Origin of the sequence: Paenibacillus qinlingensis (genome assembly GCF_013204845.1) — a bacterium.
Lineage (GTDB): Bacteria > Bacillota > Bacilli > Paenibacillales > NBRC-103111 > Paenibacillus_E > Paenibacillus_E qinlingensis.
Genome location: NZ_JABMKY010000009.1, coordinates 1 through 230,686, shown reverse-complemented (window position 1 = coordinate 230,686; position 230,686 = coordinate 1). Strand labels below are relative to the sequence as shown.

Below are 230,686 nucleotides of genomic sequence, written 5' to 3'. Positions count from 1 at the left end.
TTTGCTCTTTTATTAAATGAGGTTATAAGCACAGCTTTCAAACGTACGATTCAAACAATCATTTATTTCCCTTATTTTCTATCCTGGGTCATTCTAGGAGGCATATTAATTGATATTCTTTCGCCTTCAGGCGGCATTGTGAATCAGATGCTTGGCCTTCTTGGCATCCAACCTATTTTTTTCCTTGGCAACGAAAACTGGTTCCCTTTTACACTTGTCGCATCAGACACTTGGAAGGAATTCGGATATAGTACAATCGTTTATTTAGCTGCACTCACAGCCATTGATCAGTCCTTGTATGAAGCTGCGGTTGTGGATGGAGCGAACCGTTGGAAGCAGACACTCCACGTTACAATCCCCGGCATGCTGCCTATTGTCACGCTGATGACTGTCCTAAGCTTAGGGAATGTGCTGAACGCTGGTTTCGATCAGGTGTTCAATCTGTATAGTCCGATGGTATATAGCACAGGAGATATTATTGATACGATGGTTTACCGAATCGGCTTAGTGGATGCGCAATATGGCGTAGCGACGGCGGTAGGATTGTTCAAATCCGTTATTGCTTTCATCTTGATTGTGATTTCGAATAAGCTTGCCAATCGGTATACGGGTTATCGGATATTCTAATGTGAGGGGGAAAGGTTATGCAGAAAGTGACAACGAGCAGAAAAGTATTTCTGTTAGTTAACTATATCGTGTTGGGTTTAATCGCATTCCTGTGTCTATTGCCGTTGATTAACGTATTGGCTGTCTCTTTCAGCTCTAGCAGTGCTGCGGCAGGTGGTTTCGTTAAGCTCTGGCCGGTGGATTTCACCATTGCCTCGTATAAACATGCTTTAACGAAGAAGGAATTTATTGAAGGTTTATATGTATCTGTTCAAAGAGTCGTGCTCGGCTATGCAATTAATATGGTGGTTACGATCTTAATTGCCTATCCGCTATCCAAAGAAACAACGACGCTTCGTGCAAGGAACGTATACGCGTGGTTCTTTATCATCACGATGCTATTCCATGGCGGATTGATTCCTAGTTATATGACGATGAAAGCTCTCGGATTGCTCGATACCATTTGGGCGTTAGTACTTCCCGGAGCCGTGCATGTTTTTAATATGATTTTGCTGTTAAACTTCTTCCGAAATTTACCGAAGGAAATTGAAGAAGCTGCGTACATTGATGGAGCGGGCCACTGGAAGGTGCTATGGAGCATGTATATTCCTTTGTCAAAGCCTGCCTTGGCAACAATCACGTTATTTACGGTGGTCATGCATTGGAATTCGTGGTTTGACGGTCTAATTTATATGAATTCGCCTTCAAATTATCCGCTTCAGAGTTATTTGCAAACGATTATTGTTAATCCTGACTCCAGTACGCTTTCTTCTACGGAGTTGTACATGTCAGAGGTATCCGACCGCACATTCAAAGCGGCGCAAGTTTTCTTAGCGGCATTGCCGATATTGATCTTTTATCCATTCTTACAGAAGTATTTCATGAAAGGCCTAGTCATGGGCAGTGTGAAAGGATAACAGAGTGGGCTGCCCCAGGCAGTCCATTTCTTAATAAAGGGGACTATTCGTATGAGTGAGAACATGATAAATCGGCTTCGTGGAATCTCTGTGGAGGCGCAGTTAGGTCAGCTGAAAAAAGCAACAGATCGTGTTGTGTTAAGCGAGTGGCTTGATGCGGGTGTGAAGTTCGCTTCGATAGGCGGACGTTTGGAGGAAACGTATTACAGTGGGCTAAGCAAGCTGTTCGATTGCATCGTACCTACGATGGGGGACGCGCCTGTGCTGCATGAGGGCGGGATTTATCTAGGTTGCTGGATGGAAAGCACGGGAACGATCAACAATGAATTGTTGTCGCGTTTCATGCCGAAGGTGTCGGAGGATACTTTTCAATTGTTCGCAGATTACCAGAAGGAAGACGGACAACTGCCTTATAAAGTGACAGAGAATGGCCCTGCTTATCGGCAGATTCAAATGGTGACACCGCTGGCGAGAAGTGTGTGGAACCATTATGTGTTGAACGGTCGCAACCAATCGTTTTTGCGGAAAATGTATGAGGCCATGGTACGACATGACGAATGGCTTGCAACGTATCGCGATACACGTCAAACAGGTTGCGTCGAGGCATTTTGTACGTTCGATACGGGACACGACTTGTCCCCGCGTTTCTGGCATGTGCCGGATTCCGCTCATCTGGACGATGCTCGGCAGTATAACCCGGATTCACCGACTTTGCCGTTTTTAGCGCCGGATTTGACGGCGAATGTGTACTGTCAGCGTCTTTATCTATCTCGTATGGCGCAGGAGCTTGGGGATGAGCAGGCGGCGGGGGAGTGGCATGCAAGGGCAGAGATAAGCTTGAATAGCTTGTTCGCGCATTGCTTTGATGAAGAAGATTCCTTCTTCTATGATGTAGATCGGAATGACGAATGGGTTCGCGTTCAGTCTGACGTCTTGTTGCGTGTGCTAGCCTGTGAGGTAGGCGATGGCGAATTCTTCGCTGCTTCGCTAAGGAAGTATTTACTCAATACAAGCAAGTTTTTCGCAAAATATCCGTTTACTTCCGTTGCAATGGACGATCCGCGCTTCGATCCGTTCTCGAGTTACAATACATGGGCTGGTACGTCGAATTTCTTGAGCCTGATCCGTACACCGCACGCCTTCGAGCATCATCATCGCTATGTGGAGCTGACTTGGGTCCTGAACCCCATTGTGACAGCTTTGGCGCAGATGACGCGGTTTGCCCAAACGGTAAGTCCTTGGACAGGAAAAGAGGGTTATACAGAATCTTATTCACCAGCAATTCTATGCCTGCTAGATTTCGTCGAGCGAATGTGTGGCATTGTGCCAAGACCGGATGGAGAGCTTTGGTTCACGGCTCTGGTACCGTATCCACAGGATCATGGCGAGGTTATGGCTGCGGAAACAGGTTACAGTCGGATCGTCGACGGTGTCTCATTCGAATTCGTCACAACGAGAGACGGTGGAACGGTATATCGCAATGGAGAGGCATATTTGCAGCTCCCCTTCGGGACAAGGGCTGTGACGGACCGTAAAGGCAACCTGAAAGCCATCATTGGGATGAGCGTTCGCACCATTGAGGGGACAGTTCGGTATGAGGGTCAAGAGTTTCCGTTGGTTGTGAAAGGTAATGAGCAAGTAGATTTGTTGAATGGGCAATTTAGTAGTGTGCGCGATTTAGGTGTTATTTATCCAACATATCGGTAATAGGGAGGTAAGTAGGTATGGCGATGATAAAAAATAGTAACTTACAGATCCGTGATCCCTTTGTTGTACCCGTTGCCCAGGAGGGACAGTATTATCTGTTCGGCAGTACCGATACGAATATTTGGGGTAAAGGGACTGGATTTAATGTCTATGTAGGACGAGACCTGCTGGAGTGGGAAGGCCCGTATGCTGTGTTTAGACCTGGGGCAGATTTCTATGCCGAGAACAATTTCTGGGCACCTGAGGTGCATAAGTACGAGGACCGCTATTATATGTTTGCGACCTTCCGTCGGAAGGACAATGATTTGCTGGGAACAGCGGTGCTGGTAAGCGACAGTCTGCTAGGACCTTTTACGCCGCATAGTGAGGGGCCAGTCACGCCGAAGGATTGGTGCTCGCTGGATGGGACATTGTTCATAGATGAAGAGGGAATGCCGTGGATCGTATTTTGCCGTGAATGGCAGCAGGTAGCGGATGGTCAAGTTTGCGCTGTAAGATTGACTAGGGATCTGAAGGGGACGATCGGTGAGCCCGATGTGCTCTTTTCCGCTTCGCAAGCTTCATGGCCAACGGCGTTTCAGCATGCTCGTTATCCAGGGCAAGACAACTATGTGACCGATGGGCCATCGCTGTATCGAACAGATGCAGGCGTGTTATTGATGTTGTGGGCAAGTTTTATCAACAACACATATGCATTAGGTGTCGCTAAGTCGGTCTCAGGGACCGTGCTTGGCCCGTGGGTGCAGGAGGAGGAAGCACTCTTTCGGAGCGATGGCGGGCACGGGATGCTGTTCCATGCATTTGATGGAAGCTTGATGTTGGCTGTCCACACGCCGAATCAGACGCCGAATGAGCGTCCACTTTTTCTGGTAATCGAAGAGGTTGAGGGGAAGTTAAGGGTGCTTGGCGTGTAAATGAATAGTTTGGACAAATGGCAGGGGACAGATTCAGTTAAGATCTGTCCCCTTTTCATTGAATCGGGGAGCTTAGGTCGAACCGAACTTCAAAAAGAAGAACTTTCAAGCCTGTATTGCCCAGGTGTAATATTCTCGAATTTTTTAAATACCTTGAAAAAATGTCGTGGGTTTTCGTAACCAACTAGCTCCGCAATCGTGTTAATCGGCCATTCCGGATTCTCTTGCATGATTTGTTTGGCTTTGGTAAGTCGAAAGGTATGCAAGTAGTGAAGGAAAGTTAGTCCCATCTCTTTCCGAAACAACATGCTGATGTAATTGGGGTGCATTTGTACATGATCGGCAACAGCATCAAGCGATAAATCCTGTTTATAATTTTGTTCTACGAAAGCGACTATTTTATCAATTGTAAGTAAGTTCGGCTGGTTGTGGTCAGTGGAGCGGGTATATTGAATGAGCTGTGCGATGATCTCCGAGATCTGGATATATGCAGGTAACGTGTTGTTCGATACAAAAAGTTTGGTTGCTGCATGTTCACCCCAGATGGTTTCTGGTGTTAGGCCAACACTTTGCAAGTAAACACCGATACAAATAAGAAACTGCTCACGAAGTTTGTTATTACATTCCGTATTGCCTGGGAAATGAGGCAGTATGGACTGCACATCCTTTTCAATCTGTTCGCGATTAAACTGCTTGTCGATTGAACACTCCATGTATTGTACTAGATGTTCAAAGTGATGATGTATGTTTTCTGACTCTGGTTGATAACAATTGAATCTGTTGGAGGAAAAGTAGCGATTGAATAACATTGCTGCCATTGCTTCAATATACAAATCCCGTAAATGTGCGCTTTCATTCTTTTTGATGCTGACCCCGATACAATATCCGCTGCCTTGCTTTCTTTCGGTATCGAACAACTCGTCGCATGCAAGCTGTAGATCTTCATCTGTCGGACAGTGGACACTATTCGCAATCATGATCGTTTGCCGCAAAAAGCGTGATTGAACAATGTATGTAATCTGGAAAATACGTGCTAAAGGGGTTTCGGTGCCTGCGAGTCGATCGGCGGTTAAGATAGGTACACTTTCATTTGCTTGGAATACGATTATCGTTGTGTAAGGATCGGGAAGTAGGGTCTGCAACTGTTCAGGCTTAACCGGTAAGTCTTCCAACTGCGTATTGAACAGGATATGTTCTTTGAGCAGCAATAGATCGTGATCGATAATTTGCTTTTGTTCCTCCTGAATGGTTCTCCCGATTCTAAACAGTACGTTGATGAGTTCATCCTTGTTAATGGGCTTCAACAAATAGTCGATGACTTGGTAACGCAGCGCTTGTCTGGCATAAGCAAAATCGCCATATCCAGTTAAGATAACGAAACGGCTGCAAAGGTTCAGTGATTGTATTTCCTTTATCAGCGTGAGTCCGTCCATTTCAGGCATATGAATATCCGTAAGGATCAAATCAGGCTGAAAAGTCGCTAGCTTATTCATCGCATCGATGCCGTCGGCAGCACCGACAATTTCGATAAATGGTGTATGCGCTTTCTCGATCATTCGGATAATCCCATTTAAGATGATAGGTTCATCATCGACTACCATCAACCTCATGGCGTTGCCCCCTTAGCTAACTTGAGTATACATGTCGTCCCCTCATTAAGCTTACTCTCCAGTTGAATACCCGAACGTTCGCCAAAAAACATTTTTACACGTTCGTTTACATTCATAATTCCGAGCCCCCCGCCCCCCTTCTGCAAACGATGGGCATCCATGGTGCCGTTTAACACGCCTTGGATGAGTACAAGCCGTTCTTTCTCAATGCCAGTACCAGAATCAACAACGGTAATGAACATGAATGCAGCATCTTCCCAAATGCGAATCGAAAGTGATCCCTGTTTTCTTACATTTGCAATCCCGTGAACGATGCTATTTTCAATGATCGGCTGCAGCATATAGTGGGGGCATTGAAAATTATCGATAGCCGCGTCGATCTCAAACGTTACTTTCAAGCGGTCAGCTAATCTAATTTGTTGGATTGTGATATAGTCTTTGACATTATCCACTTCTTCTCGCAGCGAAGTCTCGTTTTTCGCTCCAGACAGACTGTAACGGAATAGCTTGCCTAGTGTGTAGGACATCTCAGCTGCTTCGGGGTCATCGTTGGCTTCTGCGATCATGCGGATCGATTCGAGCGTATTGTACAGAAAATGAGGCTTAATTTGCGCCTGCATCATGAGATAGGCCGATTCCTTGCGCAGCATTTCCGAACGATGAACGGTATTAACCAACTCATCCATGCGTCTGATCATTGCATTATAAGAGGAGGTCAGATGTCCGACTTCGTCTTTATTAATCTCCCCGCGATAGAGAGGGAAATGGTTTTCGTCAACCTGCCGCATATGCTTAGAAAGTTTCAGAATGCGTTTCGTAATCGAGCTGGCGATCAAATAGTAGATGCCGGATAGAAGTAATAAGAGCAGGGCGACGATCAGCACGAGAATATACTTGTTTTTTTTGATTCCAATAAAGACGGTGTCTACTTGTTCCATCATCACAAATTGCAGCTTAAGGCTGTCAGCATAAAAGGATTCAATCAGCATTTTATTTCCGTTAACCGTGTGATACGCATATTTCGCATGCAGCCCAAAAGCTTGGGCGAGTAAGGCCTTCTCTGAAGCTTCGGATAAGGGAATCTTCTCAATATGTGAAATGACCTGATTATCCTGATCAAGCACATAAAAATTACTTCTACTGTTCAAATTAAGTGATTCCAATAATGGTTTAATGAAATTTGAGGTTACTTTGATATCGAGAAGACCGATGTCTTGCTCAAAATTACGGTTTCCAATTTTATGGAAATAATGGAGATTGATGTCTTGATCGGAACTATTATTAAACGTAATCCATTTACCTACACCTAGTGGAAGCGTTTTAATGCTCTCATCCAGCTTGAACTCGTCCATTCTGGCCATTTCTGGTCGGAAAATCATACCGTTCTGCTGCTCCATGTAAATGGTCATCCCATCGATCATTCGATTAGATGACAAAATATAAGAAAACAAAGGTCGAATGTAGGTTAAAAAATTAGAAACTTGCTCAAAATCGCTTCGATAGTTCCCGCTTAAATAGGCAATCGTGTTCGAATTATTTTGGAAGAGCTGATACGCGGATTCGATCTGAACCGTACTTACGTTAACGTTATTAAGGACTTGGTTCACAATTTTTTGTCTGCCTTGCGCATATTCTTCGAGAAAGCTATTGTAGTTTTGGTTATAAAGGAACAAGCCGAATGAAATAATCGGAATGAAGATGATGAATATGTAGCCTATTGCCATTTTTTTCACAATCGACAAATTCTGATAGCTGAAAGCAAACTTCAGTTTCACGAATTCCACCACCTTATAAACGGACACTACCTGCTTAAAAATGATCACTATAATTATGAGTCCTACTCCGTTATTATTGGATTTGTAAGCGCTTAACATAAGCGGATAGTCACTGCATCGAGGGGGAGTACCATGAGTATAGCACTTAAAATGGTAAAGAAAAACTGGCAACTCTATCTGATAATTCTGCCGTCACTTGTTTATTTGATCATTTTTAAATACATACCGATGGTTGGCGTACAAATCGCTTTTAAAAACTTTATGGTCACGAAAGGAATATGGGGAAGTGATTGGATTGGTTTCAAGCATTTTGTGGACTTTTTCCATCTGCCCATTTTTTGGCGGGTGATCAAAAATACGGCATTACTCAGCCTTTACTCACTTCTTGTCGGCTTTCCGGCACCGATCATACTTGCTCTAGCTTTGAATGAACTGAAAAATGGGATCTTTAAAAGGACTGTACAGTTAGTCACCTTTGCACCTTATTTCATTTCTACGGTTATCATGGTCTCGATTATCATGCTGTTCCTTTCTCCACAGCTCGGTTTTGTTCATCTCTTAGCGGATAAGTTTGGTTTTCCAGCGGAGAATATCATGTCAAAGCCGGCGTATTTCAAAACCGTTTATGTCCTATCGGACGTATGGCAATTTACAGGATATGCCTCGGTCATTTATATTGCCGCTCTGGCAGGGGTAGACCCGCATTTGTATGAGGCGGCGAAAGTAGACGGTGCGTCACGGTTTCAACGGATGATAAATATCGATTTGCCGAGCCTTATGCCGACGGCGGTAATCTTACTCATTTTGAATGCTGGTCAAATCATGAACGTTGGATTCGAAAAGGTGTACCTGATGCAGAATGCGATTAATGTTGGTGCGTCAGAGGTCATATCTACGTATGTGTACAAAATGGGATTGGTCGGAGCGAACTTCAGTTTCTCTGCAGCTGTCGGTCTTTTTAATTCGGTTGTCAATTTATTGCTGCTCATTGTGGTCAACTATGTAGCCAAGAAAAATTCCGAGACAAGCTTGTGGTAGGAGGCAAATGAGATGGTTAATTCCGAGCAAACCGTGCTTCTCAAAGCGAGAAAGGCACCAACACGTATTCTTGAAAATAGTGTCGACAGAATGTACCTGTTCTTTGTCTATGTATTTCTGCTTATTTGTTTAATCATTGTGGCTTATCCGCTCATTTATATCATTAGTTCATCATTCAGCTCATCGTCAGCTGTGATCTCAGGTAAAGTGTGGCTGTTCCCTGTTGAGCCTACCCTACGAGGGTACAAAGCCGTATTTCAGAATCCGCAAATCTTGACGGGTTACGGAAATTCTTTGTTCTATCTATTCTTCGGAACGCTGATTAGCGTGACGTTGACGATAACAGCGGCTTATCCGCTTTCACGTAAAAACTTTTATGGACGCAACGTCATCACAGCGCTGTTTATTTTTACGATGCTGTTCAACGGGGGCTTGATTCCCTATTATTTGACAGTTAAAGGAATGGGGTTGCTGGACACGAGATGGGCCATGATTATTCCTGGTGCCATTTCGGTATGGCAAGTTATTCTGGCGAGGACATTTTTCCAAACGTCTATTCCTTCGGAATTAACAGAGGCGGCACATTTGGATGGATGCAGCGATTTTAAGTTTCTACTCCGAATTGTCATCCCGCTGTCCAAACCGATCATTGCCGTTCTTGTGCTGATGTATGCCATTGGCTATTGGAACTCCTATTTTGAAGCGTTGATTTTCTTGAAATCGGCAAAATTGTATCCGTTGCAGCTTATTTTACGAAATATTCTAATCCTGAACTCCATTGATCCAACCATGATAAAGGATGTCAAAGAACTTGCGGATCGGCAAGGCTTAAAGGAGCTTCTTAAATATTCACTAATCGTCGTAGCGAGCGCACCTGTTCTCATGTTATATCCTTTTGTGCAAAAGCATTTTGTGAAAGGACTGCTGATTGGTTCTCTGAAAGGATGAATCCAGTATCACATTGAGGGGGGGGGATGCCGGGAGTTCAACCGGTTTTTAACTACTTGGAATGGAATATGAATAGCTATGAAAAACAAGGAGGGTTTGCGCATGGTAAGTAAAGGAACCAGAAAAACTTGGTTATCGGCGGTCCTGATTTTATTCATAACTTTGCCTGTAGTGGGCTGCACGTCTAATAATGATGATCCACAGGGCAGCGCTAGTCCTACAGAGGCTGGAAGTTCAGGTGGCGGAAAAGAACTTAATGCTACGGGCTTTCCTATTACTAAAAATAAAATTACAATGAGTGCTTTTGCGCCGCAATCTGCGAACATTGCCGATTTGAATACGAATTGGTTTACCAAATATTTGGAAGGAAAGACGAATATTCATTTGAACTGGCAGCTTGTGCCCGGAGAAACAGCGGCTTTGAATGAGAAAAAACAGCTGTTGCTCGCCAGCGGCGATTATCCTGATATTTTCATGCAAGGCAATTTAACAAAAGAGGAACAGCTGCTTTACGGTCAACAAGGCGTACTTCTCCCGTTGAATAAGTTAATCGATCAATACGCACCCAATATTAAGAAAGCATTCAAAGACATTCCGTATTTGGAGAAGGCGATCACTGCGCCGGACGGCAACATTTATGCGATACCTTCCGTGAATGAATGCTATCACTGCCAATTTTCTGCCAAAATGTGGGTGAATTCAAAGTGGTTGCAAAAGCTCGGTCTTAGCGCACCGAAGACGACCGATGATTTTTACAATATGCTCAAAGCGTTTAAGGAAAAGGATCCGAATGGGAATGGCAAAGCAGACGAAATCGCGTTCACGGGTTCACCGACAGGTTGGCATACAGATATTGAGACATTCGTTATGAATGCGTTCGTCTATTTCAATGCGGACAACAATTATTTCATGATGAACGGCGGCAAGTTGGCAACGTCAGTCGACCAACAAGGCTTTAAAAAAGGTCTGCAATTCTTGAACAAACTGTATGCAGAAGGCTTGATAGATAAGGAAGCTTTTACACAAAAATCGGATGCGCTTTCTCAAAAAGGGAATAGTCCTGGTCTTGCGATCGCTGGCGCAATTCCAGCAGGTTGGTTCGGCGAATTCACAGATGCCTCGCCAACGGCAACGCGCCACAAGGACTATGATCCGATTGCGCCGCTTACGGGTCCAGACGGAGCGTCGTTCGCGGCTCACTACATTGGCATCGGGAACTCGGTATTTGCTGTGACGAATAAAAACAAAAATCCAGAAGCAGCCGTCCGTTTAGCCGATTATCTGTATACAGATGAGGGCACGACACTGTCCAACTTTGGGGAAGAAAACCGCAACTGGGTGAAAGCAGATGCGAATGATAAAAACACACGCGGAACCGCAGCCAAGTTCAAAGTGAAAGAAACGACTTATGGTGTAGGTCAGGTACAAAATGACCATTGGAATCAAATGGGACCGGGCCTTCGTTCCTCCGAGTATCGAGAAACTGCCTATGCAGCTAGCCAGGACATCTATACGATGGATGGTTTGGAAACCCGTCTGTACAAAGCTACCAAAGAATTGTATGAAGGACACCAACCGAAAGAAGAGTTCCCGACGGATATTTTCTTAACGAACGATCAAGCGAATCAAGTTAAGCAATTGAAGCCGATTATTACAGATTACGTCAAACAGTCTATGCTGCAGTTTATCATGGGAGCCAAAAACATTGATAAAGATTGGGACGCTTACGTGAAAGGCTTGAAAGACTCCGGCATGGATCAATTCATCAAAATCTATCAGGATGCCTACGACAAAGTGTATAAAAAGTGATGCAGGTAACGATTATTGGAATTGGAGGGAACACATGAACAAGCGTTGGGAGCGAACAGACTGGTTCCGAGAAGCACGATTCGGCCTGTTTATTCACTGGGGATTGTATGCAATCCCCGCTAGGGGAGAATGGGTCCGAAGTGTCGAGAAGCTGAGTAATGAGGCGTACGAACCATACTTCCGAGAGTTTCGACCGGACCGCTATGACCCGCGGGCTTGGGCGAGAGCAGCAAAGGCGGCGGGACAGCAATACGCTGTCTTAACGACAAAGCATCATGATGGCTTCTGTCTTTTTGACAGCGAGTTTACAGCGTACAAAGCGACGAACACACCTGCGCAGCGGGATTTGATCAAAGAATATGTGGAGGCATTTCGCGAAGAGGGACTGAAGGTCGGCTTTTATTATTCACTGATTGATTGGTATCACGATGATTATCCTGCCTATGGGGATCGCATTCATCCGATGAGAGACAATGAAGCTTATGACAACCGATCCATCCAATTCGAGCGATATGTAGAATATTTGCATGCACAAGTGAAGGAATTACTTACAAATTATGGTAAAATTGATGTGATGTGGTTCGATTTCTCTTACGACAATATGACGGGTGAGAAGTGGAGGGCAACGGAACTTGTTAACATGATTCGGTCCCTGCAACCAGACATTATTATTGATAACCGGCTTGGCGGAGATATTAAAAAGTCAGAACCAGAGGTGTATGCCGGCGACTTTTATTCCCCTGAGCAAATCGTTCCTCCCGGCGGCATTGTTGATGAAAATGGACTAAACGTACCGTGGGAGGCCTGTATTACGCTTAACGACAACTGGGGCTATCATGCGAAGGATTTTGCCTACAAATCACCGAAACAGGTCGTTCGAGCTTTAGTCGAATGCATCAGTAAGAACGGCAATATGCTTCTAAATGTCGGGCCAAATGCAAGAGGAGAAATTCCAACGGAGTCTATTCAAATATTGACGTCGGTAGGTGAGTGGATGCAGCGTAATGGCGAAAGCATCTATGGATGCGGAGCATCCTCTCTTCCGAAGCCAGAATGGGGACGCTATACGCAAAAAGGGAATATGTTATATGCCCACGTATTTGATCGTGGCATCGGACCGATTTATTTCCAGGGGTTAAAGGGGAAAATCAAAAAAGCAAGACTCCTCGCAGATGGATCAGAACTTAAGGTTTCCACACCATGGATGGCAGAGCATTATTCGGATACCGAAAGCGGGGCATTCATTCATTTGACCGGATCCGAACTCCCGGATGACGTAGATACAGTGATCGCACTTGAACTCGAATACGTAGCAGAGGTGAATAAGCATTGAAAATCGGTCTTAGTACGTATAGTTTGCTGGGTGCATTAAAAACAGGGGAGATGACAGTCTTAGATGTTATTCAGTGGATTTCGGATCATGGCGGCGAGCATATGGAAATCGTCCCCTATGGGTTTACGCTTATCGACCAACCCGAGCTAGCGGCTGAGGTCCGTTTGAAGGCGAAGGAAGTTGGCATCGCGTTATCCAATTATTCGATGCCGGCCAACTTCGTCCAGGAGACGGAAGAGGCTTTCGAGGCTGAGGTAGAGCGAGTCAAGCAGCATGTTGATTTGGTCCATAGTCTTGGCATGACACATATGCGGCATGATGTGACTGCCTTTAGTTTACCCCCTGACAAGATGACCATTCACTGGTTCGAAGAGAATTTACAAGCAATGGTAAGTGGGAGTCGCATCATTGCCGATTATGCATCTCAATATGGGATTACGACGACCATAGAAAATCACGGCTTTAGCGTACAGGCAAGTGATCGAGTGCAGCGCGTTATTACGGAAGTCAATCGTCCTAATTTCAAGACGACACTTGATATCGGCAATTTTATGTGCGTGGATGAGCAGCCGCTAATCGGGGTGCGCAAAAATTTACCCTATGCTTCACTTATCCATGTGAAGGATTTTTATTTCAGACCGTATGATGAGCATCCCGGCGAAGGTGCATGGTTCACAACTGCGAATGGCAACTATCTAAGAGGTGCGATTGTCGGTCAAGGTGATATCGACATGCGTCGAATTATGAAGCTCATTAAGGATTCGGGATACAACGGGTATCTTACCATTGAATTTGAAGGTATGGAGGAATGCAGGGCAGCTTCGAAGATTGCGATGGACAATGCAAGGCGGTTGTGGCAGGAGGTATGAGGCGTAGGGATATAAGAAGATGCGAATGTCGAATGCGGCATTGCTTGTAGAAATATGGTGTAGACTTCTCGTGGAATGTGAATTTTGGGGACATGTGGTTAGGATCGACCTGAAAGGTGACATTCGATATCAGGTAGGTGATCCATACAATGTCATGTATTTGCGATCGATGGCAACTTTTCCAGGTGCTCCCCTTTTTTCGTAGACAGCTTCATAAGAAATATAGCCAATTAAGCGGATCCATGAGTTGTGCTCGTATGATAAGGAATGAGATTTGGATGAAAAAGGAGCTAAGCGGCATAACGCGCTTAGCTCCTTTATTGGTTTTAGCCAACTTTTGGTATCTTAAACGACACCTTGTGCGATCATAGCATCGGCTACTTTGGTAAATCCTGCGATATTGGCACCGACAACGAGATTGCCAGGATGTCCATATTCCTCAGCTGCTTGCACAGCGCTTCTGTAAATATTTTTCATAATTGCATGCAGCTTATCGTCTACCTCGTGGAACGACCAAGAGTATCTCATGCTGTTTTGAGACATTTCAAGCGCCGATACAGCAACGCCGCCAGCATTCGCTGCTTTGGCTGGCCCAAACAAAACGCCCGCTTGTAGGAAGACATCAATCGCATCTAAGGTGGATGGCATGTTCGCGCCTTCGCCTATGGCTTTTACCCCATTGCTGACAAGCAGTCTTGCAGATTCTTCGTCGATTTCGTTCTGTGTGGCACTCGGAAGCGCGATATCACATGGAATGGACCAGATACCATTACAGCCTGCATGGTAAGTTGCATGAGGATGTTCCTTCACATACTCACTGATTCTCGTACGCTCAACCTCTTTCAAGCGACGAACGGTTTCTAGACAGATGCCTTTTGGATCGTGGATATAACCATTGGAGTCGCTGCAAGCAACAACTTTAGCGCCTAATTGAACGGCTTTTTCAATGGAATAGATAGCCACGTTACCAGATCCAGAAACAACGACTGTGCTTCCGTCGAAGCTAAGACCTTTGGAGTTCAGCATTTCATTTACAAAGTAAACACAACCGTATCCAGTCGCCTCTGTACGGCCTAAGCTGCCACCATAGATGATACCTTTCCCAGTGAGTACACCAGATTCGTAAGCGCCGCTTATGCGCTTGTATTGACCGAACATATAACCAATCTCGCGCGCGCCTACACCAATGTCCCCTGCTGGCACGTCCGTATCCGGGCCAATATATTTATAAAGCTCAGTCATGAAGCTTTGTGTGAAACGCATAATTTCATTATCGGATTTGCCTTTAGGATCGAAATCGGATCCACCTTTACCGCCGCCGATCGACTGACCCGTAAGGGAGTTCTTGAGTGTTTGTTCAAAACCTAGAAACTTGATAATGCTAGCATTAACGGAAGGGTGAAAACGCAACCCGCCCTTGTATGGTCCAATTGCACCGTTAAATTGCACACGGAAACCACGATTTACTTGCGTAATCCCTTGGTCATTTACCCAAGGAACTCGGAAAGTGATTAAACGCTCTGGCTCCACAAGGCGCTCAAGAATGCCGTGTTTCATGTACTTCGGCTGTTTAGCCAGAACTGGAATTAAGGATTCGATAATTTCTTTAACAGCTTGATGGAACTCAGTCTCATTCGGATTACGTTTGACTACAGTTTCGTATATACCTTGTACATATTCTCTTGCAGCTACATCATTTTCAACTTGAACTAACACACTGTCATCCACCTTCGCAATTTAAATATAATAAAAAAGTTTATTAGTATAGTTTTACCTTATTCGAGCCAATTGGGCAATCAAAATTTACATGTCATGTAAGCTTACTGAGCGGTGTTATTAAAGTGCTCATTAGACTAAATTTACAACTTGTAGTATACTTTGCAAAGTGTGAATTAGTTTGGGGTGATGTCATCATTCAAGCCTCTAAGCCTATTATGGAAAAGAAAAGGATTTGGAATACATGGATAATCGAACACCACGCATCGATCCTCGCGTTCTTCGAACACGTCAATTGTTGAAGGACGCCTTTATCGAATTGCTTCAGGAAATGGATATCGAGAAAATTTCGGTCAATCGCATTGCAGAGCGCGCTACGATTAACAGAGTTACGTTCTATCTGCATTATCGAGATATTCCGGATATGTTGGAAAAGATGGCGGATGAAATGATTGAAGACATTAATCGCATTTTGACCAATGCGTTAGCCATTCAGAGTTCAAAGGAAAAAGAGGATTGGCCGATGTTGGTGAGCTTGCTGGAGCATTTCGCTGAACATGCAAAGTTTTATAAAGTCGTACTTGCGTCAAGACGAACCCCTATTTTTACAGATCGCATGTTAAGGCTGCTGACGGAATTGGTAACCTCACGAATTGAGAGGATGGGGGATGAATCCGTTTTAGCTACTGCAGGTATTCAAAAGGATATTGCCATATGGTACGGTTCTTCCGCTTTAATCGGTACTATTGTTGCTTGGCTTCGTCAGGACATGCCGTATACACCTGTCTATCTGGCGAAGCAATTTATAATGATGCGTACGCTTACGTAGGAAGAGATAGGGAAGCCTTGGACAGATGTACACGTCCAAGGCTTCTAATGTTTTCTCTTTTAACCAGAAGGATTGCTATCTGTTGCTCCTGATATCCATCTCATGACATAAGTTAATCAATGCAAACTGATATCACCAATTAGAGATTGTCACACTTTTTGGCGCTAGATATACTTAGGGCGAATCGATGAAAGACGAACATGATTGTACATTCTAAAAGGAGGACTTCTCAAATGAATTTCAGAAAAAAATCAATTCCTATCAAATTGGCTTCTGTCGTTGCCTTATCCATGATTTTTGTAACGGGTTGCGGTTCAAGTACAAATCTTGAATCTTCGTCAGAAGTACCAAAAGGTACGACTGAACCGGCAGCTCCAGTGAAGCTCTCCTACTGGGTAGGGATGCCTGCTGATGGCGCTCGTGTCATGAAGAACTATAATGAATCTCTCTTCTATAAGGAGTTAGAGAAAAAAACAGGTGTAAAGGTAGACTTTCAGCATCCGGCGATTGGTTCTGAAAAAGAACAGTTCAACCTGCTAATTGCCTCGGGCAATTTACCGGATGTCATTGAGTACAATTTTATGAATTACCCAGGCGGGCCTGAGAAAGCCATCGCAGATAAAGTTGCCATACCATTGAATGATATCATTGCGAAAAACGCTCCGAATTTAAAAAAGTATTTGGATGAACATCCCGAAATGAAAAAAGATGTGTCGACGGATTCAGGAACGATCTATGCATTCCCGGCAATCGGCGTGGGTAATTCTAATGTGAGCAGCGGGCTAATGCTGCGTAAGGATTGGCTAAATGAACTGGGGTTGAAGACGCCAGAGACGATAGAGGAATGGACGACGGTGCTCCGCGCATTTAAGGAAAAGAAAGGCGCGAAAAGTCCTCTAACTTTTACGAAAGATGATTTTAAGGTTGATCGTTTGAATGGGGCATTCAACATAGGAGCTGCCTATTACGTCGACAACGGCAAAATTAAATATGGTCCCTACGAGCCGGCATTTAAAGATTATTTGATGCAGCTCAGCGCTTGGTATAAGGAAGGTTTGCTTGATAAGGATTTTGCTACCCAGGACGCTAAAGCGAAGGATGGCAAAATAACAAATAGCAGCTCTGGAGCTTTCGCTGCAAATATTGGAAGTGGTATGGGCAAGTATTTGAACGCCATTCCGGAAAATGCCAAAACGTTTGACCTAGTAGCATCTCAGCATCCTGTGTTGAAAAAAGGAGAGCAGCCAAAAATTTTCTTGGCAGCCTATGAATATCGCGGCGACGGAAGTGCAGCAATAACGCCTGACAACAAGCATGCAGCACAAACGGCAAAGTGGCTTGATTATTTATATTCAGATGAAGGCAATACACTGAAGTCGTTCGGTGTGGAGGGCACTACTTTTAACAAGGTGAACGGCTTCCCGAAATATACGGACCTAATTACGAACAATCCAGAGAAGCTGTCCATTGGAGAAGCAATGGCCAAATATCTTCGCGTGGCAACGCCTGCTCCTGGTTTTGTTGGTGACGATCGCTATACAGAACAGTATTACAAATATGACCAGCAGAAAGAAGCTTTAACTGTCTACAATAAGTATTATAAAAATTTGGAGCAAACCCGTATCCCTCGTATTTCGCAAACCCCTGAAGAGGCGCAGGAGCTATCGGCGATTATGGCAGAGGTGGACACGTATAAGGATGAAATGTTCCTTAAGTTTGTAATGGGATCGGAATCGTTCGATAACTACGATAAATATATTAAGCAATTGAAAAGTATGAAGATCGAACGCGCGATTGCACTTAAGCAAGCGGCCTTCGAGCGATTCAATACACGGAAATAGGTACCTTTCAAAAAATATATGGGGCATCAAATAGAGAGGTGCCCTCCGGTTAAACCAGTGGATAGGAGGATGAAAATGAAAGCGCTATCTAGGGATTTCCGAAAACATAGATATTTGTACTACATGATTTTTCCGGTTATCCTGTACTATTTGATTTTTCATTACGTGCCCATGTATGGGGCAATAATCGCTTTCAAGAACTATCGAATCGCTGATGGGTTCTTACACAGTCCTTGGGTAGGTTTCGATCATTTTACCAGCTTTTTTCAAAGCTATTATTTTTGGAGACTGATTCGAAATACCCTGCTCCTCAATGTCTACATGCTGTTGATCTCATTTCCAGCTCCGATTATTTTTGCACTCCTCATCAATGAGATTGTCGGTCAGAGATTTAAGAAGATTGTTCAGACGATAACCTATCTTCCTCACTTTATCTCCATGATTGTCGTGTGTGGGATGATTACTCAGTTCTTAGCTAGGGAAGGGTTCATTACCGATTTCCTTGTATGGCTGGGAATGGAACGACAGGTACTACTCGCACATCCGCAATATTTCCGCAGTATTTATATTGTTTCGGATATTTGGCAGGGCGTAGGTTGGGGCTCCATCGTGTATTTAGCTGCCATTACAGGTATTAATCCTGATCTCTACGAGGCTTCGCGTATAGACGGGGCTAATCGATGGAAGCAAACGCTGCACATTACTTTGCCTGGGATCCTACCCATTATCGTCATTTTGTTCATCTTGAAAATTGGTCACATGCTGGACGTAGGATTCGAGAAGATCATTCTGCTGTATAATCCGAATACGTATGAAACCGCTGATATGATTAGCACCTTCGTGTATCGGAAAGGCCTTGAGGGGTCCTTCGAATTTAGTTATGCAACTGCTGTTGGGTTATTTCAAGCGGCAGTTAACTTTATCCTGCTGATCATGGCTAACCGAATCAGTAAAAAGGTGAGTGAGAACAGCTTATGGTAACCGGCACAATTCGTAGAAACGTGGGAGGAGCTGCCTTCCAAACAGTCAATACGCTGTTTATGGTTTTCATGATTGTGATTACTTTGTATCCGTTTATATATGTCTTATTCTCATCAGTCAGCGACTCTAGACAGCTGCTCTCGCATACCGGTGTACTGCTGAGTCCCAAAGGCTTTACTTTGGCAGCATATGGGATGGTTTTCAAGAACCCTAATGTCGTAGGTGGGTATGTGAATACCTTATTTCTAGTCTCGCTAGGAACAGCACTTAATCTGATCATGACAAGTCTTGGCGCTTATGTACTGTCACGCAAAGGGGTTGCTTGGAGTAGATATGTCATGCTGATGATCGTGTTTACGATGTTTTTCTCTGGTGGTCTGATCCCAATGTATTTGCTAGTTAATAATTGGTTGCACATGGGCAATAATCTGCTTGCACTAATCGTTCCTGGCATCATCTCAACCTGGAATTTGATTATCCTGCGTACATCATTCAGTGCGATTCCCGATAGTCTAATTGAATCAGCGCGGATGGACGGTGCACAAGATTTCACCATTCTATTTCGAATCGTGATTCCGCTCTCTCTGCCTGTGATGGCGGTGATGGTTCTATTCTATGGCGTAGGGCACTGGAATTCTTGGTTTGGGGCTATGATTTATCTGCGGGATCGTGATCTCTTTCCTCTGCAATTGATCCTTCGTGAGATCTTAATTCAGAACAATACGAATTACATGTCGGGCAGTTCTTCTATTGAGGATGTAGAGGCCGTAGGAGAAAGCATTAAATATGCAACCATCGTCATTGCCACATTGCCGATTCTGTTTGTATACCCCTTCTTACAGAAATATTTCGTAAAAGGTGTTATGATAGGGTCGATTAAAGAGTAGGCAAACTGGCTATGGGAGTGGTGATGAGTGAGGATTAATTGGAGATGGAAAGGTATGCTGAGCAGGTGGTTGTGGTCTTATGCCATTGTGCTTCTAATTCCAATTATTGTGATGGCGGTAACCCATCTGCAAACGCAGCGGGTCATTGAAGACGAGATTTCCAAGGCGAACTCCGCTTTACTCTCTCAGCTTCAACAGGAAATCGACAACTACATCGATTATACCTATCGCTTATCGGAGGTGATCTCACTCAATCCGAAAGTGAGCTCTTTAATTCGTAGTCAAAAAGAGATTGGGACCGCAGAACGCATCTCTATTGTTCAGTTGCTCGCGGAATTCAAAGCTTATAATATTACAAAACGATATGTGAGTGGTTTCTATATATACTTTCATGAGGGAGATTTTGTCTTAACCGATAGTTCCTATTATGAAACGGACATGTTTGTTCAACAGCATCTCAATCCAATAGGGGTGTCGTTAGAGCAATGGAAAGGCTATTTGATGCAAATGCACAAAGGTTCCTTCTCCACACTTCGTGAGTTTGGCGGAGAGCGAAAAGGCACAATCATGCAAACGCAATCACTGCCACTCCAACTTGGAAGTATGCCTCTTGCAACGCTAGCGATTGAGTTGAACGAAGAACAGCTGATGTCCGCTATAAGTAACATTCAATCGTACAATCAGGGAAATGTGTATATCCTAGATGCCGACAATAAATTGTTGGCTTCATCCGAAGCGGAAGGTCACAGGGAACGCATATTTGATATTCCGCGCGGTGAAGGGGAACAGCGTATTCTTAAAACCTCCGCCATGTGGGATGGGGAAGAAGTCATCCTATCCTATATTGAATCGGGCCGGAATAACTGGAAGTATGTATATGTGCTGCCAGCACGCTTATATAGTGAGAAGGCAGAATATGTCTGGAACATGACGGTTCTGATGCTTGCAGTTGCTGCTGTTATTGGATTTATTATCGCGGTCTTGCTTGCGAGGAAGAATTATTCGCCACTACGCAGATTAGTTCGCAATGTTGCAGAACGAAGCGAATTAAACTTATTAAACAATGCGGAAGCGAATGAATATGACTATTTGGAAGAAGTGCTCGACAACGCGCTGGATCGCTACACATTAATGAATCGGACATTAGAGAAGCAGAACAAGACACTTCGTTCGAATTTACTTACACGTCTTCTGAAAGGCCGGGTTGAAAATGGTTTTCCTATCGCGGAAGTATTGCCAGAGCATGGAATCAAATTGCATTCCGACAAGTTTGCTATCGTCTTGTTTTATTTAGAAGATTACAGCGGCTTCTTCCGTCAAGACGAACAGGATGCTGAGAAAAAAAGAGAATTCGTCCATCATATTATGTCCAATATCGTTGAAGAGCTTGCCGCCCAGAAGCATCAGGGTTGGATGACAGAAGTTGATGAAATGCTAGCATGTATTGTGAATTTCCAGCAAGACACGTCAACAGAATCAGCGTTGGAGGATCTGAAGATTTTGACCGAAGAAGCGCAACGATTTATCGGAAATCGCTTTCATATTTTGTTTACCATCTCAGTCAGTTCCATCCATAGGTCATCTGCGGAGCTTCCGGTCGCCTATCTAGAAGCTTTGGAAGCGATGGAGTACCGCATGCTGCTAGGTGTTCAGTCCATTATTTGGCATAACAAGCTTCAACAGCAAAAGCCTTCCTACGACTATTCGATGGAGATGGAGCAGAAGTTGATCAATAATGTGAATGCTGGGGACTTTCTCGGAGCAACTGCGATGCTAGATGAAATCATTGATAGCAATCTAGCGGGGGACAACATTTCCGTCGATATGATCCGATGTCTCATGTTTGATATGTGCAGCACGATGATGAAAGCGGCGATGGAAACCAATATGGATCGCTCTGAGCTGTACGAAGAGAATTTACAAGCGATTCGTGAGCTGATGAGCGGCAGTACAGTAGCTTCGATGAGAGAACGGATGACTCAGTTTTTGCATAAAGTGTGCGGGTATGTAGATGAACGTAAGAAAAGTAACAAAAAAATACGTTTGAAGGAAAGTGTCTTAGCCCACATTAGTGAAAACTACCAGAGCCAAGATCTTAACATCAGCACCATTGCTGAGTATTTTAGTGTACATCCTTCTTATCTATCACGCTATTTCAAAGAGCAGGTAGGCGACAATCTGACGGATTATCTGAATAAATATCGCGTGGAACAATCCAAGACATTATTGCAACAGCCACATATTTTTATACGCGATGTCAGCGAAATAGTTGGATTTTATAGTATCAGTACGTTTATTCGACTGTTCAAAAAGTACGAAGGCGTGACGCCGAGTGTTTACCGGGAAGGAAAGAGTAATTAGATAAATTGAGGTGATTCGATAATGTCGAACAACAGATATTACCCGACGATTATTTTGGGAGCGACGTTTGCCGGTTTGGGCGCATCCTATGCCTGTGGGAAGGAAGCACTTCTTATTGAAAGATCCGATCTTGTCGGTTATGAATTTATTAACAGCTATAACCTTGGTGAAGCTTGGCATGCAACTTTACTTTCCGAAGAGGGAGCGAAGTTGAAGAACGAGCTGATGGAGCGAGGGATATTGTCCGAAGAGGGCAGGGTACATATTCCCGCCATTGCGCCGGTACTTTATAAGAAAATAGGCTGCGATTCGCTTCCGATCCTCTTGCATACAGATGTAGCTGATATCCGCCAGTCAGGGGCTGGCTATGAGGTCACGATTTATAATGCTTCGGGGTTTAGCAGCTACAGAACAGACCGAATCATAGATACGAGGCCAGAGTACGCACCAGCACACATGATAAAGTCCAAGTGCCTCAATGCGATGTTGAACTGTGGCGAGGACGATCCAGAGCCTTCGGCTGGCGCGGAAAGTCACTTATTATTAACCAAAGGTAAATTAAAAGGTGAGATTGTTGTGAAAGTTCCCCTAGAAGTGGAAGACGATTGGCCTACTGCACGGCATAGGCTGCATCAATTGTGGGCGGGCAGACCGAAGCAGTGGGAAAGCTGGACGATTTCATCGGTAGCTGGCTTCTTTGAGCTGCAAATCGAACTTGAAACAAGTAATGAGATCGAGCCTAATTGGTTCTCTCTGCCGTCGGCTGCCTATAGAAATCCGCTGGAAGCGTTTGAAGCAGGTTTGCGATTTGAAAGGAGGTATTAAATTGCTATTATCTCAAAAAGTGAACGGAGAAATTGTCACTGTAGAAGTCGGTGACATTGAACTAGCTCAACAATACGACGTGATTGTAGCCGGGCTTGGTACATCAGGCGCCATTGCATTAATAATGGCAGCCAGCAAGGGGCTGAAAGTTCTTGGTATTGAACGAATGAATTGCATGGGTGGGATGGGAACGGCTGGATCAGTTAACGGCTACTACTTCGGTTCTTCAGGTGGATTATACGAGCAGATAGATCAAAAAGTAGTGGCGCTAGTCGATACTGTCTACACGAAGTCGAGCGCTTACAACGTAGAAGCGAAGAAATATGTGTTGGAGCAGGAAGCGATACAGCACGGTGCAGAGCTTGCTTTCGAATCTGCGATAACAGGCGTTTACATGGATGGGCAACAGGTGAAAGGTGCAAGTTGGGTCGGGCCGCATGGCATCCAATCGGCTAGCTGTAAGGTATTAATCGATTGCACAGGAGATGCAGAGGTATGTCATCTCGCTGGCTGCGATTTTCATTACGGCAGGACATTAGATGGCAAGACGCAGCCGTTCACGAGCGTAAAGGTATTTGCTGCGGGCAACAAAGTGAGTTGGCGAAATTTCGATTCAGGTTGTACGAACCAAACGGATGGGAATGAATTATCCGAAGCGCTCATATTCGCACATGCGCAGCATCTGGAGGATACGTATTCGGATGAGAACCGACTACTGCACTTGGCTCCATTGCTTGGAATCAGGGAAGGGCGTTTAATCAAAGGCGAGGAGAACGTGACACTTCAACATTTCTTCGCTGATGAGACCTCTAATAAGCCGGTATTTTATGCGTATGCAGATATTGATAAGCATGGACGTGACAACGCTTTCGAAAGTCAGTTACTGAAGGATTGGTTCGTTGCAAGTAATCTAGGCGCTGTAAATGTAACCGTTCCCATTCCGCTCGGAGCTATGATTCCAAAGGGGTATGAGGGGCTGCTTGCTGCAGGGCGTTGTCTGGCGGTCGACCATGATTTATCTACATGTGTCAGGATGAATCGTGATATGCAGAAATCTGGGGAAGCGGCGGCAACAGCAGCGTGGATCGCGATTACCAAAGGAACAGCAATCAAGGAGATCTCCTATGAGGAGTTGATAGCGCATCTTGCTGAAACGGGCTGCTTTAACCCTGCGAACAATAAAGGCTATCAATTTGCTTATCCGGGGGATCGGAAACCAGCACAGCCAATTGCATGGTTAACGAATCCTGCAGAGATTCGGCAGGGCTTGTCCGGCATTCAGCCGGGGGTAGCAATATGGTCTTCAAGCAGGCTGGGTGAAACGATTCGCGAATCGTTGAAGACATGGATACAGGAGGAAGATGAGAAGCTTCGTAAACATAGCGCTTTTGCTCTAGCGTTAATGGATGATGAGGCTTGCCTTCCTATGCTTAGGGAAATGATGAGGGAGCGAGATGCGCTCATGCTCCAAGACTGCAGGAAAAACAACCAACTGCGTGGTTATATGGCTATTTACCTTTTAGGAAGAATGCATGATAAGGACGTTGTGCAGGAACTGATCCACCTCATCACAGATCCGGAAGAAATGGAAAGGCCACTCTATCAAATGGAGGACGGCGGGGATAAAGCACGGCAAAATAAATACAATGAGGTATATTTTCAATTTTTTTCTCATTCCATCATGGCATTGATCTACATCGGGGAGCATCATACTACTTTGCAGGAGGTGATAGGGGCAGCTTTGAAGCAAGCGGTTGGCAACGGTGAGTATATCGAACGAATTACGCATAAACCGATCGGTACTTATCTCTATTCAATAGCCGAGAATATTGGATCGGTAGTTGAGCGCAAGCTTCTGCTTTGGGCACAGTAAGGATTGGAGCAGCATACGGAAGGTAGAAGTGACTGGGCATTCATTCTATGGAAAAGGAAGGGAATGTAGGATGCAAATTATAACAGGTGAGAAGCAACACATTCAAGTTGGTAGGCTTATCGTTCTGGCATTCATTAGTTTTCTGCTTCTGTGGGTTGCTATTCCTGCGAAAACATGGGCTGACGATCCGCTGCCTGATGCGGCACTTCGTGATGTATTGGGGGAAAATGACATCGTTGTGGACAATACGGATACGGCCGTTACTAGGACGGGGACATGGAGCACAGGCACCAGTAATCCTGGCAAGTATTTTGGGAGCAATTACGAGTTCGTTAACGGGGGTACAGGACAGGTGCAAACCATTAAATATACGCCCAGTGTACCCCAAACTGGCGTTTATGAAGTGTTCATGGTGTTCAGCTCCTCTTCCAATCGTGCGGACAATGTGACCGTTCAAGTTTCCCATCAAGGAGGAGTTGCTACACAAACCGTGAACCAGGAAAAGAACGGCGCAGTCTGGTATCCATTGGGGCAATATACGTTTACTGCCGGGAGCAGCGGCTATATACAGATCAACGTCGCTGGGGCGAATGGCTATGTAATCGCAGATGCCATACGCTTGGCGGTGCCAGTGCCTGATCCTGTAGATCCGGGGCCACTTGCCGTCAACGAGCCATTAGGACCGGTCATTTTCCGTTCTGGCTTTGAAGCAGGTTCTGTCGGAGTGACAGATCCCTCCGACACAGGTACGATTACGCGAATAACAGGCACAGATACTTCGGTTTCAGCACCAAATGATTGGACCACACATTTGAACGGGTATTCCAAATTTGGCGACTTGGTCTTTGAGGGGCATTCCGGTGGTGACACGTCCACTTCAAGATTCGCCAAGATCGTAGCTGATCCAACACCTGGCGGGAGTGGGAATAAAGTGCTTCAGTATTGGTTGGGAAATTCCGGTGGATCAGCTGATCGGGGGCGTGTGCAAGCGCTACTCAAGAATAATACGAATCTAACAGAAGTGTTCTACAAATACCGGATGTATCTCCATCCCGATATCGAACTAGTGAAGCAAAGCGTTGATCCTAACGGTTGGTTTACCTTGGCAGAGTTCTGGAATCAGCCTAGCTGGACCTCAGGTGCACAGTACCCATTTCGAATGTCCCTTAATTTGACCAAAGATTTAGGAGTAGGTAAACCTTTTAAACTCCGTATCTCAGGTCAAACAACGCCGACTTCAAGTGAGGATGATACAACCCAATTCGTGACAGTATGGGAAGAAAGAAATGACTGGAATGTGCCAACTGGTGTCTGGCTTAATATGGAAGTGTATTACAAGCAAGGGGATGCGAATTCAGGCAGATTCTATCTAGCCATTACGCCTGAAGGCGGAGAAAAGCGGGTAGTGTTCGATGTGACCAACTGGACCTATCACCCACAGAATCCAGCACCAGAAGGGCTTACGCATTTTCATCCGCTTAAATTATACACGAGCAGAACGTTGACTAACTTTGTTAAAGACCACGGCGGTGCGTTGCAAATATTGTGGGACGACCTGGAGTTCTGGCCTTCGATGTCCCCAGATGCTGCTCTGCGAAATGCAGTAGGACCTAACGATATCGTCGTAGACAATACAAGCGCTGGAGCAGTCAAAACAGGTATCTGGTCTTCAGGAAACGGTAATCCTGGTAAATTTTACGGCAGCGATTATAACTTCGTAAATAACGGCACTGGTCAGACGGCAACCTATAGCCCTGTCATTTCCACCTCAGGCATGTACAGAGTCTACGCAACCTTCATTGGCTCTTCCAATCGTTCCAATAGCGTACCTTATACGATCTTTCATAATGGTGTGACCTCGACAGTGTCGGTCAATCAGCGGATTACCTCCTATCATAAAATGTGGTATCCGCTCGGGGATTATTACTTCTCGTCAGGCACTGGCAATTATGTACAGATCAATAGTGCAGGGACTAGCGGCTATGTCATGGCGGATGCCATTCGTTTGGAGCCGTTATAGGCCTGGTGCAATCAGATAGTGATTATACGGTGTATAAGGAGGTAGTATGTTGAAAAGAAAAGGGAAACTATCTATTGCAATGTTTGGACTGGCGGCAGGATTAATACTCCTGCCCTCGGGCCACACGCGTGCCGCATCCGAGGTATTGCCCATTGTGGTACATGACACTTTCGACGACGTAGAGGGAAATAGCGATTTAGCGGACTGGAGCTATCCAGCAACGACCGTTTCAATCGTGGACCGGCCCAAAAACGGTGGAACAGAAGCGTTAGAAGAGGGCAATAAAGCGCTGATGTCGACGATTCGTACGCTGGGCGCTGCTCACAGACCTGTAAGAAAGTTTCCCTCATTAAGTGGGAAGCTAGAAATCAACTATGATCTGCGGTTAGATGGTAAACCGATTGATCAGATTAAGCTGCCGGAAATTTATGCGGGTGCTACCTTGCTAACTTCCATATCGGCTATTAACTCCACGATTAACGCTGAGAATTTCTTCCGATTTGATATTCCTACCGGCCCCACCAAAAGAATCCGTTATGACAGCATGCCATTCAAAACCTGGATGGCGATAAAAGTAGAGATGGACACGGAAACGGATTTGTTTTCTGTCTGGGTAGACAACACGAAGGTTGCAGACAACCAACCCTTTTACAATGATGCCAAAATTACGGATATTAATGAGCTTAGATTCAGTCTGACCAAAAGCAACGCTGCTGCCCCTAATTTTTATGTGGATAATCTTATCGTGAGAGGAATTCCAACTCCAGCTCCTGACGTGAGGGAAACGAAGTTAGCGACGCCCCCGAGTGTACCTGTGGCGCCACATATACGTAATGAGCATCCACGGTTATTCATCCAAGATTTTCAAGAAATTAAGCGTAAAATTGCTGCAGATTATATACCTATGAATTGGTACAGTCGAATCAAAGCTCAAGCCGACGAATTGTTACATACGCCAGTAAGGACTTTCGGTACGAATCCAGATAACGGTGCTGTGCTGGAACATGCACGGGAAATGGAAAACCGCACCTTTCTCCTGTCTATGGCTTTCCAAATTGAGCGGGAACGGAAGTATCTGGACCGACTTTGGTTGGAAATTCAGAATACCGCATCCTATCCTACTTGGAAGCCTGAGAGCTTCCTGTCCGTCGCAGAGATGCTTCAGGCTTACGCTGTTGCCTATGACTGGAATTATTATGATTGGACGGAGGAACAGCGCAAGTTTATTGTAGACACCATGCTTGATAAGGGATTGACTTACGGTGTCGACCGGTATAATGGCAAGAGCCAAGGCGGCACTCGATTTACGGAAGTCACTCATAACTGGAATGTGGTTTGCAATGGGGGATTGATGATAGCGGCCTTAGCCATAGCCAATGAATACCCCGATGTAGCCGAATTCGTTCTGGAAAAGGGAACCGAAAACATCAAGAAAGGTTTGACAGCCTACGCGCCTCTAGGTGCTTACCCGGAAGGAGCGATGTATTGGGCATATGGGACCAATTATTTAACCTACACGATGGCTGCGTTTGAAACCGCTTTCGAATCAGATTTCCCGCGCCCTGAAAAATACAAACTATATGAAGCGCCTGGCGTTGCCAAAGCACCTGAATTTCCGATTTATTTGGCTGGCATGACAGGCTCCTTCAATTATGGGGATAGTTCCATTGGGAAAGTCAACTCACCGACAATGATGTGGTTCGCAGAAAAATTCAATAAACCGCAGTATGCTTGGTATTACTTACGGAACCAAGAGGTGGCAGAGGATAGTACCAGTGTGACATCGAGGGGAACTGTATATGCTTTACTCTGGTACAACTCAGCGTATCGATCGATCACGGAGAGCTTCCCTCTAGATAAGGCCTACCAGAATCCGACCGGTACGAATAGCGTGTTGATGAGAAGCTCATGGCAGGATATCAATGGTGTGTATGCGGGGTTAAAGGGTGGATATAACCGAGAAAATCACTCATCCCTCTCCATCGGTACTTTCATCCTAGAGGCAGAGGGTCAGAGATGGGCTACCATGCGAGGAGCCGGTAACTACGATTGGCCTAACTATAATGATCTCACTGGGGGACGTTTCCAATATTACAATAATCGGGCGGAAGGTCAGAATACATTGGCCATCAATCCGGCCAAAGGGGGCGTTGACCAAGATATCAATGCGACAGGTACCGTTGTAGATCATCAGAGCAATTCCACCGAAGCGTTTGGAATCATGGATATGTCACAAGCGTATGCACGGGATGTGACGAGCGCTAGGAGAGGTATTCGGCTATACGATGGCCGCTCTAAGGTGCTCGTGCAGGACGAGATCACGGCGACACAGCCTGCAGATGTCTGGTGGTTCATGCACACTGCTGCTTCGATCCAGATCACAGATAACGGAAAATCCGTCATGTTAACCCAGAATGGGAAAAGAATGTGGGCACATATCGCAGATGGCCCGCAGGATGCGACCTTTAGTGTTATGGATGCGAAGCCATTTCCTTGGTCGCCTAATCCGACAATTCAGAGCAGCAACTATGGGACGAAGTTATCTATTCACATGAAAGATGTAACAAATGCACGTTTGGCTGTTCAGTTTATCCCTTTGAAAAGTGGAGAAGCACCGCCAACTCAATATGCAGAGGTTGTCAACATGTCGGAGTGGCATGCTGCCCCTGATCATCTCTTGCTGTTGAGCGAGAAATTAGGGGATAATGCTGCACTTCTAGCGAACAGTCCTTTTGCCTATGCGGGTGGTGCCAAAGTCATGGTGAATCCAAGTAATCCTATCGTTAGCCCAGTGGAGCTAGATGGGGAGTTGATGGTTCCTGTGGAATTTACCGCGAAGGCGCTTGGAGCCAATGTGGAACGAGATGAAGCAAGTGGGACCACAATGATCCGATATCAGGATCGGTTAGTCGTATTACCTTTGCAAGAGCCTATACCTGGTTCCAATAACGAGTTGATTACTCCATCCAACCCCGGAATCCCGCAAGATGGCAACAAGGTAATCGGTAACTCGGTCGAAGTGAGTCCGATTGTGCAATCAGACGGCTCCGCGAGAGGAAAGCTAGATAGTAAATCTTATCTGGAAGCTCTGAAGCAGGCAACCCCTGACGGCAATGGCGTGCTAAGAATAAGATTGAATGTCAACCCCGTTGATAAGGCAACATCCTATGTCTTAGATTTTCCGATCGATACGATGAAAGCCCAAGGGAGCAACCTAATCGTGGAGATCGGTACTCCTTTAGGCCAAGTGACACTACCAGGTAACGTATTCTCTCAAACAGAGTCAACTCGGTTTGCGTTGGTCATGGAGCCGGTCAACCCTTCCCAATTGGATAGCACAACGCAAAAGGTGGTTGGTGATCGACTGATCCTTCGGATGAAAATTCTGACCGACGTCGTTATTCCGACACAAGATACATTGCTTCCGTCTATCGGAATCTCTCTCCCATATAAGCCCACAGCAGAAGAACTGGGGAACTCCGAGCATATCGTTGTATGGCGCATTGGAGCGGATGGCTCAGTTGATCCTATTATGGATAGCAAATATGATCAAGCAACTGGTAGGATTGGCTTCCATGTCCGTAGTTTGAATCCTACGTTATTCGTTGTAACTTTCGTAGATAAGAAATTCCAGGATATGAACGCGTATGCCTGGGCGGACAAAGCTGTCCGAGTACTAGCATCCAAGGGCATTATTGCAGGCACCTCGGAAGCAACGTTTGCTCCAAGCGAGGGGATGACGCGGGCGGATTTCCTTCTGCTGCTTGTAAAGTCTCTCGGGTTGTCGGCAGCTTACCAGGATAATTTCAGCGATGTGGACGTGAATGCTTATTATGCTCAAGCTGTCGGAATCTCCCGTACCTTGGGAATAACCGAGGGAACAGGGAGTAATCAATTCGACCCTCAGACGCCGGTATCCCGCCAAGATATATTTACTTTGACGGCTCGTGCCTTACGCATTGCTGGCAAATTAGAACAGCTAGGACTAAAAGCCGATCTTGCTTCCTTCATTGACGGCACAGAAGTGGCATCGTATGCGAGAGAGGGTATTTCGCTCTTAGTTGGAGCGGGTATCCTAGAGGGGGACGGTCAAGGAATGCGCCCTAAGGAGCAAATCACGAGAGCGGAAGCAGCGATCATGCTATACCGGATCTATAACAAGTAAGTGCCCGTTGGGCGAGGGAAGTATGAAGTTGCGATGCCCTTCGCCCCGGCATTATAGCTAACGGTGGCATGCGTATAGGAGGAGGAGGTTGACAATGAAACAAAAAAGAATGACCATAAAGGCTTTTCTTCTTGTGATGATTCTTGCTCTGCTAGTAGGCAATGTCCACGTTGTTCAAGCTGCAGTGTTGGAGGATGCCCTAGGTATGCATGATATCGTCATTGATAATAGTAGCTCCGGAGCAACGATACAAGGAGCGTGGGACACGACTTCTACGGCGACCAATCCTGAAAGATCAATTGGGAGTGACTACCGCACCGTAAAGCCAGCCGACCACAATGGCCAATTCCTGCAATACAACACGCCGGCTTCTTTTCAGCAGGGAAGGTACAAGGTGTATGTATCAACGTATCGATCACAATCCAACCGCTCTACGAATGTGCCAATAGATATTTTTCATCTGAATGATGCTAGTGCAACAACACTTAGTTCAGTCACGGTGAGCCAAAAGGGAAGCACAGGTGCGGTCTGGATTCCGATTGGTGAATTTGAATTTCAAAAGGGTGACGGCAACTATATTCAAATCAAAGTGGATGGCGCTGAAGGCTATGTGTTAGCTGATGCTGTGCGATTTCAGCCGATGTTTACGCCCGCACCTCCCATCTTAAGCAGTGATGCGACTCTTTCTAGCTTACAGGTTAATCCTGGTTTACTTGATTTCAATCCCCAAGTTACAGACTATCATTTAGATGTTCTTGGAAATGTCTACAGTACGATTGACGTTACACCGACAGTTACTTCAACTGTATATAAAAGTCTACAAATCAACGGACAAGAGTCGGTATCCGGCAGCACCTATACCGTTCAGTTAATGCATGGCAGCAATACCATAGCAATTGTGGTTACTGCGCAGGATAATACGACACTTACTTATTATCTTCAGGTCAATCGTATTTCGCTAAGCGATGAGGCGTCCTTAAGCAGCTTGACACTAGACCGGGGGACGTTGAACTTTAGTCCGGATGTGACCAACTACCAGGTGCAAGTGGGTGATGAGGTGAACAGTCTGGGGGTGACGCCAGTTGTGTTATCAACCGTATACAAAAGCCTCACTATTAACGGCCATTCTCAATCCTCCGGCGAAACTTACCAGATGCCTCTACTAACTGGTAGTAATATGATTTCAATTCAAGTGACAGCGCAAGATGGAACAGAGAAATTGTATACTGTACATGTGATCAAACAGGGCAACGTGGCCACGCTGAGCAGCTTGAGTCTCACAAGAGGGTCATTGAATTTCAGTCCGTGGCGAACAGTGTATAGCATTTATGTGGGCAATAAGGTAGACACATTTGCATTGACACCCGCCTCTACATCAGGGTTTTTCGATCATATGACGGTGAATGGAATTCCTCATGTCTCAGGTACGCCATATAACATCGAATTACAAGTAGGGGATAATGCCGTTGTCATTGAAGTGACGTCCAAAGATCAGCGTCAGATGACATATACGGTCAACGTCTCGCGTTTGGATGCAACCGCCAATGCTCAGATGGTTAATGGCGCTGTTACACTTCCTGCGGGAAAACTTGCGGAGTCGTTAGGCGTACACTTGCATCATGACACTTCGGGTCTACTTGTTTATAGTGAACGCCCTTTTGAATTCGCCGATCCTGCTCTCCAAGAAGAACTGACGCAACTTCTGAACCTTCGATTGAAAGTGGATGGTGAACATGTTGCATTTTTCAATCCCAAGCAGACAGAATATCGACTTCTGCTGCCCGCAGATGGGCACCTTCCTTTGATTGACCTCGAGAGTGGGGCCGAAACGAGATTTACGGTGAAACAGGCAGCGAATCTCAATGAGACCGCCGTTCTGACTATTGAGAGTGTAGGTATCTACACGTTCACCTTCGTGCAGGACACGAATGCACAAACGGCGCCTCCGTCGCTTGCTGGGATCAAAGTAACCATAGAAGGTAAAGAGGAAGTAGCCTTCGTTCCTACTTGGATTCCTGTGGCTTACGTAGATGCTAATGACGGCTATGCGAATGTAAACACGCCAAATAAGACAGTAGATAATGATCTAAATACCAGATGGTCAGCAACTAGTCAAGGTGAAGTTAAATGGATTCGTTATGATTTGGGAAGTAAGGTCAATGTTCACTCGATGTCTGTTGCAGGATATTTGGGAAATGAACGTTCCTACAATTTCGAGGTGGAAATTTCGGATGATGGGGTGAACTGGCAGCAGTTGCTTCCTATGCAGTCCACTAGCGGAACCATTCTGTATCCCGAGATGTTCCTACTGGGAGATGTTCAAACTCGATATGTCAGATTGCCATCTTATGGCTATGGTCCTACACGGGATGGTTGGAATGGATTTTCAGAAGTACGGTTCTATACTAGTCAGGAGCAGGCCAATCTTGATGCTTCGAAATGGGATGAGTATTTTGCCCCGTCTTCGAATAAGTTGGGGGACCAGCTGAAGTTATCTGTGAAAGGATTGACTTCAGAAGGTGTTGAGCATAATTTGAACCCAGTCACGACCTCAATTGCGTTCTATACGGACAATGCTGCTATTGCTGAGGTGGACCAAGCGGGCAATGTTCTCCTGACTGGGGTTGGAGAAGCACGCATCACTGTCATGGCCACGCAAGGGGATGCGGTACGGCTGGGTAGTCTCATCATTAGCGTTAGTAATTAAGGATACACGATTGAAACCGTCAGAGTGATCTTCTCTGGCGGTTTTTTCTCACGTTACATGTAAGGGAGAGCGCATACGTGTAACGTATAATCCTTGTGAGCGAAAGCCCACCTTTTTTTGCGATCTCTGAGGTTGACTCCCTAACAACGACACCAAAGGCACTCAACGCAAGCAAGACTAGCTACTCTACAATTTACGTCACCTAGTCAAACACATCTTAGACAAGTCACGCCAACACTCCAGCTACTCGACAAATTCAACCTCGAAAACTAGTTACACTACAAACTCCCACAAAAACAAGCTACCCAACAAGCCACTCCCCAAATGCCAGCTTCTCCACAAACTTCATGTCCCGAACAACGGCTACACCATATGCTCCACCTCAAAACCAGCTACTCAACAAACTCCTTCACCAGACCTGCTACTCAACAAACTCCTTCACCAGACCTGCTACTCAACAAACTCCTTCACCAGACCTGCTACTCAACAAACTCCTTCACCAGACCTGCTGCTTAACAAACTCCTTCACCAGACCTGCTACTTAACAAACTCCTTCACCAGACCTGCTGCTTAACAAACTCCTTCACCAGACCTGCTGCTTAACAAACTAGCTCACCAGTCCATCAACTCAACTGCTCTCCCCATCCACCGCTTGGCAATTTAACTGGAAAACCTGATGTTAATTTCTCGATTTTGAGTGGTATTTTAGGATTAAATGTAAAATATGTAGCTATTTTTATGGATTTCACTTGAATAGGCGATTTATCATGAAATTAGATGGATGTTTTCCAGCTATTATTGGAAAAGATAAGAATTACCTAGATTTAACTGTATGTTATCCAGTTATTTGGAAAATGAGGCGCCACACAAGGTTATTTCCCTTGTATGGCGTCTTTTTCACGTTTCAGGATGCCCACGCGCCTAACCTGTTAATCCAACGAAAACATGTATATTGAGCAAGCGGCCTCGGATAGATATGCTTGGGACATTCAAGGAAGAGGGAGTGTAGAGAGAATGACAATCGAACAATGGATAGGAGATGCCTGGGAACAGGGTGTCCGCAAAGTAAAGAACACGAGCCAGCGAGTAGGTGCAGCATTTCCTCACGGATCGAACGAGGGGCAATTTCAATTGACCTCGCCGCACTACTGGACAGCGGGTTTCTGGCCTGGAATCTTATGGCTCATCTATCAAGATCGCCAAGATGAACAATTGCGCCTCTTCGCGGAGAGCTGTGAAACACAAATGGATGCTGTAATCGAGGCTTATGAGCCTCTTGATCATGATATGGGTTTCATGTGGACGCTAACTTCGATAGCGAATTGGCACCTCACCGGCAATGAGCAATCCAAACGCCGGGCTTTGAAGATTGCCAGCCATTTAGCGGGTCGATTCAACATCAAAGGAAACTTCATCCGCGCATGGAACAGTCCGGAGCGCGTAGGATGGGCAATCATCGATTGCATGATGAATTTGCCACTGCTCTACTGGGCGTCGCAACAAACGAACGATCCTCGCTTCAAACATATCGCTGAGGCGCACGCGGGTATGGCCGCCAAGCAGTTTATTCGCGAAGATGGCTCCGCGCATCATATCGTCTGCTTCGACCCAGAGACGGGTGAGCGCACCGGCGCTCTCGGTGGCCAAGGCTATGCGGAAGAGTCCGCATGGGCACGGGGTTCGGCATGGTCGATCTATGGCTCGGTGCTCAGCTACCGTCATACCGGCCGTGCCGACCTGCTGGCAGCAGCGGAGCATGCAGCCTCATTCTTCCTAGCACACTTACCTGAGGATAAGGTGCCGTATTGGGACTTCCGATTGCCTACCTTCGAGGGGGCATCGCGTGATACGAGTGCCGCAGCGATTGCGGCAAGCGGACTGCTAGACCTGGCTGCGGTATGTGCAGGCGATCGGGCGCTCTTTTATAAGGAACAAGCATGTGCGATCTTGGAATCCCTCTCCATTCATTATGTTGCAGTTGATTCCGAAGAAGCGATCTTGCTCTCAGGCACGGGCAACGTACCAATGAATCAGAATATCAATAAGCCGCTCATTTACGGTGATTACTACTACATGGAAGCATTAGCGAAGCTGCAAGGATATCCCTCTTTCTGGGAAATTGGCGCTGCCAAAGTGCATGTATATCCCTAGAAAAAGTGTATATCGGATCACGAAAATCCGCATGGCATAAGCCTGTTAATTGATCGAAATCATGTATATTGTACGGATGGCGGATCAGCAGGTACGATGAGTTCAAATTACAGAGCAAGGAAGTGACACCGATGAGTCAGACACTCCCTCCTTCATCACCAGCGATGGTTAATCCGAAGGCGAGTACAGCAAAAAATAAAAGTAATTGGCTAGTAAGGAAGTATGGCAAACGCGTATTAAAACAGAACATACCGCTGTACATCATGTTTGTGCCTATCATCCTTTTCTTCTTTATATTTAAATACTACCCGATGACGGGGCTCGTTATTGCTTTTAAGAAGTACAGTTTCATTAAAGGGATTTGGGGCAGTCCTTGGGCAGGCTTGGATAACTTTAAAATGATCTTTCAGACGAAACAAATTTTTAGTATCGTGTGGAACACCTTAAAACTAAGCGGGTTAAGCATCATCATTGGTTTCCCGGTTCCGATCATATTAGCGCTGCTGCTCAATGAGGTAAGAAGGACGCAGTTCAAAAAGTTAGTACAGACGCTGGTATATTTGCCGCATTTCCTCAACTGGGTTATCGTTGGCGGGATTGTTGTTACGGTGTTCTCGCAAAGTACAGGAACGCTCAATCATCTGATCGAGAAGTTTTTTGGTGAATCGTATCCTTTCTTATACAAAGAGTTTTCCTGGATTTCCATTTATCTGGCATCCGGTGTTTGGAAGGAAGCAGGTTGGAATGCGATTATTTATCTTGCAGCACTAACAGCTATAGATCAAAGCTTATATGAAGCATCAAGCATAGATGGCGCAAATAAATGGCAGCAAACCACTCGAATTACATTGCCTGCAATTCTGCCAACGATCATTATTATGTTAATTCTGAAGATTGGACATTTAATGGAATTAGGCTTCGATCAAGTGTTTGTCCTGCAAAATAACGCCACCCTTGAAATCTCCGAGGTTATTAGTACCTTCATGTACAAAATCGGAATTCAACAAGCAAATTTCAGTCTTGCGACAGCAATGGGATTATTCGAATCCTTGGTTGGTTTAATCTTGGTGCTTGCAGCCAATCGCATTGCGCGCAGCTTCGGCCAAGGCTTATGGTAAGCAATCACATGAAGTACTGACAAAAGTTAAGAAGGAGAAGCTTATGAAGCATACACGAGGAGAGAAGGTATTTTACGCCCTCAACTATATATTTTTAACGATTATAGGTCTCAGCTGTTTATTACCGATTGTTCACATTCTAGCGTTGTCACTGAGTGATAAGCATGCGTTAATGTCTGGAACGGTAAGCTTTTGGCCAGTTAATTTGAGCTTAGACGGCTATAATGCGCTGTTCAAGGAAAGCCCAATCATCAAGGATTTTAGGAACAGTGTCATCATTACGGTGGTGGGGACATTCCTGAATATTGTTTTCACAATTCTAGCTGCATACCCGTTGTCCAAGCGTTATTTTATCGGACGCAGATTCTATTCCTTCGCTATTATTTTTACCATGATCTTCTCAGCTGGTCTCATTCCTACGTATTTATTAGTCCAAAAATTGGGGCTTATCAATAGCTACGGTGCGCTGTGGCTGCCTGGTTTGATCACGGTGTGGAATCTCTTGGTTTTGAGAAGCTTTTTCGAAGGATTGCCAGAAGAGTTGGAAGAGGCTTCGCGTATTGATGGTTGCTCCGAATGGCGCTTGATCATTCAAATTGTGTTGCCATTATCATTGCCAGTCCTAGCTGCATTAACATTATTTTATGGGGTAGGCCACTGGAATGCTTTCATGAATGTACTTATTTATATCAATGATTCCAGCAAGCTGAATTTAGCGGTACTCGTGCAACAAATGATTCAAAATCAAAGTTTGATGCAGGAATTGACAAATACACAGCCTGAATTAGCAGCAGCAATTACGCCAGAAGGTGTTAAAGCGGCAGGGGTTATTGTTATGACATTACCGATGTTAATCGTATATCCATTCTTACAACGGTTTTTTGTCAAAGGTGTTATGGTCGGCGCTGTAAAAGGATAATGGTAATTCCTTGAAAGGGGTGATGTGCAGCACTAAACATGGTAGTCTTAGTTTTACAAGTAGATGAAATTATTGGGGTTATCTTAAAAATGCACGTACATTACATGAGGGGTGACTTATTCATATGAAGAAAATCAGTAAATTGAAAGCAACTTCCATTTCCTTAGCTTTGGTACTCTCAAGCACGACGCTACTTGCAGCTTGTGCATCGGATAAAGAAAAAACAGATAAAGCAACAACGACGCCAGGCGCTGCAAACACAGCTGCGGAAAGTGCGAAACCAGCAGGACCTAAGCCTAAGATTACGGTTTCCATTTATGATCGTAACAATGTACCTGAAGGTGAAGGCACGATTACGAATAACCGATGGACGAAGTGGATTAATGAGAATGCACCTGTGCAAGTTGAGTTTATCCCTGTTCCACGTACGAACTCTTCAGAAAAGTGGAACGTCCTGTTCGCTTCGGGGCAAGCACCTGACTTAATCATGGAATTTTCCAATCCCTATATGAAGGATTTGGCGTCCAAAGGGCAAATTATTGCACTTGATGATGCCATTGCGAAGTACTCGACGAATTACAAGAAGGTGTTTAGCGGCAATGAGACGATCCAGAAGTTAACAAGGTTTAATGGGAAAACCTTCTTCTTTGGTCGCACGCTTCCTTTCACAGCTAACCATTATGTGATGATTCGCCAGGACTGGTTGGATAAATTGAAACTTCCAGCGCCAAAAACAACAGAGGAGTATCTCCAAGTTGCCAAGGCGTTCACAGAGCAGGATCCTGACGGTAATGGCAAGAAGGATACACTCGGTTCGACTTTCTACGATGTGGACTATTTCTTCCAATTAGGTCAAGCGAGTGATGAAACATTGCCGATGATCACGTCCTATCATCTGAACAATGATCAATATGTACGGACATGGGATCGTCCAAAGGCAGATCTCGCGTTTAAGAAAGCTCTATATGATGCGGGCACTGTAGATAAAGATACGTTCACAGATAAAAATGGTGCTAAAATGCAGCAGGATTGGGTAAACGGCAAGCTTGGCATTTATGGTTCAGATGTATTAGAAGGCGCTAAAGGTTTCGATGTCTACACGACGTTGATGAAAAACAATCCAGATGCCAAAGTGACGATTCTACCGCTTCCGAAGTCTGAATTCGGTCAATTCTCACCTGCAGGTGCTGTTCCTATGCAATTTACGTCTGCCATTAATGCAACAGCGAAGAACGTAGAAGCCGTTGTGAAATACGTCGACTGGTTGATGACACCAGATGTTCAAAAGACATTAATGTATGGATTGGAAGGCGTTCACTATAAGATGGTAGATGGTTGTCCGAAACCGATTGATGCAGAGAAAAACAAGAAAGAACTAAATTGGAATGGCGATTTCCAAATGATGTCTCAAACCGGCGAAATGGGGAAATGTGTGGAGTACACAAACACATTGGATCCTTCAAAACCAGTTGATAAAGGGTATATCGACTTAGTGAAACAAGGTAGAGCAGCTTACATCACAGCGGATCGCCCAACAACGTCCGAAGTTGTACTTCCAGTTACTCTGACAGACGATCTGACTGTTATTAAAAACACATTGAAAAATACACTTACAAATATTTATACAAAAGCTGTTGTTGGTGGAGCAAGTTATACGGTTGAACAAGCAATGAAAGATGCACAAGAAGCTTGGGAAAAAGGCGGCGGTAAGAAAGTCGATGACTTCTATACAAAAGCCTATACGGATAACAAAAAAGACGTTATTTACACGAAAGATTACTATAAATTGTTAACGAAATAATGAAATCAACTAAGTAGTTCATCATGTGCTTCCTTCCTGCAGCAAGTTTGTTCGGGAAGGAAGTTTTTCTTACTAGAAGTTTTTCTCTTAGAGGTATTCTCAAATCAGAAAGGGGATAATTAATGTTTATTAAATTTCGTTTCTTGAAAGCGCTTTTATTGGTTCTGGCTTTGATTGTCAATGTCCTGGCACTGCCCAATCAACCTGCCTCTGCGGCAGATGAGTATGACACATTACGATCGAAAATTTATGATTTTACCACTGGTGGTCCTACATACGATCCGGCCGATCCAGACATCAGCGGGAAGATTACCAATATTACAACGCTCGCTCAGACGAATTGGGATACGATGAATAAGGCTGCAGGAAGAACTTACCTGTGGAGTGATATGGCAACGACAACGGAATCGGAGCATGTTTCCGGAAGCTACCAACGGTTAGAAGCCATGACGTTGGCCTATGTTACGAGAGGTTCAACACTTCAGAACAATGCAACTCTGCTGGCAGATATTATTAGTGCCATGGATTGGATGTACACGAACAGATATAACACTAGCGTAGTCTATAGAGGCTATGACAATTGGTTTGACTGGCAGATCTCCTCGCCACTCAGCATCAATAACATCACGACTTGGATTTATTCTAGTTTAACCTCGACGCAGATTAACAATTGGCATGCAGTTATCGATTATCAGGCACTTACTTGGGGAGCTGGGCTGACCGGAGCTAATCGTGTATGGGCTTGTAACATCAAAATTACAAGCGGGATTATCGTCAAGAACAGTGCCAAAATTATCCTGGGCAGGGACCAACTTAGTTCGGTATTTGATTATGTGGCTTCTGGTGAAGGCATGTACAGCGATGGTTCGTTTCTGCAACATACCGCACTCATTCCCTATAACGGCGGATATGGCGTAAGTTTAATGGATAATTTGACGAAGGTCATGTTCATCGTAGCAGGTTCTACATGGGATATTACGGATCCAGATGTGGATCATATTTATCAATGGGTTTATGATGCATTCGAACCGCTATTTTATAATACTTCGATGGTAGATATGGTGAGAGGACGAAACATTGCAAGAAAAGCCAGCGATGATTTGGGATTAACTTCAATGGGTGCGCTTGGAGCTTCCGTGGCACGAATGGCCTTGTCCGCTCCATCCGCCGATGATCGTGCAGCGTATAAATCGATGATTAAAAAATGGATGACTGACGCAACATCTCCAACTAAGTATGCAGATTTGGTAATGATCAGCTCCATCGTGCAAACGAAACAAATCATGAGCGATCCATCTGTTACGACAAGAGATGCGCTAGTCAAGAATAAACAATACCCGAACATGGCTAGAGCGATCCACCATAGACCAGGATTCGCTTTTGGCATCAGTATGTCTTCCAATCGAATTGGTAATTTTGAGATTGTTAACAATGAGAATTTGAAGGGCTGGCATACAGGGGACGGAATGACCTATCTCTATGATTCTGATTTGACGCAGTATAAGGATAATTACTGGCCTACCGTAAATAGCTATCTCTTACCTGGCACGACCGTCAATCAAAACACGACAGCAGCAGCAAATGCGAAAAATCCGAACTCTTGGGTTGGGGGCACGGAGATTTCAGGACAATACGGGATCACAGGCATGCAGTACACAGCTAATGGCTACAATCTTACAGCGAAGAAATCTTGGTTTATGTTTGATGACGAAATCGTGAGTCTAGGTGCAGGCATTACGTCTACCGACAACAAGGTTGTGGAATCGATTGTTGAGAATCGCAAGCTCAACAGCAGCGGCAACAATGGGCTTACTGTAAACGGGACTGCCAAATCAACGGCACTAGGTTGGACTGAAACCATGACTGGCGTGAACAAGATTCACTTGGCCGGGAATGTGTCAGGTTCAGATGTTGGTTACTATTTCCCGACAGCTGCAACACTCAAAGGGGTGCGCGAGGCACGAACAGCCTCATGGTCGAGCGTTAATACGTACTACACAGGCGCGGAATACACGACGAACTATACACGCAACTTCCTGAATATGTGGTTCGATCACGGCACTAATCCGACAAACGCCGGGTACGCTTACGTGACACTGCCAGGCAAGTCCAGCGGGCAGTTGGATACGTATACAGCAAACCCAGACATTACGGTAATTGAGAATTCAACCGCTGCACAGGCTGTGCAAGAAAATGCACTTGGCATTCTAGGTATTAACTTCTGGAATGATGCTTCCAAAACGGTAAGCGGTGTCACTAGCAACAAAAAGGCTTCCGTCATGGTCCGTACAACCGAGAACGGAACTGAAGTTTCCGTATCTGACCCAACACTCTCCAATACGGGCACCATTCAACTCACGCTTACGCAAAGTCTGGGACCAGTGGCCTTTAAGGATTCGCGGATAACAACCAGCACGAGCGGAGGTACGACCACTCTCACCGTCAATGTGAACGGTGCCGGCGGCAATAGCATCAAGGCGTTTTTTGCAACGCCTTCCACAGGACCAGTTACCGGTTACACGGTGAACGAAGATTTTGACGATATGCTGCCTGGTGCGCTGACCGGCCAAAATGGCTGGATTTTCAATAACGCAGGGGTGGCAGCGAATACGGTTGTTGTGCAGAAAGAGAATGGCGTGAACGGGGACAAATCGCTGAAAGTAACGGCAGGTTCAACAAGCGGGGGTGCCGAAGCTTATCGTCTGTTTAATGCACCTCAAGGCGGCTACATTACTGCGGAAGCTACTGTAACGGCTGATGACACCAATTGGAAAAATGCGTTAATCATCGCGGACAACAGCTTAACAGCCAATAACGTGGCGGCTCAACTGGTGATACAAAGCGGCAAAATTTGGGGATATAACGGCAGCACCAAAACGGATGTGTTAACGGGGATCACCAGTGGCCAACCGTACCGTCTGAAAGTCGTGATCAATGCGTCAACGAAAAAATACGACGTCTACGTTAACGATGCGCTGCTCGCCTCGGGCTGGAATTATCGCTTCTCGGGCGTAACCACGCTCGACAAGTTCTCTACCTCCATCGCTGGCAACGCAAGCTCGATGAGCGTGGATGATGTGAAAGTAGCGTATAAGCCACTTACTTTAACAAGCCTAATGGATCAGAACTTTAACAGCATGACGCTTGGCAATCTGAATGGTCAAGACGGTTGGGTATTCGATAACGGCGGCATCTCGGGGAATACGGGAGTGGTGCAGACGGTGAGCGGATCGAACAAAGCTGCAAAATTGACAACAACGTCCACTTCAGGTAAAGCCGAAGCGTATCATGGGTTTATGGCACCGGCCAACAGCACAGTCATCGTAGAAGCGACTGTGACCCCCGATGATAACAACTGGAAGAATGCTTTGATCGTTGCTGACAGCAGTCTCTCTTCGAACAGCTCGGCCGTCCATCTCATTATGCAGAACGGCAGAATTTGGGGCTACAACGGCGGTACCCAAACGAATGTACGGACTTCCATTACGAATGGAGAACCATACCGTCTAAAAGTGATTATCAATACATCCACGAAAAAATTCGATGTCTACGTGAATGGCGAGCTGCAAGGCTCACAGTGGAACTATCGTTATTCCGGTTTGACGAAGGTCGACAGGTTTAGCACATCGATTGGCGGCAACGCCAGCTCGATGAGTGTAGATGATGCCATGGTGAGCTATATTCCATAAGATTTTCACGTTGAGTTAGCCAAACATCTAGTTCAGTCATAAGCTCCTCTTTCATTCGTTTGGTTAATTCCTAATCCAATCATTGAAGAGGAGCTTTCTTTTGCCTGATACAATGTGATTTAGGAAGGGGATATTTATGTTAACACGTAAAAGTCTACTATTAAAAGCGCTTGTACTGTTGCTTGCATTGGCAATTAATATCGTAGCAGTGCCGATTAAACCTGCCTATGCGGCAGATGAATATGACACGTTGCGAGCGAGAATTTATGATTTTACCACAGGAGGTTCTACGTACGATACGGCAGATCCTGACATCAGCGTCAAGGTCACGAATATAACGACGATTGCACAGACGAACTGGGATACGATGAATAAGACGGCAGGCAGAACTTACCTGTGGAGTGATTTAGCCACTACAACGGAATCGGAGCATGTTTCCCAAAGCTACCAACGGTTAGAAGCGATGACGCTTGCGTATGTAACGAGAGGTTCATCCCTGAAAAACAATGCAACTTTGCGTGCGGATATTATCAGCGCTATGGATTGGATGTATACGAACAGATACAATACCAGCATTCCAAAAAGAGGATACGACAATTGGTTTGACTGGCAGGTTACCTCACCACTTGTTATCAATAACATCACGACTTGGTTGTATGACAGTCTAACCCCAACGCAAATTAGCAATTGGCATGCCGTCATTGATCATCAAGCGCTTGTTTGGGGAACTGGCTTGACTGGAGCCAATCGTGTATGGGCTTGCTACATAAAAATTGCAAGCGGGATTATCGTCAAGAATAGCGCCAAAATTATCGAGGGCAGAGACCAGTTAAGCTCGGTATTTGATTATGTGACTTCCGGAGAAGGGGTGTACAGCGAGGGTTCCTTTATTCAGCATACCGCACTCATTCCCTACAACGGGGGATATGGCACAGCTTTGCTCGATAATTTGACGAAAATCATGTATGTCGTAGCTGGATCCACTTGGGATATCGTAGATCCGGATGTGAATAACATTTATCAATGGATTTATACAGCTTTTGAACCGCTATATTATAATAACTCCATGTTTGATAATGTCAGAGGAAGAGGTATTGCTGGTTTTAGAGACGATGATAAGGGACTCACTTCTATAAAAGCAATTGGGCCTTCCGTGGTTCGGATGGCACTGTCCGCACCGAATGCCAGCGATCGGGCTGCCTATACATCGATGGTCAAAAAATGGTTGCTGGAAGCCACTTCACCTACGAAATATGCGGATTTGGTCATGATGAGCGATATCGTCCAAGCGAAGCAAATCGAAGCTGATACATCCGTTACTCCAAGAGCGCCGCTGATCATGAACAAACAATACCCGAATATGGCTAGAGCTGTACACCATAGACCGGGATTCGCTTTTGGCATCAGCATGTCTTCCAATCGAATTGGAAATTATGAACAGATTAATGATGTCAATTTGAGGGGTTGGCATACCGGAGACGGGATGACCTATCTGTATAATTCGGACTTGAAACAATATAAAGATTCCTACTGGCCTACGGTCAATAGTTATCGCATGCCAGGTACAACCGTTAATCAGAATACCACGGCTGCTGCTAATGCCAAAAATCCGAATAGTTGGGTAGGAGGGACTGAAGTCGCAGGCTTGTACGGAGCGACAGGGATGCAATACACGGCCAATGGCTACAATCTCCAAGCGAAGAAATCCTGGTTTATGTTTGATGATGAAATCGTAAGTTTAGGTTCCGGCATTACATCGACGGACAACAAAGTTGTCGAAACCATTGTCGAGAACCGCAAGCTGAACAGCAGCGGAAACAATGCGCTCACGGTAAACGGGTCAGCGAAATCTACAGCACTCGGGTGGAGCGAGACGATGACTGGTGTAAATCGCATTCATTTGGCAGGGAGTGTGGCAGGTTCGGATGTCGGATATTACTTTCCTACGACTACAACACTTAAAGGATTGCGTGAAGCGCGAACAGACCAATGGTCAAGCATTAATCAATACAATCTTGGCACCGATTACACGACGAATTTTACACGCAACTACATAAATCTTTGGTTCGATCATGGTACGAATCCGACTAACGGCACCTATGCGTATGTGCTGCTGCCAGGAAAGTCCAGCGGGCAGGTGGATACGTATGCTTTGAATCCAGATATTACGGTAGTTGAGAACTCAGGTGAAGCACAAGCAGTAAAAGAAAATGCATTAGGAATACTAGGAATTAATTTCTGGAATGATGCTTCCAAAACGGTGAGCGGTGTCACCAGCAACAAAAAAGCGTCCGTAATGGTACGCACAACCGAGAACGGAACGGAAGTTTCCGTGTCTGATCCAACGCTGTCCAATGCGGGCACTATTCAACTGACGATTGCGCAAAATTTGGGTCCGGTTGTTTATAAGGATTCACGAATCACAACTAGCACCAGCGGCAGTACGACTACACTCATTGTCAATATGAACGGTGCTGGAGGCAAAAGCATTAAGGCGTTCTTTGCAACGCCTACTGGCGTCCCGATTGCCGGCTATACGGTGAACGAAGATTTTGATAACATGCTGCCTGGTTCGCTGACAGGTCAAAATGGCTGGATTTTTAACAACGCTGGCGTTGCTGCGAATACGGTTGTTGTGCAGAAGGAGAATGGCTCTGCCGAGAATAAATCACTAAAAGTAACGACAGGCTCAACCAGCGGAAGCGCCGAAGCATATCGTTTGTTTAATGCTCCGCAAAACGGCTACATTACAGCGGAAGCGACCGTAACGGCTGATGATGCCAATTGGAAAAATGCACTCATTGTCGCGGATAGCAGCTTAACGTCCAATAACAATGCCGCTCAGCTTGTCATGCAAGCCGGCAAAATTTGGGGTTATAACGGCGCTACCAAGATCGACGTGCTAACGGGGATTGCGAATGGTCAGCCATATCGTCTGAAAGTCGTGATCAACGCTTCAACGAAAAAATTCGACGTCTACGTCAACGATGCGCTGCTCGCTACGGGCTGGGACTACCGTTACAACGTGGCCACGCTCGACAAGTTTTCCTCTTCCATCGCGGGCAACGCCAGCTCAATGAGCGTGGACGATGTGAAAGTCTCGTATAAGCCGCTTACGTTAACTAGCTTAATTAATGAGAACTTTAACAACATGACGCTTGGTAATTTGAACGGGCAAGGCGGTTGGGTATTCGATAACGGCGGCGTCACAGGGAATACGGGCTTGGTGCAGACAGTGAGCGGATCGAACAAGGCGGTCAAATTGACAACAACGTCCACAGATGGCAAAGCCGAAGCCTATCAGGTATTTACCGCACCGGCAAACAGTACGGTTATCGCAGAAGCGACTGTGACCGCCGATGACAACAACTGGAAAAACGCCTTGGTCATCTCAGACAGCAGCCTCACCTCGAACAACAGTGCAGCTCATCTCATCATGCAGAGCGGCAGAATTTGGGGCTACAACGGTGGTACTGCAACGAATATACAGACCTCGACCACGAACGGAGAACCGTATCATCTCAAAGTCATCATCAACACGACAACGAAAAAGTTCGATGTCTATGTAAATGGTGAACTGCGAGGTTCACAGTGGAACTATCGGTATGCTGGTTTGACCAAGGTCGACAAGCTAGGAGCATCGATTGGCGGCAATGCCAGCTCGATGAGCGTGGATGATGTCAAGGTGAGTTACAATCCGTAAAGGTTTGGAAGTAAAGTTCTAATATGTGCAAAGAAGTCTGAGGATGCCTCAGGCTTCTTTGTTTACATGCTAGAATTTAGATGTATTGCGCAGGTGGTGAGCGAGCGTATAGCCAATAGCCAATAGCCAATAGCCATAGCCAATAAATAGATGGATTTTCTGTAGTTAAATGTTTGAAATTTCCGATCAAACGCAGAACAGATGGATAATCTACAGCTATTTTTATAAATTTCACTTGATATCAACAAATGTGGCAGTTTTAACTGCATGTTTTCCATTTAAATCAATTATTCGAGGGAATTTCTCGTAAATAGCTGTATATTTTCCAGTTAATACAATTAAGTAGGCAAGTACTTTTGCAATTGGGTTATCTTTTTCCCTATGTTAATTCTGCAAAGAAATGTAGATTGATGGGCCGTACCATAATCGGTATGTTTAACCTGTAAGCTAAGAAATTTAGGAGGATTATTATGCCTGCAACGATTGAGACCTATCCCTTACCGTCTATTTACATGGAATCAACGTTTTACACAGTGAAGGCTGATCATACCGGTATACCGGTCATCTCTTTTCTGACGGATCGTGATTATGATTACGCTCATTTCTCTTTTTCGGGGTCAACAACCATAACGATTACGGTGTGTGAGCCGATCGATACATATGCGATAAGTCCATTAGCTTTTGAGATTCAAGGGACGGTAGATGGGAATAAGTTTACCTTTGACCTGCATGAGTCCCGCTATCTCATTGTGAAAATCAACAAGTTGAAAGAGCTCGTCCTTATCGCAGATCCCCTTGAAGTGAGCGCTCCACCTGCATCTGGCCAGGGGATCTATCATGTGGTTGCTAATTATCGTGCTGATTTCACGGGGAAAACGCTGGCTACTTCAGCGATTCAAGAAGCCATCAATGACGCGAGCTCGGCAGGCGGGGGCGTAGTCTATGTTCCCGAAGGCGTATTCCTGATCGGCAATCTAATCCTAAAAAGCGATGTTACCTTGTATCTGCAAGGAGGCGCCGTACTTCGGGCAACCGATCATAAAGAGGATTACACGGTTGATTTTCATAAAGATAGTCTAAATTATGACGGAACCTGGCTTATCCAAACAGAACCTAATTCCACCAATATTGCGATCACAGGTCGAGGGACAATTGATGGGAATGGTTCATGGCTCAGAGCCAGTCAAAACTTTGTTAGCAATTTAGTTGTGCCCATACTTACCTCTAACTTTACGATGGATGGGGTTATTGGCAGAGATGCTGGTCTTTGGGCGCTCATCCCTACGCGCTCGAATCATGTGAAAATTACGAACTACAAGGGCTTTCAATCGTTGGTTGACTACGAGGATGACGCGATAGATATTGTTGAGTCACAGCATGTGCTTGTTACACATACAATTGCTATTTCGGAGGATGACCCGTTCTCCACCAAAACTTGGAATGAAGCAACGGATATCGCCCAGAATTGGCCTGGCTCGCCACAAGTGCTTGAGAATGTGACGTTCGATGATTGTGTAGCATGGACCTGCTGTGCAGCTTTTAAGGTAGGGATGGGAGTAGAGCAAGCACAGCGGAATGTTATTTTTAAAAATAGTTACGTCTATCAAGCGAGTCGGGCTATTGCGATTCACCATCGTTTTGGAAAGGCCCCCGCGGAGAATATAACCTTTGAGAACATTGATATTGAGCAAGTTATTCATGAAAGAAATGGCCCCTTTTGGCTGCATCTGGAGATTGAAGAGAGTGGAAGAGGAATTGGACCCGTTACCCAGGTGCTTTTAAAAAATATTAAGGTGCGCGATCAAGGCCGACTCCCATCCTTGCTGCGTGGAACAGATCCTTTCCGGATTGAAAGTGTTACTTTTGATCAGATTTATATGATGGGTAGCACGAAGCCGGCAGCATCGTTGGAAGAGATGAATATTCGCAATATGGAGCTGTACGTTGTGAATGATATTCGATAATGAGATGAGGAGGTGGTCTGAGTGCGAATACTGCTTACTGACTTACCCTATAATGGACAAATAGAGACCAATCAATCCCGAAAACCATGGGAACAGACGACAGGTTGGCCATGCCGTTGGATTACCTTCAGTGAGGCTTTGAAACCGCCTTTTGTTATTGTTTACCGATGCAAATTCACTTTAAAGGAAGCCCTTCGCGAAAGGATACACGTTTCTGGAGATGAAAGGTATGAGCTGTTTCTGAATCATAAAAGAATCGGCCGAGGCAGCGAACGTGGAGACCGCAGCAATTGGTTCTATGAGACGTATGAGGTCGAACTTGCCGCAGGAGAGCATCAATGGATTGCACGCTGTTGGGCCATAGGCGATCATAAGCCGTGGGCACAGGTCAGCGTACAGCCAGGTTTCCTGCTTAGTCCAGATGATGAAGCACTCGCGCCGCTGATGGGGACTGGTGTTGCTCAGTGGGAAGCGAAGCCGATGCTGGGTTATCGTTTTGTTCCACTGCCCTCTAGCATCGGTACCGGTGCAAAACTGGACATTGACGGTACTGTATTCGATTGGGATGCCCTATCCGGGGAAGGTGACGGCTGGCTTCCAGTACAACCATTGGCGAATGTTTATCATACGCAGGACAATTATCACTTTTCGTCGGTACAGCGTTTTATGCGTCCGGCTACATTGCCACCGATGCAAGAAGTTAGCATGAAGACTATGGGGATCCGCTTTGTTGAGCAAGCCAGTATCTTGGAATCAGATGGATATCCGATTGTCGCCAGTCGTGATTTAGTAGAGGAGCATGAACGTTGGAATAGTTTACTTACGGGGCAACCGATTCACATTCCAGCGAATACCCGAAGAAGAGTCATTATCGATTTGGGAGATTATTATTGTTTCTATCCTGAACTTGTCGTTTCGGGAGGCACAGGTTCTGTCATTCGACTCCATTGGGAGGAGTCTTTCTATGATGAAATGGATGGCGGACGCAAGACGAACCGAAATGAGATTGCGGGTAAATGGTTTAGAGGTTATGGTGATACCTTTCGTCCAGATGGCGGACCTAACCGAAGTTTCGATACATTATGGTGGCATGCAGGACGATATGGCGAGTTAATCGTGGAAACGGGTAGCGATGCGTTAGAGCTAAATGTGTTTAGACTGCTGGAAACGAGATATCCGTTGGAGATGGAAGGTTCTATCCAGAGCAGTGATGAACGCCTAAATCAAGTCGTTTCTGCGTCATTTAGGACGTTGCAAATGTGTGCACACGAAACCTACATGGATTGCCCCTACTGGGAGCAGCTCATGTATGTGGGGGATACTCGCATTCAGTCGCTTGTTACCTACGTGAGTACGCTTGATGCTCGATTACCGCGTAAAGCACTGGACATGTTCCGAGTGTCGCGCAACAATCATCTTGGACTTGTGAACTGTGCTTACCCGGACCAAAGCGGCAAACATATTTCCTCCTTCTCCTTGTGGTGGGTAGCAATGGTCTACGATTATGCCTTGTGGAGAGGCGACCGAGAATGGATTCGTTTCATGATGAGCAGCGTTCGGGATGAGCTGGATCGTCTCTTGCACAATCGTTCATCGAATGGTGCGGTAAAATTGCCTATTTCGTGGAACTTCATGGATTGGCAGACTGCGCCTTCCGAGGCATGGAGCTCGGGCATACCGCCGCATGGAGCGGATCGATTGAATGCAGCTTATAATCTGCAGATGATACATACGTTGGAGCTAGTTGCCAAGCTTGAAGCTTACTTAGGGGAACCAGAGTTGGAATCACGTGCAAGACGGTTGGCAAAAGAACTGAGCAACGTGGCCGAGCAGCTGTTCTGGAATGAGGAGAAAGGGCTGTTTGCGGACGATACTGACCATCTGTATTATTCGGAGCATGCCCAAGTACTTTCCCTATTATGTGAGTCGATTTCTCCTAGACTAAACCGTCGCCTCGTACCAGAAATACGAAAGACGGCCACTGATATGATGCGCACAAGCGTGTATTTTGATCATTATACGTTCGATGTGTTAGCGGCTGCGGGTCATGTTGAAACGCTGTTGGACAGACTCGAGCCTTGGTTCGGTATGGAGGCAATTGGTCTTATGACGACGCCGGAAATATTCATGGATTCGACGCGTTCGGACTGTCATGCTTGGGGCGCTCATCCGGTCTACCATCTCTACACCAGCTTGCTTGGCATTCGCCCAGCATCCATGGGTTTTGCTTCTGTTGTGATTCGTCCGCAATTAGGATCTTTAACGAGTTTGCAGGGTAAGCTCCCGCATCCGAATGGCTTCATCGAAGTAAAAGTGGCGTGTCCGGGCAGCCAATGGCACGTAAAAGTCTTATTGCCCCATGGTTTGCCCGGCACGTTGGTTTGGGGCAATGAGAGCTATCCTCTGAGTCAGGGGCAGAATGAGTTTGAGTTTCCCTTGCTAGGCTGATCCTTGATTTTATAGCCCTTGCAGCGTAGTTGATGCAGGGGCTTTTTGGCGGAGTTTGACTCGAAAGGTAGTTGCAACCAAGTCCCTTAGCTCCCTAACTCGCGCGAATCGTCGCACTATCCTCATTTTGCTTCCAGATACATCCATGTTAACTCCGCGAAAGGTTGTATATTGCTCCGATATCCGTTCAAGGATAGAATGGTAGGATAAATACCCTTTTACCATGAAGGAGAGAGCCCTACTTGAGAAGAAATTGGTTCCATCGCTTGCTACTTTCCTATGTGCCTGTGCTTATTCTTATTGTGTGTCTATTCGTATTTATCGGGGTCGTTCAGCTCAACGATCTGTCCCGTAAAGAAGCCCTTAAATCCAGTGGCGTGTATGTGCAAAATATTCAGAGCAGCATTGACATGTCGCTGAATTCCATTGAAATGATGATGCTGGAATCGATAACTCGCAATGTTAACATAACGACCTTCGCTGGGATGCAAAGTGATACGAACTTTTTCATCGAGCTTTCCCGATTGCTTCAAAGCCTAACCTCTACCAATCCATGGATTGATTCTGTCTATTTGTATCGGGCAGGTGATGCAACGGTTATTAGTGATAAAACAAAGCTGAATGTCGATCAATTTGCAGATAAACCGTTCATTGAAAGTCATATAAATAATCCTGAACTAGCTAGCTGGAGTTTGCCCCGTCCCTATCGAATGCTAAAAGATGGGAATCTGGAAGGCACAGTCATTTCTTTGTCCCGAAGTATTCCCCTGCAAAGTAAAGGGATCGCTATAATGGTCGTTAATGTGAAACTTAACGCTATTCAAGAATTTCTGAGTAAATATGGCATATCTGAAGTGAATCAGATTGCACTTAAAGATAGTCAAGGCCAGATGATTTTTGAGCAAAAAGGCAAGGATCCGAAGGTTGATGATATTACGATCATATCCAACTATACAGGTTGGACCTATACGAGCTCGCTTAAGAAGGAAGAGCTGGGTAATATTTTTAGCTATATGAAGAGCGGTTGGTTTATTATTGGATTCTTGGGGCTGCTGCTAGCGATAGGCTGGATTGTGTATATTACCCGCAAAAATTATAAGCCAATTGAAACGATTATGTCGCGAATCGAGAAATACAATCAGGTGCATAAAGAGCATCCGATACAAGGACCAACAGTCGATGAACTTAGTTATATCGATTACACGTTGAGTAACATCATTGAGGTGAGTCAGGAGTATCAGAATCAGAGTCTCGTGAATCATAAGTATCGACGTATCCAGCTATTCCACGAGATTATTGATGGAAGTCGCCCGTTAGAGCAGGCAGATTGGAACAATGAGTTGTTGGAGCTTGGCATGAAGCAATTGGGAAGTGCCGCCGTCAGCATCGTCGAAATTGATAAATATACCGAGTTTATTAGTGGGCATTCCCGTGAGGATCAGGGGCTTTTTAAGTATATTTTGAAAAAAGTAGTCGAAGAATCGGCTGAAGCCTGTGGTCTGCGCATTTGGCAGGAATGGGTCACGAATCATCGGTTGTGTATTCTATTTCTTGAAGAACAGCAGGAGATTCCACTGGAGACCATGATGTTGACCCTGACGGATCAAGTCCGTCAATGGATGCAGAACAATTTGAAGCTGACGGTGACATTCGGTTTGGGCTGTACGGTACACGAAGTTCAAGCGATACATCGGTCCTATGAATCATCGGCTAGGGCGCTGGACTATAAGTCTGCGCTTGGCAGCAATCGGGTGATCGGTCATTGGGAAATTGAGCTGTTGTCGCATGATGATCTATACGTTTATCTGCAGTATGTACGGACGATTGCGCAAGCTTTCCGTGTCGGCAACGATGGGTGGCAGGAGCAGTTGAAGCTGCTATTTGAGGGGTTACGTCGTCTTTTGCTTCCGAAAGAGGAGATTAGCGGCATTCTCAGTTATATGAACTATTATTTTTATCGGGAAATGATGGAGCTGCCTCCTGAGTATCAAGAATTGTGGAATCGGGAATTCCGCACACCGTGGGATGAGAATATGGAGACGCTTGAAACGCTAGATGAGCTTGAAACCTTTTATTTGGAGACCATTTCTTCGTGCGCACAGCAAATGGAAGCCATTCGTGTCAGCAAGGGCAATCACGGTGTAGTGCAAAAAGTAAAAGAGTACATTGAAGCTAATTTCAGTGATCCAGATTTATCCCTATCGAGTCTTAGTGAACAATTTAATATGAATTCTTCCAGCTTAAGCACGATATTCAAAGAGGATTTCGGTGAGAAATTCGTTGTCTACCTCTGCCAAATACGGATGGAACGTGCCAAAGAATTGCTAAGAACGACATCTATGCCGATCCAGGAAATTTCAGAACATGTCGGATATTTACATCAGATGTCATTCATTCGCGCTTTTAAGAAAATGATAGGTACAACGCCAGGCGATTACCGGAAGGTCCACCAATAGAATCGGCCTACATGTTAATTCGGCAAAGAAATGTAGATTGAATACAACCTCCAAAGTAGGTAAAGTGAGTGAAAAGTGACGCGATGTTGCCTTTCACCTACAACTACTTTCGGAGGTTTTTATGTCAAATATATGGGAACAATTGCTTCATCCGCCTAATGATTACCGGACGATTCCCTTTTGGTCATGGAATGATAAGTTAGAGATCGCTGAATTAGAACGGCAAATTGAAGAGATGCATAAAGCGGGAATTGGCGGATTTTTCATGCATGCAAGAGGTGGACTTCAAACTCCCTACATGGGGGAAGCATGGATGGATGCGATTCGTGCCTGCATTAAAAAAGGCAAAGAATTAGGCATGTCGCCATGGCTATATGACGAGAATGGGTGGCCGAGCGGCTTCGCAGACGGACAAGTGCCTGCCAAAGGTGCGGCTTTTCAGCAAAAGAAGCTGCTTTGTGAACAAGCACCTTTTCAAAGTGCTGCGCAGCATACAATAGCGTATTATGAGCAGACTGAGAACGGGTATAGACTTCTTGGGGATGAAGATGCAGAGAAGGCACAGCTTCGATTGTACTATGAGATCAATCCCTATTATTTAGATGCCTTAAGCGAGCAAGCAGTAGGTGCTTTTATTGAAGCCGCTTATGACGCGTATTGGGAGCGTTTCGGGGAAGAGTTCGGTGATGTGATTAAGGGCTTTTTTACGGATGAACCTCAATTTGCTCGCGGTCAATTACCGTGGTCCTTTGAATTAGAAGCGGCTTTTCGATCTGCGAATGGGTATGAGTTGAAGGACGTATTGCCAGCGTTATTCCTGCAAATAGAAGGCTCTGCGCAAGCCAGATATGACTACTGGGCATGTGTTACGGCGATGTTCACGAAGGCTTATGCGAAGCAAATCGGTGACTGGTGCCAAAGTAAAGGATGGTCATTTACTGGGCATGTTGTGGATGAACAAGCGCTGCAGATTCAAGTAACCTCTGTTGGAGATCCCATGGCGTTCTATGCACATTTGCATATGCCAGGGTGTGATTGGCTTGGCCGATTTATCGGAGATGAGCCGATTGTTCCGAAACAGGTTGGATCTGTCGCACATCAGCTTGGTAAAAAGCAAACGATTACCGAAAGCTTCGGCTGTTCCGGTTGGGATATTAGCTTCGCGGATTTAAAGCGAATTGGTGAATGGCAGTTCGTCCACGGCATTACGATGATATGCCAGCATTTGCAGAGCTATAGCCTGAAAGGTCTGCGGAAGCGGGATTATCCGCCCTCTTTGTTCTTCCAACAGCCGTGGTGGGAGGACTATAAGGGCTTCAACGATTATTTCGCCAGATTGTCGATGCTGCTGTCGGAGGGTATAAGACAAGTCGAAGTGCTGCTCCTGCACCCGATTCGAAGTGCGTGGACCTTGCAGCGCGGAGAAGATCGCTCCGATATTCCGCGGTTTCACACGGCGTTCGCTCAGCTATCGCGCTGGATGTGTCAAGCCTTTATCGAGCATGATTATGGCAGTGAAAGCATCATGGAGGGGCACGGCCATGTGAAAGACGGCCAGTTCATCATAGGAGAGGCGAGCTACCGTGTGGTGGTTCTGCCGCCAAGTGTGACGATGAGCAGGACGACACTAACGTTGCTGAAACAATTCGTGCAGCAAGGCGGGCGGATGATTGCATGCGCACCCTACCCTCAGCTAGTGGAAGGTGTGCTAGACAGTGAACTTGCGGAGTTGCTCCTGCAAGCGAATAAACCAGAATGGTCATCCGCTGCCATGGTGGATGCCATAACAAGTGTCAGTGCACCTTCTATTCGGATGACCGATGAGCGCGGAGTTACGATCGCTGCGGACACCGTCAACGTGCAAACCTTGGAACTTGAAGGATCACGGCTGTATTATGTCGTCAATTCCGGGGAGGAACACTACGCTCAGGTTGACATCGAGCTGCTTCATAAAGGCAATGTGAGCATGATTGATCTTACAAGCGGCGACACTGAATACCTTGATCAGATCGCAACGGCAGATGGCATTCGGCTTCAGCTGCCGCTGCATCCTGGTCAATCCTATATGCTGCGGCTGAAGCCGAGTACGGGACAAAGGCCTATTGAAATTGGGCAGTCATCACATAAAAGTGAAAGTCAATCCACAGAAACAACAATATTGAGTTCCCACTGGGACGTCGTTTCCCTCACCCCCAACAGCCTCACATTGGATACGTGTCGGTTACGTGTGGAAGATGGCGAGTGGTCTGAACTGCAGCCTGTAATTCGTATCCAAGAACAATTACTAGCGTGGGGGCGATCTGTTGATATAGAGCTAGACTTTCCTTTCTATGTTGGATGGGAAACGGGATATAACAGAGATTTATTTGTTGTCATGGAAAGTCCTGAGCTTTTCGCCATAGAAGTTAACGGTCGTAAGGTCTCCTCCGAGAGCTGCGGAACTTGGCGAGATGGTTCGTTTCACAAAGTCGATATCCGTGGCAACGTGCAAAGAGGAGAAAATCACATTCGGTTAAACAGGCATTTTTATAACTCGCCGGAAACGTATCAAGCGATTGAGAATGCGAAAAAATTTGAATCAGAAGGCAATAAATTAACCTTCGATACCGAAATTGAGAGCATCTATCTACTGGGTGAGTTTGGTGTTGAATCCCAATCTGGGTATATTTATGGTGAAAGAAATGCGGTTCAGACGGAGGGGTCTTTTGTCCTTACGGAAATTCCTCAGGTCGTGCATGCGAGCGAACTTGTTCAGCAAGGACTTCCTTTCTTCGCGGGTACGTTTCGATTGCGACAGCATATCCTTGTGAATTGTAACGATGGCGCTGGGGCGAGGTGGTTCTTTCCAGAACCACCTCAAGCTGCTGTAGCCAAACTTTGGATGAATGGACACGAAGTTCGAACATTCTTATGGGAACCGTATGAGGCAGACATTCGTAGATGGCTGGTTGATGGGGAGAATGTCATCGAGATGGAGCTAACGAATAGCTGCCGGAATTTACTTGGCCCTCATCATCATGTCCATGGTGAAATTTACAAAGTAGGCCCGTCCAGTTTCACGAACACACCAGGTTGGACTGACAAAGGGATACCTCAAGGGGTTTCGATGTATGTAGATCGATACACGTTTGTTAGGTTCGGATTGCCAGTACCGCCGCGTATCGTGGTTTCTATTATTTGAAAAACTGAAAAACAGATCATAGACAGATGTTTATCTGCCCGTGATCTGTTTTTTTGTAATAACTGTACAACATACAGGTAATTTCACCGGAATTCTACCTTTACTAAGAATAAATGTAAAACATACAGCTATTTCTGCCGATTAGAACGGAACTGGCCATAGACCACCAAATTACCTGTATAGAATCCAGCAATACCCCAAAAGTCAGCCATTTCGGGCGAAATAGCTACATGAAATCCAGTTATTTTTGCCTGAGGCAGCGAAAAACGACATTACTGTCGAATCTGCCTAGAAAACGGATGGTATAGCAGGCGTAATACTAGTGAGGCGGCCTCACGCCCTTAATTCAACGCTCTAAATCGTTCCGGCGTAAGGCCAATTTGTTTACGAAAGCTGGCAATGAAATGGCTCGTATCACGAAACCCTACACGTACAGCAATCTCTTTAATGGCGCGATGTCTGTCGGTTAGCAGCAATTCTTTGGATTTGCGAAGTCGCATCATGATGAGGTAGGCATAAGGTGAAAGCCCGAAAGCATGCTGACACAGCGTATTTAAATGCCGTGGAGTAATCGCAAGGACTGCGGCCATCTGTTCGATCCCAGTATCCGGATTCGGATAGTGATCTTCTAGCCAGTCCGTTAGCGGCTGTAAGTGAAGCATTTGATTCGTAATCGAGGTGCGATTGTTAATTTGTGCATGCTTTTTAATCTGGATCAAGAAGTGGTACAAATCTGCGGAAGCATCGTAGCCAGAATAATCGGCTTGTGTCTGAAGTTTGTTCAAAATAGTAGTCAGAGCTAGGTTTAGAGGACCTTCCTCATCCCAACGGAAGACGGCAGACTCCAGCATGTCTAACGTGCTTAAGATCGTATGCACACTATTGCCACCGAACGTGACGTACTGTGTGCACCAGGTCTCCGTAACGGCATAATAAGCGTGAGGTTCACCGGGCAGCATGAGGACGCCAGAGCCTTTTGATAAAAGGACTTTCCTATTGCCCATTTCATATTCGCCTTCACCGGAAAAAGTTTGCAGCCAATGATAGTGAGGGAGGCCATCTTTACGATTGAGCTTCTCCTGATCTTCGTGATGACCGATGCTATCGATATATAAAGGGTAGGGCTGGGCTGTACTGGGCGTTAGCAAAAATCGAGTATGCACCATCCATCCTCCTGTTCCATTTTCTTATATAAGATTGCATTTATATTATATTTTAACATGATTATGAATTTATTATAATGTACTTATTCTTATATGAATTTACATGAAGAGGTGCGAATCGTGATACATCCTAAGCTTCCGAAAATTTGGTATGGTGGAGATTACAATCCAGAACAATGGGATAAAGAAGTGATGGACGAGGATTTACGCATGTTCAAGCTAGCGGGAATTGATGTCGCGACGATCAATGTATTCTCGTGGGCGCTATCACAACCGAATGAAGATACCTATGATTTCACTTGGCTCGATGACATCATTAATCGTCTGCATGCCAATGGAACCTATGTGTGTTTAGCAACGAGCACGGGAGCTCACCCTGCTTGGATGGCTAAGAAATATCCGGATGTTTGTCGCGTGGATTTTGAAGGACGCAAACATAAATTTGGGAAGAGACACAATTCTTGTCCCAATAGTCCAACTTACCGCACCTATTCGGAACGAATTGCAGAGAAGTTAGCCCAACGATATCAAGATCACGAGGCTGTTCTGATTTGGCACGTATCGAATGAATATGGCGGGTATTGCTATTGCGATAATTGCGCGGAAGCATTTCGTACATGGCTGCAAGAACGATATACGACGCTAGATCAATTAAACAAAGCATGGTATACAGGTTTCTGGGGTCATACGTTCTACGACTGGGAAGAGATTGAGCCGCCTAATGCACTTACTGAGGAGACGCCTGGAGATCGTTCTTTCTTTCAATCTATTTCATTAGACTATCGTAGATTTATGTCTGATAGTTTACTAGATTGTTACAAACTAGAGTATAACGCGATTAGACGCCACTGCCCTCAACTGCCGATAACGACAAATTTAATGGGGCTTTACAAAGAATTAGACTATTTCAAATGGGCCCCTTATTTGGATGTGATCTCATGGGACAACTATCCATCCCTAGATACGCCGGTCAGTCTGACTTCCATGACGCATGACCTGATGCGTGGGTTAAAGGACGGTCAGCCGTTCATGTTGATGGAACAAACACCTAGCCAACAGAACTGGCAGAAGTACAACTCGTTGAAACGTCCAGGTGTCATGAAGCTGTGGAGCTATCAAGCAGTTGCACATGGTGCGGATACCATTCTTTTCTTTCAGCTTCGCCGGTCTGCTGGCGCTTGTGAGAAGTTCCATGGCGCAGTTATTGAACATGTTGGACATGAACATACACGGGTATTCCGCGAGTGCGCGGAGCTTGGGCATGAGCTGGAGCGATTATCGGATAAAGTACTGGATGCAAAAGTGAAAGCACGGGTTGGCATTGTGTTCGATTGGGAAAACCGCTGGGCGGTTGGCCTGTCGAGCGGACCGACAATTGACCTTAAATATGTCGATGAAGTTCATAAATATTATGACGCCCTATTCCAGCAAAATATTCAAGTAGATATGATCGGTACGGATACCGATCTCACAGGCTATGATATCGTCATTGCCCCTGTCCTTTACATGGTGAAAGAGGGATATGCGAAGCGCGTGGAACAATTCGTTCATGCCGGAGGAACCTTCCTGACTACTTTTTTCAGCGGTATCGTCAACGAGTATGATCGCGTTACTCTTGGCGGGTACCCAGGTGAGCTGCGAAATGTTCTAGGCATTTGGGCAGAAGAAATTGATGCGTTATTCCCTGATCAGAGCAACCAAATTCAGCTAAATGAGCAATGGGGGGGCTTGGAGGGCAGCTACCAATGCGGTATCCTATGTGATTTAATCCATGCTGAGGGAGCTGAAGTAAAAGCGGTGTATGGCAAGGATTTCTATCAAGGCATGCCTGCGCTGACTGTTAATAAATATGGAGCGGGTCAAGCATGGTACGTAGCATCCAGTCCTGAGCCAGCATTTCTACAAGCGCTGCTTGGCAACTTGTGCCAAGATAAAGGGATTACTGCACCAATCCCACCTGTGCCTGGCGTTGAGGTTTCTACGAGAATCAATGAGCAGAATGAGTCGTTTGTCTTTATTTTGAATCATAATGATCAGGTTACACGGGTTTCGTTAGGGGATTTGAAGGGGACGGATTTAATTTCGGGGGATTTTATTGAACTGGAAGCAACGCTGGCAGCCAAGCAAGTTCTCATCATTGAAAAGTAAACTACTTTTCTCCTTGTTGGTGGTACCCGATAGGACAGTAACCAGTAGGAAGAGGAACTAGGATCCTCTATGTGCGGCAAAATAGGTGAAATGGAGTTGGAGAGGGAACCTCAGTGCGCTATTCGTCCGTATAACGACAAAAACCAGCAAAAACCGGACGAATAGTGTACGTACGTTCCCCTTTCCGCCGAAAAGGGAGGGCTTAGCATAAATAGCGCACTCACGTTCCTCCCCAACCGATGGAGTAGATCTATCAACAAAAACCCTACATGAACTTGTAGGGTTTTTGCGTATGATTTCCGAAAGTATGAAGTATGGACAACACACTAAGCGTCTTTGATAATCTTGTAGTTAGGCTTCACTTTCGTGAAATTAGGATTCTCACCGCTAACCATTAACCCCATGCCCCAGTCAAAATGCTCTTGCGTGGTCGGGAAATCACTCGCCTCCCGATATTGAAATAATACATTTCTCCTTGTTCTGGAGCTCTTATTGGAAGACGATCCATGGATCGTTAAGTAATTAAAGAATAGGACATCGCCAGCTTCCGCTTCACAAGGTGTTCCCATATGGATCGGATACTCTTTATGATTCAAATAATGTGTGCCGATATGCTGTAAGCTTCCAGATAGATGAGAGCCGGGAATAACGCGCAGACAGCCATTCTCTTCATCGGCACGATCCAAGTGAACACTTGCCGCCAACATCGAATGCTTCTCATGCGGGAAGTATGGATAATCTTGATGCATCGGGAAGGCAGCGCCGTTCTCAGGAGGCTTAACCAGCATTTTGGAATGATGGAGTTGAACGTTAGGCCCAATGAGTTGTCTCAAAACCGCTACCATATTCGGGTGAATCACGGCTCGCATGAAGGAGGCATCGTGATAATGCACATCATGAAAGCCCTTGAGGACGAGCTTTTTTAATTCTTCTGCAGGCAAAAAGTCCCCTTGCCAAGCATCATTTCTATCGGCTTTCGCGTGTGCGGCACGCGCAATAATGTTCTCAACTGCTACTCTCATCTCCGCAACTTCCGCTTCATTAAATACCCCTTTGACTAGCAAATAACCATTTTCTTTGTAAAAATCAACATCTTTAGATTGTATCATCGTAACATGCCTCCATTTTGTGGTTGCTCATTAATCCGCTTTCTATCTATAATTATAGGAGGAAGTGACGGGATAATCTTTTTCAACAGAGGACATACTTTTGCACAATAAGGTCATAATCTCCGAAAAGGTGAAGCTTATGTATCAGTACAAGGAAACGTATGCGATGTTGAATGAAGCTTTAACGGTCATCCAAGGTGCCGAAGCTGTCTTTAAAGTACACTATTGGGGAGTTGATCCTTGTTTGTATGATAATCAACCCCATAAGCATTCTTTTTTCGAAATCTGTTACATTCTGGATGGAGAGGGCTTATATTCAGAGGAAGAGATGGTCTATCCACTTCGATCAGGTACGCTTTTTTGCTCAAAACCTGGTATTACCCACCAAATTCGCACGGTAAAAGGGTTGAATATTTTATTTATTGCGTTTGAGCTGGATGAAACCTTGTGTGATGACGCGATGCGTGAAACATTCAATGGGCTCGCACTCCACGGTGATGCGGTTATTTATGAGGCAGATGATGTAGCGACTGTGCAATTATGGCGATCACTCCTCATCCGCGAGGGGCATGGGAGTCTCCCGTATTCAGCCATTCATTCGGTTGCTTATGCCTTGTTAGTGTCGTTCCCTGTTGTATTCGGAAGGCAATCCAAGATGCCTATCATTCGGCATAAAAGCACACATATTCTAATGCGGCGAGCGAAGCTCTATATCCGTGATAATCTCTCCCAAGCTCTGCAACTCAAAGATGTTGCCAGCTATTTGAGCGTATCGGAGCGCCATCTGTCGCGCCTATTCTCAGAGGGAATTCATGAAAGCTTCACTAATTTCATTCGGAGTGAACGTATTCGCCAAGCAGCCCACCTGCTGCTGAGCAGCGACCTGCCTATTAAAGAAATTGCTGAAATGACGGGGTTTTCTTCTGTTCATTATTTTACACGTACCTTTCTACTGGAGAAGAAAATTCCCCCTGGCCGCTTCCGTCAAAAAGAGAAACGATAGAATGGCTAACAATTTGCTACTTATGTAAATTCTAACCATACCGTATAATGGGATTAGTCTACCTATATTTTAATCAATGAGAGGATGGTTCCAGTGTTTAAGAAATTTGCAGCGGATGCGTTAGGCTTAAGTGATATCGGTAAAGTAATTAGTCCAGCGGATTTTGATAAGGTTGATTCTGATGATTATGTGATGCATGAGGATGGGGAGAAGATTTACTTCATCATCAAATCCAAGAAAGACGAATATTGCTTTACGAACCTTGCGCTCATCCATTTAGATGGAGATAGTGCGATTAGCTCTAAGCGAGTGCTGAAACGTTTCAGCTATCATACTCATGCGATCTCCCAAGTGTATATGGAAACGGCAGGAACGATCGATCTTGATGTTGAGATCAAATTCATTATCGGTAACACGAACTTCTCCATTGATGTGGATAAAAAGCAAATTGAACAGATCAAAGACTTGTACAAAGCTTTGATCAAAATTTCCGAGACAGTTGCCCATAATGAGGAACTGTTTGAATACGCCAAGCAAAGCGTAGCTGTCGCAAAAGAAGCGACTGGTCGAATCACGACACAAACGACTTCTCCGGTTACCCAATTCGATGCGATTACGGAATCCACCTACAACTGGTTGAAAGGTAAGCATTCGGAGTTGAAGGTTAAGGATTTTGGTGCTGTCTTTGAACGTTATATTAATAACTAAATGAAGTGAAAGAAGGAAGCCTTGCGGATGCAAGGCTTTTTTTTACATAAAATACATATAATTTGTAGGTGATGGGGAAAGGGGTGGCTGTAGAAGTAGAAGTAGAAGTAAGTATAGAAGTATGGTTGCTGAGTTTGATAGGTGAGTTAGGAAGGTGGAAGTTTCGTAAATCTCCAGTGCTGCTGACGAATAGATGGAATTTATACAGTTAAATTCGGGGATTTTTAGTTCAAACGGAGAATAGCTGGATAACCTACAGTTAATTTTAACCATTTCAGCCCATTCGAACAAAAGAAGCAGTATTACCTACATGTTTTACAGTTAATTCAAGTTTTTGAGTAAATTCCGCATAAATAGATGTATATTTTCCAGTTAATGCATGACTGTAGGGCCGAACGCCTCCAAACCTATAATCGCCACCTAGTTGATTTAGATTTCATTTCCAAACGATGGAAGATTTTCTCATATCCGCTACTATCCATGAATAGATATGTGTAAAGTGACCCGCATGTCCAACCATGAATTGAATGAGCCAAGGGGATGAGTGTATACAATGAAACGAGAAGATCAGGTTATCGCAATTCTTGGAATTGGCACAGCAGTGCCTGAATTCCGTCTAGACCAAGCAGATACTTCTGGGCGATTAACGGATGCATTGCGTGACAACCCTAACTCTGCGCGTTGGGCTAAAAAAATTTTCAAGCAATGCGGTGTTGAAACCAGATACACCTGTGAGCCGAACCTGCTGGAAACAGCTGAGCATTGTCGATATTTTTCACAATCGAATCAGAAAGCGCCTTCGACTTCTGATCGCATGGCCACGTACAAGCGCGAGTCTGTACCACTGGCCTTATATGCGGCCGAGAAGGCGCTGATTGATGCCCAAGTTGACGTGTCTGACATCACGCATCTGATCACCGTAAGCTGTACAGGACAGTTCTTGCCAGGACTAGATGCCGCATTGACGCAAAGATTGGGACTAGCCGCCAATGTGAATCGAATTCCCTTCAATTTCCTGGGCTGCGCGGCCGGATTGAAGGCTGTGTGTTTGTCACGTCAAATCGCTTCCAGCAACCCGACTGCCAAAATCCTAGTTGTCTGCGTGGAATTATGTACGCTTCATATTCAGCCTTCGAGTGATCGCGAGGCATTATTTGGGGCTTCCTTTTTCGGAGATGGCGCTTCGTCTTGTGTGGTTGGTGTTGCAAGTGATCTCCATCATCCCATTTTTCAATTAGGAAATGATCATTCCATTCTTCTGCAAGATTGCGCGGATGAAATGAAATGGGAGGTAGGAAATCACGGTTTTGATCTATATCTGTCTCCGAATATCCCTAAGTTAATTGGAACTTGGATTCCCGAACAAGTCGCGCATCTGCTTAATGGAGGACCTAAACCGGAGCTTTGGGCGATTCATCCAGGAGGAAAAGGGATTATTGATGCTTTGGAGGAGGTTTACGGATTAACCGCTGAAGAAACACGACCGAGCCGCACGGTATTGCGCAATTATGGCAATATGTCTTCGGCTACGATCCTTTTCGTCCTCGATGAAATGAGGCAGGAACTGGCGAATCGCGGAGCAGGACCGACAAGCGGGCTATCTCTCGCATTCGGACCAGGACTTACGTGTGAAATGATTCAATTCACTTATCAAGGTGTAGCCGCCATACAGGAAACAAAGTTAGATGAAACATATGTTTAAGGGGCTCAAACAACGAGCAGTGCAGCATGAATTAATGGATGACTTCTCGTCGGGAGGCCCCGAGCTTCGGCAAGCTTTGCAACATTTGCGTCGGCTTAATCGCATTTTTGGCGCTGCTGGGCCAACATTGTATGGCTTTAAGCGCTTATGGGTGCAAGCTGGCAAACCTAAGACATTAACGATCCTGGATGTTGGATCTGGTTCTGGTGATGTCAATCGCCATCTTTTGCGCTGGGCGGATGAGAATGGCGTAGAACTGCGAATTACGCTAGTTGATATTACAGAGGAAGCGTGTGCGGAGGCGCGCGAGTTCTTCCGTACAGAGCCACGTGTGAGCGTGATGCGGAGCAGTTTATTTCAGCTACCGGAAAATGGGGTTGATATCACGACCGGTACACAATTTGTGCATCATTTTACGAATACGGAGCTTCCGCAAGTTGTGGGTTGTATGTTGAAGGCATCCCGATTAGGCGTTGTAATTAATGATATCCATCGGCATTGGATTGCCTGGGGGGCTGTGTGGGTGACGGCTCGCATGATTTCCAAGAACCGTTACATTTTAAATGACGGCCCCTTATCGGTAGCCAAAGGCTTTCGTGCAAAGGATTGGACGATGCTACGCAAAGCACTGGACATCACCGACATGATCGTGTCGTGGAGACCGCTGTTTAGGTATGCTGTCGTCATTGTGAAAAGGGAGCGGGCGCGATGACTCACATCTATGATGCAGCGGTTGTTGGTGCAGGAATCGCAGGCAGTGTGATGGCCAAATCCTTAGCTGATCATGGCTGGGATACGGTGCTGTTCGATCGTAAAGCATTCCCAAGACATAAGGTATGCGGGGAATTTTTATCTCCAGAATCCCTCACGATGCTCAAAAAACTTGGACTGCGCGAAGCTGTGTCGGCCTTAAAGCCAAGTAGGATTCATCAGACAAGCTTGATGCTCAGTCGGGGCAAGCAACTGGAAATTGCTCTTCCAGGAACAGCCTGGGGTGTAAGCCGCTATCAACTTGACGCAACGCTTCATCAATCGGCTTTACGTGCAGGTGTGCAGGTCCAGACTGAAACAACCGTGATTTCTGTGAAACCCGGTGAGCAGGGATACATCATGACGACGAAACAGCATGGTGTGGTTCAAGAATATCACGTACGAGCTGTCATTGCTGCCTGCGGTGCAACGGCTATTCCTGGTCTGCAAAGTCAAACATCGCGCGAAGCCATGCCCAACAAAGGGGTACATCTAGGTGTGAAATCACACTATAAAGGGTTGAACATGGATGGAGTTGTCGAACTATATTTCTTTGAAGGCGGCTACCTAGGTCTATCTCCGATTGAAGATGGGTTGGTGAATGTGGCAGCACTACTGGAACGAGAGGCTTTTCAACAGGTAGACAAATCAATTCTGGGGCTGATCGAGGCGGCAAGTGCTAAGCATAGCAAGCTATGGGAGCGCTTATCTTCTGCACAACCTATCGCTGGTACACAAGCGGCTGTTGCTCCTGTAAAGTTAACGCGTAAGCCTCTTGCATGGGATATGTTTCCCCGTCTAGGAGACGCCGCTATGATGCTGCCGCCACTTTGTGGAGACGGGATGTCGATGGCGATCCGCTCAGCAATGTTATGCGCACCATTCGCATCACGATATCTGAAGGGACAAATCAGCTTAGTTGAATGGGAACGGGACTATTCGGGGGCAATACATCGGGAATTCAAAGGGCCCTTGAAGTGGGGACATCGACTGCAGGGGATGTTAACTATTCCTTATTTGCCCAGCGTAATGCTTGCTGCAGCAAAGTTCACACCTGGATTGGCAGAGCGATTTGTGCAAGCGACTAGGTTGAAAGAAATCGAGTATTAAGGGAGGGGGATAATCTTGCATAAGCTTGCCTTGATATCCCTCCGATATCCTAAAATCATCGTCGTATTCTGGGTCCTGTTTTTCCTATATTTCGGATGGTACGCTCCCAAGTTGCCTGCTGTTCTGAAGGATCATGGGCTGATTTCAGATGGCACTTTTGCTAAGGTCGAACAAACACTTGCTTCTGATTTTCATATGCCAGCAAATCCCGTCATTCTCGTATTTGAGAAAAATAGCAAGCTTGAACCTCAGCAATTCGATCGGTACTTACAGCAAGACTTATTAACATTACACGGCATGCAAGGATTAAGAGAGATCGTATCTCCGCTTGAACGAGAAGGGATGGTCCAAGGGAATTACGCTTATGCGCTGCTTGGATTTGAGCAAAGTCCACATGACATGGAACCCGTATTGCGGGAAATACGGACACGGCTACCGCAGCATCGAGAGATGAATGTGTCATTGACGGGGAAGTCAGTTGTGCAAGAAGATGTAAATCGAGCGAGTCAGCATGATTTGAGAAAAGCAGAAAGCTTAGGCATCCCCGCAGCCTTTTTGATTCTTTGGCTGGCATTTGGTGGCATGACGTCCTCGCTGATTCCTATCATCGTTGGCGTTTTTGGCGTTACGAGCACAATGGGCATCATGTATGGGATAGGCACACATATTGATTTATCTAACTTTGTCTTGAATGTTATTCCGATGGTAGGTCTAGCCCTTAGCATAGATTTTGCCTTGATGATGGTTAGTCGTTTTCGTGAGGAAATTCATGTGCTCCCTGTTGGACAAGCCATCCTGACGACGATGACGACAGCTGGAAGAGCCGTCTTGTTCTCGGCGCTGAGTGTTTTTTTAGGCCTCATGGGCATATTGTTCATTCCGCTTCCTATATTTTCGACCATTGCCTTAGGTGCAATGACTGTGTTAGCCGTCTCTGTTATGCTGACGCTCACGTTAGTGCCGGCACTTCTAACCCTGTGGTGGCCTGCCATTCGAGCTGAACGTAGACCGCTACATACGACAAAAGGTAAGAATAATTTGTGGTTTGCCATGGCACATTTTGTGATGAGAAAACCTGTCCAAATGAGTCTGCTCGCAGCCTGTATCCTTATTTGTTGTTTCCTCCCACTGACGAAGATGAAACTAGCCATCCCCGATGCAACTTCTTTGCCGAAGGGCTATGAATCCCGCGCCGCATTCGAGGCGTACCAAACACATTTTGGAACGAAAAAAAGTTCAGATGTCTATCTGGTTATTAAAGGGAAAACAACTCAGTTGACCCAAAGTGATTGGAAGAACGCGTCGTTACTGGTGCAAAAGCTAGAGAGGGATCCGCTCGTTGAAAAGGCAGATTCGATCTATTCGAAAATGAGAATGCCCTATGATCAACTCTATATGTTATCTCAACAACCAAACGCAAAAGCGAACTACGAGCGCATCTTTCAAGCATTTGTCCATAAGAATGAGATGCTCGTTCAGGTTCGATTACAAGGTGAACCCTCCTCACAACAAGTGATGGATTGGGTGAGACGTTGGGAAATTGAGGGGGAATCAGGAGCGCTCCCATTTCTACTTGGCGGTGAGGCGAAGTATCAGCAGGAGATTTTCGATGATATTTTTGACAACTTACTCTATGTCCTTCTGTTCATATTGATTTCTAACTATGTGGTCTTATTCATCGCTTTCCGTTCCATTCTCATCCCCTTAAAAACAATCCTCATGAACCTCCTTAGCTTAGGTGCATCTTTCGGGATTCTAGCTTGGCTATTTGAAGATGGGCATTTCGGCTTAGAACCGAGTAGAATCGCCATTATGATACCTGTGTTTATCTTTGGACTGGCGTTTGGGATCTCGATGGATTATGGCGTTTTCCTAGTATCGCGCATCTATGAGGAGTACCAGCGGACGCACGATAACCAGCGATCTGTGCTAGTCGGTTTAGGGTCTATAAGTAAGATTATCAACTCTGCAGCAGCAATCATGATTGCGGTTACATTGCCTTTTGCATTCGGAGATGTTGTTGGTGTGAAACAGCTAGGGTTGGGCATTGCAGCCGCGATTTTTATCGATGCGACGGTAATTAGATTGGTGCTTGTTCCGTCTCTGATGGTTATACTTGGAAAGTGGAACTGGTGGGGGCCTGGTGTGAGTAGAAGGCGTACATAGGTTTGAATGGCAGCATAGAGGTTTCTCATGTTGGCTATGAGTAAAGTTAAGGTGTTTAGTTGAATGAGAAGATAGTTGTGTGATTAGAAGTAGAATCGTAAATCTTCTATGCTCCCGGCAAAATAGATGGATTTTATGGAGTTATATCTTTAGATTTTCCGATTAAACAAAGAATAGATGGATAACCTACAGTTAATTTTGACCATTTCACCTTATCTAGATAGATATGGAAGAATTAACTACATATTTTCCATTTAGATTGAATTATTGAGGGAATTCATCATAAATAGATGTATATTTTCCAGTTAATACAAGAAATTGGGCCAAAACGACAACGTGTCCATTTGAGCAACTATAAAAACCCGTTAACGTCCAAAAAATCGGATGTTAACGGGTTTTCATGCGTACATGTTGGCTTCAGCTCAGCGGGGCTCTAACGATCATCTTCTATTTCACAGCAATGACAATCGTAGCTGCGACCAAGCCTTGTGCTTCAGCCTTCACGATGATCTGGCCGGCCGTGACACCAGCTCTCACATAAGCAAGCAGTTTGCCATGATAGGCTTTCCTAAATTTTGAACGATACGGCTCTAAATCTTGGACATCACCGTTTTCTATGCCAATGATTTCACCGGGACCTTCGATGGATAGTTGGATGAGATCGTCAGCCAGATAAACGAGTTTACCATGGCTATCTGTGACCTCAATCTCAATATGTGCAAGATCCATCCCATCTGCGCTCAATTCAGGAGCATCTACAAGTAGGATCAGCTTCTCTGCTTTCAGAACCGTTTCTAGAGCACAAGAACAACCAATGCCCTCCGCGCTTCTAGCAACAACGTTCAAAATCCCTTCCTCAAAGCCCACTTCCCATGTCAGGTAGCCTAGTGGAGAATCATTCAGCTTCTTCATTCCAAATGAGCGTTCGTTAAGGAAGAGCTCAGCCTCTTCGCAATTCGTATAACAGATGACATCCAACTGTTCGCCAGGCTTCCAGTTCCAGTGTGGCGTACCGCCATGCCATCTTTTGTTACTCGCATGCGTAGGATCGTTTTTACTAGCTGTGGCTAGAAAAGCCATTGGTTTCGCGCTCCATAGGCTCTGACGGAAGTAATAGCTGGCTTTCTTAAAGCCAGCAAGATCCATGAATCCGGCTTGCGATGCCCGAATAGGCCACCCTTTGGCTTCGCCCATATAATCGATTCCTGTCCAAATAAATTGCGCGCATATCGCATCATTGTCTTTAACAGCAAGCCAAGCCTCTAGGCTCGAGCTATTCTCACTACCTAAGGTGACGCGATTCGGATATTGCTGCCGCGCCTCCTCATAGAGATGCTCTTTGTAATTGTAGCCCACCACATCGAGCGTATCCGCATAGCCAATCAAATTCGCTAATTCGGGAAAGGCCAAAGCGGCAGTGACAGGTCTAGTCGTATCGCATTCCTTCACATAGCGCACGAGGTTTTTGGCAATCGTAGTCAGTCTATCGCTTTGTGGTTTATTAGGATCATATTCGCGCTCAGCGGCAGGTTTGTTGGCATCGTTATTGCCGGTCATGGTTTGAAAATACGGGTGACAATAGGGATCATTAGGGTAATCCACTTCGTTTCCGATACTCCATAAAATGATAGATGGATGATTTCGATCCCGCAAAACCATCTCCTTGATGTCCAATTCTCCCCACTGAGGGAAATCCTCATAGTAACCGAAATGCTTAGGCGGGTACACGTTGTGTCCGGTCGACCATTTATGCTTCACGCCTTCCCATTCGTCAAACGCTTCATCAATGACGAGAAATCCCATGCGGTCGCATAAATCCAGCAAAAGAGGAGCAGGCGGGTTGTGACTCATTCGAATGGCGTTACAGCCCATGTCTTGAAGCACTTGAAGTCTCCGCTGCCATACCTGTACAGGAACTGCAGCACCTAGTGCCCCCGCATCATGATGGACGCAAACACCTTTTAATTTCATATTCACGCCATTTAAGAAGAAGCCTTTATGGGCATCAAATTCAAACCATCGAATGCCCACAGTGGTGTTCACATGGTCGATGACTTCGCCATTCTTCCTAATCTCCGTACATAAGACGTACAAATCAGGGGTGTCAGGGGACCATAGATTGGGGGCAGTCACCTTGATGGTTTGATTCAATTCCGTAAAGGAGTCAGTCTGAACGACAATCTCCTCTCCTACCGATTCGATCAGGTTTCCGTCCGCATCCCTTAGGGTATTGGAAAGCTCGATTGTCGCATCTGCTTGTGTTTCATTGGATAATCGTATGTTAACAGCAACGGTAGCTTGATCCTTCGAAACTTCTGGTGTTGTGACAAATACACCGTAGTGATCGATATGTATCGCATCTGTGATCGTGATATAAACATCTCTATATATGCCTGACCCGGTAAACCATCTGGAGTCTGCAATATCTTGGTGGTTAACTTTGACAGAAATCACATTGTCCTGTTTCCCAAAGGAGATGAAATCGGTGATGTCATAGGTAAAACTGCTATAGCCGTAGGGGCGTTTCCCTAAATAATAGCTATTGCACCATACGTGGGCGTTATTATAGACCCCTTCGAAGGTAATATTGACGCGTTTGCCTGCCAATTCCTGAGGGAGTGCCAAGTTTTTTCGATACCAACCTATGCCTCCAGGCAAGTATCCCGTACCACTGGAATGCTCTTGTGAAAATGGTTCTTCAACGGACCAATCATGAGGAAGCGTCACATCACGCCAACTGGAATCTTCATAACCTCTATACCAGGCTTGGGATTCATCCCCTCTGAAAAACTTCCAATTCAAATTGATATTTTCAATGATTCTGCTCCTATTCATCGTCTTTCTCCCTTCTCATCTGAGCATTCACAAAATTGCACGGAATTACGTTGTCGCGCTTTCATTATAAGATTAGAATTGGAGTTAGTGAATAAAATATATTGCTAATAATATGCACAAAATTGCTAATGGAGTGATTGTGATGATTAATATATCCGGCAATGCGCTAGACGATTGGTATGAGCAAGGCGTTGAGCGGAACGACAGCTTGCTGACTGTCAACTGTTGCGGTTATCAGAAGCTGATGACCATTGATTTAAATCGAAAGCGCGAACGGGGTCGCGTTGATTATCAGTTGATTTATTTGGTAGGCGGGAAAGGGACTTTTTACTTCAATCAGCTTTCACAAGACGTGCATAAAGGTCAAATCGTCTTGTATGCACCGAACGAGCCGCAGACGTACAAGTATTTCGCAAAAGATGCCACAGAGGCATACTGGATTCATTTTACAGGACATGGCGTGCAGGATTATTTGCGAAATTGTGGTCTACTAGACGCCTCCGTTCAGACGGTAGGTCTTGTAGATGAAGTAGGGGAGTTGTTTAAAAAAATCATCCGCGAACTGAATATGAAGAAGCCTTTCAATGAGCATGTGACAACAGCTTACTTACTCACCTTGCTCGCGCTGCTAGGCAGAAGGCTGCAAAGAACTGAATATCAAGGGAGAGATGATCACCAATCTGATATCCATATGATTATGGAAATCATGCACGAAAATTATAGTCAGAACTTGGTTGTTTCGGAGCTCGCTAAGAAGTGCAACTTGAGTCTTTTTCGATTTATCCATAAATTTAAGGATGTTACTGGCACGACACCAGGCAAATATGTCACCAATATTCGTATCAATGAAGCTAAAAAGATGCTCTCAGAAACTTCCTTACATGTGAAAGAAGTTGCTTCTATTGTGGGCTATGACAATCCCTTGTACTTTAGCAGAGTGTTCAGCCAAGCTGTAGGAATTCCACCTAGTCGATATAAGGATCAGGTAGAACTATAAATAGAGGAATTTCATGGCTGTCACCGAAATGGTCAGGTAGGAAATTGTCGAATTTTGGTGAAATGATCGTGTGAAGGAGATCTGCCATGCCTAACCTTGTGAAGTCGAGCATTTCCCGTCGATTTGTTAGAATGATATTGTTTTTCGCATTGCTTGTCATGGTGGGGGCAATTGGTGTTTCATTCATTGGCCATCATGTACAACAATCTTATCAAGAGCGCATCACGCTGCTCAAAGAGAAAGAAAAGGCTACTGCCTCCATTTATCTCCACTATAATCAAATTTTTTTACATGCAAGAGCCTTTTACGCATTCCGACAGGAGTTTGAATATGAGGCCGTTATGAAGGAAAAGCCGGAGCTTGAGCAAGCCATGGAGACATTTGTGCAGCTTCCTTTAACAGATCAGGAGAAAGAACTGCTAACAACGTTAAAGTCATTTGAGAAAAATTATTTTGATAATGTATTTCCGAAATACGTTAAGCTCGTGCATAACGAAGATCCACTGGCTATAGTGAAAGCTGGTGCAACGACACCAAGCGGCAGTGTAGGTACAAGTATCTATGATTTGCTAGGCAAAATTAATGACATTTCGCTGCAGACCTCGTCCCAATCGGAAACGGAAGCGAGGAGCTTGTTTAAGACCTTATCCAATCTCAATTATGTATTCTTTGCTTATGTATGCGGTATCTTGATATTCATTACTTGTCTGACTTCGATCACGGCCAAGAACATGGGCAGACCGCTGCGCAAGCTTGCTGATCATGCGGAAAAAGTGTCATTAGGGCAGTCAGTTGAGTTTGAAATGTCCAAGCGGAACGATGAAATCGGTCTTCTCAATAGCTCCTTTCACACTATGCTGCAGAAGATTCAAGTGAAGGAAGAAGAACTCCTATCGCAGAATGAAGAGTTGATTGCCCAGCAGGAAGAGCTACAGATGCAGCAGGAAGAGCTTCAGGAATTGCTGCGTAAAATGGAAGAAAACGAAGAACTTTTAATGAGCGAGAGAGCGCTAACGAGAGACATCATGGATACCATTCAAGAGGGCATTCAGTTCGTCAATGTCGAGGGGATCATTGTAAAGGCTAATACAACGATGAATGAATTATTTGGTATTCCTGAGGGGCAGTCCTTGTCAAATATCCAGTTAGCCCAGTTTATCTCATCCACATCACATGCAATTGAGGATAGCACGGACTTAAAGTCGTTTATGATCTCACAGCTTAGCGAAGAAGCGATGGAGGAAAGGTCTTACATGTATGAGATCACGTCTCCGACGAGAAGGGTCATTCAAGCCTATGCGGAGCCGTTGTATAGAGAAACGGGGAGGATTGGAACGGTTTTTGTCCATCGTGATATGACGAAACAAGCCGAAGTCGACCAATTGAAGTCCGAGTTCGTAAGCACCGTAAGCCATGAACTGCGTACACCGCTTTCCAGTGTATTGGGTTTTGCTGAACGATTGCTGACCAAAGAGATGAGTCCTGAGAAGCAACAGAAATATTTGAAAACGATTCATCAGGAGACCGTTCGGCTGACAGCATTGATTAATGATTTCCTAGATGTCCAACGGATGGAATCAGGTAAGTCGACTCACCAGAAGAATCCTGTTGATCTCTTTGAAGTGTTAAATGGCGTATTCACTTTGCAGCTAGGAAGCTCTTCGAAGCATGATTTCAACGTTCATATACCAAGTGTGCCATATGTTATTTCAGGAGACCAGGATAATCTGACGCAGCTTTTCATGAACCTTGTTAGCAACGCAGTCAAATATTCACCAGAAGGCGGACGGATTACGGCGAAGCTTTACCATGTTGGCAATCAAGTTCTTGTTGACATTACGGATGAGGGATTGGGAATTCCAGGAGAAGCCATTCCAAAGCTGTTTACGAAGTTTTACCGCATTGATAATTCAGATCGGAGATCCATTGGCGGAACGGGGTTAGGCCTTGCGATTGTGAAGGGCATTGTCGAGGCGCATGGCGGCGAAATTTCCGTTACCTCTAAGCTAGGAGAAGGAAGTACGTTCCGCGTTAGCTTTCCTTTGAATTCGATGCCTGAGATTCTTATCGAGGAGGAGCTGCTATCCGCTGCAACGGATGAATTCACAGGCAGAACAGTCGCACTCATCGAGGATGACGTCAGCCTGACGGAACTGCTCACTGAGGAGCTCACCGAGAAAGGCTTTCGAGTCATCACCTACACGACTGGTGAACAAGCGCTTAAAGATATGCCAATAAAGAAGCCGGTCGCGGTTATCGTTGACATTATGCTAAACAATAGTATCGACGGATGGGAGATTATCAATCTCATCAAGGAAGATTCGACCTTACATGACTTGCCTATCTTTATTTCTTCCGCTTTGGATGATACTGAGAAGGGGAAGGAAATCGGGGCAAACATGTATTTTGTCAAGCCGTATCCACCTAGCCAATTGTCGGGTATGCTGCTCGAGATTCTCGGATTGAAGCGGGTGTAAGGCGACCAGAGAATCTAGTTAAAGAGAAAGCATGCGTAGTCCAAGATTTCTATGGATTATGCATGCTCTTTACTGTTTTACAGGTTTGACGCGTTTAACGTGGATAACACGGGTACCTTGGTCGTTGATTTCATTTTTGAGCGTCTGTATTTGCGATTAACTGGAAAAAGTACATCTAAATTTGCCGATATGGACTCGAAAATTGGAATAAATGGATTTTATGTAGCTAATTTCAGTAGAAAGTACCTGTACAGCCGTTTCTTTAGGAAATAACTGTACGTTTTCCATTTAAACTGAATTTTCAAGCATTAATCGCTGAAATAAATGGAGTTTTTCCAGTTAATTTATTAAGAGTGATCATTTTTCTTAGCTTTTGGTGTTTTCTGTGTTTGAGAGGTATCTAGTGACTTCTGTAGTGATTTAAGTGCTTGATCATGTTTGTTCACTACATGAATTGCAGCATCTCCAAGTATTTTAATAGCATCTCCATGACGGTTTACAACTTGAATTGCAGTTCCTCCAATTTTTTGTATAGCTTCTCCATGCTGATCAACCAATTTTTTTGAATGTTCACCAATAGTAAAAAAGCTAGTTCCTGAGACTCCTAAATCAGATGTATGATAAGGATTGTTTGTATTGTGTTTTTTAATATTACCCACAATTTCCAAGAGCGATTTCTTGTCAGGAGCCTTCATTTCTGTAAGTTCTATTTTTCTAGTCAACTCTTCAATTTCTTTATTTTTAGTGTCAATTATTTCTTCATAATTACCCATCATGGCAAACCAATCTCTTTTGAGTATGTTTATGAATGAAGCCATTTCATCTGCACTGCCAGCAATACGATTCAGAAGTAGGATGTTATCTTCCAATATTTTTGGAACTTTTGCATGAGGATAACGAAGTAAATGATCAATTTCACCATAACCTTCTTCAAAAATGGTTCTTACTTGAATTTCAGCGACAACAACACTCTCTTTAGTTATATTTAATTCAACTAAATAATGAACTGAACGATATCCAGAAATTCTAGAATCTATTTTTGCTCCTAATAGCTCGTACTGTGTTTTATCATCACCTTCACGAATGTTTGCAGTGACCTCTATCACTTTCCAAGTATTATCGATAAAAGTGTTAATTGCTTCCCAATCTTCTTTAAAAATATGGATTGCTCTGATTCCTATTAAATCGGTAATTTCATCTCTGTAATTATCAATAGAAAATTGAAAATTGGGGTCTTTTTTTGATTTTTGACGGTCAGGTGTCTTTCTGATAAGTTTAGCAACTAAATGCTCAGGATCTTTAACACGAGATCGCACGGTATGGATATTTCCATTTGTCCTTAATATTTTAGCAATGTATTCTGCATGTATTGAATACGCAGCAGATTTTCCGATAAAATCATTAAAAATTTCGATGAGTGTATCCCAGTTAATATCATGATCTGTTAGATCTTTTTCTTCAAGGTTGTAGTTATGTAAGAAGGCGTCCTTGTCCAACATTTAATTTCACGTCCAATCGTTTTTACTTATTTAGCTTATTGTAGCAAATGGAAATAAAAAAAGCCTCTATAAAAAGGAACTTTGTAAAAGTTACTCGACTTCGACACTGCAAGTCTTTCTTTCGATCCAACAATTTTAAATTTTTCCCTCCTATTATAAGTGATAGAAGAGCTTGTGAGATTTTTGTGAGTATGAAATGATAGAATCACTAGTATCTGACAATCGGAAAAAGGGGACCCATAGTGAAGAGTTTTCGTCAAATTATAGGAATCAGTTTGGTGTTCTCGTTTTCTATCTTATTATTTATTGGCATTTATTCGCAGATGATCCCAAGCCAAAACAAGCAGACTGCCAAACAGGGTGTTTTGGATCTATCTAAGGAGGATTTCCACAAGCTGGGCGTTGTTTCTTTAGATGGGGAGTGGGAATTTTATGAGGGGCAGCTGTTAACTCCGACCGATTTTCAATCAGGGACGCGCAGAGATGTCTCATATATAGACGTGCCTGGTTTATGGAAAGGAAAGACATTAGAAGGTGGAGTAAGGAACAAAGGTTACGGAACATACCGTCTCTTGGTTCGAGTAGATAATACCGATGACATCTATGGCATGAAGCTGCGCAGTATCCGCATGTCCCATCGGCTGTATGTCGATGGCAAATTGGAGGGGGGAAGCGGACTTCCAGCAGTTAATAAAGAAACCAATATGCCGGGGAATACACCTTACAGCACTTTTTTTCATGTGAATTCGCAGGAATTTGAAATTTTATTGCAAGTGGCGAATTATGAATATATGTCTGGGGGAATTGTAAATGCCATTCAATTTGGCTTGCACGCAGACATTTCTAAACTGAATAGCTTATTAATCGGAGGCGATTTATCCCTCATTTTGGTGCTTGTCATGTTCGGAGCTTATCATCTCAGTCTTTATTTCCTTCGTAGTCGTGAGAAAACGTATTTACTGAGCGGGTTATATCTCTTCTCCACGGCGGGTGTCCAGTTTCTGTATGGTGAGAAGCTGTTTCAACGACTGATGCCTCAAGTTCCTTTTGATATCACGTACAAAATGCTGGATAGTTTTGAGTTTATTAGTTCGATTCTCTGTTTATTGTTTTTTTGTTCCATCCACCAGAAGTTGATTTCACGCAACAAGATCAAGCTGTTAATTGCGCCAATTGTTATGATCGTAATCATTGTCGTGATCTTCCCGTATGCGCTCTATAATGAAATGAGAAGTGTATTCTTTCTCTATATAGGTTTCGTGCCCCTATTGCTTCTCGGTCGCATGATTTATCTGTTCTTCGACAGTAAGCGAGGTACCTATGAACGGAAAGAGCTCGGCTTGTTTATAGTAGCCATCGTTTCGTTAATGGTATCGTTAGTAGATGGTGTATTATATTCGGAAAGTGCGATTTCATCGGATTTATGGCATAAAGTTGGGGTCATTGGTTTCATTACGATAATGAATCTGCTGTTAGCGGTACGCTTAACCAATGCGTATGAAAATACAGAGCTTCTGACACATCGACTTACCGTCTCTAATCAATTGAAGGATGAGTTTCTGATGCATACCTCTCATGAAATTAAAACGCCGCTGCATGGAATCATGAATATTACCTCATCTTTACTGGATGATGATGAGCATAATTTATCTGTTAGACAGAAGCAAAATCTATGGCTAGTCAAGGATACATCCGTTAAATTATCGATGCTTATGCAGGATCTCATTGATGTGACGCGGTTGAAGCACGGTGAACTACGGTTGCTTATGACCGTTGTTGATGTGCGGACTGTGACCCAAATCGTATTTGATGTTCTGCAGTTCGAACTTGCAGGCAAAGCGGTACGCTTAGATAACCAAGTGCCTCCTGATATGTGGGTCCAAGCGGATGAGAATCGGTTGCGTCAAATCATGTACAATTTAGTGCACAATGCAGTGAAGCATACTGAACAAGGTAAGATTAGTGTAAGTGCAAGTGCAGTGGGAGAGGACATTCACATTGCCGTTGAAGATACAGGGACGGGTATTTCATGGGATAAATACGCCAAAGTATTCGAGTATTTCGACCAACAAGAGCATACTTTACCAGAGGATGGCTACACAGGCATGGGGGTTGGCTTGTATATCAGTCGCAAGCTCGTAGAGCGAATGGGTGGGGACATACGGATTGACTGGACAGAAGTTGGCCAAGGTACGCGAATGGTTTTCCAACTTCCTACGGCTATTAATTACATCCCTGTGAGCCAAGAACGTTCGATGGTGGACAACTACCCCCAAAGACATGGAAATGACCCTGAATCTTTGGATAGTCTAGAAGAGCATGCACATACGATTCTCGTCGTGGATGATGAAGCTTCCAACATGTATACCTTGCTTAATATTCTCAAAAGACATAGCTATAACGTGATAACGGCCTTTTCTGCCAAAGAAGCGATGAGTAAGATGAGTGAACACCCGGCAATTGATTTGATTATCCTAGATGTGATGATGCCAGGCGTTTCCGGGATTGAACTCTGCCGAGTGTTGCGTACACAGCATTCCATTCTCGATTTGCCTATTTTATTCGCGACTGCCAAAGACACTTCACAAGATATTGCACTTGGATTCAGTGTGGGAGCGAATGACTACGTTACAAAACCGTTCGAAGCCGAGACGTTAATCGCGAGAATTCAGACCTTGATTGCGATGAAAACCTCGATCCAAGAAGCGATTCGTAACGAGCTTGCTTTCCATCAAGCGCAGATCAAGCCTCATTTTCTATATAATGCGCTTAGCAGTGTTATTTCATTTTGCTATACGGATGGCGAGAAAGCTGCTTATTTATTGTCGAAACTCAGCCAATTCTTGCGTTATATTCTGGATATGGACCGAAATGACTTATTCGTCAGTCTTCATCGGGAGCTCGATTTAATTGATGCCTATGTGGAGATTGAGAAGGCGCGATATGGAGATCGATTTGAATTTATTTGTTATGTGGATGAAAGTCTGAAGCATCTCTCTATTCCTTCGCTCTGCATCCAACCATTTGTGGAGAATGCGATTCGTCATGGTTTGTTCGAGAAAGAGGAGTATGGAACAGTCACACTTACGATCCAAGAAGGGGATGGTTATTTACACGTGACCGTACAGGATAATGGGATCGGAATCCCTGATGATGTGCTCTATCAGATGGCGAGCGGAGAACGTGTCAGTGGAGGCATTGCCATTGCGAATATTCGTAAAAGGGTAGATACAATCCCAGGAGCTTCACTGTCGATTAGTTCAGAGATGGGGCGTGGAACGAAGGTTACCATGTATCTGCCTTTAACCGGGAATGATAAGGATGTCTTCGTGGAAAGGTGGGATGAACTTGATTAGGGTGGTTATAGTTGAAGATGAGAAACCGATTCTCGAATTAATGAAGGTTCTGATCGGAAGGAACCCGCATTACAGCATCATTGGGGCTTTTACTAATCCACAGGAAGCGCTAACAGCGATATTGGAACTGAAGCCTGACCTAACTTTTTTGGATGTAGAGATGCCGAAAATGAATGGGCTTGAACTTGCTCAGCGAATAAATGACATGATGGAGCAGACGAGAATTATTTTTACAACAGCCTATAAGGAGTATGCGTTAGATGCCTTCAAGGTCTATGCTTTTGACTATATCCTAAAGCCAGTCACACCTGCTGCAATTGAACGCATTACGAGTCGCCTCTTGAAGCTGGAACAAGTGACTGAGCCCAACGTAATCAAAACGCGGCAGTCTGTAATCCGTTGTTTCGGAAGTTTGGAGGTACGCAATCCGGAAGGTTCACTTGTCCGTTGGCCAACGAAAAAGACGGAGGAGCTGTTCGCCTATTTCCTCTGCCATCCAGGACAGGACATTAACAAATGGTATTTGGCCGATATGTTATGGCCCGATATGTTGGAAGACCGCGCTTCGCATAATTTACATAATACGATTTATCGCTTGAAGAAGTTGTTGAAAGAACAAGAAATCGGGATGGATATTCTCAAAACGAATGATGGGTATATGATAGATACGTTAGGGAGTATGTATGATTTATTGGAGTTCTAGTTAAGTGAGATAACCACCTTAGAAGAGATTCAAGATATGACGCGAGCGGAGCGAATATTTTCCCTTTATCGGGGCTCGTTGTTAGACCGCAAGGATTATCTCTGGAAAACCCAATTGGAGGAGAATTATAGGAAACAATATACATCGCTTGTATATCTATTGATTCAACGTTGTCTGCTCGAAGAAGCCTGGGGTCAAGCAGAGTTTAAGTTAGATACGTACTTGACGTTGTATCCTTTAAACGAAGAGATGCACCAGATGCTGATAGATATCTATGCAAAAAGCGGGAAAAAGGAACGAATTGCTAAGCACTATACCAACTTCAAAGCGTTGTATTTGAGAGAACTCGGCATAGAGCCTCCGAAGGAAATGAGGGATAGCGTAGCTGCTTATTTAAATTAAAACATAGATAAAAGACGGAGAGCATTCAATTGCTTTCCGTCTTTTTGCGTATATTCGACATGAATTTCCTTTTTGTGAGAATTTTGAGAGAGGGAGTCTTTATACTGGTTAGGTATATAGTACTATTCCTTTGCGTGACAGTCAGCGTCCAGAAATCAGCGATATTTTATACATTGGGAGAGAGATAAATGAAGAACTTGCGTAGGCTGGTTATTGTGCTGCTAGGCGTTTTATGCGTATTTATGAGTCATTTTACGATTACTGGGGCAGATCCGCCGGAAACATATGACGCAGAAGCGCTATATGAGAATGCGGAAAAATCCGTTTTTTATGTACGGGCTTTTCGTGAGGATGGGACGCTGAAAGATGTGGGGACTGGATTCGTCGTGAAACCAGATGGCACGGCGCTCACGGCCTACCATGTAATCGCTGGCGCTGACCGGATCAGCTGTGTTTGGCAGGAAGCCGCCGTTGAAATGAATTGTTCTGTTGTTTCACAGGATGAAACACTGGATACCGCAGTGCTGAAACTTCCATTTGCTCAGGGCAGCTCTGGTAAAGTAGATGATTACGCTTATTTGAATACACGGAAAAGCAAAGTTAAGCACGGAGAGAAAGTGTATGCCCTTGGTTATCCCATGAAAGATACGAAGATCATCACGGAGGGCATCGTCAACACGCCGCGAGCGAATATCAACGGCAGAGACAGGATTCTGATATCCGCACAGATCGTGAACGGTATGTCCGGGGGTCCGATTTTGGATAAATATGGGAATGTCATCGGACTGATTTCGGGATCACTACGGACGATGAATAATATACATTTGGTTGTGGGCAGCGACGATATACATAAGATTTTATTGAAAGATCCCAATTAGGAGGTTCGAGGGTGGATAAACGAATAGGCAAATGGGTGTCAATGGTTCTTGTGGCCAGTATGGTAATAATGATGTTGTACAATCTGTCGCCAGGCTTGGTGCAGGCAGCTGTGAGCCAGAACACAGGCTACGTGAGTAGATACATTAATAATGTGGAGATTGTGAATCGCCAATCCGTAGGTAGTTTTAGCGATACCTCATTTGGTGGGCTGTATGATTTCGAGGATGATGAAGATGACTTTGGTTCGCCTAATAGCGCTGCCTCGAATGCAGCACCGTTCAATGCGTTCCCTTGGTTTTATCAAGCTGCTTTTGGGGGTGGGCTTGCGGGTGTAAGCGTGACGAGTATTGGCGAGGAGCTTGATCCGAATGATGATGACATCGAGTTTAACCAAACATCTATCAATCGGCTGGATGGTCATTTTATCGGCAAAATCAGAGTATCGAGTATTCCGGCGTTGAAGAAGCTGGCAGAAGGTGGCACTGCACGGTTCATGGTGAAAGTGGGTATTTTGAACAGTTCATCTGATAACAATGCGTCCATATGGGTCTATACTGATAAGCAAGATCGGGCAGGAGACGTTTTGCATGAACATGACGGGACAGCGTATTTAGGTTGGAATGCAAGTCCATCCAAATGGACGCATACCTCTTATGCGGATGATGATGAAGATACGAGGAACGTCAATTCGCCATGGCTTAGCTTTGCATCTGATGACTATATCATTATCGAGACAGAAACAAATAACGCAAGCACAGAAGTCAATGGAATTCGGTTGCATTTTGCGGATATCGATGCGCCTACAATTGCGAATTATACATTTACTTCTGATGGTACTGAACGTGAAAATGCGATTTTAAATCAGCAAGAGCTATTCTTGAAAAAAGATCAGAAGCTGGCGCTGTCTTACAACTTCAGCGAAGCTGTGAAAGCTGATGCACCAGCTGCGGCTGCTCATTTAAACAGCCATTACTTATTTACCAACCCCGCAGGTACAGGGCTGCCAGCCTCGGGCGAGAATCAAGGCATGAAACTGAAGTTGACTGCCGATGAGCTGAAGGATTTCACGAAGACACTCCCCTATGAGTATAAAGCATCGGATTTTCATCATACCGGCAATCTGCCCATCTCTGATGGCGGTGAATTGGAGAGACATCGCCTCAACGATGCATCGCTATGGGAGAAAATCGATGGGGCAGAATTCCATGATGCTGCGGGTAATCCTCTGCAATTAGATGGCTTTTCCAAAGCCAGTTCGACGAGTAGTGCTCAATTAGCGGGTAAAACGGTAAATCCGTTTGACTTTACATCTGGCCAAGGCTATCGAGTCATCATCGATGCTGTTCCGCCTAAATATACGTCGGTTGCCAACGGCATTCAACCCGATATCGTTACGGGCAGCACGCTGAATAAAGGCGATGTCATTGATTTCAAGGTGCAATTAACCGAGGATACCATCGTCAAAGAAGGGTTGAACGTCGGCGGCTTATATCTCCAATTGAATAACGGAATGAAGGCCTATTACCTCGAAGGTGAAAATACAAGCGTGTGGACGTTCAGAGCGACGGTGTCTGATGTTGATCTAGATGTATCGCTGCTGAAAGCGATCGCGCTAACACATAACGATAAGCCGGGTCATACGGATACGGCGGTTATTCAAGATTATGCAGGCAATCTGCTCATGGATGCTGCCAATACGAGTAAATCGACGAATAGTGACCCGTCGAAGTCAGTCGCCAATACGAAGATTGACTGGGCGAAGCTGTCCATAGACAATACGAAACCAGAGCTAACTTTCCGCTATGAAGATGGTACCGTGGTGAACAATGTCTACTGGAAAACCGCGAAAATCACAATCGACGCTAATGATCCTGCGATCACAACACCAGCGTTAGATCCCGATGAAGCAGGAGCTGTTAGGCCGAGCCGAGGCATCTATCGCCCGCTCAATCTTACAGGTTTGCCGAGCAACAGCTCGCCAGGCGTTGGACTTGTGTACTACCAATGGAGTCACAGCGAGCAGGATCCGTTAGCAGGGAAAGAAGCAGACCAATTTGCTGCTGTAAAAAGGTATTCCCTCACAGGCTTGCAGCCAAGAGATGGACTGTATCCTGGCGAACTTCCCGATGTGAATCTCTTGGTTGTAAACAACAAGACGAACTCGCTGTTGCCTCCAACAGAAGCATTCACGGCAGAGAACAGCGGGACGTGGTACTTGCATACATGGACAGCGGATATGACGTGGGATACGGCAAGGGAACTGATGCAGGTTACTAAAATGAAGCAGTTCAAAATAGCGAATCCGATCCCATATAACGGCTGGATCAATGAATATAAGGCAGAGCATCCGGGCAGCTCGGATACGGATGCACAAACTTACGCTGACGGTAAAGCGTTGGAGGCGGTCGGCCAGTATAACAATATCAACTTATGGACGCCAGCAGATTTCAATCAGGATGATTCCAATTGGGTTTATGGTGTTGCTGCGGTCCACTTGGACAATAAATCACCCTCGGTATCTGCGCATATTTCCCAGGGAAACAACACAGCTGTGGTCAAGGCACGTGTAGAAGCAAGCGATGAACACAGTGGTATTGATACGAGCAAACTCCTTTACCAATGGGTGAAAGCGGGGGGACAACCGCAAGAGATCAGCTGGGAACAAGTTCCTGACAGTGGAACGGTCAGCACGCTGAATAAAGTTATCGAAGCAGGCGCCTATCAATTGTTTGTGCGAGCGGTAGACAAAGCTGGTAATCGGACCGACATGAAGATGGAGGATGAAGCGGTTGTTAATTACAGCGTGAACATTCATGCCTCGTTCTCGCCGGAACCTTCCGAGACTTATGTACAAAGTCATGACATCGCCTTTGCTATCGATGGTATAACCGTGGGAGAGGCGGTATATGCCTTCAGTACTTCGGCTGCCGCACCACAAGCGGACTTGTTTCAAGCTTTGCAATTCACGCCAGCTGTAGTGGATCCGGTGACGGGACAAGTGGTTACAAGTGCCGTATATACAGCTTTGAAGGATACAGCGCTGAATGGCGTGCAGTATGTACATATTCGAATCAAAGAGCCAAATGAGAATATCTACTATGACTTTAACGCGGCATTTAAATGGGACAACAAAGCGCCTGTCGTTCATTTCAGCACGATGGAAGTCGGCTATCCGAAATCGTCGCATACAGTCGATATCGTGGCTACGGAGTTGCTATCGCATGAAGGGATGACAACCCGCTACCAATGGGTTCCGACTGCGGCGGCTGCGCCGATTGCATCTTCTAGCGAATGGAAGCAACTTCCGACTGACGGCTCCGTGACCCTCGACAACACGAAGTTGGCTGAGGGCGAAGTTGTGGATTATAACTTATACATCTACGCAATAGACGGAGCGGGTAATGGCGCAATCACGCATACGGGTGCGTTCAAGCTATCCAGAGAAGAAAATACACCGATTGAAGTTCGCAAGTCGGATCTCGTCTATCTCGAAGGTAACGATGTGGACGGATACGAGGCTATCGTCAAGGCAGAGCTGAAAAACGTGAAGCTAGACAGCTATGAATATGCCATATCTGCGGATAACGGAGCGACTTGGCAGCCATGGCAGCCCTACACCAATTTCGTGAAAGTCAGCGTGACAAGTGGTAAAGCAGCGGATTTGAAGCTGAAAATCAAATTCAAATCAGCGTCAGGTGTGGTCAGCGGTATGGCTGATATTGACACGTCATCATATGTCCCTTCGAATGAGCCGCTTTATGGACTAGCCTCCCAGCCTTCATTGCGACCTGTGTCTGGTCATGCGACGCTGAACATTGCCGTGAAGCCTGGCATCCGAGTCGTACCTGCACCGCTGGGGGAGAACCCGATGCTGCCGGTGCGTACGAAAGGCAATGCGTTCGAAGTTAGCTTGAATGGCGCATACTCGTTTAAGCTAACAGATCTGACAGATGAGTCACGCGTAGAAACGTTGATCGTTGTCGTGAACAACGTGGATAATACACCGCCGATCGGCACGCTCACCTATAGCGTGATCGGTCCGACCACATCGAACGTGCGTGTGAAGCTCTCCACTTCCGAAGATGTTCGAATTACGAACAATGAGGGACGTTCCAGTTACACGTTTACCGAGAATGGCTCCTTCACCTTCGAGTTCGAAGATGAAGCAGGAAATGCAGGAACGGCTACAGCTGTTGTAACGACGATCGACAGAGCACAGCCAACGGCTCGCATCGTCAAGTCTTATAGCTACGGAAGTCAAGGAGCAAAGACGTTCAAAACCATTAAAAATGAACAGGATCAAGTGATTCTCGCGCAAGGCGTAACGTTAAGCGTTGAGAAAACGCATCCGAGCGATAAAGATTTTATGATCGTTAGAACTCCGAAAGATACAACTTTGTATACGAACGGGGCAGCGGAGTTCACGATTGCAGATGGGTTAGGCAATACGTCTGTTGTAGAAGAAACAATCACGCATATCGTGCCCAAGTTGCCGGATCCTGAACATATCGATTACCAATTCGTTGATGACAACGGAGTCGCCGTCACCCAAGACAAGATCGTTACAATCGGCGGGAAATCGTATGCCAAAGGCAAAATGAAAGTAACCCTGCAAGGCCATGTCGATGCGCCAAACCAAGTATTCAGAGGTACGGTTCCCGTATCGGACGGATCAAGCTTCACCAATCTTATCAGCGATGCCAATGGTCATTATGAGTATGCGATGACGTACGGCGCAAATGGGGAAATGCGCGTTGCGCTTACTGATCTTCTTGGAAACGAAACGATCTCCCTACTTAAGGTTGAAGGGTTAGACAATACAGCACCAACCATACAATTACATCAGAAGTTCGCTGCCATCGTGCAAAATAAGGCTGATTTCAACCCGAGCGTCGATCTTGGCGGATATACAGTTGCCGATAATGTATCGGAGGCTCGGAATTTGAGGGTTACGGTGGAACAACTCGATCTAACACAGCTTGGCAGACAAACTGTGCTCTACACCGTTACCGATGAGGTTGGCAATTCGTCCACGGTGAAGCAAGAAGTTGTCGTGCTCGCAAGCGCGGGGCTGCTCATTGTGGGCAACGATCAAATCGTGACTTCTGCCACCAATGAGAGTATTTTGTTTGATCGCAATGAGATTACGTTCACCATCACTGGCTACAACGAAATGAAGGTTGCTGGTGAAAATCTAGTGAATGAGCGTGGCACTTACGATATTTTGTATCACAGCGGTTTATATCGAGAAGGGCAGATGAAATACATTGCTCAGAAAATCACGATGGATCAGTTGCTGAATAACAGATTCAAGGTTATTTTTCCTGAAACAGGCTGGTATACGATTATCGTGAGAACCCAAGAACGCGAGAGGGAGTTCGCAACCTTCTTTATCGGCAAAATAAATAAATAGACCGGCAGAAAACGAAGGAGCCGTTGTTCATGAGAGCGATTAGGAAATGTTTGGCCATTCTAGTATTCATCACACTTGTCATGAATTTTCCGTTAGCCGCTTTGGCTGACGGATTGAACGCTAAGAACGTAACGGTCCTTAGCAATAGCTTTATCAAAGTCACGGTCGACAATCACTCAGGCCGCTTTGCCATCCGCACCGTGGATGGGCAGCCTGTACGGAAGAATGATCAGCAGGTCGATATGATGTTTCGAGGGGATGATCCTGAATCCTCTTTTACGACCTTTCGGATTGACGGTACGGACTATATTTTCGGAAATCCATATAAATTTGGCGTTAACCTTTTTTCGGAAGTGACAACGCCACAAGTCGTGAACAATACAGATGGGACACGTCAGATTGAAACGGTGTGGACGATCAAAGGCGTGGCGATCAAACAGATCGTCATGCTGTATATGGATGTCAAAGACAAGAAAAATTCCGGCAATGTGAACATCCGCTATGAAGTGACCAACCACTCAGGGGCAGAAGTGCAAGTCGGTTCACGTATCCTGCTCGACACGATGGTTGGCGGGAATGATGGACCTGCTTTTCAAGTGGGCACCGCTTATAAAGTTCCTTTGCAGGTTGAAAGAAAGCTTGTCGATGAATCCAAATTGGACGGAAGTATTGGTCCGAATGAAAGAGCCTTATACACGTTGCCTGCCTACTGGGTGATGAAGGATAAGTTTGACTTAACGAATCCGCTGGCGACGAACGTGGTTGCTTATGGATTTAACAATTTTTCTGAAAATGATATTAACATTGTTGACGAGATGATCGTCGGTCATTGGAACAAAATGGCGAATACCAAGTGGGACTATGAGGTTAATCCGAACTTGGATTTTACGACGGATACGAATGATTACGGGACAGCGGATTCCGCGGTCGCCTTGTACTGGAACGCGGATGCAATCGCGAATGATACAACGAAATCGTTTGAAACGGTATACGGACTTGGTGAAATTGTTGAGCCTGACAAAGTGTTCTCCATACGCTACATTGATCCTGTCAACCAATTAGCAACGAAAATGGACGGCAGCGCTTATGAAAATGAGGGCGTGTTTAACGTCGTCGCTGAAATGGAGAACTTGCCTGCTTTTCAAATGGAGCACTCCCGCATTGATGTGCAGCTGCAGCTAGCCAACGGGCTAAAGTTCGTCGATCTCGATGAGCGTGGACAGATCAAGCGCGATGTGAACGGCCAGATCATGACGAAAACGTCGGATCGCTCCTCGATTTCTTTTAAAAAAGAGGCAACACCAGAAGAAGCGCAAAACGGGATCGAACCCAAGTATAAACCGGGGGATACGGTGACGGCATCCTTCAAAGTGGTGGCTAAGGGGAAAGCGTGGCCAACAACCAAAGAATATATGCTGACGGCCTCTTCGCCAGAAACGGAGTTAAAGCTGGAAGCCGTGAAAGATGAAGCGATTAAGGCACAATATATGTCCAGCAAGGCTAACTTTATATTCTTGCCTGCTGTAGGCGAAGGTTCACAGACGTTTGTGTATGCCATGTCGCCCAAGGAAGCGTATTCGACAGATGTGAAGTACATTACGCTCAATTTGAGCAATATTGAAGCTTATCATACGGGCAATACGACGATCGATCCGAACTTCGATCTCTATCTGAAAGAAGCTGCGACGGGGCATCGATATAAAGTGCCGGTTAAGAACGCCGTCATCCTGCAACCTTCAGGAGATGGACAAGTGGGAGATATGCGCATCACGTATCGCACGGGTGATCTTGTTGATGCCAGCGGTGCGATCATGAAGGATGCTGACGGTAAGGATATGAAGGACTTGGGTCCTGAGCTGCCGCTTGGGGAATATCAAGTCGAAATTGACTATAAGGGTGACAGTGGAAGCGATCCAGACGATGCGAAGCTGTATGACATTACTACGAGTCAACGCTTTGTCGTCAGTGACAATGAAGATGCGCGAGTGAAGAAAGCAAATCTGCTGGCTGTTGTGAAGAAGATGGTGAATCTAGCAGCAGGTTCCAAAACCGATATAGAGGAAGCTTATCCTGGGTTTAAGGTTGGCAGCGGATTTGCTGCGCAAAAGGCGATATTCAACACGGTGAAAACCACGCTGGAACACGCTAGCAAACTTGTAGATCCAGAACTGGATCTTGCCTCGCTCTTGCCGGAAGTTAACGTGCCGGCGTACCGTTTGGTTGCTTTTGAAAGTGAAGAAGAGCTAGAGCAGTTCAAAGAAGAGGGTGAAGAAACCCATCAGGAAGTGCTCGTTGAAATTAAAGGGATGATTAACCGGATTGGAAAAGGCGATGAAGCGAAGTATGTCGTGGATACGAAATCTGAACCGGCCATTATCAACAATAGTGTCGCTTATCGCGGCAAAGATATGGTCTTCGCTACCGGACAGCTTGATGTATTCGGTCTAGGCGTTAGTATTGGCGGATTAAAGAGCATTCCTTTCTTCAATACGTTGAATGTGAAAGGCGATGGCCTACTAAGTGTGGCGAGCAGTGGCTTTGTTTTTCATAAGGGAGAATGGACGCTGGATTTCTTTAATGGCTTTGATAAGTCATTAGGGGAGGAAGACGAGGAGGAACCGGAAGAGGAAGCGGCACAAGGCGGCGAGGATGACTCGTTGAATGGCTCTCTGAAATGGGCGGCCGGCAATCTCGGAGATCGATTAAATCCGCTTAGACAACTCTTGATACATGAAGTGTACTTTAACAAACATAGTTTATTTGCAGCTCCAAGCTTTTCGATCAGTGGTTTTGGACTGAAATTCAACGATTTCATCCTGCGTGAAGACGGTGTTTCTTTCGGTGGGAGTGTCTCAATGAAAATCGCCGATGCCGAAATTAAGAACGTGAAGTTTAATGACAAAGGATTTGTCGGCATTGATGCTGATTTGAAGTTTAAGTTGAATCAAGATATTGGCTTAATTGAGGGCTCTGATGAAGAAGGTGCGGAGGAGAGTCTCGCTTCGGGTGAAATCAATATCGTTCACTATGAGCAAAAAGAAGAAGGTGTGGAGAACACGTATGGCCTCACCTTTGATGCGGATCTGCGCGGTATCACGCAGGTACATGTAGAGATCGCGTTCAAGCAAGTGGCAGACAAGCGCATTCTTCCCAATGTGATTGCCTTCTCAGCAGAGCTGGGTGATCCCGGTGTGATGATTGCTGGCGGTACGTATCTGACCGGCGTTCGCGGGGCGATACGTGAGCTTGCCGATACGATTGCAGGCGGTTCTAGCGATGTTCCGTTAACCATTGAGGCAGGAGCGGATGTTACTTTTGGCGTTAAACCTGCAACCTTCTATGGCAGCATTGATATGACACTTCGGAAATCAGGAATCAAGCTCGTTGGAAAAATGGACTATCGGGCAAGCTCAACGTCGGAGCGGGTAGAAATGCTGAAGCAAGCCATGGTCGCTGCACAATGGATGACGCCTTGGTTCGTCAGCGCTTCTGCAGAGATCGACGTCATGGGCTGGGATTTGATCATTGGTAAAGCCTCTATCTTTCTCGGGCAAAATCTGATCAAAAACCGCATCGACTTCGAGGGTTTCGTCAACGCCAAAGTTCAGGTTCCCGGCAAAGTGCCTGTCGTCGGCGGTATGGCGTTAGGCGGCGTTTCTTTGGGGGCGAACAATGACAAAATGTGGGGCAGCGTCTCCATTTTGTTCATCAGTCTCGGCATCACCTATTACTTTAATGGCGGCGTCGAATTCGGTACGTCAGGAGAAGGCTTGCCGGACGGTCTGTTGTACTTGCAAGTCCAGGATCCAGAGAAGGGCCCGCGACTTGTCGTGTTCGGCGAGGGCGTCCAGACGGTGGCGACGTCATGGGAGACCAAAGAGGATACGATTCACGACATCGAGTATCACAGCGTAGCCGAAGGGGTCGATGTATTGGACAACGGCTCCATGAATGTGGGAATTGGCGGCATTAAAGTATCTGACGGAGGTAAACTTCATGAGATTCCTATGAGTTCGATTACGGGAGATGCTCTGCTCGAGCTTACTTACACGGGGACAAATAAGCCTGAACTCGTGTTGAAAGATACGAACGGCAAGGATTACAAGCTCGTTTATGATGAAACGAGAACGAATCCGCAAGCGAACGCTTTTACCGGGCAGGGGACAACGGATGGTACGAAAAAGGTGTATATTGCCATTCCACACGACCGCATTGGTGGAAGCACATGGAAGCTATATGCAAATCAATATGTGGAGTCCAAATTAATGAATATTCCGCAGATTGCAAAGCTTGATGAGATTAAGTTAGAACCTAGCCTAATGGATACGAACAAGTTTAACGCTTCTTGGAAAGTAAGCAATGCGAAGCCAGGCGATACGGTCAGTCTTTATTTGACGAGGGATGCCGTAAGTACAGTCAAGCAAGGTTTCAACGAGGAGATCACAGCGCCAGGTGAAACAGGACTTTTGATTGCTAAAGATATGAACGTTGCCCATTCAGGCGGACTATCCGGCAGTATAACATCGGGTCAGACGAGCATTGACGTCTCACAAGTGTCGCTGCTTGGCGATACGGAAGATATTCGCGGGCTGTTGTCGCAAGGCGATTATTATTTGAGAGCGGAGCTGAAGTCGGCAAGTAATTTCCAAACCAAAACAACGGCTAATAAGTTCCAAATCATCGACCCGTTGGCACCGTCGCCAGTTCGTGAGGTAGCCGTACAACCAGCAGGGAACGGGTATTTCGATCTCTCCTTTAAGCCAGCGGCAAGAGGACAGAACCACATGGATAGCGAGCTCAGCTATGCAATCGATGTGCTGCAGGAAGCCAGCGGGAAGCTGAGCGCATATCCGAACTTCTCATCGTTGTTAATGACGGAAGAGGAGCTAAAGCCTTACTGGCATGAACAAAGCGGCAAGTATGAGCATATCCGACTTGGTGGTTGGACGGCGAATGCCAAATCAAGTGTAGTGAACCATGCGAGCTTAGCAGGCGAACCTGTAGATGGTGAGATCAAATATACAGGCTTAGCGGTAGGTCAATCGTACGTTGTTGGCGTATCGGCTGCTGCGAAACCGTCCAAATTGGCTGACAAGCATCAAAATAACCATTACGCGGAGCGGGTGGATACAGCTAGCACCTTATTGCCTGTGCCAAGCAAGCCTAAGCTTTCTGCACAAGTGAGTCAGGCTAGACAGAGAAGTGCGGTGCCAAATGCTTTTCTCGAAGTGCTGACAAATCAGCAGGAACAAAACATTACAATTACCTCTGATCAACAGAACGTGGAAGTGGAAGCTCTTTATGACGACAAATCGATAGCGGTCGTCGATCTTACGGATCAGGCAACAGGGAGCAGAAGTGCACTTCATTTATCGCGTTTTACAACGGATGGTACGTATGCGATTGAGCTTCATACTCGAAATAAATCAACGGGTGATTTCTCCGTTACGATGCTGTATCTGACCGTTGATACGATGGCACCTGTGATCTATATCGATACTCCAATAACGGGTGAACGGACAAAGAACGGGAAGATCAAAGTGTCTGGCACAACGAGCAATGACGCGCTACTAGAAGTGAACGGCCAATCGGTTGCCGTGAGTCAGAATGGCGCATTCGAAGGGGAAGTGACGGCAGTCAGCAGTGATCCGACGTTCGCCATCGACTTCAAAGCGCGTGACTTGGCAGGCAATAGCAACCAGGCTTCCGTCCGAATAACCAATGGCGCGTATCAAGTGCCCGTAGGTTTGGTGCTTAGAAAAGTTTCGAACTTGAAACTGAACGGAACCACACAACTGCAAGCCTACTTGCGAATGGCGGATGGCTCGGAGGCTGAAGCGGACGCTAGTAAGGTTACGTATTCCAACTATTTGGGAGAAGCGATTTCCGTATCCGATAGCGGCGCTGTGAAAGCGGTGAAAGTTGGTGCGGGTATGGCCAAAGCCCAATACCAGCTTGGCGAAGCGATATCGCTGCAGGCGATGACCGTCGTGAACGTGGAAAGCACGATCATTGCTAACACGGCAGCAGTTCCCAACGATAGTAAATCAACGAAAGTGAACATCCTTTCCGCTGATCGGACAGATGCTGTGCTAGTCTATCGTGTGTATTCGAAGTCTGCGGGCACGCCGGTTGCACCAAAGTATCAGGATGATGTGAGTGGATGGTCAGTATTGCCGGCAGACGGCGTAATTCCCGCATTAGCTGGGGACCAGATCGCAGTTGCCAAGCGGCCGAAAGGCGGTAATTTGAATGATGGGATTACGGGACTCATGCCTGCTGTTCTATGGACACCAGGTGGCTTCTTTGGTGGTGGATTTCCTGTACTTCCAGTCAATACGGACGTCTTTGTTGGCGGGGAAAAGGTGATATCCGAGCGCAAAGATGATCGAATTTTTGCGAAAATTGATGGAGTGAACGGAAAGAATACGGATAAGTCTACATTGCTAATCCAATCTGAGGACAAGACAGCAGTTGGATATGAATTTGAGCTTAGTCAATCCTTGCTGCAACGTGCGGCTGCTAGCAAGCAAGTCGTTCATGTTGAATTGCCATTCGCGCAGCTTACGTTCCCTGCCCAAGAGACTGCATTTGCAGAAGAAAAACTCATTGTAAAAATAGATCGGAATAGTGGCAGTGATCAGAGCAGCTTCCGTGAAATTGCAAGTGAGCTTGGCGCCCAGTTGTTAGGCGACGGGCAAGGCGTAAGCTTTGATCTTTCCGTTCCGCAAGCCTACAAAGCTCGAAGTGTGAATGCGAAGGCGGCCGTTCCTGCCAATGTGAACGCGAAAGATATTACAGCCGTTGTTGTCAGAGATGCGAATGGCAACTGGACAACGGTGCCTTGGAAGCTGGAAGTCGTGAACAATGAGCCATTTGTCAGTCTAACGTTAACTGGCAGCGGCAGCATAGCGTTCATCTCCAATAAAATGAACTTCACCGACGTTGATGATCAGAACTGGGCGAAACAAATGATCGGGGATGCAGCAGCTCAATTGTTCATGGTTGGCCGAACGTCCGATCTATTTGATCCAGAGAGTCATATTACAAGAGCGGAGTACCCGACGGTACTACTGAGAGTGCTAGGTTTGATGAATCAGGCTGGTACGAAGTCGTTTGCGGATATTAGCCCTGACGATTGGTACAGCCGAAGTGTAGCTATTGCGGCAGAGCAGGGGATCGTCGACGGTTTCCAAGATGGCTCGTACCAACCCAATGAACAATTGTCACGGATGGAAGCCATGATCATGGTGGGGCGCAGCTTGAAGCTCATCGGTGCAGCTCGCTCAATTACAGAAGCTGAAATGAACGATATGCTCGGCGCGTTCAAGGACGATGCATCGATTCCAGACTGGGCTAGAGAAGCTGTTGCCCTGTGCATCAAGTTAGGCATCATTACAGGGCAAGATCAGTCAATCGCTCCAAACGAGCCGCTCACAAGAGCGCAAGCAGCAGCGATTGCGATGAGACTTAGCCGTCTCACAGCGATTAGCCTTCCTTAAATTCGTAGAACAAGATCAATTTAGCGGGACGGTGTAACATGCGATTTACAAAGAAAACAGTCGGGTTGATGATGCTTGCAGCCTTCATTATCTCTCTCTCGACGGCGGCTTTTATGGTGTATGCCGATAATGACTCTTGGGAAGATCATGCAGCGACGGATTGGTACATGGATAATTACACGACCTATACCATTGATACAGCAGAGAAGTTGGCAGGGGTCGCGAAGTTGGTCAACAGTGGAGTCACTGATTTTCATCAAAAAGTGTTAGAGATCAGCGTTAATTTAGATGTAAAGGATCATAAATGGGTGCCAGCTGGAAACGCAAGCCATCCATTTCGCGGAACGCTAGTAGGCAAAAACGGTCAGATCTACGATTTGACCGGTCTTACTATCGCTGGCAGTGCGAAGCAAGCAGGGCTTTTTGGTTATATGAGCGGGGCAACCGTTGGGGGGCTCCGTGTGGCTGGGGATATTCAAATCAACGCCAATGATAGGGTCCAAGTCGGGGCAATCGCAGGATTCATGGATCAAAACAGTATCGTATATAACGTAACGAATGCTGCACAAATCCGTGTCACGTCAACGAAAGAAGCTTATGTCGGTGGAATAGTTGGAAGCGGCACTGGGTTGATCTCCAACACCGTTAATACAGCAGCTGTCAGCGTGAATGGTTCAACCACAGGAATTGCTGGGGGGATCGTCGCTGCTTCAACCGGAGGACCCAGTCTCACGTTGAAAAAAAACGAAAATACGGGCGCAGTTACCGTATCGAATAGCGTCTATCAAGCCAATGCCGGCGGCCTTGTCGGCCTTGCCAGCTCTTCGCTGCTCATGAAGGATGAAGACACGGTTATCCGGAACCTCGGTCTCATTACGGCCACGAACAACAAGAACTCTATCGTCGGTGGTATTGTGGGCAGAGTAGAGGCCGGATCGGCAGTTACTTTTTCAAAGTTAACTTCGAATCTTGGGAATATTAACGTACTTGCACCTGACTCCAAAGGCTCAATTGCCGGTGGATTAGTAGGTTCTTTTGAGCAAAATATGAATTTGGACGTTCCCTTTACGCAATCAGGCACGATTACGAATCAAGCCGGTTCCTCTGTTATTACAGGGGGTGTTACCGGGATTGTATATGGGGATTTGACGCTAGGACACAACTTTACGAATGCCGTGCCGATCATCGTCAGCGGTGAAGAAGAACTGTACACAGGTGGAATTGTCGGTAAAACGGGCGGCAATGTGACGTTCGTCAATGCCGCTAAGAACACGGCTTCCCTACAAGTGACAGGAACTGGTGATCGTATCTATACGGGCGGACTAGTTGGCTTTGCTGGAAACCGAGTGATGTTCTTGAACACGGCTAATAGCGCTTATTTGAATAGCGGAACCATCCGTGTAGCCGGCGTTTCGGAGGTGTATACAGGTGGAATTGTAGCCAACAAAGCGTACGTCAAAGCTGCGAATAATGTGCAAAGCTTAGGGGATATTGCTGTCAGCGGATCGCACAAGCTTTATACAGGCGGCTATGTAGGTGTTGTATCCGGCAGCGATACAGCGATGAGTAACGAAGCGTTTGCTAACAACATAACGGTAACCGCAGCTTCATCTAGTGAAGACAGCGCCGTCTATACGGGCGGTATTGTCGGCTACTATGGTGTGGACAGCACCATCACAAGCCCGGTTTTTCAAGGTCAGTTGAGCGTGACTGGCGGTGGCAAGGGAGCGAACACTGGCGGGATCGCGGGGTATGTGGATGGCGGTACGATCACGGATGCAACCGTTGGAGGCACGGCTGAAAACTTCGCTAAGGTAGCTTCTGAAGGGCGTATCGGTGGTGTCGCAGGATATGTGAATGGAACGGTTTCGTCGACGACGATGCAATGGCTGGACATCCAATCCAATGGTGCAGATGGATATGCAGGAGGTTTAGTTGGGCGAGCGAAAGGTTCGATTACGGGTGCACTTGTTGGAAAAGTGGACGCAGCGGATCATCGCACCGTTACGATTACTACAACTGCTAGCAACACCGCTGTGGGAGGTATCGTAGGCGCAGATGATGGGGCACTCTTGATTGGCAGCGCGACGGTGAACAAGATCACGGTGAGTGCCGCGCTTGGTGCAGATCACGCCAGCGTTGGCGGTGTTGCGGGGGCAGCGTCTGCCAGTGTTACGTTAGGCGGTATATCGTCAGCCATTACTGTACATGACGTAACGTTAACTAACGATGGCGCTGCTAGTAAGGTGGGCGGCGTCGTTGGGGATAACAGCGCCAATCTGATTGGCGGCTATGTGCAGGAAGTGACGGGCGTAACTATCGATGCCAAAGGTGACGACGCCCGTTTGGGCGGAATTACCGGGAGTAATCAAGGTGATTTGACGGGATTAACGGCGAGCAACGTTGCCATTACGGTGAAAGGCGCTAACAACGCGATCGGCGGACTTGCCGGTGCTGCGAAAGACAGCGTCATTCAAGGCAATGGAACATACGCCAATGTGAGTGGTCTTACCATTGCGACTACGAGCTCAGCAAACGGTGCCAAAGTCGGCGGGATTGTCGGCAGCAGCGACAAAACATGGCTGCAAAGCGTCGTTGCTGAAAGTCCTGTTTTAACCATTCGCGGAACGGGTTCAATGGTTGGCGGATTAGTCGGGCAGATCAAGGATGCTTCAATTACACAGTCTTATACGCGGGGCGTTTTGCCTGACTATGTCGTGCTGAACATCTATGGCAGCCAATCGCATGGCGGTGGTTTGGTCGGTCATGCGGAGCGTGTCACCGTGACGGGCAGTACATCTGACCACCTTAACGTGGAAAATTTGATGCTCGTTGTAGACAGTAGTGCAAGCGGTGTTTATGTAAGTGGATTGGTTGGTACGAATATCGAGTCTAAGATAGAAAAGATCTTTGGTCAATTCATCAACTTGACGCCCAAGGGTCCACTTGCCGTCGTTGGCGGCTTGACGGGTTATAACAAAGGCACGGAGACGGCGTTGTTGAATCAGAACTTCTTGGATTCACTTGCTATCAACGCGCCGGCATCGGCGGCTAACGCTACGATCGGCGGCATGATCGGCCTTAACGATGCAAGAAGCGGGCAAACGGATGCGACTGCGATAGAAAGAGCCGTCAGTACAGTGCAGAACAGCCGTATTTTGGGCAAATTGATCGTACACGCTCCGTCCGCGACCACAGGCGGGATGATTGGAGAAAACCGAAGTGTCCTGGCGAACAACAGCATTGCGGAAAAACTCCCTATCACCTCAGATGGGAACCTCAGCGTCGTTGGCGGTCTGATCGGTAAAAATACAGGAACTGTATATTACACGTATTCCAATGCGCTTCTTAATGTCAGCGGCACATCAGCCGTCACAGGCGGACTTGTCGGTGAAAATAGCGGCAACGTGATCGCTTCCTACATCGAGTCCGACTTGAAGGGAGATGCGGTTGGCACGAGTGGTAATTACGCGCTTGTAGGGGGCTTGATTGGGAAGAACAACGGCAACGTAGACAAGAGCTTTACTTCATCGAAAGTGACAGCGAACGGCAGTTACACTTACGTCGGTGGCCTAGTCGGTGGAAATTCAGGAACGATCAAGAATTCCTATGCGGCCAAGGAAGTCTCGGCGAATGCCTCGGATGCCTATGCAGGCGGTCTGGTGGGACTTCTGAAAGCAGGCACTGTGAAAGGCAGTTATTCGGCGGGTCAAGTGAGTGCGAACCACGGCGCATTCGCGGGCGGCTTTGCCGGTTATTATGACAATGCGAGCAAGGAGCTCATAGACAATACGTATTATGTGAAGGATGAGAACCAATCGCTGAACAGCGGGTTGTTGGATTTTGACGGTGGCACGTATTATGAACTAAATATGTATGCTCGTCTCAGCCCGATCCTTGCGGAATCGCTTGCGAATCGTTCGACCTTCCCGGCGTTGTCAGGCTGGACGTTCAATGATACCTCATGGCGATACGGTTCGCTCAACGCGGAATATCCATATCCAGAGCTTAATCTGACTGCAAACAGTGGTGGCACTACGGGTGGGACTGGTGGAGGCAACGGCGGAAGCGGCAACCAAGTCAATATGAATATCAATTGGTATACAAAGAAACCGTCAGCATTGCGGTTTGTCATTCAAACCGAGGCGGATCTCGCAGGACTTGCTGGCATCGTGAATGGTACGATCACGGGTGTAGAGCCTTTCAATTTTAAAGGCAGAGAAATTGAGTTAACAAGTCCCATTCATCTGCAATCGAATCAGTGGACACCTATTGGGCATACCGAGCAGCATGCTTTTGAAGGCACGTTCATAGGCAATCGCAAGTTGATTAGCGGTCTTCAAGTCACAACCGATTCGGATGCCGGTCTGTTCGGTGTTATCGGTGGATATGCGACTCTGCAGGATATAGATCTTGAGCCGGTAGGCGTGACGGGCAGTCAGAATGTAGGTTCCTTGGCGGGTACGAACAAAGGCAGTGTCTCACATATTCAGGTTACACTGGATAAGGCGGCGAAAGTGGCAAACGGCTCTGTTGTGGGTGGTATTTTGGGCAAAAATACAGGCACGATTAGTCATCTTACGCTTGTGATCCAAGGCGGGAGCAGCGTGACGAGCGCAGTGAATACGGCGACGCTTGGTGGTCTAGTAGGAGACAACGCCTCGGATGTTACCGAAGGGCGTGTAACGTTAACGAGTGGCACAATCGAGGCAACCGGTGAGAACGCCATTGTCGGCGGCGCATTCGGCCGATTGACAGGGAATTCATCACAGTTAGCCATCGCGATTACGGCGCATTCCGCGGTTCAAACTACAGGGACAGGTGGGATAACCGGCGGCTTAGTAGGTGACTACTTGTCAGGCACCAGCGATGAATTAACCGTTGCCTTGACCGACGGGAAGATTAAAGGACAGTCCATTCTAGGCGGTGCAATGGGTCGTTCAGGCCGTGATCAGGTCATTAAGGTGGCCTCTGTTCGTGCCGTGAATACGATAGACGGTGTTAATATCCAAGGTAATGGAATTGTCGGCGGTCTTGTAGGTAATAAAATCGGTAGAGGCATTGCTGCATGGGATATGGACGGGGTTTCTGTGAAGGGGGTTCACTTCTCCATTGGCGACACCAGTACCCTAGGGGGTATCGTTGGCGTGTTGACCAATGCGGCGGCGAAAGATTTGGCCTTCGAAGGCGCGCTGCGCGCAGCGGGCAAGGATGCCATCGTTGGCGGGATTGCGGGTCACAGTGTCGATTCAATTATTTATCAGCCGCAAGTATCTCCAACCATTGGCGTAGCGGTGACTATGGGAGAGAATAGCATTGGCGGCGTTGTTGGGATTGCTGAATCTTCGCATGGGGATACCGCGCTGGATTTCGGTTACTTGATTCCGTTTTATCCAGGAGTGTATGGAGCAAACGTGCGAGATACCCTGATCGAAGTCACAGGTTTCAATCAGCAAGCACAAGTAAAGGCAGGTACGATTGCAGGACAGCTCTTAACGGCATCGATCTACAATTCAACTTCCGAAGCGGATCTACGTGTAACAGGCGTGAAAACGGCAACGCTCGGCGGTGTAGTTGGTTTTAGCTCCGGTTACATTGTGAATACGAGCGTAACAAGCGGAATTGAAGCGAAACTGAGCAGTGAGTACAGCATCGGCGGGATTGTTGGCCGAGCCCATGGCGGTAAAATCGCTTATGGACGGGCTGAATCCCTTCAACGTGAGCAATTGGCGATAGGTGATAGTATCACGGTGGATCGCGTACCTACGGCAACCCATGTTGGGGGTGTTGTGGGGATGGCAGATGGGACTGACATGCAAAATGTCTCTTCCAACCTGCCCATTCAGGTACAGAGCACGAATCCGTACAATACCATCTACGCAGGGGGCTTTGCTGGACTGTTGGGCGATAGCACTCCGGGGTCCATGAAGCGAGTTTATGCGGAAGGTGCTGTTAACGTGAGCGGAAAAGCGGGCGCATTCACTGGCGGCTTCGCTGGCTCGGTCAATGCGTATACCCTGCGGGAAGCTTACGCTTCGGGCAGCGTGGCGAATACGGCATTTGATGCAAGAGCAGGAGGGTTTGCTGGGGTTATTAACCGAGGCGGAGTGATCGAGGATGCGTACGCATTGCAAGTGTCGGTAACTGCGCTAGGCTCAAGCGGAGCTACCCGATCTTATGCGGGAGGCTTCACGGGGTATAATGACGGAAGTTTGACACGAGTCTATGCGAACGTAACTACGATTTCCGCGCAAGCCGGCGGAGCCAACTCTTATATGGGCGCGTTGATTGGGTACAATTTCAGAGATGGTGTAATAGCAAATGCCTACTATATGGGTAACTTAACACCAATCAAATACGATACTAGCAGTGGCCAAGCAGCGAACGTAAAGCTTGCTGACTTTTCGAATCACAACAAGCTTCCCAACTGGCATTTCTCCACGAATGATGCAACCTGGAGTTATGTAGATGGCATCAATCGCAATGCACCAGTGTTAGTCGATGTAACGAATTGGAGCTTTGCACCTGATGTAACTTTCTTACAGGCTCAGATGAAAGGTGATCCACAGTTTACAGCAGCAAGTGCTGCGCAGTTGGCAGGGCTTGTGATGCTTAATAATGAGTTGGAATTCTATAAGTGGTTTGATCGGGCAGCGACAAGTCAACCTGATATTCAACGAATAGCACTACGTACTGACGTAGATCTACTGAATCGATTGTGGACACCGTTCGCCTCCTATGGCGGTGAATTTGACGGGGAGAATCACGTCATATCCGGCCTTACTTACTTGGCGGACGCATATGACAATTATGGCTTCATTTCAAATCTTCATGGCAGACTTGCCAATGTGACATTTGACCATGCTACAGTAATCGGTGGCACCCATACGGGTATTGCTGTCGGAACAAATCATGTTGGTGCGATGATATCGAATGTATCCGTGAGCAACTCCAACATGCAAGGTTTTGGGGATCAAATTGGCAGCCTAGCTGGTGTAAATAACGGGACAATGAATCAAGTAAGCGCCTCGGGTGTAGATATCACAGGAACAAGCGATGTAGGTGGAATATCAGGCGTAAATGCAGGTACGATCCAAGGTGCAGCTGTGTATGGTTCTCTTACAGCGAACGGTTCTTACAGCGGCGGCGTAGTTGGTCTTAATAGGGCTGGTGCTTCGATAACGCAAAGCTTCTCGTATGCGGATGTAACGATCATCGGTGATGCTCCAAGCGCTGGCGGACTGGCAGGCGAGAACGATGGCGTCATTGCAGACAGCTATAATTCGGGCGCAGTGACCGCAAGCGGAAAGACAATGGCTAGAGCGGGCGGGATTGCTGGCTACGCACCGGAAGGTGCCCTGACCAATACGGTGAATAGCGGCCAAATCTCTGCCAACTTGGAGGGATACCTCGTCAAAGGGAAATCCTTCATTGGCGGTATAGCTGGGCAAATTGGTCAGCGAACGACACTTCTCAACAATTACTACGATGAGCAGATGCTTCAATCGAGAATTGCTTATGTGGATGATACAGGATATGCGATCTCGACAGATGTAGGCAAGGCCGCAGCGATGCAAACGAAAGAGCTGGTGAAAGCTGTATTGCCTATTGGGTTAGAACCATCGATTTGGGGAGCCAAAACGGGCTACTATCCTCAGCTCACACGAAATATCAATTCGAAAGATAGCGATTTATCAACGGTGGCTGTTATGTTGAAATCAGGTGATACGGCGTATCGCGTAACGGGCAGCTACTCGCATACCATCGATTCGGCTTTGGAATGGACGATAGACGAGCGTGCCCAACAAACGGTACTTACCGCCTCAAAGAATGGCGGGAGACGGAGTGTGACAATTAACAAGAAGCCAGTCTTATACGCAGCAACAGCTTCAAAGCCTACTGGTACTGGCTCTTCCGTTGAATTTAAAGAGAAAATAGATGTGTCGCTTGCTACTACTGAACTTAGCGGGACGATCTACTACACGTTGGACGGCAGTACTCCTTCCGAGAATTCACTGGTATTTAGTCAAGCGATTACGCTTAACGCGACAACAACGATCAAAGCCATTACAAGTGTTGATGGGAAAAACAACAGCGAGGCCTTCTCGGCGACCTATAAAAAAATGGTCCCCGTTGCTGCAGGCGGCGGTGGTGGCTTCGCACCACCACAGGCAGGTTCGACTGTCGAAGTTCTCGTCAATGGTAAAGCAGAGTCAGCAGGAATCGAAGCCATTCTGACGAATGGATCTGTTGTCACGTCAACAATAACAGTCAATGAGCAAGCTATGAGCAAATTGCTAGAACAAGCAAGAGAACATACAGAAATTACACTTGTGTTTAATAACCGCGCTGACATTGCGATCGGTGAACTGAGTGCCGAGATGCTCCAGAAGATGGCGAACAAGCAAGCTGATCTTAAAGTAGATGCAGGAACAGCTAGCTACAGAATCCCCGCACAGGAATTCCAGGTGAAGCAAATTTCTGAGAAACTCGGCAGCTCGATTCCTTTAAAAGATATTAAAGTACGCATTGAAATGAGAGCAGTTGAAGAAGAGCACATAAAGCTTCTAAATCGCGCGGCGGCAACAGGTGGATACTCGTTATTGGCATCACCAGTAAGCTTTAAGGTGACGTACATGCATGACGATAAGAGCTATGAACTAGACGAGTTCAACAGCTTTGTGGAAAGAATGGTACGTTTAACTAGCGAAGCAGAGGCACGTAAACTCTCTACTGGCGTCGTGGTGGATCGGGATGGCACCATTCGTCATATCCCAACTCTAATCCGCCGTGTTGGTGGAAACTACTATGCGGTTATTCGGACACTATCCAGTGGTGGTGACTATGCATTGATCTCAAATCCAGTATCATTTACGGATGTGACAGCGCACTGGGCACAAGAAACGATTAATGATATGGGAGCGCGCATGATTCTGGGTGGTGTGGGTAAAAATCGATTTGAGCCAGACCGAGAGGTTACTCGTGCGGAGTTTGCAGCAATTGTTGTCAAAGCGCTAGGTCTTAAGACTGCCGCTGATAGCCAATCTTACTTGGATGTCCATACTTCGGATTGGTATGCACCGTACCTTCAAGCAGCTGCGCATTATGGTCTCGTTTCTGGATATGAGAATGGCGAATTTGGCTCCATGGACGCCATTTCACGTGAGCAAGTGATGACAATCATAGGTAGAGCCGTACAATTAGTTGGCCTAGAAACAACACTTGCTGCAGATGAAGCAGATCAGTTGTTAGCCATTTTTGCAGATAGTTCACGTATTGATGGGTATGCTAAATCCGGCATAGCGGTAAGCATGAAACTGGGGCTCGTTTCTGGAAGGGCCGAAGGCATGATGGCACCCGATGACAACATGACACGGGCTGAAGTAGCGACGATTATTCAGAAATTATTGAAAAGATCCGGTTTGAATGAAACAATCTTTTAGATAACAAAATCGGATGAATGGACGGTCGGACCTTGGAATCTTAGGATTCCAGGCCTCGGCTGTCTTTTTTTTGAACATCGTAGGCTAACTATTCGACAGGATTTGGAAGCATGTGAGAATTTTGAGAGAAGCCATTGCTACAATGGGGACATAGATTGAATCATTTTGATCCTAACCGTTGAAAGGGGAGAGTACGTCCCATGAAAAGAATCATGATTATCGATGATGCTGCCTTTATGAGAGCACTGTTAAAAGATTACTTGAGCTCCCTCGGTCACGAGATTGTGGCAGAAGGCAGTAATGGGCGAGAAGCGATACAATTGTATAAGCGATATAAACCAGACTTAGTGACTATGGATATTACAATGCCCGAGATGGATGGGATATCGGCGTTGAAGGAAATTATGAAGTTCGATCCTCTGGCAAATATCATCATGTGTTCAGCCATGGGTCAGCAGCAAATGGTACTCGATTCCATACGTGCTGGTGCCAAAGATTTTCTGGTGAAGCCATTTAACAATGAAAGAATTGTGGAGGCGGTGGATCGTGTGCTTCTATCCAGATATAACTAGAGAATTGTTAGTCAAAAACGTTCACTTTCTAAGTGAGCGCCTTTTTGTTGCATATGTTAACAATTGTACGAGTTAGTTTTAATCCCCCATTAACAGGCAGCTTGTATACTATAAAAAGGGACCCGAATATACAAACAGGGAGATTACAACTATGGGCATTCATACTTATTTTAGGTCTTTAAATGAGCTAGAAAGAATCATACGTTGTCCAGGGAAGTTCAAATTTGAAGAACATAGTGTGGCGGCTCATTCATGGAAAGTTGTTCAATATGCCAAAACACTTGCGGACATCGAAGAGAAAAATGGCGCAATAATTAACTGGAAGAAGCTCTATGAAATTACCAGCTCTCATGATTATGGTGAAATTTTCATTGGAGATATTAAAACACCTGTCAAACATGCGTCACATGAACTCCGACTTTTGATACAACAAGTAGAAGAAGGGATGGTCTATAACTTTATTGAGGAACATATTCCAATAGAGTTTAAAGAGACTTTCCATAAACAACTACAAGAAGGTAAAGACGGTTCGATAGAAGGACTGATTTTGGAAGTTGCTGATAAGATGGATCAAGTGTATGAGGCATTTGCTGAGATTCAAAAGGGAAATACAGAAAAAGAATTCGTTACTATGTATCGAAATGCTCTAATTAAAATCAAAAACATTCATTTATTTTGTGTAGATTACTTTTTAACTAAAATTCTCCCGGATATGGTAAATGATGAGATGGCTTCACGTGTTGACATCAAAAGGATAACGGAAGAAGCGTTGGCTGACGGACAGAACGAAGAAGGAAGAATGGGTCATACGGCAGGGAAAAGCATGTTCGATCAATGGACAAGTCATTGATTGAACATGCTTTTTATGTTAACACATCCGATGCGGATACCGCGCTGGAGAACTTATTCTAGGAGAATAGAGAGGGAAAAGGATAGAAACCAAGCAACTGCGCATAATAAGTTTTGTGATATTGGGACGTATATGATTATTTAAAAGTTAACGTTGACGTTAACGTTAAAAGGGAATATGATAATGATATCGAGAAACAAATTGGTTTGAAGGGAGTTTTCAGATGGATACATTCAAAATTGACGACGTGGCCAAAGAGAGCGGATTGACGAAGCGAACGATTCGTTACTACGAGGAAATCGGAGTACTTTTTCCCCCAGAACGTAGTGAGGGAGGCATGCGCTTATATACCCGCAAACATATCGAAAGATTGAGTCAAATCGTGAATGCCCGGGATGTTCTTGGATTTTCACTCATGGAAATTCAAGACTTCGTAGCGATTCGCGAAAAGATGGACGAACAAAAGCAAGTCTATTGGAAAACAGAGGCCGCAGAAGAGAAGCTTTCGCAATTGCGGGAGATGAAGGTCATGGTCGACAAACAAATGGAAATGGTTGACCAGAAACTCTCCAAGATGGCTGAGTTTCGGAAAGAAATTGAATATATGCAGAAACGTATCAATGATGGTATTACTAAAATGTCAACATAAAAGGAGTCTTCTGGCACATGCAACCTACAGCTACGAGTAAGGCCAATCCGGTCGTACAGCCTCATCAGAATGCACCAAAAGTCAGTATGTTCAGTCAACCGAAAGCGGTATGGGCGGTCGTTTTCGCCAGTATTATCGCTTTCATGGGTCTCGGTCTCGTTGACCCGATTTTGCCTGCTATTGCTAAGAAGCTTCATGCTTCTCACAGTGACGTTACTTTGTTGTTTACAAGCTATAATGCCGTCATGGCGATAGCGATGTTAATTACCGGCGTCGTCTCTTCCCGTCTGGGCATTAAAAAAACACTGCTCGCTGGAATCATTATCATCGCGCTTTTCTCGGCATTAGGTGGTATGTCAAATGGGATTTGGAGTCTTGTTTGGTTACGTGGAGGATGGGGACTAGGCAACGCGTTATTCGTCGCTACGGCCTTGTCAGCAATCGTGTCTTTGTCCAAAACAGGCGTTGCCCGTTCTATTATTTTGTTCGAAGTAGCCGTTGGTCTAGGGATCTCCGTAGGCCCGCTGTTAGGAGGAGAGCTGGGTGCTGTCTCTTGGAGGGGCCCATTCTTCGGTGTAGCTGGACTCATGGTTATTGCTTTCTTTATGATCCTATTTATTATGCCTAAACCGCAACCGCAAATTCGTACCCAAAAAGCTTCATTGGCAGATCCGTTCCGCGCCTTGAAATTCAAAGCACTTCGTACATTCGGAATCGCAGCTTTCCTATATAACTTCGGATTCTTCACCTTGCTTGTATACGCTGCACTCGTATTGGGGAAATTAGGATTGGATGAGCATCAACTCGGTTATGTTTTCTTAGGTTGGGGACTTATGCTTGCCTTTACATCTGTCTTTACAGCGCCGAAGCTGCAGAAACGCTTTGGAACAGTGCCTTCCATGTGTGTTCAATTACTTCTATTCGCTGTTACCTTGTTTGTCATGTCCATTTGGACAACAGATAAAACTGTCATTATCGTTGCCGTTATCATTGCGGGAGCATTCCTAGGCAATAACAATACGTTAATTACGACAGCGGTCATGAACGCGGCACCAGTCGAACGTCCAACGGCGTCGGCGGCATACAGTTTCTTGCGTTTCATCGGAGGGGCCATAGCGCCATTCCTAGCGGGCAAGCTAGCTGAATGGTTCAACCCGCATATGCCGTTTATTGTCGGCGGTGCATGTGTTGTCGTGGCTGTGATCTATCTTTGGATGAATCGTCAACATTTGAAGCACGTGGATGATGTTGAGAGTGCGCATTAAAATAATTCGAGAGCCCGCTAACCTGCGAGGCTCTTTTGTTCATTCTAGGCACCTTTTCACGGGATAGACATGCAAAATGTTCAGGAATGTGATCAAAGTGGGGATTCCCATTGTTCGAATTGTTCATAGAACTTGTGATTATTCACTATGAAACCGTTCATGAATCCCCTAACATTAGCCTCAGATGGATATGGAATGGGGGTGAACATAAGGCTGTAAGCTGGATGTCCCAGGAGGATTGAAGTACCGCTTGTCTCAGTTTAAAACGAAAGGATGAGAGCCGTGTACGTTCATTCAAATGAAAAATATGTAGGGAAGTTGCTGATTGTGGGATTAATTGTTGCGCTATGCATGTCATTGTTTATTACCACACAAAAGGCTGAAGCTGCAAGCGTTACCATTCCTAGTAATGGCGTTCAAATAAAGGATAGTGCTGGAAATCTGTTGCAAGCTCATGGTGGAGGTATCATTAAAGTAGGAACGTATTACTACTGGTTTGGCGAAAATAGAAGTGGAGACAACTTAGTCGCTTGTTATCGCTCGACAGATCTTAAAACATGGGAGTTCCGTAACAATGTACTCAAACATTCGTCAGATCCAGAACTCGCGACTGCGAATATTGAGCGACCTAAAGTCATTTACAATGCCTCTACAGGTCAGTTCGTCATGTGGATGCACAAAGAAAATGGCGTTGATTACAGTGAAGCCAGAGCGGCGGTTGCGTACTCCTCCACCGTCGATGGCAACTACACATGGCAGGGCAGCTTCCAACCACAGGGTCAGTACATGTCTCGTGACGATACCTTGTTCGTAGATGATGATGGATCCGCCTATTTCATTTCTTCTGCAAGAGAGAATTTAGATACGCATATTTATAAGCTTTCTTCCGATTATCGATCCATTGCCTCCTTAGTTCAGAAAGTTTGGGTAGGCTCTCAACGTGAAGCAGCTGCGATGTTCAAAAGGAATGGCGTCTACTTCCTCGTGACCTCGGGAGCAACCGGCTGGGCGCCGAATCAAATGAAATATGGGACAGCAACTAGCATCGCAGGTACATGGAGTGCGCTAAGCAACGTCGGAGACGGAACTTCGTTTGATTCACAGCCAGCGTACATTCTCCCTGTTCAAGGCACTTCCACTACATCCTACCTCTATATTGGGGATAGGTGGGCTGGCGCATGGGGAGGCATTGTGAATGATTCGAGGTACGTCTTCCTTCCAATATCGTTCCCTTCGAATACATCCATGAGTTTAACGTATTATGATAAATTAACGATCGATACAGCAACAGGGACCATTTCGGGATCGAATTACAGCTTGAATACAACAACGAATTATAAGATTCTCAATCGAAACAGCAATAAATCATTGGCAGTTAGCGGCACAGATAAGACGCTCAGTGCAGCGCCTATCCAGCAGTTTACGGATACGACATCGCTCTTCCAGAGATGGCAATTCGTGAAGAAAGCGAATGGCTACTACAGTATTATAAATAAACAAAGCGGTAAATATATGGATATCAACGGTCAATCCACAGCGGATGGCGCCACGAACATTCAATATGCAAGCAATGGCGGTAAGAATCAAGAATGGCTGCTTGTTGATCTAGGAAATGGCTATTATGCCATCGAGAATCGCAATAGCCGTAAATTCATGGATATCAGTGGAAGTTCTACTGCAGATGGCGGGCAGAACATTCAATATACGTGGAATGGCGGTAATAATCAGCAGTGGACGATTAATTAAATTGGAATGCGAAGCGAGGCAGGGAGCGATCCCTAGCCTCGCTTTTTCAGTTATATCATGCTGAGATTGTGCACGACTTCATAGAAATGTACACATCGGTCGTAGTAGCGTCGGATATAAAGGGATAAGCATCGTTGTTACAATACAAATGGGAAAGCGTATTCATTACCAGATGCAACTAATTTGTAGGAGGAATTCGTGTGAAACGTAATTTATTTGTAAAATGGATGTCATGTATGACGCTTGCAAGCTTGTTAGTCACATCGATGGGGGCAGCTAGTGCAGCCGAGGATTCTACTGCATCATCACTCGATCAGCCTATTTCCAGAGCGGAATTCGTCGTGTTGATGAATCGGAGTTTTAATTGGACTGAAAAAGCGAGTATTTCATTCCGTGATGTGACTCCGGGCAGTTCCTTTTATGAAGAAGTAGCCAAAGCAGTGAAAGCTGGATACATTCAGGGATACGAGGACGGTACCTTTGGAGCGAATAAGTCCATCAGCCGGCAGGAAGCTGCCGTGATGATCGCTAGAGCGAGGGGGTTCTCCCAAGCTCCTAGTACAGCAACTCCATTTTCGGATAGCAGTTCTATAGCGTCTTGGGCCAAGGATGCGGTAAACAATACGGTTGCTCGCCGAATTATTAGTGGGTATGCCGTTGATAATACGCTGAGACCTCTCGATCCGATCAAACGTGATGAAGCAGCTCTCGTAGTGAATCGGGCTGTAGCACCATTGAATAGTTTGTCCATTCTAGCCTACGGTGCCACCCCCAATGATGGTCAAGATGATTTGCCAGCAATCAAGCTTGCGGTTGAAGCCGCCAAAGCTCAAGGTAAGGGTGTCTATGTGCCAAGTGGCGAATTTAACTTGAACGGTTTACTGACGCTTGATTCTGTTGATCTGACTGGGGACGGAGAGACTTCTATTCTAAAAAGTATGGATCTCAAGCTGCAATCGATCATCCTAACTGGCGAAGGTACAGACCTAAGTGCAGTAAAGTTGATATCGGTACCAGCTACAGTTCGTTTAACCAATGATGATTCGGCTCGGGTACGAGTAGGTCCGGATGCGAAGAACTATTCCATCACCAATATTGTCATCGACGGCGGTTCTTCGGTTGGATTTTTCAATGCTGGCAAGCAGGGGGTCATCCGTGGAAATACGGTCAAAAATATGCTGGCAGACGGTATTCACATTACAGCTTTATCTAGCGATATTCTTGTAGAGAACAACACGGTACAACGCGTAGGGGATGACTTTATTGCTGTAGTCTCCTATGAGAAGTTTGGCGGTTGGGTAAAGAACGTCATTATTCGAAACAACAATGTTTCCGATGGCGAGGCGCGAGGACTTACGGTTTCAGGCGGGGAAAACGTTCTTGTTGAAAACAATAAAGTGTCCGATATCGATGGAGCTGGCATTTATCTGAGCTCAGAAGGTAATTACAAGACGTATGCGGTGAAGGATACCATTGTACGAAATAATACGGTTATGAATGACAGTCGTGATGCTGCGAGCCCAACACAAGGCGGATTAAATATTACGGCAACGAACAAGAATCCAAGTTTGGTTAATGTTGTGATTGAAAATAATACGTTCTCCAACTCCCATGATAATGGAGTGCTGATTGCAGGGACTTTTGAAATTAAAGGCGTGCAGTTTAAAAATAATGCCATTAATAATCCGAAAAATTACGGCATTCTTATTGTAAAAACGATCGTTGGCGATGTTAACCTTGCAGGCAATAAGGTAACAAATTCAGGTAAAGCAATTTATGCGAATCAATCGAGCGATAAGAGAATTGTTAGTGATTTGACGAATGAAAGCGGCGGCAACGGTGGCACTGGCGCGAGCAGCGTTGCTGCATACGGTAAACCTGCGATCGACGGTGTCATTGATCCTTTATGGAAAGATGCAAGCGTATTGCAGATGAATACGGCCGCTACTGGAGCTACGGGAACAGCCAGAATTGCATGGGACGAGAATGCTTTGTATTACTTATTCGAAATGAAGGATAGCACGCCTTTTGCCGTGGCTGCCAATGAGAAGAACGACTCCGTTGAAGTATGGGTGGATGAGCTGAACAAGAAGAACGGCGCCAAGACGGTGGGTGATTACCAAATGCGCGTGGATCTGAAGAATGCGGTATCAACATCCATGAAGGGCTTGAATTTAACTAATGTCGTAAGCGCTGTAAAAGAAGTGGAAGGCGGTTATCTTGTTGAGTTTGCCGTACCTTACAGAGAGCTGAAGCCTGCGGCTGGCACCATTATCGGATTTAATGCAAGCGCCAATGACGATTCGAACGGTGACGGTGTGCGTAATGCATTCGTTACCTGGGTAGATAAGAATTTGCCTTATTGGGCAGATACGAAAGTATATAATGAAGTGAAGTTGGCAGCGCCGAAAAAATAGGGATTAAATAGTACTTAAAGGAGGCTAGCTCGGGGTTGATGACCTTTGAGCTAGCCTCTTTTCATCTTTTCATCGTTAAGACGGAAGTAATTTAGGGAATAACCTGCAGCATTCGTATGGATGTTGTTCTGAATTTTGACAGTCGTGACGTGCCCGTGTCCAACATATCTGCCGACATCCAAGAAGGTATCGTTTGAATCCCCTACAGTCGTGTTACTCGTCGTTTCCAATTAGATTCGCTTACATCTTAAGTATAGCGGGGAAGAATTGAACTTTGTTGCTTGTAACTAGCACTATTTTACGATAGTTCTGAGTTCATAGAAATATGCACATCATTCGTAGCATCATCGGATATATCGGTAAAATCCCAGTTGGTACAATAATGAAGAAAGCGTATTCATGTAAAAATTGGAGGGGATTTAATTGAAAGCGTTCAAACAAAAATGTTCGCTTCTTTTGGTTTTGGCCATGCTCATTAGCCTGCTGCCATTGCCTGTGGTTGGGGATGTAATCACAACACCAGCTTATGCGGATAGTGTGATTCCGACAGCTAATCTTGATCTTTGGTTAAAAGCAGATGCTGGGGTTACGGCGGATGCTAATGGGAAAGTTAGTCAGTGGGCTGATCAGTCTGGCAAAGGTAACCATGTAACGCAAGCGACAGCGACGAAATATCCGAGCCTTGTCACGGATGCAGTATATGGTAAGCCGGCCATTCGGTTTACAGGAGACGTTGGTGGGAGCAGCAATCAGTTTCTGAGCAAAGACCTGGTTGCGGATTCCAAAGCGTGGACTGGAAACAGTACGGTCATTATGGTGATGCAACAAACTAGTTTGGCGCAATTAAATGCCAAAGGAATTTTTTCTAATGATTTAGGCTCCAATATTGGAGCATGGTCCATTGTGACAAGTACCGGCAATCCGCAAAGACTGATGGTGCTCGGACCGAAGGAAAAAGCTGATGCTCCAGGTGTTGTAGACGGCACGTCTAACGCGAACTTGGAGGCTGCGTCGACGTCGACTCCGACAATAATGACGGTAACGATTGATACGACATCAGACGCGACTCTAGGCATTATTAGCGCTTATAAGAATGGCGTATTGTCATCAATGAACGGCACGTCGGTCGGGCAAGTTAAGAATGCTTTCTATAAAAAGTTTAATAACTTTAAACATTACGTCATAGGCAAAAGCTACAGCACATCGGAGTTGAATATGGCGGCAGATGTATCCGAAGTATTAGTCTACAAAGGTGTACTATCGGATAGTGATCGACAAACCGTTGAAACCTATTTGATGAATAAATATTTTACAGTCTCGCCTGTCGTTGCAAGTGTACCTTCGGGTTCGATTACGGCTGGTCAAGCTGTGACACTGTCGACTCCAACTGTCGGATCCACTGTGTACTACACGCTTGACAGCAGTGACCCGCTGACTTCAGGTACTCGTCTGACCTATTCGGCTCCGATTGTCATTTCGAGTAGCACGACGATTACGGCAGCGGCAAAAGGTGTTGGGTTAACGGATAGTCCAGTATCAACTTTTACGTATACCCTATCATCCAAGCTGGTAAAACCTACGGCGTCGGTACCTACAGGCAACGTTGCATTTGGTAAAACGGTAACGTTGACCGCCTCTGCAGGGACGACGATTCGCTATACGCTAGATGGTACAGATCCGAAAACATCTCCTAGCAGCAAGGACTATACGGCACCATTCGCAATTGTGGCCACTACAACGCTGCGCGCATATGCAACCAAAGCGGACATGACAGATAGTGATGAATCGGTATATACCTATACGTTGACACTGGCTGATCCCGTGAAGGCCAATGCCATTTCTGGTGCCATTTTTAATGGTGGAAAGATTAAGCTTTCTTCAACAATAGAGGGGGCATCCATTTATTATACGAAGGATGGCAGTGATCCCGTTTCTTCGGGAACCAAGACGCTGTATACAACACCGATCGTTATAACGGGTGCTACAACTGTAAAAGCTTATGCAGAATTAAACGGATCTGCCGGCAATGCAGTTGCACAATACGATTATACGATTTACACGCCAACGTCTTCTGTGACGAACTTGCCTGATAGTTACTATAACAGAGACGGGCTTGAAAACATGCCTCACTTGAATTATGAAGCCATGAAAGTGGCGAATGTTAAAGATTTCGGAGCGGTAGGGAATGGTGATGCGAGTGATGCTGAAGCTTTTGATAAGGCAATTAATGCCTTAAACTCTGTCGATGGCGGCGTTGTCTACGTTCCAAAAGGATTCTACTACTTCCCGTTTGACTTGACAGATCCATTGAATCGCTGGGCTTGGAAGCGTAATTACAACAATGTTCATTTCATCGGTGAAGGCGACGAATCGGTTATTCGATTCAAGCTTCCAGGAATTCCAACATTGCCTGCCGGAAGAACATGGACGAATAGAAATGGTGTATTCTCGGGGTTTGCTTACGGTTGGAGAATTGATGGCAAGGATATCTCTTATAAGGATCTAGCATTCTCCTGGTACCCTCGATATGACGCGAGAGGTGGAGCAGGAGGCTATACGGTTGCAACATCTGGCGAGAACATTCAAATGAATCGCGTATCGATCGATCAAGGGAATATCGGAGCGGTATTTTGGCAAAATACGAAAAACGTGTACGTGGTCGACACGCAAGTTCGTAATACAGCGGCAGACAGTATTCACTTTGCTAATGTTGCGGATGTAGTGGCAGCATACAACCTCGTCGATGGAGCCAATGACGACTCCATCGCTAGTATCGATGACAAGGAATATAATGTCGCAGATAATCATCAATATTTACACAACACGATATTAAACAGCTATTGGGGACGAGGGATTACCGTCACGGGGACCAATAGTCGTGTAGAAGATAACTGGCTTGAAAATATTAAGTCATCTGGTGTCTACACGAACAACGGCGGTCAAAGCAGTGTGTCAGGTAACGGTCACGATACGGAGCACTTGCTAATTAAGAATAATACGATCGTTCGCTCTGGGCTCATGGGTTTGAATGATAACCAAAAAGGCGCAATTGCATTTAATCAGTATAAAGACGATCTAACTGTTGAAAATAACCATGTTTACGGCGGGCAATCGTACGGGATTTATTTTAATCCGTGGGGACCTGCATCTACAATCAGCAACGTTCGGATCAAAAATAACGAAATTGCTGCAGTTGCAGGGAGCGCCATTGTATTTAATTCCAACATCAAAGTAAATAACATTGATATTACGAATAACGACATGTTCGGTAATGGAACAGCTGGCGGAAGCGTAAACTTTAACGCTGCTGAATTATCCGGAAATGTAAATTTGTCCAATAACAAGGTTTCTGGGGCTGTCTCCAATACGACTTATGCGTATGGATTCCCAATTGTTGCGACCCAGCCAGTGTATACGAATCCTTATGCTGCGATTGCTGCAGAGCCTTCTGCGACAGATTGGGCAGGAGCTCCAGTCGTTACAGTTGCTGCAAATGAAATCAACGTGAAGAATTATGGAGCAAAAGGCGACGGAGCAACGAATGATACGCAAGCTTTTTATGATGCATTGAATGCGATTCCAGCTTCGGGGGGTACACTTCGTATTCCGGCAGGGACTTATGTGCTAACACCACTTTCAGGCAAAGATTCTCGTCCTTATAGTCAAATTAAACATCATTTGCTACTTGAAGGTCGTGACAATGTCCACATTGTTGGGGATGGGGACAGCTCCGTATTGCGCTTTACAAGCGCGGATCATTATGGCATTCGTCTTCTGAATTTGACGGATTCATCAATCCGCAATATAAAGCTGGAGCTTGCGAATAAGCCATTTTTACGCCATAATCGTTCGCTGCTTGATATAACTGGCAGCCATGGCGTCGTAGCGGAGCATGTGACAGTAGTGAACTCAGGCGGTTCAGGCATTCAGGTAGACGCCTCAACTGGTGTTTCCATTCAAGCTTGTACAGTCACTGACTCGAATATGAGCGGTATCCTTTTAGTGGCATCCAGACAAGTTTATGTGGAGAATTCGACATTGAACGGCAACCGTGACCATGCAATCTTTGTCAACAAGCAAGGCAGTATCGCGCGTCTATCAGAGTACATTCGAATTGCGGGTAACGTTATCGACGGTGAAGGAAAATCAGAGCAAAGCGGTATTGCATTTGCATCCGGCGATAACATGCTAGCACTTAGCAATACGATTAAAAATACGCATATGGCAGGAATCTTATTCTATTACACAAGTGAAGTGTATCCTACAGATCGTATTACCGTGACAGGCAATACGCTAATTAATACCAATACGGGTACAAATACGTTAACTTACGGCGCAATTAGTTCTATGATGTCCAAAGGCGGCAATTTCACCATAACTGAAAATACGATTCAATCTACACCATACTCTGGTATTTGGGTGAAGGATAGCACACTCAAATCCTTAAAGTTGACTGCGAATTCATTTACCGATACAGCGACCAAAGGCGGGGCAATCATTGATATTGCCAGCGATCAATTAGCAGCAATTCCTCAATACACTGCTAATACGGATCAAATCGCCGTTCAAACGAAGCCAGTGCGAATTGCAAGTGGCTCTGGCTGGGGAATCGCAGTCACGATTCAAAATCTGATGTCCTTGCAACCGAGTGCAGGCGGAACCGTCAAAGTGATGAGTCCAACAGAGTGGGCAACTACGATTGCTCCAGTCACTTTCAGTACCATCGCACCTGGCCAATCGAAGACGGTCATCGTTCCGGTTCCAGCTCCACTTCCTATTAATATTGGAGCAATCCCTTTTACAATAAAGATTGATCAAGGCGATACGATCTCAAATGTAACCAAAAGTGTGAACTTCCTTGCAAGCAGCGAAGCATTGACAGCTCCAGTAATTGATGGAACTGCTTCCGAATGGGCGGATACGGATTCTGCCGTTTTGAACCAGGCTAGTCAAGTTAGATTTACTTCATCGGATTGGACAGGTGCTGATGATCTAAGTGCTACTGGTTACGTGAAACATGATGAAACGAACCTATACTTCTCTGTAGTAGTCAAAGATAACGTACATGCTCAAACCAATACGGGTTCTGATATTTGGCGTGGAGACAGCTTGCAGCTGGGGATAGATGCAGGCAGAGCTGTGTCGAGCGGTCAGGCAGGCAATATGAGCGAGCTTATTTTCGCCCTAACGGCAGGCAATCAGCCTGCAAAGTGGAGGACAACAGCTCCAAACGGTAAATCAACAGGAAATCAGTTCAGCGGTGAGTTAGCTGTACAAAGGAATGAGACGAACAAAACGACCACTTACGAGATCTCACTGCCTTGGACGGAAATTTTACCAAATGCATTAACTGATGTACCTGAAAGAATTGGCTTTTCATTCTTAGTCAATGATGATGACGGTACGGGAAGACGTGGATGGATCGAATATATGAGCGGTATCGGAACAAGTAAAAACCCAAGTTTATACGGAGATTTACTTCTTGATCAAACTCAACCAAATGTTGCTGTAACAGGAGTGGAGCTAGATAAGGATACAATTCAAATTGATTTGGCTTCTTCACAAAAATCGCAAAAGCTAACAGCTTCGGTGCTTCCAACTATTGCTACAAACCAAGCAGTGACGTGGACTTCCAGTAATACTCCAGTAGCAACAGTTGATGGGGATGGAAAAGTGACGGCACATAGCGTAGGAACGGCAGTTATCACGGTAACGACCGCAGATGGTGGCTTTACGGCTACGAGTATTGTAACAGTAAGCGACTCTACTACTACTACTAACAACTCGACATCTCCGACAACCATGCCAAGTGGAAATCAAGACAAGGTCGAAACGACTGGCTCAGGTGTTGTTCTTCAGCCGGATGCGGCTAGTAGAGTAACTAATTCCATTGACGGAAACAATATTACTAGCCTTAAGGTTAATGAGGATCTCATAAATAAAGCTTTGGATGCTCTTGAGGATAAGGGCAAAGGAAATAAAACAATTGTTATTAAAGAGAGTGCAAATACCGGTTTACAGATCGAAATCAGCGGTAAATCAGCTTCTGCCTTAGTGAAAGAGAAGGATGCGGTTCTATCTCTTCTAGTTGGCAAGAATGCTATCCATGTGCCAGTTAGTCTTTTAGATTTTGAACAAATAGCTCAAGAGTGGAAGGTTAAACAGGATGATCTGAAGGTAAGAATAGTCGTGCTGCCAGCATCTAAAGAGGACAAGAAGCAAGTGAGCTTGCTAACTGCGTCGACAGGTACCTCGCTTGCCACGGATGTATTCAGCTTCGGAATCCTCGTAGAAGCAGGAGGACGTCAACAGCAAATTGACAGTTATGGCGGCACTTATTTGACTCAAAGCATGTCATTTCCAGCAGTTTCGAATTTCAACAAAATTACGGGTGTCATGATCGATTCAGTAACTGGAGAGATGGTTTTTGCACCGACAACATTTGCATTGGTGGACGGTCAAACCGTAGCTACGATGAGAAGTAACGGAAGCGGCATCTTTGCAATTGTACAATCGGATAAAAATTTCAATGACATGTCGGGACATTGGGCCGAAAACGACGTCCATATGTTGGCTTCAAAGCTTCTGATTAAAGGAATGACAACCGATGGATTTGAACCAGAAGCAGCTGTGACAAGGGCGCAATTCGCAGTAATGCTGTCACGATCACTCGGAATAACGCAAAAGGATGGCGCTTTACAAGAGTTCAAGGACGTTCATGAAACAGATTGGTTCAATCGTCAACTAAGCGCTGCTTTACAAGCAGGTTTGATCGATGGTTATGAGGACGGGACCATGAAACCTAATGAAACGATCTCACGTGAACAGATGGCCGTTATGATTGCCAGAGCTTTGCATTTCACACATAACGACATCCAAGTGACGGAAACGAAGGAAAAGCAAATAAAAGCAGGCTTTGGAGATGGTGCCTCAATCGAAGATTGGGCTCTAGAAGCCATTGCAAAATGTCTGGAGGCTGGCATTTTGCAGGGAGTTTCCGAGAATAGTTTCGGAGTTGATCAAAACGCTACGCGGGCACAAGCCGCAGTTACCCTAAGCAGACTACTGAAGTTCACGAAATTTATTAATTAGTTACTAGAAAAGACAGGCTACGTCAATTCAGCCTGTCTTTTCTAGCTTTTTATGAAGGAGGGAAAGAAATTGCAAACGGATGTGCTGCTGTCAGACACAAAAGTGTTCAACCGTTTCCCACGTTATTCAGAGAAAATGATGGAATGGGTGGATGACAATTATCAACACAAATGCGTGTTGGAAAGACTAGCCACCGTACTCTATTTGTCTCCATCTCATATTTCACATCTATTTCATCAGGAAACGGGAGGGACACTATCCGAGTATCTAACCTCGCGAAGACTTCATGAAGCCACCAAGTTACTGCGATCCACATCCCTGCCCATTCAAGAAATTAGTAAGCAAATCGGATATAACAGCGCGTCCTATTTTACTCGTGTATTTAAACGTCATAAGGGTATAACTCCCTATCATTATCGTCAGGCAGATACCTAAAAACGCTCAACTCATCTACAGTCCCCACTCAGTATACTTAGAACAACGAGAACCCACGTTCAGCCTGAACGGCTGAACGTGGGTTCTCGTTTGTGGATACGAATATCCGAGAGCCAAGTATGTCGCAAAATAAATTTTCTGAAGTATCTACAAACCGTTATAGTGGGGGAGATCATGTGGGAATTTTTGATTGCTCCCGGAAGGCACTAGGTGTTTGTCCTGTGGATCTACGAAATAATCTTGTGAAATATTTATAATCGGGAATTCCCACTCGTTCGGATATTTCTTGGACTTGAAGTGTTGTTTCCTTTAGCAGCTTCTTGGCTGCTTGCATCCGATAGTGCGTGACATAATCTGAGAAATTGCTGCCTGTTTGGGCTTTAAATAAATGACTGAAATAGTTAGGACTTATTTGATGATGCTGACACACGTCAGTCACGCTAATCGGTTTGTGGAAATGGGTATTAATATAATCGAGCGCATCCTGAATTTCAATACGATAGTGATTGTCTTTACTGGATAATACCTGAATGGTCCGTTTCCACTGCATCAATCGAAGTAGGTAGGCTTCAACATCCTGTAGGACCTCAACTAATTCAAGGGAATCGATTAGAGCTGTAGCACCTAATGGATCATTCGCGGTCCAATGATTGGTTAGTTCTTCTAACCAACTGATGAGTTGTGCTGGTTGAACATGCTGCTCTTGAATTTTACTTACGACCTCTTCGTAAAGGCTCCTTCGCAGGCTGCTATCATCTACAAACGGATTAATGCTTTGTAAGCTATTATTCAACGCTTGCTTCTGTACTTCACCTAATGCGTGATAAGGTGTGAAATGGGAATAAGTATATACCATACCTAAATTATTATAGAAGCGCTGTGTAGTTGCACTGATAGCTTCGTTAACCGCTTCTTTCAAGCGTGTCGGGAGCTGGCTGTGATCCAAGGAGAGCCTCTTGGCGTTGCTGAAGCCAGACGTAACTGTAAAAGGTAAATAAAGCTTGATAAACTCATTTATTTTTTGGAACAAGGAGAGGACTTGCGACTCTGCTTGCTCCATTTGATAAGCGGAATCCCAGTGCAGCCATAAACATAAGGAATTTTCCTCGGTCCAAGGAAAGAGATTACCATTGTAGTGGGTGGAGCTGACCTCTTCAATCATCTGCATCAATACGTACTTAAATAAGGAGATATCTCGGGAATGAAAGGTTTGTTTCAACTCAGGAAATTTATCGATTTCCAGGTAAGCTATCGTAAAACCGTAGGATAAGGGGTGAAGCTCGAGCATCGAGAACTCCTTACGAATAGATTCTGGAGTCGCATACATTTGGTCCATCACATTCATGATGAATTGTTTGCGAAGTAACGGCTTACTTTGCTGGAAACGATGTCTCTCCTGGATCTTCTCAAGTAATAATTCACGGTCTAATTCAATTTCTTTTCTAGCACGTTCGAGTAGATCGAGAAGCTCACGATGCCCGGAAGTAATTTTCAAGAGATAGCCAATAGCTCCGAGTTGAACGGCTTTGCGGGCGAAATCGAACTCTTGATAGTTGGATAAAATGATAACCTTTACACGTGGCATCAAGGTTTTTAAGTGTTCAGTTAATTGCAGGCCATCCATCCGTGGCATGACGATGTCTGTAATGACAATATCGGGGTTGAGCTGTTTGCACAGCTCCAGTGCTTCCTCGCCATCTTCGGCTTCTCCAACGATTTCAAAGCCATTCTCAGCTAATGGGAATCCAATACGGAATCTTTCCCGGACTAAATCCTCATCATCCACAATAATGCAACGTATATTTTCGCTTATAATCAAATTCGATTTCATAAGCTGTCATCTCCTTTTATTGCTGGCATTAGAAGTTCAACTCTAGTGCCGATTCCTTCCTGACTTGTGATACTTAATCCATATTCTTTCCCATAATGCAACTGATAGCGTTCGTGTACATTTCGTAGACCTATTGAATTAAAACCCTTTGGCTTAGCAGGCGAAGGACTCCCTAAGTTATCGAGTAGTAACTGCGCAAGTCGCTCAGGGGATATCCCAGTCCCATTATCTTCCACGAATAATAAAATAGAGGTTCTGCCATTCATGAAGCCTCCTCCGATGTGAATGATACCCTCGCCTTTTTTCTTACCTTTGATACCATGAAAGATCGCATTTTCAACGATTGGCTGTAGAGAGAGCTTCAGCATTTTATAACTCAGTAATTCTTCTTCAAAGGAATATTGAACCTCAAATTTGTGCTGATAGCGAATTTGTTGGAGATACACATATTGCTCGAGTCCTTCCAGTTCCGCGCCTAACTCTGTGAATTCAAGTCCGTGATCCATCGTATATTGAAACAGTCGAACGAGAGCATTCAAGACTTTAGGGATCTCGTCTGTGCGATTCAGATCGACAAGTGCGTTAATCGAATTTAGTGTATTGTATAGAAAATGAGGATTAATTTGCGAACGCAGCGCCTTGAGTTCGAATTTCTTTTTGGCTTGCTCGATGAGTACCTTTTCATCTACCAACGTTTCAATTCGGTCAAGCATTTCATTAAAGGAATCAGCTAAGGATAGGAACTCATCCTGACGCTTTAGGCGTATACGGATATGCAAATTACCATTTTTGATCCGGTTCATCTGTATGATTAGTTTTTGGATTGGCTGATTAATCGACCTCGCCAAGTAGAGGGAGAGAATGAAGACGATCAGGGTGAAGACACCAGCGAACCAAAGTGTATAATTTTTGAATTTTTCCACTTCACCTAAGAAGCGATCCTTATTTACGAAGTGAAGTAATTTCAATTTGAACAAATCGGGAGTACTGATCCGCACGATATATTCATCATTATGGATCTTTACAATTTTAGTCTCATTATTAGCCGTATATACAAGATCTTGGAGAGCAGGAAACAGTTCAGAGTATTCCTGCTGCTGGAAGGACCCGCGCAACTTGATGTCACTCAGTATAGGGCGAAGTTCGCTGTTAAAGACTAATGTGGAAATTTCCTTATCAATATTACTGTCCATGAATAATTTATTGATCTTTTCAGAGTTAATATCGATGGCAAGTATACCTTTAATTTCTGTCCCTTTTCTGACGTTGGCTGTCACTGTACTAATGAGACCTTTGGAAGGAGAGTAGTAAGGTCCGATGTAGTTGATTATCTTAGTGCCAGTCTGGTTAATAATGTAATCTGAGATCTCAGGTGGAACTGAATAATTGCCACTTGTTTGAATAACATGGCCTGAAGGCTCTATGAAAAATAAGCTTTGTGTTAGCGGGTACAGGGAATAATTGTACGTTTTAAGAATAGCGGCAATTTCTTCTTCCGTTAGGCTGGTTTGGGCGATTTCACTCGAGATTAAGGAAAGTGCTTGTTGCAAATCACTCGTAGTTCTTGCTAATTGTTCCTCTGTACGATCTGCTAGTATTTCCATTCGCTCTAATTGACTTTGCGTCACAATTTGGAGTGTGTATCGGTAAGCGAATAGACCTAGGAGTAGTACGGCGGCGATAACGACAGTTGAATTTAGGATGAAAATTTTAAAACGAATACGTTTCGTGAAGCGCAAATAATGCTGAATAATTCCCATGTTGCACCTGTCCTGTATCGTGATCTTTCCTATTAGTAATTGTTAAGCAAGCTAAGGGTGCATGTCAATGTATTTTGGGGTCGCTATAGATTAATCCACATAGTTCGTAGAATTCTTATATATAGTGCTTATTCAATCGCATGAATGAGTGACAAGTTTCAATAGATTAATCCACCTTGGTTATAGTAGGATGGGATACTGCGAAAGGTTAGTGATTGCTACAATTAAGTTGTAAACAAAATCAAACTAGCAAATAAGGGGAGTCGAACACATTGAACAAAAAAGTCAAAACTTCGGCATTGGCTGTATTGGCACTATGCACAACGATCGTGTCCGCTGGCTGTTCCAAAAACGCTGTAGAACCTGCACAAAGCGTTGCTCCAGCAACTAGTAAACCTACTGCACAGCAACCGCCAAAAACGGTTAAGGTTGTACTACCTTCAGCTAGGGCGGAAGATGAAGCATTCTATAAGGCAGAAGTTAAGAAGTTTATGGACAAAAATCCGGATGTTAAAGTTGATTTGCAATTGAATCCATCCGCACAGTATAACAATGCCGTGCAGTTAATGTTTGCAACGAATGAAGGGCCGGATGTGTTCTTCATCGTAGGTGGTAAAGCGCAATGGCAGCTTGCTTCCGACAATGGATGGATCCAACCGATTGATGAATATTTAACGCCGGAATTCAAGGCGAGATATCCACAAGGTACCTTTGATAAGGATAGCTGGCTCCGTTATAAAGACAAAGTGATCGGCGTACCTTTGGCGGATCCGCGTTACAGTAAAGTTAGACCCTTATTCTACAATGTCGACATTTTGAAACAATATGGTATTGATGCGCCACCGAAAACGTATTCCGAATTCAAGAATATGTCAGCGAAAATCACCAAAGAAGGCAAAGGACAAGTGTACGGTACCTCTATCATGGGGAAAGACCTGGGTGCTTTCTCCGCTACCATTGCAGGATTCGCTGTATCGAACGAAGGAGGAGTTCTTCAACAAGAGGGAGATTGGCCGATTAGCCTCCTAACGGGTCAGGCAAATGCAGCTTCCATGGCTCCTGCGGTTGAAATTTTCCGCGATTTGAATGCACAGAAAGTTTTGGCACCAGGTTGGGAGAACTGGGATCCGGCGCAAATGCATCAGCAATTCGCAGCAGGTAAGGTTGCGATGTTCGTTGGTGCAGCATGGCAAGCTGCTGAAATTCTGAAGCTGAAACCAGACATTAAGCTTGGTATTGCTGCAGCACCAGTACCTGATACGGGACGCAAAGGCTTTAGAGATGTACCTACACCAGCTGAGCCTAAGTTCGTAATCGGATCGGGGTCCAAGGTGAAGGATGCAGCCTGGAAACTACTTGATTATTTCGGATCTGCTGAATTCCAAAAATCATATTTCCAATCATCCAAAGAAATGGTCGTTATTCCAAAGGCATATGATGGCATTGAGTTGGACAGTGTTTCGAAACAAGTGCTGCAAGTGATGAACGAGACCTTACGCTTGGCGCCACATGTGAGTTTGAAAAACGCAGATATGGATAAGCTGTCCAAACCAATTGCTGACGGGCTGCCAAAACCAAGAATTAAGGATCTTGGCGTGAAAGCAATTATTAACAATGAAGACGTAAAAGCGGTATTTAGCGAATATGACAAGAAAGTTAATCAGTTAATTGATGCTGAAATGAAAAAGGCACGCGATGGCGGAAGCAAAATTACGATCGAGGACCTTAAATTCCCAGAGTGGGATCCAATGAAAGATTTTCTTAGAAAATAAGTGATTTCGTGAGGATATTCCCTCAAGAGCGATTATGCGCTTGAGGGAATCTCTTTATGGAAAAGGGGGACTATTATATCATGGCTCGGGAAAAGGAGTGGAAGGAATGAACGCACACCAAGAGAGGGCATTACCATCCTCGACCTCAGCAATAGGAAATAAAACAGCGACATCTGCTTTATGGAAACGGATTAAGCAGCATCGCTGGCACTACTTGTTCATATTGCCTATGCTGGTTTTATTTCTAATGTTTTCGATTTGGCCAATGGTTGGAAGCTGGTACTACGCTTTCTTTGACTGGGATGGGACAGGAAGACCAACGAACTTTATTGGTTTCGCCAATTTTATAGAGATATATACAGATCCTGGATTTTGGAATGCTTTCAAAATTACATTCTCATTTGCCATCAGCAATGTATGTATCCAATTACCGCTAGCGTTGATTGTTGCGGTTATTCTAAATCATCCTGCTGTTAAAGGAAGAAATATTTATCGTCTCTTAATCTTTTTGCCAGTTATTTCGACGACAGCCGTTGTTGGTATCGTATTCGTCATCTTATTAAACCCGCTCGGTGGGCCGATTAATGATGTACTTTTGAAAACGGGATTGATAGACAGCCCGATTAACTTCTTGGGATCTCAAAAACTAGCGTTACCCACCTTATTAGTTATTTCGCTATGGAAAAGCTTTGGTACGCCGCTTATTTATTGGCTTGCAGGCTTGCAAACCATTCCTGCAGAGCTGTATGAAGCTGCGAAAATCGATGGAGCTGGCGCTGTTCAGCGTTTTACGCGAATTACGATTCCGTTGCTCGTACCCATTGGTATTATCATTGTCTTATTGACATTCATAGGCAATCTTCACCCCTTTGACTTGGTCAAAACGATGACAGAAGGCGGACCTGTCAAATCCACCGATGTTATTGATACCTATATTTACCGCTATGCATTTGAAACAACGGAGTACTCAAGTACACGTTATGGCTTCGCTTCTGCTGCGGGAATCGTATTCAGTATGGCTGTATTTCTAATTGTGTTGGTTCAAGCCGGTGTTATGAAAAAAGTAAGACCTGACAAAGGAGGGCAATCGGCATGAGGACACGACGCACTGGTAAAACATTGGCTCAGACCGCGATGCATCTCCTTTTCATCGGAATTACCTTCTTGTGGAGTTATCCATTCTTATGGATGATCTCCTCGGCGTTCAAGTCGCAAGGTGAAATGTTTCTTGGGGGATTACGGTTAATTCCGAAGGAACCGACACTAGTCAATTTCAGTAGAGCATGGGAAAGCGCTAAGTTCTACTTGTATTTCTTTAATACGGTATTCGTTACTCTGATGGTTATTTTAGTCGTACTTCTTGTGTCCTCATTGGCGGGCTATGCGCTCGGTCGCGGTAATATGCCAGGCAAGAAGATCGTACTAGCAGCCCTGGTTGTGGCTATGTTTTTGCCGAAGGGTTTCACCATTATTCCGTTATTTGAGCTGATTGTAAAAATTGGCTTTAACAATAGCCTAATGGGTGTTGTATTAGCTGAGGCAGGACCGTCTAACGTGGTTTCCATACTACTGTTCATGGGATTTTTTGTTTCGATTCCGAAAGAGGTCGAAGAGTCTGGTGTCATGGACGGCGCGAGTCAACCTCGTATCTTCTTCAACATTATGCTGCCTTTAACAAAGCCAATCATTGCAACGGTTAGCATATTTACATTTATTGCGGCATGGAATGCATTCCTAGTGCCGTTGATTTTCACACTAGGCAAACCAGAGCTTCGTACACTAGGAGTTGGGATGTATAACTTTTTTGGTACGAACACAGTGGATTGGACCGGGATAGCAGCAGGTGCCTGTATGTCATTGATTCCAATTATTATTGTTTTCCTATTTCTGCAGAGGTACTTTATTGAAGGAATCGCGGGTTCGATCAAAGGGTAATTGTTCATGCAGGTCAAGTAAACAAAATGGGAGAGATATCACACATGTTATATACATCAGAAAAGCTTGAGAAACGGATTGCCGAGCTTTCGGAGTATCGCTATAGAGATCCTATTGCGATTCGTTCTCTGCAATGTGCTTTGGATGAGGAGGGGAACATAGGGGAACGACCTCCAACGGCATTTGATCAAGAACCGCTTCAGTTAGGTGATTCTTGGGAAGGCAACGATACCTACCTATGGCTTCGAACGGAGGTTAAAGCGCCAGAAGCATGGCAGGGCAGAAAAATTGTTGGCCGTTTCGACTTCGGAACCTCCGGACCCAATCACATTTCCGGCTTTGAATCGCTGCTTTATGTGAATGGCTTGCCTTATCAAGGCGTCGATACGAACCATCAAGAGGTACTGCTCCCACCAGCATGTACAACGGAGTCGCATACACTTACTTTTCGGTTATGGTCGGGTTTGAAAGGCTATGGCAGCTGGGGACCGCGCAATAAAGCGGAACATAAGATCCTTAAGGCAGAATTGACATGGCTGGACGAAACGGCAGATGATTTATATTTTACAGCGAAAGCCGCGATAGAAACGGTTAAACGGCTTTCTGACAACAGTGCAGACAAGCAAATGCTGCTTGCTGCAGTGAATAAAGCATTTTTGCAAATTAGCTGGTCAGAACCAGGGTCTCCAGCGTTTTATGAGAACGTCGCAGCTGCGAGTACAGTGCTTAAAAGCGAGCTAGATTCACTAGACAAGAACTCAGCGATTACCGTTCACTGTGTAGGGCATACGCATATAGATGTAGCGTGGCTATGGCAATTGAAGCATACGCGAGAGAAATGCGCACGTTCGTTCTCGACGGTGCTTCGACTCATGGAGCAATATCCTGAATATTTATTTTTACAAACACAGCCGCAATTGTATGAATACATGAAGGAAGACTATCCGGAAATTTATGAACAAATTCGCGCTAGAGTGAAAGAAGGACGATGGGAAGCCGACGGTGCCATGTGGTTGGAACCAGATTGCAATTTAACTTCAGGTGAATCCTTAGTCAGACAAATTTTGTACGGCACGCGATTCCTACGTGAGGAATTTGGCGTCGAATGCAGCTATTTGTGGTTGCCGGATGTATTCGGTTATAGCTGGGCCTTACCACAAATTTTGCGAAAATCGGGCATTAGCACGTTCATGACGACGAAAATCAGTTGGAATCAGTACAACAGGATGCCTCATGATACCTTTATGTGGCGGGGGATTGATAGTACTGAGATTTTGACACATTTTATTACTACACCAGAACCTGGGAATACGATCTACACGTATAATGGCATGGTTACCCCGCAAACGGTACAAGGTATATGGGATAACTATACAGATAAGGCAGTCAATAAAGAGCTCCTGCTTTGTTACGGGTACGGAGATGGCGGCGGTGGGGTAACTCGCGAGATGCTAGAGATGCGCCGGCGATTGGATGTGCTGCCTGGCTTGCCTAATGTGAAGACAAGCCGTGCTGATGATTATTTCGCAGGACTTCAAGAGCGGGTTGCACAAAGTGAAGAATACGTGCATACGTGGGATGGCGAGCTATACTTGGAGTATCACCGTGGAACATACACAAGCCAAGCGCGCAACAAGCTTTTGAACCGAAAAGCTGAGCTCATGTTGAGAGAAAGTGAATTTACTTTTGTACTAGAAGGGCTGCTAAAAGAAAATTGGTCGCAATATCCATCGGATGAATTGTTAAAGATTTGGAAAACCGTCCTTCGCAACCAATTTCATGATATTTTACCAGGAACATCGATTCGTGAGGTGTATACGGACAGCTGGCAGGAATATGAAGAAGCGGACCATTCCCTTGTTTCTCTGTGGAAGAGATCTTTAGCGGAGCTCACACGGAAGGATACATCGGAGGCAGGATTTGCAAAGGCAAGTATTTACACTGTGTATAACTCAGCTTCATGGAATCGCAATGAATCCGTTTATGTACCCGAAGCGGATCACAACGGAACATGGTTTAGTGCTGAAGGGACGGATCTTCCTGCTCAACGCAGCGGCGAGGGCTGGGTCGTTCAGATGCAAGGCGTGCCTGCCATGGGGATAACGGAACTGCATTTTGAGTCTAGCGAAAGTAAAGGTGCCCAATCACACTCGTTTGACTTCCAGACAGATAGCCTAACAACTCCGTTCTACTACTTGAAGTGGAATAGTGAAGGCCAGCTAACGCGAATCTATGACAGAGAGAACAATCGTGAAGTGCTTAAAGCGGGTGAATTTGGCAATGTGCTGCAAGTATTTGAGAATAAGCCATTACGAGATGATGCTTGGGGCATTGATATTTATTATGGCGAAAAGAAACGCGAAGTTACTGAGTTACTTTCATTCTCCTTAACAGAGGTTGGACCCGTCAGAGCGGTCATACGCTTCGAGTGGATGTTCGGTCAATCACAGATCGTGCAAGAGCTAATCGTGTATACGAAAAGTCGTCGCATTGATTTCAAAACGAAGGCTAATTGGCACGAGCGCGAGCAAATGTTGAAAGTTGCTTTCCCAGTAAGCATTCGTTCAACAGAAGCTACGTATGATATTCAGTACGGTAATGTGAAGCGTCCGACCCATTGGAACACAAGTTGGGACTACGCGAGATTCGAAACTGTCGGCCAGCAATGGGCTGATTTATCTGAGCACGGGTATGGGATTAGCTTGCTGAATGATTGCAAATATGGATACGACATCAAGAATCATGTCATGCGTTTATCGCTCATTAATTCACCTGTATTTCCTGATCCGGAGGCTGACCGCGGTGAGCATCAATTCACGTATGCGCTGCTTCCACACGCTGGCGATTGGAGACAAGGAGAAACCGTGCGTGAAGCTTGGTCCTTAAATAGTCCGCAAACTGTTGCAATCGGCGGCACATCACATGCTGGTTTATCGCTCTTTAATTTGTCCTCACCACATGCGATTATCGATGCTGTGAAAAAAGCCGAAGATGAGAACGCTGTTATCTTGCGCATTCATGAGTTCACGGGGGCACGAGGCTTATTAGATATCACGAGTAGTTTGCCAATGCGAGGTTGGGCTGAGTGCGATCTCATGGAGCGGATTGAATCAGATAAGCAGGAGAGCAGTATCATTAGTTGTGCGTTGAATCCCTACGAAATTAAGACGTTCTTAGTATACTTCTAAATTGGATACAGAGAGAGTGATTTGGATTGCTATGCGCTAAGAAGATTTAATTCAGGTGCCCTTCGTTTTCTTATAAACGAGGGCTTTTTCCATTTCCATCATCCTAGAATCGATCACGTTCTTCCCTGAAATTATCATAGACAGAGCAAAAGCCGAAGGCTAACATGGTATTATAGAGGATATTTGGCAGTAGGTTGTCTTACAGGGGGGAACCGGCGATGTATAAAATTCTGGTCGTGGATGATGAACCGACAGTTAGCGCAGGAATTAAAAGTTATTTGATGAGATCAGAGCTGGGGATCGATCATGTGGAAACCGCTTCGAATGGGTTTGAGGCATTGGATTGCTTACGCATGGACACTTATGATCTCGTATTGACGGACATACAGATGGGGATGATGAATGGGATTGAGCTGATGGAAGCGATTCTATTGGAACAGCCTCATCTTCCAGTTATTGTTATTTCTGCCCATGAGAAGTTTGACTTTGCCAAGAGAGCGCTCCGATTAGGTGCCAAGGATTACTTAATTAAACCCGTAGAGTTGGATGAACTAATACGCGTTGTAGGCAAAGCCCTGCAAGAGAAGAAGGAAATGGGTAGATTGACGCTGCAACGACCAGAATCGGATAGCGGTAAAGATGGTCATATGCTCAAAAAGAGGCACGAAGCGCTCATCGAATTGGTAACGGAAACTGATCTGCAGGAGAAAGATTATGAGGATCTGCTTCGTGAAATCGGTAACTCACTCAAGGAGCAAGGCTATTGGTACGGAATCGCCGCCGTTCATTTGAACCTGAGCAAGGGTGGGTTTAGTAATCAAGACATTACATTAATGGACCGAAAGCTTTTGAAATATGCCTCGGTAAATATATTGGAAGAAAGTCTATCGGATTGGTGTGGTGTTGCCTTTTACGGATTTGGCAATCAGCTTGTTTGTGTGATCCAATTGGAAGCTTCCGATAACATGGATACGCGGCTGCCGATGAATTCGCAACTGAATCTGATCGGTCAAACGATCATCATTAATCTGAAGCAATATTTGAATGTGGACGTCACCGTCGGAATGAGTACACTTAGCCCGGATTTGTCGATGTTGCCGAAACTGATGGAAGAGGCGAATGCAGCCATCGAATGGCGCAAGCTGCACCCTGATAATAACGTGCTATATTATGAAGATATGTCGGCTTTAGGCAATATGAGGATGATGGAATGGGCAGCCATGGTGGAAGAAATCGTGCTCCACATGAAAACGGTCGATGAAGTTAAGCTGTCTCAGGAACTGCAATCCGCTGTGAAAATACTTGCGAACTTGACGCATTCTGAAGGTTTATTTCATAGTTGCTTTGGATTATTGGTGTACCGTTTGTATGGATTACTCTTTGATAATGGACAAGAATCAAGTACTTCTTTCCGGCAGTATGATCCGGATGTTTACTTCAGAGGTATGGAAATCAGCAAAAAAGTAGCTTGTCTACATGAGTATGTTCAAGGGCTATCTGATGTGATCCGTGCCTGTATTAGCGAGAGGGATCAGACGGTCGTATCCCGCATAACGGCTTACATTCACAATCATTATGGCAATCATGAGCTGAAGATTCAGGATATAGCAGGTGAGGTGCATTTCAGTGCAGCTTATGTAAGTTATTTGTTCAAAAGGGAAACCAACAAAAACGTCTGGGACTTCGTCTCCGAAGTACGGATCGAAGAAGCGAAGCGTTTGCTTGCCGTAACTGATTTGAAACGGTATGAAATTTCGTATCAAGTGGGGTATCAGTCGCCGGAGCATTTCAGCCGAATGTTCAAACGTTTCATCGGTATCTCGCCGGCTGATTATCGCAAAGAGATCAGGGGGAATTAAACTGAAGCTCCAATATAAAGTCATTGTGGCATTCTGTTTGTTCATCATCGGGCCGTTTCTGATAGTTGGCTGGATCTCCTTCTCTCGAACTTCCGCTACGATTAAGGATGAGGTTGGGAAGACGATGCTTCAGCTCGTGAAGCAGAATCACGCCACGATTGAAAATACGTTGTATTCGGTCCGGGATAAAACGGTAACTTTTTTGGATAATCATTTTTTCAGCAACCCCAAACAATTTGCCTTCTGGACTCATATCGAGACGATTAATGCTTTAAGTGAAGCGGATACGATCCTGGATCGCTGGTCATCGGATGGCACGGAGTACGCACTATATATGGGGAATCGAGGAAATCAACCTTTTCCAGTCAATGCTCTTTATAAAAAGCAAGGGCTTATTTATCTGGATAGCAGCAGTGCTTATCCGGAATGGGCTTTACAAACCCAAGAAGAGAAAGGAGCTGGAAGTCTTCGACTAGCCAAGTCGAGTTCAGGACAGCCAACGGTAACGTTTACACGAAGTATTTTGAATCCAGAAAAATATGACGAATTAATTGGTTTTCTTGCTGTTTCTAAAGTGGAGGTTTTATTGACCAAAAATCTCGTTTCGGTACAACTTCCGGATCATGCAGGAGTCTTTTTATACGATGACCGGGACGAACTACTCTTGAAGTCGGGTTCGGCAGAGATGGAGTTATCCGAGTTACCAGAAGCGCTTCGTAATAAATCAAATGGTTATTATTATTCGGAGTCCAATAATCATAAATATCTCTACGCCTTCTCCTATGAGTTTAACTTTAATACACGATTAATCTATAAGATTCCATTGGATTCAATAATGGGTAAACAAACGAGCTTTCAACAGTTAATTATGGTGATGCTTGCCATCTATTTAGTTTTAGTTTTGCTGTTCGTTTTGTATTTGCTTCGTAATATCATTAAACCATTGGCTCGGTTAGTCACATTTACGCGGGTGTATGAGCTGGGCAGGCCTTTTAACTTTGGAGATCCGTCATCGCGGTCACGATCGGATGAGTTCGGCGTTTTGTACACGGCGTTTATTCGTATGACGGGCAGGCTGAATGAATCCATTGAAGAAAATTATGGTATGAAAATCAAACAGAAAGAACAGGAGTTGAACACGCTCCATTCTCAAATTACGCCTCATCTGCTTTACAATACGTTAGATTCGATCTACTGGTATGCGTTAGAAAGCGGCAATCACGATGTTGGCGGCATGGTCAAAGACTTATCGAAGCTGCTGCGCATTGGGTTAAGCAAAGGGAAGAGCATGATTCCGATCAGTGAAGAACTGGAGCATGTTCGTGCCTATATTCGCCTTCAAATGAAGCGTTATCCAGGTAATTTCGAAGTGTTCTGGGACATTGATGAAGATCTGGATTCTTTCAAAATGCCCAAGGTCATCATTCAACCGCTTGTGGAGAACGCGATATTCCATGGCATTCAGAGTATGGATGGCGAAGGCCATTTGTGGGTTCGATTGAAACGCATAGATGATGAGATTCATATCCTAGTTGAAGACAATGGATTCATTCCGGTGAATCTCGATAAGCTTCGCATGATTGTCAGCGGGGAATTGGACGACAAAGGCTATGGCATTCGCAATGTTCACCAACGCATACAGCTGCATTATGGGGATTCGTATGGATTAAGCTACCGTCCAAGGGATGGTGGCGGTCTCATTGCTACCATTACGATCCCGATTCATCCAAGTGGATAAAGTGAGATCCTGATCCGGCCTAAGGCCGGATTTTTTTTGTTTAAAAGAACAATGCAGAACAGAATTCCTTTCTGCGCTAGAGAAGTATCTGGTCGACCATCGCACGCTAGCGCACAAATAGTGTGCGCAAGGGGAGTATCCCGGTCGACCGTCGCACGCTAGCGCACAAATAGTGTGCGCAAGGGAAGTGTCCCGGTCGACCGTCGCACGCTAGCGCACAAATACTGTGCGCAAGGGGAGTATCGCGGTCGACCATCGCACGCTAGCGCACAAATATTGTGCGCAAGAGAAGTATCGCGGTCGACCGTCGCACGCTAGCGCACAAATACTGTGCGTAAGGGGAGTATCGCGGTCGACCATCGCACGCTAGCGCACAAATAGTGTGCGCAAGGGGAGTATCCGGGTCGGCCGTCGCACGCTAGCGCACAAATAGTGTGCGCAAGGGAAGTGTCTAGGTCGACCGTCGCACGCTAGCGCACAAATAGTGTGCGCAAGGGAAGTGTCCTGGTCGGCCGTCGCACGCTAGCGCACAAATATTGTGCGCAAGGGAAGTATCGCGGTCGACCGTCGTACGCTAGCGCACAAATACTGTGCGCAAGGGGAGTATCGCGGTCGACCATCGCACGCTAGCGCACAAATACTGTGCGCAAGGGAAGTATCGCGGTCGACCATCGCACGCTAGCGCACAAATAGTGTGCGCAAGGGAAGTATCGCGGTCGACCATCGCACGCTAGCGCACAAATAGTGTGCGCAAGGGGAGTATCCTGGTCGACCGTCGCGCGCTAGCGCACAAATATTGTGCGCAAGGGGAGAATCGCGGTCGACCGTCGCACGCTAGCGCACAAATATTGTGCGCAAGGGAAGTGTCCTGGTCGGCCGTCGCACGCTAGCGCACAAATATTGTGCGCAAGGGGAGTATCCCGGTCGAACGGCGGTGCACACCGCCTATTCTCAGGTTGGGCAGCGTGCCCGGGGGCGCGGCGCTGTGATATTTTACATGCCGCAGTGGTGATTATTCCATGGATGTACTTGCTGAGTATTCATCACGTTCTTATGCGGATACATCATCGAAAAGGATATTTCTGTGTACTATACTTGATTTAACAGAGAAAGGAGTGGACGCAGTGAGAGAGACAGCCGCACCTGCACGACAGGCAGGGCAGACGCGATATCGCGCAAAGGGAGTTAAGTTTTGGCGTAACTTCTGGCAATTCAGAACACTGACATTGATGTTAGTGCCTGCAGCCCTCGTGCTATTGCTTAATAATTATTTACCGATGTTCGGGCTATTCATTGCCTTCAAGAAAATCAACTATGTCGATGGTATTTGGGGGAGTCCTTGGATTGGCTTCGATAATTTCTCGTTTCTATTCAATAATGGATCCCTGTGGCGAATTGTACGAAATACAGTAGGCTACAGCATGACGTTTATGATTGTGAATTTGATTTTATCCGTGGCTATTGCCCTGGCACTCAATGAGCTCCGGAGTCGAATAGCGGTCAAGAGTTATCAGACCTTCCTGATTATGCCTCATTTTTTATCCATGATAGTAATTAGTTATCTCGTCTACGCGTTCTTGCACCCGACTCATGGCTTCATTAACTCCACAGTGTTGGAATGGCTGGGCAAAGAACCTGTGTCTTGGTACATGGTGAAGGAATACTGGCCATTCATACTTACAGTAGTCAGCGCGTGGAAAGGCGTAGGTATCGGTGCCGTTATCTACATCGCAGCGATCGCCGGCATTGATACGGAGTATTATGAAGCAGCAGTCATTGACGGGGCATCGAAGTGGAAACAGATGCTGCATATCACTTTACCTTCTATTATGCCAATTATCATTATCATTACAATTCTGAATATGGGACATGTGTTCAATTCAGATTTCGGCTTATTTTACCAAGTGCCGTTGGATTCCGGTGTCTTATATCCAGCCACCGATACAGTAGATACGTATGTATACCGTGTTTTGACGCAACTGAATGATATCGGCATGTCTTCGGCAGCAGCTATGGTACAGTCGGTTCTAGGCTTCATTATGGTATTTTTGACGAATGGAGCGGTCCGTAGAATAAATTCGGATCAAGCTTTATTTTAATTGATTGGATAGGAAGTGAATGGGATGGTCTCCAAATCGTATCGCAGGGAAAATCGAATTTCCCCACTGGCTGAGACGATACTTAATGTCATTTTTATCGTATTATCGCTAGCCTGCCTACTACCTGTCATTCTCGTCATCATTGTATCCGTTACACATAATGATTCTTTGATTAATGAAGGATACAGTTTTTTTCCTTCGAAATGGTCGTTGATCGCATATGAGACCGTATTCAAAGATTTTACGACGATGGCAAATGCTTACAAAGTTTCTATTGGGATTACCGTCGTAGGCACCCTATTAAGCGTCTTACTGATGGCTTTATACGCGTATCCCTTATCTCGCAAGGATTATCCTTATCGTAACGTGTTTACTTTCTTTCTATTCTTCACGATGTTATTTAATGGCGGAATAGTGAGTCGTTATATGATCTACACCCAGACGCTTCATCTGAAAGATTCGTATATGGCCTTGATTCTACCGCTCTTAATTGTTCCGTTCAATGTGATTATTATGCGCACCTTTTTCCAGTCGACGATTCATCCCGCATTAATCGAATCTGCGCGCATTGATGGAGCAGGTGAGCTGCGGATCTTCTTACGTATTGTACTTCCCTTATCACTTCCAGTGCTCGCGACGATGGCTTTATTCTCAACGATTAATTATTGGAACGATTGGTTCAATGCTTTGCTCTTCATCAATAAGGAGCATATGTACCCCATACAGTTCCTCATGTTGCGCGTGCTGAAGGATGTGCAGTATATCCGCGAGAATCTGACGATAGCCGCTCAGAATCCAGAGTTGCTTAAGAATTTGCCCAATGAGTCACTACAAATGGCTTTAGCTTTTATTGCTATGGGACCCATATTGATTGTTTACCCGTTCTTTCAAAAATACTTCGTCAAAGGCTTGACGGTCGGTGCCGTCAAAGGTTGATCACAGTAATACCGGCTGCGAATTGCTGCTCGCTTTCGTCAGTCGTTTCCTATAACATTCTATACAGGAGGGTCCACAATGAAACGTAGAAAATCAGTTATGCTAGCCCCAATGGCGCTAGCGCTAGGTTTAACCGCAGTACTGCCAGCGTGTTCCAGTGATAACAAAGTAAGTACATCTGCAAGCCCAGCAGCGACTGCTGCTAGTTCAGCAGCTCCAGCAAGTCCGAAAGCAACACTGGAGCCTTATGATGTTTCTCTCCTTTATCAAGCCAAACCGATGAAGGATGATGCACTCGTACAGGAAGAATTGAATAAATATTTGAAAGAAAAAATTAACACAACAGTTTCCCTGCAGCCAATTGCTTCAGCCGACTATAAGAAGAAAACAGAGTTGATGATGAACACGGGTGAGAAAATGGATCTCGTCTTCACAGCTTCATGGCTGGATTTCTCAGCAAATGTGACGAAGGGTGCCTTTTTGGATCTCGATACGCTGCTCGATAAGTTCGCGCCAGAAACCAAAAAAATGCTTCACCCGCTATATCTAGAAGCACCACGCTATAAAGGAAAGTTGTATGCGATTCCAACGGACAAAGAAATTACACAGGGGAAAGCCTGGACGTTCCGTAAGGATATTATTGACAAGTATCAAATTCCGATCGATAAGATCAATAAAGTAGAAGATTTGGAGCCTTATTTCGAAAAAATTAAAAAAGACAATCCGGACATCATCAATAACTATGTCGCTGGCGGGACTTCAAACGGCGCGAGCTTCATGATGTATGAATCCAAATCGAATTATCGTCCAATCGGGCCAACTCCTGCTAAAATGCCGATGTTCTTCTTGGATTACAAGTCAACGGATATGAAGGTCAAAACTGTGCTGGATCAAGATATTGTTGATTTGAATAAGTCCGATGCAGAAACATACCGTAAATACTATGAAAAAGGCTACACCAATGCGGATGCAGCTACTGTTACGACAAATATTGGGGAGATCCGCAAGCAAGGTAAGATTTGGGTGCAATCCACGGTATGGAAACCTGGTTCAGATATCGAGTTAAAGATTGCCGACAACGGCGCGTATGACTGGGTTTCCCGCGTGATTGAGGAGCCAATCGTAACGACGGATTTGGCAACAGGTTCCATGTTGTCGATTTCCAGAACATCGAAAAACCCAGAGAGAGCGATGATGGTCCTTAACTACCTTCATACGGATCCTTACGTAATCAATCTTCTTGTTAATGGTATTGAAGGCAAACACTACAAGAAAGTCGGTCCAAATCGTATCGAACCGATCAAAGATTCCGGTTATGATAGCCAAGTATTCTGGGTGCTGGGTAACCAATTCTTGAACTACATGAAACCAGGTCAACCAGACGATCTGTATGACAGCTGGAAAAAATTCAACAATGATGCGAAACGCTTCCCGTTAATTGGATTTGTTTTTGATGACACGAATGTGAAGAATGAAATTGCTCAATTAACGACAATTGTTAATGAATATAAAGTCAGTAGTACAGGGGCAGTTCCGAATCCTTCGAAATTGATCGATGAGCGTAACACGAAGCTGAAAGCAGCAGGACTTGAAAAAGTGAGTGGAGAGCTTCAGAAGCAAATCGATGCCTGGTGGAAAGAGAACAAAAAATAGGAAGAGCTAGAGGTGATTAACGTTGAAACCCCAGAACCTCATATACACCTTCGTCAGCTATGCTTCCCACTACGATACGCCTTGGGGACATGGAACCGCAGTCGAAGGTGTGGAGCGAACAGCAAGATTAGCCCATGCACATGGGATACCCGTGACATGGATCGTCAACCGAGGTTCAATCCCCGTACTGGGGGAGCAAATTCGGCAGTGGCATGAGGCTTATGGCGACGATATCATTCTGCAATGCCCTTTCTTTATGGAAGATATGGGGATGTCGAAGGATGCATTGAAAGCGCGTCTGGAAGCCGATTGGAATCTTGTGAAGGAAGCCTTTCCTTGGGCCACAACGAAGATTGCAGGGAGAGGAAAGATTTACAATGAAGTGATTGAAGTGCTTGAGGAGCTGGACTTTCAAGGCATGTGGGGCTATTGCTGGGAGCAAGTGTGGTGGGATGGTATAACACATAAAGGGATCCCTTGGGGATCCTGGTATGTGGATAGTCATCGCTATAAGATTCCACATGCAGGCAAAGGTAAAGTCGTGGCATGTGAATGGACAGCACGGGATCTGCATTTGTCCTACCATACAGGAAGTCCTGTTATTTACTCGACTGACCCTAATGATGTGCTGCGTGCAGGTCTATGTACGGGGGATGAGATTACGTATTGGCAAATGCTGTTTGACGAATATTTGGCCAATACGGATCACAATGAGCAGGTGTTCTTTCTACAACAGCAAGAGGCACATGAAATGGAGTTCAGTGATCGCTTTCAAGTGTTTCCAGCTTCCCATGTGGAAGCTTGTGAAGGGATGCTCGACCGATTCTTTGCCTACGTGGCACAGTGTGGCGTAACACTCACAACCTTGCCGAAGGCGCTCGCTAGCTACCATGAAAGCAACTCAATTACTGCACCGTCCTATATGCTAACTAAAGATAAGCCGATTCGGCCAGAAGTCAACGACTATACCATGACGCTCGGTGGTGTTGCTGCAGGGCCTTGGCCGGATACGTTCTTCTACTATGACAATCAGTGTCAGATGGTATTCGTCAAAGGGGAATGTAAACCGCGGCTTGTCCGCAATTATGTCGGTCAGTGGGATATGCAAGATGAATTTGAGGAGAAGATTCCACCGTTATTTATAACGACGTACGAGAAAACGAGTGAACGCATCGAGCTCGTTTACGAGATCGGGAATTGGAAGCCGATGCCGTTCGGTCTAACGTATTGGGATGACGAGCTAAGTGACTATGAAATCGAAAGTTGCTCAAGAGATGTGGAGTTGAAAGTGATTAAAGATGAATTAGTCTTTCTGCGCTTCAATCTGACCGGAGAAAAAAGAACGATTCGGTTAGTGCTCCGGAAAAAGCTGTAGCTAGCAGAAGGAAAGAAGAGGAGCCTCGCGTTTGCGAGGTTCCTTTTTTCGTTCCTGTCAGATGGAGCGTGACAATTAGGCGCATGTCGTCATTGCTTTGCATAAATAGATGGATTTCCTGCAGTTAATTCTGAGGTTTTTCTGTTCATTTGAGGATTAGATGGAAATTCTACAGTTAATATCATTCATTTTCACCGAAATGGGCCTACGGGTGAGGATTAGCTACATATTTTACATCTAAATCAAATTTTCGAGGAGATTGCTCAATATTAGCTGTACAATTTCCAGTTAATTTGTGTCGCAGCATGCATAAGGGGGGCAGGAACCGCAGTAGTAGTTGAAGTTGCAGAAGGAGTAGATGTAGTCGTAGGAGCGAAAGTAACAGTAGTAACAGAAGTAGAAGAAGTAGAAGAAGTAGAAGAAGTAGAAGAAGTAACAGTAGTAGCAGAAGTAGCAGAAGTAGCAGAAGTAGCAGAAGTAGTAGAAGTTGCTGAAGGAGTAGATGTAGTCATGGGAGCGAAAGTAGCAGAAATAGCAACAGTAGAAGCAACTGAAGCAGTCACTTTGGATAAACTAGCCCAACTCCCAGAATTGATCACAAGATGTGGAGATTACATCATCGTTCGATCAGCCTAGATTTCGTATAATTGGAATGTAAGCGATTTCTAAAATATGGATGCACAGGAGGAATGGTTAATGTCTAGCACCACTCGTATGAAAGGAAGGTCAAGGAGATTTTGGTGCATTTGTCTAGGTTTGATTCTCGCGTTAAACACCCTGTTGATTTCACCAAGTATAACCTCAGCAGCTGTAACACCGCTGCCTGGCCCGAACAATCCGCTGCTCTACGACGATTTTAATGGCGGTGGTCTCTACAAGCAGAATTGGATGAACTGGTTCAACCAAGCAGGTGGAACCGGCACATATTCAAAGACAACTGTCGACTCGCGTCAAGTCGGTCTATTCACGCAAACGCCAACATCAAGCTCGTCCTGGGCGAAATTTCAGCCGATGAATGAGACGGTCGATTTGACGGGCTATCGCTATTTGAACGTCACCATGAAAAATCCTGGGTATGCAAATTCGCTTATTCGAGTTGTGGTTGGTGACGGAACTACCAACTATAATTTAACAGCTGGATGGGTGGCCATTCCTACAACGTGGACGACGAGTCAATTTGATTTAAATGCCTTGACTCCAGCTCTGAACAAGAAAACAGCTAGGCTTGAAATTTGGCTCCGTCAATCTGGAGGTACGTACGGTGAGACGCTGATTGATGACATTTTCGCATCTACGGACAACACGGGCACCGCACCTACATTAACAGGCAGCATGACAGCTAATTCAGCGAGTGGCTATAATCAGAACACATCCTTTACTTTCAAAGCGACATATACAGATGTAGACAATGAGAAGCCATTTGCTATGCAGCTTGTCGTCGATGATACCCTCTACGATATGCGGGAAGAGGATAATGCAGATACCACTTACTCCAATGGCAAAAATTATTACTACATCACGAAGCTGCCCGTGGGCTCCCATACGTATTATTTCCGAACGACGGATTTGACGTCGAATCAGGTATCAACGACGGTTCAGAACCAACCTGTTGTTACGAACACAGCTCAAGTCATCGACGTAACTGTCAGCCAAGCAGGGTATAATGCAGGTGCTTTCAAAAACGCTAAAGTAACAGCACAACTTGCACTAACGGATCTATCTTATGTTGTGAAGAATGGTGCAACAGTTGTTGCTACTGGCAATATGACGTACGATGGTTTCTTTTGGAATAAACACGTATATTCGATCGATTTCTCATCCATCACAGCTAGCGGTACGAATTATACCGTTGTTAGCAATAGCATTTCCTCCTTCCCTTTCGCCATTCAACCGAACATTTGGTCGAATTACAAGGATGAAATGACGGCCTTCTATCGAATCTTACGGGCGAGTGTGGCAACTTCCGATGCCTATCCTGCTGGATATAGCACGGTAGCACCATCCGCTAATATTTATCATGCAGCGGGTCATTTGGATGATGCGCAATCGGCTGATGGCTTAACTCACTACGATTTGACAGGTAGTTGGTATGATGCCGGAGATTACGGCAAATATGGCGGTAATCAGTGGGTTGGCAGCGAAATTGCGCTAGCCTATATCAGGCATGCTGACGCAGCTAGTTCCAAGTTCGATAATGACAGCAATGGTGTTCCTGATCTTGTTGATGAAGCCGTATTTGGCAGCGAGTATTTGGTTAAATTCGCGAATCAACTTGGCGGTGAAATGTATGATCTCAAGAACAACGCAAGCTTCGTTCATCCGAGTAAATCGACGGATAACATTAACGGCACAGCGGATGATCGCAAGCTTTCTGGTTTAGGCGTTGGAGGTTCCGCTAAGGCAGCGGGAACACTTGCGGCGACAGCAAGGGCGATCCGCACAGCAATCACCAAAGGTGACATCGCGCCAGCGAAGGTCACAGCGCTCACAACCTTCGCAAACAATTGTGAAGCGGCTGCGGTTACTTTTTACAATTATGTCGTTGCGAATCCGAACGGGCCAGTTGGTTCCTACTCAACGCGTGGAGGTATTCCGAATTCCAAGCTTCTCGCGGATGTAGAGCTGTATTTGTTGACGAACAACGTAGCCTACAAAAATGCTGCAACCGCTAATATCAACACACTCGTCTTTTCCGATTTGGCTTCAACGAATTATTGGGATATGAGGCCGATGTCTTTGGCGGAGTTCTATCCTGTCGCAGATGCCACAACGAAAACACATATTCAGTCGCTGTTGAAACAGCAAGTTGATTATTTCTTATCTTCAACGGATGACACACCGTACAGCGTGCTGAACCAATTTAAGAACTTCGGTGTGAACGAACCCCATGCGTCTTATCTTGGCGACATGATGCGTTATTACGAGTTATTCCAAGATCCTGCTGCGCTGCGCGCGGTCGAGAAGGGGATGTACTGGATTTTCGGGGAAAATCCTTGGAATATGAGCTGGGTGTCTGGGATTGGTTCGGATTTTGTCACCTACCCACATACACGATTCGATGAAGGATCCAATTCTAAACTTGGTTCTGGAGTGGTGTTCCCAGGCGCCATGGTCAGTGGACCCAATATGAAGGATACGAAGGATAAAACAAGCGTCAGTCCGTGGTATGAAGATCGTTCACTGTTCCAAGATGATACGAACCAATGGCGTTATAACGAGTTTAGTATCAGTATTCAAGCTGGCCTCTTGTACACGATAATGGGACTCAGCGCGAATGCATCCGCTAGCTCTGCAGGCGGCTCAACACCAGCTGTGCTCCCTATTACATCTCCGACCATCGGTGATTATGTGCGGGGGAATGTAACTGTATTTAGCGGTGCAACAACAGGATTGAGTTCTCTTGAATATTCGTCAACAGGCACTTCAGGTACATTCCTGCCGATGTCCGTTTCTGGTGGCGTGTATGCAGCGACGATTGACGAAAGCGCGTCAGTTGCTTATGCGAATAAGCGAGTGGACATCCGTGGGACGGATGCGGCAGGCAAACAAAGTTACAGTTCAACGCATTACACGGTAGCAGCGCCTTTGCCAGATCCTTCAACACCTCTAATCTATGATGATTTTGGCGGCGGCGGTATTTGGGGTTCTGTGGGTGGTAATGGCGAGTGGGTAAACTGGTATACGCAAAATGGCGGAACAGCAGCCTTCGTGAAGACAACGTTGGATGGATTAACGGTTGGTAAATTCTCGCAAACACCGACGGCCGTTAATTCGTATGCCAAATTCCAACCTTGGCACGATTTTGTTGATTTGTCTGGTTATCGGTATTTGAACTTCAAGGTTAAGAACCCGAGTTATGCTAACCTGAAGATGAAAATCGAATTAAATGATGGCACACGCACCTATAACCTGACTGGCGGCTATATTGCAGTTCCGACCACATGGACCGACTTAGCCTATAACCTAGACACGTTAACGCCCGCTGTGAACAAAAAGAAAGTAACGTTATCCATCTGGTTGAACCAAACGAGTGTTGGATATGGTGAGATGTTTATGGATGAGATCAAAGCTACGAACGTAGCTAGTGGAACGGCTCCGACTCTGAGTGCGATCAGCGTAGATCATGCTACAGGTGATGCAGCAACAGAATTTACGTTCAACACTACCTACACGGATGCGCAAAATGAGAAGCCATTCTCCATGGAGCTCATCTTGGATGGTATTGTTCGTCAAATGGTAGCTGTTGATCCAGCTGATGTAACATATAGTGATGGCAAAGCTTACAAATATACGACGAAGCTGCCGGTCGGTAATCATTCGTACTATTTCCATACGACGGATACGACCTCCAATGCAGTAAGCAGCGCTGTTCAGACGGGACCAAGTGTTACACAACAGCTACTTCTTAGTGATTTCAATAATGGTCTTGCGACAGGATGGACACCATCGAGCGGTACCTGGTCGGTGCAATCCTCGCAATACAGCGGGCAAGCAGGCGGTTCTAACAGCTACTCCATTGCTGGTGAGTCTACTTGGACCGACTACACATTGGAAGCGAAAGTCAACGTAACGAACAACACGAATGGGAACAAAGACGCAGGATTGTTAGTTCGCTATACCGATGCCAATAACTATTACATGCTCTACTTGAAAAATAATGATCATGCCAGTAGTCGAAAAATGGAGCTGATCAAATCGGTCGGTGGCGTCAAAACAACATTGGGCTACTCGGGTCCAAGTATTGTTGCTGATACGTTCTACACGTATAAAATCGTTTTAAACGGCAGCAATATCTCGGTGTATAAAGATGGTGCGCTCCAATTCAGTGCCGTGGATACTACTTTTACGAGTGGGAAGATCGGGGCACGTACGTATGCGAATACGAAGGCAATCTTTGATGATGTATTGGTAACAAGATAATAAAATACAAAAAACTTCCAGTTTAGTTAACTGGAAGTTTTTTGTTGTCACGATGCTAACCGCTCACAGGAAATTATTTACATGAAAATTAGAAGGTGATATTGTTTTTCCATATCCAACCTAATCAACGATTATCATGTAGGGAGGAAAGGAGAAGATAATGCATAAAAAATGGTTTTATCGTCTATTATTTTCTTATTTTCCCATATTTTTTATTTTAACCTCAATCTTAATTCTACTTACCTTCTTATTGCTTACCGGGCTTACCAAACGCGAGACCGTGAATGTGAATCAACAGTTTACACGCCATGTTATCCAATTAATCGACCATTCTCTGAAGGAAATCGATCAAGCATTGATAAAGGATATTGAATCGGATACGAAGCTTAAGGCCTTTTTCGAAAACGATCCATCCTTGTCCTATTTCAACCATTATGAAATTTCCAGAAAAGTCAGGGACATGATTTCAACAAATGGGTTTATCGACTCTATTTATATATTCCGTAACATGGATCAGATGATTATGAGCAAAAATACGTTTATTTCTCTGGATAAGTTTGGAGATCGTGACTTCGTATCCCAACGCCTGAAGCTTGCGTCACTTTATGAGCTCTCTGGAAAGCGCGATTATATGGAGTTTCAGGATACGGAACACTTTCCGACTCCTGTAGTCTCGTTAGTTCGCAAATATCCGCTGCTGGTTGGTGGACAGGGACTTATTGTCGTGAATATAAGCTTGGCAAGCATAGAGCAAATGGTCAAAGGACTAACAAGTTCCAATGTCAATTTTGTCAGAATCAAGGATTTCAATGAGAATGTCTTACTGGGTGAGAAGCAGGGGGAGCTTCCAGGGACAATCTTATCCGAAATTACTTCCGAATATACAGGTTGGACGTTCACTGGCGGGGTACATGATGAACGAATATTCCGATATGCTTCGGTTTTTTCATACATATGGGTAGCTGTGGGATTGCTTATTGTGATCGCGGGTACGATTTGGATGGCTTTCGTGACGCGTAAGAATTATAAGCCTATTGAAGAAATTCTAAATCAAATTAATCGGTACTCTGTACAGAAAAGTGGGAAACTGTCTAAACATGTCCCGGATGAGTTTAAGTTCATTGAACAAGCGCTGGATAATTTAATTGAAGAGTCGAACACGTTTCAGAAAATGCATGAGGAGGACGCCATATTCCGTAGGCGACATTTCTTTGTCGAGTTGCTAGAAGGAAGTCGTCCAATTGAGCCGACAGAATGGGATGAAGAACTAGAGCGGCTGAATCTGCCTGCACAATTCCTGTCACTCGGTGTTATTGTCCTAGAGATAGATAAATTTACAACAATGGTGGATGTATATAATCATCGCGATTTATTTCTTCTGAAGTTTGTCGTGAATAGTGTCGTCAAAGAAATGGCTGAATCGCATCCTTTAACCGTATGGACGGAGTGGACCGCACAACATCGCCTGACAGTGTTATATCAATCAGAAGAACAGGCGTCAGAATTAGAGATTCGGCTAATCGACTTGAGCGAAGGTATTCGCGGATGGGTGGAATCAAACCTAGATTTTACTTTGACGATTGGTGTTGGTCCTTCCGTTGCCCATATTGAGGATATTGCCAAATCTTACGCGGGAGCGACTGTTGCTTTGTCCTACAAGCCAAGCCTTGGATTGAATCGAGTGATCTCCTATCAGGTGCCAGGAGGTGTGCAAGATGGCGCGTTTTGGCATCTGCAAACTATTCAGATTTTTGCGCGAGCCTTTCGGACAGGAGAAGAACCTTGGCGCCAGATCCTTGCAAATATGTTTCAAGAAGCTAGAGAGAACCGCTTATCAAGAAGTGAGCTTGTACAGTTTCTTAACTCCTTAAGTCATCACGTGTATCGAGAAATCATGGAGTTCCCAGCTGAAATTCAAGTAGTTTGGAAATCAGATGTATTACCCCGGATTAATCAGATCTGTGAGTCATTTGATTTGACAGAAGATTTAGAAGCCCAAGTAGGACAACTATTAGAGGAATTTGAACTCCGTGTGAGAGAATTGCAGGAACGCAGTAGTCACTATGCATTAATACGTGATGTTAAAGCCTATATCGAAAAGGAATATGCGAATGCCGAGATGTCACTGAATCATCTTTACGATGTGTTTGGTCTTAATGGCAAATATGTGAGCCGTTTATTCAAGGAAGCATTTGGCGAGAAGCTGGTGGACTATTTGGTTCGAATTCGTATTGAGAATAGTCAACGTCTATTGGTAACGTCCTCTCTTTCCTTGCAGGAAATTGCCAATGCCGTTGGATACATTCACGATATTTCGTATATACGAGCATTTAAAAAAGTCGTAGGTACAACACCGGGAGAGTATCGCAAAAATCATGGAAAAAGCCCGTCGTAGCAGGGCTTTTTCTTTTTGGTTTATCACAGATAATTGGTAAGTTAGTCTGGTTTTACCTTTTGGCTAGCCTTTGGAAACATGTAAATTGCGAATAGAATGGTCGAAAGCTATAGTGCAGATAGGAACCGAGCACAACGTTCCGACAAGCGAATAACGAGGGGAGTTAGATAAGAATGAGAAAGCATTTATGGAACCAACGGTTCACTGCTCCAATGGCTGTCTTCTTATTGACAAGCATGATCGCATCCGGTTGCAGTACAAGTGAGAAGACACCTGCCAAAGAAAGTGAGTCTTCTAAGCCTGCCGCAACGCAAGAGGCAAGAGGGAAAATTGTAGCATCCGTGTATGAACGTAATAATATACCGCCGGAAGAGGGGAACTGGGAGAAAAACCGCTGGATCGAGTGGATTAACAAGAACGGTCCAACTGATGTGAAATATGTAACTGTACCGCGTTGGGAATCATTGCCGAAATTCAATGCCTTATTCGCAACCAACAGTGCACCTGATCTTATTTTAGAATACGATACAGGTTATCGTAACCAATGGTACAGCCAGAAGATGCTGATGCCGCTTGATGATGTTATTGCCAAATATAGCACAACGTATAAAGAACTCATGAGTCAATTTCCGCAATTAAAGAAATTGGGGACGAAGGATGACGGTAAACTGTATGAGTTCGGTAAAGTCAATCCACTTACGTCCGGGCATCGCGTCTATATTCGAGAAGATTGGCTTCAGAAGTTAAATCTGCCAATGCCGAAGACGACAGAGGAATTTCTTAACGTGGCTAAGGCTTTTGCCTCACAAGACCCTGACGGTAACGGCAAAGGGGATACGTTTGGACTTAACCTAAGCGGAAATGCGAATTCGATTATTTCACATATGTTTGGCTATGGTGAAGTGGCTTGGCGTTTTGAAGGGAATAAATTTATCCATGAATGGGATCGTCTCAAGGCGTCGATCGATTTCCAAAAATCACTGTTTGATGCTGGTGTGGCGGATAAAGATTTCTTAGCAGATAAAAATGGGGAAAAAGCAAAACAGGATTTTCTGGCAGGAAAACTCGGAATGTATCTCTTTCAAGATATAAGCTCCAGTGATTATGATGCTTTTGTCAAAAATAATGCGAGTGGCAAACTTGCTATTCTGCAGCTTCCGAAATCGTCATTTGGCCAGTTTAGCCCAGTCATCAGTAGTCCTATCCAAATGGTTGGGGCTATCAATGCAGGTGCTAAAGATCCGCAGGCTGTTATGAAATATGTTGATTTCATGATGAAACCAGAAACAGCAAGAACACTGCAGAATGGTCTTGAAGGTGTTAACTGGAATAAGGATGCGGCTGGATGTCCCAACCCGATTGATGCGGAGAAGAATAAGAAGGAAATCTCCTATACGGGAGACCTTAATATGATGGCTTCAACGCTGCTGTACGGCAAGTGTTCGTTCAGTGCACAGAAGCCGCAGACGACAGACTCGTTGAAGGCGCTTCGCGAATTATCACTTCAATCCGAAGCTGCTTACGTGTCCAAAGAGCGTCCGATACCAACGTTAAAGCCGGAATACTTGCCGGTATTATCTCAAGAGCTGTCGTTGATTGTTAAGAATGCTGATCAACCAATCAAAGATATCTGGGCAAGATCTATCGTTAGCGGCAAAACATACACGGCTGAACAAGCCTATAAGGATGCTAAAGATGCGTGGGAAAAAGCAAGCGGGGCTAAGGTCGACGATTTCTATGCCAAATGGTATGAAACGAATAAGGCGAATGCTTTCTTGCTTGAGGATTTGTACAAATTCGGTGAAGATGCAGTGAAGCTGTACGCGAACAAATAAATAAACAAATAAATAATTCAGGCTGGTGAAAAGGACTTCGGCTGATAGTCAAATGGCCGAAGTCCATTCATGGACTTCGAAAGCCCTGAAGAAGGTGGATAGGAGGGCGAGCTATGGAAACCAATCATTTGGCAAATGCAGCATCAACTCACGGAGAAACTGTTACTCCTGCAAAGTCTATGCGCAGGAGAACGTATGCCAGGAGATGGAAGCAGAATCGCCAACTGGTGTATATGTTTATCCCGGTCATCATTTTTTTTATTGTATTTCGGTACCTGCCGATGCTTGGGAATGTGATCGCGTTCAAGCAATACAACTTAATGCAAGGGGTATGGGGGAGCCCGTGGGCAGGTTTGGATAACTTTAGAATGATGTTAGATAATCCCCAAACACTGCAAATCATACGCAATACGCTGTTCCTTAGCTTCTTTAATATTATCATTGGCTTTCCCTTTCCAATTCTTATTGCTGTTATGTTAAATGAGGTAAGAACGGTTTGGTTCAAAAAGTCGATACAGACACTGATCTATCTTCCCCATTTTTTTTCTTGGGTGATCGTGGGTGGGATCGTAGTCACGCTGTTCGGCTCTCAGGGCGGTGTGGTGAATAAGCTGATTGAATTATTGGGAGGGACATCTGTTCCATTCCTATATCAAGTAAGCACATGGCTTGGCATCTTCTTTGGATCTGCGATATGGAAGGACGCGGGATTTGCCGCCATCATTTATTTGGCAGCAATAGGTTCTATTGATCCTTCGCTTTACGAAGCGGCTAGTATGGACGGCGCGAATAAAATGAAGCAGATTCGTTATATCACGCTTCCTGGCATTATACCGATCATGATTCTCATGCTTATTCTTTCGATGGGGAAAGTCATGGAGGTCGGTTTCGACCACGTATACAACTTACAGAATGCTGTTGTTTCCAACGTCTCGAATGTAATTAGTACGTATATATTTACGATCGGAATTCAAGGCGGGATGTACAGCCTAACGACAGCAATGGGGTTGTTCGAAGCACTAATCGGACTCATTCTTGTAGTCAGCGCTAACCGTATCGCCCAAAAATTCAATCAATCGTTGTGGTAGGAGGAATTACCATGAGCTTGTCTTTCGGGGAAAAACTTTTTTATGCCGTGAACGTTACGTTGTTGCTGCTAGCTGGCATGAGCTGTTTGATCCCGCTAATGAACATCGTGTCCATGTCATTCAGCGATTACTCGGCTATCGCTTCTGGTTTCGTTGGGATTTGGCCAGTAGGCTTCAATTTGGACTCCTACAAATCATTGATCGAAGGAACTCCTATCGTGCAATGTTTGAAGAATAGTGTGGTTATTACAGGATTTGGTGTCTTGTTCAGTATGATCTTTACGATTCTTGCTGCATTTCCTCTTTCTAAAGTCACTTTCTATTGGCGAAAAGGATTTACGCTCGCGATCGTCTTTACGATGCTTTTCGGAATTCCAACGATTCCAGCCTTTCTTGTTAATCGTTCACTCGGTATCATAGACACGTATTGGGCACTCTGGCTGCCTGGATTAATTAGTGCGTACAACCTGCTCGTTTTAAAATCTTTTTTCGAACAAATGCCAGAGGAATTAGGTGAAGCTGCACAGATAGATGGTTGTAGTGAATGGCGATTGCTATGGCAAATTGTGCTTCCACTTTCGATGCCTGTATTAGCGACGTTAATGCTCTTCTATGGCGTAGGTTACTGGAACGTGTTCCAGAGTGTATTGATCAATATTAATGACTCTGACAAATATAATTTGGCTGTGCTTGTACAAAATATGATAGCAAATCAATCCCTCTTACAAAGTCTCAATAGCTTGCAGCCACAGGAGTTTGAAGAGTTGCTCACACCACAATCGATACGTTCAGCTGGGGTTGTCGTCATGTTGGTACCCTTATTACTGGTGTATCCGTTCTTACAAAAATATTTTGTGAAAGGTGTTATGATCGGAGCTATAAAAGGTTAATCGAACGATCCCGTATGGTGTTTAAAATGGCAAAACATAACCGCATGAAAAAGAGATAGTCCCTAACCATATGTGGTTGGGACTTTCTTGTTTTTGTTCAAGGGCAAAAGAACGCCATTTTCCATGGAAAAATAGTTAGAATTGATGGAAACCAGTCTGTTTATTTCTCGTAAGAGGTAGTATGCCTAGGATAAGGGAGAAAATTAAAACGTACAATTGAACTTATTCAGCAGCTCACCGAACCTTTGTTGATCTTCTAAAGTCCAATCTTGAAGATGCTTTGTTAAATATTCCAAACGAGCTTGCTTGTTCAAAGCCAATTCCGCAGTTCCGCTATCCGTGAGTTGCATGGAGTAGGCGCGGCCATCTTGCGGATCCGGGATGCGATAGAGGTAGCCTTTTTGTTCCAGCGCAGCGGTTTGTCTGCTAATTGTCGACATATCGAGATGGAATTCTTCGGCTAAAGCTTTCACACCAGCGGAGCCATGTGTCGAAATCTGATGGAGCAACAAGTAAGCTGCACGATCCAAATTGCCGACTTTTTTATTTGTAGTTGCTGCGATAAAGCGGCGAATGAATATGCCTAATTCAACTTCAATGGTTTCAACGGGATTTTTTGTCATTATAGAGACCTCTTTGTTAGGTGTTTGCAATCATTTATGGTTGTATCGTAACATACACCGGTTTATTTGAATATCTTCCAAAGTAGGGGTGATCGACTGTCTCTTAAGGATTGACTTCATCCGACATAGTTGTATAATGCAAGTATATAGTGTCATCATACTTCTTGTTTGAATAGAAGGCAACTGTAGACGGGAGAGGGCACAATTTGAAAGCTAAAGAAATTATGGTAAGTCAGGTGTATAAGGTAAAAGAAGGGGATACAGTTCGCGCGGTTATTGAGAAGTTCCTCACCCACCGAATTAGTGGACTTCCTGTCGTTAATGATCGGAATGAAGTTGTGGCCTACATTAGTGATGGGGATATTATGCGATATATCGGCAAGCATGATGATTATATATTTGGTTCATATCTCTACACGGCTGTGATCAAAGGCGATAATGATGAGTTTCAAGATCGCGTGCGCAACTTACTTCCTTTGAATGTGATGAAAATAGCACAGAAGAAGGTGATTGCTGTAGATGCAGAAGAGGATATTGAGCAAATCGCAGCTATTCTGGGGAAAAGGCGGATAAAAAAACTACCCGTTCTAAGAAGAGGCGTATTGGTAGGCATTATTAGCAGGGGAGATGTGATTCGGCATTCCTTCCAGTCCATTTTACCTTAGTAGATAGTTGATGTTTTGTCACCATAAAAGTGTGCAAATGAAAGGAGCTATCCTTATGTTGGAACGGCTCAGGCATAGATTATTTTTATTTCCGTTATTCATTGTGATCAAAATTTATGTCGCATGGATGATTTTATTTGAAACAGGCCCATCGGCCAGGATTCTTTTGACAGAAATACCTGCGATCTTAATTACGTATTGCGTGGTTGAATATGTTGTGAAAAAGCATAAACTAGCTTGGTATCTCACGGTTGATCTGATTATGACCGTTTTGTTTTTTGCACTTGTTATTTATTATAAGCATTTCGGTGTTATTGCTACGTATCACGTACTAACCCAAGCCAAGCAAGTCGGTGCAGTCAAGAAGAGTATTTTTTCTGTGATTGAGCCCCAGTATTTGCTGTTTTTCTTGGATATCGTGATTGTTGCTTTCTTTGCATTTTTCAAGCCGAAAACGAGAGAATGGAAGCCACTTAGCATGAAAATCGTCGCTAGTGTCGCTTGCTTCTCCTTATTACTTTGTGCACTTAGCGTGATTCCTAACCGCAGTTCCTTCAATGAAAATGTGAAGGCATCCAAAATGGGCATTTTAAATTATGAGATGTATAACTTACTTTCTCAAAAGAAAGAAGAAATCATCAGCCCGGATCAAATTACACAGTCTGCCATCGACGATTTGAAAAATAAAGTAGCGGTTGTTGAACCAAAGTTACATGGCGCAGCGAGTGGTAAGAATTTGATTATCATTCAACTGGAGTCCTTTCAGAACTTCCTCATCGGCCTGAACATTGATGGGACAGAAATTACTCCCAACCTGAATCGGTTGGCTGGGTCCAGCTATTATTTCCCGAAATTTTATCAGCAAATTGGTCAAGGGAATACGTCGGATGCCGAGTTTATCGTGAACACATCGTACTACGTACCACCGGATGGCGCCGCGACACAAGTCTATGGAAAAAAAGATTTACCCAGCCTTCCGAAGCTTCTTGAGAAGCAAGGCTATACGACAATGAATTTCCATACGAATGAAGTCGGTTTCTGGAATCGAGATGATTTGTATCAAGCCATTGGCTATGATCGATACTATGATAAACAATTTTTCAAAGATGAGGATGCTTTCTTCTATGGCTCGTCCGATGAAGTGTTGTACAGGAAAACAGCCGAAGAATTAGCATCGCAACAAAATCAAGGCGCACCTTTTTACGCGCACATAATCTCAATGAGCTCTCATAATCCTTTTACCATACCAGAAGAAAAATATAAAATGACTTTGCCTGAGCGGTACGAAGGCACTTTCGTAGGAGATTATATTCGCGCAGAGAATTATGCGGACTATGCACTTGGATTGTTTATTGAGGATTTGAAGAAAAGAGGGATATGGGAGAATAGTGTCGTTGTTCTGTACGGTGATCACCGCGGACTTCCCTTATTTTCATTAAAAGCGGATGACAAACACTTGATGACGGAAATACTAGGTCATGAATATAGCGAAAAAGAACTCATAAATATTCCTCTTATTATTGCATCAGAAGGCGTGACCACACCACAAGTGCAAAGGCAGCTCGGTGGTCAAATTGATATTCTACCTACGGTAGCCAACTTGTTAGGTGTGCCGTTGACAGACTATATACACTTTGGTCAAGATTTACTTAACCAAACGGCCTATAATTTATTGCCGCAACGTTACTACTTGCCAACAGGCTCATTTGTAAATAATGAAGAGCTTTTCATGTCAGGCAAAGGGTTCGAAGATGGCAATTATTATACGCTTGCCGGCAATGCAGCCGAACACCAATCGGCAACCGAAGATGAATTTAATCATGCGTTGAAGCTTTTGCAATTATCCGATAGTTATGTATCCCAATTGCCCGATCGAGTGGATCCTGAGTAACCTAAACCGCCTCGCGAATTCACGCAAGGCGGTTTTCTTGCGCGCGAATGGCGGCCCTGTGGATTAAGTTATGGTGATCGTATCATCTTATCTTGGGATTTTTGCTATTCTTTCTCGGAATAAAGTGATGACGTAACGCTAAAGTGTTAATTTCTGAGAAAACGTCAGCATATGGAGGTATTAGCGTTATCGCGTAACGTTAATTGCAGCTGGGGAGCCTGTTGGAGCCAATTAGCGTTATACTATAACGTTAAATGATGCCGCTGCACGGCCATATTGTCTAAACGATATGTACGAACTCGACTGGAACCTGATGCAGGAAGCAGCAGCTTGGATTGGACTAACTCGTGAAGTAATTTCCGTGCATGCTGTCCTTTGATCCCAAGCAGATTACATATCTCCTGAGGCATGAAAGGTCTCTGTATTTGTATGGCGAATCGGAGAATTTCCCGCTGCTTTAATGTAAGTTTCAGTTGCGTGGTCACGCCGCCACCGTATAGTTTTCCTAACACTTGCTGGATGAGTTGCTGACAGCGCCGCGGCTTCTCCTTGATCGCGTCAAGAGGGAAACGATAAATTTGCCAGCCGTCTAGCATCAATTGGTTTTGTCTTTCGCGCTCATACTCAAAGCTTCGACGGGTTACATGTTTGGCATGCGAGCTGAAATCATCGACTTCCCAATTAATCAGATAAGGTGGTCTGATATAAGCGAAGTCCAAATAGAAGATACCATCCCGAAAATTGGTAACCTCGTACTCGGCATACAAAAAATCTAAGTTGCTGACGGCAGGCAACCATAGATCATGTACAAATAACTTCTCATTGTGAGCATGTCCTTCATTTAATCGACGGAGAGCTTCGCCAGTTAGATTTTTCCTCTGTTTTTCCAACCATGATTCGTATAGTTCCAAGAACATTCCCCCCTCAACTAAGACAAAAAACACCGCGCCTTCCCCAAGTAGGGAGGGAGCGGTGTGCTTCACCTGCAATGATATGTAATGATTACTATAGAGCAAAAGAGGCTATTTGTCACGGAAGTTCGCACACCATTTTATAACTTCCAGGCTCAGCGCGGAAGCCGATCAAATCGCGGTTAATGCGCAGCATAGGAGCGTTCATGGAATCATTGTGTGTTTTCAAATAAGGCACTCCATAGGAACGAGCAGTTTGCACGCCGAGCATCTTTAAGGCGAGTGCAATTCGCCGACCTCGATATTCTGGGAGTACTCCAGTGTATTCATGATACATAGCACGTGTTTGCTCGTTCTGCTGCAGCGTTACGACACCAATATAGCGTTCGCCATCTTTGGCGATATGGATCCATTCGGGGCGCACGCCATTTTGCGCGATACTCCACTTTTTCCATTCTTCAAACCATGGAAAGTCCCCGGAGTAGCCTGGAATATCCGGATGTGTGATCTTATATAGCTCATGCAGCTTCCTCTCACTGACTTCCCCAGGTTCATCCGCCAAGGTAATAAACTGAATCCCTGCACGTTCGGCATCTTGAATGGATGCCTCGAGAGTACCGCCATCAAACGTTGCCAACTCCAGAACGGATTCGAAAGAATGGCGCTCTTTCACATGTTTGCGACGTTCTGCAAAAGCTAAGGACCTCTCGTCGCTCTCTTTCATATAGCCGATGAGCCGTGATGCTTTGACTCCAATTGCCCATTGTTTAAGTACCTCATACAGGGTATTCCCTACACCGTTTCCACGTATTTCTGGGTCTACGATCAGGTTATAGATCAGTGCCCCAGGCTCCGTCCAAGGAGCTCGCCATGCGATCGCGTATCCGACAATATATCCATGTTCGTCTTCTACGACCCATTTGGGACGATCCCATCCCATCAACTCTCCTTTTTCATTGTAGTGCAGCTGGCCAGGAGGAATTTTGTCCTCGTCTTCGTTTAGCTGTTCCGCTGTTGTTGGCTCCGACCAGATCAGATTTAGGAGCGGCGCAACCGCTTTAAAATCGTCTGGTTGCTGTAATTTTCGAATAATCCAATTAGGCACGTTATAACCTCCATTTAGGCTTAGTTTCTCATGTTGTCATTATCACATGCTAAGAGCCGGATCTCATGGTAAAGTCTGGATATAACTAAAGATTCTGAATTAGATTCTGATCCCGTGCGCATCACTCAATGAAAATGGTATAGGCACTCATTCCTTTGAATTTATAGGGCGTGAACCCCACATGCTTCTTAAATAGTTGGCAGAAGTAGGAGAAGTTCCCCAAACCAACAGCCTCACCAATATCTTGAACGGACATATCTGTTGTTCGCAGAAGCCAGCAAGCTTGTCGGATCCGGCGCGCAGTCAAGTATTCGGTAATGGTGCTACCAATGGATTGATGAAAGGTAGCAGATACATGGTTGGGTGTTAGGTGAACAGCTGCGGCGAGCTCATCGAGCTTGAAAGGCTCCATGTAATGCGCTTCAATCCAAGCGAGCATTCGCTCGGCTGTTGAGGAGCTCCTACCTGATAGATGAGGTACAGAATCCGTACGTTTCTCGGAGTCTGTACGTAGCTGGTGTAAGAATGCCGTGAGGAAGAGTGTCTGCTCTTCCAGCAGTCGCTCAGGCCCTCGTTCCTTGGCCGCATCCAGTCGAGGCATATAGCTTCGCAATAAGACTTCAAGCTCCGGAAGACTTTCACTGTGAAATGCCTGCGGCATATGCGGATCTTTCCACAGCTTCATGAGGAACTCGCATAGCGTTGGAAAAGCTGAGAATGCGGCCTCTAGGACAGCGGGCTCCAGGACGAAAAGCGAGCGGATATACGTATCTTGAGGTAGATTATGAATCCGAATGCGATGCAGCTGAAACGGTCTGAAGCAGAAAATCGTGCCAGGCTGCAGCTCGACAATTTGTTGTTCTATTACGACAAACCCAGTGCCTTCATGGACGACGAGGAGCTCCATACCCTGATGGGCGTGATACACTTCTTCGAATGAGTTTGTCCGATCTTTGAAAAACGATAATTGCACGGGATGCACATTTAAGTTTAAGTAATTCATTAGCTTCAAGGGGGATCACCTCATCGTATTCTAACAACATTTTATCATAAGAGGCCTAAACTTTTTCGGGCTTTTTTTTGATACGATGTAGACAAGTGAATGCGCAACTAGGAGGAGACATGTAAGATGTTGAAACAGCGTTTAAATGAGCAATGGGAGCACTATCGCGGATCCTTAGGCGGAGTTTGGGAGGTATGGCGTTCAGACAAGCTGCAAAATCATTATAATGTGCCATGGGAATCGGTTTCGCTTCCACACACGTACAACGGGACAGATGTGATGGATCCCGATCATAAATATTATCAAGGACAAGGCTGGTACCGGAACAAATTAGAAGTACATAACCCTTATCCGAAGGGGAGAACGCTGCTGCATTTCGAAGGGGCAGGGCAACGCACGGATGTGTATGTGTATACCGAAAAGGTGGATTCCCACCTTGGCGGATATGACGAGTTCACGGTGGATATTTCGGAAGCGATAGCGCGTTCGAAGGAGATTGAACGATATGCAGGGCGTGTGCCCGTCGCGATCGCTTGTGATAACAGCCGAGAACTGGAGACGATTCCTTCGGATGCGAGTGATTTCAATCTGTATGGCGGTGTGTATCGCTATGTGAACCTTGTCTATGTGCCACAGATTTCATTGGCTCAGGTGCATGTGGAGACGATTGTGGATAATTTGTCTGCACCAACAGCTGGAAGCGGGAAAGTCAAAGTGCGAGCTAAGTTGTACAATCCGGACCAGCTTGCGGAGAACATTAAGCTAACAATTGTGCTGAAGCAGCAAGATGGAACCATTGTCGGTCAAAAGGAGATTTCCTTGCCGGTTTGGCAGGGTGAGAAGGAGATTGCGACCTTGGAGGTTGAGAATCCACATCTATGGTCCGTCGCAGACCCTTATTTATTCAACTGCTCCGTTGCTCTCGTCTGTGCGGATGGAGAAACAACAAGTCAAGAGCGGTTCGGCTTCCGAACGTTTGAATTTGTGAAGCAAGGTCCATTTAAGCTGAACGGCGAACGTCTTTTGCTGCGAGGTACGCATCGACATGAGGATCACGCAGCAGTTGGGGCGGCAATGACGGAAGACATGATCCGTGAAGAAATGCAGCTCATTAAGGAGATGGGAGCGAATTTCATCCGCCTTGGGCACTACCAACAGTCGCGCATCGTGCTGGATCTATGTGATGAGCTGGGTATTCTCGTCTGGGAGGAAATTCCTTGGTGTCGCGGCGGTCTAGGTGGTCCGGAGTATCGTCAACAATGCATCGATATGCTTACGGCGATGATTGAACAGCATTATAACCATCCATCCGTGATTTTATGGGGACTGGGCAATGAGAATGATTGGGAGTGCGATTTCGATCATTTTGATCAGCAGGAAATTCGTGCTTTTATGAAAGTGTTGCATGATCTGTCCCATGAGCTGGACCCAAGTCGATTAACTGCGATTCGCCGATGTGAATTTTGCAAGGATATTATCGACGTGTATTCACCTTCCATTTGGGCAGGTTGGTATCGTGGCGTGTATACCGACTATGAATCAAGTTGTCGGACGGCTTTTGAGAATGTGGACTCGTTCTTTCACATGGAGTGGGGAGCAGACAATTTGCCAACTCGGCATGTGGAGAAACCGTTCACGGGCTTTGCTTTTATGACCAATACGAATGGCGTCACGGATGAGCGTGATGGGGATTACTTATTGACGGGTGGCGAACCTCGCGTATCACGGGATGGAGATTGGTCGGAAACGTATTTCTGCGAAATGATTGATTGGTATTTAAAATCGCAGGAGAAGATGGATTGGTTGACGGGGGCAGCGCAATGGTCTTTCAAGGATTTTGCGACACCGGTACGGCCGGATTCACCGATACCGTATTTGAACATGAAGGGGATTGTTGAGCGTGATCTGACGCCGAAAGAAGCTTTTTATGTGTTCCAATCTTATTGGTCAGAGAAGCCGATGGTTCGTATCTATGGTCATACGATGCCGATTCGCTGGGGCATGGAGGGCGAACGAAAGTTGATCAAAGTGTACTCGAACGCTGAACAAGTTGAGCTATTTCTTAATGGGGAGAGCTTAGGTGTGAAGCAACGCGATTCGCAAGATTTCCCTTGTGCTGGTCTTCGGTGGGAAGTGGATTTGACTGCTGGTGAGTATCATGTGCGTGCGGTAGCCATTGTAGCCGGCGAGATTGTGAACGATGAACTGCAATTCACATATCAATCGGACGCGTGGGGTGAACCTGCCGAGATTCAAGTAACGACAGAAATTTTAGAGGATGGACGAGTTTACGTAGAAGTTGGTGCGTATGATGCAAAAGGTGTTTTTTGTCCTGATGGGGCTAGGTTTGTTCGATTTGGATTAACTGGCGATGGGAAGCTGCTCGACAATCTCGGTACCATTCGCGGATCGAGACAGGTTCAGCTTGCTAGTGGTCGTGCGGGAATCTATGTAGATCCTACAGGCGGATTGCCTGCTGGCATGACGGTTACGGATTTTGTGAGTGCAGGTGGTCCAGCTTCGTCATTGGCTTCCTTATCACAAGGGAACAGAGATGTTCAGCGAAAATATACATCTGTTGTCAGCGCTGCATGTGAAGGTATGTCTACGGTAACAGCAATCATAGAAGTTGTGAAGTAAACCCACTTCGAGGAGGATAATAAAATGAGTGAACTTAAGGATGCTGTAAACTGGCAGAATGCACAGAAACTTGGGGACATTTTGCCTGATGTATGGAAAGAGCTGCAAGTGAAGGTTGATCGCATGATGGAGCAAATTGGGGACAAATCCCCCCATGTTGCGAATGATGACGGTATCTATGATGATATGCGGTTCGATTGGTGGACGTCAGGTTTCTGGCCAGGAATTCTTTGGATTATGCATGAAATGACAGGCAAAGAACACTACAAGGAAGCAGCTTGGGAGTGGGATGGCAAGTTCGAGCAAAAAAGTATTCAAGATAATAATTTTCATCATGACGTCGGTTTTCAATATTTGCCGACTGCGGTCATTAAACATAAGTTAACGGGTGATAAGGATGGATTGCGTCGGGGGTTGCAAGCAGCTAATTTCCTGGCAGGCCGATTTAACATTGCAGGTAACTTCCTTCGCGCGTGGAACCAAGATAAGTTAGGTTGGTCGATCGTCGATTCCACGATGAATCTGTCCATTTTATTCTGGGCGGCCGAGACTACAGGGGATCCGAGATTTGAAAATATCGGAAGAGCACATGCCGATACGGTTGTTCAGAAGTTCATCCGGGAAGATGGCTCCGTGAACCATATCTTGAGCTTTGACCCGAAGACGGGCGAGTTAATTGAATCGCTTGGCGGTCAAGGTGCTGGCCCGCAATCGGCTTGGAGCCGAGGCGCAGCGTGGGCCTTGCACGGATTGGTGAATGTGTATCGTTTCACGGGAGACACACAGTATTTAAAAGCAGCTCAACGTGTGGCGAATTACTTCCTGGCGTGTCTCCCAGAAGATTACGTGGCACACTGGGATTTCCGTGCAGATGCTTCGCTGGATAACGAGCCAAGAGATACATCGGCCGCTTCTTGCGCGGCTTCTGGATTGATTGACCTTGCAGCTTTCCTGCCAGCCAACGAAGGTGCGATGTATCTCCGAGCAGCAGAACGGATGCTGCTGTCACTTACGGTGAATTACGGTACGTGGGATACGCCTGAACACCAAGCGATTCTACGCGAGGGAACAGGAAATAAACCTGCTGGCCAGAATGTGAACGTATCGCTCATCTATGGCGATTACTATTACGTTGAAGCGCTTGCTAAGCTGCAGGGCTGGAGGCAGCGAATATTCTAGGATAGCGAAAAGGAGCTAAGCGGTGTCGCGCTTAGCTCCTTTTTTACGAAATTACTAGGCACGCCGCCCATGCTGCAAGCGTGTGCGCGGTTCGTTTGCTGTAACGCCTAATTTGGGCGTTACAGCTGACGAATTGGGGAAGGTGAGCGCGTTCGACCGTCTGTAAGGCCCAATTGGGGCCTTACAGGATAGCGTGTGCGCAGATCGTGTGCTGTAACGCCTAATTTGGGCGTTACAGGTGACGGTTTGCGAAGGTGAACGCGTTCGGGCTTCTGTAAGGCCCAATTGGGGCCTTACAGGATAGCGTGTGCGCGGATCGTGTGTTGTAACGCCTAATTTGGGCGTTACAGGTGACGGTTTGCGAAGGTGAGCGCGTTCGACCGACCGTCTGTAAGGCCCAATTGGGGCCTTACAGGATAGTCTGTGCGCGGATCGTGTGATGTAACGCCAATTTCGGGCGTTACAGGTCACGGCTTTCCGAAAGTGTGTGCGGCGGCGGATCGTGGGCTTACACCCGCGCGCGCGAAGTCTTCCTCTTCCAGCTTGATTTCACTCCACATGACTCAGCTTGCGATACTCCGCGGGAGTCAGGTTTGTAGCTTTCTTAAATGTGCGATGAAAGTGGGACATATGATTAAACCCAGTAAGGTAGGAGATGTCTTCGATGCGCTCATCCGTTTCTTTGAGCAGTTTCATGGCTTCTTCCAGCCGAATGTCATTCACATATTCGACAAAGGAGCGGCCCTTCAATATTTTAAACATCGTGCTGAAATAGGTAGGCGACATAGCTGCTTTGGAGGCAACCTCTTGCAAATGAAGCTCAGAGTTGTAGTTCAATTTAATAAAATCCAAGGCTTTTTCGAAATATTTACGATTAGCTTGAACGTGCTTGTTTTCAGTCGTTTTCTCTACATAAGCCGCGTATTCGCGACCAGCTACAACTAGGAGCTTCTGCAAATTTAATTTAATGATGAGTGTAAACCCATCCTTACGTTCTTGCAGCTCCCGTATCATTTCAGCTATCAGACGTTCCGTATCTAGTTGCACCTCATGGCTCAGATTCAACTTGGGAAGCAACCGATCGTTCAAGGCAACAAAAGGCTGGATGAAAGCGAAATCGACAAAACTGGTCATATCCGTGAGTCCTTGTAAACTATGATCAAGTAAGAAAGGCATGAAATCAATATGGGCAATTTCCGTGTGTTTATTGGGAATCAGCTCAATTTGATGCTCGAAATTGGGTGGAATGGAAAACAAGTCGCCTTTAATTAGTGTAGCTGTTTTGCCATTTACTTTATGCAGACATGTTCCTTTCATGACATAGCAGATCTGAAAATATTCATGAGAATGAGGGATGCTGCCACTAAGAACCTCATTGTTTTTGATATCTATTTTAAAAGGAAATGCATCGTCCATAAACGCCTTGTACGGATAAAAGGGCATGACATCAGCCACCTTTCGAGAGCGATAAGCAAGCGCAGGCTTTGCATGCTCACATTATCATTGATCTTTCGAATATTTGTCAATAACCTTACCTCACTCAAGCATAAAGAAAAAAGCAGTAGTTCTGGCGTTCACCACCAGTCTGCTGCTTCTTCTTTGTTAGGCTAAAACTCCTTTTACATACGCCATATAAGCTGGCAAGGATACTTCGGGCTCATCTAGCAGATCCGGATACCATTTTTTCTCGAATTCAAGTGATAACCAGCCATCATAGTGATTCCTTTTCAAAATATGTATCATTTCTGCCACGGGGACATCACCTTCTCCGATCAGACAAAGCTCATGACCGAGTGGTAAAATTTTGGCATCTTTGACATGCGTGTGTTTGATATAGGGAGCTAATTCTCTATACGTGACTTCAGGGTCTTCTTTATTAAAATAAGGATGGCCGAAATCCCACAATAGACCAAGCGCGCTGCTTGCTGCTCCCGTCAGAATTTCCTGAACGATTTGGTAGTTGTTAATATCACCATGTGTCTCGAGCAAGACGGTAACTTGTTTACCTTCCGCATATTGCCCTAGCTCTGTCAGGGCACCGCTAATGCGTTTGACAACCTCAGTTCTTGAATCAGTTTGAGGCAAAAGATCTCCGAATACACGAATATAAGGGACTTTCAATTGTACCGCGAGATCGATATAGTCCTTCCCTTCTTGAATGGCTTGCGATACCTTATCGGGATCATGAAAGGAGGATGACGCATCCAGACAGCAAATTTCTAGACCTGAGCGTTCAATGTCAATGAGCGTTTGTTCTATGTTTTCAGGAAGGAAAGGTTGTGCCTTGGGTAAGTACATCTCACCATCAATGCCTCGAAGTTCAATCCCATCGTAGCCCATGCGTTTGGCTTCACTTAAGGTATGTGTCCAACTCCAGTTGGGTGTAGCTAAGGTTTGGAATGCAATTTTCATATCAATACCTCCGTAGTTTCATTACCTGCCCCTTCAGAGTAACAAGAAGCGAACGGACTGAACATGCAGTATTTTAAGAATGACTTGCACTATTTTCAAATAATGAGATGAATCGAAAAATAGGGCATAAAAAGACGAAGATAATGCATAGGTGGGGGCAATTCGAAGCGATACAATGAGGCAGAGATCATAAAATTATACTCGTAGAGGGAGATTCATGCCATGAGCGCAGCAACGAAATTGAAAGTAGGCATTGTTGGACTTGGAGCCATTGGTGGAGGCGTGCATGTTCCTATTCTCAAAGGATTGGATAGGGTTGAAGTCGTTGGTGTTTGCGATATCGTCAAGGAGAAAGCAGACCAATATGGGGCAGAGTTACAAACACAAGCCTATTACCATGTCGTGGATTTATTCGATGAATCTGGGCTAGAAGCGATAATCATCGCCGTGCCACACTACGATCATACCGCGATTGCCATAGAAGCTTTCGAGAGAGGTATTCATGTGCTTTGTGAAAAGCCTATCGCTGTTCATGTCAATGATGCGAAGGCTATCATCGCTGCCTATGAGAAAGCCAAAGCGAAGCAGCCTGATCTTATTTTCGGCATCATGTTCCAAGAAAGAACGCTGCCGTTTCATCGTAAACTGAAGGAGATCGTTGCCAGCGGGGAATTAGGCAGATTGATGCGTGTTACGTGGGTGAACACCAAGTGGTTTCGCTCGCAGCTCTACTTCGATAGTGGTGATTGGCGCGCAACGTGGGCTGGTGAAGGAGGAGGCATCCTGACGAATCAGTGTCCGCATAATTTGGATTTGTACCAATGGCTGTTTGGCATGCCATCTCATGTTCATGGCTTCGCACATATTGGCAAGTATCATAACATTGAAGTTGAGGATGAAGTGACCGCTTATTTCGAGCATGAGAATGGCATGATCGGTCATTTCATCGTGACAACGGCTGAGTCACCTGGAACGAACCGTATGGAAATTGTAGGTGAGTTCGGAAATTTAATTTTTGAAAATGATAAGATTATTATTAACAAAGGCAGAGCTTCGATGATCCATCACATTCAAGACACGCCGACCAAATTTGAAAATATCGAGACCTGGTATACCGAGGTTCCGGTTAAACTGAATGTTCCCCACAACCATCCCTATGTCATGGAGCGATTTATTAGCGCTATTGAGAACGGGGATGAAAGTCTGTTAATTGCACATGGTACGGAAGGTATTAACGGATTAACGCTTGCGAACAGTATCATGTTATCCTCTTTCAACAAGACGACAATCGAGCTGCCAATTGATGCGGATGCTTATGAATCTAAGCTTCAAGAGCTCATCAAGAGATCCAAATATAAAAAGAACACGGTCGCTGCTAATCTAGTAGAGGAAGATATGACAAGCTCCTTCTCTAAAGCGTAAATTTCACAGATAGCACAAATTTAAAAAAAGTGAGGGGTATTTCTCCCTCACTTTTTCGTTCTTTTTTATAGACTTTCCCTGTATTTTCCAGGAATAACGCCGGTAAGTTTTTTGAATACAGTTGTAAAATAGGTGGCATTCTCGAAACCGACCATCTCAGCGATAACAAAAATTTTCAAATCTGGTGATTTCAGTAGATCCTTGGCTTTCTCGATCCGCACCTTCGTTAAAAACTCTATGATAGTTTCATCGGTCTCCTGTTTAAAGATTTGACACATGTAGGTTGGACTGAGAAAAACTTCTTCCGCTAATAGCTGAATGGTGACATTGTTCATATAGTGCTGATTGATGTATTGCTTAATTCGTGCAATCACTCTTTGGTTTTTACTATGATGCTTATTCTTCAGATAGAGAGCTATTTCTTCGATGAAGCTTGTCATATAGCTGCGAAGGCTATCAATATCCTTCTTGGTTTGAATGATCTGAAGGAGATCACTCGTGGACTTCCCTAAGATGGATTGGTAGGATTCATCTGCCTCCTGCAAAGGTCGTGCTAACTGAAAGACTAGTTCAGCACTGTGATGATACACATGCTCAACTTGTGTGCTGTTAGGTAAAATAACCTCATCAAACAACTTATTCATTAACGTAGTGACACCTTGGGCATCACCAAGCTTCAGCTGTTGAGTCAGCTGTTTTTCAAGCTCATGGAGCTGCAAATGGCGCTCGGATTCACCTTTGTTATGTGCAATATCATGAATCGTTACGACAGATTCTTTGCCCGTGAAAAAGGTGTGCTGCAGGGCTTCTTTCGCTTCTTGATATGAGACGCTAAGCTGTAGGACAGAACTAACCGAAGAGCCAATGCCAATGGAGGCGGATACCTTCACATATTGACGGACACAACGGACGATTTCTTCTGCAAGGTCGATATATTTGTGGCCAAGAAGCGATTTCTCGTTGAAAATAAGAATAAGTTCATTTTCCATAATATTGGTAAAAGCAAACCCGCTGGCAGCATTCGTCATAATCTCTTGAATGACGTTATGGATAGCGAAAAATAATAGCTGTTTGTTCTCTTCGTTATAGTGGGCAAGCGCATTCTCATAGTCATCGATTTGGAGTAAGCCAATCGCTGTAGCTTCTCCCTTGTAAAGAGGGATTTGGTAATAGCCGATTTTCTCGTAAATCTCCATCTCATTGCTATAATAGCGAGATAGCAGCTGGATGAGAAGCTTCTCTCGGAGGGCAGGAATACTGTCTTTCAGCTGCTTATGCAGCTTGGAATTCAGCTCCTCGCTGTCGCGTTCCCTGACAATCTTCGCTGCTACCTGGCCGAAAACTTCTTTCAATTCATGAAGTTTTACAGGCTTTAAGACATAGGCTTCAGCATGCATGCTTAGGGCTGTTTTGGCGTAATGAAAGTCTTGAACACCGCTGATAAACACAATCTTAGTCGTATTTCCTGCTTCACGGAGTTTTTGAGAAAGCTCAAGACCATCCATAATTGGCATGCGAATATCCGTACAGAGGATATCTGGCTCTAAGCTCATACATATATCGAATGCTTCTTTCCCATCCTCTGCAAGACCAACTACCTCAATGCCAAATTCGGCCCAATCTACGATGGTATGTAGACCATCTCGAATCATTTCTTCATCATCAGCAATTACCATGGTAATCATCGTATTCCTCCTTCGTAGCGCTTACAACTTATTCCGAGTTGTCCTCCACCATCAATCCATCCATCGACTTTCTTGCGGGAAGGTGAATAATGGCTGTTAATCCTTGATCCATGTTGGCTTCATAGTGTAAACCGTATTGTCCACCAAACCATTGCTTGATTCGGGTATTCACGTTGCGAATTCCGAAGGAAGCTGTTTCTTCCACTTGGGAGGAGAGGAGCTCCATAATCTTATGAACGTCGGATTGAGAACCGCTGCCATTGTCCGAGACACGTACATGAAGGTCGTTTCCGTCCAATGTTAGGCTAATCGTGAGGTGGCCTCGTCCTCGACTTGCATTGAAACCATGGATGATTGCATTTTCGATTAAGGGTTGCAAAATAAGTTTTACGGTAACAAACTGGAGTAATTCCGTTGGAGCCTCGATGGTGAAAGTTAATTTATGACTCAAGCGGATTTGCTGAATGGTCAAATAAGCTTGCATTTGATTGATTTCGTCCTCTAGAAGGATGATGGAACGACCTTTATTCAGCGTAAGTCGAAAGAAATCAGATAAGGAGGTAACCATTAAACTAATTTCAGGTACTTGCTTTTTGAGCGCCATCCAATTAATGGAATCCAAGGTGTTATATAAAAAATGAGGATTGATTTGAGCCTGCAGCGCTTCGAGCTCTGCCTTCTTCTTATTGACCTCAGATACATAGAGTTGATTGACGAGCTCTTTCATTTGTCGGATCATTTTATTAAACCTTTGAAACAAATATAAGAACTCATCATTCCGTTTATACTCAATAGAAACATTGAACAATTCAGAGTCTGTTGTAGAGATCGCGCGTACAAATTTGCGTATCGGATTCGTAATATTGTTGGATAAATAGAGAGCAAGAATGAAAGCCATCACCAAACTTACCAGGATCACAAGGATCATGACGTTTCGGAAGGAGAGAAGCTTGCCGTTCAAATCTCGCAGTGGTGAAACGGTTACAATTCGCCAGTTTAATTGCGGAATGAACTTGCTGGCGATGAGTGATTCTGTGTTTTGAATGGAGCCTAATCGCGATTGGAAATCATTAGTTCCCTTAACTGTTGTTTCTTGGATGAGATTCTGACCAATGAACGGCTGATTGACTTCGCCCATACGGGGGCCGACCATCACCTGACCCGTTTCATTTAGAATATAGACTTCGCTATGCGGGGATGGTTTTAAACTATCCATGATTTTGCCAAAATCGGCAATATTCACATCAGCGGTAATCAGTCCAGCATACGGAATCGCTAAATTATCAAGTTCATAGAGCTGCTTCGCTGTTCGTATGTAATAGCTGGGTAGACCGTCTAAATCACTGCTGCCTTGATATAGGCCAAGTACTCGAAATCGGCTTTTAAAAGGCATGGATTGATACCATCCCTGGTCTTGGACAGATTCAACACTGGACACATGGGTGATAAAAGGGAATAGATGATACTCCGGGCGATTCATTAAGAACAAATTGAGTGTGAATTTGGTTCGGCCCATATTGGTCAAACTGTAGCTGTCAAGCAAGGTATTTAATTGGGTCATCTCGTTGATAATGCCAATATCATCGCCAGGTTTATCGGAGGATAGAATACCTTGCAAGGTATTGCTTGTATAGATTTTGGTCGTAATATCGTTGATTTGTTCCAAGGTTTCTAATACATTTAATTCCATCATATTCATGCTGCGATCGATAGAATCGGTCATGTTTTCAGAAATGGTAGAGCTTGATTGTTGGTATAACGAAGTAACAATAATGGTTGATGGAATAAGCACAAGTGATAAAAAATAGATGAGCAGTCTGTTTTTAATGCTGATATTATTAAGGAAAAGCTGTTTAAGGGGGCGTGGCCACATCACGCAATCTCCTTTCTATCAAGCTTTGAATAAGGGTGGATAACCCCATTGTAAGGGAAGGTGTTTTGAAATGAAACAAAAAAAATGGTTTGTTGTTGTCGGTGTCTTTTTAGTTATAAGTATAATTCTTGCTAGTATACAGTATATTCGGTCCATGTCCAATGAGATAAACGGAGGTGGTCAACCCGTAAGTGAACGACCGAAAGAGATCATTACATTCTCCTACGCATCGTTTGGATCGGACGCCGAGATGAGACGAGTGATCGATACCTATAATCAAACAAATCCGGATCATGTGTTTGTTCAATTACTTACCATTCCCCGTGAAAATTACACAAGAACATTAAACATGCTTATGACTTCAGGCGAGGGGCCGGATCTTTTTTCCATTCACTCGGATTGGGTTGCCACTTATATGTATAAGAATTGGTTCAAGGACATAACCGGAGATCTTCCAGCAACGATGAAACAGGATTACTCGGATTGGGCATTCGAATATGGCAGTTTCAATGGCAAACAATATGTGATTCCTTACGGTCTAAGCACTGTTAGGCTTGGCTACAATAAGGAGTTGTTCCGATTGGCAGGTCTGGATGAGAATCGCCCGCCGCAAACGCTTGCGGAGTTGAAGGAAATGGCCACGATGATCGCTAAAAAGCAAATTGGCAATCAGAAGTATGGGTTTGTCTGGCCGCTTGCGGAGGAATGGTACGGTTTCATGCAAAGCATGGAGATTCCAATGACATATAGCGGAGTTTCCGTATTTAATTTCAAAGCGGGTAAGTTCGACACAACAGGTTATATCCCTTGGATGCAAACGATGTTGGACATGAAGAATAACGGCAGTTTATTCCCGGGGAATCTGACTATGAAGTATGACACGGCGCTTACGCAGTTTGCCAAGGGTAATGTAGGGATGATGCTACTTTCTAGCAGTGATGTTTACAGGCTGGAAAATGAACTCAACATCCAAACAGACTGGGGAGTGGGAATGCCGCCAGCATTGGATCAACAGAAAATTGGAGCTGGTGCCTTAATGATTGTTCCTGAGCCGGTCATTGGAATTAATAGTGCAACCTCCCACAGTGAAGCAAGCACGCGATTCTGGCAGTATCTTCATTCAGACAGCGTGATTACAAAGATGTATGAGAAGGGGATTTATTTCCCAGTGTCATCTCGTATAAGGCAAACCAAGGCAATTGACGCTGTGCAGGTCAACTCTAAGTTTATGAGTTTTCAGCCTACGACGTTGGAGTCATTTTATCCGAAACCACCTGTACTCTTGGACAGCTCAATAACGACAAGTGTTATAAATCAAGATCATTTTGGATGGAATAATCGACTCAAAGCTTACCGAGAAGTCGCATCTGGAACAGCTCCGGTTCAAGATATGCTGGTAGCAGAAACGCAACGTCTGAATGCGATGCTTCAAGGAGCCATACAAATGGGCTCCATTTCAATCCAATCGTATATCCAAGCAACTTTTGATATGAAACACCCACTAGATAAATAACCGTTGTAAAAAAACGAAGCCTGTCAATTATCGACATCCTTCGTTTTTTTTATGTCTACCTAAATATTTTTACATAAATCCTAAAATGCTTTATTTTCAAATTTGTGTAAAAAGATAGAATGTAAATATACAAAGAGAGATTGGAGTGAAGATTCAACATGACTAGACTTTCAGAACACATGAGAAATATCGTGCGCTTCCGAGTTTTATTCTTGATGATGCTGCCCGCGCTAGCCATTGTCATTTTCAACAACTATATTCCGATGTTTGGGGTAATTCTTGCTTTTAAAAATTACAATTTCACTGATGGTATTTTGCACAGTCCATGGGTAGGGTTGGAAAACTTTAAATACCTCGTACAAACCGATGTGGCGTGGACAGCAACGCGTAATACGATTGGTTTCAATGCTGTATTTATTGTGTTAAACACACTTGGAGCAGTTGCGGTATCCATTGGATTGAACGAAATTCGTGGAATGAAGCTTAAGAGGGCATTCCAGAGCACAATCCTTTTTCCTTATTTTATCTCGTATGTAGCGGTAAGTTACATCCTGTATGCCATTCTTGGGCAAGCCGGATTTATAAATTCAACGGTTTTGAAATTCTTCGGGATGGACGCCATCTCGTGGTATGCGGAAGCGGATAAATGGTTCTATATTCTACCGGTCGTCAACACTTGGAAGCACATAGGTTACTTTGCGGTCGTCTACTTGGCAGCGATCGTATCCATTGATACCGAGTATTATGAAGCTGCTTTAATTGATGGTGCTAGCAAGTTCAGACAAATGCTCCATATTACGCTGCCGATGCTTGCACCCGTTGTGATCGTTATGGTGCTGCTGCAAATTAGCCGAATATTCAATGCGGATTTCGGATTATTCTATCAGGCACCACTCAATTCAGGATCACTGCTTCCTGCTACGGAAGTTATTGATACGTTTGTCTACCGGAATTTCCTATTAAACGGTAATGTCGGTATGTCGGCTGCAGCCGGTTTCTATCAAGCGTCCGTGGGCTTTGTACTGGTGTTGTTGACGAATCTCGTTGTCAGACGTGTCAGCAAAGAAAATGCATTATTTTAGGGGGATTTGCAATGGAAGAAGTCGTTAAATCGCGTGAGATCATCAAAAGAAAATCCAAAACATATCACGCCAATGCCATGTCACCCGTTAGTTATTACGTCTTGGTGACCGTGTTGGGACTTACGAGTTTACTATGTGTGGTGCCTTTACTGTTAGTCATTTCGGTTTCGTTTTCTGCGGAAAGCAACATTTTGAGAGAAGGCTATCGATTTATTCCTGAGGTATTTTCCGTGGATGCCTATAGGTTCCTCATTGATGATTTGGATAAAATAACAACGGGTTATGGGATTTCTATTCTAGTGACAGTGGTTGGCACGTTCCTAAGTTTATTAGTTACATCCTTGTTTGCTTACCCAGTGTCACGACCGGATTTTCCTTATCGAAATCAGTTTTCTTTCATTGTCTTTTTTACCATGCTATTCGGTGGTGGGCTCGTCCCTTGGTATTTGCTTTATTCACAGGCTGGCTTGAAAAATACGCTGCTGGCGCTTATCATTCCACATCTTGTTGTTCCTTTTAATGTTATTATTATGCGTATTTTCTTCACGAATACGATACCTCATGCGCTTATAGAATCGGCCAAAATCGATGGTGCTGGCGAATTAAGGATTTATGGCAAAATTATTTTGCCGTTATCGTTGCCGGTACTTGCTACAATCGGGCTGTTTCAAATGTTATCGTATTGGAACGACTGGTACACCTCATTAATTTTTATTAACAATCCTAAGCTAGTAAGTTTACAATATTTGTTGTATAAGGTCATTAGCGATCTTAACTATATCAACTCTGGTGCTGCCAGTATTCAGGCTGTGAATGCCATTCAAAAGACACTTCCTTCTGAAACGGCAAAAATGGCCATGGCGGTCATAGGTATTGGGCCTATTATTATGGTATATCCGTTCTTACAGAAGTATTTGGTTAAGGGACTAACTGTAGGCTCTGTAAAAGGGTAACATTACTTGATTGGCTATAACCAGACCATCTGGCTAAGCATATAAAAGAACGACATTATAGGAGGGTTTATACATGAGTAATATGAAAAAGCTTAACACAATTGCTCTGGCTGTTACACTGCCAGCACTGCTTTTATCCGCTTGTTCGAAATCGGGTACAGAAACAGCAACAAAAGCACCTGCCTCTTCATCTGGAGCTACAACTGCTGCACCAGCCAAAAAATTGGAGCCACGTGAAATATCGATTTATTTCGCGGGACCTACTGCACAAAAAGATGTGGCGCTGGTTGAGGAAGAAATCAATAAAATTACGAAAGAAAAGATTAATGCTACGGTCAAAATTAATCACTTAGGCTGGGGCGATTATGCCCAAAAGACGAATCTGATGATTGCATCCGGTGAGCCATTTGATCTCATGTTTACTTCGGGTAATGATCTGAGTATCAATGTGGCCAAAGGCGCCTACGTTGCGTTGAACGATCCGGCGAATAATCTGTTGGAGAAGTACGGACAAGATATTATTAAATCGATTAATCCAAAGTATTTAACAGGTACAACAATCAAAGGCTTAAATTATGCGCTTCCTACGCAAAAAGAGATGGCATCCATGCAAGGTCTATTCTTGCGCAAGGATCTGGTAGAAAAGTATAAATTGGATCTGAAAACAGTTAAAAAACTGGAAGACTTGGAACCATTCCTACAGCAAGTAAAAGCAGGCGAGTCTGCTGATGTGATCCCGATCCAAGCAACTTCCAACTTCTTGAACTTGCTGCCATTTGAAACGATTGGCGGATTTGCAACTCCGGGTGTTATTTCCAAAACGGGTACGTCCCCTAAGGTTGTCAATCTTTTTGAAACAGAAGAAATGAAGAACCTATTTAAATTAATGTATAATTGGAACCTAAAAGGCTACTTCCAAAAAGATCCAGGCACGAACACGAATCTGAAAGCACAAACGGACGAAGGATTGGTCGCATCCAGATGGTCGCAGCTTAAACCAGGCGGAGATCTAGAGGCAAGTAACACGAGTAAAAAGCCATTAATCCAAGTGGAATTTACACAGCCTTACGTTGCATCTGCTGATCTCAACAATTCGATGCTTGCCGTTTCCAGAACGTCGAAAGATCCTGAAAGAGCGGTTATGTTCTTGAACCTGATGCATAGTGATGCTCGCATCGTCAACTTGATGGACTACGGAATTGAAGGAAAGCATTACGTGAAGGTTGCTGGCAAAGATAACGTCATCAAGACACCGGACGGCTTCGCAACTTCGAAGGATACAGGATATTTTCCTGGAAACACTTGGCAAGTAGGGAATCAGTTCTTGACTTATTTGTTCCAAAATGAAGATCCTCAGAAATGGGAGAAATTCAAAACATTCAACGCAGCGGGTGTAGCTTCTCCAATCCTCGGCTTCACTTATAATAGTGATAGCACCAAGAATGAAGAGGCAGCTTTAGCCAGTGTGTATAAATCCTATATTGATGGCCTTAGCGGTGGTGTACTTGAACCGGAGAAATATTTGGCAGAGTTCAACGATAAGCTGAAAAAAGCTGGCATGGATAAAGTTATTGCTGAGAAACAAAAGCAAGTAGATGAGTTTTTGAAAACTAAAAAGTAAGAAATAACGGAAGCAGCGTCATTACATTGTTGAGAATCACCCGATTAGGGGGAACTCACGATGTGGTGGCGCTGTATTAACTTCAAATGACAAAAGGTGGAAAGTGGATGAGCCAAAACTTATTGTTTAAGAAGCCGGCTAGTGATTGGAATGAGGCATTGCCTGTGGGTAATGGACGATTGGGAGGGATGGTGTTTGGCAGAATTCGAAATGAAAGAATTCAGCTGAATGAAGACTCCATCTGGTATGGGGGACCTCGCGATCGGAATAATCGCGATGCCTTGCCGCAACTCGGTGAAATGAGGAGATTGCTTAAAGAAGGAAGAGCTGCTGAAGCTCATCGGCTAGCCGAATTGGCTTTTTCAGGAACACCGAACAGTCAGCGTCACTATATACCTGCGGGGGATTTGCTGCTGTTTATTGAGGAAGACGAGAATGGTATTTCCCATTATCGAAGAGAGCTTGACCTTGAACGTGCGGTTGCGACTACAACATATGAACGAGATGGATACTCGTATCGCCGGGAAACCTTTGCGAGCTTCCCTGACAGTGTACTGATTACACGTCTTGAAACATCTAATCCTGCGGGTATTTCGCTTTATGCCAGATTAGATCGCAAAGAAGGTAAATATGCAGATGTAACAGGAAAAATAGGCCATGATACGATTGTCATGCGTAATCAGTGTTACGGCTTATCGGACAAGGACTATGTCATTATGGTAAGGGCAGTCGCAGATGGTGGTATCGTCCAGACCATGGGTGAACATATTACGATTCAAGGTGCTCATGCGGTGACATTTGTGCTGTCGGCTGCTACAACTTTTAGATATGCGGATCCTGAGGAAGCGTGTACAGATCTGATTGCGCAAGCTGCTGTCAAGCCATACGAGATGTTACTAGCAGACCATATAGCTGATTATAGAACCTTGTATACTCGCTTGACTTTACAACTTGAAGGGATTGAGCCGGATGTTCGGGAGACGCTATCCACGCCAGAGCGACTCGAACTGGTTAAGCAGGGGCAGGAGGATCTAGGGCTAATTGCACTGTATGTTCAATTTGGCCGTTATCTGCTCATTGCCAGCAGCCGTCCCGGTTCATTACCTGCGAATCTGCAAGGGATTTGGAATGATGAGATGCTGCCGGCATGGGACAGTAAATATACGATTAACATTAATACACAAATGAATTACTGGTTGGCTGAAACCTGCAACTTGTCGGAATGCCATGAGCCATTATTTGATCTGATCGAACGAATGAGGGAGCATGGCAGACAAACAGCTGCCATTATGTATGGATGTCGTGGCTTTGTTGCACATCACAATACCGATATATGGGCGGATACGGCGCCACAGGACATGCATCTTCCCGCTACCTATTGGCCCTTTGGCGGAGCATGGTTAAGTTTGCATCTCTGGGAGCATTACCAATTTACGCAAGATAAGGAGTTTCTGAAGAGAGCCTATGACACAATGAAAGAAGCGGCCTTGTTCTTCCTTGATTTCTTGATTCAGGATGAGAACGGCTGGCTGATCAGTTCACCTTCAGTTTCACCTGAAAATAAGTATATATTGCCCACTGGGGATACAGGTATTCTATGTTCTTCACCGACGATGGATAATCAAATCTTGACCGAGTTATTCTCGGCTTGTATGGATGCCTCCGAACACTTGGAGGTAGATGAGGAGTTTCGGATTCAACTGGCACATGCACGAAGTAAGCTTCCACCAACACGGATTAGTAAATATGGAGGGATACAAGAGTGGTCCGAAGATTATGAGGAAGTACATCCAGGGCATCGGCATATTTCCCACTTGTTCGCGCTTCATCCTGGAACTGGCATAAGCGTTAGCCGTACACCGGAGTTGGCGGGGGCAGCAAGAATAACTTTACAGAGACGTTTGGCCCATGGCGGAGGTCAAACGGGATGGAGTCGTGCGTGGATCATTAACTTTTATGCCCGGTTAAAAGATGGTAATCAGGCTGCTTTTCATATGGGAGAGCTTCTAACACATTCGACTTTACCGAATCTGCTGGACAATCACCCGCCTTTTCAGATTGACGGCAATTTTGGGGGAGCAGCGGGCATTGTGGAACTGTTGCTGCAAAGCCATCATGGCATGATAGAGCTGCTGCCTGCTCTTCCATCCAGTTGGAAGAATGGGAGCGTTACTGGTTTGAAAGCGCGAGGTGGTTATGAAATTGATATGCATTGGGCGCATGGACAGTTGCAAGCAGCTACGATTCGTGCCAGTCATGGTGGACGCTGCCGAGTTTATGCTCATTTGCCTATCTGTGCCAAGGATGAACACAATCAGACCATAAATATGGTTGAGCAAGATCAACGGACAATTCAATTTAATATGGAGCCGGGACAGGTAATTAGGCTTATCGTGGAGGAGTAGATTAAGTGTGATTAGTGAGCAATTCCGTAACATGCTGCAAGAACAGAACATGATTAACCGAGAACAGTTTCAGCTCTTCCCGTCGGCAAGTGACAGGGCATATTGGAAAGATATGCCTGTGGAAGTGAGAAGGCAATTGATCGAACAAGGAGAGAGTTATTCAAATTATGAGTGGCCGATTATTTCGGCATCGATGATGTTGACCTTTGCGCGAACGGGTTCTCTGGATCTCTGCGATGAGACGTATTTGAAGCGAAGAACAGCCCTGGGAACGTTGGTCGTAGCAGAGTGCATAGAGGGAGAAGGACGATTCCTCGATGATATTGTCAATGGGATATGGGCTATTTGCGAAGAGACAAGTTGGATCGGTATCATGCATAGTGAGGAAGACGTGCTGCCTCTCGGGAAGGGCCATTCGTTGGATTTACGAGGGGCAGAGACAGGTTCGTTGCTGGCTTGGGTCTCCTATTTGCTTCGAGACGAGTTGAATAAGATGACCCCTCATATCGTGCAGCGTATTCAGAGGGAAGTGAAAAAGCGCATATTGGATGCGTATATGGAGCGCGATGACTATTTTTGGATGGGCTTTGCGAAAAAGCCAGTAAATAATTGGAATCCGTGGATTAATTCCTGCTTCTTAACAGCGTTGCTTCTTGTAGAAGAAGATCCTACACGCAGATGGGAAGGGCTCACTAAATTTCTCGCAAGTCTGGATACTTTCCTAGAAAGTTATCATTCGGATGGTGGCTGTGATGAAGGGACTACGTATTGGGATCGGGCTGGAGGAGCACTGCTCGATTGTCTCGAGCTGCTTAAGCATGCCACTGGCGATACAGTTGATCTGTTCAAGGAGCCATTAATCCAAAATATTGGCCGATATATTTATCGTGCGCACATTTATGACGGGTATTTTATTAATTTTGCTGACGGTTCTGCCAAGATCACTAACTTCCAGTCGGTGCAAGCCTACAAGTACGGGGTATTCATCGAAGATCCGCTGTTATGCGATCAGGCAGTTCATCAATACCGCTTGAGTTCGGCTAAACTTATTCAGCATCCCTGGTTTCCCATGCTTCGCAGTCTATCGGAAATCAAATATTATGCGGCTTTGAGCCGTGCCGACGTCTCTCCGCCCTATCTGAGGGATGTGTGGTTGGACGGCATTCAAGTGATGGCGGCAAGAGAACAGAGCGGTTCCCCAGCAGGCTTATACATCGCTGCCAAAGGCGGCCACAATGACGAAAGCCATAATCATAACGATATTGGACAGTTTATTCTGTATGCGGATGGACATCCTGTCATCGTTGATGCAGGCGTTAATTCTTATAATAAGCAAACGTTCAGCGATCAACGGTATGAATTATGGACGATGCGATCCACGTATCATAATGTCCCGACGGTGAACGGATATGAGCAGCTTCCAGGTCGTGATTACAAAGCGAAACGGGTAGCTTACATGGCGGGTGAGGAAGAGGCTCGGCTTACACTCGACATAGCTGCTGCGTATCCGTCAGAGGCGGGTATACATGAGTGGAATCGCGAGATCACACTGCATCGATCTTCGCCTGCAAGCGTCATCCTGCGTGATGCCTATAATTTGAGCAGGAGCAGTAATGCCTTGCAATGGCAATTTATGACCTGTTGCCAAGTACAAGAAGTGTGTTCGGGTGAGCTTCTATTCCAGATTGGAGCGAGAAGCTCTGTTCGAATGGTATATCCGGAACGATTCGCGATGAAGCAAGAGCGGATCGAAACGAAGGATAAATGGATGACAAAAGTTTGGGGCGAGTGTATTTACAGAATAACCCTAAGCTGTCAAACGGACGTTAATCAAGGCACCTGCTCGTTTACATTTGAACAAGTGGGAACGTAACTTTAGACCATCGAGCCTCGCAGCCGAGCCGTCGAAAATCGACGGCTCAGGAGCTGGCGCGCGCAAAAGTGACTCTGAGCCGGCCCAAATGCCGTCTCCAGCAAACAACCGTCAGATTGAAAGTTAATTTGACGGTTGTTAATATTACGCTTCTTAATATATTGATAGGAATCTAAATATCCTTCATTTCCAAAAAAAATCAATCAGGTAGAATATGTATTGAAGTGAGTTCTAATTCAGAATACTAATATCTGAGCGCAATTGTTCCATCACTTCAAGCTTGAATTGTTTTGTTGAATTGGAATGGTAACGTTTCCATTTATGGCTGCAACAAAGGGGGACGGGTAAACGAGCGCTAGGAGGTGTGGATTACCAGCTAACCAGTTATTTATGTAGGCAATCTATCCCTTCCACGATAGATTCATACAGACTATGAGGAGGAAGCAACGAATGATGAAATTCAAAAAAATCACATCATGTATCACGGCACTCACACTTCTATTGTCAGTCGCAAGTATAGGTTTTACCCCGTTAAGCCACAAAGCGAATGCAGCTGAAACAGTCAAAATGAATCATACCTTTGAAACGACAGACCCAAATTTCGGTTCGTTTGCTGTAGGAGCAGAGATAGCACCAGTTCCTACCATGTTTCAAGTGGAAACTTCGTTCTCCAAAAAGATTGTCAGTGAGTCCAATGAAAATCGGGCTCTGGAAGTTACCGTACCAGCGGATCAACAGGGGAAAACGCGGTTTTACTATGCAGCGGGCTCAGGCGCTCAAACAACGGGAAACCGTTTTAGCTTCGAAGGATCTTTAACGTTCAGTAATCAAGCCAAAGAGTTTGATCTGAAGGTTATCCCAGGAGACTGGGGGCAAAATCTTCCTATTGCTAAATTTTTACCTAGTGGAGATTTGCAAGTGAGATCAGGTACACTCGCCCAAGGGACTTATGTTAAACGAGGTACCTGGGAGGCGAATAAAACGTATGTCGTTAAGTTGGATCTCTACAACGATATCAATAAATACGATCTGTTTATCACAGATAAAACGACAGGGCAAACAACAATGCTGGCAAGTGGCGAGCCGTTAATGGGTGCTTACGGTACGCCAAGTCACGATTTTTTATCAACTGGTGTTGTCTATTACAATATTGAGGCTGTCGGTACAACTGCGGCAACTAGCACGACTGTCCGATATGACAATATCAAACTGTCCTATTCGAATGATGTTCGTGATGCCTACACGCCTGCGGCGGATGCTACACTTTTAAGAACAACGACCTTTGAAACAAACGATACAGATGCAACAATTGCAGGCACAGCTACAGGGTCCGTCATTAAAACGAATATTCTAGACGCCAAATCCCCATCAGTCATGAAGATTGTTTATGAGAACAATTCGCGTTGGGTAGATGTGACAACAACGCAGGATGAGCCAGGGGATATTGGATTTCCGATCTTCCAATCTTGGGGAAATGATTCCATCTACAAGAGCTACACGCTGGAAGCGGATTTCATGCTGAAAGATGCAAATGCCGATTACTATCTGAGATTAGTAGATGGAGCTTGGAGTGGTGTGAAGAGCAACACGTTGCTGCTCTCCAAAACAGGGAAAATTTTCTCTCGTTCATCAGGGACTGGAAATGGCGCATTTGCTGCAAGGACGACATGGGAAGTGAATAAAGCCTTCACGCTCAAATTGGTCGTACATGCAGATACGTTAAGCTATGATCTCTATCATGTGAAAGATGGCGTTACAACAAAGTTAGTTAATAATGAACCCATACAGAATGCCAGTGCATTTACTACGAATGGTATCGCCGCATTTATGCTCCATGTTGATGCAGGCACGCATAGCAAATCTACGATTCTAGTAGATAATATCAAAATATTAACGTCCAATCTTGCGGGAACAGCACCGGTAATTCATGCATCGCCAGGAACTTTGCTAGATGCGGCACCAGTTATTGGTACGCCAATCAATTATTATGTAAGTCCTACTGGAAGCGATGCCAATGATGGAAAGTCCACGACTACGCCGTTCCAGACGATACAAAAGGCTGCTAATCTTACCGCGCCTGGCGATACGGTGAATATCATGGATGGTCTGTATACTTACAGTGGTGGCAACCGAATGGTGACCATTACCAAATCAGGCGCATTCAACACGGCAACGAATCAGCCAGCGTATATCACATACAAAGCAGCGCCAGGCGCACATCCTGTACTTTTCTCTGATAATGCTTGGGATGTCATTCTCGTACAAGCCAGCTATATCATCATTGATGGGATTGAAGTTAAAGGAAACAACGCCAACCTCACTCTTGCTGACGGTGAAGCCGCCTATAACTACTGGTTAGAGCAAACCACAGCTGGTCTACCTGTTAACTATGGAGACCCAAGATTCACGAAAGCCAACACGAACGGAATTAACATTAACAGTGGAACAAATTTAGCCAATGGTTTGCCACCTTTTCATCATATTACAGTAAGAAATAGCATTATTCATGATCTACCTGCTGGGGGGATCGGCTCCGCTAATGTTGACTATATCACCATAGAGGACAATCTGGTTTACAATAACGCTTGGTATACGATGTATGCTTGTAGCGGTATCAGTGTCCTAGGGGGAGTGGATATAGACACACAGACAGGTTACAAGAGTATTATTCGCAACAATACCGTCCATCACAATCAAACGAATGTGAAATGGAATCAAGTCAAAACGTATTCCGACGGGAACGGGATCATTATTGATTATAATAAAAACACTGGAGCAACCTTCCCGCCTTATAAAGGGAAAACGCTGGTGGAGAATAATATCTCCTATAACAACGGGGGATCAGGTATTCACTCTTTTAACTCAGCTAACGTAGATATTATGAACAATACGCTGTACAACAACAATCAAAATCTTCACTTGACGTATGCGCAGCTGTTCGCAAGCAGCTCGGAGAAGGTAAATATCTTTAACAACATTGTGTATTCTAGAGATCTTCGTCAAGGGGAAGTCAATTATTCTATTAATAATGCCAGTGGCAGTGAATTTGTTATCTATGCCAACAACATCTATTATGGTGGTGGTACGCCGAAAGAAGTCGGAGTCAACGATGTAATCACAGATCCCAAATTCGTGTCGTTGGATCCGGCAAATGCCAATTTCCTTCGTCTCCAGTCGAATTCACCAGCTATTGATAGAGGGACGAAGACATTAGCACCTTCCATTGACATTACTCATGCGGCACGTCCACAAGGTGCTAAATACGACATCGGCGCGTATGAAACCAGTTATACAAGCGCTAATCCTATTGGCAATGATGTCATCGATATTGATGCCATCAGACAAACCATGGTGTTTACGCCAGAGAGCGGAACAGCACGCTTTGGCACACCTACGATTGATGGTGCTATTGACCCGATCTGGAACTCAGCGACGATTCTCAATGTTAACAAATATATTGATAATTCCACAGCTCCCGTAACTTCCGGTGCTACGGGGAAGGTTCGAGTTCTATGGGATGTTGATAATCTGTATGTGCTTTCTGAAGTTACCGATCCTGTATTACGTAAAACCAATGCAAATCCTTGGGAACAAGATTCTGTGGAGATATTCTTGGATGAGAACAATGGCAAAACAAATTCTCATCAGCCGGATGACAGACAATACAGAATTAATTATGACAATGCAAAGACGGTAGGAAGCCAAGGAAATGGTTCGGAATTTACTAGCTCCACTTCATTAACAGCTACTGGATATCTCGTAGAAGTCAAAATTCCATTTAAAACGATTAAAGGTTCTGTAGGAAAAGTCATAGGCTTTGACTCACAGGTCAATGATGATAAGGGTGTAGGTTCCAGAACAAGTACAGCGATCTGGAGTGATGGTAAAGGAATCGGTTATTCCAACACATCCCGATGGGGGAATCTGACACTGCAGGGGCAAGTGGGAGACACGACGCCGCCAACTGTGCCAGGGAATGTACAGGTTACGGAGAAAACCCATCAATCCGCAAATCTAAGTTGGACGGCTTCAACGGATGAAACAAGCAGTGTAACTTATGAGGTTTATAACGGTACGAATAAAATAGCTTCCGGCTTGACGGCAACCACCTATGTGGTTAGTAATTTACAGCCAGCTACCGCATACAGCTTTAGTGTGCGTGCACGTGACGCTGCGGGCAATCTCTCTGCATCCAGCTCATCTCTTGCCGTTACGACGAATGAAGCGCCAATTCTTGTTACCTCCATATCCGTTTCTGGCAATGATATTAGCACGAACGGTGGTACTTCTCAATTTCAGGCGTTTGTCATTCCTTCAACAGCAACACAAGCTACCGTACTGTGGAATGTGTATGAAGCTGATGGTGTGACACCGACCAATAAGGCAGTAATTAGCTCCACGGGGTTGTTAACGGCTGTAAAGAATGGTTTTGTTCGTGTTGTTGCTTCCTCGACGGATGGCACAGGAAGTAAAGGCGGCAAATTAGTTGCGTTAAATGGGCAATTAGTAGGAAATCAACAAGTATTATCTACAACACTTGCCGGTGTTGGCTCCGTTAATCATGGAGCATCCTTCTCCACCAATCTAGGTTTGACTTTCCCGACAAGTAGCGTAACCACTGCTGTTTATGGTGTGGACGTCATGGTGAGTTATGATCCAGAAGATATCGAGTTTGTAGATGCTGTTTCACTAAAAGCTGGACTTACTTCCGTTACTGTAGACAAGAATGTTCCAGGCCAAATTCGTATCTTTGGCGTGAGCACGCAGCCAAGCGGTGCAATCTCAGCATCAGGAGATGTGTTCAAGCTGAATTGGAAGGCCAAAGAACCAGCAGCAGACAAGACTACTGTAATTGCAGTGACAGCTGCGGTCACATCAGACGGCCAAGGTGAACTTAGCTCAGCGCAATTGTCTTCGCAAAATGTGGTTGTGGTTGTGATTGACAAGACTGCACTCCAAGGTGTGATTACGATTGCCCAAACAATCTTATCAAATGCAGTTGAGGGGACTCAGCCAGGCCAATATGAAGCAGGATCTAAAGCGACGCTGCAGACTCAGATTACTTCTGCCCTTGCTGTAAAGAGTAATCCGGTAGCTGCACAGGCAGATGTGGATAAAGCAGCTGACGACCTGAATAAGGCTATTAATCATTTTAATGATCAACAAATTGCTGGTTACAACTTTAGTTATTTAGTTCTGATGGCGCAACAATACGGAAAATCCGCAGCGTCTAGCAGTGATTGGAACACAGTGAAAAAGTATGATGTGAATGGTGACAATATCATCGATATCTTTGACTTGATTGAAGTAGCCAACCAAATTTAATAAGCGCAAGTAGGGGGAAGGGGAAACCTTCCTCCTAATCTCTATCACAAGGTGGATAATGACGATGAAAACTTACTTTAAGCTGGCATCCTGCCTAATGCTCTTAGTTTCCCTCACGATGAGTCTGTTTTCATGGAATAGCTATGCTGCAACAGCCCAACCTACATATGCCGTCACATTTTCAAGTAACACAGTAGAGACTGGTCAGACCATTACGATGACAATTAAGGGACAACAAGTTGCCAACCTGTATGGCATGGAAATTGTGTTTACCTATGATGCAGAGCGATTGCAATATGTTGATAAATCAGGTTCACCAGACATTACTCCTAATCGGGACCTTTTCCCAGAGAATGCAAGTCTAGAAGTTGCCCCAAAAGTAGAAGGAAATCAAATTATTTATGCAATTACAAAAACAGGACAAGCGCCGGCTAGTCAGGGGGATTTCAACCTTATTACCTTGAATTTTAAAGCTCTTGAACAAGGAAACGCGGTTGTACATCTGATTTCCGTCAAATTAGGGGCTTCTGGAACATCACCTGCCATCTGGACAGATGGCGTATCTTCTTCTCTTCCTATTACAAGTAGGTCGGTATCGGGAAGTAATGGGAATAATAATGGAAATAACAATGCGAATGGCAATTTACCCCCAGTTGTTGGGACAAATATCGTGCAACTTACACCGCAGCTTAATCAGGGTACAGCTAAAGCAACACTTACTGTAGATTTGCTTAACCAGCTCCAAAGCCAAAAGGGATCTGACGCTACGAACAAAAAGACAGTGGTTATTCCCCCTACTGAAGGTGCAACAGCATATGCTTTGTCTATTCCATCTGCTTTCTTCCAGACGAACGGTGGAATCAAGCAAGTTGACATCCAAACGCCGCTTGCGACAGTCATTGTTCCAAAAGATATGCTGAAGAACAATGAACTTTCACAATCGGACAATGTTGTTCTATCTGTTCAAATTGCGGATACCTCAGCCTGGAGCAGTGAGCTAAGGACTATGATTGGCAAGAACCCAGTCATCGATTTAAACATCGAGATTGATGGTCAGAAGGTAGCTTGGCATAACGAGAAGGTCCCCGTTACGGTAAGCCTGCCTTATCAGCCAACAGCCGAGGAATTGCTGCACCCTGAATATGTGAATGTTTGGTATGTCGACGATAGTGGGAATGTGCAAAGGCTGCCATCTGGCAGATACGATGCCGCAACAGGTCGAGTTATTTTCCAGACCACACATTGGAGCAAGTACGCAGCCGTGTATGAAATCAGAAGCTTTATGGATATCAAGGACATAGCATGGGCGCAAAAACCGATCGAAGTCCTCGCTTCCAAAGGTATTATTAATGGCGTTACGGATACACAGTTTGGACCCAAAAACGATATTACACGTGCCGATTTTATTTCTCTTCTGGTTCGCACCCTTGACCTAAATACAGATAACGCGGATGTTTCTTCCTTTGAGGATGTCCAAGCCAGTGATTATTTCTTCAAATCGGTGTCCATTGCCCGTAGTTTAGGAATTACGAATGGCGCAAATGGCAATGCGTTTATGCCGAATGCACCAATCTCTAGACAGGACTTAATGGTGATGTCAGTGAGAGCATTACAATTGACTAATAAGCTTATACTTCCAAGCGATGCTTCGGGAATTAGCGCATTCGCAGACCATGCGGACATTGCGAGCTATGCCAAAACTAGTGTAGCAGCCTTAGTTCAACAAGGAATCATTTCCGGTGATGGAACGCACATTCGGCCAACTGACAACATGACACGTGCAGAGGCTGCTAAATTACTATATGAACTGTACAGCAAGTATGCCAATCTCTTGTAGGTGAAGAGCGCCATCCCATGTTGAGAATTGCCGTAAGGCATACGAAACATGGGGTGGCGCTGTTTTTATGTACATGATCAAAAGAAGTGAAACTATCTTAATATATGAATAGGAATCTAAATATTCTTTATTTCCCGAAAAAAACAATCAGGTAGAATATAACTGAAAGAAGGTATGTGATTGAATGCTTGCGTCGAAGTATGTATTCGAAAGCTGGATTCGAAGCATACAGTCCACTTGAAAGGAGGTGTAAGTAGGCACTATTAGAATGGAATGATAGCGGTTTCATCAGAGTGCATCATGGAGAAAAGTCTCAGTACTTGTTTGTCCTTATACGAGATTAAAGGAGGATGTAATAGGATGATGAGAAGGTACGACCTCGTTGTGTTCAAATGGATTTTTTTAGTAATCGGTATGTGGGCTATATGGATGTGTATACCAGTAAAAGCCCATGCGGCGCCACCTGTAACTTATTATGTGAGTGTAGATGGCAATGATGTGAACACGGGACTTGGACCTGAACCTTCCAAGGCACTTCGATATATCCAGACTGCTGCCAACAAGACGAATCCTGGCGATACGGTTTATGTGATGAATGGTACGTATTGGGATAATGGGAGTCCGATCTTAACGATTACTCGCTCTGGGACGGCTAATGCTTATATCAGCTATAAAGCCTACCCAGGTCATACGCCAATCCTGCGTGTCAGCCAAGGTGCATGGCACCATATTCTAGTGAAGGGGGCATCGTACATTAATATAGAAGGCTTCGAGATTTACGGATGGAGCCTCAATTTATCGAATACGGAAGCACAGACTTATGAAAACACGAATACACTCGGGAACATCGGCAAATTCAATACGAATGGCATCAGTGTGGTGAAGAATACGGATGTAAGTCCAACCGTGTATGCAACCCATATCAATGTCCGCAACAACAACGTGCATCATACACCTGGTCAAGGTATTGGAGCTGAAGAAGCAGACTATATTAATTTCTCGAACAATACCGTTTATAACAATTGTTGGTTTACAGCCTGGGCGCAGAGCGGCATTAATATTTTTCATTCCCGAAATACAGACAGCGGTACGGGTTATAAGAATTTCGTGTCCGGCAATCTGGTCTATGGCAATCAGACGAATTATAAATGGCAGAATCACAATGTATATTCAGATGGCAATGGCATCATTATCGATGATAACAAAAATTCGCAAATTGGCGGCACGCCGTATACAGGCAAGACAATTGTTGACAATAACATTTCCTACTTAAATGGGGGAGCGGGTATTAATATTTTCAGCTCGCAGAATGTGTATGTGAATAATAATACGACCTATGCCAATTCGCAAAGTACCAATCTGAACTATGGAGAGATTATCGGGAATTATTCAAGTAGTGTCTATGTTATCAATAATATTTTGTATGCGAATGGTGAGACGGTGAGTAAAGCGAATGATGCTAACGGGGTACCTATCCCAACCGTCTACTTTAATAGTAACATTTTCTACAATGGAGCGATTCTCAAAACGGGTACAGGAAATGTAACGGCAGACCCCTTATTCAGTAATTTGTCTCTCCGTAATTTCCACCTAAAGAGCACATCACCCGCTATTAATAGTGGGGATAATACGTATACAGCCACATTGGACTTCGATGGCATTAGCCGTCCTGTTGGTGGCATCGTTGACCGTGGTGCCTACGAATATCATTAACAATTAGTTGTTTAAAATAGAAAATTCACATGGATATGGAAGAGGGAGAAACACATGCTGAACACATGGAAACTTGCAGATGAGCATATTGAGGTTACGTTTAATCCGAGTGAGATGAGGATTGCTGTCAAAGATAAGCGAGTGAATAAAACCTGGGAGCAGTTACCTTTTGAGCACGGGGTACGGTTGGATAAGGTCTCACAGCTTGGAAACACATTACAACTAAACTTACAGGGTTCAGTTGCGATGATAGCACAAATTGAACTAACGGATCAGTCAGAGGTTTGTTTCACGCTTACAGCTGATCCTCAAGTAGCGATGGAGAAAATTAGTTTTCCACCGGCTTTCCAAACGCCTGATAAGGAGCACTATCTGCTACAGACCGATAGTCAGGGCTTGCTGCTGCCAGTTGATGATTCGTTCTATCCCCTTGAGGAACAACCTCTGTTCTTTTGTGGCGGTGGAGCGGCAATGGCATGGATAGGTGTCACAGATGCACAGTTCGAAACGGGATATATGGCTATTTTCGAAACACCGTTTGATGCAGCGATAGCGCTGAAACGTGAGAATGGGCTTCTCACCTTTTCCCCAACGTGGCTTAGTTCAATGGGGGAATTCCGATACGAACGGAGGATTCGTTACGTTTTCTTTGATAAAGGCGGCTATGTTGCGCAGTGTAAGCGTTACAGAGCCTATGTATGGCCTAAGAATAAAGTCCTTACTTTGAAGCAGAATGAAGAACGCTTCCCTGCGATTGCCAAAATTCTGGGAGCAGTGCACGTGTATGTATGGGATAAAGCGCGCGAAGTGAGCTTCGCTCGTAAGTTAAAGGAAGCTGGCATTGAGAAGGCATTGTTCTTATGGGATGCCAATCACCTGCCTTATCCAGAAGAAGATTATGACAGCAGGCTTAAAGAACTGGGGTATGGAACGGGTGCCTATGAGCTGTTCACAGACATTCACCCTGAAGGGCATGCTGGCAATGCAGAGATCGAGAGAATTCCACTGAAACGAAATGTGTATCCCGGACTGTTCGATAAGATTACTTCGAGGAAGCCGGATGGTTCGACATACTCCAACCAATATGGTACGTATGTGTGCCCGGAAGCGGTACAGCTTGAGATGATTAAGCGCGTTGAGAAGGAGCTGCGCACGTATCCACATGAAACGTATTTCGTTGATGTTTATCAAGCGAATGGCTTATATGAATGTCATCATAAAGATCATTCTTTGACTCGTCAGCAATATGCGGAAGCAATTCTTCGGAATTATGAACTCTTAGAAGATAATTACAAGGTGTATTTAGGAGCTGAATTTGGCGCGGATTTCGTAGGATCGCACGGCGTATATGTCCATGGGATGATGACATTGCAGCGTACGTGGTTCAATTCAGATATTCATAAGAAAGGCTCTATTCATCACCTTGGGGATTGGAAAAATAATGAACGTCCATCGGTGATGCTCGGTACAAGGACAGCAACCGATACCTATCTCGCCTATTCTATTAATGAATACACGCGTGTTCCTTTGTATGAACTCGTATACCACGATGCGATTGTAACTTCATGGCGTTGGGAGGATGCGAATCATCACAGTCCTGAAATTTGGTGGAAGAAGGATTTATTTAACGTGTTATACGGCTCAGCCCCGTTATGGTCCATTGATCAGGATCGCTGGGATAGCTTTGAAATCAGCTTTGTGGAAAGCTATACGAAAGTGTGTACTTGGCTGCAGCAGATTTGTTACGATGAGTTAGTTTCCCACCGATTCGTGAATGAGGATCGTACCGTACAGGAAACTCAGTTTTCTTCCGGTAAACGAGCTATTGTTAACTTCAGCGACAAGCCTTATACGTTTGACGGAGACTTCATTGAGCCTCGTGGATTTATAGTGCGAGATTGTTAAGGCCCATATCAACAACTTCTAAGGGGAGATCTAGACCCGAAGAAGTTGTTGACTTCCATTAAGGGACATGATAATTTTGAAAGTGCAAAAACGTTATGACATTGCATCGAAAAAGGTGAAAGTATGATCGTTACGATCAAAGAAGTGGCTGCTCTGGCAGGGGTATCTATAGGAACGGTTTCTAGAGTTATTAACGGGAGAGATCGTGTTAGTCCTGCAACAAGAGCTAAGGTTCAAGCAGCCGTTGATCAGCTTAAATTCAAGCCTGATCAAACGGCGAGGAATATGATCCGCAAGCAAACGCAAACCATTGGCCTCATCGTGCCACAGTTATCTAACGAATATTGGTCTGCTTTGGCGGAATATATTCAAGAAGCGGCTTGGGAACGAGGTTACACGATGCTGCTGAGTACGGCGGGTTATGGGATTGAGAAGCAGCTTTCCTGTATACACACCATGGCAGAGCGTAAGGTTGACGGCATCATAACGGGTATTAATTTGAGTAACCCCGATGAGATGCGTTTACTCCAAACTGTCTCCCTACCGGAAATGAATATCGTTTCCCTTGTTCAGAAGCTGCCAGGCTCCGCTCACATTTGTACCGATCAATTTCATGGGGCCGTTCAAGCCGTAGAGCATCTGATTCAGCTAGGGCATTCCGAAATTGCTTATGTTGGCTTTGCTTCTGAACGTGAACTTGGGTATAAGCATGCGTTAGCTATGCATGGAATTACACCAAATCCATTGCTCCAAGTGTGGGGGAACGGTGGAACTTTCCAGGCAGGACTGCAAGCCGTGATGGAGCTGAAGTCCCAAGGAAGCCCATTTACAGCTATTTTTTGCTGGAATGACATGATGGCACTTGGCGTGATTCAAGCGCTGGAAACGCAGGGTTTGCGAGTTCCTGAGGATGTCGCGGTCATCGGTTTTGACGATATTCCATTAGCCAGCTTGGTGAAACCTTCGCTAACGACTGTTCATCAACCGCTTGAACTTATTGGTAAAACTGTCGTTCAATGCTTGTTGGATCTCATTCATGGCAAAGAACAGGTCATTGACATGCAACCGATTATGTTGCCAGTTGAGCTTATTGTAAGAGAAAGCTGCGGCGCCAAACTGGTACAGACTCAGAAGTTGTAAGTGGAGCTTAATCGCTCTTTTTTTGAAGTTTTGTCATAACGTTTTTACAAATAGTGAATAAGAGAGGTCATACCGATGAATCAATCACGAAAAATTGTTTTCCCTGGTCCCTATGAAGTCAGTTTATCGCAAGCACTTATTCCTGATCTCGCCCCAAATCAAATAAGAGTTAAAAGCACATTCAGTCTCATCTCCCCAGGAACAGAACTGGCACTATTTACAGGTACTCATACTGGGATAGCGAACCCAGATAATAACTGGGCCAAGTATCCATTTGAGCCAGGTTATGCGACTGTAGGTATCGTTGAAGCGATTGGTGCCAATGTGGCCGAGTTTGACGTAGGACAGCACGTTTTTGCCATCGCTCCGCATGCAAGTCATAACGTTATGACAATAGATGAAGATCAACTAACGACAGTATTCGCTCTGCCAGCAGGGAGCAAAACTGAACATGCCGCGTTTGCTAGATTAGCTGCCATCAGCGCTACTTCCATATTGCAAGCCAATGTCGAATACGGCGATGTTGTTGCCATTTTGGGAATGGGGTTAATTGGGCAATTCGCGGCACAGCTATATGCTCTTCATGGGGCACAAGTTATCGCAGTAGATCCCGTCCAACAACGTTTGCAAATCGCGCAACAAGTAGGAATACCATCTGCAGTTGAAAGTATTCAGGCTTGGTCTGCTAGCGATACGAAATTGTCTTCTGGAAAAGTGGTTGATTTAGTCGTTGAGGCCACTGGCATTCCCGATATGGTGAATAGCGCATTAGAGCTTGTGAAACCGCTTGGCAAGGTTGTGTTACTAGGTTCACCCCGAGGCACGGCGACTATTAAGACATATGAACATATTCATTGCAAAGGAATCCAGTTAACGGGTGCCCATGAGAATCTTCAGAATGTGACTGGTACACATATCCGCAGTCGTTACATTCGTCATATGTTGGAGCTTATTGCGAAGGGAAAACTGCAGGTGGAACCGCTTCTGACGCACACGTTGCCAGCAGGGGAAGCACAAGCTGCATATGAGCTTCTTTTGAATGCCAAAGAAAGTACGCTCGGTGTCTTATTAGATTGGGGTCAGTCATAAGGAGGGAGAGAGATGAGTGATAACAAGAATGGCATTGGTATTGTCGGAGCTGGCATGATCGCAAGGACACATGCCGAAGCCTTGCGCCAAATACCTGGGGCCAGACTAGTGGCGATTTGCAGCCACAACGCTTCTAGTGCGAAGCAATTTGCAGAAGAGTATGCGTGCAACTGGTATAGTGACTTGAGCACCATGCTGCAAAACCCAGATATTCAAATCGTCGCTCTCTGCACACCTAGCGGACTTCACGGCGTACAAGCCATCATGTGTGCGGAAGCTGGTAAGCATGTACTCACTGAGAAGCCAATGGGTATCGATACGAATCAGATCAGGGAGATGATCGCGGCTTGTCATTCTCATCAGGTGAAGCTAGCCGTGATCTCGCAACATCGTTTTCAACCAGATGTTATTCGAGCTAAACAATGCATTGACGAAGGTAGACTAGGTACAATTATCGCAGCGAATGCCTCTATTAACTGGTATCGCACGCAAGATTACTATGATAGTGCGACATGGCGGGGAACGTGGAAATGGGATGGGGGTGGTGCCCTGATGAACCAAGGCATACACACTGTGGATGTTTTACAATACTTAGCAGGTCCCGTGCATAGCGTCTATGCCCAATGTAGGACTGTTGCACATAAGCGCATCGAGGTTGAGGATGTAGCGGCTGCAACGCTACAATATAAGCATGGAGGCGTGGGCACCTTATTCGCCTCGACGAGCTGTTACCCAGGGCTGCAATCGCGGATTGAGCTTTTCGGTCAGCGTGGGTCCCTTATTTTAGAAAATAATTGTATAACTAATCTCCATTATATGGATCAAGATGACACAGATGATTATAGTGCGCAGAAGGCTTCAAATCTTGTATCCTCGAATCCTGCACTTGCCGTTGGCGATACACACTTGGTTCAGTATATTGATTTCATTGATGCGATTGCGCATGATCGAGCACCTAGCGTTTCTGGTGAGGAGGGAGCAAAGCCGCTTTCCATTATTTTAGCAGCCTATCAATCAGCGGAGTTGGGTATTCCAGTGGTTATTGAGGATCTAGGTTAGGGATCAGCAATTGAAAACGAAAAAATCCGCCTTTCAGCTTAACGCTGTTGCGGATTTTTCTCATTCTCAAGGAATTTTACTTTGTACTTGTAAAGTTCACTCCGTGTTTTCTCGCAAACGCATAGAATCCATACACACCAGTAACTGCGATGAAATAAGAGACGAACGTCCAACCAATTGTCCAACCATGGTTATATTCAACTTTGCCAACGAGAAAAGCGATATATTCAAGGCAAGTCAGTATGATAGAAAGTAAAATTAGGACACCTAGAGGATGCTTTTTTTTGAAATCAATCCAGTAGATGCCTACACATGCAGCCAAGGGATAGAGCCCAATGTCAAAGGGGAGCGCAGAAATTGTTTCATCATCTTCAATCTTCGGTGTGAAATCCCAAAAATCCACATGATATCCAATCGAATTAATCAAGTTAGAGATGATGGCAGAGGCGGGAAAAATAAGAATGGCAATGGTTGGCGCTTTTTTAAACCAGGCAATTCCGAATACCCAAGGTACAACAAAACCGATCAGAATATTAATGAAAATACGGCCCACTCCTCAGTTCATAGATACTATCAAGTATGACCCGTACCGCTCGACTTAAAACCTCACTTAAGTATCGATTAGTTCCCCATATTCTTACGGTAGTCACTTGGTGTGCAGCCCACACGCTTCTTAAAGCTTCTAGAGAAATAATATAAACTATGGAATCCACAATGACTCGCAACGTGCTCAATGCTTTGATACGTATTGAGCAGTTGGATTTTTGCCTCCTCAAGTCTCTTTGTAATGAGGTCATCTTTGGGGCTGTTTCGAAAATACTTTTGATAGAGAACCCAGAACCGTTCCGGGCTTAGGTTGACGAGCTCAGACATTTTGGCAACAGTCCAGTCCTGTTCGAAATGCTGTTGAATGAACATGCGAGCTGTTACGAATTGTTCTTTGAACGCTTTCTCGGATGAAGTGAATGTATCAAATTCACCATGCAATTGTTTGTGTCTCCCCAAGGTTAATAAGATTTCTTCTATTATCATGGCAATCTTTTGTTCCCAATAGGGCTTGCGGTTTGATAACTCCATGGCGATTGCCCGAAGTAATGGTCCGAGAACATGTGGTTCTCCAGTAGGAATTATTTCATTAAAAGGGACTTGATAACGCTGGGCCATTTCTGCGATCGGTGCTCCAGTGAAATGGATCCAATCATTCCGAAATCCATCGACCATGCCTTCGGGCGTTCCATGATATTCATGGGAATTAGGATCATGGAGAATACAATCCCCCGGTTTACCAAATTCAATGCCATGGATCGTTTTTGTGAAAAAAGGCGTCGAGAAGCACATCAATACATAGGATTCAAACCCGGTGGGGCGATCAATGACAAATTCGCGCTCATGTGGCGTATCCAGGCCAAATAAAAGGATGTCGATAGGTGCTTTCATTGCGATACCTCCGTTATTCAAAAATGTTAACTAAATTGTACAAGGGAGGTAGCCGTACTTGCAACCATGTACTTATCTAATTTTCAAAAGAAAAGTGCAAATTGTTAAGTGATTATTTCATTTAAATCCGTAATTCAAGCGATATAATGAAAGTATTCACAATGTATTCGTGCAAAATAATGGAGGATAACTGCCTATGAATAACAGCAATGTGTTAGCCGGTAAGCATATCGTTTTCGTGTCCGGTGAAGATGAATATGATTCGGATATTACCCTAGCAACACTAGCGAAAGAGATTGAAGAATCATATGGCGCTCGTGTTACGTTACTAACCTCTTTTCCCAATCCATCGTTCCCTTCTCATATCCCGCATGTAGAGTTACTGAAGGAAGCAGACTTAGCGGTGCTCTATTTGCGCTTTCGAGAGCTCCCCGAAGAGCAATTGCAACATATCCTTACCTATGTGGAATCCGGCAAGCCGATCGTTGCTTTTCGGACGAGTACACATGCTTTCCGGTATCCAGAGGGCCATCAACGCGAGGAGTTAAATGATAAATTTGGCATTGATGTCCTAGGGGCACCTTGGATCCATCACTTTGGACATTCTTCTTCAACGAATGTGTCCATGGCTTGGGGAGCTGAGAAGCACCCGATTGTGCAAGGGATATCTCCATTTTTTCATGTGAGAAGCTGGCTTTATCATACGCTACCTTATCCGCTGGAAGGTGCTCGGATACTGTTGAACGGTCATACCGTAGATCCTGAGCTTGATAATGATAAACGGAGAAATGCGCCAAGAATTCATCCTGTAGCATGGACACGAACAAACGCATGGGGCGGCAAGGTATTCATGACGACGATGGGGCATCCGGAGGATTTTCACAATGCGTCATTTCGGAAGCTTGTGAACAATAGCATAGTTTGGGCGTTACTTACAGACGAAGAGGAGTGAATAGGAATGAAACAGGCGGCCATTATTGGAGAAAAGCTTACAAGTATTAGAGACACGGCTGAACCAGAGCTGCGCGAAGGTTGGGCTTTAGTCAAGATTCATGCTGCACCGATGTGCGCGGAATATAAAGGGTTCCTGAACGGACACATATCCAATTGTTTGGGCCATGAAGCAGCAGGCGAAGTTGTCAAAATTGCTTCTGGCAGCCGTCTGAAAGTCGGTGATCGCGTTGTTGTGATGCCGCAATATCCTTGTGGGGAGTGCCAGCTCTGCCTATCGGGTGATTACATTTACTGTGAGCATAATCTTCCCTATACAAGCGGAACGATGGCTCAGTATATTGCTAAGCCTTCTTGGATTCTCCCCAAAATCCCAGATGGAGTTTCCTACGATAAGGCATCCCTTGCTTGTTGTGCACTTGGGCCTTCGCATGGAGCTTACGGTGTTATGGGTGTTGATGCCTTTTCGACTGTTTTAATCACAGGGCTGGGTCCAGTAGGACTAGGTGCAATCGTAACTGCCAAATATCGGGGAGCTCAAGTTATTGCTGTTGAGATGAACGAATATCGCATTGAATTAGCACGGAAATTAGGGGTGGACCATATTATTGATCCCCGGGATGAGGATGCAATTTCTAAAATAAAAGCACTAACAGGCGGAAATGGACCTCATTATGGGCTGGACTGCTCGGGTGTTGTATCTGCTCACCGATTATTAATTGATGCTGTGAGGCGCAAAGGCAAAGTAGCATTCGTAGGCGAATGCCATAAGGAAACACCAATTCGAATTAGCGATGATATGCTGCGCAAGGGCATTCACTTAATTGGCTCTTGGCATTATAACCTGAATGAATTCAACAAAATTATGGAGATTATTAAGACTTCTACGGTAACAGACGATTTAATTACACATACGTTCCCACTAAGCCATATTCAAGAAGCATTCGAAGTTTCTGCATCAGGGCGAAGCGGTAAAATCATTGTGAAACCATGGGAGTGAGTGCGATGAAAATTGGAATGAATCTACTGCTATGGACGGATCAAGCAAAGCCAGAAATTCATGCGTCACTTCTACGACAAATTAAAGCTTGGGGCTTTGACGGCGTTGAGCTAGCTGCTGACACTATGGATAGGTCAGATGCACTTGCATTCCGAGAACTTCTTGATGGACTTCATCTAGGAAGGACAACGATCGCGGCACTTGATGCTAACCTAGCTGACCCTGCTAGCCCAGAGCTATCTTTACGCAGAAGCGCTGTCGATATGCTCAAGAAAGCACTAGATAACACGCATATTCTTGGAGCCGAGCTGCTCTGCGGACCGCTGTTTCAAGGTTTGGGTCGCTTCACAGGTCGAGGACCACAAACTGAGGAATGGCAATATGCGGTGGAGATCTTGCGTGAGGTCGGTGAATACGCACAATCACTTGGTATTTGCATAGCTTTAGAGCCGTTGAACCGTTTTGAGATGTATATGGTGAATACGTTGGAGGCTGGCGTGCGGTTTGTGAAGGACGTGAATCTCCCTAATGTAGGATTGCTCGCGGATACCCATCATAGCAACATTGAAGAGGGCAATGTGTTAGAAGCCTGGCGTCAGGCAGCACCTTACATTAATCATGTTCACATTTCAGAAAATCATCGAGGAGTACCGGGCACAGGGCACGCGATTTTGCCAGAAATCTTTGATTTACTCGTAGAGCTAAATTATAATCAATGGCTGACGATTGAAGCTTTCTCTCAGTCAGTACCTGGTCTTATTCCACGGTTGCACCTATGGCGTTCTTATGCAACATCGACAGACGCTGCGGCTAGCGATGGTATCTGTTATATCCACGAGCAGTTAAAACGCGCTGTTGAGCGGAGGTCAGATAAGCATGCCAACCGTTAATCGAGAGGGCTGTTCCATCTATTATACAGAAAGGGGCAAGGGTGCTCCTTTAGTACTTCTAATGGGATTAGGGGCAGATAGCACGGTTTGGGAGCAGCATGTGCAAGCTTATGAGGCGCACTTCCGATGTATTCTTGTTGATAACCGTGGAGCGGGACGGACGGGCAAGCCCAATGGGCCATACACAACGCGAGGGATGGCGAAAGATACACTCGCTGTGTTGGATGATCTTGGCATTAAACGAGCTCATGTATCTGGTATTTCCATGGGGAGCGGGATTGCCCAGCACGTTGCACTTCTCTCTCCAGAGCGAGTTCTCTCATTAACCTTGAATTGTCCATGGCACAAGGTTGATGTATATACGAGACGGATATTTGAAACACTCCGTAATGCGTATGAAGTTATGACGATAAGCGACTTTCAGAAGTTGCTGCAACTGTTTATTTTCACACCGGCTTACCATGAGGCACATTTGGATGACCTGTTGGCGAAACAGCAAGGAGCAAGTGAATATGAGTATTCAATGCCGACGCATGCCTTTCAAGCTCAATGCGACGCTTGTAATACGCATAATACAAAAGGCCTTCTTGGAAGTATCGTTGCACCAACGCTGATTACAGTTGGGGAACGAGATGTCTTTACACCACCTCATTTATCTCGGTCAATTGCGAAGGAGATCCCACATGCGGAAGTTGTTGTCTTTAAAGATAGCGGACATACACATCACTGGGATCAGCTGGAGAGATTTAATGAGTTGACGTTATCTTTTATGTTAAGACAGGAGAGCGTTACGAAATGAATCCTAAATTATCCATTGGCTCATGGGCATTCGCCTTTGGTCCCTTTGAGGAGCAACCGTGGTCTTTTTCACGCATTTTAGCGTATGCCAAGGAAGCAGGTTATGATGGTGTTGAGGTGAATGGTTTTCTTCCCCACCCCGTTCCTGATGTCTATGATACGATTGCTAAACGTAAAGCTCTAGTAGATGAAATCCATGCCCATGGACTTGGTGTATCTGCGTACGCGCCTGATTTCCGCAAGGCGCCTCCGGCAGTTGCTAATAAAACGGCTTATTTGGAATTGGTAAAACGCTATATTGACTTTACCGTTGATTTGGGGACTGATATTTTACGCGTGGATACCGTGACATCTCCAAATCATGTAAATGAACAGACGTACGCCCAGTGTTTCCATCGATTATTGGATACGTGGCAAGCGTCTGCAGAATTGGCAGCAGAAGCTGGTTTGCGGATTGTTTGGGAGTTCGAGCCAGGGTTCTGGCTGAATAAGCCTAGTGAAGTTGTGCGCGCGGTAACAGAAGTGAATCACCCTGCTTTTCAAGTGCTATTCGATACAAGTCATGCGTATATGAGCGGGGTTATTGGTGCAAGACAAGCAGGGGTGCAAGAAGTGCTGCAAGGTGGCATTGTTGAATATGCGAAACAATTGGAAGGGCATATTGGGCATTTCCACCTCATTGATTCGGATGGCACGTTGCATGATGAAGAGACGAGTACACATGCTGAATTTGGTGCAGGCCATATTGACTTTCCTAGCTTTTTGAAGGAAACGGAGCGTATGATCGCACCTTTGGAATGGTGGTGTGTTGATTTCTGTTTTAATGCCGAGGTTGAGGCATGGGGCAAACAGGCTGTCCATTTTATTCGCAATGCTATCAAGGAGGCAGGGAAAAGATGATCACCTATGGCTGCCAGACGTACACCTGGCAAATGAATCTTGACCGATATCAAGATGAGCTTACGTCGATCTTGGATGTGATTCAGCAATCGGGCTTTCATGGCGTGGAGGCTGAAGTATGCATGCTGGGAGCCTATTATGAGGAGCCTGCTAAGTTTTCAAAGTCTTTACAGGCGCGCGGACTTCAACTTGCCGCACTAACCTTGGCTGAGCCTTGGCTTCACATGGAAGAAACGCCTGAAGAACGAGCGAACGCAGACAAGTTGATTCGCTTTTTGCAGTGTTTTCCAGAGGCGAAGCTCATTCTCGTTCAGCTTCCTGGGGAGGATCGCAGCAATCTTGCCTTCAGACAGCAAACTGCAATAGCGTGCGCAAATGCCGTTGGCAAACGAGCATATGAAGCTGGAATAACAACCGCTTATCATCCGAATTCGCCTTCAGGCTCTGTATTCCGAACGGAGGAGGACTATCGTATCTTATTTGCAGGCCTCGACGACAGGTATGTTGGCTATTGCCCTGACTCCGGTCATATTGCCAGGGGCGGGATGGACCCTATACAGTTATTTACGGAGCAGATGTCTCAGATCAAGCATGTGCATTTTAAGGATTATAATATGCATATTGGCGAATGGCGTACAATGGGGAAGGGCACGCTTGCCCATCCTGAATTGGTTGCGTTGCTGAAGCAGTCTGGTTATCAAGGCTGGATAATGGTTGAGGAGGAATCCGTCTACGCAGAGACTCATCCTAATGAAGCAACAAGAGAGAACGGTAGGTATGTTAGTCAGCTTGGCTGATAACAAACTATTCGTAGCTCAAGAGGAAGCCGTGTCATGACACGGCTTCCTCTGGGCTTATTTCCATTGAGAACATGAAATTTAACATGATTTTGCAGGCCCCGTCTGCTGTCGAGTGCTAGCGTACAAAAATTGTGCGCAAGGGGTGAATCTGCGCCGGCTGAAGCACGCTAGCGCACAAAAAATGTGCGCAAGGGGTGAAACTGCGCCGGCTGAAGCACGCTAGCGCACAAAAAATGTGCGCAAGGGGTGCATTTGCGCCGCCGGTCGCACGCTAGCGCACAAAAATTGTGCGCAAGGGAGGCATCTGCGCCGCCGGTCGCACGCTAGCGCACAGATCAAGTACGCAAAAATGTAAAGTGCCATTCTTAGAAATCCGATAATGACACTTTTTGCTGCTTCAAGTTGCAGAAGCATCCCGATATTCTTGCGGCGTCATGCCGAAAAACTTTTTGAACAGTTTAATAAAGTAAGGAGGGTTTTGATAGCCGATCTTCGTGCAAATTTGATAGATGCGATCATCGGTCTGCTTCAATAAATAGGCAGCTTTCTGCATTTTTAGCCGAATGATGAATTCACTAATATTTTCACCGGTTTCTGTTTTGAAAATTTTGGATAGATAAACCGGATGCATATGAATATGTTCAGCAATTGTCTGCAACGTAACATCTTCCGCAAGATGAGCATTAATGTATCTCTGGATTTGTTGAATGGAGCTATTCTTGGCGGAGACCATGGTCTGATTAATATCCTCATAGAACAGATCAGCAACTTTGAATACCCATTCTTTTAGCTGATTGACGCTAAGAAACGGCTTATGAGTGACGAAAGGCTCGTAGGCTGGACCTAATAATTCTTCGAGCAGCTTGCCATTTTTATGAACGGCATAGGCGAAGGCAGCGCCAAGCTGGAAGAAGACTTCCGTTAACTGTTCTTGCGAATCAGACCAATTTTCTTCTAATTCACTTATAATAGCTTCCAATTTGGTCATCGTCATGTCTCGGTTACCCATATCCAGCATTTGCATCAGGGTAGGCGTCTCATATAGACTCTGCATGGATTTAATCGAAATTTCTACCTGATTCCTACTTTCTAAGGTTAGGAACATATCCTGATCATTCCCTACACTGCGACGAATTGTTGCCACACAAGCCTGGTATAATGCTGCGACATCGGAAGGGAAAGTACCAAAGGTACTAACAACCACCGAAATTTTCCCTTTGAGAAAGGTACGTACATTTTCTTGCAGTTTTAGAACCGTTTGCTGAAGTAAATGCATGCACTGCACTTCATAATCGGTAAGGCCTTGCATTTTCTCCGTTTTACTAGTTTTCATTTTAACAAGCAACACGAGATAGTCATAAGGATCTTTACCGGTCACTAAGTCAAAATGGATGCCAAATGTTTCTTCTGCAATATTCAAAATGGCATATTCAAATAAGGAAATGCTAGCGGAGTCAAATTTGGAGAAGCCTTCTTCCAGACGCAGGACAGCCAGTGCAATTGAATCATCGACATGTAGAGGAACTTCTAGCAGAGCAAGCTTAGTCTCAAGCTCCTCTTTACCCATTCGCTTCCCTTTGATTACATCATTTAACAGAGTAGCTCGAATAAGCGGAGACTGCTCTTTCAAGGTTGTATTTATCTTTTTCTGTGTAAGCAACTGTGTCCATTCAGTATCTAGCAATGCAGCCATGCGTGTGACAGCTTGTGTCAAATCCTCGTCGCTGGCGGGCTTAATCAGGTATTCAGTAACCTGAGAAGACATAGCTTGCTTAGCATAATCGAAATCTGCATAGCCGGAATGAACAATGCACTTTACTTTTGGATTGGTTTCGCGAATCGTTTCAATGAGCTCTAAGCCGCTAATTTCGGGCATCCGAATATCGGTTATGACAATATCAATGATATTGGTATTTAACAGCTGAAGAGCATGCTTGCTGGAATAGGCACGATACACGTGCTCAATACCTAATTCATCCCAGGCAATCGTCTCAGTAAGTGAATCTACAACTAGGCGCTCATCATCTACGATAAGTAATTGATACATACTAGAATCCTCCTCTACCTTACGGTCCAAACTAACGAAATTTTTAATCCACCTTGCAGTGTGTCTGGGAACTCTATATGGGCATCAGGACCGAAATGCAGATGAAGGCGCTGGGCGACATTCCAAAGTCCACATAGATTGTCTTCATTATTTGCGTTAGATACTTGGGACAACAGTTCTTCTCGTGCTTCATTAGATAGGCCAATCCCATTATCTTCGACAGATAATCGATAGGTGTTCTCGTCCATTTCACCGCTAACGCGTATCCATCCAGCTTGCGCGCGATTGGATAGCCCGTGAATGATGGCATTTTCTACAAGCGGCTGCAGGATAAGACGTGGAACCTCAAGCGAACCCATACGATCTGGCAGTTCAATTTCATAGCTCATTTCATGCATTCGCAGTTTGTGAATCTCCAAATAATTGCGAATGAGATTCATTTCTTCACGAATAGAAGTCAGGGGCTTTTCCAAACGCGTGGCGTAGCGGTAGTAAGCTCCTAAATTTAATGTCATCGAGATGACGGCAGTTTCGTTACCCATTTTGGCGCTATACTGAATGAAGTTCAGACTGTTGTATAGAAAATGGGGATCTATTTGAGACTGCAAATGTTTGAGTGTTGCCTCTTGGAGACGAATGCGTGATTGATAGACGGTTTCAATCAATTCTTTGATCTGATGGGCCATTGTATTAAATTGTTGAATTAAAAAGTGGAATTCATTGTTGGGTTGATAAGTAATTTGTGCATTGAAATCGCCACGCGTAATCGAACGAACGCTAGAGACGAGCTTGAGTATCGGAATTTGAACATTTTTATATATGAGGAAAGACAAAGAAATACCAAGAACGACTAAAAAGATTAACGAACCCATGAAGATCTGACTGGAGCGTGAAATTGGCGCCAATATATCATTTAACGGTAAGAAATCGACTAAATACCAACCAAGTGTTTTGGATACCTGATAAGTTACAATATACTTGTGTCCATTCATCTGGATTGTTTCATTTCCTGAAGGGGTTAGAGCTATGCCATCTAGATGTTGAAGTAAATCTGTCACCAGATTGAGATCCGAGAAATGATTCATGATGGGTGTTGAACCAGGTTTGTATAAGAAAGGGTCATGAATATTGCCATTGGTTTTGAATGCATCCAGCATCTTAACGATGTTTTGTTTTGGAAATGTGATTTCAGTTAATAGTCGATAAGATGCCAATGGGGCATTGTCAACGATGCTAGGCTCCACGAAATATCTCAGAAAGTAAGCATCGTTCCCATATCGATAATCTGGTGCTGTTTCGGTCCAACTCGTTGATAGTTGTTTTCGAAGAAATTGTTCATCATAAACGACATTGCCCGTGTTCGATATGGCTTCTTTGGCCGTTGGTGAATAGACGGCTATTTGGTTTTCCCAAGCCATCGAGGAGCTGTTAAGCCTAAGCTTTTCCTGAATATTGGACACAATCACATATTTATCATAAGGATAATGAATGTCTTCATAGTTGAGATATGATCTCACCGCAGTGTCTCTTTCCATAATAAGGGCAAAAGTAGAAAGCTGATTCACCATGGTGTCCAATTGATTAGTAAGCAGCTGCATATTGGAGTTGTTTGATCTTAGAATTTCTCCACGAACGACGCTATTGCTCGTATGGTTAGAGTATATACTAAGTGCAAGTAGAGGCAGCAACATGCCGATTAGTATGAAATTAAATTTGGCAAAGGTACTAAATCGTAACGGCAAACGATCCCTCCTTACTATGAAATAGGCTAATCTTCAAACATAAACCTATCATATAGGTAAATTTGTTTCGATGGAAGAGTAGTTGTATCTCAGATGTCTGGAATTATCAAAGTGATTAAGAAAACATAGCGAATCTTAAATCCGTCTTCTATCAGAGGTAGAAATGACGTGTTAAGATTCAACTAAGAAAAAGATAACACGCAAAGGAGCGAAAGCAATGCTCGGAAGAAACGGCATACTGTATGTAATGTTACTACCCGGAATTATCTTAACTTTCATTTTCCATTACCTGCCGATGGCTGGATTGGTCATTGCTTTTCAAAATTTTAAACCCTGGTTAGGGTTTACAGGATCTGCTTGGGTCGGTTGGGACAACTTTCAGACCGTCTTTCAGAGAAATGATAGTTTGCAGGTAATATGGAATACCTTAGTTATTGCCTGTGCCAAAATTTTGGTAAACTTATTGATTCCCGTCGTGTTTGCATTACTTCTGAACGAAGTACGTCAGGCGCGATTTAAGAAGACCATTCAAACGCTTGTGTACTTGCCTCACTTTTTGTCCTGGGTCATCTTGGGTGGAGTGATCATGGATATCTTATCTTCAAAAGGTATTATGAATGGCGTGATATTACCCGCCTTCGGCATAAAACCCATTCTCTTTCTAGCTGACGGGAATTGGTTCAGATTCATTGTGGTAGTCACTGATTCATGGAAAGAATTTGGGTTCGCAACGATTGTGTTCTTGGCAGCACTAGCGGGTATTGACCCATCGCTGTATGAAGCGGCAGAAGTGGATGGAGCGGGACGCTGGAAAATGACCTGGCATGTCACATTGCCTGCATTAATTCCAATTATTATCGTTGTTGCGACATTAGCATTAGGAAATGTGCTGAACGCAGGGTTCGACCAAATCTTCAATCTATATAATCCGCTTGTCTATGATAAAGGTGATATCATTGATACTTTCGTTTATCGCGTAGGACTTCTTAGTTCGCAGTACGGCTTGGCAACAGCCATTGGTTTATTTAAATCATTAATTGGATTCATTATGATTATTGTAGCCTATCAGTTAGCGTATCGATTCGCGAATTATCGTATTTTCTAATTGATAAAAGTATATATCTCTATACTTTTGCTTCGCATCAATCTTGACAAACACGTGCGTCCTATAAGGACGACGAAGTCGTTTATCTTTGGGAGGCAGACTATGTATTACAAAACGCGACCCTATCGCTTCTTTTATGCTTTCAATATCATTGTACTTTCCTTTTTGTCACTACTTTGTTTACTACCGCTGATCCATGTCATGGCCTTATCATTCAGTAGTGGGCTTGCCGTGGAGACCAATCAAGTTTCCTTATGGCCAATTGGTTTCAACTTCGACTCCTATAGTCGGACGCTGGCTGACGGCGCTTTTCTTGGCGCTTTACTGAACTCTGCATTACGGGTTGTACTCGGTGTGAGTATAGGTATGATCGTTACGATCCTTACCGCATACCCCTTATCCAAAATGGATTCCGGTGGTTTAAAAGGCGGCAAGTTGATAGCGTGGTATTTCATCTTTACGATGTTATTCCATGGTGGACTCATCCCAAGCTACATTCTGATTCAGAAAATCCACTTAATGGATACCATTTGGGCACTTGTACTTCCAGGGGCGCTCGGTGTGTATAATATGATTCTCATGCTTAACTTCTTTCGTACCATTCCAAAGGAACTGGAAGAAGCGAGTTTAATTGATGGTGCAGGTCATTTGACAACGCTGTTTCGTGTCTACATCCCGGTTTCGTTGCCCTCTATTGCAACGATTGCGTTATTCGTGACCGTAGGCAACTGGAATGCTTGGTTTGATGGATTAATCTATATGCAAAAGGATAACTGGCCACTCAGCACGCTGCTACAAACACTTATTCAGGCACCGGATCTGAGTCAGAAAACGGCATCAGCTTCAGAGATGCTGAATTTAACGGACCGTTCGCTTCGTGCGGCCAAAATTTTCATTGGCGCTCTGCCTATTCTTTTGGTCTATCCTTTCCTGCAGCGCTTCTTCGTCAAAGGCATTGTTGTTGGTGCAGTTAAAGGATAATTTCTTGGATTCACGCTTTATTTTCTTATAGTTTGAACTATTCTTATACAGAAGAGAGGGGCATTACAATGAACAAGAAAACGCTAAAAGTATCTATGGTACTACTTGCTTCCGCACTTGCGGCTGGCACGATTACGGCTTGCTCCAAAGGCGGCAATGACAAGCCTCAGAACACGGCAACAACGGCTTCAGACAACGGCTTTACCAAAGGGAAATTCAATGAGCCGGTAAGTTTAACCACAATCGGTTGTCTCAACTCCACATTTAAATTTAAGAGCGGAGAGTCCCTGGATAACAACTTGCACACGAAATATTTTAAAGACAACCTGAATATTGATATCAAGTACAAATATATAACCGCTCAAGATCAGTGTACGAATAAAATTCGTCTCGAAATGGCTGCCAACGAACCGATGCCAGATGTGATGTATATCGGCGATCCGCAACTGATGGCAGACTTAATTGATTCCGGTAAAATGATGGATATTTCACAAGCCTTTGAGAAGTATGCATCACCGGAATTGAAAAAAATGTATGCGCCTGACCCAAGCTACTGGGCACAAGTGACCAAGGATGGCAAAAGATATGGTATCCCTTTGTTGGCTAGAGCGCAACAGAACGATCCGCTTCTGTGGATTCGTACGGACTATTTGAAGAAGCTGAATATGCAAGCGCCGAAAACTCTTGACGATCTTGAGAAAGTTATGGACGCGATGGTGAATACAGATTTGGGCAAAGGTAAAAATAATCCGCCATTGGCTATGAGTCTCAAAGGGAATGGTGGCAGTCAATGGGATGGTCCTGTATCTTGGCGTGGTGATGCCAGTTGGATTTTCGGCGGCTTCGGTACCATTCCAACCTATTGGAACAAATGGCATGGGGATAATGTAGAGTACGGTTCCATTCAACCGGAAACGAAGCAAGCGCTTGCTAAACTAGCAGACTGGTTTAAAAAAGGGTATATCTCGGCAGATGTAGGTTTAATTGATGTCGGTAAAAGTGATGACACATTCCGCACAGGTAAAGCTGGCATTACAGCAAGTCCTGTCTTCACAGCAGGTATTGTACGCAACTATGTACAGAAAAATGATGCTGCTGCAACTGTAGAGCCATTCCCGATTCCTACGGGTCCATCTGGCAAAGCAGGACGTCATTTCACAGCACTGCCTACTGGTGCATTAATGGTTAGTAAAGATTACAAAAATGTAGATGCCTTATTCCTTTACCTCAATAAATTAGTGGAAATCAGCAATCCAGCGCCTGGCAGCGAGTTTGAAAAGGGTTGGAAAGAAGGCTATGACTATGTGATGAAGGATGGCAAAGTATCGAAAGTAGAAGCGGATTTCCCAGATAAAACGGCTGTAAATCCTAGCAAATATTTCCTTGTGAATCAACCAATTATTGATCCTCAAATTGAGCTTGAGACACAAATGAAATTCTACAATGGAGGGAAACCTTCCAATCCATATGAACAAATTCTTTACGACACGATTCCTGATAGTGAAAAGAAGGACCCTAAATTGGTGAATGAATGGCTTGGTGCTAAAATCGTGACTGAGCAAAAAGCGGCTTCACTAGCTAACCTCTTCCAAGGACCTCAAACTGAAACAATGAAGGCCAAAGGTGAAGCACTTAGTAAGATGGAAAGTGAAACGTTCCTCAAAATTATTTATGGTAAATCGTCCGTTGATGAGTTCGACACATTCGTGAAGAACTGGAAATCAATGGGTGGGGACAAAATTACTGAAGAAGTGAATGCTTGGTATAAATCTACGTCGGGTAAATAAGTGTATGACACAATCTAGCTATGGGGCTTTCATGCATCCATAGCTAGATTTGTATCTGTAAAAGGTAAATCCTGATGCAACTATGAAAGGAAGGGAAGGAAGCTAATGTCAACGATTTATGAGGCATTATTAGAAAAATGGTGTAATTCATTGCTTAAATTACAGATATCAGAGATAAATATGGCAGGGATTTATGGTGGAATTATGTGTCCTGCCTGCTCGCGCATACATGGCAGGAGTGCAGATGCGATCTATCCGCTAATGCATATGGCGCATAAGACGGGAGATCGGAAATATCTTGAAGCAGCAATTCATCTGCAAGACTGGTCAGATCATTTCTCCGCGCCAGATGGAAGCTGGGTGAATGAAGTTGAGAATGGGTGGAAGGGAATTTCGGTGTTTGGTGCTATCTCACTAGGGGAGGCGATCCGGCATCATGGAGATATTCTGGATGAAGATGTATTGAAGAAGTGGAAGCATCGGTTGCAGCATGCAACAGAATTCTTGTACGACTATATGACCATTTCTACAGGTAATATCAACTATCCGATATCAGCAGCTTTGGCTTTTGCCATTTCAGGGGAAGTGCTGAAGAATGAGAAATTTAACAAAAGAGCAAGAGATTTAGGGCAGGACGTCCTTGCCTATTTTACAGAGAATAAGTTGATCTTCGGAGAAGGAAGACCTCAGGATGGAAGGACCCCAAAAGGGTGCAGAGCTGTTGACTTAGGATACAATGTTGAAGAATCGCTCCCTTTTCTTACCATGTATGGATTAATGATGAACGATGAAGACATGCTGAATCTCATTACAGATTCCTTGCGAGCACATTTGGACTTTATGCTGCCGGATGGTGCTTGGGATAACAGCTGGGGGTCACGCAATTACAAATGGACTTATTGGGGCAGTAGAACGTCAGATGGTTGTCAAGCGGCTTATGCCTTATTGGCAGATCGGGATCCTCAGTTTGCTGAAGCAGCGTTAAGGAATACTCAATTGCTTGATTCTTGTACGCATGATGGCATGTTATATGGCGGGCCTCATAACTATATGAAGGGAGAACTGCCCTGTATTCATCATACATTCTGTCACGCCAAGGCTTTGGCAACTGTCATTGACTATCAGGCACATAGGAATACAAGTGATGGGTATGCACGGCATATTCAATTGCCCAGAGAGTTGGCTGTAGGTGTAAAGTCTTATCCGGAAATTGCAACTTGGTTAACCTCAATGGGGTCTTGGCGATCAACGATTACAGCGTACGATTGGATTTATAATGAGGATGGACACGCAAGCGGAGGATCCGTGACGATGCTGTGGCATGACAAACTGGGACCTCTCTTATGCGGCAGTATGACGAAATACCAGATGTATGAGGGAACCAACGCACAGCGTGATCGAGAGCGTTGGAGTATGCCGCTTACGCCTAGAATTGAACTTGAAAGTGGAGGCGAGACGTATAGCAGCACGTATGATTACTGTGCGAAAGTCAGTTATACAGAATTGGAAGATGAAATTGTGTTCCTTGCTGTTGGAACGCTGAGGAACAGCAAGCAGCAAATACCCCGGTCCGGTGAAATGAATTACCAAATGGAATATCGCCATACAAGGAATGTGTTTGTAGTTAACGTGCGAGTAGAAGCCGGTTCCCGGGGGGAATGACTTCGATACTATATACCAATTATTTCGCAGCGAACGGAAACTGTCGAACAACTGAGCAGCCAAATGATGTCAATAAGCAAGGGGAATCATCTCTTCTATCTCTCAGCATCGTTGCCAATATGCAAAATGGCATGTGAGCATGGTAGAATCTTCAATCATGTTCCCGGTTTTGAAGCGATTCCATTATACGTAGATATGACTAATCATGCTCAAGTCGATATTAATATAACAGTGTGAAATAAATGAAGGAGATGAAAGTGATGCTGATTTCTGAACGATTTCCTAGATATGAGCAGTATCATCCCTTGGTGCCAGTTTGGTGTGTAACGCCAAACGAAGGAAGGGTTATTCATCGCTTCTTCGATACATCACCAATCAGTCCTTCTGGCAGGTATATCGCTCTTTTCCGTTTGCCTGTCGTGGAGCGCAATCCTAAACCTGGTGAAATCGGCCAGGTCTTGCTAATTGACTTACAAACTGGCAAAGAGAAAGAAGTCGCGAGTACGCATGGTTGGGAAAGTCAGCTTGGCTCCAATGTGCAGTGGGGACCGACGGATCAGGATCTTTTCTATAATGATGTGAATCCAGAGACTTGGCAGCCTTACGGAGTCAAATTAAATCCCTTTACAGGGGACAAACAAGTGCTGGCTGGGGCTGTCTTCATGGTTTCACCTGATGGTGCAAGTGTCGCTACCACCTGTCCAGTCCGTGCTCGCCGAACCCAATTAGGATATGGGGTTATGGTGCCTGATGAACGAGTTCCAATCAATGATGGGTTTCCCATGGATGATGGCCTTTATATAACGGATACCTCTACGGGCAGAAGCAAGCTATTGTTACCCATCGGCGAAATGCTCATGCAATTGCCCGAACATTTTAATAAGGATGAGTATATGCAAGGTCAAAGTTATGGCTTTCAATGCAAGTGGAATCAGCAAGGAACGAAGTTGTTGTTTGTGTTGCGTTGGATTCCCAATGACGGTGGGCCTAGACGTAACCATGTCCTGACGATGAACAGCGACGGATCTGATGTAAGGCTAGCCCTATCATGGAGGATATGGGCATTGGGCGGTCATCATATCAATTGGCATCCGGATGGAGAGCAAATCACGATGAATTTGAATATCGAAGGTGAAGGACTGCGATTCGTTCGGATGCGTTATGACGGGACCGGATTATGTAAACTGCTGAATACAACACCAGGCTCTGGACATCCATCCATTCACCCAGGTGGTATATACCTGTTGACGGATGCGTATCAGGAGGATGAGGTGGCGTTTGGTGATGGTACCGTTCCTATCCGCCTAGTGGATCTTCGGGATGGCAAGGATCAAATGATTGCTCGGATTGAAACAGAACAACCCTATGACTTTACACTGCGCGTCGATCCTCATCCAGCGTGGAGTCGGAGTGGTGATTTTGTTGTATTTAATGGAAATGTAGACGGTACAAGACGCGTCTATGTCGCTGATCTGAGAGGGCTTATCTCAAAGTAACGAGATGCATGCTCATTGTTAATTTGCTGCTAATTTGACTCTAAGACTCCCATTCTGTGGGAGTCTTAAGTCCGTTAGTAGGAGAGTCCCTCTTAACGATAATCCGACGGAACACCGCCGGTTACTCGTTTGAAGGCTTTATAGAAATTGGCAGTATTATTGAAGCCACATCGGATAGCAATATCGAGGACGGACAAGTCGCGCTGACTGAGTAGTTGGACAGCGACATAGATTTTTTTCCTGCTGATATACTGGTTAAGCCCTAATCCATTCCAATATGAGAATAATTTCGAGAGGGTGGAAGGGTGAATATGAAAGTGGTCAGCCAGGTGCTCGCGAGATATATCTTCCACTAGGTGATCGTCAATGTATTGCATAATACGAGAGATCAAAGTGAATTGTCCATGAGAAGCAGGAGCTTCAGGGGATTGATCTAGGGAATCGCTGAAATGTCGATTTAATAATATAAGCATGTTCATGAGTTTCACTATGAGCATAGGTTGATATTCGGGTAGCTTAGCAAACAATTCAGCTTCCATCTCTTCGAGAATCGTTCTGAGTTGACATGATACAGGTGCATCTGCAGGAATCCGGTTCTGAAAACCACTAATCCTTCTGTCAAAAAATAGCTTTAACTCCTTAGAATCACTTATCCCCGTAGGATCGGACCAGATTAACCGAGGCTCAAAGTCTATTACAGTGAGCTGAAGGTGATCCGGTGGGAAGATGGTGCGTATTGCACGAAATTCACTATTATTAAATATGAATATATCCCCTTGCTCAATCTGAAAATCACTGTCGCCAATACGCCAAACACCTCGGCCTTGCCGCACATAGGTAATGCGTAAGGTATGATAGCATTTCAAAGGAAGATTAGCTTCTCTCGGCGGTATGTTGTGATAGGAAATTCCTATGATCGGAATATCGTTAGGATGGGTAACAAATTCGGATTGTCGCAATATGATAACCTCTCTGACTTGGTAATCTAAAAGGGGAGCATGTTCAGTATACATCATAACTATGTCGCCACAAAAGTTGAGATCAAAGTACCATTTTGTTGACGAAAATGAGTAGGAAAACCGCTACACTTAGTTCATATTCAAATGATGAAGGAGTGGTTATTTTGAGCAAAAAAACAATTCTATTAAGATCATCCTGGCAGGTAGTAAACATTGGTGATATTGCGCATACCCCAGGCGTGCTCCAGTTGCTAAAAGCTTATTTGCCTGATGTTGAAATAATTCTTTGGGCCTCCGAAGATTTCACAGATGAAGTTAGCGCTATGATTCGCAAAGGCTTCCCGGGGTAAAAGGAAGTATCGGAGACGATGGCAGGGCGACCAATCGCGAATTGCAGGAAGCCATAGATCAATGTGTATTCCTATTGCACGGCTCTGGACCCTTATTGGTAGGACATGAGGATGTCATTGCTTATACGAAGCATACGGGCAAGTCTTATGGCGTATTTGGCATTACGTATGGCGGCTATAATGAATCTAACTGGCCTGCGATGAAGGTAATCTTGTCCCAAGCTAAGTTCATTTATTTCAGAGATTCGCTTTCTTTGGAGAGGGCGCTAAATGATGGAATAACGAGTCCTCTAATGACATTAGGACCTGACGGCGCATTCGCTTTCAATTTGAAAGATGAAGAGCGAGCCAACGCTTATCTTGCGGAGAACGACCTCCAAGAGGGCCAATTCCTGTGCTGCATTGTACGGAACCGATTTACACCATTCTGGAAAGTGAAAAACGTTCCTTTCAACGAAGAGAAGCATGCTTATAATGAGTCCATGAAAGAGCAGGATAACACCGATATTAGGCAGGCCATTATTGAAGTCGTCAGAGGGACGGCGTTGAAGGTGCTGATCTGTCCGGAAGATATGACGCAAATGGAGCTCAGTAAGGAAATGCTTTTGGATAAGCTGCCAGATGATGTAAGAATGCGAGTAGTATGGCGTGAGAATTTTTGGCTCACAGATGAGGCGTTAAGTGTATATGTTCGTTCGGCGGGACTATTCGGCAGTGAGATGCATTCACCAATTATGTGTATAGGTCATGGCATTCCTGCTATTGTGTGCCGCTGGAAAGAACAATCCACGAAAGGTTGGATGTGGCAGGACATCGGTCTAGGAGATTGGCTATTTGATTTGGACCTGGAAGGGGATAGACAGAGAATTGTTTCTACGGTTCTCCAAATCGCCTTGCACCCCGAAGAAGCAAGGGGAAAAGCGTTATCTGCCAAAGCGTTTGTAGACAAGCTGCATCGAGATATGGTGGCAACCGTTCAGCGGGAGTTGGATCAGGTTTGTTCTGGTAGAAACGAATAACAGAGAAAAGGCCTCGTATCTCAAAGTTGTTGAGATGCAAGGCCTCTTTATCATTCCTGTTGCTCTCTAAACTGAGAAGGCGTAATCCCTTCCGATTTCTTAAATACCCGATTAAACCATGAGTGCTGGTACCCAACCTTCTCGGCAATATCACTGATTTTCATATCCGTTTCCATTAACAGCTTCTTCGATGTATCGATACGAACCTTGGTTACATAGTCTACATAGTTGATGCCTTTGATTTGTTTGAAGGTCTTACTGAGTGATGAGACATGAACCCCAACCAGATCGGCACATTCCTCCAACGATAGATCAGTCATGTATCGTTCCTCGACGAGTCGAACGACCTTCTCGACAGTTTGCGTCGAATGCGATCGGTAAGATTCGTTCATTTCCATGACATAAGGCGAAATCACAGAGCTTTTAAACCATTTCAACATATCCTCACCTTGTCGTAAATGCAGTAATTCTTCTACTAAGCTCTGTCCTTTGTGATAGGCATAGACATTAAAGCCAGCCTGTAGCAAGGTGTTATTCACATTTCCAATCAATTGTATCATGGCTTGCTGTAGAAATAGCTCGACACCAGCATTCTGATCTAGCTCAGCTACGAACTCTTCTGCTCGATGAAAAGCATCTTCTTCTTGCCCTAAGCGGATCGCATGGATAAGGTCTTTTTCAATTTCATAAGGATAACGAAATGTAAAGTCACCAGTGACGAACAAGGAATCCATATCCATAATTTGATTAGCCTCAAGCAATTTTCGAAACCGGAGTGTATGGCTTGCTTCTTCCATTAAGGTAGGGATTCGCCCTATTTCCTTAGTCATTTGTCCCATACAGACCGTAACTTGAAGTTTCAAAATCGTGTTTAACGTTGAAATAATCTCTTGGGAAAGCTGTGAGATTTCTTTCTTAATAGAAGCGGTGGGAAGATAGGAGGGAAGCCCAATTATAATTCCGACGACTAAGTCTTGAAAATTAATGACATACACCTGTTCCATATGCAAATGTGTCAACTCATCCACGATGTTAGCAGCAGCAAATGTGACTAATTGCTCGTCATCTTCTTTAAATTTGCCTCCAGTGGATGAAAGTCCGATTAATTGAACGGCAATTACCGTGTATTGTTGATCGTTAGTATCCCATCCGTAGTAGGCCATTCTTGCCTGAAGCTCATGCTCATCTAAGTAGGACAAGCGTCCTTGTACCAGCTGCAGCATAAATCCTTCCCGAAGCGTGGGAAGTTGTTCTTCTACTTTGGCCTGCAGGAAATGACTTTCACGAGATAAATTATGCCATTCCTTCTCAATAAAGGATAGTTCATCTCCATGAACGCGACCACGGTCCGTTTTATCCTTACTAATAGCTCCGATAAGTCGACCGATAGGCTGATAGATGCGATGCGAGGCAAACCAAGATAAACAAATGGCAGTAAGGAAACCAATGAGAGAGATCACAATGATTAACCGGGACATGAGAATGACAGGCTCAGAAATGTTGGAAATATCGGAAGACGTTGTAAATATCCATTCGGAACCCAGTCTTGAGAAGGTGTGGTAAGAAATGGAGTATTTCGTGTTTCGATACGAGTATAGAAAGGTGTCTTGTTTAAGGGATTGCCAACGCCTCAAGATTTCATTGTGAATTGTATGTGCTAGTGGGTTCATTTCTTGGGAGTTAGGCTGATCGCCTAGCAGCCATTCCCCTTGTGAATCCATTAGAAAAGGTGCACCTGAATCACTTAATTCCGCAAAGTAGTGGCTCATCTTAGATACATTAAGTCTAACGATGAACACGCCATACTTCTCAGAAGAATCTCCAGGCAATTTATGAACAAGACTATATTTGAAATCTGAGCGTACAGAAGGGTTTGCAGTATCCCCAGGTAAAGGTAAGGATTTGGTCCAGAAAATATTTCGTTTCTCATCTAATAATTGTTGAAAAGCATTGTGCGTATTTTCTTGCGAATCTGCCAAGCTATTCACGCCACGTGAGCTGCTGATTAAAGTTTTGTTGTTATCAATGTAGAGATATACTTCGTCAATGAGTGGATTGGCTTCTTGCATAACGAGTAACGACTTCAGCATATCCCTAGTGAAATCAACCTCTTGTGCGTAATTAATCGTTTTCAGTTTCTCGCTAAAGATTGGATTGAATATCCATTGGGAAAGGCGAATCTCAAGCTGAGATAGTTGATCGTCTAATTGTTTCGAGACTTGGTTTACTCGTAATTGATGTGTCTTGTTAACTTCCGTTTCAATGCGATCTACACCGATGAAATATAAAGTTAATCCAATAAAAGTTGTTGGCAGACAGGTAATTAATAAGACAATTACCAAGCTTTTACGAAAAAAAGAGGAATGAATTGTGGAGTTCTTATTCTGCTTATTGTACTTGGCAACAATTCGTTGAAGCATGTATTTCACCGTCCTAGGCAACGCTATTTATGTAAGTTTCTATTACTATATACCCCTTATATTCTCTCTGCAACTGATTATGACGTGTAAACCCCTTTCTCGCCTTAAGACTTTTTTGAAGGGGGCGTATAGTGTGAGAATGCTAACTTTGGCCAAATCAAGCAAGGTTCCAATTAACTCTTATTGCAGGAAAGTTCGCTAACTACTAATGTGATGGCATAGACAAACGTGTTAGCAAACGTTGAATGTGAGGGAGAAGCCAATGACTGTTTGGAAAGAAAATGTGTTAGTCACGAAGCCGATCGTGAAGCCGCTTAATTCAAGAAAGAAAGTATGGCAAGCCCTAAACCGCGATAAGTATTTATACTTGCTAGGTTTACCTGGCATCTTGTGTTTACTCATTTTCAAATATGTTCCTATGTGGGGCGTAGTGATTGCCTTCCAGGATTATTCACCTTTCCGTGGGATACTGCGAAGCGAGTGGATCGGATTCGAGAATTTTCAACTGTTCTTTCGTAATCCTGATTTCTTTAAGCTGCTTCGAAATACACTCGCTATCAATCTTATGAGTTTAGTATTTTTCTTTCCAGTTCCTATTATCCTTTCCTTGATGCTGAATGAAGTGCGAAACGAAGTCTTCAAACGAACGATTCAATCGATCGTCTATCTGCCGCATTTCTTATCATGGGTCATTATTGCTGGACTTACGTTTACCATGTTTGCTACCGGAGAAGGGGTTATTAATAAGTTTCTTCTGATGTTGGGTTTTGAGCGAATAGAATGGCTAACGACACCGAACTTTTTCTGGGGTTTTCTTACGGGACAGAGTATATGGAAAGAAGCAGGTTGGGGGACGGTCATCTTCTTGGCTGCAATGGCTAATGTAGATCCTGGACTATATGAAGCAGCGCGCATAGATGGTGCTAGTCGCTTACGTCAGATGTGGCATATCACAATTCCAGCTATTCAAAATGTGATTATCATTCTCTTAATTTTAAAACTAGGACATATTATGGATGTTGGTTTTGAGCAAGTGTTCCTTCTACAAAATGCAGCTGTTTCGGAAGTAGCCGATGTCTTTGATACGTATATTTATCGTGTTGGGATTAAACAATCTGAATTTAGTTATACAACTGCGGTCGGCTTGTTCAAATCAGCAATTGGTTTACTACTCGTTATACTTTCTAACAGGCTCGTCAAAAAAGCAGGCGGAGAAGGGTTTTACTAATCTTCAACGCATTCAGAAGTTATCTTACAAGGAGTGTTGACCATGAGAGAATCATTGGGAGATAAAATATTTTCAAATATAAATGTGATTGGGCTAACTTTACTTGGTATTGCTTCTTTGTTCCCGTTCTACTACGTAGTCATCGTGTCTTTTACCTCACCTAGTGAATATGTGGGGAGCAGTCTCATGTTGTATCCCAAATCGTTTTCCCTAGCAGCCTATTCCTACATCTTCTCTACGAACACTTTTATCAAATCGTTGGGAGTTAGTGCTTATCTTGCGATTGTTGGAACGCTGTTAAGTTTGATAGTTTCTGCTGCTTTTGGCTACATGATTTCTAGGAAAAGGTTATTCGGCCGCAAAGTGTTCACGATCGCCTTGATTATTACGATTTTGTTCTCTCCTGGTATTATTCCGAACTATTTGCTCATCAAAGATTTGGGACTGATGAATAGTTTATGGTCTATTATTTTGCCTGGTTTACTTAGTGGATGGAATGCCTTGTTATTAAAAACGTTCTTCGATGGCATTCCGGAAAGTTTGGAAGAATCGGCTTATATCGATGGAGCGAACGATCTCCAAATTTTCTACCGGATTATTTTGCCATTATCCCTACCTGCCTTGGCAGCATTCGGCCTATTTTTCGCTGTCGCTTACTGGAACACATTCTTTAATGCCATCCTTTATATTACGGATCCGGATAAACGCCCGCTGCAGGTTCTTTTACAAGGCATGCTAGTTCAGTCGGAGACAGGTATTGCCGATGCCGGTGCTGCGTCTGAACAGCAAGTTCCGCCGGATACGATTAAAATGGCGGCTGTCGTCATCGCGACAGTGCCAATTCTGATGGTGTATCCATTCCTTCAGAAGCATTTTGCTAAGGGAGTTATGCTTGGCTCTGTTAAGGGATGATTATCACATATATGTTATTATTAAGGGGAAAATAAGGGAGGAAGAAAGAAATGAAGAAGAATTTGGTTATGATACTATCCACAACGTTGCTATTAACAAGTGTGCTGGCAGCTTGTGGAACAAAGGAAGCAACACCATCAACTTCTGCATCACCTGCTGGAACGAAACAAGCGGCACCTACTGAATTTAATATCACGACGATTAATTACAATCCTGAAGCACCTGCGAATGATAACGCCATTGAATTAGAAATGGAAAAAAGAACGAATACCAAGGTGAATATTTCCTTTTTACCTTCCAATAACTACGGAGACAAATTCAAGGTTATGCTCGCTTCTGGTGAAATTCCAGATGTACTGTTAACGACCTTTATTTTTGATTCTGCTGTCCTGAATGCGATTAAAGACGGTGCTTTCTGGGATTTAACACCATTCCTCAAGGATTATCCGAATCTGCAGAAAAATTACCCGAAAGAAAGCTATGATAATACGAAAGTGAATGGCAAAGTCTATGGACTTCCTCGGCCTCGTCCAGTTGCTGGCGGTGTACCCTTTCCTGCCTTGCGTCAAGATTGGTTAGATAAGCTAGGCTTGAAAGTGCCACAGACCATGGATGAATTATATACGGTACTGAAAGCTTTCACGGAACAGGATCCAGATGGTAATGGTAAAAAGGATACGTATGGCTTCACTGGAGCTGTTGCAGAAGGATGGATGGACCAATTAAATTTTGTGGAAAATACGTTTAATGGCTACGAAAATATGATTCTGAGTCAAAAGGGCAAGCCGACAATGTATCGAGATTTTACACCGGCAACCCGTGAGGCTATTTTGTGGATGCAGCGTGTCTATAAGGAAGGTATTCTAGCACCTGACTTTGCAATCATGAAGGGTTCCCAAGTATCCGATATGATGAAGCAGGGCAAAGTGGGCATGATTCCAACGGCAACGGACGCATCCAAAATGGGTGATATGATTGGGGCGCTTCGCAAAACAACGCCTAACGCTGGTATCGTACATGTCTCTACCCTGACAACACCATCTACGGGGCAGAAGTATGCAACAAAAGAAGGCGGCTTTTTCGGTAACTACCTAATCTCTAAGAAAGTTCCTGAAGCGAAACTGAAACAGATCTTAGCCTTCTTTGATTACGGCGCAACACCAGAGGGGATGGAATTGGCTAACTTTGGTATCAAAGGTGTACATTTCAACGATGTTGATGGCAAAAAAGTTACGACAGAAGAGTACAAGAAAATTGCTGCTACATCTTTGACGAATATCTGGACATTAGTTGATCCTTACAGTCGTGTTCAACAAGCTTCTGTTGACTATCCGAAAGAGTATCTGGAACGCGATAAGAAAGTCGTGGATGAGCGCATTAAATATGGCGTATTCCTTAATAACAACGGTGTAACTTCGGAAACAGACACGAAATTCGGACCTGAAATTTCTAAGAAGCTGCAAGATATGAAAATTAAAGTCATCATGGGGAAAGAAACCATTGAAGCTTGGGATAAGCTGGTTGCACAAATGAAAACAGATCCTAATGTGATCAAAATTCAAAATGAAAGAGAAGCCAGCTACAAGCAATTATTTGGCACTAAGTAAGACAGAGGAATCCATAAGCGCTGCCGTTCTTAAAGGAAGGCAGCGTTTATTTTGTATCGGCACTAGTTGCGAGTAGAGTTGGGTGAGTAGGAGATGGAGTAGTTGTATAAGTAGTTGTATAAGTGGTTGTAGTTATAGTTGTAGTTATTGAAGTAGTTGTTGAAGCAGATGCTGTGTTGGGCGGATGGAAGTTGTGCAATACTCCTGTGCTCCCGACAAATAGATGGATTTTCTACAGCTAAATCTTTGAATTTTTCCATCAAATGCAGAATAGCTGGATAACCTACAGTTAATTTGAACCATAATACCCGAATTGACCAAAAGAGGCAGTTTTACCTACATGTTTTCCAGTTAAATTAAATTATCGAGGGGAATTGGGCAAAAATAGCTGTATATTTTCCAGTTAATGCAAGTGCCTGGTGCACAAGCTCCGCCACCAAGCTTCACTAACAAACTCGATCAACAAACTCCGCCACCAAGCTCCACTAACAAACTCGATCAACAAACTCCACCAAACTTCCATACACCTGCTTCTGTACCCGCCTCCTGCGATAAAAGTTTTCCTAGCGTTTCACGTTCTGTACTCAATTTCCTGCAATTGGATTATTTTTCTAGTGCGAATTTCAGCAGAAAATGAGCTGTCAAAAAACTCTGATTGCTGGAAAATCGCCATTAAAGCTATAGTAAAGCCACATCGGAAGGAGGTTTGAAAGAAGTGAAGTTGATTTAATCATGTAGGATTGTAAGCGCTTCATAAAACGAAGGAATGGTAAGGGAGGGTAATTTTTTGAAAAAGCTAAACATCTACTTATTAATAGTTGTTATGGTATTTACAGCAATACTTGCACCTATATTGCCTGTTTCGCCTGCTTATGCAGCAGGTGGAATTGAATATGAGGCGGAGTCAGCCATCGGTGTGGATACGAATATGCAAGCAACCGTTGTTGGTGCAGTATATTCAGGGACGGGTTATGTAGATGTAGGAGATCAGTCTCATGCGGCAAGTCTGACTTGGAGCCAAGTGCAAGCAGCCATAGCTGGAAACTATGTAATACAGATCAAGTACAGTAACAATACGGTGAACGATAAGCCAGTCAGTTTATGGGTTAATGGACATAAATACGCGACATTTCGTGGGGAATCAACAGGGAGTCAGGCGACACCAACATGGAAACTGTTCACTGCTGTTGGCATGCTAAATCAAGGAGCGAATGTGATCAAGCTCGCTGCCGAAAGTGGGGATGGACCTGAGATAGATGCGATGGAAGTTATTCCTTATGCCACGCTGATTGAAGCGGAGAATGGCGGCGGGGCGGCACACTCTGATGTGACGATCGCAGCTAATGTGGGAACTGCTCCTGGGTTTTCGGGCACTGGCTACCTAAGTATTGCAGCTCCGAAAAATGGTTATATGCTTTACAATAACGCTGTCGTACCTTCAACAGGCAAGTATACGATCAAAGTTCGCTATTCGTTAGGAAACACAGCTAGACCGTATGCGGTTACTATTAATGGTGTACGAGTCAAAGATGCCGTAGGTGCGTCTACCGGGGCATGGAGTAATTGGAAATATGAAGAGCTTACAGGCATTGATCTCAATGCTGGGGCAAATACATTGAAAATTGAACGAATTGGCGCAAATTCAACCCCTGTCATTGACCGTTTTGAAATTCAAAGTGAGTCCGTCATTGAAGTCGGCGATCAGTCTTTCAGACATACGAGCTTTGAACTTTCGGATGTGGATGCTGTGATAGCTGCTACGCCAACAAACGGTGTATTAAATTCCCCGTTAATCAGCGGGACGTTACTGAAACCGACTTCCGTTAATACGGCGAAAATCGTGGAGAACGCTCAAACACGCTGGGCTGAAATCACAACGGCTGCAACAAAACTAGGCATAATTGGCTTCCCATTTCATTCGAGTTGGTTGCCGCCAGTGCCGATGAAGAGCTTTACGTTGGAATCAACCTTCATGTTGCCCGATGAGCAAGCGAACTATATTTTCAAACTCGTGAGTGCAGGGGGATTGGAAAGCTCAATCTTTGCTTTTGGAATGGACGGTAAGCTCTATGCCCGTTCGAATTCTTCAGCAGGAGGAGCCTTGGCTATGAGGTCGAATTGGAGCACGAACACGCGATATACTGTGAAGTTGGTGTTTCATTTGGATACCAATAGCTACGACATGTTTCTGAATGGGAACTCACTTGTGACGAGTGAGCCCTTGCAGACGGATGCTTATTCAGGTGGACTGAAAGGCTTTTACATGGAAGTGAAGGATGGGGCAAGGCAAGAAACGAAGATACTTGTTGATGATATCAAGCTTTCAGGTTCGAATACGGCGGGGACGCCACCGCGAATCAATGCTAATCCTGGAGCGCTATTCGTTGAGCAGCCATACATTGGTACGCCGGAGAATTATTATGTTAGTCCAACAGGTCTTGATACGAATGATGGATTAACGACAGGATCTGCTTTTAAAACGATTAATAAAGCAGCAAGTGCAACGAATCCAGGGGATACGGTGAATATCATGCCTGGGACGTACTCGCCAATCAACGATGCGAACGATTTTGTTCTCATTAATCGATCCGGTGCTGTTGATGTGAAAACAGGTACTTTGCATCCGATTACCTACAAAGCCTATGATCCAAACAATAAACCGAAGCTGCTCCTTCCTCCGAATGTGAAAGGGGTCTGGGACATGGTTCAAATAAGTGCCAATTATATAGTGCTTGATGGGATTGAGGTTGAGGGTACGAATTTGACCCTAACGCTAGCAGAAGGTGAAGCAAATTATGAGAGTAAGGTTGCTGGCGGATCGGATTGGTCTCGTTATGCCTTAACGAATACCAATGGTGTAAGCGTTAGTGGACATCATATTACAGTAAGGAATTCGGATATTCATCATATGTCGGGAGCGGGTCTTGGCGGAGGCGGGGATTATATCACCTTTGAGTATAATAAGATTCATTCCAATAGCTGGTACAGCTTCTATGCAACCAGTGGAATCAGCTTCATGCATGATTTCGATGTCGATAATAATACAACGGATTATAAAATTATTGTTCGAAATAATGAGGTTTACGATAATCAAACGAATGTCAAATGGGAAACAACGAAAGGGTATTCGGATGGGAATGGCATTATTTTTGATGTGGATGAGGGGTATAACGGTAAAAAATTAGTCATTAATAACCTTGTCTATGATAACGGCGGCGGAGGCATTCATGCCTATCGAAGCAATAATGTGCATGTCATCAATAACACGATCTACAAGAATAGCAGAAGTCCTTATTTGAAGTATCCGAATATGGATGCGCAGTCAAGTGATAACTCAGTCTTCGTTAATAATATATCCATTGCGAGAGAGGAAGAAGGAGAATACGCCAATCTGAACAGTGGATGGAACAATCTGTTTGCCAATAATATTTATGGTGGGAATGTCAGGTTCCTGGGTCAGAATGACCGAGTGATTGATCCGAAATTTGTATCCGTTACGGGAGCTACTTATGATTTTCATTTGCAAGCCGATTCACCTGCTATCGATAACGGTGCGCGCTCCTATGCACCTGCGTTTGATAATGATGGAAATGTACGTCCCTATGCAGGCATTGGTGCGAATGGACGGGTGGATATCGGGGCATTCGAAACATCGTATAAGAGTGCAACTCCACTAATCGACGATTCGATTCAATTTGTACCCGCACCTCCGGATGTTATCCAAGAAGCGAAGGCCTCGAAAGGAACACCTGTAATTGATGGTCAAATTGAGGATAGCTGGTTAACAGCCGGAAGTTTCCAAGCACTGAAGGTTAGCGATCCAACGAAAGTATCTCCTTTAGCGTCGATGCGATTGTTATGGGATGAACACAATTTGTATGTGTTGGCTGAAGTTAAGGATGCTAATCTGAATGCGTCAGGTGGTAATTTGTGGGAGCATGACTCGATGGAATTCTTCGTAGACGAGAACAACGGAGATACCATCGCATTCCAATCGGATGATCGACATTATCGAATTAACTATAAGAATCTAAAGAGTGCTGGCAAAAATACAACGATAAACAGTTTCACATCAGCCGCTCGCGAAGTTGAAGGGGGCTATCTCATCGAAGCAGCTTTCCCATTGAATGTGATAACAGGTTCAGTTGGAACTGTGATCGGCTTTGATGCAGGTGCAAGTGATGATAGCAATTATGATGGCATTCGGGATAATGCAACGATGTGGAGCAATCAAAGGTTTAATTCTCATGTTTCTACCCAATGGTATGGCAATATAACCTTCGTAGAAGCAGAGAATCTTCCGACAAATCCAAATTCAAATTCAAACCAAAATTCAACTTCAAATTCAACTGCTGGTGGAAACGCAACGCCAGTTTTTGATGGCGCAACCGTGAGGCTTACACCAATACTTACTGGTACGGCAGCAAAATCGGAACTTAGTTTGGTGCAATTTCAACAGCTTTTGGCCCGAGCACAGGTTGATGACAAAGGGAGAAAGTTAAGCACGATTCATGTGAATCCTATTTCTGGTGCACAAGCTTATGTGCAAATATTACCGGCTGAATCCTTTAAGCAAGGTAAGGCGGATAACTATCTAGCTATTCAAACGGGATTAGCCACACTTACAATACCGGATAATGCTTTTAAAGCGCAGGATATGAAAGATGCTTCTCAAGTTGGCATCAGCGTCGCAGTTGCAGATATCTCGAGTTTGCCTAAGAAGCTCAAGGAGAAGATTGGAAATAAGCCGGTGTTAGAGTTATCGGTATTGATGAATGGCACGCCAATCGCATGGAAAAATAATCAGAGCCCAATCACTGTTACGATGGACTATCAACCAACACCTGAGGAACGAAACAATGCAGATCACATTGCCATCTGGTACATCGATGGACAGGGCAAAGTCATTAAACTGCCTTCCGGGAAATACGATGTAGCTACGGGGAAGATCACATTCATGACTACACATTTCAGCCAATTTGCCATTGGATACGAAATCAAGAGCTTTGAAGACTTAGCCAGCTATAATTGGGCCAAGGATAATATTGAGGTACTCGTATCTAAAGGGATTATTGAAGGTAAAAGTGATGTAAGCTTTGCACCAAGTGAGTTTATCACACGTGCAGACTTTGTCTCCCTATTGGTTCGCGCCTTGAGTTTAGAAGCAGACGTAGTTAGTAATTTTGATGATGTGAAAGCAACGGATTATTTTGTGAATGAGGTGGGGATCGCCAAAGCCTTGGGGATTACTGAAGGAAAAACAAATCATGCCTTCAAACCAACCGAATTGATCACTAGACAAGACATGATGGTACTTACAGCAAGAGCTTTTAAAATCGCAGGCATCACCATTCATGGAGATGTGAAAGACGATTTGGGTAGCTTCGAAGATGCTGATCATGTAGCCCTCTATGCAGCTACTAGTGTGGCTGATCTTGTCAAAGCGGGTATCGTGCAAGGAAGTGGCAAGCTTTTAAACCCGACTAACGCTACAACGAGAGCGGAGACGGCAGTCTTGATCTATCGATTATATACGAAATTAGCAGAAATGAAGGGATAGATAAAAGTCTAGTCAATGAAATAGCCTCTCGGCAGCTCCGAGAGGCTAAATAATTCTAAGGAGGTTAATGATTATGGTCGTTCAATCCAATCCCAAAAAGTTAGTTAATCGTATGGGTTTGTTCTTGCTTTTATTCATCGTTTGCTGCGCAATTGCTTTCGTGAAGTCGGCCCACGCCGCTGCAACAACATATTACGTGAGTCAATTAACCGGTCAGGATCGAAGTGATTATGGCAGCTCAACAAGTCAACTTTTTCAAACAATTCAATATGCGGCGAATCTAACCAATCCAGGTGATACAGTCTATGTGATGAATGGTACGTACAACGAGACCACGGATCAGTCTGTTTTTCAAGTGACGCGTTCGGGATCTTCAGCTGTAAATGGGATGATCAGCTACCTAGCATATCCGGGGCATAGCCCCAAACTCAAGGTGACGGATGCTTGGAATCACATTGTTGTAAACGCTTCCTACATTAGAATCGAGGGCTTCGAAATCGCGGGCGATAACAGCAATCTTTCACGCAGTGACGGGGAGGCAAGATATGATCATTATGTTCAGAATAAGTCTACGGGTACGATTAATTGGTCTTACTTGCGCAAAACGAACACCAATGGCATTCTGATCAAGCCAGCAAATGAAACGGCGGCGAACCCGCATCACATCACCATTAGAAACAATCAAGTTCATGACGTGCCAGGTGCAGGAATCGGTACGATGGAAGCGGACTATATAACCGTAGAAAATAATATCGTGTACAATAACTCATGGTATACGCTCTATGCGACAAGTGGCATTTCGCTTTTTCATTCGGTAGACACGGATACGAACACGAGCAGTTATAAGAATATCATCCGCAATAATCGAACCTATAACAATAAAACCTTGGTGAAATGGGGGGATAGACAATTTTATTCCGATGGAAACGGGATCATCATTGATGATAATCAGAACTCACAATTGAATGGGAAATATCCCGCTTACAACGGCAAAACACTAGTAACGAACAATGTGAGCTACAACAATGGCGGATCAGGCATCCACGCTTACCATAGTTCACATGTCGATTTGATCAACAACACAGCATATAATAATTCTTCGCAGTTGGATTATGGCGAAATATATGCGATTTATGGTAATGATATTAACATATTAAACAATATTATGGTTGCTCGAACGGGGATGAAGTTGAATCAAGACTATCTGAACACGAATGTAAATGTGAACTATAATATCTATCATAATGGGAATCCTGTCGTAAACGGAGTCAATGATATGTGGGGGGATCCACTATTCATGAATGCAGCAACGGGTGATTTCCGAGTGAAGATGGGCTCCAAAGCGGTAGACACGGGTACGACCAGTTTATCGCCCACAACGGATATTAATCTAGATCCCAGACCTCGCGGTGCATCCCCGGATCGAGGCGCATATGAAAGTCAGAATGTGATTGGTAATCCTAGCTTTGAGTGGGGAAGTCTTGGAGGCGGTTGGAACAAGGAGCTTAATAGCGCGGGGATTAAGGTACAAAGTATGGGCGCTTACTCGGGTAGCTATAAGACTTCATTCGCAACGACTGCGGCTACAAAGCTCTCTCAGACAGTGATAGCACCTGTATCACAAACCTATACCGTAACTGCTTATATCAATACCAATATTGCAAGCAATGTGAAGCTGGGAGTCGATGTTGCTGGTGTGAATCAGGGACAATCGGCAGTTGCAACGGGAGGATACAAGAAGGCAACCTTTACATTCAATGCTGTCTCTGGTCAAGCGATCAAGGTATGGATATCGGCTCCGCAAACAGCTAGTGGTTGGGTAGCAGTTGATGATGTTTCCGTTGAATAAAATAACATAACAAAAATCCAGTTTTCTGCAACATATCTTCATGTACGTCAGTGGGTCTGAGGCTTATAGTTGTATACATAAGCGATTACAAGCTCACACCTGAGGAGATGTTGAAGATGAATAAACCGAATATCATTGACACAGATGTCCATAATGCGATAGCTCATTCGAGAGAACTGCTACCCTATTTGCCCAAGGTTTGGCACGATTATTGGCTTTCTGCCGGCCCAGGCTATGGTGGTGGATGGCATTCTCCAATAGGTGTGATGCGCAAAGATGCCGTACCTGACGGTGGTGGCATTCCAGGCAGTGATCCACAACATATGTTGAAGCATCATTTTAATAGATATGGCATTGATTATGGGATATTGACCGGCTCTGGGATATTGGGGATTTCCTTGAATCCGAATCCAGACTATGGCAATGTCGTCGCTAGTGCTTACAATGACTGGCTGGTGGAAACATGGTTGAAAGCAAGTCCAGTGTATAAAGGTTCCATCCTTATTAATCATGCGGATCCAATTGCCGCTGCGAAAGAAATTGATCGTATGGCCAAGCACCCAGACATGATTCAGGTTATTATGTGCAGCGGCTCTCGGATGTTGTTCGGGCAGCGTTTCTATCATCCCATTTATGAAGCGGCTGAACGTAATGGACTGCCTGTCGCAGTTCATCCAGGTACGGAAGGGAGAGGAATTGCAGGAGCTCCAACACCATCGGGTTATCCCACATCCTATTTGGAATGGCACAATATATTACCAATTAATTACATGTCTCATGTTAATAGCTTAGTGTGCGAAGGGGTATTTGAAAAGTTTCCTAAGCTTAAATTTGTTGCAATTGAAGGTGGATTAGCATGGCTTCCGCATCTCATGTGGCGAATGGATAAGAATTTCAAAGGACTTCGAGATTTAGTCCCTTGGCTCAAAAGATTACCGTCCGAATACATTAAAGAGCATATTCGACTAACGACGCAACCCATCGAAGAGCCAACTAAGCCAGAGCATATTAATCAGATATTGGATATGCTAGGCGCGGATAATATGGTTATGTTCTCATCGGATTATCCGCACTGGGACTTTGATAATCCCAAAATGGCGCTGCAACCGATTCGCAAAGAGTTAAGACAACGTATTCTGGTTGATAATGCCTTGGAGTTATATGGTCATGAGACCTTTCCAGCTCCGATAGCTGCATCTGTTTCTGTTCGTGAGGGGGATTCTGAGCAATGAGCAAAGTGAAAGCCAGATATGCCGCAGCCAGCGTCCAAGAACTTGCCGAAAAAGGGCGCAAGATTGTCGAAGTAAAAGGGATCGAAATCGGTGTATTCCTTGTAAATGGGAGTTATTACGCATGGCGAAATATGTGTCCTCATGGGGCTGCTCCTGTCTGTGAGGGGGTCGTGTGCGGGACTCGGCTGCCCTCCTTAGTTTATGAATATGAGTATGGCCGTGATCAGGAAATATTACGCTGCCCGTGGCATGGTTGGGAGTTTGGTTTGACGGATGGCAAGCATTTGGTCGAAGGCGGCGTGCAGTTACGAGGTTATGAGGTTGAGGTTGAGGGGAATGAGATCTACGTGCTCATCTAACTGAGTGCAAAGGTACTCGACAGGAGGTTCGAACTTGGTTTCTTACATTGGGGTTACCCAGGTTAAAGCAGGAGGCAGTAAGGTGCCAGAGGGAAAGCGTATTCCCATAGGCTGGACGGCAGTTGCGATAGGTGAAACAGCTGCTGAACGTGTACGACTTTTATGGAGCAATGTGGTTACGGGACAGCCTGCTTGGCTGAGATTGACTGTGGCCCTTGATGTTCGTGAGGAAGTACGTGTCGAGGCTCGTTCAGCGATGACTGGCCTATGTATCGGTGAGTGGGACATCAGGTACGCCTCAGTGTTTCAGCCTTATCAGCTGCTGCTTTGTGCTGAGCATGTCGAGTTGCTGGCAAGCGAGGGTATCGAGCTACAATTAATACAAGGCAGCTCGCCATTATGGATATTTACTGAGGGTCCAGCGGAAGCGCCATTGCTATTCCCGCATCTCCTCCTCACAAAGGTAGAACCGGAAGATCCATGGCAGAGGATGTCAGCATCGCTGGCATCTCTGTCTTCCTTGCAGCCTTTTGGCTGGCTAGAAGGTTGTGTGTTAGACGGTTTACTGGATCTGGAGCGTGTGTATGGAGGTGGGAAGTATCAGGGGACGGCCAAGGAGCATTTAGATCTGTTCTTCGATGCAAATGGTTCTCTTCATTATGAGAATCCGCGTAGTGTACCCGTTGATGGACGCATTTATGGCATTGAGGGAACGTTACCCTTTGCCGCGTTAGCTCAACTGGAGCCGAATCATCCTGCGATTGAATCAGCCATACAGTATTGGTTATCCGAAACCTCACAAGATGGAACGATCATGGATGGTTCCATGCTCTCAGCGGAGGGCAGCTACACCATTGCGTATCCAATGGCGGTGCTGGCCAAGTTGTATAAGCGAGAAGATTTGGCTCTCCTGGCTATTCAGCAATTGGAGTCTCGCAAGCAACGACTCAATTATGGGACCGATCTATATCTGAGACATCACGAGGATGGAAGTCACAGCTTCCCGAATTGGTCTCGCGCTTATGGGTGGTATATGCTGGGACTGGCGCGGACGCTTCGTGTGATACACGAATATGACGCACTTTATAGGGAGTCTCCGGCAATACGAATTCGAATCAATGAACTTAAAGAGGAACTTATTCGTATTGCAGAAGTCATTGTTGGTTACCAATCGGAGCAAGGATTATGGTATGTCTATGTGGATGATCCGCAAACCGGCGTGGAAACATCGGGTTCAGCTGCCATTGCAGCCGCTTTAGCAATTGGTGTGCAGTTAGGTATTCTTGGAGATGCTTCATTAACTGCCTGCAAAAGAGTCCGACGTGCACTCACACCTTATCTCACGGAAGATGGATTTCTTCATGGAGTCTCACAGAATAATAAAGCTGACGAAGAGCTCCAACGAAGTGGCTATCGGGTTTTGTCACAAATGGGAACGGGGCTGGCCGCTCAATTGGATGCTGCTTTGTTTATCATTGGGGAACACCTCGTTCAGGACATATCCTGACGAGGTGTTGTTTTTATTAATCTTGAATGACAGATATCGTCTTTTCGCCGCCAACATAGATGCGATTCGTGCGCGGATTAAGCAGCAAAGATCCAGAGTCAGCGCTAAGTTTGAGCTTCGTGAGAGGCTTTAGGCTGCTGCCATGATAGACGATTAGTGGAACTGCACCTGTTTCTGTTGATTCTGAAATGAATAAGTGATTGGTTCGCGGATTGATTAGTACATCCGTAAATGCGGGTACGGTTAACGAACCGATGACCTTGTTCGTTCTACTACTTACAACAAAAAGCCGCCCCTTCACGGATATTTGCGCACTAGAAATATAGACCCGACACGTTAAGGGATTTAGCGTAATTTCTCTTTGTCGTCTTCCGAGATGAACCTTTCGAACATGGAGGGTACGCAAGTTCACGACCGAACTGTATCTACTTAGATTATTTGCGACATATAGTTGATTAGTTTTCCTATCAATAACCGGTGTAATGACAGGGTTTCTTCCGACTTTCCGTGTAGCTATGATGTTATTGGTATCTCCTCGGATGACAGCTAATGTATCCGTCGTCGTGTTCGTTACGTAGATACGATTCGTCAACGCATTGACTACTATTTGCGAAGGTCGTCCTTTGAATGAAATTTTGCTGTGTACCTTATTCGTAGCCCCGTTCAGAACCACAAGATTGGCGTTGCGCGAATTTAAGGAGATTGTAGAAACATATACCAAATTTGTATGCGTGTTGACCGCGATATGATCGCTGCGTTCTCCAACCTTAATGTTAGATATTACACGGTTCGTAAGGCCATTGATAACGGAAACGGTACCATCATAAAAGTTGGATACATAAATACGATTCGTACGCGTATTGATAGCCATATAGGACGGCATTTTTCCAATCGTAATTGTGCGTATGACTTTGTTGGATGTAGTATTAATAACACTGAGGTGATTGTCACCTTGAATCACATATAACCGATTCGTAAAGGGATTGATCGCGAAGTTTACAGCTGGTCTGTTGACGGGAATAGTTGCAATTAGGCGTGGCTTGGTTGATGAGATCTTCGGCTTTGAAACGCGCACAGCTTTACGGATAATCATAAAGGCTCCCCTTCCCCAAGACATGTGGTACTTATATCATATTCATGACCACGCTATTGGGAACTACTAGACGGAAGTTAGCGCAGCGGCGCACAACTTTTGATGGAATTCAGCGTCAAAAATGCATGACCACGATTAGAAATGAACCACTAAGGAGGCATGGGAATGGCACAAGAAATTGAACGCATCGGAGATATAAAAGCGAAACTTGGCGAAGGTCCCGTCTGGGATCACACGACAGGGCAATTAATTTGGGTTGATATTAATGGACAAGCCCTACATCTATACAATCCCGCAGATGGACGCAACCGGACAATTACATTGGATCAAAAAGTCGGAGCCGCCGTGCCAAGACAGCAAGGTGGTATGGTTCTTGCTATGGAGCGGGGCTTTCATCTGCTGAATTTGGAAACCGAGGCGTTAACACGCGTTGTGGATCCAGAGAATCATTTGCCTAACAATCGGTTTAATGATGGCAAAAGTGATCGAGCTGGCCGGTTCTGGGCAGGCACGATGGCACAAAGTGAGTCGGTCACAACAGGATCACTGTATTGTCTTGATATCGACGGAACCGTTCATACCATCGAAGATGGCTGCATCACAGTATCCAATGGACTAGGCTGGAGCCTCGATAACACTATCATGTATTACATCGATTCTCCGACAAAGAAAGTCGTAGCTTACGACTATGATGGCGAATCAGGGCAAATCTCCAATCCGCGTACAGTGGTCACCATAGCTGATAATGAAGGTTTTCCAGATGGGATGGCTGTGGATAACGATGGTATGTTATGGATTGCTCAATGGGGAGGCTGGCAAGTAGGGCGTTATAACCCGGTGACGGGCGAGAAAATAGGTTCGATTGCTGTCCCAGTGGAGAGAACGAGCTCTTGTGCATTTGGCGGGGAGCACATGGATGAGTTGTATATCACCACGGCAAGTGTAGGTGTCAGTGAAGAGGACAGCGTGAATCAGCCTTATGCTGGTAGTTTGTTCCGAATAAAGCTAGATGTGAAAGGCCCCAAGGCGAATTTTTACGGGGGATAAGGCAGTAGCACCTAGAAGAAGCTAAGTCGCATGTTGCGCTTAGCTTCTTTAATTTGCTTAGTGGATAAGGCAATAGATGGACCTCTGTCAAGAAAGTAGACACCTAATAAGAGAAGTTAACTAACGCTTTTGTAGTAAAGTTCTTCAAATCGATCCGGCGAGACATAGCCCAAAGAACCATGGATTCTTTTACGGTTG

Annotated in this window: 132 protein-coding genes and 1 pseudogene (1 of these 133 cut by a window edge); 109 read left to right on the top strand and 24 right to left on the bottom strand. The window is 44.9% G+C overall.

What is annotated here, in order from left to right:
* The 4 genes in view from HQN88_RS18325 to HQN88_RS18310 are tightly spaced (at most 51 nt apart) and all read left to right on the top strand, a layout consistent with a single transcriptional unit that may run on beyond the window.
* A protein-coding gene (locus tag HQN88_RS18325; protein ID WP_173115111.1) for an ABC transporter permease crosses the window boundary here: on the top strand, nt 1-627 show its 3' portion. It extends 267 nt beyond the left edge of the window; only the last 627 of its 894 coding nucleotides appear in the window; the start codon falls outside the window, past its left edge; it ends in the stop codon at nt 625-627.
* Between the two features lie 17 nt (nt 628-644).
* Entirely contained in the window at nt 645-1,523 is an 879-nt protein-coding gene (locus HQN88_RS18320; protein WP_173115108.1) for a carbohydrate ABC transporter permease, read from the top strand.
* 51 nt (nt 1,524-1,574) lie between these two features.
* Nucleotides 1,575-3,230 carry an MGH1-like glycoside hydrolase domain-containing protein gene (locus HQN88_RS18315; protein WP_173115105.1) on the top strand — a complete coding sequence of 552 codons (1,656 nt, stop codon included), beginning with the start codon at nt 1,575-1,577 and terminating at the stop codon, nt 3,228-3,230.
* Between the two features lie 23 nt (nt 3,231-3,253).
* Nucleotides 3,254-4,144, top strand: a complete 891-nt coding sequence (locus HQN88_RS18310; protein ID WP_173115216.1) for a glycoside hydrolase family 43 protein — start codon at nt 3,254-3,256, stop codon at nt 4,142-4,144.
* Between the two features lie 89 nt (nt 4,145-4,233).
* Here the strand turns inward: HQN88_RS18310 and HQN88_RS18305 are convergent, their stop codons facing one another.
* Together HQN88_RS18305 and HQN88_RS18300 are read right to left on the bottom strand one after the other, a co-directional pair.
* Nucleotides 4,234-5,754: a response regulator gene (locus HQN88_RS18305; protein ID WP_173115102.1), complete on the bottom strand. Its 1,521-nt coding sequence runs from the start codon at nt 5,752-5,754 to the stop codon at nt 4,234-4,236.
* Nucleotides 5,751-7,529: a sensor histidine kinase gene (locus tag HQN88_RS18300; RefSeq protein ID WP_173115099.1), complete on the bottom strand. Its 1,779-nt coding sequence runs from the start codon at nt 7,527-7,529 to the stop codon at nt 5,751-5,753. The genes HQN88_RS18305 and HQN88_RS18300 overlap by 4 nt, the downstream gene beginning before the upstream one ends.
* 132 nt (nt 7,530-7,661) lie before the next feature.
* Between HQN88_RS18300 and HQN88_RS18295 the strand changes: the two genes are divergently transcribed.
* The 5 genes from HQN88_RS18295 to HQN88_RS18275 all read left to right on the top strand — a co-directional run bounded on the left by HQN88_RS18295 (nt 7,662) and on the right by HQN88_RS18275 (nt 13,526).
* On the top strand, nt 7,662-8,567 hold the full coding sequence (locus HQN88_RS18295; protein WP_173115096.1) for an ABC transporter permease: 906 nt from the start codon (nt 7,662-7,664) through the stop codon (nt 8,565-8,567).
* 12 nt (nt 8,568-8,579) lie between these two features.
* The gene (locus tag HQN88_RS18290) at nt 8,580-9,515 is read left to right on the top strand and encodes a carbohydrate ABC transporter permease (RefSeq protein WP_173115094.1); all 936 of its coding nucleotides are present in this window, start codon (nt 8,580-8,582) and stop codon (nt 9,513-9,515) included.
* A 102-nt stretch (nt 9,516-9,617) separates the two neighbouring features.
* A complete protein-coding gene (locus tag HQN88_RS18285; protein WP_173115092.1) occupies nt 9,618-11,324 on the top strand; it encodes an ABC transporter substrate-binding protein in 1,707 nt (568 codons plus the stop codon).
* Between the two features lie 34 nt (nt 11,325-11,358).
* Nucleotides 11,359-12,657, top strand: a complete 1,299-nt coding sequence (locus HQN88_RS18280; RefSeq protein ID WP_246320308.1) for an alpha-L-fucosidase — start codon at nt 11,359-11,361, stop codon at nt 12,655-12,657.
* Nucleotides 12,654-13,526: a sugar phosphate isomerase/epimerase family protein gene (locus tag HQN88_RS18275; protein WP_173115088.1), complete on the top strand. Its 873-nt coding sequence runs from the start codon at nt 12,654-12,656 to the stop codon at nt 13,524-13,526. Before HQN88_RS18280 ends, HQN88_RS18275 begins: the two co-directional genes overlap by 4 nt.
* A 345-nt stretch (nt 13,527-13,871) precedes the next feature.
* Here HQN88_RS18275 and gdhA read toward each other — a convergent pair whose 3' ends face one another.
* Complete coding sequence (gene gdhA, locus HQN88_RS18270) at nt 13,872-15,242, bottom strand: NADP-specific glutamate dehydrogenase (protein WP_274318759.1); 1,371 nt, start codon at nt 15,240-15,242, stop codon at nt 13,872-13,874.
* 244 nt (nt 15,243-15,486) lie between these two features.
* On the opposite strand from gdhA, the gene HQN88_RS18265 reads away from it, so the two are divergent.
* The 20 genes from HQN88_RS18265 to HQN88_RS18170 all read left to right on the top strand — a co-directional run bounded on the left by HQN88_RS18265 (nt 15,487) and on the right by HQN88_RS18170 (nt 57,161).
* Nucleotides 15,487-16,071: a TetR/AcrR family transcriptional regulator gene (locus tag HQN88_RS18265; protein WP_173115084.1), complete on the top strand. Its 585-nt coding sequence runs from the start codon at nt 15,487-15,489 to the stop codon at nt 16,069-16,071.
* Nucleotides 16,072-16,304: 233 nt separating this feature from the next.
* Entirely contained in the window at nt 16,305-17,912 is a 1,608-nt protein-coding gene (locus tag HQN88_RS18260) for a type 2 periplasmic-binding domain-containing protein (protein WP_173115082.1), read from the top strand.
* A gap of 75 nt (nt 17,913-17,987) precedes the next feature.
* Nucleotides 17,988-18,893: an ABC transporter permease gene (locus HQN88_RS18255; protein ID WP_173115079.1), complete on the top strand. Its 906-nt coding sequence runs from the start codon at nt 17,988-17,990 to the stop codon at nt 18,891-18,893.
* Nucleotides 18,887-19,780, top strand: coding sequence for a carbohydrate ABC transporter permease (locus HQN88_RS18250; protein WP_173115076.1), 894 nt, complete (start codon nt 18,887-18,889; stop codon nt 19,778-19,780). The genes HQN88_RS18255 and HQN88_RS18250 overlap by 7 nt, the downstream gene beginning before the upstream one ends.
* 54 nt (nt 19,781-19,834) lie before the next feature.
* Nucleotides 19,835-22,141, top strand: coding sequence for a helix-turn-helix domain-containing protein (locus HQN88_RS18245; protein WP_173115073.1), 2,307 nt, complete (start codon nt 19,835-19,837; stop codon nt 22,139-22,141).
* Between the two features lie 21 nt (nt 22,142-22,162).
* Entirely contained in the window at nt 22,163-22,966 is an 804-nt protein-coding gene (locus tag HQN88_RS18240; RefSeq protein WP_173115070.1) for a hypothetical protein, read from the top strand.
* Between the two features lies 1 nt (nt 22,967).
* The gene (locus HQN88_RS18235) at nt 22,968-24,839 is read left to right on the top strand and encodes an FAD-dependent oxidoreductase (RefSeq protein WP_173115067.1); all 1,872 of its coding nucleotides are present in this window, start codon (nt 22,968-22,970) and stop codon (nt 24,837-24,839) included.
* Between the two features lie 70 nt (nt 24,840-24,909).
* A complete protein-coding gene (locus tag HQN88_RS18230; RefSeq protein ID WP_173115064.1) occupies nt 24,910-26,859 on the top strand; it encodes a golvesin C-terminal-like domain-containing protein in 1,950 nt (649 codons plus the stop codon).
* A 46-nt stretch (nt 26,860-26,905) separates the two neighbouring features.
* A complete protein-coding gene (locus HQN88_RS18225; protein WP_173115061.1) occupies nt 26,906-31,024 on the top strand; it encodes an S-layer homology domain-containing protein in 4,119 nt (1,372 codons plus the stop codon).
* 94 nt (nt 31,025-31,118) lie between these two features.
* Nucleotides 31,119-33,731, top strand: a complete 2,613-nt coding sequence (locus HQN88_RS18220) for a cadherin-like beta sandwich domain-containing protein (protein ID WP_173115058.1) — start codon at nt 31,119-31,121, stop codon at nt 33,729-33,731.
* Nucleotides 33,732-34,745: 1,014 nt separating this feature from the next.
* Entirely contained in the window at nt 34,746-35,882 is a 1,137-nt protein-coding gene (locus HQN88_RS18215) for a glycoside hydrolase family 88 protein (protein WP_173115055.1), read from the top strand.
* 131 nt (nt 35,883-36,013) lie between these two features.
* Complete coding sequence (locus tag HQN88_RS18210) at nt 36,014-37,000, top strand: ABC transporter permease (protein WP_246320307.1); 987 nt, start codon at nt 36,014-36,016, stop codon at nt 36,998-37,000.
* A gap of 43 nt (nt 37,001-37,043) precedes the next feature.
* A complete protein-coding gene (locus tag HQN88_RS18205) occupies nt 37,044-37,919 on the top strand; it encodes a carbohydrate ABC transporter permease (RefSeq protein WP_173115051.1) in 876 nt (291 codons plus the stop codon).
* 124 nt (nt 37,920-38,043) lie between these two features.
* Nucleotides 38,044-39,720, top strand: coding sequence for an extracellular solute-binding protein (locus HQN88_RS18200; RefSeq protein WP_173115048.1), 1,677 nt, complete (start codon nt 38,044-38,046; stop codon nt 39,718-39,720).
* Between the two features lie 122 nt (nt 39,721-39,842).
* Nucleotides 39,843-43,409, top strand: coding sequence for a polysaccharide lyase 8 family protein (locus tag HQN88_RS18195; RefSeq protein WP_173115045.1), 3,567 nt, complete (start codon nt 39,843-39,845; stop codon nt 43,407-43,409).
* Between the two features lie 136 nt (nt 43,410-43,545).
* Nucleotides 43,546-47,112, top strand: coding sequence for a polysaccharide lyase 8 family protein (locus HQN88_RS18190; RefSeq protein ID WP_173115042.1), 3,567 nt, complete (start codon nt 43,546-43,548; stop codon nt 47,110-47,112).
* Between the two features lie 470 nt (nt 47,113-47,582).
* The gene (locus tag HQN88_RS18185) at nt 47,583-49,076 is read left to right on the top strand and encodes a glycoside hydrolase family 28 protein (protein WP_173115039.1); all 1,494 of its coding nucleotides are present in this window, start codon (nt 47,583-47,585) and stop codon (nt 49,074-49,076) included.
* 21 nt (nt 49,077-49,097) lie between these two features.
* Nucleotides 49,098-51,524 carry an alpha-L-rhamnosidase-related protein gene (locus tag HQN88_RS18180; protein ID WP_173115036.1) on the top strand — a complete coding sequence of 809 codons (2,427 nt, stop codon included), beginning with the start codon at nt 49,098-49,100 and terminating at the stop codon, nt 51,522-51,524.
* 242 nt (nt 51,525-51,766) lie between these two features.
* Complete coding sequence (locus HQN88_RS18175) at nt 51,767-53,980, top strand: helix-turn-helix domain-containing protein (protein ID WP_173115032.1); 2,214 nt, start codon at nt 51,767-51,769, stop codon at nt 53,978-53,980.
* A 121-nt stretch (nt 53,981-54,101) separates the two neighbouring features.
* Complete coding sequence (locus HQN88_RS18170; protein ID WP_173115028.1) at nt 54,102-57,161, top strand: glycosyl hydrolase; 3,060 nt, start codon at nt 54,102-54,104, stop codon at nt 57,159-57,161.
* Nucleotides 57,162-57,502: 341 nt separating this feature from the next.
* Here the strand turns inward: HQN88_RS18170 and HQN88_RS18165 are convergent, their stop codons facing one another.
* Entirely contained in the window at nt 57,503-58,327 is an 825-nt protein-coding gene (locus HQN88_RS18165; RefSeq protein WP_173115025.1) for a helix-turn-helix domain-containing protein, read from the bottom strand.
* A 117-nt stretch (nt 58,328-58,444) separates the two neighbouring features.
* Here HQN88_RS18165 and HQN88_RS18160 point away from each other — a divergent pair, with 117 nt between their 5' ends.
* Entirely contained in the window at nt 58,445-60,472 is a 2,028-nt protein-coding gene (locus HQN88_RS18160) for a beta-galactosidase (RefSeq protein WP_173115022.1), read from the top strand.
* A gap of 326 nt (nt 60,473-60,798) precedes the next feature.
* Here the strand turns inward: HQN88_RS18160 and HQN88_RS18155 are convergent, their stop codons facing one another.
* Nucleotides 60,799-61,581: a phytanoyl-CoA dioxygenase family protein gene (locus tag HQN88_RS18155; protein WP_173115020.1), complete on the bottom strand. Its 783-nt coding sequence runs from the start codon at nt 61,579-61,581 to the stop codon at nt 60,799-60,801.
* Between the two features lie 139 nt (nt 61,582-61,720).
* On the opposite strand from HQN88_RS18155, the gene HQN88_RS18150 reads away from it, so the two are divergent.
* The 6 genes from HQN88_RS18150 (at nt 61,721) to HQN88_RS18125 (ending at nt 69,020) form a co-directional block, all read left to right on the top strand.
* On the top strand, nt 61,721-62,584 hold the full coding sequence (locus tag HQN88_RS18150) for an AraC family transcriptional regulator (protein WP_173115017.1): 864 nt from the start codon (nt 61,721-61,723) through the stop codon (nt 62,582-62,584).
* Between the two features lie 93 nt (nt 62,585-62,677).
* Nucleotides 62,678-63,292: a PH domain-containing protein gene (locus tag HQN88_RS18145; RefSeq protein ID WP_173115014.1), complete on the top strand. Its 615-nt coding sequence runs from the start codon at nt 62,678-62,680 to the stop codon at nt 63,290-63,292.
* Nucleotides 63,293-63,845: 553 nt separating this feature from the next.
* The gene (locus tag HQN88_RS18140) at nt 63,846-64,994 is read left to right on the top strand and encodes a type III polyketide synthase (protein ID WP_173115011.1); all 1,149 of its coding nucleotides are present in this window, start codon (nt 63,846-63,848) and stop codon (nt 64,992-64,994) included.
* Entirely contained in the window at nt 64,987-65,706 is a 720-nt protein-coding gene (locus tag HQN88_RS18135; RefSeq protein ID WP_173115210.1) for a methyltransferase domain-containing protein, read from the top strand. The genes HQN88_RS18140 and HQN88_RS18135 overlap by 8 nt, the downstream gene beginning before the upstream one ends.
* The gene (locus HQN88_RS18130; RefSeq protein WP_173115008.1) at nt 65,703-66,854 is read left to right on the top strand and encodes an NAD(P)/FAD-dependent oxidoreductase; all 1,152 of its coding nucleotides are present in this window, start codon (nt 65,703-65,705) and stop codon (nt 66,852-66,854) included. The genes HQN88_RS18135 and HQN88_RS18130 overlap by 4 nt, the downstream gene beginning before the upstream one ends.
* Before the next feature lie 15 nt (nt 66,855-66,869).
* Complete coding sequence (locus HQN88_RS18125) at nt 66,870-69,020, top strand: MMPL family transporter (protein WP_216855752.1); 2,151 nt, start codon at nt 66,870-66,872, stop codon at nt 69,018-69,020.
* Nucleotides 69,021-69,467: 447 nt separating this feature from the next.
* On the opposite strand, the gene HQN88_RS18120 is transcribed toward HQN88_RS18125, so the two are convergent.
* Nucleotides 69,468-71,855: a glycoside hydrolase family 2 TIM barrel-domain containing protein gene (locus HQN88_RS18120; protein ID WP_173115005.1), complete on the bottom strand. Its 2,388-nt coding sequence runs from the start codon at nt 71,853-71,855 to the stop codon at nt 69,468-69,470.
* Nucleotides 71,856-71,997: 142 nt separating this feature from the next.
* Between HQN88_RS18120 and HQN88_RS18115 the strand changes: the two genes are divergently transcribed.
* Together HQN88_RS18115 and HQN88_RS18110 are read left to right on the top strand one after the other, a co-directional pair.
* The gene (locus HQN88_RS18115) at nt 71,998-72,852 is read left to right on the top strand and encodes a helix-turn-helix domain-containing protein (protein ID WP_173115002.1); all 855 of its coding nucleotides are present in this window, start codon (nt 71,998-72,000) and stop codon (nt 72,850-72,852) included.
* 86 nt (nt 72,853-72,938) lie between these two features.
* Nucleotides 72,939-75,329, top strand: a complete 2,391-nt coding sequence (locus HQN88_RS18110; protein WP_173114999.1) for an ATP-binding protein — start codon at nt 72,939-72,941, stop codon at nt 75,327-75,329.
* Nucleotides 75,330-75,676: 347 nt separating this feature from the next.
* Here HQN88_RS18110 and HQN88_RS18105 read toward each other — a convergent pair whose 3' ends face one another.
* Nucleotides 75,677-76,828, bottom strand: coding sequence for a RelA/SpoT domain-containing protein (locus HQN88_RS18105; protein ID WP_173114996.1), 1,152 nt, complete (start codon nt 76,826-76,828; stop codon nt 75,677-75,679).
* A 242-nt stretch (nt 76,829-77,070) separates the two neighbouring features.
* On the opposite strand from HQN88_RS18105, the gene HQN88_RS18100 reads away from it, so the two are divergent.
* The 15 genes from HQN88_RS18100 to HQN88_RS18035 all read left to right on the top strand — a co-directional run bounded on the left by HQN88_RS18100 (nt 77,071) and on the right by HQN88_RS18035 (nt 119,552).
* The gene (locus tag HQN88_RS18100) at nt 77,071-80,184 is read left to right on the top strand and encodes an ATP-binding protein (protein ID WP_337995163.1); all 3,114 of its coding nucleotides are present in this window, start codon (nt 77,071-77,073) and stop codon (nt 80,182-80,184) included.
* A gap of 1 nt (nt 80,185) precedes the next feature.
* Nucleotides 80,186-80,887 (top strand): response regulator, encoded by a 702-nt coding sequence (locus tag HQN88_RS37715; RefSeq protein WP_274318764.1) that lies wholly within the window; start codon nt 80,186-80,188, stop codon nt 80,885-80,887.
* 36 nt (nt 80,888-80,923) lie between these two features.
* Nucleotides 80,924-81,289, top strand: coding sequence for a bacterial transcriptional activator domain-containing protein (locus HQN88_RS37710; protein WP_246320305.1), 366 nt, complete (start codon nt 80,924-80,926; stop codon nt 81,287-81,289).
* A 188-nt stretch (nt 81,290-81,477) separates the two neighbouring features.
* A complete protein-coding gene (locus tag HQN88_RS18090; RefSeq protein ID WP_173114993.1) occupies nt 81,478-82,167 on the top strand; it encodes a S1 family peptidase in 690 nt (229 codons plus the stop codon).
* 11 nt (nt 82,168-82,178) lie between these two features.
* Nucleotides 82,179-87,581, top strand: coding sequence for a hypothetical protein (locus HQN88_RS18085; protein ID WP_173114990.1), 5,403 nt, complete (start codon nt 82,179-82,181; stop codon nt 87,579-87,581).
* Between the two features lie 29 nt (nt 87,582-87,610).
* The gene (locus HQN88_RS18080) at nt 87,611-95,083 is read left to right on the top strand and encodes an S-layer homology domain-containing protein (RefSeq protein ID WP_173114987.1); all 7,473 of its coding nucleotides are present in this window, start codon (nt 87,611-87,613) and stop codon (nt 95,081-95,083) included.
* Nucleotides 95,084-95,121: 38 nt separating this feature from the next.
* The gene (locus tag HQN88_RS18075; protein ID WP_173114983.1) at nt 95,122-104,526 is read left to right on the top strand and encodes an S-layer homology domain-containing protein; all 9,405 of its coding nucleotides are present in this window, start codon (nt 95,122-95,124) and stop codon (nt 104,524-104,526) included.
* A 200-nt stretch (nt 104,527-104,726) separates the two neighbouring features.
* The gene (locus HQN88_RS18070; protein WP_173114982.1) at nt 104,727-105,098 is read left to right on the top strand and encodes a response regulator; all 372 of its coding nucleotides are present in this window, start codon (nt 104,727-104,729) and stop codon (nt 105,096-105,098) included.
* Nucleotides 105,099-105,249: 151 nt separating this feature from the next.
* On the top strand, nt 105,250-105,948 hold the full coding sequence (locus tag HQN88_RS18065) for a YfbR-like 5'-deoxynucleotidase (protein WP_173114980.1): 699 nt from the start codon (nt 105,250-105,252) through the stop codon (nt 105,946-105,948).
* Between the two features lie 223 nt (nt 105,949-106,171).
* Complete coding sequence (locus HQN88_RS18060) at nt 106,172-106,597, top strand: MerR family transcriptional regulator (protein WP_173114978.1); 426 nt, start codon at nt 106,172-106,174, stop codon at nt 106,595-106,597.
* Nucleotides 106,598-106,614: 17 nt separating this feature from the next.
* Complete coding sequence (locus HQN88_RS18055) at nt 106,615-107,862, top strand: MFS transporter (RefSeq protein ID WP_173114976.1); 1,248 nt, start codon at nt 106,615-106,617, stop codon at nt 107,860-107,862.
* A 282-nt stretch (nt 107,863-108,144) separates the two neighbouring features.
* The gene (locus HQN88_RS18050; protein WP_274318760.1) at nt 108,145-109,608 is read left to right on the top strand and encodes an RICIN domain-containing protein; all 1,464 of its coding nucleotides are present in this window, start codon (nt 108,145-108,147) and stop codon (nt 109,606-109,608) included.
* 200 nt (nt 109,609-109,808) lie between these two features.
* On the top strand, nt 109,809-112,025 hold the full coding sequence (locus tag HQN88_RS18045; protein WP_173114972.1) for a sugar-binding protein: 2,217 nt from the start codon (nt 109,809-109,811) through the stop codon (nt 112,023-112,025).
* A 423-nt stretch (nt 112,026-112,448) separates the two neighbouring features.
* Nucleotides 112,449-119,117 carry an S-layer homology domain-containing protein gene (locus HQN88_RS18040; RefSeq protein WP_173114969.1) on the top strand — a complete coding sequence of 2,223 codons (6,669 nt, stop codon included), beginning with the start codon at nt 112,449-112,451 and terminating at the stop codon, nt 119,115-119,117.
* Nucleotides 119,118-119,186: 69 nt separating this feature from the next.
* Nucleotides 119,187-119,552, top strand: coding sequence for a helix-turn-helix transcriptional regulator (locus tag HQN88_RS18035; protein WP_173114966.1), 366 nt, complete (start codon nt 119,187-119,189; stop codon nt 119,550-119,552).
* Between the two features lie 172 nt (nt 119,553-119,724).
* Here HQN88_RS18035 and HQN88_RS18030 read toward each other — a convergent pair whose 3' ends face one another.
* Nucleotides 119,725-121,383 carry a response regulator transcription factor gene (locus HQN88_RS18030; RefSeq protein WP_173114963.1) on the bottom strand — a complete coding sequence of 553 codons (1,659 nt, stop codon included), beginning with the start codon at nt 121,381-121,383 and terminating at the stop codon, nt 119,725-119,727.
* On the bottom strand, nt 121,380-123,143 hold the full coding sequence (locus HQN88_RS18025; protein WP_173114961.1) for a sensor histidine kinase: 1,764 nt from the start codon (nt 123,141-123,143) through the stop codon (nt 121,380-121,382). The genes HQN88_RS18030 and HQN88_RS18025 overlap by 4 nt, the downstream gene beginning before the upstream one ends.
* A gap of 272 nt (nt 123,144-123,415) precedes the next feature.
* On the opposite strand from HQN88_RS18025, the gene HQN88_RS18020 reads away from it, so the two are divergent.
* From HQN88_RS18020 to HQN88_RS17950, 16 genes are all read left to right on the top strand, one after another.
* Nucleotides 123,416-124,915, top strand: a complete 1,500-nt coding sequence (locus HQN88_RS18020; RefSeq protein ID WP_173114959.1) for an ABC transporter substrate-binding protein — start codon at nt 123,416-123,418, stop codon at nt 124,913-124,915.
* Nucleotides 124,916-125,021: 106 nt separating this feature from the next.
* Nucleotides 125,022-126,011: a carbohydrate ABC transporter permease gene (locus HQN88_RS18015; protein ID WP_173114957.1), complete on the top strand. Its 990-nt coding sequence runs from the start codon at nt 125,022-125,024 to the stop codon at nt 126,009-126,011.
* Nucleotides 126,008-126,850, top strand: a complete 843-nt coding sequence (locus HQN88_RS18010; protein WP_173114955.1) for a carbohydrate ABC transporter permease — start codon at nt 126,008-126,010, stop codon at nt 126,848-126,850. Before HQN88_RS18015 ends, HQN88_RS18010 begins: the two co-directional genes overlap by 4 nt.
* A 44-nt stretch (nt 126,851-126,894) precedes the next feature.
* Nucleotides 126,895-130,038 carry an alpha-mannosidase gene (locus HQN88_RS18005; protein WP_173114953.1) on the top strand — a complete coding sequence of 1,048 codons (3,144 nt, stop codon included), beginning with the start codon at nt 126,895-126,897 and terminating at the stop codon, nt 130,036-130,038.
* 218 nt (nt 130,039-130,256) lie between these two features.
* A complete protein-coding gene (locus HQN88_RS18000) occupies nt 130,257-131,897 on the top strand; it encodes a response regulator transcription factor (RefSeq protein WP_173114951.1) in 1,641 nt (546 codons plus the stop codon).
* Between the two features lie 37 nt (nt 131,898-131,934).
* Nucleotides 131,935-133,635 carry a sensor histidine kinase gene (locus tag HQN88_RS17995; RefSeq protein ID WP_173114949.1) on the top strand — a complete coding sequence of 567 codons (1,701 nt, stop codon included), beginning with the start codon at nt 131,935-131,937 and terminating at the stop codon, nt 133,633-133,635.
* Between the two features lie 1,124 nt (nt 133,636-134,759).
* Nucleotides 134,760-135,734: an ABC transporter permease gene (locus HQN88_RS17990; protein ID WP_274318761.1), complete on the top strand. Its 975-nt coding sequence runs from the start codon at nt 134,760-134,762 to the stop codon at nt 135,732-135,734.
* A 24-nt stretch (nt 135,735-135,758) separates the two neighbouring features.
* Nucleotides 135,759-136,670: a carbohydrate ABC transporter permease gene (locus tag HQN88_RS17985; protein ID WP_173114946.1), complete on the top strand. Its 912-nt coding sequence runs from the start codon at nt 135,759-135,761 to the stop codon at nt 136,668-136,670.
* Nucleotides 136,671-136,748: 78 nt separating this feature from the next.
* Complete coding sequence (locus HQN88_RS17980; RefSeq protein WP_173114943.1) at nt 136,749-138,323, top strand: ABC transporter substrate-binding protein; 1,575 nt, start codon at nt 136,749-136,751, stop codon at nt 138,321-138,323.
* A 22-nt stretch (nt 138,324-138,345) separates the two neighbouring features.
* The gene (locus HQN88_RS17975; protein ID WP_173114940.1) at nt 138,346-139,698 is read left to right on the top strand and encodes a hypothetical protein; all 1,353 of its coding nucleotides are present in this window, start codon (nt 138,346-138,348) and stop codon (nt 139,696-139,698) included.
* 510 nt (nt 139,699-140,208) lie between these two features.
* Nucleotides 140,209-140,334, top strand: coding sequence for a hypothetical protein (locus tag HQN88_RS38120; RefSeq protein WP_274318762.1), 126 nt, complete (start codon nt 140,209-140,211; stop codon nt 140,332-140,334).
* A 60-nt stretch (nt 140,335-140,394) separates the two neighbouring features.
* Nucleotides 140,395-144,618 carry a glycoside hydrolase family 9 protein gene (locus HQN88_RS17970; protein ID WP_173114937.1) on the top strand — a complete coding sequence of 1,408 codons (4,224 nt, stop codon included), beginning with the start codon at nt 140,395-140,397 and terminating at the stop codon, nt 144,616-144,618.
* Nucleotides 144,619-144,778: 160 nt separating this feature from the next.
* Entirely contained in the window at nt 144,779-147,013 is a 2,235-nt protein-coding gene (locus HQN88_RS17965) for a helix-turn-helix domain-containing protein (protein ID WP_173114934.1), read from the top strand.
* Nucleotides 147,014-147,186: 173 nt separating this feature from the next.
* Nucleotides 147,187-148,848, top strand: a complete 1,662-nt coding sequence (locus tag HQN88_RS17960) for an extracellular solute-binding protein (protein WP_246320304.1) — start codon at nt 147,187-147,189, stop codon at nt 148,846-148,848.
* A gap of 113 nt (nt 148,849-148,961) precedes the next feature.
* Nucleotides 148,962-149,936: an ABC transporter permease gene (locus tag HQN88_RS17955; protein WP_173114931.1), complete on the top strand. Its 975-nt coding sequence runs from the start codon at nt 148,962-148,964 to the stop codon at nt 149,934-149,936.
* Between the two features lie 11 nt (nt 149,937-149,947).
* On the top strand, nt 149,948-150,826 hold the full coding sequence (locus HQN88_RS17950) for a carbohydrate ABC transporter permease (RefSeq protein ID WP_173114929.1): 879 nt from the start codon (nt 149,948-149,950) through the stop codon (nt 150,824-150,826).
* Between the two features lie 203 nt (nt 150,827-151,029).
* Here HQN88_RS17950 and HQN88_RS17945 read toward each other — a convergent pair whose 3' ends face one another.
* Nucleotides 151,030-151,449 (bottom strand): MarR family winged helix-turn-helix transcriptional regulator, encoded by a 420-nt coding sequence (locus HQN88_RS17945; RefSeq protein ID WP_173114927.1) that lies wholly within the window; start codon nt 151,447-151,449, stop codon nt 151,030-151,032.
* 206 nt (nt 151,450-151,655) lie between these two features.
* Here HQN88_RS17945 and HQN88_RS17940 point away from each other — a divergent pair, with 206 nt between their 5' ends.
* Nucleotides 151,656-152,114 carry a CBS domain-containing protein gene (locus HQN88_RS17940; RefSeq protein WP_173114924.1) on the top strand — a complete coding sequence of 153 codons (459 nt, stop codon included), beginning with the start codon at nt 151,656-151,658 and terminating at the stop codon, nt 152,112-152,114.
* Between the two features lie 55 nt (nt 152,115-152,169).
* Nucleotides 152,170-154,005: an LTA synthase family protein gene (locus tag HQN88_RS17935; protein ID WP_173114921.1), complete on the top strand. Its 1,836-nt coding sequence runs from the start codon at nt 152,170-152,172 to the stop codon at nt 154,003-154,005.
* Nucleotides 154,006-154,247: 242 nt separating this feature from the next.
* Here the strand turns inward: HQN88_RS17935 and HQN88_RS17930 are convergent, their stop codons facing one another.
* The 3 genes from HQN88_RS17930 to HQN88_RS17920 all read right to left on the bottom strand — a co-directional run bounded on the left by HQN88_RS17930 (nt 154,248) and on the right by HQN88_RS17920 (nt 157,024).
* Nucleotides 154,248-154,922, bottom strand: a complete 675-nt coding sequence (locus HQN88_RS17930) for a DNA-binding response regulator (RefSeq protein ID WP_173114918.1) — start codon at nt 154,920-154,922, stop codon at nt 154,248-154,250.
* 112 nt (nt 154,923-155,034) lie between these two features.
* Nucleotides 155,035-156,021 carry a GNAT family N-acetyltransferase gene (locus HQN88_RS17925; RefSeq protein WP_173114915.1) on the bottom strand — a complete coding sequence of 329 codons (987 nt, stop codon included), beginning with the start codon at nt 156,019-156,021 and terminating at the stop codon, nt 155,035-155,037.
* A 121-nt stretch (nt 156,022-156,142) separates the two neighbouring features.
* Nucleotides 156,143-157,024, bottom strand: a complete 882-nt coding sequence (locus tag HQN88_RS17920; RefSeq protein ID WP_173115195.1) for an AraC family transcriptional regulator — start codon at nt 157,022-157,024, stop codon at nt 156,143-156,145.
* A gap of 126 nt (nt 157,025-157,150) precedes the next feature.
* Between HQN88_RS17920 and HQN88_RS17915 the strand changes: the two genes are divergently transcribed.
* The gene (locus tag HQN88_RS17915; protein WP_173114912.1) at nt 157,151-159,664 is read left to right on the top strand and encodes a glycoside hydrolase family 2 TIM barrel-domain containing protein; all 2,514 of its coding nucleotides are present in this window, start codon (nt 157,151-157,153) and stop codon (nt 159,662-159,664) included.
* Nucleotides 159,665-159,688: 24 nt separating this feature from the next.
* Nucleotides 159,689-160,843 carry a glycoside hydrolase family 88 protein gene (locus HQN88_RS17910; protein WP_173114909.1) on the top strand — a complete coding sequence of 385 codons (1,155 nt, stop codon included), beginning with the start codon at nt 159,689-159,691 and terminating at the stop codon, nt 160,841-160,843.
* A 549-nt stretch (nt 160,844-161,392) separates the two neighbouring features.
* On the opposite strand, the gene HQN88_RS17905 is transcribed toward HQN88_RS17910, so the two are convergent.
* Nucleotides 161,393-162,286, bottom strand: coding sequence for an AraC family transcriptional regulator (locus HQN88_RS17905; protein ID WP_173114906.1), 894 nt, complete (start codon nt 162,284-162,286; stop codon nt 161,393-161,395).
* Between the two features lie 159 nt (nt 162,287-162,445).
* Entirely contained in the window at nt 162,446-163,255 is an 810-nt protein-coding gene (locus HQN88_RS17900; RefSeq protein WP_173114903.1) for a sugar phosphate isomerase/epimerase family protein, read from the bottom strand.
* Nucleotides 163,256-163,477: 222 nt separating this feature from the next.
* On the opposite strand from HQN88_RS17900, the gene HQN88_RS17895 reads away from it, so the two are divergent.
* Complete coding sequence (locus HQN88_RS17895; protein ID WP_173114900.1) at nt 163,478-164,677, top strand: Gfo/Idh/MocA family protein; 1,200 nt, start codon at nt 163,478-163,480, stop codon at nt 164,675-164,677.
* A 65-nt stretch (nt 164,678-164,742) separates the two neighbouring features.
* Here HQN88_RS17895 and HQN88_RS17890 read toward each other — a convergent pair whose 3' ends face one another.
* Both HQN88_RS17890 and HQN88_RS17885 read right to left on the bottom strand, forming a co-directional pair.
* Nucleotides 164,743-166,362 carry a response regulator transcription factor gene (locus tag HQN88_RS17890; protein WP_173114896.1) on the bottom strand — a complete coding sequence of 540 codons (1,620 nt, stop codon included), beginning with the start codon at nt 166,360-166,362 and terminating at the stop codon, nt 164,743-164,745.
* 28 nt (nt 166,363-166,390) lie between these two features.
* Nucleotides 166,391-168,235 (bottom strand): sensor histidine kinase, encoded by a 1,845-nt coding sequence (locus tag HQN88_RS17885; RefSeq protein WP_173114893.1) that lies wholly within the window; start codon nt 168,233-168,235, stop codon nt 166,391-166,393.
* 70 nt (nt 168,236-168,305) lie between these two features.
* Between HQN88_RS17885 and HQN88_RS17880 the strand changes: the two genes are divergently transcribed.
* The 13 genes from HQN88_RS17880 to HQN88_RS17820 all read left to right on the top strand — a co-directional run bounded on the left by HQN88_RS17880 (nt 168,306) and on the right by HQN88_RS17820 (nt 191,750).
* Entirely contained in the window at nt 168,306-169,748 is a 1,443-nt protein-coding gene (locus HQN88_RS17880) for an ABC transporter substrate-binding protein (RefSeq protein ID WP_173114890.1), read from the top strand.
* Nucleotides 169,749-169,906: 158 nt separating this feature from the next.
* Complete coding sequence (locus tag HQN88_RS17875) at nt 169,907-170,830, top strand: ABC transporter permease (RefSeq protein ID WP_246320303.1); 924 nt, start codon at nt 169,907-169,909, stop codon at nt 170,828-170,830.
* Between the two features lie 11 nt (nt 170,831-170,841).
* Entirely contained in the window at nt 170,842-171,783 is a 942-nt protein-coding gene (locus tag HQN88_RS17870) for a carbohydrate ABC transporter permease (protein WP_246320302.1), read from the top strand.
* A 73-nt stretch (nt 171,784-171,856) separates the two neighbouring features.
* The gene (locus HQN88_RS17865; protein ID WP_173114887.1) at nt 171,857-173,404 is read left to right on the top strand and encodes an ABC transporter substrate-binding protein; all 1,548 of its coding nucleotides are present in this window, start codon (nt 171,857-171,859) and stop codon (nt 173,402-173,404) included.
* Nucleotides 173,405-173,511: 107 nt separating this feature from the next.
* A complete protein-coding gene (locus HQN88_RS17860) occupies nt 173,512-175,809 on the top strand; it encodes a glycoside hydrolase family 95 protein (protein WP_173114884.1) in 2,298 nt (765 codons plus the stop codon).
* Nucleotides 175,810-175,816: 7 nt separating this feature from the next.
* On the top strand, nt 175,817-177,682 hold the full coding sequence (locus HQN88_RS38425) for a heparinase II/III domain-containing protein (protein ID WP_173114881.1): 1,866 nt from the start codon (nt 175,817-175,819) through the stop codon (nt 177,680-177,682).
* Between the two features lie 450 nt (nt 177,683-178,132).
* Nucleotides 178,133-183,007 (top strand): sugar-binding protein, encoded by a 4,875-nt coding sequence (locus tag HQN88_RS17850; protein WP_173114878.1) that lies wholly within the window; start codon nt 178,133-178,135, stop codon nt 183,005-183,007.
* A gap of 64 nt (nt 183,008-183,071) precedes the next feature.
* Complete coding sequence (locus HQN88_RS17845; protein ID WP_173114875.1) at nt 183,072-184,844, top strand: S-layer homology domain-containing protein; 1,773 nt, start codon at nt 183,072-183,074, stop codon at nt 184,842-184,844.
* A gap of 360 nt (nt 184,845-185,204) precedes the next feature.
* Nucleotides 185,205-186,557, top strand: coding sequence for a choice-of-anchor Q domain-containing protein (locus tag HQN88_RS17840; protein WP_173114872.1), 1,353 nt, complete (start codon nt 185,205-185,207; stop codon nt 186,555-186,557).
* Between the two features lie 54 nt (nt 186,558-186,611).
* Complete coding sequence (locus HQN88_RS17835) at nt 186,612-188,462, top strand: glycoside hydrolase (protein ID WP_173114869.1); 1,851 nt, start codon at nt 186,612-186,614, stop codon at nt 188,460-188,462.
* A 123-nt stretch (nt 188,463-188,585) separates the two neighbouring features.
* Nucleotides 188,586-189,602 (top strand): LacI family DNA-binding transcriptional regulator, encoded by a 1,017-nt coding sequence (locus HQN88_RS17830; RefSeq protein WP_173114866.1) that lies wholly within the window; start codon nt 188,586-188,588, stop codon nt 189,600-189,602.
* Nucleotides 189,603-189,677: 75 nt separating this feature from the next.
* Nucleotides 189,678-190,691, top strand: a complete 1,014-nt coding sequence (locus HQN88_RS17825; protein WP_173114863.1) for a zinc-dependent alcohol dehydrogenase — start codon at nt 189,678-189,680, stop codon at nt 190,689-190,691.
* 12 nt (nt 190,692-190,703) lie between these two features.
* A complete protein-coding gene (locus HQN88_RS17820; RefSeq protein WP_173114860.1) occupies nt 190,704-191,750 on the top strand; it encodes a Gfo/Idh/MocA family protein in 1,047 nt (348 codons plus the stop codon).
* A 76-nt stretch (nt 191,751-191,826) separates the two neighbouring features.
* On the opposite strand, the gene HQN88_RS17815 is transcribed toward HQN88_RS17820, so the two are convergent.
* Nucleotides 191,827-192,303, bottom strand: coding sequence for a CBO0543 family protein (locus tag HQN88_RS17815; RefSeq protein WP_173114857.1), 477 nt, complete (start codon nt 192,301-192,303; stop codon nt 191,827-191,829).
* A gap of 68 nt (nt 192,304-192,371) precedes the next feature.
* Nucleotides 192,372-193,187, bottom strand: coding sequence for an AraC family transcriptional regulator (locus tag HQN88_RS17810; protein WP_173114854.1), 816 nt, complete (start codon nt 193,185-193,187; stop codon nt 192,372-192,374).
* Between the two features lie 196 nt (nt 193,188-193,383).
* On the opposite strand from HQN88_RS17810, the gene HQN88_RS17805 reads away from it, so the two are divergent.
* Genes HQN88_RS17805 through HQN88_RS17780 form a run of 6 tightly spaced genes read left to right on the top strand, consistent with a single transcriptional unit; the run spans nt 193,384 to nt 198,523 of the window.
* Nucleotides 193,384-194,139 carry a ThuA domain-containing protein gene (locus HQN88_RS17805; protein WP_173114851.1) on the top strand — a complete coding sequence of 252 codons (756 nt, stop codon included), beginning with the start codon at nt 193,384-193,386 and terminating at the stop codon, nt 194,137-194,139.
* Nucleotides 194,140-194,145: 6 nt separating this feature from the next.
* Nucleotides 194,146-195,138 carry a zinc-dependent alcohol dehydrogenase gene (locus HQN88_RS17800; RefSeq protein ID WP_173114848.1) on the top strand — a complete coding sequence of 331 codons (993 nt, stop codon included), beginning with the start codon at nt 194,146-194,148 and terminating at the stop codon, nt 195,136-195,138.
* A 5-nt stretch (nt 195,139-195,143) separates the two neighbouring features.
* The gene (locus tag HQN88_RS17795; protein ID WP_173114845.1) at nt 195,144-196,028 is read left to right on the top strand and encodes a sugar phosphate isomerase/epimerase family protein; all 885 of its coding nucleotides are present in this window, start codon (nt 195,144-195,146) and stop codon (nt 196,026-196,028) included.
* Nucleotides 196,015-196,827 (top strand): alpha/beta fold hydrolase, encoded by an 813-nt coding sequence (locus tag HQN88_RS17790; protein ID WP_173114842.1) that lies wholly within the window; start codon nt 196,015-196,017, stop codon nt 196,825-196,827. The genes HQN88_RS17795 and HQN88_RS17790 overlap by 14 nt, the downstream gene beginning before the upstream one ends.
* Complete coding sequence (locus HQN88_RS17785; protein WP_173114839.1) at nt 196,824-197,726, top strand: sugar phosphate isomerase/epimerase family protein; 903 nt, start codon at nt 196,824-196,826, stop codon at nt 197,724-197,726. The genes HQN88_RS17790 and HQN88_RS17785 overlap by 4 nt, the downstream gene beginning before the upstream one ends.
* A complete protein-coding gene (locus HQN88_RS17780) occupies nt 197,723-198,523 on the top strand; it encodes a sugar phosphate isomerase/epimerase family protein (protein WP_173114837.1) in 801 nt (266 codons plus the stop codon). The genes HQN88_RS17785 and HQN88_RS17780 overlap by 4 nt, the downstream gene beginning before the upstream one ends.
* Before the next feature lie 400 nt (nt 198,524-198,923).
* On the opposite strand, the gene HQN88_RS17775 is transcribed toward HQN88_RS17780, so the two are convergent.
* Together HQN88_RS17775 and HQN88_RS17770 are read right to left on the bottom strand one after the other, a co-directional pair.
* The gene (locus HQN88_RS17775) at nt 198,924-200,573 is read right to left on the bottom strand and encodes a response regulator transcription factor (RefSeq protein WP_173114834.1); all 1,650 of its coding nucleotides are present in this window, start codon (nt 200,571-200,573) and stop codon (nt 198,924-198,926) included.
* A 14-nt stretch (nt 200,574-200,587) separates the two neighbouring features.
* Nucleotides 200,588-202,315 carry a sensor histidine kinase gene (locus tag HQN88_RS17770; protein WP_173114831.1) on the bottom strand — a complete coding sequence of 576 codons (1,728 nt, stop codon included), beginning with the start codon at nt 202,313-202,315 and terminating at the stop codon, nt 200,588-200,590.
* A 217-nt stretch (nt 202,316-202,532) separates the two neighbouring features.
* Between HQN88_RS17770 and HQN88_RS17765 the strand changes: the two genes are divergently transcribed.
* The 5 genes and pseudogenes from HQN88_RS17765 (at nt 202,533) to HQN88_RS17745 (ending at nt 209,346) form a co-directional block, all read left to right on the top strand.
* Complete coding sequence (locus HQN88_RS17765) at nt 202,533-203,420, top strand: ABC transporter permease (RefSeq protein WP_173114828.1); 888 nt, start codon at nt 202,533-202,535, stop codon at nt 203,418-203,420.
* Between the two features lie 102 nt (nt 203,421-203,522).
* Entirely contained in the window at nt 203,523-204,401 is an 879-nt protein-coding gene (locus tag HQN88_RS17760; RefSeq protein ID WP_173114825.1) for a carbohydrate ABC transporter permease, read from the top strand.
* A gap of 68 nt (nt 204,402-204,469) precedes the next feature.
* Nucleotides 204,470-206,188: a type 2 periplasmic-binding domain-containing protein gene (locus HQN88_RS17755; protein WP_173114822.1), complete on the top strand. Its 1,719-nt coding sequence runs from the start codon at nt 204,470-204,472 to the stop codon at nt 206,186-206,188.
* A 105-nt stretch (nt 206,189-206,293) separates the two neighbouring features.
* Nucleotides 206,294-208,087 (top strand): annotated as a pseudogene (locus HQN88_RS17750) (ulvan lysase-like protein).
* Nucleotides 208,088-208,110: 23 nt separating this feature from the next.
* A complete protein-coding gene (locus HQN88_RS17745; RefSeq protein ID WP_173114783.1) occupies nt 208,111-209,346 on the top strand; it encodes a TolB-like translocation protein in 1,236 nt (411 codons plus the stop codon).
* A gap of 92 nt (nt 209,347-209,438) precedes the next feature.
* Here the strand turns inward: HQN88_RS17745 and HQN88_RS17740 are convergent, their stop codons facing one another.
* The gene (locus HQN88_RS17740) at nt 209,439-210,362 is read right to left on the bottom strand and encodes a helix-turn-helix transcriptional regulator (RefSeq protein ID WP_173114781.1); all 924 of its coding nucleotides are present in this window, start codon (nt 210,360-210,362) and stop codon (nt 209,439-209,441) included.
* A 107-nt stretch (nt 210,363-210,469) separates the two neighbouring features.
* Here HQN88_RS17740 and HQN88_RS37355 point away from each other — a divergent pair, with 107 nt between their 5' ends.
* Both HQN88_RS37355 and HQN88_RS17735 read left to right on the top strand, forming a co-directional pair.
* Nucleotides 210,470-210,655, top strand: coding sequence for a hypothetical protein (locus tag HQN88_RS37355; protein ID WP_216855751.1), 186 nt, complete (start codon nt 210,470-210,472; stop codon nt 210,653-210,655).
* A 41-nt stretch (nt 210,656-210,696) separates the two neighbouring features.
* The gene (locus tag HQN88_RS17735; RefSeq protein ID WP_216855750.1) at nt 210,697-211,674 is read left to right on the top strand and encodes a polysaccharide pyruvyl transferase family protein; all 978 of its coding nucleotides are present in this window, start codon (nt 210,697-210,699) and stop codon (nt 211,672-211,674) included.
* 50 nt (nt 211,675-211,724) lie between these two features.
* On the opposite strand, the gene HQN88_RS17730 is transcribed toward HQN88_RS17735, so the two are convergent.
* Nucleotides 211,725-214,094: a helix-turn-helix domain-containing protein gene (locus HQN88_RS17730; protein ID WP_173114779.1), complete on the bottom strand. Its 2,370-nt coding sequence runs from the start codon at nt 214,092-214,094 to the stop codon at nt 211,725-211,727.
* 262 nt (nt 214,095-214,356) lie between these two features.
* Here HQN88_RS17730 and HQN88_RS17725 point away from each other — a divergent pair, with 262 nt between their 5' ends.
* From HQN88_RS17725 to HQN88_RS17690, 8 genes are all read left to right on the top strand, one after another.
* On the top strand, nt 214,357-215,322 hold the full coding sequence (locus HQN88_RS17725) for an ABC transporter permease (RefSeq protein WP_173114777.1): 966 nt from the start codon (nt 214,357-214,359) through the stop codon (nt 215,320-215,322).
* A gap of 42 nt (nt 215,323-215,364) precedes the next feature.
* On the top strand, nt 215,365-216,234 hold the full coding sequence (locus HQN88_RS17720) for a carbohydrate ABC transporter permease (protein ID WP_173114776.1): 870 nt from the start codon (nt 215,365-215,367) through the stop codon (nt 216,232-216,234).
* A 50-nt stretch (nt 216,235-216,284) separates the two neighbouring features.
* On the top strand, nt 216,285-217,841 hold the full coding sequence (locus HQN88_RS17715; protein ID WP_173114774.1) for an extracellular solute-binding protein: 1,557 nt from the start codon (nt 216,285-216,287) through the stop codon (nt 217,839-217,841).
* Nucleotides 217,842-218,628: 787 nt separating this feature from the next.
* The gene (locus tag HQN88_RS17710; protein WP_246320301.1) at nt 218,629-223,401 is read left to right on the top strand and encodes a sugar-binding protein; all 4,773 of its coding nucleotides are present in this window, start codon (nt 218,629-218,631) and stop codon (nt 223,399-223,401) included.
* Between the two features lie 73 nt (nt 223,402-223,474).
* Nucleotides 223,475-225,250, top strand: coding sequence for a right-handed parallel beta-helix repeat-containing protein (locus HQN88_RS17705; RefSeq protein ID WP_173114768.1), 1,776 nt, complete (start codon nt 223,475-223,477; stop codon nt 225,248-225,250).
* Nucleotides 225,251-225,366: 116 nt separating this feature from the next.
* On the top strand, nt 225,367-226,482 hold the full coding sequence (locus HQN88_RS17700; RefSeq protein ID WP_173114765.1) for an amidohydrolase family protein: 1,116 nt from the start codon (nt 225,367-225,369) through the stop codon (nt 226,480-226,482).
* A complete protein-coding gene (locus HQN88_RS17695) occupies nt 226,479-226,841 on the top strand; it encodes a Rieske (2Fe-2S) protein (RefSeq protein WP_173114762.1) in 363 nt (120 codons plus the stop codon). The genes HQN88_RS17700 and HQN88_RS17695 overlap by 4 nt, the downstream gene beginning before the upstream one ends.
* Nucleotides 226,842-226,875: 34 nt before the next feature.
* Nucleotides 226,876-228,348, top strand: a complete 1,473-nt coding sequence (locus HQN88_RS17690; RefSeq protein ID WP_173114759.1) for a glycoside hydrolase family 88 protein — start codon at nt 226,876-226,878, stop codon at nt 228,346-228,348.
* Nucleotides 228,349-228,364: 16 nt separating this feature from the next.
* On the opposite strand, the gene HQN88_RS17685 is transcribed toward HQN88_RS17690, so the two are convergent.
* Nucleotides 228,365-229,441, bottom strand: coding sequence for a YncE family protein (locus tag HQN88_RS17685; RefSeq protein ID WP_173114757.1), 1,077 nt, complete (start codon nt 229,439-229,441; stop codon nt 228,365-228,367).
* 165 nt (nt 229,442-229,606) lie between these two features.
* Between HQN88_RS17685 and HQN88_RS17680 the strand changes: the two genes are divergently transcribed.
* A complete protein-coding gene (locus tag HQN88_RS17680) occupies nt 229,607-230,488 on the top strand; it encodes an SMP-30/gluconolactonase/LRE family protein (protein ID WP_337995164.1) in 882 nt (293 codons plus the stop codon).
* The last annotated feature ends 198 nt before the right edge of the window (nt 230,489-230,686 follow it).

What these genes read in the sequence shown, in the direction of transcription:
- HQN88_RS18105 (WP_173114996.1), bottom strand. Translation starts at nt 76,828, where the DNA reads ATGTTGGACAAGGACGCCTTCTTACATAACTACAACCTTGAAGAAAAA.
- HQN88_RS18155 (WP_173115020.1), bottom strand. Translation starts at nt 61,581, where the DNA reads ATGATACAATCTAAAGATGTTGATTTTTACAAAGAAAATGGTTATTTG.
- HQN88_RS18230 (WP_173115064.1), top strand. Translation starts at nt 24,910, where the DNA reads ATGCAAATTATAACAGGTGAGAAGCAACACATTCAAGTTGGTAGGCTT.
- HQN88_RS17985 (WP_173114946.1), top strand. Translation starts at nt 135,759, where the DNA reads ATGGTCTCCAAATCGTATCGCAGGGAAAATCGAATTTCCCCACTGGCT.
- HQN88_RS18075 (WP_173114983.1), top strand. Translation starts at nt 95,122, where the DNA reads ATGCGATTTACAAAGAAAACAGTCGGGTTGATGATGCTTGCAGCCTTC.
- HQN88_RS17960 (WP_246320304.1), top strand. Translation starts at nt 147,187, where the DNA reads ATGAGAAAGCATTTATGGAACCAACGGTTCACTGCTCCAATGGCTGTC.
- HQN88_RS18255 (WP_173115079.1), top strand. Translation starts at nt 17,988, where the DNA reads ATGAAAGCGCTATCTAGGGATTTCCGAAAACATAGATATTTGTACTAC.
- HQN88_RS17890 (WP_173114896.1), bottom strand. Translation starts at nt 166,362, where the DNA reads ATGATTACCATGGTAATTGCTGATGATGAAGAAATGATTCGAGATGGT.
- HQN88_RS18070 (WP_173114982.1), top strand. Translation starts at nt 104,727, where the DNA reads ATGAAAAGAATCATGATTATCGATGATGCTGCCTTTATGAGAGCACTG.
- HQN88_RS17695 (WP_173114762.1), top strand. Translation starts at nt 226,479, where the DNA reads ATGAGCAAAGTGAAAGCCAGATATGCCGCAGCCAGCGTCCAAGAACTT.
- HQN88_RS17955 (WP_173114931.1), top strand. Translation starts at nt 148,962, where the DNA reads ATGGAAACCAATCATTTGGCAAATGCAGCATCAACTCACGGAGAAACT.
- HQN88_RS17745 (WP_173114783.1), top strand. Translation starts at nt 208,111, where the DNA reads ATGCTGATTTCTGAACGATTTCCTAGATATGAGCAGTATCATCCCTTG.
- HQN88_RS18295 (WP_173115096.1), top strand. Translation starts at nt 7,662, where the DNA reads ATGAGTATAGCACTTAAAATGGTAAAGAAAAACTGGCAACTCTATCTG.
- HQN88_RS17865 (WP_173114887.1), top strand. Translation starts at nt 171,857, where the DNA reads ATGAGTAATATGAAAAAGCTTAACACAATTGCTCTGGCTGTTACACTG.
- HQN88_RS18205 (WP_173115051.1), top strand. Translation starts at nt 37,044, where the DNA reads ATGAAGCATACACGAGGAGAGAAGGTATTTTACGCCCTCAACTATATA.
- HQN88_RS17775 (WP_173114834.1), bottom strand. Translation starts at nt 200,573, where the DNA reads ATGTATCAATTACTTATCGTAGATGATGAGCGCCTAGTTGTAGATTCA.
- HQN88_RS17970 (WP_173114937.1), top strand. Translation starts at nt 140,395, where the DNA reads ATGTCTAGCACCACTCGTATGAAAGGAAGGTCAAGGAGATTTTGGTGC.
- HQN88_RS17875 (WP_246320303.1), top strand. Translation starts at nt 169,907, where the DNA reads ATGACTAGACTTTCAGAACACATGAGAAATATCGTGCGCTTCCGAGTT.
- HQN88_RS17830 (WP_173114866.1), top strand. Translation starts at nt 188,586, where the DNA reads ATGATCGTTACGATCAAAGAAGTGGCTGCTCTGGCAGGGGTATCTATA.
- HQN88_RS17905 (WP_173114906.1), bottom strand. Translation starts at nt 162,286, where the DNA reads ATGCCCTTTTATCCGTACAAGGCGTTTATGGACGATGCATTTCCTTTT.
- HQN88_RS17935 (WP_173114921.1), top strand. Translation starts at nt 152,170, where the DNA reads ATGTTGGAACGGCTCAGGCATAGATTATTTTTATTTCCGTTATTCATT.
- HQN88_RS18010 (WP_173114955.1), top strand. Translation starts at nt 126,008, where the DNA reads ATGAGGACACGACGCACTGGTAAAACATTGGCTCAGACCGCGATGCAT.
- HQN88_RS18245 (WP_173115073.1), top strand. Translation starts at nt 19,835, where the DNA reads ATGCTGAGCAGGTGGTTGTGGTCTTATGCCATTGTGCTTCTAATTCCA.
- HQN88_RS17780 (WP_173114837.1), top strand. Translation starts at nt 197,723, where the DNA reads ATGATCACCTATGGCTGCCAGACGTACACCTGGCAAATGAATCTTGAC.
- HQN88_RS18130 (WP_173115008.1), top strand. Translation starts at nt 65,703, where the DNA reads ATGACTCACATCTATGATGCAGCGGTTGTTGGTGCAGGAATCGCAGGC.
- HQN88_RS17825 (WP_173114863.1), top strand. Translation starts at nt 189,678, where the DNA reads ATGAATCAATCACGAAAAATTGTTTTCCCTGGTCCCTATGAAGTCAGT.
- HQN88_RS17765 (WP_173114828.1), top strand. Translation starts at nt 202,533, where the DNA reads ATGCTCGGAAGAAACGGCATACTGTATGTAATGTTACTACCCGGAATT.
- HQN88_RS18135 (WP_173115210.1), top strand. Translation starts at nt 64,987, where the DNA reads ATGTTTAAGGGGCTCAAACAACGAGCAGTGCAGCATGAATTAATGGAT.
- HQN88_RS17870 (WP_246320302.1), top strand. Translation starts at nt 170,842, where the DNA reads ATGGAAGAAGTCGTTAAATCGCGTGAGATCATCAAAAGAAAATCCAAA.
- HQN88_RS18185 (WP_173115039.1), top strand. Translation starts at nt 47,583, where the DNA reads ATGCCTGCAACGATTGAGACCTATCCCTTACCGTCTATTTACATGGAA.
- HQN88_RS17860 (WP_173114884.1), top strand. Translation starts at nt 173,512, where the DNA reads ATGAGCCAAAACTTATTGTTTAAGAAGCCGGCTAGTGATTGGAATGAG.
- HQN88_RS18250 (WP_173115076.1), top strand. Translation starts at nt 18,887, where the DNA reads ATGGTAACCGGCACAATTCGTAGAAACGTGGGAGGAGCTGCCTTCCAA.
- HQN88_RS17980 (WP_173114943.1), top strand. Translation starts at nt 136,749, where the DNA reads ATGAAACGTAGAAAATCAGTTATGCTAGCCCCAATGGCGCTAGCGCTA.
- HQN88_RS17900 (WP_173114903.1), bottom strand. Translation starts at nt 163,255, where the DNA reads ATGAAAATTGCATTCCAAACCTTAGCTACACCCAACTGGAGTTGGACA.
- HQN88_RS18215 (WP_173115055.1), top strand. Translation starts at nt 34,746, where the DNA reads ATGACAATCGAACAATGGATAGGAGATGCCTGGGAACAGGGTGTCCGC.
- HQN88_RS17800 (WP_173114848.1), top strand. Translation starts at nt 194,146, where the DNA reads ATGAAACAGGCGGCCATTATTGGAGAAAAGCTTACAAGTATTAGAGAC.
- HQN88_RS18110 (WP_173114999.1), top strand. Translation starts at nt 72,939, where the DNA reads ATGCCTAACCTTGTGAAGTCGAGCATTTCCCGTCGATTTGTTAGAATG.
- HQN88_RS18280 (WP_246320308.1), top strand. Translation starts at nt 11,359, where the DNA reads ATGAACAAGCGTTGGGAGCGAACAGACTGGTTCCGAGAAGCACGATTC.
- HQN88_RS17720 (WP_173114776.1), top strand. Translation starts at nt 215,365, where the DNA reads ATGAGAGAATCATTGGGAGATAAAATATTTTCAAATATAAATGTGATT.
- HQN88_RS17895 (WP_173114900.1), top strand. Translation starts at nt 163,478, where the DNA reads ATGAGCGCAGCAACGAAATTGAAAGTAGGCATTGTTGGACTTGGAGCC.
- HQN88_RS17805 (WP_173114851.1), top strand. Translation starts at nt 193,384, where the DNA reads ATGAATAACAGCAATGTGTTAGCCGGTAAGCATATCGTTTTCGTGTCC.
- HQN88_RS17810 (WP_173114854.1), bottom strand. Translation starts at nt 193,187, where the DNA reads ATGAAAGCACCTATCGACATCCTTTTATTTGGCCTGGATACGCCACAT.
- HQN88_RS17885 (WP_173114893.1), bottom strand. Translation starts at nt 168,235, where the DNA reads ATGTGGCCACGCCCCCTTAAACAGCTTTTCCTTAATAATATCAGCATT.
- HQN88_RS18240 (WP_173115070.1), top strand. Translation starts at nt 22,163, where the DNA reads ATGTCGAACAACAGATATTACCCGACGATTATTTTGGGAGCGACGTTT.
- HQN88_RS17755 (WP_173114822.1), top strand. Translation starts at nt 204,470, where the DNA reads ATGAACAAGAAAACGCTAAAAGTATCTATGGTACTACTTGCTTCCGCA.
- HQN88_RS17850 (WP_173114878.1), top strand. Translation starts at nt 178,133, where the DNA reads ATGATGAAATTCAAAAAAATCACATCATGTATCACGGCACTCACACTT.
- HQN88_RS37710 (WP_246320305.1), top strand. Translation starts at nt 80,924, where the DNA reads ATGACGCGAGCGGAGCGAATATTTTCCCTTTATCGGGGCTCGTTGTTA.
- HQN88_RS18140 (WP_173115011.1), top strand. Translation starts at nt 63,846, where the DNA reads ATGAAACGAGAAGATCAGGTTATCGCAATTCTTGGAATTGGCACAGCA.
- HQN88_RS18150 (WP_173115017.1), top strand. Translation starts at nt 61,721, where the DNA reads ATGTATCAGTACAAGGAAACGTATGCGATGTTGAATGAAGCTTTAACG.
- HQN88_RS17930 (WP_173114918.1), bottom strand. Translation starts at nt 154,922, where the DNA reads ATGTTCTTGGAACTATACGAATCATGGTTGGAAAAACAGAGGAAAAAT.
- HQN88_RS18260 (WP_173115082.1), top strand. Translation starts at nt 16,305, where the DNA reads ATGAATTTCAGAAAAAAATCAATTCCTATCAAATTGGCTTCTGTCGTT.
- HQN88_RS17785 (WP_173114839.1), top strand. Translation starts at nt 196,824, where the DNA reads ATGAATCCTAAATTATCCATTGGCTCATGGGCATTCGCCTTTGGTCCC.
- HQN88_RS18015 (WP_173114957.1), top strand. Translation starts at nt 125,022, where the DNA reads ATGAACGCACACCAAGAGAGGGCATTACCATCCTCGACCTCAGCAATA.
- HQN88_RS18290 (WP_173115094.1), top strand. Translation starts at nt 8,580, where the DNA reads ATGGTTAATTCCGAGCAAACCGTGCTTCTCAAAGCGAGAAAGGCACCA.
- HQN88_RS17760 (WP_173114825.1), top strand. Translation starts at nt 203,523, where the DNA reads ATGTATTACAAAACGCGACCCTATCGCTTCTTTTATGCTTTCAATATC.
- HQN88_RS17790 (WP_173114842.1), top strand. Translation starts at nt 196,015, where the DNA reads ATGCCAACCGTTAATCGAGAGGGCTGTTCCATCTATTATACAGAAAGG.
- HQN88_RS17725 (WP_173114777.1), top strand. Translation starts at nt 214,357, where the DNA reads ATGACTGTTTGGAAAGAAAATGTGTTAGTCACGAAGCCGATCGTGAAG.
- HQN88_RS18065 (WP_173114980.1), top strand. Translation starts at nt 105,250, where the DNA reads ATGGGCATTCATACTTATTTTAGGTCTTTAAATGAGCTAGAAAGAATC.
- HQN88_RS18000 (WP_173114951.1), top strand. Translation starts at nt 130,257, where the DNA reads ATGTATAAAATTCTGGTCGTGGATGATGAACCGACAGTTAGCGCAGGA.
- HQN88_RS18030 (WP_173114963.1), bottom strand. Translation starts at nt 121,383, where the DNA reads ATGAAATCGAATTTGATTATAAGCGAAAATATACGTTGCATTATTGTG.
- HQN88_RS18025 (WP_173114961.1), bottom strand. Translation starts at nt 123,143, where the DNA reads ATGGGAATTATTCAGCATTATTTGCGCTTCACGAAACGTATTCGTTTT.
- HQN88_RS18090 (WP_173114993.1), top strand. Translation starts at nt 81,478, where the DNA reads ATGAAGAACTTGCGTAGGCTGGTTATTGTGCTGCTAGGCGTTTTATGC.
- HQN88_RS18305 (WP_173115102.1), bottom strand. Translation starts at nt 5,754, where the DNA reads ATGAGGTTGATGGTAGTCGATGATGAACCTATCATCTTAAATGGGATT.
- HQN88_RS18170 (WP_173115028.1), top strand. Translation starts at nt 54,102, where the DNA reads ATGTCAAATATATGGGAACAATTGCTTCATCCGCCTAATGATTACCGG.
- HQN88_RS18310 (WP_173115216.1), top strand. Translation starts at nt 3,254, where the DNA reads ATGATAAAAAATAGTAACTTACAGATCCGTGATCCCTTTGTTGTACCC.
- HQN88_RS18195 (WP_173115045.1), top strand. Translation starts at nt 39,843, where the DNA reads ATGTTTATTAAATTTCGTTTCTTGAAAGCGCTTTTATTGGTTCTGGCT.
- HQN88_RS18060 (WP_173114978.1), top strand. Translation starts at nt 106,172, where the DNA reads ATGGATACATTCAAAATTGACGACGTGGCCAAAGAGAGCGGATTGACG.
- HQN88_RS18080 (WP_173114987.1), top strand. Translation starts at nt 87,611, where the DNA reads ATGAGAGCGATTAGGAAATGTTTGGCCATTCTAGTATTCATCACACTT.
- HQN88_RS18200 (WP_173115048.1), top strand. Translation starts at nt 38,044, where the DNA reads ATGAAGAAAATCAGTAAATTGAAAGCAACTTCCATTTCCTTAGCTTTG.
- HQN88_RS18210 (WP_246320307.1), top strand. Translation starts at nt 36,014, where the DNA reads ATGAGTCAGACACTCCCTCCTTCATCACCAGCGATGGTTAATCCGAAG.
- HQN88_RS17845 (WP_173114875.1), top strand. Translation starts at nt 183,072, where the DNA reads ATGAAAACTTACTTTAAGCTGGCATCCTGCCTAATGCTCTTAGTTTCC.
- HQN88_RS18055 (WP_173114976.1), top strand. Translation starts at nt 106,615, where the DNA reads ATGCAACCTACAGCTACGAGTAAGGCCAATCCGGTCGTACAGCCTCAT.
- HQN88_RS38120 (WP_274318762.1), top strand. Translation starts at nt 140,209, where the DNA reads ATGGGAGCGAAAGTAGCAGAAATAGCAACAGTAGAAGCAACTGAAGCA.
- HQN88_RS17965 (WP_173114934.1), top strand. Translation starts at nt 144,779, where the DNA reads ATGCATAAAAAATGGTTTTATCGTCTATTATTTTCTTATTTTCCCATA.
- HQN88_RS17700 (WP_173114765.1), top strand. Translation starts at nt 225,367, where the DNA reads ATGAATAAACCGAATATCATTGACACAGATGTCCATAATGCGATAGCT.
- HQN88_RS18220 (WP_173115058.1), top strand. Translation starts at nt 31,119, where the DNA reads ATGAAACAAAAAAGAATGACCATAAAGGCTTTTCTTCTTGTGATGATT.
- HQN88_RS18120 (WP_173115005.1), bottom strand. Translation starts at nt 71,855, where the DNA reads ATGAATAGGAGCAGAATCATTGAAAATATCAATTTGAATTGGAAGTTT.
- HQN88_RS17705 (WP_173114768.1), top strand. Translation starts at nt 223,475, where the DNA reads ATGGTCGTTCAATCCAATCCCAAAAAGTTAGTTAATCGTATGGGTTTG.
- HQN88_RS18265 (WP_173115084.1), top strand. Translation starts at nt 15,487, where the DNA reads ATGGATAATCGAACACCACGCATCGATCCTCGCGTTCTTCGAACACGT.
- HQN88_RS18315 (WP_173115105.1), top strand. Translation starts at nt 1,575, where the DNA reads ATGAGTGAGAACATGATAAATCGGCTTCGTGGAATCTCTGTGGAGGCG.
- HQN88_RS17835 (WP_173114869.1), top strand. Translation starts at nt 186,612, where the DNA reads ATGCTGAACACATGGAAACTTGCAGATGAGCATATTGAGGTTACGTTT.
- HQN88_RS17820 (WP_173114860.1), top strand. Translation starts at nt 190,704, where the DNA reads ATGAGTGATAACAAGAATGGCATTGGTATTGTCGGAGCTGGCATGATC.
- HQN88_RS17910 (WP_173114909.1), top strand. Translation starts at nt 159,689, where the DNA reads ATGAGTGAACTTAAGGATGCTGTAAACTGGCAGAATGCACAGAAACTT.
- HQN88_RS17950 (WP_173114929.1), top strand. Translation starts at nt 149,948, where the DNA reads ATGAGCTTGTCTTTCGGGGAAAAACTTTTTTATGCCGTGAACGTTACG.
- HQN88_RS17730 (WP_173114779.1), bottom strand. Translation starts at nt 214,094, where the DNA reads ATGCTTCAACGAATTGTTGCCAAGTACAATAAGCAGAATAAGAACTCC.
- HQN88_RS17740 (WP_173114781.1), bottom strand. Translation starts at nt 210,362, where the DNA reads ATGATGTATACTGAACATGCTCCCCTTTTAGATTACCAAGTCAGAGAG.
- HQN88_RS17795 (WP_173114845.1), top strand. Translation starts at nt 195,144, where the DNA reads ATGAAAATTGGAATGAATCTACTGCTATGGACGGATCAAGCAAAGCCA.
- HQN88_RS18115 (WP_173115002.1), top strand. Translation starts at nt 71,998, where the DNA reads ATGATTAATATATCCGGCAATGCGCTAGACGATTGGTATGAGCAAGGC.
- HQN88_RS17840 (WP_173114872.1), top strand. Translation starts at nt 185,205, where the DNA reads ATGATGAGAAGGTACGACCTCGTTGTGTTCAAATGGATTTTTTTAGTA.
- HQN88_RS17680 (WP_337995164.1), top strand. Translation starts at nt 229,607, where the DNA reads ATGGCACAAGAAATTGAACGCATCGGAGATATAAAAGCGAAACTTGGC.
- HQN88_RS17685 (WP_173114757.1), bottom strand. Translation starts at nt 229,441, where the DNA reads ATGATTATCCGTAAAGCTGTGCGCGTTTCAAAGCCGAAGATCTCATCA.
- HQN88_RS17715 (WP_173114774.1), top strand. Translation starts at nt 216,285, where the DNA reads ATGAAGAAGAATTTGGTTATGATACTATCCACAACGTTGCTATTAACA.
- HQN88_RS17915 (WP_173114912.1), top strand. Translation starts at nt 157,151, where the DNA reads ATGTTGAAACAGCGTTTAAATGAGCAATGGGAGCACTATCGCGGATCC.
- HQN88_RS17945 (WP_173114927.1), bottom strand. Translation starts at nt 151,449, where the DNA reads ATGACAAAAAATCCCGTTGAAACCATTGAAGTTGAATTAGGCATATTC.
- HQN88_RS18165 (WP_173115025.1), bottom strand. Translation starts at nt 58,327, where the DNA reads ATGGTGCATACTCGATTTTTGCTAACGCCCAGTACAGCCCAGCCCTAC.
- HQN88_RS18285 (WP_173115092.1), top strand. Translation starts at nt 9,618, where the DNA reads ATGGTAAGTAAAGGAACCAGAAAAACTTGGTTATCGGCGGTCCTGATT.
- HQN88_RS18190 (WP_173115042.1), top strand. Translation starts at nt 43,546, where the DNA reads ATGTTAACACGTAAAAGTCTACTATTAAAAGCGCTTGTACTGTTGCTT.
- HQN88_RS18005 (WP_173114953.1), top strand. Translation starts at nt 126,895, where the DNA reads ATGTTATATACATCAGAAAAGCTTGAGAAACGGATTGCCGAGCTTTCG.
- HQN88_RS18320 (WP_173115108.1), top strand. Translation starts at nt 645, where the DNA reads ATGCAGAAAGTGACAACGAGCAGAAAAGTATTTCTGTTAGTTAACTAT.
- HQN88_RS17880 (WP_173114890.1), top strand. Translation starts at nt 168,306, where the DNA reads ATGAAACAAAAAAAATGGTTTGTTGTTGTCGGTGTCTTTTTAGTTATA.
- HQN88_RS17920 (WP_173115195.1), bottom strand. Translation starts at nt 157,024, where the DNA reads ATGAATTACTTAAACTTAAATGTGCATCCCGTGCAATTATCGTTTTTC.
- HQN88_RS18225 (WP_173115061.1), top strand. Translation starts at nt 26,906, where the DNA reads ATGTTGAAAAGAAAAGGGAAACTATCTATTGCAATGTTTGGACTGGCG.